Source organism: Methylosinus sp. DMC45 (assembly GCF_056313885.1).
Window position 1 is genome coordinate 226,658 of sequence record NZ_JBQUZK010000056.1, and the last position, 222,565, is coordinate 449,222.

The following is a 222,565-nucleotide window of genomic DNA, read 5'->3' on the forward strand; positions in this document are numbered from 1 at the left end:
CGCTCGGACGAGGAGGCGACGCGCGCGGGCGCGGGCGCGTCGGTGAGATTGACGAGCCATAGCGCACGGGCGCCCTCGAGGCGACGCGAGAGCGGCGCGCCATCGGCGAAAGCGGCGAAGGCGCGCGGCTCCTCCGGCGCGGAGAAAGCGGCGAGGCCGCTCGGAAGATCGAGCGCCAGAGCGCCGGCGCCGTCGAAGGCGACAGGCTGCGCCGTGAGGGGCGGAATGACGCCGGAGAATTGCGCGCCGGCGCGAAGAGGCGCGGCGAGCGCGACATCGATCGCGCGCGCCGTCAGACGCAAGGATTGGGCGTCGCCGGCGTTCCACAGACGCGGCGGCTCCTTGCCGGCGAGCGCCAGAGCGGCGCCCGGCGCGACGGCGAAGCCGCGTCCCGCCGAGACGCCCGGCTGGCCGAAGGCCGAACGCGCGAGCCACAGCCGCGCCTTGCCGGAGGGCGGCGCGGCCGCGGGCAGAATGGCGCGCTCATTCTCGCCGAGCGTGAGCGGTATTTCAGCGCCGCTGGGCGCGAAGGCGACGACGCGCGCCTTGGCGGCGCAATCGCCCTGCGAGAGCAGCCACAGGCTCTCCGATTGCGGCGCCAGCGCGCCGGCCGAAGCCGGGGCGAGCACGCGCCCCGCCGCCGAGCCCGCGACGAGCGAGGCCGGCGCGGCGCCGATCGCGACCAGAGTCGAAGACGGCGCGGCGACGAGGCCGACGCAGATCTTTGTCGCGAGCCCTTCGATCGGCGCCGGCTCCAGCGCTATGTCGCCGAAGCCGCGCGGCGTGCGCGTGAGGCTGCGCGCGGCGAGCGTGACGGGAGCGTCCGCGCCGCCGATGGTCCAGACGCTGGCGCGCCATTCGCCGCTCTCCGCCGGCCAGGCGGCGACGGGCGTAAGGCCGCGCTCGCGGCCGATGACTCGCCAACGTCCGTCGGCCTCGCGCTTCTCGATCGACAGCGCCGTCTCGCGCGGCGATTGCGCGGCGACGATCATCAGCCGCCCCTCCGACGCGGCGGGCAGCGCCAGCTCATGCGCGCCGGGGCCGGCGATGGTCTTCACGCCGGCGAATGTCAGCGCCTCGGCCGGCGCCGAGACGGGCAGAGCGAGGCTCACCTCGACGCCCTCGGGCTCGGCCGGCTCCTCCGTCTCCTGCGCGACCTCCTCGCCTTCCACGGCGGCGCCTTCGCCTTCGTCATTCTGCTCCTCGGCGGCGGCGGGTTGCGGCGCGCCCTTCAGCTCATCGAACCGCAGGCGATAGGCGCCGGCGGGCAGGCGGCGGGAGAGCGAGACATTCCAATCTTCCGCGCGGCCCTCGAGCCGCTCGATCACGGCGCCATTCTCATCCTCGAGCGCGCCGATCAGCTCCTTGTCGCCGAAGCTCGCAATGTCGACGACGCCATCGCGCGCGATGGAGAAAGGCAGAGCGGCGGGCAGATCGACGAAGCGCGGCGCGCCCGGCTGCAATTGCGTCGATGTGAGCGCGATGCGGTAATCCAGACGATCGTCATGGGCGAGGCTGCGCGCCTCGACGCGATAGGCGCCGGCGGCGAGCCTGCCGGAAAATTTGCGGCCGCCGGCGAATTTGCCGACGCTCTTGCGCGCCCCGTCGAAAATCTCCGCGACCATGCCGTCGCTCACATCCAGCGCAATGTCCGAGTCGCCGGCGAGCGCGAAGCTCCACACATCCGGGTCCCGCGGCGCGCTCTTGGCGAGAGGTTCACGCCATTGCAGCTTCTGCGGCGCGTCGAAAGGCAAAGCATGCGGGCCATGGCCCTCGAGCGGCGCCGGCGTCACGATTCTGCGCAGACGCGCGACGAAGCGCCCTTCGACATCCTCCGGCAGCACGACGAGGCGATAGCTTCCCTTCTCGAAACGGCGAGTGAGACGCGTCAACGGGCCGGGCGCGGCGAGCGGCCAGCCGTCCGCCTCCTCGAGCCGCGCCCTCCATTCCTTGCCGAGCCCGGCGAGATCGAGCCGATAGAGTCCGTCCTCGGGAATATCGATCGGCACGACCGCCCCGTGGCCGCCGTCCAGCGCGGCGCGCGCGGCGCCTTCGCCGACGATGGGCGCCGTCGTCGTCATCGCCACGCTCTTCACCGAAAGGCCGAGATGGCCGGCGGATTCGCGCGCGGTGACGGCGGCGCGATAGGCGCCGGCGCGCAAATAGCTCGTCACCAGCGCATTATGGCCGGGACCATTGTTCTCGCCCTCGCCGAGATGCGGCGCCAGCGCGGCGCCGAGCGTGAGGCGCGTCTGCAATCGGCCCAAGGTCTCGACGCGATAGAGCCCGCCTTCGGCCACATCGAAACGGAACTCCCGCGTCTCGTCGCGGGAAAGATCCAGCCAGGCGGGCTTGGCGGCGGAAATCGTCGCCGGCGGACGCTCCTTTACCGCCTCTGCGGCGGCCGCCTCCACATCACGCGCATAGACGAGGGCGAGCGCGCCCGGTTCCGCTCGCGCCGGCAGCCGAATGGTCGCGAAGCGATTGTCGTTCTCGATTTTTTCTTCCGTGATCTGCGCGGGCGCGCTCACGCCCTTGTCGTCGACGACGAGAATCCTGCCGCCGCGCGGCGTGCGCACCGGCAGAAGATATTCCGTCGCGGCCGGCCGCCACAAAGGCGCGGCGCCCTTCTCGAGATCGGCCGGCAGAGCGATGACGCGCGGGCCCGTCAGCAGGCCCGGCGCGCTATTGGCGAGAATGAAATGCGAGGCAGCGCGGTCGAGCCTCTGCTCGCCGAAGGAGATCGCCGCGCGGGCGGGCGGGCGCGCAGGAAGCTCCGGCGAAAGGCCGGGCGGGCCGAGCGTCAGATCGACGATTCCGACGGCGCCCTCCAGCGGCTCGAGCGAGAGAACATAAAAGCCCGCCTGAAGATCATAGCGGCTCGGCAGGCGGCCATCGGCGCGCGGCGCGGCGGCGCCGAAAGCGGGCTCGATGAGGGCGCGCAGCCGCGGCCCCTGCGCCGAGATCGTCACGGGGCCGCTGTCGGTCGCCTCGAACAGCAGAGTGGTCGGCCCGCGCAGATTGAACTTGCCGCGATAGGCGCGGCCGCCGCCGATCTTGGGAAGGTCCGACGCCAGCACGCGCGTCTTGCCATTTTCCGTGCGCGCCAGCAGCGCGGTGGCGGGGACCTCGTCGACGCCCTCGCCGGCCACATCCATGGCGACGAGATTGGGTCCGTCCGTCTCGATCGGCGCGCGGCTCGCCCGGCGTATCGCCCGCAGCGAGAAGGCCTGCCCCTCGAGGCCGGAGACTTCGACGAGGCCCAAAGTCTTGCCGTCGCCGCCGAGCGAGACGATCGCGACCGGCTCGCGGCTCGTCTTGTCGATCGCGGCGGAAGCCGGAACGCCGGCGCCGCGGCGCGCCTCGAGGCGGGCGGCGACGGGCTTGGGCAGTTCCAGGCGGAATGTGTCATAGCTCGCCGGCGCCTCGAAGCGCGCCGAGCCGAAAGCGCCGATGACGCCATTGGCGACGCCCGCGGCCAGCGAAGCGGGCTCGAGGAGATGCAGGAGAAACGGCTGCGCCGCGCCGCCCTCCGGCCAGACGATAGGCTCGCCGCCATAGGCGATCGCGACATAGCGGCCGGGCTCGACCGCGCCTTCCAGCCGCAGCCGGGTCATCTGACGGCCGGGCTTGGTCTCGATCGTCGCGCGCGCGGGCGAAAGATCGACGAGCTCGCCGCTCGCCTTCCACAAACGCAGATCGCGCAATGCGCGGCCCAGCGCCTCCACGCCGACGCGGCCCGAGGCGCCGACCTCGAGCGAATAGCTCCGCTGGGCGAGATCGCCGAGCTCGGCGGAAAATGTCTTGCCCGGCGCCAGCGCCTCGCGCGCGCCCTGCTCCTGAAACGCCTCGGCGGTGAGGCGCGCCTTGCCGGCCGCGCCTTTCGCGCCGAAGAGCCGCAGCTTGTAGACGCCCGCGTCGAGCAGCAGATCGAGCCGCCCGTCGCGCTGGCCCGCGGCGCCCGCCGTCTCGCCGGGGCCGGCGATCATATCGACGAGCCCAATGGCCACGCCCGAGGCGCTATGCGCGGCGATTGCGTAGCGGCCGGGCGCCGGAATGGTCAAAAGCGCGAAGCCGTCGCGATCGGCCGGCGCCTCGCTCGCAGAAAATCGGCCGGGGGCGGCGTGCTGCTCGACGCGCGCCGGCTCCACTCGCGTCTTGGCGGCGGGCGCGGGCTCCGACGCCGCATAGGAGACGAAGGCGCCGAGCGACAGGCAGGACACGCCGAAAGCGATTGCGATCTTCAGAAGCAAAGCCCCGATCATGCGCAACATGACATCCTCCGCCGCGACGCGCCGCGACTTGCAACGCTCGAGCTTACGCCGCCGCTTGTTTCCGAGTCGAGCCGGACTGTCGCGCGACGCCTCTCCATGGGCGGAAGGAAACGCGCTTTTTCGAGGCGCCGCCGTGCGCGACCGCACAATACGACGCCGATGTGACGCTTCGCTAAGAGATCGCGCGCGCCGCCGTTAACCTCGAGAGAAAGTGAATTTGCGCCGCGCCCCTGTCTCCAGCCGGCCGCGCGCTACTTGCGCCGTCGTGAGGCATCATCATTGCCGAACGGCATGCCTATTACGGAGGTCTTGAATGAAATCGAAAATCGCATCCGTCCTCGCCGCCGCCGCCCTGCTCGGCACGGTCGCCTCGGCCGAGGCCTTCCCGCGCGTCGTCACCGATCTCGCCGCCTTCCGCACGGGTCCGGGCGTCGACTTCCTGCCCATCCTCGCGGTTCCCCCGCAGGCGGTGGTCGATGTGCAGGGCCATATCGGCGGCTGGTCGCGCGTCGCCTATGCCGGCAAGATCGGCTTCATCGCCAGCTCGCTGCTCGCGCGTCCGATCGTCGTGCGGCCGGTCGTCACCTCGGTCGTCGTGGCCCCCGCTCCGGTGGTCGCCGTCGCGCCGGCTCCGGCCGTCGCCATTGCGCCCGCTCCGGTCGCGGCTCCGGTCGGCCTCATCACGGCCCCGCTGCGCATCTTCGAGTGATCGCGACGCGGTGAGACGAGCAGGCGCGCGGAACAGGCTTCCGCGCGCCGTTTCGTACGTGCGCCGCGCGCGAGATGCGCGGACAGAAAGCGAGCGCGCGTCCTCTCTTTCGATGCTAGGATTTCGGGGCCGAATCTTTTTTTAAAATTCGTTTCGAGCGAGGCTCCATGCGCTCCTTCTTCCTTTCTTGCCTCTGCGCGCCTGTCCTTCTCTTCTCGTCGCAGACGCAGGGAAAGCCCGCCAAGGTCGGCGAGCTCGTCAATCTGCGCTCCGGCCCCGGCCTGAGCTTCGCCGCGCTTCTCGCCATTCCCCCGGACGCCGTGCTCGAGGTCGCCTCCTGCCGCGGCGATTGGTGCCGCGTCACTTACGCGGGCTCCGCCGGCTATGTCGCGCAGCCGGCGCTCGTCGCGATCGACGCGCGTCCGGTGGAGACGCCCATTCTGCCGCCGCTCGGCGCCTATGTGTGGCGGCGCGAGATTCCGCCGCTCTATGATCCTTACGACTCCGCCGGCCCATGGTACACCGGCCCTTGGGCCTATGAGGGAACCAACGCCGTGCAATGGCGCTATGGGTTTCCCGGCGGCTATGTGCCCTGGTATCGCAACGCCGTCTGGCGCCCGGGCTTCGGCTGGTTCTGACAGGAATGAATCGCCGACGTGAAAACGTCGTCGCGCGCGGCGCGCCTTCACGCGCGCGCAGGCGCCGCGCATTGCGACAAATAAGCGCGCGTCTCGTTTTATGACGTTTGCGCGCTGCGAAGCGCATGTGCGAAAGTCCCAGAATTCCAGGGAAAATAACGCACGATTTTCATTCGCCTGTGACATTTGTGCGCAGCGCGGGACGCGCGCCGCATTTCTTGATCGATGTCAAATCGCATCGCCGCGCGAGCGATAGACTCTTACGCGTGATCAAAGACGAAAGGCATGGCGCGCGAACACGCGCTCAACGCCTTCCCGCCAGTCTGCGAGGATCCCTCCCATGGCGCCGAATGACGCTCCCGCAAAATCCGTCACCTTTTCAGAAGCGGCGTTGACGCTTCTCTTCATCGCCTTCGCGGCCTTCGCCGGCTTCGTCGCCTCGCGCGCGCATACGCCGGCCTACGCCTTCCACGCCGCTCTCTTCGGGCTCGGCTCCATCGTCGCCGTCTTTGCTCTGCTGAAGCGCTACGAGCTGCGCGGCGCGCAGGCGCCCGCGCCCTTCATCGACGGGCGGCCCAATTACAATTACGGCCCGATCCGCTTTTGCGCGCTCGCCGCATTGTTCTGGGGCGTCGCCGGATTCGCCGTCGGCCTCTATATCGCGCTGGAGCTCGCCTTCCCGGCCTTCAATCTGGATCTGCCCTGGATCAACTTCGGGCGCCTGCGGCCCTTGCACACATCGGCGGTGATTTTCGCCTTCGGCGGCAATGTGCTGCTCGCCACCTCCTTCTATGTCGTGCAACGCACCTGCCGCACGCGGCTCGCCGGGGAGATCGCGCCCTGGTTCGTCGTTCTCGGCTATAATTTCTTCATTCTCATCGCCGGCACCGGCTATCTGCTGGGCGTCACGCGCGGGCACGAATACGCCGAGCCGGAATGGTATGCGATCCTATGGCTCGTCGTGGTCTGGGTCGTCTATCTCATCGTCTTCCTCGCCACATTGGCCAAGCGCGAGGAGCCGCACATCTATGTCGCCAACTGGTTCTATCTCGCCTTCATCGTGACGGTCGCGGTTCTGGTGCTCGGCAACAACACGGAGATTCCGATCTCTGTCTTCTCGCCGAGATCGGTGATCGTCTGGGCCGGCGTGCAGGATGCGATGATCCAATGGTGGTACGGCCATAACGCGGTCGGCTTCTTTCTCACCGCGGGCTTTCTCGGCATAATGTATTATTTCGTGCCCAAGCGCGCCGAGCGGCCGATCTATTCCTACCGCCTCTCCATCGTGCATTTCTGGGCGCTGATCTTCCTCTACATCTGGGCCGGCCCGCATCATCTGCACTATACGGCGCTGCCGGATTGGGCGCAGACGCTGGGCATGACCTTCTCCATCATGCTGTGGATGCCCTCCTGGGGCGGCATGATCAACGGCCTCATGACTCTCTCCGGCGCATGGGACCGTCTGCGCACCGATCCCGTGCTGCGCATGCTCGTCGTCTCCGTGGCCTTCTACGGAATGTCGACATTCGAAGGGCCGCTGATGTCGGTGAAGGCGGTGAACGCGCTGTCGCATTACACTGATTGGGGCATAGGCCATGTGCATTCCGGCAGCCTCGGCTGGGTCGGCTTCGTCTCCTTCGGCGCGCTCTATTGTCTCATTCCCTGGGTCTTCGGCCGCAAGCTCTATTCGCTGAAGCTCGTGGACTGGCACTTTTGGACCGCGACCATCGGCATCGTCTTCTACATATCGGCCATGTGGGTCGCCGGCATCATGCAAGCGCTGATGTGGCGCGCCTACACGCCGCAGGGATTCCTGGAATATTCCTTCATCGAAACCACAGAGGCGCTGCATCCCGAATATGTGATCCGCGCGGCGGGCGGCGGCCTCTTCCTCATCGGCGCGCTCATCATGGTCTACAATATCTACAAGACGCTGCGCGCGCCTTCGGCGGCGAGCGCGACAGAATTCTCGCCCCTTCCGGCCCCCGCGCAATAAGAGGAGAGAGACATGTCCGACATTGCGCGCAACGCGCCGACCGGCGGCCTGCAGAAGCGGCTCGAGACCAATTCGATCCTGCTGCTGCTGGCGATCCTTCTGCTGGTCTCGATCGGCGGAATCATCGAGATCGTGCCGCTCTTCTATCTGCACAACACGATCGAGAAGGTGGAAGGCGTGCGGCCCTATTCGCCGCTCGAGCTTTCCGGCTACAACATCTATGTGCGCGAAGGCTGCTACACCTGCCATTCGCAGATGATCCGCCCCTTGCGCGACGAGGTGGAGCGCTACGGCCATTACTCGCTCGCCGCCGAGAGCATGTATGACCATCCGTTCCAATGGGGCTCGAAGCGCAACGGACCGGATCTGGCGCGCGTCGGCGGGCGCTACTCCAATGATTGGCAGCGCGACCATTTGCGCGATCCGCGCTCCGTCGTGCCGGCGTCGATCATGCCGGGCTATCCCTTCCTCGCGCAGGCGCCGCTCGACTCCGAGCATATCGTGGAGCAGATGAAAACGCTGCGCCTCGTCGGCGTGCCCTACACGGATGCGCAGATCGACAACGCCAAGGCCGATCTTTCGGCGCAGAGCGCGCCGGACGATCCGGGCGCCGAGGCGCTGCGCCGCCGCTATCCCAATGTCGTCGTCAACGATCAGACCGGCAAGAACGGCGTCACCGAGGAGGATGCGCTCATCGCCTATCTGCAGCATCTCGGCGTCTCGGTGAATTTCAAGCTCTATGACGACAAAGCCGCAGTGAATGTGAGGTGAGCCATGACCACTTACGAATCGTGGCGAGAGCTTTCGGCGAGTTCGGGCCTTTTCTTCTTCGTCGCATTGTTCGCCGGAGTCCTGGCCTATGCGCTATGGCCCTCCAATCGCGAAAAATTCCGACGCGCCGCCGAGACGCCATTGCGAGAGGACTGAAGACATGTCGACGCGACAAGCTCACAGCGACGCGGCCCGCATCGATCCGCATTCCAAGACCAAGACCACCGGCCATGAGTGGGACGGCATAGAAGAGCTCGACACGCCGCTGCCGCGCTGGTGGGTCATCACCTTCTATGCGACCATCTTATGGTCGATCGGCTATTTTCTCGCCTATCCGGCGCTGCCGACTCTTTCCGGCGGCACGCAGGGCCTCATCGGCTGGCATTCGCGCGCATCGGTCGCGCGCGACATGGAGCAGCTGAACGAGATTCGCGGGCCCGTGCTCGAGCGGCTCGCCAATGCGCCATTGGAGGAGATAGAGGCGCGGCCGCAATTGCTCAGCGCTGTGCGCGCGCTCGGCGCCGCCGCCTTCGCCAATAATTGCGCCGGCTGCCACGGCGCCGGCGCGCAGGGCGCAAAGGGCTATCCCAATCTCAATGACGATGATTGGCTGTGGGGCGGCAAGCTCGCCGATATTCGCCGCACCATAGAGCATGGCGTGCGCTGGGACGCCGACAAGGAGACGCGCAGCGAGACCATGCCCGCCTTCGGCCGCGACGGCATGCTCGACGCGAAGCAGATTTCCATCGTCGCCGATCAAGTGCGCGCGATGGCGAAGCTTCCCGGCGGCAAGGCGACGGCGCAAGGCGCCAAGCTCTTCGACGACAATTGCTCCGTCTGCCACGGCGTCGACGGCAAGGGCAATCACGACATGGGCGCGCCCAATCTCACCGACGCTCTGTGGCTGTTCGGCTCCGACAAGGAGACGATCGCGAGCCGCATCGCCAATGGCGGCGGCGGCGTGATGCCGGCGTGGAAGGATCGCCTCGACGAGCCGACGATCAAGGCGCTCACCATCTATGTGCATACGCTCGGCGGCGGCGAGTGAAGGAGTGGAAAATGACGAGCGCCGATATGGGCAAGGCGAAGAGCGGCTCGCTCTACGCGCCGCGCAAGGCGATCTATCCGAAAGAGGTCGAAGGCGCGTTCCGCCGCATCAAATGGGGGCTGCTGGCCTTCACTCTCTCGGTCTATTATCTGCTGCCTTTCGTGCGCTGGGACAGAGGCCCCGGCGCCCCGTCGCAAGCGGTGCTCGTCGATTTTCCGCATCGCCGCTTCTATTTCTTCTTCATCGAGATCTGGCCGCAAGAGGTCTATTATCTCACCGGCCTCCTGATCCTCGCCGCGCTGGTTCTGTTCCTCATGAACGCGCTCGCCGGGCGCGTGTGGTGCGGCTATCTATGTCCGCAGACCGTGTGGACCGATCTCTATCTCGCCGCGGAACGCTGGATTGAAGGCGACGCGCGCGAGCGCGCCCGCAAGGACGCTGGACGGCGCACGGCGAAAATCTGGCGCGAGAAGATCGCCAAACATGCGCTATGGCTCGCCATCGCCTGGTGGACCGGCGGCGCATGGGTGCTCTATTTCGCCGACGCGCCGACGCTGGTCTATGAGCTCGCGACCTTCCAGCCGGGAATCTCGGAAGCCTATATTTGGATCGGCATACTCACCTTCACCACCTATATGCTCGCCGGCCATATGCGCGAGCAGGTGTGCCTCTATATGTGCCCCTGGCCGCGCATACAGGCCGCGCTCACCGACGAATATGCGCTGAACGTCACCTATCGCTATGATCGCGGCGAGCCGCGCATGTCGCTGAAGCAGGCGAGCGCGCTGCGCCTCGCCGGCGCGCCGGCCGGCGATTGCGTCGATTGCGGCCAATGCGTCGCCGTCTGCCCCACGGGCGTCGACATTCGCAAGGGCGCCTCGCTCGGCTGCGTGCAATGCGGCCTGTGCATAGACGCCTGCGACGCCGTGATGGCGAAGATCGGCCGCTCCGCGCGGCTCATCGCCTATGACACGCAGATGAACTGCGAGCGCCGCCGCAAGGGCGAGGCGCCCGTCTACAAGCCGCTGCGCGCGCGCACCATCATCTACGCCGCGCTCATTCTCGCGATCGGCGCGCTCATGACCGCAAAGCTGGCGACGCGCGAGGACGCAGCCCTCTCCGTGCTGCATGATCGCAACCCGCTCGCCGTGACGCTCAAGGATGGCAGCATTCGCAACGCCTACACCATTCGCTTCGCCAATATGAGCGCCGAGCCGCGCCGCTTTCTTCTGGAGACGAGCGGCGTCGAGGACGCCGAGGTGGAGATCGTCGGCGTCGAGCCCGACGCCGAAGGCCGCATGATCGTCGGCGTCGGCGCCGATCAGACGCGCGAGACGCGCGTGCTCGTCACATGGCGCGGCGCGCGCAGAGCCAAGGGACAGACGCCGATCCTCTTCACCTCCAAGGAACTGGAAAGCGACGCATCCGTCACAATGAAAGACGTGTTCGTGACCCCGTGAGGAAAAAGCCATGTCGCACATAAATCTGATGCGCGCGGCGCCCCAGCGTCGCCTCGGCGGTTGGCAGGTTCTTCTGCTGCTCGTCTTCTTCTTCGGCGTCGTCGCTTCGGTCAATGCCGTGATGATCTACGCCGCCCTCTCCACCTTCCGCGGCGAGGAGGTGAGCCGCGCCTATGAGAGAGGCCTCGCCTATAATCTCGACATAGCCGGCGCCCGCGCGCAGAGCGCGCGCGACTGGAAGGTGGAGGCGACGATTCTCCGCCGCGGCGCCTGGGAGAATCTCGTCTCGGTCACGCTGCGCGACCAGAATGGCGGCCTGTCGGGGCTGAAGCTGATGGCGGAAATCCGCGCGCCGGTCGACGGCCGCAAGGATGTCGCGGTCGATCTCGCAGAGATTGCGCCGGGCCGCTATGAGGCGCCGATCGTGATCGAATCCGGCTTCCGCGATCTCGTGCTGGTCGCGACGCGCGACGGCCGCGAAATGTTCCGCTCGAAGAGTCGTATCCGCATCGATTGAGCGCGTCATGACCATGGACGTCGATTTTTCCGCTCTCGCGACGCGCGGCCGCAATGGCGCGCTGCGCCTGGAGCTGGCGCTGGACGGCATGACCTGCGCCGCCTGCATCTTCGAGATCGAAGCGGCGCTGAAGGCCATTCCCGATCTCGTCGCAGCGCGTGTGAATTATGCCGATCGACGCCTCTCGCTGGAATGGACGGCGCCCGATTTCGACTTCGCCGCCGTATCGGAAAGACTGCGACGCATGGGCTATCGCGCGCGGCCGTTCGAGCGCGAGAGCGGCGAGAGCGCGGAGCGCGAGACGGCGCGGCGCCTGCTGCGCTGCCTCGCTGTCGCCGGCTTCGCCACGGTGAATGTGATGATGCTGTCCGAGGCCGTGTGGCTCGGCGGCGATATGGACGAGACGACGCGCGATTTTTTCCATGGCGTCTCCGCGATCATCGCTCTGCCGGCCACGGCTTTCGCCGGCCAGCCCTTCTTTGCGAGCGCCTTCGCCGCGCTGCGCGCGCGGCGGCTGAACATAGATGTGCCGATCTCGCTCGGCGTGCTGCTGTCGCTCGCAATGTCGGTCTATGAGACGCTCACCCACGCGCCGCACGCCTATTTCGATTCGGCGACCATGCTGCTCGCCTTTCTGCTGCTGGCGCGCTATCTCGATTGCGCCATGCGCCACAAGACGCGCGCCGTCGCCGCCAATCTCGCCGCGCTGCGCGCGCCCGCCGCGTGCCGCATCGCCGACGACGGCGCGCAAAATTATGTTCCGCTCGCCGCGCTAGCGCCGGGCGATCGCGTGCTGACGCGGCCGGGCGAGCGCATTCCTGCAGATGGCGTCGTTCTTTCCGGCGAGGCGAGCCTCGATGAGAGCCTCGTCACCGGCGAGACGCGCCGCCGCAGCGTTTCTGCGGGCGATACGGTCTATGCCGGCGCGCTGAATTTCGACGGCGCGCTGACGATGCGCGTGCAGGCCGCCGCCGGCGACTCAGTCATCGACGAGATCGAGCGCTTGGTGGAGAAAGCGACGGCGGCGCGCTCGCGCTATCTGCGCCTCGCCGATCGCGTCTCGCGCCTCTATGCGCCTCTCGTTCATCTCGCCGCGCTCGGCGCGCTGCTCGCATGGCTCTCGGCCGGCGCCTCGCTGCATGATGCGCTGGTGACGGCGATCGCCGTGCTGATCGTCACATGCCCTTGCGCGCTGGCGCTCGCCGTGCCCGCCGTGCAAGTCGCCGCGAGCGGCGCGCTGTTTCGCGCCGGCGTGCTGCTCAATTCCGACGATGCGCTGGAGCGTCTCGCCGAGATCGACACTGTCGTCTTCGACAAAACCGGCACGCTGACGACGCCGGAGCCCTGCGTCGTCAATGCGCAGGAGATCGAGCCGGAGCTATTGGCGCTCGCCGCGCGGCTCGCGCATTCGAGCCGACACCCACTCGCCAGCGCAGTGGCGCGCGAATATCCGCGCGCCACTGCGATCGAAGGCGCGCGCGAGGAGCGCGGCGCCGGCGTTATCGGCATTGTGGAGAGCGTCGAGGCGCGGCTCGGCGATCTGCGCTTCTGCGGCGTCGATGGCGTCGCGACGGACGAAGACGCATCCGTCATCGCCTTTCGTCATGGCGAGCGCGCCGCTCTGCTGCGCGTGAGGCAGACATTGCGCCATGATGCGCGCGAGACGATCGTCGCGCTGCGGCGGCGCGGCTTGCGCGTGCTGATCTTGTCCGGCGATCGCGCCGCGCCGGTGGAGGCGACGGCGCGCGCGCTCGGCGTGACGGAATGGTGCGGCGCTCTGAAGCCGGCCGATAAGGTGGCGCGGCTCGAGGCGTTGCGCGACGAAGGACGCAAAACTCTCATGATCGGCGATGGGATCAATGATGCGCCTGCGCTCGCCGCCGCTCATGTGTCGCTGTCGCCGATCGACGCGACGCAGATCGCGCAAGCGGCGGCCGACGCCGTGTTTCTCGGCGAGGGCCTCGCGCCCATCGTCACGACGATCGACGCGGCGCGGCTCGCCCGCGCCTTGATGCGGCAGAATCTCGCTCTGTCGCTGCTCTACAATATCGTCGCCGCGCCGCTCGCAATGGCGGGATTGCTGACGCCGCTCATCGCCGCCATCGCAATGTCGAGCTCCTCGCTCATCGTCACGCTCAATGCGCTGCGCGCCGGCCGCCATCGCTCCGACGACCGGGCGGACGTGGCGAATGAGCGTCAGCCGAATCGACGCATGGCCATAGAGAAGGAGTCGCCCGCATGAATGTCCTTCTCTTTCTGGTTCCGCTCGCTCTGCTGCTCGGCGCGCTCGGCCTCGCGGCTTTCGTCTGGTCGCTGAATGCGGGTCAATATGAGGATCTCGAAGGCGCCGCCGCGCGCGCGCTCGCCGACGATGACGTCGAGGATTCGCGATCATGAGCCTGCAATTCGATCCGCTGCTCGCGCGGCCGAGCGAGACGCTCTGTCTCTGCCCGCGCATGGGCGAGACCGACGACCCGCCATCGACGCTGCGGCTCGCGCTCGGCTTCGGGCTCGGCGTGCTGGCGCAGGCTTTGGCGCTCTCGCAATTGCCGCAGGCGGCGCTGCTGATCGCGCCGCGCGCGGATGAGATCGGCTGGCCGCTGGCGCTGATGCTCATCGGCGCGGCGCTCGCCTCGTTTCCGGCGGCGCTGCTGGTCGACGGATTCGGACGGCGCGCCGCCTTCGCGCTGGGGGCGAGCCTCGGCGTCGGCGGCGGCCTGCTCGCCGCCTTCGGCATGACGCGCGGACATTTCCCGGCGCTGTGCCTCGGCGCGCTATGGCTCGGGCTGGCGCAGGGCTTCGGACTCTTCTATCGCCACATAGCGGCCTCGGCTCGGGGCGGAGTGAGCGTGCTGGCGGGCGGCGCGCTCGCCGCGCTGGCGGCGCCGCTCGCGGCGTATTGCGCAGAGCTCGCGGGGGGCGGAGCGGCGACCTTGCTCTGCGCATCATTGCTGCAGATTTTCGCGCTCGCTCTTGCGGTGCGCGCGCCGCATGGCTTCGCGCGGCCTCGGGACGAGGGAGAGGAAGAAGATCGCGATTGGCTGACGCTCAGACTCGCGCTGCTGACGCTCGCCGGCGCGGCGGCCTGGGCGATCATGGCGGCGGCCATGCTGCGCGGCCCCTTGTCGCTCTCGCTCTGCGGAGCGGCCCAGAGCTTCATCGGCGGAGCGATGGCTTGGCATCTGCTCGCAATGTATGGCCCCGCCGCGCTGGCGGCGCGCTGGCCGGCGTTTTTTCCTGCGCTGAAGAGCCTTTGCGCCGGTCTTCTGCTGCTGGCCGGCGCTTTCGCGCTGCTGCGCCTCTCCGCCTCGCCCGCGCTTCTGGCGGCGGGCATGGCGACGATCGGCGCCGCCTGGTCGCTCGCCAACATCGGCGCGCTGCGGCTGTTGCACGCGGGCCGGCGGCCGCCGCCGGCCGCGCTGGCGCTGCATGATCTCTGCCTGCTCGGCGCGGCGGCCGCGGGCGCGCTGGCGCTTTGACCCGATTTCGCCGCATGCTTTTCGCAAATTGCTGAAATCGGCGTAGACTCCCCTCCCGGATGGGCCTGCGCGGCCGGCGCTCGCGCGCTAAATTGCCCGGCGAGGACGAGAATTATGAGCTTCTGGCGCAAGAAAGAGAGCAGCCGCGGCGAGGCTTCGCCGACGCTGGAGGCGCTGGTGCGGCGCTCGCGGGCGGCGCTCGCGCTCGAGCGGCTGGCGCGCGTCGCCGCCGGGCTCGCCACATTGCTGCTGGTTTTTCTCGCGGTCTCCTTCACCGGCCTCTGGCTCGGCGTCGGCGCGAGCGCCCGGGCGCTCGGCGTCGGCGCTTTCGCACTGGCGGCCCTATGGATCCTCGGGCGCGGCCTTCTCGCCGGAGCGCCGCGACGCCGCGAGGCTCTGGCGCGTCTCGACGCCTCGCCCGGCGCGGAGCATCGGCCCGCCGCCTCGCTCGAGGACACGCTCGCCGGCGGCGTCGACGATCCGACGACGCGCTCACTCTGGGCGCTGCATCGCAGCCGGCTCGAGCGCAAGCTCGCGGCGATAGAGGTGACGCCGCCGGACCCCGGCCTGCCGCAGCGCGATCCTTTCGCTCTGCGCGCCGCCGCTCTGGTGGCCGCGGTGGCCGCGGCCTTTGTCGCGGGGCCGGATCGCGAGACGCGGCTGCTCGCCGCCTTCGATTGGGAGAGCGGCCCCGCCTCGGCGACAGGGGCTCGGGTCGACGCCTGGTTCGAGCCGCCCGCCTATACGGGCCGGCCGCCCATCGTGCTGCCGCAGCGCGCCGAAGGGCCTTGGGCGCAGGTTTCGGTCCCGGTGAATTCGACTTTGGTGTTGCGCAGCCTCGGCGCGCGCGGCGCCGCCACGACCAGCGGCGGCCTCGCGCCGATCGAGGGCGGCAAGCAGAAGCCGGCCGGCGGCGAGGCCGAGGAGCGCTTCAAGCTCGCCGGCGACGCCGCTCTGGCGCTGCGCGGCGCCGGCGAGTTCCGCATTCAGGCCATCCCGGACCGCCCGCCGTCCATCGAGATCACGCAGCCGCCGCGCAATAATGCGCGCGGCACCATGACGCTCGGCTTTCGCACCGACGATGATTATGGCGTCATCGCCGGCGAGGCGGTCGCCGCCCTGCCCGGCTCGGCGCGGCCGAGCCGCTCGCTCTATCCGCCGCCGCGCCTCGCTTTGCCCGTGCCGCCGACCCGCGGCGGCCTCGGCGAGGCCAAGGCGACGCTCGATTTCTCCGACCACCCTTGGGCCGGCGCGCGCGTCGCGCTGACGCTGGTCGCCCATGACGAGGGCGGCAATGACGGCTTCTCCGCGCCGCTGGACGTCACTCTGCCGGAGCGCCGCTTCGCCAAGCCGCTGGCCCGCGCCCTCGCCGAGCAGCGCCGCAATCTGGCGCTGGACCCGGATCATTCCGCCCGCGTGCTGACGGCGGTGGACGCTCTGTCGCTGGGCTCGGCGCTGTTCGAGACGCCCTCCTCCATCTTCCTGGGTCTGAGCGCCGCCAAGGCGCGGCTGCAAGCGGCGCGCGACGACGCCGATCTGCGCGAGGTCGCCGATCTTTTGTGGGCCATGGCGCTCTCTCTCGAGGAAGGCGACGTCTCGCAGGCGGAACGCGATCTGCGCGCGGCGCAAAAGGAGCTGCGCGAAGCTTTGGCGCGCGGCGCCAGCGAGGAAGAGATCGCCAAGCTGACGCAGGACATGCGCGCAGCGCTGGAGAAATTCCTGAACGGCCTCGGCCGCAAGAGCGGCGAGAAGGCCGAGCGCTCCGCCCCGCAGCAGGGCGATCAGCGCGTGCTGACGCCGGACGATCTCGACGCCATGCTGAGCGAGATCGAGAAGGCCGAGCGCGCCGGCGATCTCGCCGAGGCGCAGCGCCTGCTCGACGATCTGCAGGATGTGCTGGAAAATCTTCGCCCCGCGCAGGCCAGCCGCGCCGACCCGCGCGCGCGGGAAATGTCGCGCGCGCTGGACGAGCTCGACAAGCTCACGCGCGAGGAGCAGCAATTGCGCGACGAGACCAATCGCGGCCAGCAATCGGGCGGACAGCAATCCGGCGGCGAGCCGCGACGCGGCGGCAAGGGCCAATCCTCTGCCTCCGACGACGCCCGCGGACGGCAGAAGGCGCTGCGCGACCGCTTGGAGCGCGAGCAGGACCGGCTGCGCCGCGCCGGCGAGGCCTCGCCCGATCTCTCCGACGCCGACAAGGCGATGAAGGAGGCCGAGAAGGCGCTCGGCCCCGGCGGCGAGGGACCCGGCCGCGCCGTGGACGCCCAGGGCCGCGCGCTGCAGGCGCTGCGCCGCGGGGCCGACCAGCTCGCCTCCCGCATGCAGGGCGACGGGGAAGAAGGCGAGGGCCAGAACGGCCGCCAGGGCCGCCGCGCCGGAATGCGCCCCGGCGAAGGCGCCGATCCGCTCGGCCGCCCGACCGGCCGCCAGCGCGGCCAGGAGGCCGGCGCCCATTACGATCCGCTCGGCCTGCCGCCCGCCGTGCGCGCCCGCCGCGTGCAGGAGGAGCTGCGCCGCCGTCTCGGCCAGCCCGAGCGCCCGGCGGAGGAGCTGGATTATTTCGAGCGGCTGCTGCGGCGGTGAGGCGCGCTATGACGGACCGTGACGCCGCTGAGGCGCACGGAGAGGCGACGTAATCGATCCAGTCGAAGCCGAGCGCGAAGGCCCGTTCAGTCGTCCTCCCCCGCTCGGAGCGAGGCGGCGGCGGCGTCGACGGCTGCTCGGCGAATCGACTTGGCGATTTGCTCCGCCAGGCGATTGCTCTTCATAGAACGCGCCAGCGTCAATCCGCCGATCAAAACGCCGAGCATCGACCAGGCGCGAGAGAGTCGCTGCTGCTCGTCTCCGCCCGGCAAGCCATCGGCGACGAGGCCTGCGATCTTTTTCATTTTCGTTTCGAAGAGGGCCTTTACCTCGGGTTGCGATCGCGCGACCTCGGGCGAAAGGGTCGTCATCGCGCAGCCGCATGCGAGATCGTCGCGATGAGCCTTGCCGAGATAATAATCGGCGAAGGCTCGCACCCAGTCGGCGCCGTGCTCGCTCTGATACTGCGGAACGGCTCGGATCACCTCGTCGAGCCCGAGTTCGAGCGCGTCGCGAAACGCGCCGTCCTTCGAGCCGAAATGGGCGTAAAAGGCGCCCGACGTGACGCCCGCCGCCTTGGCGATGGCGTCGACGCCGACCCCCGCATACCCATGGCTGCGGAAGCTCCGACTTGCCGCATCGCGCATGCGCTCGCGGGTCTGCTCCTTCTTTGTAGACATCCGCCCTCGATGGTTTTTATCACGATCGCTATATTTCTCGTTGACAAGATAACGGTCGTTATCCTAGGTTTGATATATCGATCGTTATATTTCTAGAACAGCCGGGGCGCAATGCCCCGACCGGCGATCGCCATTGCGGAATGGCGCGGCGTTCTGGCCGCATAAATCAGGAGAAAAATCTCATGCTCGAGAAAATCCTATCCCGATCGACCCTCGCGGCTGTGATTGCGTTGACGGCCGCGTCGGGAGCCCAGGCAGAAAACCAGACCTGCATGACGATCGGCGGCGTAGCGATACCGAATTTTTTTGCAGAAGGAGACAATCCGATGATCATTTCCGCCGCGCTGACCGGAAGCGTGAACACGGCGGCTGGAAAGATCATCGCGCAACGACAAACCCCGACCGGTCTCGAAATGGATATGGAGCATTATTTCGGTCGAGACGACGGCGGCGCATTTCAGACCAAGGATCTGGCCATTCTTACCGCCGTTCCGGGAAAACCCGGTCGGTTCATGATCGAGATTTCCTACCACATCCAGGAAAATGTGACCCGTGGGACGTTGAAGGGTTACAAAGGGAAGTTCAACAGTTACGGGCTCGTCGACCTGCGCGATCCAGAAAATTTGGTCGGCCTCGTCCGCTACGCCGGCGACATCTGCAAATAGGGCGTTTCAAAAAAAGCGCCGCCGGGCGACGCTTTGCGGCCCGGCGGGTTCTCTCGCAGCGAACAGATCGACTCCACGCGCTCGACGCGCGCAATAGGAGGATCACCCGCTCGACGCAGAGCCGAAATCCCCCGCCTCGCGCTCCCCGCTTGCCCATCGCCCCCCGCTCCATTAGTCATTGAACCGCAACGGAGCGAGCGCCTCCGGGAGGGTGCGGCCCCATGATGTCCAGCTGGTCCAACATCGCCGTCATGGGCGCGGTCGCCGTCGTCGCCATTGTCGTGCTGCTCGGCCTCGGCAATGTGCTGCGTGGCGGCGACGGCAATCTCTCGCAAAAGCTCATGCGCTGGCGCGTGGGCTTGCAATTTTGCGCTCTGCTGCTGATCCTGGCGATCCTCGCCTTTCGTCACTAGAGCAAGAGCCGCCGAAAATGGTCCGCCTCGACAAGATCTACACGCGCGGCGGGGACGCCGGCGCCACTTCCCTGGTCGGCGGCGAGCGTCGCCGCAAGGACGATCTGCGCGTCGAAGCCTATGGCGCGGTGGACGAGACCAATGCGGCCATCGGCCTCGCGCGGCTCGACACGGGCGAGGACGCCGCGCTCGACGCCATGCTGGCGCGCATACAGAATGATCTCTTCGATCTCGGCGCAGAGCTGGCGACGCCGGTGAAGCCCGGCGAGTCACTGCCGGAGAACAGCCTCTCCATCGTGCAATCGCAGGTCGATCGGCTGGAGCGCGAGATCGACGAGCTGAACGCCTCGCTCGCGCCGCTCAAATCCTTCGTGCTGCCGGGCGGAACGGCGGCGGCCGCGCATCTCCATCTCGCCCGCACGGTGAGCCGCCGCGCCGAGCGCATAATGGTGGCGCTCGCCAACGCCCCGGAGGAGGCCGTCGGCACCACGGCGCTGCGCTATGTCAATCGCCTCTCGGATTTCCTCTTCGTCGCCGCGCGCTATGCGAACAAGGACAGGGGCGACGTGCTGTGGACGCCGGGCGCGACGCGCTGAGACGACCGCCATGCCCGCGCCGCTCCCCGTCATTCTCAGCGCTCACGATCCGCGTTGGGCGCAGCTCGCCGCCGCGCGCGCCGAGCGGCTGAAGGCTCTCGGCCCGCTGGTCGAGGCCGTTCATCACATCGGCTCGACCTCCGTGCCGGGCCTCACAGCCAAGCCCATCATCGATCTTCTGCCCGTGGTGAGCGATCTCGCCGCGCTCGATGCGCGGCGGAGCGAGGTGGAGGCGCTCGGCTATGAGTGGCACGGCGACTATGGAATAGAGGGGCGGCGCTTCTGCACCTGCTCGGACGTCGCCGGAGCGCGCCTCGCCAATGTGCATTTCTTCGCGGCCAATTCGCCGGATGTGGCGCGCCATCTCGCCTTTCGCGATTATTTGCGCGCGCATCCCGAGGCGGCGCGCGCCTATGAGCGGGAGAAACGCCGCGCCAGCGCGCTGCACCCGGACAATTCCCACGATTATACCGATGAGAAGGCCGCTTTTGTGAAGGCGATGGAAGGCGAAGCGCTCGCCTGGTGGGAGAGGAATCGACCGCTCGCGGAGTGAGCCGCCTCAGCGCTTGCCGTCGATCCAGCTCGCGAGCTTCAGATCGGTCAGCGCGCCGATCTCCGTCCGCAAGGAGCCATTGGCGGCGACGAAAGCGGTGAAGGGCAGCTCGCCCTCCCAATGGCGATCGACCTCGAAATAGAGCCGCTCGACGAAACGATCGGCGAAAGCGAAATTGACGGACTGCTTCAGCCCCGCCTTCTCCATGCGCGCCAAGGCGCGGTGACGATCGCTCTCCGGGTCGGCGTTGACGAAGACGAAATCGACGCCCGGCGTCTCGCGCGCGAGCTTGCCCCATTCGGCGAGCTCCGAGACGCAGATGACGCAGGTGACTGACCAGAAATGCACGATGAGCGGACGGCCGGCGTGCGCCTTGCGGATGGCCTCGAAAGAGCCGCGCGCGAAAGGCGCCACCTCTTGCGTGCGCGCCTCTTGGGCCTGCGCGGCTGGCAGCCGTCCGAATTGCGGCCATGCGAATTGCGCCATTGCGCAGGCCGCGAGGCCGGCGGCGGCCAATAGCGCATGTCTGATCCTCGGCCGCATCGTCTCTCGCTCCTTCTCGCGCCCCCTCCTACCCTTAGCGGAAATCGGCCGCAGAGGCGAGCGGCGCCCTCGGCGGCAGAAAATGCGGCGGATGATTTGCGCCTGTCGCATTGTGTTGTTAAGTCTGGGACCCGCGGCGCGGCGGCGCGCCGACCAACCGATCCGCCCATGTCCGACACAGCCGACACCTCGACCGACGCGGCCGCGCGCAAGACCGCGGCCGCCAAAGCCTCGATCGCCGCGAGCGCCGTGCTGACGCTGGCCAAGCTCGCGGCGGGCCTCGCCTCCGGCTCTCTGGCGCTGATCTCGGAGGCCGGCCATTCGGCCGCCGACGTCGCCGCCACAGTGCTGACCTATGTCGCCGTGCGCCAGGCCGAGAAGCCGGCGGACGAGAAGCATCATTATGGCCATGGCAAGGTCGAATCGCTCGCCGCGCTGATCGAGACCGGCCTGCTCTTCGGCCTCGCGCTGGTGGTCGCCGGCCAGGCGGCGCAGCGGCTCGGCGACACGGATGTCGAGATCGACGCCGGCTGGCCCGTGTTCGCCGTGCTGATTCTCTCCATCGTCGTCGATTTCGCGCGCGCGCGGCGGCTCGGCGCCGTCGCCGAGGAGACGCAGAGCGACGCGCTGGCCGCCGATGCGCTGCATTTCACCAGCGATCTCGTCTCCTCGGCGCTGGTCATCGTCGGCCTCGCCGCCACGCGCGCCGGCTTTGCGCAGGGAGACGCGCTCGCGGCTTTCGGCGTCGCGGTCTTCATCGCCATCGCCGGCTACAGGCTCGGGCGCCGCACTGTGGCGACGCTGCTCGACGCCGCGCCGCAAGAGCTGGTGCCGCAAATACAAGACATTCTGCGCGCCGCCCCCGGCGTGATCGCGGTAGAGAGCCTGCGCCTGCGCACCGCCGGCCCCATGGTGATGGGCGAGGCCGTCATCGGCGTCGCGCGGACGCTGCCGCTGGAGCGCGCCGCGCGCATAAAGGAAGACGCCAACGCCGCCATCATCCGCGCGATTCCCGGCGCGCAGATCACCCTCGCCACGCGCCCGATCGCGCTCGACGACGAGACGGTGCTGGAGCGCATTCTGCTCGTCGCCGCCCGGCGCCGCATACAGGTGCATCACATCATCGCGCAGACGGTGGGCGAGCGCCTCTCCATCACGCTGGATCTCGAGCTCGACGGCGGCATGTCGCATGGGCGCGCGCATCAGATCGCCTCGGACCTCGAGCAGGCGATCCGCGAGGAGTTCGGCGAGGCGATCGAGATCGACACGCATATAGAGCCTTCCGAGCCGCAGCTGCTCACCGGCCAGGACGCCGAGCCGCAGACGCGCCGCGCCATCGCCGACGCGCTCGCGCGTCACGCCGCGCGGGGCGGAAAGGTGGTGAATGTCCACGACGTTCGCGCGCGCGAGACGGGGGAAGGGCTCGTCGTCAATTACCACTGCTGCGTCGATCCGCAGCTCTCCGTCGACGCCACGCACGCCGCCGTCGACGAGGTGGAGCGGGCGGTGCGCGGCGAATTTCCGAACATCCTTCGAATTGCGGGACATGCGGAAATAAACGACCATTCCTGAGCGCGCCGGAACGCGCGGCGCGCAGTGTCCATATTGTCTTTTGAGCAGAATGCAGCTATCCGTAGCGCGGAATAATGGAATAGTTTTTTCGAGGCCGAGATCATGTCGAACGTCACGGGCAAAGCCTATGGAATGAACGTCATTACGCCGATGAAGCCCTGGCGGACTTGGTTCAATCGCTTCAGCTTCATGATCTCGCGGTCGATTCCCTCCTCGCTCGGCGGCCTGCTCGGACTGCGTTTCATCCATTTCGCGCGCTGGGCCATCATCAAGCGCGACCAATGGCCCGATCTCGGCCAGGGCAAGCAGCAGCTCGCCAATGACTATCTGCTGTTCTGCAGCAATTTCAACGGCACCTGGGACCAATATATCGACGCCTTCGCCGACGGCCTGCCCAATGGCCTCGATCTGCTCTGGTACACGAGCACGAAATATCCGCATTCCGTGCCGATCACGCCGTTCAAGAATTACATTCGCGCCAATCAGATCGACACCAATTACTATTACAATTCCGTTCCCGGCGCCGCGCAGCGCGACGTGACGGCCGCCCTGCGCGTGCGCGAGGCGCTGCTGAAGCTCGAGGCGAATCTGCAAGCCTCGACGCCGGAACAGTTCCGCGCGCTCTACGTCCGCTATCTCTGCACGGTGCAGAACGACCTCGGCTATGAAGGTCGCGCGCCGGTCGCCAGCAATGATACGGAAAACGCCGAGATCAATCGCGAGGACTATCTGCACTTCGCCGGCGAGCTGGCGACGAGCGCCCGCTGACGCATCCGTCCGCCAGACAGAATTCACGTTTTCAAAGAGGCCGTCATGCCGACCTTCGATAGCGGAGCCTATTTCCTCACGACGCTCATTCCCGTCAGCACGGCGACGATCGTCGAGGATGGCGTCCCCACTTCGCCCGTGCACGCTCTGCGCAAGCATTTGTCGCTGATGCCGCGCGGCGAGCGGAGCCCTTTCGCCACCAACACGACCAATCATTTTGCGCGTCTCGTCGTCATCGACGACGTGGACTACAATGGTCGCGAGCAGCCCAACACGCTGCTGGTCGCCGCCAGCCCCGAGCTGCCGATCGACCAGAAATACAAGGACATGCTCAATCCGGTGATCGCGCAGCGGCAAGATCACCTCTCTTGTCCCTTCCTGTTCTTCTCCGCCGATTTCGACTCCAAGACGGGCTCGGACGCCGAGCGCGACGCCTATCTTCGCGATCTCTGGACGCAATCGGAAGGCGAGCTGCGAAAAGTCTTCAAATATTGTCTCGGCTTCGAGGCGCGCGTGCGCGATGCGGCGAGCTTCGCCAAATATGTCGCCGACTGCCAGATCGAGACGACCATGCCCTTCCATGATTATTGGGCGCATGGCGTGCCGGCGGACAAGCTGCCGAGCGTGGCGCTGAAGACGGTGGGCCTCGCGGGTCTCGGGATTTTCGTGGTCGCCGCGGCGCTGGTCTATTTCTGGCTGCTGCCGCATTTCCTGCACGGCTTCATCGGCGCGCTGCTGGCGATCGCCGCCGGCGTCGGCGTCGCGGGCCTCGCGATCTATCTCTATATTCTCGACTTCGGCAAAAAGCCCTTCCCCGCCGCGCCCGACTCCACTTTGCCGGATGTGCTGAAGGCGCTCTATCTGCGTCGCGAGCTCACGCGCTTCGCCATCGACAATCAAGTCGACGCCGCCGGGACGGATCCGGCTTCGGCGCAGCGCCTCTATGACGCTTTCAAAGCTTTCATCGACGCCAACAAGCCGGGCGATGTCGAAGGACCGACGCAAAAGCCGGGCGCAATCGGAATCTAGGGGCGGAAAATGTCAGTCGTTCTCGACCTCGCGGATATTCAGGGCAATATTCTCGAAGCCTATCCCAAGCAGGGCTATTTCAAGGGCCGCACAATTCTGCTGAACATCGGCGGCGACTCGAAGACGAGCCGCGCCGCCAATGGCCGCCATTTCGTGACGAGGCTGCTGCCGCGCGTCACCACGGCGCTGGCGGGCGCGAGCGTCGGCGATGCGGTTCGGCCGCCGGCGGTCGCCGTCAATGTCGCCTTCACCTTCTACGGCCTGCTCATGCTCGGCGTGCCGACGCGCACGCTGCGCGGCCTGCCCGACGAGTTCATCGACGGCATGGCCGCCCGCGCGCGCATGCTGGGCGATGATTTCAGCGGCGACCATTGGCAGGAGAAATGGGACACCGTCTGGCAGAACAAAGGCAAGCCGCCGGAGGCCGCGGTCCATATTCTCATCGTACTCAACCAGCATTACACGGCGAGCGCGGCCGATCTCGACGCGACGACGGAGGCGATCGTCGCCCTCGCCGCGGAGAATGGCGTGAGCGTTCTCGCCGGTCATAATCCGCCCGGCAAGGAGCAGACGCTCTATCAGGACATTTCGGCGATCTTCGACGAGCACGGCCGGCCGACGCCCAAGGAGCATTTCGGCTTCTCCGACGGCATCAGCGATCCTGTTTTCGAGGGGCAATATCCGGCCGACAAGCTGCAGAGCGCCGCGATCGGCCAAGGCGCCGTCGATGGCAATGGCGCTTGGCGCGCGCTGGCGGCGGGCGAATTCCTGCTCGGCTATCCCGATGAGGCGCAGGAGATTCCCGGCGCCGCCATGCCGCTCGCCTTCAGCCGCAACGGCACCTTCATGGCCTATCGCAAGCTGCATGAGCATGTCGGCGCGTGGAACAGGTTCATCGGCGAGCAGGCCGAGAAATTCGCCGCCTTCCGCGGCATTCCTGTGGTCGAGGCGCGCGAGACTCTGCTCGCCAAAATGGCCGGCCGCTGGTCGGACGGCGTGCCGCTGATGAAGGCGAAGGACTTCGCCGAATGGCAGGCCTTCAACGAGAAATTCCCGCAGAACTCGCCGGAGCGCGAGCGCGAGCTCGTCGACTTCACCTATCGCAAGGACATCGACGGCGAGCAATGCCCGATGACGTCGCATACGCGCCGCGTGAACACGCGCGACGCGCTCGACCCTTGGGTGCAGACGAATCCGAAGCTGGCGTCGGGCTCCGTGCTCAATAATCGCCGTCGCATCCTGCGCCGCGGCCTGCCCTACGGCTCCTCCGGCCCGGAGGCGACGGATGACGGCGATCACGGCATTGTGATGCTGGTCGTCTGCTCGAGCCTCGCGCGCCAGTTCGAATTCGTGCAGCAGCAATGGATTCATTATGGCCTCGACGCCAATGCGGGCAATGACACCTGCCCCATCGTCGGCAATCACTCGCAGGGCGAGGCCCGCAACGGCCCCAAGGCCAAATTCGTGGTGCCGTCCGAGCAGGACTCGGGCAAGCCGCCGTATGTCGCCGAAGGTCTGCCGCAATTCGTGGAGACACGCGGCGGCGAATATTTCTTCGTGCCGAGCCTCACCGCTCTGCGCATGATCGGCATGGGCACGGTCGATCCGACCTGAGGACCCCAGCGGGAAAAAGACGATGACCTTGTTGAAGAACATCTTCGCCGCGCTGCGCGCCTATGCGCTGACGCTCCTCGACGCGGTCGTCGCCCTTTTCTCGCTGATCGCGACGACGGCGCGCGCGCTCGTCACCGGCAAGGGAACGCTGAAGGAGCGTTTGGTCGGGGCGCTCACGCGGCCGAGCTCGCTGATCGAAATATTCGCGATCTTCCGCGCCGTGCTGCCCAATTTCGTGATCGGCAAGCAGCTGATCACCAGCTATGAGAACAATGGCACGGCCTTCGTCCTGCGCGCCACGGATGTGATCGAGGTGCTCGACCGCGAGGAGGATTTCGCCGTCGTCTATGAGCCGAAGATGCGCGCCATCACCGGCGGCGCCAATTTCTTCCTCGGCATGCAGAACACGGCGCAATATCAGCACGACACCTCGCTGATGAAGCTCGCCATGCGGCGCGACGACGTGGAATCGGTGGTGACGCCGCTCGCCCGCGCCCGCGCCGAGGCCTATGCGAGCGCCTTCCCCAAGCGCATCGACGTGCCGCAGGAGCTGACGCTGCGCGTTCCGGCCGCCATCGTCTCCGATTATTTCGGCGTTTCCGCCCAGGCCGAGACCGACGCCATCCAATGGGCGACCAGCCTGTTCTGGTGGCTGTTCGTCGATCTCAAAGGCGAGCCGGCGATCGAGACCAAGGCGCTGATGGCCGCCGCCGATCTTCGCGCGGCGATCGACGCCGCCATAGCCGCGCGCAAGGCGAGCGGCGATAAGAAGGACGACGTGCTCGGCCGCGCGCTGGAGTTGCAGAAGGGCGCGCCGGAATTCGACGACATCGCCATTCGCGACAATCTCATCGGCCTCGTCATCGGCGCGATCCCGACCATTTCCAAAGCCTCGGTGCAGGCGCTCGACCAATTGCTCGACCGGCCGGAGGCGCTCGCCGGCGCCCATGCCGCGGCCGTGGCCGGCGACGAGGCGCTGCTCGGCGCCTATCTCTTCGAGGCGCTGCGCTTCAACCCGGTCAATCCGGTCATCTACCGCCGCGCCAATCGCTCGACGGTGATCGCCGCCAACACTTTCCGCGCCCGCAAGATCCCGGAGGGAGCCATGGTGCTCGCCTCCAATCTCTCGGCCATGTTCGATCCGCTGCAGATCGACAAGCCGAACGAGTTCCGCGTCGATCGTCCCTGGGGCAATTACATCCTCTGGGGCTATGGCATGCACACATGCTTCGGCGCCTATATCAACCGCGCCGTGATCCCGGCCATTCTGCGCCCTGTGCTGGCGCGGCCCAATCTGCGCCGCGCGGCCGGCGCGGCGGGCCAAATCGACGTCTCGACGCCCTTCCCGCAGCATTTCGTGGTAGAGAGCGACTGACGGGCGGCTCCAGCGCGGCGCCCGTCGCCCTTCTCCGATGACGAGAGGGAAATGCGCTCCGCCGCGCCGAAGGAAAAGCCCAAGTGTCCGACGCCAACGCCGATATAGACGCCCTGCCCTTCGAGAAGGCGATTCAGGAGCTTGAGGAGATCGTCGGCAAGCTCGAGAAGGCGAGCGTCTCGCTCGACGATTCGGTGAAGCTCTATGAGCGCGGCGAGGCGCTGAAGAAGCGCTGCGACACGCTGCTGCGCGAGGCCGAGGCCCGCATAGAGAAGATCACGCTCGGCGCCGACGGCGCGCCCAAGGGGACGGCGCCGCTCGACGTGGAATGAGCCCGCCGGCGCTTCGCTTCTTTTTAAACTGCAGAGCCGTCATTGCGAGGAGCGCAGCGACGAAGCAATCCAGGGGCCGCCCAACGGCTCTGGATTGCTTCGCTTCGCTCGCAATGACGGGCGAGAGGCGAGGGTTTCGCGCCCGAAGCGCTCACTTGCGGATCGTCACCTTGCGGCCGTCGCGAATATCGGCGGGCGGGTCGATCGCCACGGTCTCGTCGCCCGTCAATCCTTGATCGACATCGACATTCGTGCCGAAATCGCGCGCGATGTTGATCTTCGCGAGGCGCACGACATCGTCCTTGCCGATCACCGCGACGCGCGGCCCCTCCGCGCCGAAGAGGATGGACTGCGCGGAAACATTCACCAGCGGCCGCGGGCGCGGAATGTCGAGCACGACGCGCACGAACATTCCCGGACGCAGCTCGCCGGTCGGATTGGGGACATCCACCTCGGTGAGCAGGGTGCGCGAGGCGGAGGCGAGCGAATTGGCGTTGCGCGCGATGCGCCCCTTGAAGCTCTTGCCGGGCATCTCCGGCGCCTCGACCTTGGACTCGAGACCATCGACGAGGCCCGACGCCTCCGATTGCGGCACTGAAACCTGCACACGCAGAATATCGTCGCGCGCCAGAGAGAAGAGCGGCGTGCCGCTATTGGCGTCGGCGCTGACGAGATCGCCCACCTCTATGTTGCGCGCCGTCACCACGCCACGGAAGGGCGCAGTGATGTCCTTGAAGCCGACGAGCTGCTTCAGCCGATCCACATTGGCCTGCGCCGCGGCGATATTGGCCTGCGCGACCTCTACGCCCGCCTCGGCCGATTGCAGATTGGCGGCCTGCGTCTCGACATTGGCGGCGTTGGTGTCGTTGTTCTGCTTGCTCTCGTAATTGTTTTTCACGAGCTGCGAGCTGCGGCCGTAGGTCAGCTTGGCGAGGTTGAGACTGGCCTTGCCTTGCTCGACCTGCGCCTTGGATTGCAGGAGCTGCGCCTTGTTGAGCGCGAGCTGCGCCACCGCCTGCGCATATTGCTGATCGAGATCGGGCGCGGAGATGCGCACGAGAAGGTCGCCCTGCTTCACCTTGCTGCCGATATCGACGCGCCGCTCGGCGATATAGCCGGTCGCGCGCGCGAAGACTCTCGCCTGCTCCCAGGCGAGAGTCTGGCCCGGCAGCTCGATATGCACGGGGCCGGCGACTTTCGTCACCTTCGCGGCGCGCAGGCTGAGCGTCGCATTGGCCTGCTCTTGCTGAAACGCCTGCGCGTCATGCTCCTGCGCCGCATGGCGACGCAGGCCGATGAGCAGCACGAGCGCGAGAAGCGCGAGAAGAATCAAGAAAGGGAGCTTGCGCAGGCGCGGCGGCGGCGCCTCATGCACGCCGACGCCGGTCGAAGCGAATCCGCGTCCCTGCGGCTGCGACATCTCGGTCATAGATAATCCCTCGGAGGCTGCACCTCTCCACGTCGCAGCAGCGAATAGAGGAAAGGCACGAAAAGCAGTGTCGAGCATGTACCGAAAGCAATGCCGCCCATCACCGCGCGGGCCAGCGCGGCGTTCTGCTCGGCGCCTTCGCCGAGCGCGAGCGACATGGGCAGAAGGCCGACGAACATCGCCGTCGCCGTCATGATGACGGGACGAATTCGCGTCAGCCCGGCCTCGATCGCCGCCTCCTCCGCGGAGACGCCGGTCGCCTCTCTATGCTCGCGCGCGAAAGTGACGAGCAGGATGGAATTGGCCGAAGCGACGCCGACCGACATGATGGCGCCCATCAGCGACGGGATGGAGAAGGTCGTGCCGGTGACGTAGAGCGCGAAGACGATGCCGCAGAAGGCGATGGGCAGAGCCAGAATGACGACGAAAGGATCGCCCCAGCTCTGGAAGTTCACCACCATCAGCAGATAGACGAAGATCATCGAGGCGACGAGGCCGAGGCCGATGCGCGCGAAAGCCTGATTCTTGCTGTCGATCTGTCCGCGGATGACGATGTAGTTGCCGGGCTTCAGCTCCGGCTCGATCTCCGCGATCGCCTTGCGCAAATCCCGCTCGACGCCGCCGAGATCGCGGTCCTGAATATTGGCGTAGACGTCATAGGTCGGCTGCGTGTTGGAATGATCGGCGACGCTCTGCTCCACGCCGCGCTTCCATTGCGCGACATTGGTCAGAAGATCGACCTGCGCCGAGGAGGCGCCGGTGAGATCGGAAATCGGCGTGTTGGCGAAGGCGTTGAGCGAGGCGATGCGATATTCCGGCGTCTGCACCGCCACCTGATAGGGAATGCCCGTCACCGGATCGGCCCAGAAATTGGGCGTCACCTGGAAGGAGGAGGAGAGCGAGATATTCACATTATTGGCGATCTGCTGGACGCTGACGCCGAGCTGCTGGCCCTTCCAGCGATCTATGTCGACGAAGAATTCCGGCGCGTCGAGAATCTGGTGAATATGCGCGTCGACGACGCCGCGCACTTGCGTCACGCGATCCAAGAGCTTGCGCACGATGATCTTATTGCCCGGCGCGTCGCGCCCGACGATGCGCAGCGCGATCGGCGCGGGAAGGCCGAAGTTCAGGATCTGCGTCACGATGTCGGCCGGCTGAAAATAAAAGATCGAATCCGGAAAGCGCTGCGGCAGGACCTCGCGCAGCTTGCGCATGTAGTCCGCCGTCGGCGCATGGCCATGCGCGAGCGAGATCATGATCTGCCCGTCATTATAGCCGACCGTGGTGCCGTCGGAGAAAGCGTAATTATAGGTGATCTGCGGCAGGCCGATATTGTCGATGACCAGAGCGAGATCATGCGGCGGGATCGTCTCGCGAATGGCGTCCTCCACCTTTTGGAACAGGCGCTCGGTCTCCTCTATGCGCAGGCCGGAGCGGCCGCGCACATGCAAGGTCATCTGGCCGGCGTCGATCTGCGGATAATAATCCTCGCCGACCGAGACGAACAGAAAAGCGCCGAAGGCGAAGACGCCGGCGACGAAGGCGAGCGTGCGGCCCTTGTGGCGCAGCACAGCGACCAGCAGCAGCGCATATTGGCCGCGCAGCTTCTCGAATCCATGCTCGAAGCCGAGCTGAATGCGCGTCAGAATGGCGGCGAAGCCGGTGCGGCGCGCATCGCTCTCGCGCTCGCTCTCCGCGTGATGCTCATGGATGAGCAGCTGGTCCATCAATATGGGCACCAGCGTTCGCGACAGAAAGTAAGAGGCCAGCATGGCGAAGACGACGGCCAGCGCCTGCGGCACGAAGAGAAAGCGCGCGGCGTCGGTGAGGAAGAGCACGGAGACGAAGGCCGCGCAAATGGCCAGCGTCGAGATCAGCGCCGGCTTGGCGATGCCGGCGGCGCCCTCCGCCACCGCATAGCGGAAATCCTTGCCCTCCTCGAACAGGCGATAGGTGTTCTCGATGGCGACAGTCGCGTCGTCCACCAATATGCCGACCGCGAGCGCCATGCCGCCGAGCGTCATGATGTTGATCGTATGGCCGAGCGCGCTGAGCGCGGCGAGCGAGGCGAGGATCGACAGCGGAATGGAGATGACGACGATCAGCGTCGAGCGCCAGGAGCCGAGGAACAGCAGGATCATCAGCGCGGTGAGGCCCGCGGCGATGACGCCCTCGTGCAGCACGTCCGATATCGCATTGGAGACGAAGACCGACTGGTCGAACAATTCGGCGATATTCGTGTCCTTGGGGATCGCCTCGCGCAGCTTGGCGATGCCGGCCTTCACATTCTCGACGACATTGAGCGTCGAGGCGTTGCCATTCTTCAATATGGTCAGCAGCACGGCGCGCGAGCCGTCGACGCGCACGATATTCTGCTGCGGCGGGCTGCCGTCGCGCACCTGCGCCACATCGCGGATCAGCAGCGGCGCGCCATCGGCGACGCGGATCGGAATGCTGTTGAGCGTCGTCAGCGCGTCGGGCGTCGAGTTGAGGCGCACGACATATTGCAAATCGCCGAATTTCACGAGGCCCGAGGGCACCACCAGATTGCCGGCGGTGATGGCGTTGACGACATCGAGCGGCGTGAGGCCGCGCGCCTGCAGCGTTGCCGTGTCGAGATCGACCATGATCTGGCGCTGCTTGCCGCCCCAGGGCGTCGGCAGGGTGACGCCGGGCGTCGTCGTCAGCTGCTGACGGACGCGATAGAGGCCCATGTCGTAGAGCTGCTGCTCATTGAGGCTCTTGCTGGAGAGCGCGAGCTGAATGACCGGCACTTGCGAAGCCGAATAGCGCACCACTGTCGGCGGATTGATGCCGGGCGGCATGAGCGCGCGAATGGAGTTCATCGCCGACACGACCTGCGTGATGGCGAGCTCTATGTTCACATCCGGCTGGAAATAGATCTTGATGACCGCGACGCCCTGCAGCGTCTGGCTCTCCATATTGCGAATGCCATTGACGTTATTGCTCGTGGAGAGCTCGGCGTAGGTGGTGACGCGGCTCTCCATCTCGGCGGTGGAGAGGCCCGTATAGGTCCAGATGACGGTGACGACCGGAATATCGACGTTCGGAAACACGTCCTTGGGCGTCGACACGATCGCCGCGCCGCCGAGGAACGTCATCAAAATGGCCAGGACGTAGAACGTCAGCCGAAACTTGAGCGCATATTTGACGAGTTCCATGGACGCCTTCCACTCTCACCACGCTGCGGGCGCCGCCGTCCGCTTCGCTTTCGCCTCGTCCGATCCCTCGACCGTCGTCAGCCGACCGCGCTTCGCGCCTTCGGCTTTTTCGTCGCGCAGCTCATTTTCTCGATCAGATTGCCGCGCGCCGTCTCCAGCACGCGCATCAATGTCGCGCGGTCCTCGTCGCTGACGCCGGCCAGCGCCTCCTGGCGGGTCGCCTCGGAGATGGGCGCTATGGCCTCGACCAGCGGCCAGGCCGCATCGGTGAGGAACAGCAGCCAGACGCGCCGGTCGGTCTCGTGCGGCCGGCGCTCCACCAGACCCATCCCCTGCAGCCGATCGACCGTGCGGCCGAGGGTGATGGGCTCGAGATCGAGCATTTCGGCGAGCACGCACTGGCTGACGCCCTCATTGCGCGACAGATAGGCCAGGGCCTGGGTCTGCGCGCGGGTCAGGCCCAATTCGCGGGCATTCTGCTCGAACCGCTTGCGCATCAGCCGCGCCGCGTCATGCAGCAGAAAGCAGAAGGTCGTTGGCGGCGGCGAGGGCATTAGGCGCGCTTTCTATAGCAATGCTTTTGATAAGCGTGCTTATTAAATAGGTGCGGCGCGCCGAATTCAAGCCCCGCCCGAGCCGGCCCCGCCCTACGGAAGAAAATTTTGGCCCTATTTAGGATGAGGGCAGGAGCCGATTGCCGCGCGCGCCGTCGCGCCTATCGTAATTATGGCAATTCGGCGCCGAGGCGGTCCGAGCCATCGGGCGCGGAGCCAAATGGGAGGATGACGGGAATGAGGCTGCTATTGGCTTGCACATTCTTGCTGATCTGCGCGGCCTCGGCCGACGCCGCGCAACGCGGGTCGGCCCGCCAGCGCTCGGCCTGCACGGACGACGCCTATAAATTCTGCGAGCGCTATGTGCCGGACGCGGCGGCGGTGGAAAGCTGCCTGAAGGCCAATATCGGCGGGCTCAGCCGCGCCTGCAAGGCGCAGATTCAGGGGGCCGCGGCCGCCAAGAAACGCGGCCGCCGTCACTGAGGCGCCCGCGGCTCACATGCGCCGCGCGAAACGGCGGATGTCGACGCCGTTCTGGGCGAGAAGATCGCGCAAGGCGGGCGGGAGATTTACCACGCGGGTGGCGTTGCCGTCATATTGGCAGGCGCTGCGCAGGCTGACGTAATGGCCATAGATGCGATTGGTTTCCTGATCGCCGATGACCGAGCGCGCCTCGCCCAGAAGATAACCGACTTGATCTTCACTGTATTGCGACACCAGCTGGCAGCCGACGGCGACCTTTTCGGCGAATGCCGGAAAAGAGACCAAGGTGACAACGGCCGCCGTTGCGAGAATCTTCATGCTGTTTCCTCGATATTGCAGGGTGAGGGCGACCTGGTGTCGCGCCGATCTTCGTATCTGACCTCCTCTCTCTTTCGGAGCTTCTTGGCCGAAGTTTGGCTCGAGGCCTTGGGCGCGCCGCGCGCGGCCGCGCGCAAGGGGCGTCGAAAAGCGAAAACACGGCTATGTTCAACGGAATGTTTACGCTTAACGCCAATGTTCGGGGCCAGATAAGTCTTTTTCGGGACTTTCGGCCCGATCGTAATGTGTAAAGCCCGCTCGAGACGGGCGGTTGGAGTAGAGTCATGAGCTTGTCCGCTTCCAGCGGTGACGACCTCCCCTATGCCTCCGGCCCACTGAGGGCGCGCCCGCTCGGCAATCTCGCCGCAGTGTCGATGGGCGTCGCGGCGCTTCTGGTGCTGCTGGCCGCGCTCGCCTTCGTCCGCGCGCCGTCGCAGGAGGCCGCGGTAGCGCCGGCCGCCGCGCCGACGGCGAGCCCCGCGCCCCGCTATGCGAATGCGCCGGCCTCGGCGCCCGCGGCCCCCGCGGAACGCGTCGCCGCCTTCCGGCTCGAGGCGCCGGAGATCGACAAGGATCCGAAGATCACCTTCGATCAGCCGCTCCCCTCGGGCGGCCGCCAGGAGACGCACGCCTTCGGCGCCTTCGACACGGGCCGGCCCTATCTGCGGCTCGATATTCTGCAGCCCGCCGGCGAGAAGCTCGGCAATTCCGACTTCTTCCTGGATGTCGCGCGTCACGCCGCCCAGGCCGGCCTCGGCGTGGTCCGCATCGGCCAGCCGACGCCGCTGGTGACGCGCGCGGGCGCCTTCGAGGCGGCGGAGATCAAATTGTCGCTGCGCGAGGGCGGCGTCGCCGCCGCGGCGGCCGGCGAGCGCAGCTGCCTCGCCATGCGCCTCGTCAACGCCAGCCTGTCGATGGAGATCGCCGGCATCGCCTGCGGCGCCGGCGCCAAGCCGATCGACCGCCGCGCCATGGGCTGCCTGCTCGATCGCATCTATTATCTGCCCGCCGGCGACAATAAGGCGCTGGCTCGCTCCTTCCCCAAGACGGAAGGGCCGGGCTGCCTCGCCGCCGCCCCCGCGAGCGACGGCGAGCCCGCCAAGCCCGCCGCGAAAAAACGCGCGGCGCGCCACTGAGCGCATGCCTACCTAGGGGCGGTTCGGCGCTTTCGCCGGACCGCTTTCAGCTTTCATGAGGCGCCATTCGCGACCGCCGGTATCGCTCGGCGACGCGATTGGTTATGATCCTGTCGATATCGGAATCAGGAGATGAGGATGCGTCATTTCGTTAGTTTGTCGGCCGGACTCGCCTGCCTTCTCGCCCTCGCGACGGCGGGCGAGGCGCTCGCCAAAACGCATCGCTCCGCGCATCGTCATTTCATTCCCGCGGAGGGAATCGTCGTGGCGACCGGCCCCATCCCCTATGTTCGCCAGCCGCTCGTCGTTCCGCGCCGCAGCTGGCTCGATCCCGGCCCGGTCGTCCCGGTCGGCTCGACCAATCGCTATTTGGTCGATGCGACCTATTTCGCCTATCAGCCGATGGAGGACAATCAGCGCAGCTGGTTCATGCAGGAGACGCTGCCGAACCGCCGCCGCTTCGAGGTTCTGCCCTATCGCGACGGCATTGCGCCGATCTGGTGGCCCTGAGCGCCGCCTCGAGGCTCCGTTGTTTTCGGCCGGCCCGCGCTGCGCGAGCCGGCCTTTTTCTTGACTTCCGCCGCCTGCACGGATAATGACCCCCAGTCCGGCGCGGGGAAACCTTCGCCGGCCCGCACCCGTGGTCGCTCCTGAGCGGCCTGTCGGCCGGTTTCCGGCAGAGGAGGGCGCGTTCTTTTGACGCGAGAGGCACGCCTCGTCGCGCGGGAACGTGGTTCGGCGACGCTCGCCTCTGACCGAGGCCGGGCGCGGCGTCTCGTTTTCGCGCTTTTGCGAGGCTGCGAAAAGGAAGAGGACGCCGGCAAGTGACGAAACGCGCCGAAGCCAAATATAAAATCGACCGCCGTCTCGGACAGAACATTTGGGGCCGCCCGAAGAGCCCGGTGAACCGTCGCGAATACGGCCCCGGCCAGCACGGCCAGCGCCGCAAGGGCAAGCCCTCCGACTTCGGCACGCAGCTCAAGGCCAAGCAGAAGCTCAAGGGCTATTACGGCAATATCTCCGAGAAGCAGTTCCGCAAATATTATGCGGAGGCCATCCGGCTGAAGGGCGACTCGGGAGACAATCTGATCGGCCTGCTCGAGCGCCGTCTCGACGCCGTGGTCTATCGCGCCAAATTCGTGCCGACCGTCTTCGCCTCGCGGCAGTTCATCAACCACGGCCACATCAAGGTGAATGGCCGTCGGGTGAACATCCCGTCCTATCTGGTGAAGCCGGGCGACGTCGTCGAGGTGAAGGAGAGCTCGCGCCAGCTCGTCATCGTCCTCGAGGCCGTCGGCCTCGCCGAGCGCGACGTGCCGGAATATTACGAGGTCGACCATCAGAAGCTGACGGCCAAGCTCACGCGCGTGCCGCTCCCCTCCGAAGTGCCCTATCCGGTGCAGATGGAGCCGAATCTGGTCATCGAGTTCTACTCGCGCTGATCGACTTTCGCCGGCCCGGAGCTTTCGGGCCGGCGTATCTCTATCGTCAGGCCGTCGCGCTGGGCCGCGCGGAGGCCGCGGGACGGAAGGGCGTATCGTCCTCCGGCGCGATCGGCGCATAATGGCCGAAGCGAAGATTATGGCTCGCGCGCCCTTTGGTCAGCGCGCTCAGCGCATCCCCATAGCCCAGCAGCTCCGCGAGCGGCGCGGTCGCCGTGATCCGCGTGGTCTCGTCGCCCTGCTCCGCCTTCAACGCCTGCGCGCGCCGGCCGCGTAAATCCTCGATCGCCGCTTCCGCAATGTCATTGGGCGCGACTGTCTCGACGCTCATGATCGGCTCGAGCAATTCGCTGCTCTTGGCCAGAGCCTCCCGCGTCGCCGCGCGCGCGGCGATCTCGAAGGCCAGCACCGACGAATCCGAGCCATGGCCGGCGCCGTCCACCAGAGCCGCTTTCAGTTCCACCACCGGCCGGCCGAGAATGACGCCGCTCTCCACCACAGAAACGACGCCGCGCTCCACCCCATCGACGAATTCCGCCGGAACGGCGCTCTCCGACGCGCGGTTCTCGAAAATCTCGCCGCCCGCGCCATCCGTGTCGAAGACGAGCTTCACGCGGGCGTATTGGCCGGGCCGCTTATGGGTGAAATCGATTTCCTGGCGCCGCGATAGACGCTCGCGATAAGCGACGCGCGGCGGGCCGATGATCGCCTCGACAGGCGACAGCTCCTGAAAGCGCGCGACGATCTCTCGCAGCCGCTCCTCGCTCGCCGCCTCGAGCAGCGCCTGCGTTCCGCCGATCGCATCGAGATCGGAGACGCGCAGTCCGGGCGCGCCGGCGGATAGCCGCGCGAGCGCCTCGACGAGCTCCTCCCAATCGCGTGCGTGCTCGGGCTCTATCGTCACCGAGACGAGCAGCGGCGAATTATTCATGACGGCCTCCCCACTTCTCCCATCGCCGGCGGCGAATCGGAAGCAGGCGAGGCTAGCGGCGGCGTATGACAGGACGTCATACGCCGCGCTCGAGCCCGCTCAGTTTCGGCGGGCGAGGGAGCGCAGAAAGCCTTCCATATCCTCGGTCAGCTCCTGATCTATGGCCGGCGCCAATTTCAGCAGCAGATTGGCGACGAATGCCTGATCATTGCGCTTTTCCTCGAGCACCTCGCGCAGCACGGGGACATTGTCCTCGATATGGGTGAGGAAGGAGATGCCCTTCTCCAGCGTCTCGGTCCAGCGCTCGCGGCTCCACAGGGCCAGCGGATACATGATCTCGTGGACGAAATTGGATTTGCGCGCCTGCTCGAAGAAGCGAATGCCCGCGTTCCAATTCTCCTTGGCGCGCATGGGCGGCGGCGGAATGTCGCCGAGCAGCATCTTCTTGCCGGCGGCGCCGACATGATCCTCGAGGCTGATGGGCGGGTCCATCGGCGTGCGGAAGGCCCACAGCGAGGTCGAGCCGGGGAAATCCTTGCCCATGGCCTCGGTGAGCGCCGCCTCGACCTTGTCGGCCGCCGCCTTGTCGCCCTTGAGCGCCGCCGTCATGAAGAAGGCGAAAACCGCGTCGCCGCCGTAAGTGACCGCCGCTGCGGCCTTCAATTGCTGGTCCGTGAGCTTGGGCGTGACGCCGTCGGCGGGAACCGTCACATCGCCGGCGCGCAGCGCGGTGATGAAGGTCGTGATCTCCAGCCAGCCCATATAATTGGCGATGAAGGCGTCGGGATCGACATAGACGATCGCCAGATTGAGAGGCTGCTTGCGCTTTTGCAGTTCCGCCATGTCCGTCATGGGTTATCCTTCCTGTCCCCAGTTTTCGCAGTCCCAGGCTATGCTTGGGCGCTCGCTTCCCGAGCCCCTCTCTCGGGCGCGGCGCCCGTCCTCACTCGTCCGCCAGCATCACGCCGGTGATGCAGACGTCGCCATCGTCGATCACGAGCGAGAGAGGCGTCAGCTTTCCGCCTTGGCACGGGCCGATGAAGCAATGGCCGGTGTCGAGATCGAACTGGGCGTGGTGCCGCCCGCATTCGATGAAATTGCCCGACTCGTCGAGGAAATTGCCGGGCGAGGTGTCGAGGCGCATCTGCTCATGCGGGCAGGAGTTCTCGAAGCCGTAGAAATTATTTCCCTTGCGGGTGATGAGGATCGGCCACGGATTGGTGTCGCCGTTGTCATAGGCGCGCATCAGGACAAAGCCATGGGCTTGGCCGTCCTCTATGTGGCCTGTGCGACAAATCACAAACAGATCGTCCATGGGCTGACCCCTTTCGAACAAACATCCACGCTCCGTGCGACCCGGAGCGGACCCGTGAAATCGGGTAGCAAGCGATGAGCCAGCCTGATCCGACGCTTGACGATATGGTTAGATCACTATACGAAGCGGTTTCGAGAGAGTCGGATCGCGCGCGCAGCGCCCCCTCCCCGACCCTCCCCCGCACGCGGGAGAGGGAGGAGATGCGGCGCTTGATCGAGGCTTCGCGAAACGTCGACAGCCCCCCTCTCCCGCGAAGCGGGGGAGGGTGAGGGAGGGGGCTCCCCCGAATTTTCGAGGACCCGGATCAATGAACGCGCCCGAGCCTGACGAAGCAGCCGCCAGCGCGCGCGCTGAAAACGCGCTCAAAGCGCAGCTCATCGGCAAGATCGGCCGGCTGATGAAGGAGCGCGGCTTGAAGCAGGTGGAGGCCGCCGGCCTGCTCGGCGTCAAGCAGCCGGACGTCTCCAAAATGCTGCGCGGCGATTTCCGCCAGTTCTCGGTCGAGCGGCTGCTGCGTTTTCTGGTGGCGCTGGGACAGGACGTGGAGATCGTCGTCAAGCCGCCGAGCGGCGCGGAGGCTCCGGCGCTGCGCGTCGCGCGTCTGTGACGCGGATAGACCATTCTTTTGGAAAAGCGAGAGACGAAGGGATCATGATGACCCAGCTGCGAAGGAGCGCGAAAATATGACCGCGACCGCCCTTGCGATCGAGCCGAAGCGCGACGACGCGCTCGACCAGAGCATCGCGCGCGCGTCCGGCGCGTTGCGCGCGCTCGCCAAAGGCGACGGCCATTGGTGCTTCGAGCTCGAGGCCGACGCCACGATTCCGGCCGAATATGTGCTGATGCGCCATTTCCGCGACGAGCCGATCGATCACGCGCTCGAGGGCAAGATCGCCGTCTATCTGCGCCGTATCCAGGGCGAGCATGGCGGCTGGCCTTTGTTCCGCGACGGCGCCCTCGATATGAGCGCCAGCGTGAAGGCCTATTTCGCGCTGAAGATGATCGGCGACGACATTGACGCGCCGCATATGAAGCGGGCGCGCGAGGCGATCCTCAGCCATGGCGGCGCCGCGCGCACCAATGTCTTCACGCGCGCGCTGCTGGCGCTCTATGGCGAGATTCCCTGGCGCGGCGTGCCGGCCATGCCGGTGGAGATCATGCTGCTGCCGAAATGGTTTCCCTTCCATATCGACAAGATCTCCTATTGGGGCCGCACCGTCCTGGTGCCGCTGCTGGTGCTGCAGACGTTGAAGCCGCAGGCCGTCAATCGGCTCGGCGTGCATATAGGCGAGCTGTTCACCACACCGCCGAACGAGGTGAAGAAATGGCCGACCGGCGCGCATCAGCATCCGGCGCTGGTCGCATTCTTCGGCGCGATCGACAGGCTGCTGCGCGCCGCCGATCCTTATTTTCCCAAAGGCCCGCGCCAGCGCGCGATAAAGGCGGCGGAGGCTTTCGTCACGCAGCGGCTGAACGGCGTCGATGGCCTCGGCGCCATCTTCCCCGCCATGGTCAACAGCCTGCTGATGTATGAGGTTCTCGGCGTCCCCGCCGATGACGAGCGCATCAGGCTCGCGCGCGAATCGATCGAGCGTCTGCTCGTCGTCAAGGAGGACGAGGCCTATTGCCAGCCCTGCGTCTCGCCCGTGTGGGACACGGCGCTCGCCTGCCACACGCTGCTCGAGGTCGGCGGCGAGGCGGAGGAGGCGCGCGCCCGCGCCGGCCTCGACTGGCTCGCGCCCTTGCAGGTGCTGGATGTGAAGGGCGATTGGGCCGTGCAGCGGCCGAATGTGCGCCCCGGCGGCTGGGCCTTCCAATACGCCAACGCTTATTACCCCGATGTCGACGACACCGCCGTGGTGGTGACGGCGATGGATCGCTCCTACGCCGGCCGCTCCGACCGGCCCTATGACGAGCGCATCGCCCGCGCGCGCGAATGGGTCGAGGGGCTGCAGAGCAAGAACGGCGGCTGGGGCGCCTTCGACGCCGACAATGAATATTATTATCTCAACCACATTCCCTTCGCCGATCATGGCGCTCTGCTCGATCCGCCGACCTCGGACGTCTCGGCGCGCTGCGTCTCCATGCTGGCGCAGCTCGGCGACACGATCGAGACCAGCGCCAGCATGAAAGCCGGCGTCGATTATCTGCTCGCCGAGCAGGAGCCGGACGGCAGCTGGTTCGGCCGCTGGGGAATGAACTATATATACGGGACTTGGTCGACGCTCTGCGCGCTCAACGCCGCCGGGCTGAAGCCGGAACATCGCGCCATGCGCCGCGCCGTGGATTGGCTCGTCGCGATCCAGAACGAGGACGGCGGCTGGGGCGAGGACGGAGACAGCTATAAGCTCGACTATCGGGGCTATGAGAAAGCGCCGAGCACTCCCTCGCAAACGGCCTGGGGCGTGCTGGCGCTGATGGCGGCGGGCGAGGTCGGCCATCCGGCGGTCGCCCGCGGCATAGCCTATCTGCAGGCCAATCAGGATGCGGATGGCCTGTGGAAGGAGGAGCGCTACACCGCCACGGGCTTCCCGCGCGTCTTCTATCTGCGCTATCACGGCTACGCGAAATTCTTCCCGCTGTGGGCGCTGGCGCGCTATCGTAACCTCGAAAGGGGCAACAGCAAAATTGTCCAGACCGGACTCTAATCGTCGCTTGGACGGCCCGGATGAGGTGGAGCCCCCGCGCTTCCTCATCATCACGGGGCTGCTGAGCGAGCGCGCCTGCGCCGAGGGCGAAGGTCTGGTGCCGATTTGCAGCGGCGCCGACACTGAGGGCTTGCGCGCCGCGCTCGAGCGCACGCAGGGCTTCGCGCTCGCGGGCGTCGTCAGCTTCGGCATAGCGGGCGGGCTCGATCCGGCGCTGCGGCCGGGCGACGTCGTCATCGGCGCCTCGGTCGTCGCCGAGAACAAGCGCTATGAGACGAGCGCCGAGCTGTCATCCATTTTGAGCGAAGGTCTCGGCGCCTCGGGCGGCAAGATCGTCTCCGGCGTCATCGCCGGCGTCGAGGCGCCCGTGCTCGACCCCAGGGCCAAAGCCGCGCTGCGCAAGCGGACCGGCGCCGCCGCCGTCGATATGGAAACCCATATCGCCGCCGATTTCGCCGAGCGCCGGCGCCTGCCGCTGGCTGTGGTGCGCGTGGTCAATGATCCGGCGGCGCGGGCGCTGCCGCCGCTGGCCACCTCCGCCGTCACGCCGGACGGCGGCGTCGATTTCCGCGCGGTGTTTCGCGATCTCGCCCGCGAGCCGCGCCAGATCGGCGATCTCATTCTCGCCGGTCTGGACTTTCGCAAATCATCGGCGACCTTAGGCCGCTGTGGGCGTCTTCTCGGCCCGCTCCTTAGCCTCGGCCTCTCGGAGCTCTGACAGAGTCGCGACATTCTTGTCGAAGACGTATTGCGCCGGCCGCTGCTTCTCGAGCGAGATGTCGGGCGCGAAATCGCCTTCCGTCCTCACGCCGCGCAGAGCGACCAGCGCCGCCTTCCACGGACGCGCGACGGCGTCCTTCACCGCCGTGGCCTCGAAGCCGCAATGGACCATGCAATCGGCGCATTTCTCATAATTGCCAACGCCGTAGGAATCCCAATCGGTTTCGTCCATCAGCTGCTTGAAGGTCGGGACATAGCCCTCGCCCAGAAGATAGCAGGGACGCTGCCAGCCAAAGACGGTGCGCGCCGGATTGCCCCAGGGCGTGCAATGATAGCTCTGATTGCCGGCCAGAAAGTCGAGGAACAGCCCCGACTGCACGAAGGCCCAGTCGCGTCCGCCGCGTCCGCGCTTCAGAATGCCGCGGAACAGCTCCTTGGTGCGCGCGCGATTGAGAAAATGCGCCTGATTGGGCGCGCGCTCATAGGCGTAGCCGGGCGACACCGTCATGCCGTCTATGCCGATGCGCTTCACCTCGTCGAAGAAATCGGCGACGCGGGCCGGATCGGCGTCTTGGAAGAAGGTGCTGTTGATGGTGACGCGGAAGCCCTTGGACTTCGCCAGCTTGATCGCCTCCACCGCGCGCTTGTAGACGCCGGTCTGGCTCACCGCGCGATCATGCATCTCCTCGTCGCCGTCGAGATGGATCGACCAGGTGAAATAAGGGCTCGGCTTATACTGGTCGATCTTTTTGGCCAGCAGCAGGGCGTTGGTGCAGACGATGGCGAATTTCTTACGCGCCATTATGCCCTGCACGATCTGCGGCAGCTCCTTGTGCAGCAGCGGCTCGCCGCCCGCGATCACGACGACCGGCGCGCCACACTCGTCCACCGAGGCGAGGCAGTCCTCCGCCGAGAGGCGCTTATCGAGAATATGGTCCGGGTAGTCGATCTTGCCGCAGCCGGCGCAAGCGAGATTGCAGCGAAACAGCGGCTCGAGCATCAGCACCAGCGGATAGCGCTTCCGGCCGGCGAGATGCTGGCGGAGGATATAGCCCCCGATCGACATGATGTAGCGAAGCGGAATGGACAAGAAAGCTGTTCCTTCCAGGGACCGGCTCTTCGACAGAGCGGCGCGGAGGCCGCCCGGCTTCGACGCGCGACAAACACAGCGTCGGAACGTGTCGTCTAACACGAAAGCTCGACTGCGCAAACCGGCGGCCGAGATCGCCGGCGACGGCGACTTCAACCCGAGGATATGGCGTTTTTCAGGCCCGAGCGGATCATGATAGGGTCGCGGCCCGAAAACGGAAACGGCGAGAGGGAAGTTTGCCCGGCGTGATCGTCAAAATCTGCGGCTTGTCCACCCTGCCGACGCTCGAGGCGACGATCGCCGCCGGCGCCGATATGGCCGGCTTCGTCTTCTTCGAGAAAAGCCCGCGCCACATCACGCTCGAGACGGCGCGGGAGCTCGGCCGGGTCGCGCAGGGACGCATCCGCAAAGTGGCGCTCACCGTCGACGCCGACGATTCCGCGCTCGACGCGATCGTCGCCGCTCTCGCGCCGGACCTTCTGCAATTGCACGGCCGGGAGACGCTAGAGCGCGTCGCCGCCGTGAAGGCGCGCTTCCGCCTGCCCGTCATCAAGGCGATCGGCGTCGCCGGCGCCGCGGATGTCGCGCGCGCCGCGGTCTTTCGGGAGGCCGCCGACATTCTCCTCTTCGACGCCAAGCCCGCGCCGAACGCCGCCGTCCCCGGCGGAGCCGGGACGGTCTTCGATTGGGAGCTGATGCGCGGCTACGGCGGCGGCGACTGGATGCTCTCCGGCGGCCTCGACCCCGCCAATGTGGCGGAGGCGCTGCGGCTGACCGGCGCGCCGGCGGTGGACGTATCCTCTGGCGTCGAGCGCGAGCGGGGCGTGAAGGACGAGGCGAAGATCGCAGCCTTTGTCGCGGCGGCGCGCGGCGCATCTGTCTGACGATCTACGGCGCTTTCATCGGAGCGGCGGAGGGTCTAAGACAGCGCCGCAGCCGAGGCGAGGAGGACCGACATGAACGACCAGACCCCCAATTCCTTCCGCAACGGCCCGGACGAGAACGGCCGCTTCGGCCTGTTCGGCGGACGCTTCGTCGCCGAGACTTTGATGCCGCTGATCCTCGACCTCGAGCGCGCCTATGGGGAGGCCAAGGCCGATCCCTCCTTCCAGGCCGAGCTGGACAGTCTGCTGAAGCATTATGTCGGCAGGCCGAGCCCGCTCTATTACGCCGAGCGCATGACCGAGCATTTGCGCGGCCTCACGGCGGCGGTCGGCGGCGAGGGCGGCGCCAAAATCTATTTCAAGCGCGACGAGCTGAACCATACCGGCGCGCATAAGATCAACAATGTGCTCGGCCAGATTCTGCTCGCCCGCCGCATGGGCAAGAAGCGCATCATCGCCGAGACCGGCGCCGGCCAGCACGGCGTCGCCACGGCGACCGCCTGCGCCCGCTTCGGCCTCGAATGCGTCGTCTATATGGGCGCCGTCGATGTCGAGCGGCAAAAGCCCAATGTCTTCCGCATGAAGATGCTGGGCGCCGAGGTCCGCCCGGTGCAGTCCGGCGCCCGCACGCTGAAGGATGCGATGAACGAGGCGCTGCGCGATTGGGTGACCAATGTCGCCGACACTTTCTATTGCATCGGCACCGCCGCCGGCCCGCATCCCTACCCCGCCATGGTGCGCGATTTCCAATCGGTGATCGGCAATGAGGCGAAGGAGCAGATGCTCGAGGCGGAAGGGCGGCTGCCCGATTCGCTCGTCGCCTGCATCGGCGGCGGCTCCAACGCCATCGGCCTGTTCCACCCCTTCCTCGACGACGCCTCGGTCGAGATTTACGGCGTCGAGGCCGCCGGCCATGGCCTGGACGTCGAGAACGGCCACGCCGCCTCGCTGGCGGGCGGACGGCCGGGCGTGCTGCACGGCAACCGCACCTATCTCTTGATGGACGACGACGGCCAGATTCTCGAAGGCCACTCGATCTCCGCCGGCCTCGATTATCCCGGCATCGGCCCGGAGCATTCCTGGCTGCGCGACATCGGCCGCGTGACCTATCTCTCGGCCACCGACAAGGAGGCGCTCGCCGCCTTCCAGCTCTGCTCCAAGCTCGAGGGCATCATCCCGGCGCTGGAGCCTTCGCACGCGCTGGCCAAGGTGATGGAGCTGGCGCCGCAAAAGCCGCAGGATCACATCATGGTGATGAATCTGTGCGGACGCGGCGACAAGGATATTTTCGCCGTGGCGGAGCATTTGGGCGGGATGTGAGCTTGCCGGCGGCTCGAGGCGAATGCTCAAAGTGCAAGTATTCTGCAGAGGCGAGCTGATCGGACGCTGTGACCTCTACGCGCTCGACCCGCCGATGGGCGTCGTCTCCGGCGAGCTCGAGCCGACGCCCGCCTATGGAGCCATTCGCGCTCATATCGACGCCGCGCTCCGGGGCGTCGATGATTGGGATTCGCTCAGACTTGAGATCGTGACCGAAGACGGCAGCTTATTGGGCGCCGTCGGTGGCGTGATGATCGAAGATCTGATTGACCGCGCGAGCGAGCCGCCAAATCTCGTCGTCTGCGGCGTCGACGCGCAGCCCACAAAGTTCGAGGAATGGTTCGGCGCCGATCCGAACTATTTGAACTATTACGGTCGATAGAACGCCGCATGAGCGCGGGTGCGACATTGCCGGCCCTTTGCTCAAGGCGTCGACTAGGGCACGAATGTCACGCCGCCTCGACTTCCGCCTTGATCCGCTCGCCGAACTCGCGTTCCGCGATCTCAAGATCATATCTGGTCTGCAAATTCATCCAGAACGCCGCGCTGTTGCCGAAGTAGCGTCCCAGCCGCAGGGCCGTCTCCGCGCTCACGCCGCGCTTGCCGGCGACGATCTCGCCGATCCGATTGGCGGGCACGCGCAATTTCAACGCGAGCGCATGAGCGCTCAAGCCCCGCGCCTCGAGTTCCGCGGCCAGAGTGCGCCCCGGATGGATCGGCCCGAATCGGAAACCGCCCGCAGGCGCTTCGAAGACGTCTTCGCCCTTCTTCGCCATAACGACCTCAATGATAATCGACGATCTCGACCTCGAAGGCGTCGCCGCCGTCGAAACGAAAGGCGATTCGCCACGGGCCATTGACCTTTATCGCCCATTGGCCCTTGCGGTCGCCCGACAGCCGATGCAGGCCGACGCTGCGCAATGGCGGCAGATCGTCGAGCGAGGCGGCGCTGTCGAGCTCCGCCAGACGCTGGCGCGCCAGTTCGGTGTCGAGGCCGGAGAACTTCGACTTGCCGGTCTCGAGAAACTGGGGTGTCGCCGTTCCTTTGACGGATCGTATCATATGTGGAGCGTATGACGCTATCCGCAAGCGAGCAACTCGAACCCCACCCCGCCATTCCCCTTCGCCCTCCCCTATGCTATCGCCTGCGGCCATGAGCACACGCATCGACGCCCGCTTCGAAGCCCTGCGCGCCGAGGGCCGCGCCGCCCTCGTGACCTTCGTCATGGCCGGCGACCCGGACCTCGAGACCTCGCTCGCTCTATTGAAGCGCCTGCCCGAGGCCGGCGCGGATCTGATCGAGCTCGGCATTCCCTTCACCGATCCCATGGCCGACGGCCCCGCCATTCAGGCGGCCGGCCTCCGGGCGCTGCATGCGGGCATGACGCTCAATAAGACGCTCGAGCTGGTCCGCGCCTTCCGCGCGCAGGATCAGGCGACGCCGATCGTGCTGATGGGCTATTACAACCCCGTCTATGTGCATGGCGTGCCCGCCTTCCTCGAGGAGGCGAAGGCGGCCGGCGTCGATGGGCTCATCATCGTCGATCTTCCGGCGGAGGAAGACGCCGAGCTGTGCCTGCCGGCGCGCGCGGCGGGGCTCAATTTCATCCGCCTGGCGACGCCCACCACGGATGATAAGCGCCTGCCCAAAGTGCTCGAAAACACGAGCGGCTTTGTCTATTATGTGTCGCTCACCGGCATCACCGGCGCGGCGCTCTCGGATTATTCGGGCGTGTCGGAGGCGGTCGCGCGCATCAAGCGCAGCACGCCTCTGCCCATCGCCGTCGGCTTCGGCGTCAAGACGGCGGAGAACGCCGCAGAGATCGCGCGCTATGCCGATGGCGTGGTGGTCGGCTCGGCGCTGGTCGACGCGCTGGCGAAATCGCTCGACGCCGAGAACCGCGCCGGTCCGCGGACAGTGGAGGCGGTGACGAGCCTCGTCGCCGATCTCTCCCGCGGCGTGCGCGGCGCGCGGTCGCAAGAGGCGAAGAAGGACGAGCCCTTCTCGTTGAAAGGCGCCCTGGGAGCGATCGCGAGGCTCTGGTCATGAACTGGTATTCCAACGTCGTTCCGCCCAAGATCAAAGCCCTCATCAAGCGCGAGGCGCCGGAGAACGCCTGGGTCAAATGCCCGGAGAGCGGCCAGCTCGTGTTCCACAAGGACATTGAGGACAATCTCTATGTCGTGCCGGGCTCCGGCTATCACATGCGCATTCCGGTGGAGGCGCGGCTCGCCGGCCTCTTCGACAATGGCGAGCATGAGGTCGTGCCGACGCCGGAGGTTCCGAGCGATCCGCTGAAGTTCCGCGACATCAAGCGCTATGTCGACAAGATCAAGGAATATCGCCTCAAGACCGGCCATCAGGACGCTGTGACCATCGCCTATGGCAAGCTCGAAGGCGCGGCCGTCACCGTCGCGGTGCAGGACTTCGAGTTCATGGGCGGCTCGCTCGGCATGGCGGCGGGCGAGGCGATCATCGCCGGCATGACTCACGCCATAGAGAAGCGCACGCCCTTCATCATCTTCACCGCCTCCGGCGGCGCGCGCATGCAGGAGGGCATGTTCTCGCTGATGCAGATGCCGCGCACCACAATCGCCGTGCGCCGGCTGCGCGAGGCGCGCCTGCCCTATATCGTCGTGCTCACCAATCCGACGACCGGCGGCGTCACCGCCTCCTACGCCATGCTGGGCGACATCCACATCGCCGAGCCCGGCGCGATCATCGGCTTCGCCGGCGCGCGCGTCATCGAGCAGACGATTCGCGAGAAGCTGCCCGAGGGTTTTCAGCGCGCCGAATATCTGCGCGACCATGGCATGGTGGATATGGTGGTGCCGCGCACGCAAATGCGCGAGACGCTGGCGCGGCTCTGCGCGCTGCTGACCAAAGCGCCGCGCCGCGCGGCTTGACGGAACGAAAGCAGATATCATGGATCAGCGCGACGCGATTCTGACGCGCTTGCTGGACCTTCATCCCAAGAAGATCGATCTGTCGCTCGGACGGACCGAATGGCTGCTGGCCGAAATGGGCCATCCCGAGCGCCGGCTGCCGCCGATCATCCATGTCGCCGGCACCAATGGCAAAGGCTCGACGCTGGCCTTTCTGCGCGCCATTCTGGAGGCCGCCGGACAGCGCGCGCATGTCTACACCTCGCCGCATCTCTTGCGTTTCAACGAGCGCATCCGCCTCGCCGGAACGCTGGTGGACGACGCCCGCCTGCAAAAGGCGCTGGAAGATTGCGAGCGCGCCAATGGACAGCGGCCGGTGACCTTCTTCGAGATCACGACCGTCGCCGCCTTCACGCTCTTCGCCGAGGAGCCCGCCGATTGGCTGCTGCTGGAGACGGGCCTCGGCGGGCGCTATGATTCGACCAATGTGATCGAGAGCCCCAAGGCGACGATCATCACCTCCATCTCGCGCGACCATCCCGAGTTTCTCGGCGATACGATCGAGAAGATCGCCTATGAGAAAGCTGGCATATTGAAGCGCGGCGCGCCCGCGATCATCGGCTTTCAGCAGCATGACGGCGCCCGCGACGTGCTGGAGCGCGAGGCGCGGCGCGTCGGCGCGCCGCTCTCCGTCGCCGGCGAGGATTTCCATATTCGCGAGGAGAACGGCCGCTTCGTCTATGAGGACGAGCGCGGCCTGCTCGATCTGCCGCTGCCGCGCCTGCCCGGCCGCCATCAGCAGGCCAACGCCGCCGGCGCCATAGCCGCGCTGCGCGCCGTGGCGCCGCATATCGGCGCCGAGCATATAGAGGCGGGCCTCACCCGCGCCGAATGGCCGGCGCGGCTGCAATTGCTCTCGCGCGGACGGGTGGCCGATCTGGTGCTGCCGGGCTCGGAAGTCTGGCTCGACGGCGGCCACAATGACGATGGCGGCCGCGTGCTCGCCGAGGCCATGGCGCAATTCGAGGAGAAGAACGCCCGCCCGCTGGTCTTCGTCTGCGGCGCGCAGGTGACGAAGGACATTCGCGCGCTGATAAAGCATTTCGTCGGCCTCGCCGGTGAGGTCGTCGCCGTGCCGGTGGAAGGCGAGCATAAGAGCTGGCCGCCGGAAGAGATCGCCGCCCTGGCCTGCGCCGAGGGCATGAGATCGGCGGCCGCGCAGAGCGTGGAGGAGGCGCTGGCGATCATCGCGCAGCGCAGCTATGCGGTTCCGCCACGCATATTGATCGCCGGCTCGCTCTATCTCGCCGCCGGCGTGCTGGCGCTGAACGGCTCCGTCATAGAGTGAGCGACCCTTCTCCCGCGCGCGGGAGAAGGCGGCCCGGCCATGGGGCGGCCGAGAGGACGCCCGTCGCAAGCCCGACAGACCGTCACCCTTTCGCGAGCGCTTCCAGCAGCTTGTGGGCGGCCGGACCGGAGGACGCCGGATTCTGTCCGGTAATCAGCAATCCGTCCTCCACCACGTAGGGCGCCCAGTCCGCGCCTTTCGAGAAGAGCCCGCCCTTGGCGCGCAGCTCGTCCTCGACCAAAAACGGCACGATTTTGGTGAGGCCCACGGCCTCCTCCTCGCTATTGGCGAAGCCCGTCACCTTTTTGCCCGCGACCAGCGGCTTTCCGTCCGGGCCCGCGACGTGGCGCAGCACGCCCGGCGCATGGCAGACGAGGGCGACCGGCTTTCCCGCGCGGATGAAGGATTCGAGCAGAGCGATCGAATGCGCATTCTCGGCGAGGTCCCAGAGCGGACCATGGCCGCCGGGATAGAACACAGTGTCGAAATCCTCCTGGCGGACGTCGGCGAGCGGGACCGTCCGCGCGAGCTGCGCCTTCGCCGCCGCATCCGCCTCGAAGCGTCGCGTGAGGTCGGTCTGGAAATCCGGCTCATTGCTCTTGGGGTCGAGCGGCGGCTGGCCGCCCGCGGGCGAGGCCAGCGTGATCGTCGCTCCGGCGTCCCGGAAGGCGTAATAAGGGGCGGCGAGCTCTTCCAGCCAGAAGCCGGTCTTGCGGCCGGTGTCGCCGAGCCGATCATGCGATGTGAGCACGATGAGAATTTTCATGGGGCCGCTCCGTCGTCTCGCTTTTTCGCGCAAGCGCTCGCCCGAAGATAAGGAGCCCACCCGCGGACGCCCACTCGAATTCGCCTGCGGCGCCACTTGGATTTCGGAAGAATTTGCTCCACAAGCGTCCTGCCTCTCCCGCCGCGGGCCGAGGCGAGATCGAAAGAGCGCCTGATCGATGACCCTTATGTTGACGAGCGTCGCCAGCGTGGCGGAAGCCGAGATCGCCGCCGCCGGCGGAGCGGACGTCATCGACTGCAAGGACGCCGCCCGTGGCGCTCTCGGCGCTCTGCCTTCGGCCGAGATCGCGGCGATCCTGCGCGCCGTCGCCGGCCGCCGTCCGGTCAGCGCCGTCGTCGAGCTGCCGCATGATCCGGCCGCGGCGCGCGCGGCGATCGAGGAGACCGCGGCGCTCGGCGTCGCTTTCGTCAAATTCGCGCTGCCGGCGACGCCCGACGCCGATGCGCTGATCGCGGCTCTGGCGCCGATCGCGCAGCGCGTGCGGCTCGTCGCCGTGCTTTTCGCCGATCTCGGGCCGGACCTCGACGTGCTGCCGCGCCTCGCCGCGGCGGGCTTCGCCGGCGCGCTGCTGGACACGGCGCACAAGGGCAAGGGAAGGCTCATCGAGCATTTCGACATTGGCGCGCTCTCCTCCTTCGTCGAGCGCTGCCATGCGCTCGGCCTCGAGGCGGGGCTCGCCGGCTCGCTGGAGGCGCCGGACGTGCCGCGCCTTCTGGTGACGGGCGTCGATGTGATGGGCTTTCGCGGCGCCCTCTGCCGCGACCACGACCGCAAGAGCGCGTTGGACGCCGGCGCCGTCGCGCTGATCCGCGACCTCATCCCCGGCGGCCCGGCGCGCGCGAGCGGCAAGGGCTCGGCGCTCGCCGCCAATGTCGATTGGTCGCTGGTCGTCGGCCACGGCTATCTCGAGAGCCGCGAGCGCACGCGCGAGGTGGACCATGTCTTCGTGCGCGATCTCGTCATTCCGGTCGAGATCGGCGCCTATGATTTCGAGCGCGGCCGCACGCAGCGGGTGCGCTTCAACGTCGATGTCGATGTGACGCGCGTCTCCGCCGGCGGCGACGACATGCGCAATGTCTTCTCCTATGACGTCATCATGGACGCGATCAAGATGATCCTCGCCTCGGGCCACATAGAGCTCGTGGAGACGATCGCCGAGCGCCTCGCCGAGCTGGTGCTGCGGCACGAGCGCGTGCAGGCGCTGACCGTGCAGGTGGAGAAGCTCGACGTCGCGCCGGGCGCGGTCGGCGTGCGCATCCGCCGCGAGCGCCAGGCCGAGACCGCCAAGGTTCACAACCTCTTTCCGGGCCTTCCCGATGCCGCCGAGCCCGAGCGCTGAGACGCGGCCTCTCGTCGTCAAGCTCGGCGGAAGCCTCGCCGCCTCCCCCGCCTTGCGCCGATGGCTGGCGGCGCTGCGGCTCTATCCCTGGCCTCTCGCCATCGTTCCCGGCGGCGGCCCTTTCGCCGACGCCGTGCGCAGCGCGCAAGAGGTTCTGCGCTTCTCCGACGCGGCCGCGCATGACATGGCCATAATGGCCATGGAGCAATATGGGCGCGCATTATGCGACCTCGAGCCGGGCCTCCGTCCCGCCGCGACGCTGCGGGAGGCGACGGCCGCGCATGCGCAGGGCGCGATCGCAGTCTGGAGCCCGGTTGCGATGACGCGCGCCAATCCCCAGATTCCAGCGAGCTGGGACATGACGTCCGACAGTCTCGCGGCCTGGTATGCGCATGAGGCGGGAGCGCGCGCGTTGCTGCTCGTGAAAAGTGTGGATTGGCGCGCATCCCCACCTCCCCCTCGAGGGGGGAGGTCGAGCGCCGAAGGCGATCGGGAGGGGGTGACGTCCCGAGTCTCGGGATCGACCCCACCCCGGACCGCTCCGCGGTCCGACCCTCCCCCTGAAGGGGAGGGTGAGGGCGCAGCATCCATCGTCGATCCCTGCTTCGCGCGATATGCGCGCGGGCTCGACGTCTTCATCGCCGGCCCCGCGGCGCTGCGGGAGGCGGAAGAAACATTGGCGCGCGGCGGCCTTCCCGGCGCGCGCTTCGATTTCACCAGAGAGCAAAGCATCGCATCATGAAAAAGGTCGTCACGCCGCGCTGGGGCTGGGCGCTCACCGGCTCGGGACATTTCTTCACCGAATGTCTCGACATCATCCGCTCGCTCGACCATGTCGATCTCTTCGTCAGCAGAGCGGCGGCGGAAGTCATCCGCATGTACAAGCACAGGCTCGAGGACATGCCGGACCATGTGCGCGTGTTCAAGGACACGACGGCGAGCTCGGTTCCGGTCGGCGGCTTCTATCACAGCTATTACCACACGCTGATCGTGGCGCCGGCGACCTCCAACACGGTCGCCAAATTCGTCTATGGCATCTCCGACAATCTCGCGACCAATGTCTTCGCCCAGGCCGGCAAATGTCGCGTGCCGACGGTGGTGTTCGCCTGCGACACGGCGCCGGAGCTGGAGACGCAGGCGCCCGATCGCAAGGTGATGGTCTATCCGCGCCGCATCGATCTCGAGAACACCGACAAGCTGAAAACCTTCGAGGGGACGCAGGTCGCCGAGAGCCTCGCCGCCCTGCACGAGGCCGTCGAGCGCCGGCGCCGCGAGCTTTCCGCTCGGGAGCCGATCGGGAATGTCTGAGCGCCTGCTGTTCCTCACCGGCCATCTCGCTCTGCCGCGCCTCGAGCGCATGCTGGCGGGCTTCGGCGAGGAGGCGAGGGACTGGCGCATCCACGACATTGGCGTGAAGGTCGCGGCGCTGATGACGCAGGAGATCATCCTGCGCCGCCTGCCGCGCCCGCTCGCCGCCGATCGCGTCATATTGCCGGGCCGCTGCCGCGCCGACCTCTCCGCTCTCGCAGAGGCCTTCGGCGCCCCTTTCGAGCGCGGGCCGGAGGAGATCGCCGATCTTCCGGCGTTCTTGGGCAAGCGCGGCGGCAAGGCCGATCTGACGCGCCATGACATGCGCATTTTCGCCGAGATCGTCGACGCCTCCATCATGAGCGTCGCGGAGGTGATCGCGCGCGCGACCATGCTGAAAGAGGCGGGCGCCGACGTCATCGATCTCGGCTGCCTGCCGGACACGCCCTTTCCGCATATGGAAGAGACGATCGTCGCGCTGAAACAGCGCGGCTTTTCCGTCAGCCTCGATTCGGCCAAGCGCGAGGAGCTGGAACGCGGCGCGCGCGCCAGCGCGGATCATCTCTTGAGCCTCGACGAGCATACGCTCTCACTATTGCCGGATAATTCGCCGCTGGTTCCGATCCTCGTGCCCAATCCGCACGGCGATCTCGACTCACTGCAACGCGCCGCGCGCATCGCCGAGCGACGCGGAATTTCCTACATTCTCGATCCGATCCTCGACCCCATTCACTTCGGCCTCGCCGCCTCCATAGAGCGCTATGTCGAGACGCGCCGCCGCGAGCCCCGCGCCGAAATGATGATGGGCACGGGCAATCTCACCGAATTGACCGACGCCGATTCCTCGGGCGTCACCGCCGTTTTGCTGGGTCTGTGCTCGGAGCTGGACATTCGCCATCTGCTCACTGTGCAGGTGAGCCCGCACACGCGCCGCACGGTGCAGGAGCATGACGCCGCGCGGCGCATGCTGTTCGCCGCGCGCGCCGACGCCGCCCTGCCCAAGGGCTATGGCGACGCGCTGCTGCAAATCCACGATAAGCGGCCCTACGCCGCGACGCCGGAGGAGATCGCCGAGCTCGCGCGCGAGCTGCGCGACGACAATTTCCGCATAGAGGTCGCGGCCGACGGCATTCACATTTACGCGCGCGGCTTTCATCGCGTGGCGCAGGACGCCATGTCGCTCTTTCCCGAGCTCGGGGTCGACAAGGACGGCGCGCACGCCTTTTATCTCGGCGCGGAACTGATGAAGGCGGAAATCGCTTTTCGTCTCGGCAAGCGCTATCGGCAGGACGAGCCGCTGGACTTCGGCTGCGCCTCGGATCGATCGCAGGAGGACGAGACGCGCCAGCGCGAGGCCGGGCATACGCTGCGCAAGGCGCGGGAATGATCGCGAGCGCGCGCCCCCTCCCTCACCCTCCCCCGCTACGCGGGAGAGGGAAGCGGCGAAGATTACGCGAGACCGCGATGAAGCGCGGAATCCGCCTCCTCTCCCGCATGGCGGGGGTGGGCTGGGGAGGGGGCGACCCCGAGCTTTCGACGAAGGTCAGCAGGAGCGCCCGATGCCGATGATCCGCGAATGCGTCGTCACCACGGTCGGCCCCACGGGCCAACATCATATCGCGCCGCTCGGGCTCATCGAGCAGGACGGATTCTGGGTCATCGCGCCCTTCCGCCCCTCGACGACGCTCGCCAATCTCGAGGCCGCGCCTTTCGCCACGGCGAGCTTCATCGATGATGTGCGCATCTTCGCCGGCTGCGTCTGCGGCAGGAGCGGCTGGCCGATGGAGCCGGTCCCCGATTGGCCGGCACCGCGCCTTTCCGCCGCCCTCACCCACGCCGAATTGGAAGTCGTCCGTAACGAGGCCGACCCGCAGCGGCCGCGCTTTTTCTGCCGGATAAGAAAAATCGTCCCCCACAAGCCCTTTTTGGGGTTCAACCGCGCGCAATCGGCGGTCGTCGAGGCCGCTATTCTGGCGACGCGGCTCGGAATGCTTCCCCGCGAAAAAATCGACACAGAATTGGCCTATCTCCGCATAGCGATCGACAAGACGGCCGGAGCCGCCGAGCGCGAGGCGTGGGAGCTGGTGACGGCCAAGATCGAGGCTTATCTTCAAACGCAGTCGGAATGACCGATTCGCCCCTCGGGGGCGGAACGGCGCGGCGCGCCGGCGGCTCGCTCGATTAAATTTCGACACAAATTTTCACGAAGGATGGACCATGTCCGAAGCTATGACGACAGAGCATCTCGAGCATGCCGAGCACGCCGAGCATGTCGCCCATGAAGGCACGCCCTTCATGACGCAAGTGTCGCTGACGATCGCGATATTCGCAGTGGTCGCCGCGACCATCGGCAGCCTGGAGACGATCGAGACCGCCGCCACGCTCGGCGCGCAGAACGCCGCCGCGCTGAGCCAGAGCAAGGCGAGCGATCAATGGGCCTTCTTCCAGGCCAAGAGCATCAAGAAGAGCGTCAATGAGGCGGTCTCCAAGCAGGGCGGCCCGCAGGCCGAGCCGCTTGCCCGCGAGGCCAAGCGCTATGACGACGAGAGCAGGGCGATCAAGACCGACGCCGAGGCCCTCGAGCATCGCGTCGAGGAGCATTTGCACGAGGCCGAGCATCACGAGCATCGCCACCATATTCTGACCATGGCGGTGACGCTGCTGCACGCCGCCATCGCCATAGCGACGATCGCGATCATCACCCGCGGCCGCAAATGGCCGTGGTATTCCGGCCTCGCTCTCGCCGCCTCCGGCGTTCTTCTCGCCGGCTACGCCTATATTTGAGCGTGGCGCTTCGGCCGGGCCCGCGGCTCAGCGTCGCGGCCGCCCCGGCCGAAGCCGGCCCGAAATCCGCGCATTGCCGAGTTTTCGTTCTTTATTTCGTAGACTTGTCTTATTTTTGGCGCCGACCGGCTCGCGCCGAGCGCGCCTCGCCCCAGCGGAGCACGGGTTGCTTTTTCAGCCGCCATCGCAATCTCTCCGCTTGTGGAGTGTCTCCGATGTCTGCACTGAGCGAATGGCTCTTCGGCGTCGACAATCTGACGCCGCATGGTTTCTGCCTCCTCTGGGAGCCGGGCCTGATCTGGCTCTTCGCGATCTCCGACAGCTTGATCGCGCTGGCCTATTTCTCCATCCCGCTGGCGCTGGTCATCATCGGGCAGAGACGCGCGGACCTCGTGTTTCGGCCATTGCTCTGGCTGTTCGCCGCCTTCATCCTGCTCTGCGGCGCCACGCATTGGCTCGATGTCTTGACCTTGTGGAAGCCGATCTATGGCGTGCAGGGAATCGTCAAAGCGGCCACGGGGCTCGCCTCGCTCGGCACCTCGATCGCGCTGTGGTGGTGGCTGCCGAGCTTTCTCGCTCTGCCCTCGCCCGATCAGCTGCGCAGGGCCAACGCCGCGCTGCTGGAGAGCGAGGAGCGCTTGGCCCATGCGCAGAAGATGGAGGCGATCGGCCAGCTGACGGGCGGCATAGCGCATGATTTCAACAATGTGCTGCAGGTGGTCATCGGCTCGCTCGGCGTCATAGAGCGGCAATTGGCGCGCGGGCGCGCCGAGGAGATCGGCCCCTCGGTCGCCGCCATTCGCAAGGCGGCGAGCTCGGCCTCCAATCTCATCGATCGCCTGCTCGCCTTCTCCCGCCGGCAGACGCTGCTGCCGCGCGTCATAGAGCCGGATAGGCTGGTCGTCGGCCTCGAAGATATGCTGCGGCGCACGCTCGGCTCCGGCGTCGAGCTCGATCTGCGGCTCGGCCGCTGCCGACGCAGCGTCGTCTGCGATCCGTCGCAGCTCGAGAGCGCGCTGCTCAATCTCGCCATCAATGCGCGCGACGCCATGCCGGCCGGCGGCGTCCTCGAGATCGCGACGGCAGATCGCCGTTTGGACGCCGACCCCGACGATCCCGACGCCACGCCCGGCGATTATGTGGAGATCAGCGTGAAGGACAATGGCGCCGGCATGAGCCGCGAGGTGCTGGCGCATGTCTTCGAGCCTTTCTTCACCACCAAGCCGACCGGGCGCGGCACTGGCCTCGGCCTCTCGCAGATTTATGGTTTCGTGAAGCAGTCCGGCGGCTTCGTGCGCATCGACAGCGCGCCCGGAAAAGGGACCAATGTGCGCCTCTATCTGCCTGGGCGCGATCAGAGGGAGGTTCAGCCGGCGGAGGCTATCGCGGAGCAAAAGCAAGGCTGCCCCGCCGCACCCTGCGGAAAGATGCTGCTCGTCGAGGATCAGCTGGAAGTGCGAATGCAGATCGCCGACACGCTCGAGGAGATGGGCTGCGAGGTCATAGAGGCCGATGACGGAAACGCCGGGCTGAAGGTGCTGGAGTCTGAGCAGAGCCTATGTCTGCTGGTCACAGATGTCGGCCTGCCGGGCGTCAGCGGACGCCATCTGGCCGAAGCCGCCCGCGCCGCCCACCCCGATCTGCCCATATTGCTCATCACCGGCTATGCCGGAAAATCGCTCGACAGTCTCGATCTCGCATCGAACATCGAAGTTCTGCGCAAGCCCTTCACGCTCGAGGAGCTGACCGAGCGCGTGCGCATTCTGCTGTCGCGCGCCGCGGCCGCGGAATAATTCGCTCAGCCGGAGGCGAGCAGGGCGACCGCGCAGGCCGGCGCGCAATCGGCGGCGGCGCTCGCGGCCTCCGGGACCGCGTCGATGAATTCGGCGATGTCGCGATAGGCGCGGCCTTCGGCGAGAGCCAGGCGCGCGACGAGCGCGCGGCCGACGCCGGCGCCGATGATGGGCGCGTCTTCCGCCACCGCCGCGCGCGAGCGCAACAGCGCGATCTGATCCTCGATCGAGCGCATTTGCGCGCGGGCGAGAAAATCGGCGAAGGCGCGCCATTGCGCGGGCGAGGCCTCGGCGGCGTCGCGGCCCGCGAGGCGGGCGAGGCGCGCGATCGATTCGGCGACGCTCTTGCCGCGCCCGTCCGCGGTCGGCTCGGCGTCCTCTGCGGCGAGATCGCCGGTCACGCGGCGCACATCGGCCATGGTCGCGAAATTCTCGCGCGCTGGCGGCGTCCAGCGGCCCGCAAAGGGCGCGAGCGTCGCGCCGGCGAGCGGATCGCCGCGCGAGAAGCCCGTATAGACAAGCTCGCCATTGGCGAGGCGCTCGGCGTCGCCGCCGCCGATGGCGCCGACGCGGCCGCCGGAAATGGGGACGAGATCGGTCGTCGTCGAGCCCATGTCGACGAACAGCGCTTGCGGGAGTCGCCGCGCGACCAGCTCCGCGCTCGCCCGCCAATTGGCGGAGGCGATGGCCTGCGCCGCGCCGCGAACCTCGGCGAAGGGCAGGAAGCCGCCCTCGCCGGCGTAGAACAGCGTTTCGCCCTTCACGCGCCGGGCGACCGCGGAGGCGATGGCGGCGACGCCGGCGGCGCGCGTCTCGAAAGCGTCGGAGAGCTCGGCCGTCATGGTGATGGCGAAACGATCGGCCGCGCCGAGCCGGGCGGTCGCCTCCTCTATCGCGCCCTCGAGCCGCGCGAGGCCGTAATGCGGATTGCAGGGCAGCAGCAGCACCTCGACGATCCGCCCATCGATGGCGCGCGCGGCCTTGAGATGCGCGCCGCCTATGTCGAAGCCGATGACGCTGGCCATGAGCCTTTCCGTTTCGATCGCGCGCGACGCGCCTTCAAAAAGCAAAAGGGGAGCCGCGAGCGGCTCCCCCGAAGATAAGCGATCCGGTCGGAGCCGTCAGTTGGCGCCGAAAGGATGCTTGACGTCGTTGCGCTTGGCGACGACCTCGGCGGCCTTCGGCTCGCCCTTGATGGCGCGCGCGATGGCTTCCTTGGTGGCCTGATAGTTGTACTCTTGGATCTTCTTGTCGTCGTTGGCGTCCCAATGGATGAACACGCCGACCGAGATGAACAGGTCATCGGCCTCGGCGAGCGGGATCACGCCCTCGGCGACCGAATCGGCGACCGCCTTGGCGACGCCGGCCTGAGCCGGTCCGAACATCTGAACGGCCTGCTTGGCGTTCTTGATGGTGACCTTGTTGAACAGGATCGTGTTCGGCTTGGCCAGCAGGTTCGGCGCGACGACGGCGAGCAGAGTGGTGAAGCCGTCCTTGTTGTTGACCAGCGCATTGGCGAAGGCGGTCTCGGCGGCGCTGCCGCGCGGTCCGATCAGCAGGTCGATGTGAGCGACCTCATTGCCTTCGCCGACGAGCGACTCGCCGACCAGAAGCTTGTTGATCACGGCCATTTTCTTTTCCTTATGGCTTATCGCTGGGGGAATCCGAGCGAGGGAAGACGAGCCGCCGTCATCAATCATTTTCGCATGACAGCGGCAAGTCGGGACGAAACCGTCGGGACGAGGCCCGATCCAGATTCGAGCGGCTCAGAGCAGGCTGCGCGCCAGCGCGAAAGCATGGCGGAAGTCGAGGCGCAGCGGCTTGTCGGAAGTGGTCATCTGCTTGAAGAGACCAGCCTCCGTTCCGTATTTGATGTCGCCGATGGCGAGCGCGCCGATGCCGAGCGCGCCCGACGGCAGCTCGACGCCCTTGTCGTGCAGCTTGACGCCCTCGACTCCGAGCGGCGGCACGGCGTTGACGTCCGCGGCGATGAGCAGCGATTTGGCGGCGGCGAGATCTTCCGCGGACAGAACCTGCACGCCGGCGCGGGCCGCGCAGAGCGCGATCTCATGCTCGACGAGGAGCGCGCGCACCTGCTCGGCCTTGCTGCCGTCGGCCGGCGTCACCTTCACGCCGAAGCGCTTCTCGATCTCCTCGGCCTGGGCGGTCACGCGCTCGAGGCCGCTATAGCCGACGATCGTCACCTCGGCGCCCTCGAGCGCGGCGATGACGGCGGAGGAATAGCCGACGACGCCGGTCGCGCCATAGACGACGATCTTGGCGCCCTTGAGCTCGCGGCCCTTCTTGTCGCGCAGCACCTTCTCGACGAAGGCGACCATGGCGCCGGCGGTGGTGAAGGAGCCATAGGGATCGGCGAACAGCGAAATCTCGAAGGGCTTCAGCAGGGCCTTCTCGGCGGCGTCCAGCATGTCGAGCGCGAGCACGGCGTCACGGCCGGCGAAGAAAATTCCGGTGCGCAGGGCGGCCGAGGGCGCACGGGAGAACATCGCGTCCTGCACCAGCGCCGTCACCTCGTCGAGAGTGACATTCGTATAGGGGACCGCCACGTCGAAGCCCGCGTCGATCGCCATGTTGACGTCGAACGGGCTCATATGCTTCAGCGTGCTCAACATATGAAGGATCGATTTGGCGGCCATGGGAAATTCCTAACCTTTCTGTCCTTGCCGGCGTGCGAGCGCGCTGCGCGCCCTGCGTGACGCCCGAGCTTAGCCAAGCTTTCGGATGAGCGATACCGGGACGGCGGGCGCGGGCGGAGCCCGGTCTCGAATGGCGAGACGCATAGACCGCAGAACGGGACGAATGTCCAGCCTATTGTCCCGACTCTGGACAGCGCAGGCGCGGCGGCGGCCTCAATAGCCGAAAGGCGAGGACCCAAAGGAGGAGCCGGCGCCCGGCGGATCGAAGCGATAGCCGTCGGCGCCCCAGACCGGCGCCGGGCGCGCGGGCGCGGCATAGGCGGGCGCAGGAGCCGCGTAGGCAGGACCAGCGTAGGCAGGAGCGGCGGCCGGCGGCGGCGCATAGGCCGGACGGCGGGCGGAGCGCCTGGCCTCGGCGGGAGCGGCGGCGACGAGCGCGCCGGCGAGCAGGACGATCGCAAAGCCGCCGATTTTCATGATTCATGCCCCCATCGGCCGCAGATGCGGCTCCGCTGGGGAAAATCGGGCGGCGCAAGGCGCCGTCAAGGCCCCGCGCGAGGGCTTATAGGCCAGCGCTTTTCTCGAGATATTTTATTGCCATCGGCTCGAGCTGGGCGCATTCTTCGCGCCCATGTCGGACGAGGCGTCTCTGCTCGCGGCCAACGCCGCTTATTATCGAGCCTTCGTCGCCGCGGACCTGGACGGGATGGCGGCGATCTGGGGCGACGAGGAAATCTGCTGCATCCATCCCGGCTGGCCGCCGATCTTCGGGCGCGAGCAGGTGCTGGCCTCCTTTCGCGAGATTTTGCGCAATCCCATGCAGGACCCGGTTCTGCGCCGCAGCGAGCGCGCGCTGCTCAGCGGCTCCGAGGGACGCATCGTCTGCATAGAGATGGTCGGCCAGGCGGCGCTCGTCGCCACCAACAGCTTCCGGCTCGTCGACGGCGCATGGCGGCTGGTGCATCATCAGGCGAGCCCGCTGATGGTCCAGAGCGAGCCGCCGCCGACCCCGCAGGCGCCGCCGACGCGCTCGCTGCATTGACGGCGGGTTCGCCGAAGCTTCACAGGATCGCCATGAAGGCGACATCCCCTGTTGACCTTTCGCCGCCCCTGCCTCTATAAGACCGCCCAACCAAGGGCTCGCCCCCCGGGGCGCGGGGCCTTTGCGCGATTTTCATGTCATACGGCCATCGAATGGCGCGGCCTCCCGCGCTCTGCGCCGATCGAAAGGAAAAGACAATGTCCCGCCGTTGCGAACTGACCGGCAAAGGCGTGCAGACGGGCAATCTCGTCAGCCACTCCAACCGCAAGACGCGCACCCGCTTTCTGCCCAATCTGGTCAATGTGACGCTGGCCTCGGACGCGCTGGCGCGCTCCGTCCGCCTTCGCGTCTCGGCGGCGGCTCTGCGCTCGGTCGAGCATCGCGGCGGCCTGGACGGCTTCCTCGTCAAGGCGCGCGACACGGAGCTCTCCGACGACGCCCGCGCGCTGAAGCGCGAGATCGTCAAGAAGCTGGCCGCCGCCCCCGCGACCGCCTGATCTCGACGGCCTCGGATGCGAGCCTGAAGGCTCGCGGTCCAGGGGCCGTTTCGGACCGCGAGCCTCAAGGGCTCGCTCTCATCCGAAAGCGAAGACAATTAGACCCCGCGCCCTGGACAAGAGCGCGGGGTCTTTCCTGTTGCAGCCGCCCTTGCCGACGCGAGCCCCCAGCCGCGCGCCGGCAATCGCTCCGGGCGGCGGGTCAGCCCCAGATCGACAAAGCTACGCTGAGCAGCAGGGGAAGGGTGGCCAGCGAGAAGATCGCGGCGACGCAGAGAACCCTCTGGACGTCGAGCGGCTCGTGAGACGCCGCGGGCAATCCCGCATTTCGAACTTTGCCAAAGGAAATCATACGCAACTCCCTCGTCACTCTCGGACGGCCGATCGCTCGGACATCCGATCGTCACTGCACGCGCACCAGACGGTCGCGCCGAAATATTAATGCAACAGCCGCCCTGAAGGTTCCCCCGCCGACTCGTTTTCGGCGCGGTTGAGCGCTGGTTGCGAAATTAACTCGACTTAAACTCATTCACCATTCGGTGAAATACGAGAGGCGATTCGCGGCGCGAACGGCCCCCTCCCCAGCCCTCCCCCGCTACGCGGGAGAGGGAGCAGATTTCGCGCTTCATCGACATTTCGCGCAACGTCGCCGCCTTCCCTCTCCCGCGCAGCGGGGGAGGGTGAGGGAGGGTGCGCTACGCAACCCCTCACGGCGCCGCGGCGAGGACGCGCGGCCGCGGCGGCGCCGCGCGTTGCGGAGCGCGCGAAGGAGCGGGCGCGGCGTTCTCGCTGAACAGCTCGGCGAGCTTCTCGGTCATCGCGCCGCCCAACTCCTCCGCATCCACAATGGTCACGGCGCGGCGGTAATAGCGCGTCACGTCATGGCCGATGCCGATGGCGATCAGCTCGACGGGCGATTTGGTCTCGATCTCCTGAATGACATGCCGCAAATGGCGCTCGAGATAATTGCCCGGATTGACCGACAAAGTGGAATCGTCGACCGGGGCGCCGTCGGAGATCATCATCAGAATGCGGCGCTGCTCCTGCCGCGCCAGCAGGCGGCGATGCGCCCAGTCGAGCGCCTCCCCGTCGATGTTCTCCTTCAGGAGGCCCTCGCGCATCATCAGGCCCAGATTGCGGCGCGCGCGCCGCCAGGGCGCATCGGCCGCCTTGTAGATGATGTGGCGAATGTCGTTGAGCCGGCCTGGGTTCGGCGGCTTGCCGTCGGCGATCCAGCTCTCGCGCGATTGGCCGCCCTTCCAGGCCTTGGTGGTGAAGCCCAAAATCTCCACCTTCACGCCGCAGCGCTCCAGCGTGCGGGCGAGAATATCAGCGCAGGTCGACGCCACGGTGATCGGCCGGCCGCGCATGGAGCCCGAATTGTCGAGCAGCAGCGTGACCACCGTGTCGCGGAAATTCGTGTCCTTCTCGCGCTTGAAGGAGAGCGGCTGCTGCGGATCGATGACGACGCGCGGCAGGCGCGCGGGATCGAGCATGCCCTCCTCGAGATCGAACTCCCAGGCGCGGTTCTGCTGCGCCATCAGCCGCCGCTGCAGGCGATTGGCGAGCCGGCCGACGACGGAGGAGAGATGCAGGAGCTGCTTGTCGAGATAGGAGCGCAGGCGATCGAGCTCCTCGGCGTCGCAGAGATCCTCCGCCTTCACTGTCTCGTCGAAGCGCGTGGTGTAGGCCCTGTATTCGCCGCCGGAGCGATCGGACGAGGAGGTCGGCGGCCGCCGCGTCTCCATCGCCTCGTCCACATCGCCTGAGTCGATCTCCTCCAGCATCTCGCTGTCGAGAATCTCTGCGGCTTCGCTCTCGCCCTTCTCCAGCGCCTCCTCGGAGGCGGTGGCGGTGTCCATCTCGGAGGAGCCGGACTGCTTGTCCTCCTCGGTCTCCTCGCCCTCGGCCTCATCGGGATTTTGCGGCTGGTCCTCGCTCGGCTCCTCGGCGTCCTCCTCGCCGCCCGCGCTCTCGCCCTCGAGCTCGAGGGACGCGAGCAGGCGATGCGCGAGCTGCGCGAAGCCGCGCTGATTCTCGAGCGCCGAGACGAGCTTGTCGAGATCGGCGCCGGCGCGCTCCTCGATCCACGGGCGCCAGAGATCGACCGCCTTGCGGCCATGCGGCGGCGGCGCGATGCCGGTCAGACGCTCGCGCGCGATGAGCGCCAGCGCATCCTCGAGCGGCGCGTCCTCGCGCGTCTCGATCTCCGAGAAGCGGGCGCGCTGATAGCGATCGTCGAGCATGGCGCCGATATTGGCGGCGACGCCGTCCATGCGGCGCGAGCCGATCGATTCGACGCGCGCCTGCTCCAGCGCGTCGAAGGCGGCGCGGGCGTCGGGCGATTGCGGTTGCACGCGGCGATGCACCGCCTCATCATGGCAGGCGAGACGCAGAGCGATGGAATCGGCGTGGCCGCGCACGATGGCGGCGTCATGGGCGGTGAGCTTGCGCGGCGGCTCCGGCAGGCGCGCCTTGGCCTTGTCGTCGGCGCCGAGCAGCATGGCGCGCTCCGGCGAGAAGGAGACTTCCAGCTCCGAACGCTTGGCCATGGCGCGCATCGCGCCGGCGACGGCGCGCTTGAACGGCTCTTGCGGAGCCTCCTTCGGCGAGGCTGGTTTGCGATTGGATGCCATGGAAGTCCGTTCGATCGTTAGCTCTGCGTCCGCCGCGGGCGAATGCGCCTATATAGCCTATGCCGGATCGGCAGTTATGAAAATCGGCGAAGACGAAATCCCGCGCGAATTCCCGCGGCGCCCGAGTTTCTCCTTCGCTATCAGCGATTTGGGACTCCATGTGACGAGCAGATGACACGATCTCATGATAAGCTATTGAAATTTTTACTGTTTTTTCAAAGCTTCCGGTCAATTTCTCGCGCCGGAAGCCCCCGAATCCGAGCCGAGCCATGCATGAGACCGCCTCCCGATATGGAGTCGTCACCGAATTTCGCGACGTCGAAGCGCTGTGCTTCAAATGGCAGGTCGAGGCGCCGGACGGCGGCCTGCCGCCTTATGAGCAGATCGCCCTGGGCAGCCTCGGCCGGCTCGCCGACGATCTGGCGCTGGCGGCGCGCGGCGCGGATGGCGGCTTCGCCTTCTCCTATGGCGGCGGCGCCTTCGAGGCCTGGCTGGGCGCGTCGCTGCGCGGCCTACGGCTCGATGCGCTGGAGCGCAATTACCGCGACGCCATCGGCGAGGCGCTCGAAGCGGCCGAGGCGAGCGGAACGCCGGCCGCGGCCATCGCGCGCAGCATTCGCGGCGGGCTGGTGCAGGCGTGCGAGATCGTCGCCTTCCCGATGTCGAGCCATTGGGGCGCGACGCTATTTCTCGTCTTCGCGCGCGAGCGGACCTCCAAGCATGATCTCGTCGACGCCATCTATCGCGCCACCGACGGCGGGCTGACGACGCTCGCCGCCGTCCACTCCGGCCGCGACATCGTCGATTTCGTCATTGTGAGCCTCAACGCCAGCGCCAGCCGGCTCTTCGGCGGCCCAGAGCGCGATCTGCAATGGCGACGCATCAGCGAGATCGTCCCGGCCTGGATGACCGACGGGACCTTCGAGCGCTTCGCCGCCATTTTCCGATCGGCGCGGCCCGACACATTCGAGGTCTCGCATCGCTCGGCCGAGGGCGGCGCGCAGCATTTGCGGCTCTCCGCCGCGCCCATGGGCGATCTCGTCGGCGTGACGCTCACCGACGTCACGGCGCTGAAGGCGCGCGAGGCCTCCTTCCGCCTGCTGTTCGAGAGCAATCCCATGCCCATGTGGGTGCATGATCCGCAGAGCCTGCGCATCATGGCCGTCAATGACGCGGCGGTCGCCCATTATGGCTACGCCCGCGAGCGCTTCCTTCGCGCCACCTTGCTCGACCTCTATGCGGAGGAGGAATGGCCGGCGGTGCAGATCGCCCATGAGAACCCGGCCAATCGCCGTCCCTCGGACCGCATATGGATCAATCGCACAGCCGAGGGGCGCGAGATAAAGGTGCAGAATTACGCGCGCGAGATCGCCTTCGACGATCGTCCCGCGATATTGCTCGCCATCGTCGACGTCACCGAGCAGCGCGAGCAGGCCGCGCGCATCGCCCATCTCGCGCATCATGATCCGCTCACCGGCCTCGCCAATCGCGCGCTCTTCCGCGCGCGGCTGACCGAGGAGCTGCAGCGGCTCGACAATGGCGCGGCGAGCCTCTGCGTGCTCTATCTCGATCTCGACGGCTTCAAGGATGTGAACGACGCCTTCGGCCATCCGGTCGGCGATCGGCTGCTGATCGCCGTCGCCGAGCGTCTGCGCGAGACTCTGGCGCCGGGAGATATGGTGGCGCGCGTCGGCGGCGACGAATTCGCCATTGTGCAATCGGGCGCCGGAGCGAGCGAGGCGGACCGGCTCGCCGAGCGCATCGTGAGCGCGGCGAGCCTCCCTTATGAGGTGGACGGCCATGTGGTGACGGTGGGCGCCAGCGTCGGCGTCTCGGTCGCGCCGATCGACAGCGGCGACGCCGACACGCTGCTCAAGAACGCCGACATAGCGCTCTACCGCGCCAAGGCGGACGGGCGCGGGCTGCATCGGTTCTTCGAGCCGGAGATGGCGGCCTCCATTCTCGTGCGGCGCACGATGGAGGCCGATCTGCGCCATGCGCTCGCCGCCGGCGAGTTCGAAATCTACTATCAGCCGCTCATCGACATTGTGACCAATCGAATCGTCGCCTCGGAGGCGCTGCTGCGCTGGTTCCACCCCATGCGCGGCTCGATTTCACCCAATGAGTTCATCCCGCTCGCCGAGGAAACCGGGCTCATCACGCCGATCGGCGAATGGGTGCTGCGCGAGGCCTGTCGCGAGGCGGCGAGCTGGCCGGAGCCGATCGGCGTCTGCGTCAATCTCTCGCCCGCGCAATTTCGCTCGCGCTCGCTGGTGCAGTCGGTTCTATCGGCGCTGGCGGCGAGCGGCCTCGCGCCGCAGCGGCTCGAGCTGGAGATCACCGAATCGGTGCTGCTCGCCGAAAACCACGCCAATCTCGCCGTGCTGCATCAGCTGCGCGGCCTCGGCGTGTGCATATCGATGGATGATTTCGGCACCGGCTATTCCAGCCTCAGCTATCTGCGCTCCTTCCCCTTCGACAAGATCAAGATCGACCGCTCCTTCGTGAAGGAGCTGCCGGAGAATCAGGAATGCGGGGCGATCGTGCGCGCCGTCGCCGGAATCGGGCAATGTCTCGGCGTCGCCACCGTGGCCGAGGGCGTGGAGACGCATGAGCAATTGGCGCGGCTGCGCGCGGAAGGCTGCACGCAGATGCAGGGCTTTCTATTCAGCCGCCCGACCCCGGCGGCGGAGCTGCGGCGCATGCTGGAGGGCGACGGCGAGATCTGGACGAAGGCAATGAGCGCTGCGTGAGCTCTGCGCCGCGGCGAGAGGGAGAATGGTGGGGGAAGTAGGACTCGAACCTACGAAGGCATAGCCAGCGGATTTACAGTCCGCCCCCTTTGCCGCTCGGGACATTCCCCCAGCTTCTCGACGGACCCTAGAGGATAGGTCCCGCGAGCGACGGCCCTGTGAAGGGCCGGTGAAGCAGGGCGCATATGGGGAATTTGCTCGCCCGCTGTCAACCCGAAAATGACCGAAGGCGTCGCCGGCCCGTCGCCGGCTCAGGACTGGCTCTGTGACTGGCCCTGCGCGCGGGCGACGCTGACGCGCACTTCCGCCGTCTCGTCGCCGCCGCCGGAATGGGCGGCGCGAATCGGCGCGGCGCCCAGATGATCCAGCGCCACGGCCACGCGCACATAGCTCTCGTCCGGCGAGGCGCCGCGCGTCGGGTCGAAGCCCACCCAGCCGAGCCCCGCCACATGCGCCTCCGCCCAAGCATGGACGGCCGCGCCGGCGTCGGCGCGTAGCGCGTAGCCGGAGACATAGCGCGCGGGAATCTCGAGGCTGCGCGCGCTGGCGATGAAGACATGCGCCGCATCCTGCGCCGAGCCGCGGCGACGCGCGAAGATGTCGGAAGCCGCGACGGCGCCGCTGGTCGGCCCCTCCGCCACGACGAAGGCTTCGTGCTGCGCGCCGACCAGCGCATGGAGCTTGGCCAGCGTCTCCTTCTCGCGCGCCGTCGCCGCCAGCGCGAAATCGCAGATCGCGTGATCCGCCTCGGTCAGCGGCGTCTCGCGCAGATAGAGCTCCGGCGGAAAACGCTCGATCGCGCCGCGCGCGACGCCCGCGGTGTCGAAGGTCTCGACCGCGCCTTCGACCACGGTGGTCAGCGCCTCGAGCGGCCCCTCGACATAAATGCTGTGCACGACATTGCCGAAAGCGTCCTCGCAGGCGCGCAGGCGGCAATCGCGATCGACGTCGATGCGCCAGTCGAGAACATGCTGCCCGTCGTAATTGCGAGGGGTGAGCGCCAGCTTCTGAATCGCCGCCTTGGCCGGCTCCGCGTAACGATAGATCGTCTCGCGCCTGACTCTTATGTGCATCTTACACCGCAAAGGGAGCCGGAAACGCCGGCTCCGACACGTCTCATTCTAGAAAAGATACTGCTCCGACACCAGAGCCCCCAGCCGTTGATTATCGGCGATGAAGCTCTGAATGAAATCATGCAGGCCATTGTGGAACACATTCTCGATGGTCGCATGCTCGAGCTGGCCGAAGACGGTGCGAGCGTGGCGCTGCGCCGGGCCTTGCTTGCCATGCGATTTGCCGAGGCGGTCGAGATTTTGCACCACGCTCTCATAGCAGGCGATGAGCGAGCGCGGCATCTCCGGCCGCAGGATCAGGAGATCGGCGACGAGCCAGGGCTTCAGACTGTCGCGATAGACCCAATGATAGGCGGTGTGCGCGGAAACGGCGCGCAGGATTGCCGTCCATTGGAAATAGTCGAGCGAGCCGCCGACCGCCTCCGTCTCCGGCAGCAGCACATGATATTTCACATCGAGCAGGCGCGCGGTGTTGTCGGCGCGCTCGAGATAGAGGCCGACGCGCGAGAACCAATAGGCGTCGTTGCGCAGCATGGTCCGATGCGCGCCGCCATCGTAAGCGGCGGAGACCTGCTTCACGAAATCGAGAAAGCGCGTCACCTCCTCGGCGGAGCGGCTCGCCTGCTCGAAGGCCTTGAGCTCGAGGAAGGCGCCGTTGATCGCCTCCCACATCTCGACAGTGAGCGCGGTGCGCACGGCGCGGGCGTTGACGCGGGCGAGCTCGATGCAATTGCGGATCGAGCTCGGATTATCCGGCGAGAAAGCCAGAAATTGCGTGACATTGGCCTCGTCGACCGTCAGCCCCGCCGCGTGAAAGGCGGGCGCGGCGCCGGAGGAGAGCAGCGCGCTCTCCCATTCCGTCTCCACGCCGCCATAGGCGCGGGGAAGCGTGGCGAGGCGCCGGGACGCCTGCAATATGCGCGCGAGGAAATCCGCGCGTTCCATGTATCGGGCCAGCCAGAAGAGGTTGTCGGCGGTGCGTGAGAGCATGAGATCCCGTCGTTTCGGCGCGCTGTTCTTACTGTGAATTCGTCATGCGCGCGCGAGCGGCGCATCGTCGATGATCCATGTGTCCTTGGTTCCGCCGCCTTGGCTGGAGTTCACGACGAGAGAATTCTCCGTCATGGCGACGCGCGTCAAGCCGCCCGGCACCACGCTCGCGCCATTGGAACCATAGAGCACGAAGGGTCTGAGATCGACATGGCGGGGCGCGACGCCGCTCGCCACCGACACCGGGCAGGTGGAGAGGGCGAGCGTCGGCTGGGCGATGAAATTGGTGGGATTGTCGGCGAGCTTGGCGGCGAATTCCGCGATCTGCGCCTTCGTCGCGTGCGGGCCGACCAGCATGCCATAGCCGCCGGAGCCATTGACCTCCTTCACCACCAGCTCGCCCAAATGGTCGAGCACATAGGCAAGAGCCTCCTTCTCGCGGCAGCGCCAGGTGGGAACATTCTTCAGCAGCGGCTCCTCGCCCAGATAGAAGCGGATCACCTCCGGCATATAGGTGTAGATGGCCTTGTCATCGGCCACGCCCGTTCCGACTGCATTGGCGAGCGTCACATTGCCTGCATGATAGGCGCCCATCAGACCAGCAACGCCAAGAGCGGAATCGGGGCGGAAGGCCAGAGGGTCCAGGAAATCGTCGTCCAGGCGCCGGTAGATCACATCGACGCGGCGCGGCCCCTCCGTCGTGCGCATATAGACGACATCGTCCTTGACGAAGAGATCGCGTCCTTCGACCAGCTCTATGCCGAGCTTGTCGGCCAGAAAGGAATGCTCGTAAAAGGCCGAATTATATTGGCCGGGCGTCAGCAGCACGCTCACCGGATCGGCCCCCGCCCCGCGCGGCGCGGCCGAGCGCAGAGTGGCGAGCAATTGATCGGGATAATTCTCGATCGGCGCGACGCGATGCAGCCCGAAGAGATCGGGCAGCAGGCGCATCATCACCTCGCGATTTTCCAGCATGTAGGAGACGCCGGAGGGCGTGCGGGCGTTGTCCTCCAGCACATAGAAGCCGTCATCGTCGGTGCGGATGATGTCTATGCCGGCGATATGCACGAAGATGTCGTGCGGCACGCGGCGCCCCGCCATCTCCGGCCGAAAGGCGGGATTGCGATAGACGAGCTCGGACGGCACCACGCCCGCTTTCAATATCTCGCCCGGGCCATAGAGATCGGCGAGGAACAGATTCAGCGCCTTCACGCGTTGAATCAGGCCCTTCTCGAGCTGCGCCCATTCGGCGCGGGCGATGATGCGCGGCAGAATGTCGAAGGGAATGAGCCGCTCGGTCGCCTCCTGCGAGCCATAGACCGCGAAGGTGATGCCGATGCGCCGAAACAGCAGCTCCGCCTGCGCCCGGCGGGAGGCGAGAAACTCGGGCTCCACCGAGGTGAGCCATTTGGCGAGCTTTTCATAAGGAACACGGGTCACGCCGTCGACGCCGTCCATCTCATCGAATTTCGCCACCTTCGAAAGCACGTTCTCGCTCTCCCTCGAGGTTTCGGCGCGCCGGACGATGCGCCTTTGCGGCAGAGCATGGCAAGAAGCGAGCCAGACGGCTCGAGCGTCGCCGAAACCCTTTTCGACCCGCTCCGTCTTCTAATCCGTTTGTCGTTGACAAGCCATGCGGCGCGCCGCAAAACCAAGAGCGTCGGCGCGATTTTCGAGTCGCTCGGCGATTCACACTTGCGAAGGACTCATGGGCAGTAGCCTCGGCGACAGCCGCCTCGGCGCAACCGCAGCAGACTCGTCTGCGCGCGTCGCGCCTCACACAGAAGCCCGCGGCCGAAAGGACCGCGTGAGAGGCGTCGCCAGAGCCTAGCGCTCCCCGCCGCTCACGCCTTCGGCCGCCACAAAGGCCAGAAGGACGAGAGCGATGAAGATGTTTTCCCGCCCCTATGCGACCCTCCGCCTGCGCTCGGCGCAGAGCGGCGTCACGCCCATCGCCGCGCCTGCGGAGCTGCGCGATCTGCGTCTCGCCGGACGCCGCACGCGGCCGCGCGCCGCATGGGCGATCGACGCCGCGACGCGCCGGCCCGTCTGCCTCTGGGACAAGGAGACCGACACGCCCGGCCGCGCCGAGGACGAGGATGCGCAGAGTCGCCAGCGCGGCTTTCCGCATCGCCGGGCGCGCTTCTTCCGATGGAGTCGCGAAAGCCCTTCCGCGCGTCTCGCATCGCGCGCGATCGGACTGCGATAGAAGGCGCTTCCATCGTCATCAAAGCTTCATGACGCTGAACTGTAAAGGCTCCGCTCGTACGTTTTTCTCTTTCGCGCGTGCGACATGAAACTCTGCCAATATGCGAATCGCATAGAGAACGAACGACGAGCCGATGCATTTCCGAATTCTCGCCGCTCTGGCGACGCTGACTCTCGCATTCCAATGCGCGAGCCCATCGACCGCCGCCGACAAGCCGTCCGCTACGTCCGCCCCGCCCGCCTTCACATGGGCCGGACTGCATGTCGGAGTGAACGCCGGCGGCGGCCTGCCCATTGCGAGCGGCGGAACGCTGCAGGCCGGCAGCGGCTTTACGAGTAGCGCCTTCGACCTCGCCGCGCCGAATCGCGACCGCGCCGGAGCGAGCTTCGGCGCGCAGATCGGCTATGACTGGCAGCACGGGCCTTGGGTCTATGGCCTCGAGACCGATTTGAATTTTCTCGGCCTGCGCCGCGCCTCCACGGGAATTTTCCCGGCGCCCGCCGCCTATCGCCCACTCGGAATCACGGCCTATGGGCTGACCTCGGACGAGAATGGCGATTACTTCGCCAGCATTCGCGCGCGCCTCGGCTACGCCTTCGACCGCACGCTGTTCTACGCCACTGGCGGAATCGCCGCCGGCGGCTGGCGCGGCGCGTCCAATCTCGTCTTCTATGAGGCGGGGCCGCTCGGCCTGTTCTTCGCGCCGCTCTCCAAATCCTCACGCATGAAATATGCGATCGGCGGCGGGATCGAGCAGGCGCTCGACGACCATTTCTCGGCGCGGCTCGAATATCTCTTCGTCAATCAGCAATTGCAGAACCGCGTCTACGACAATAACTTTTCCTTCCAATTCGCCGCGCGCCAGCGCAGCGAGGCGCATGTGCTGCGTCTCGGCCTGAACTACCGCTTCGATCCGCAGGAGGAAGCGCGCGCAGACGCCAAGAGCGACGACGAGAAGACGTCCGACGCGGCCAAGAGCGAGGACGCAGCCGGCGACGACAAGGCGAAAAAGCGCGGCGAGAAAGGCAAGCGCGGAAAAAAGGCGAAGGACGAGAAAAAGAAAGAAGAGAAGGACGACAAGAAGGACGAGGAGATCTACAGCTTCCACGGTCAGACGACCGCGGTCGTGCAGGGCTATCCCAAATTCCCGGCGCCCTATTCCGGCTCGCGCAGCTTTCCGCCCAAAGGCCTCGCCGACGCCGGCTCGACCAGCAATCTCTTCTTCGGCATGCGCGTTTGGGACGGCGGCGCCGTCTATCTCAATCCCGAGGTCGACATGGGCTACGGCCTCGCCAATTCCGTCGGCGCCGCCTCTTACGTGAACGGCGCCGTCGCAAAAGTCGGACGCGCCGCGCCCTATATGCGCTTCCAGCGCTATTTCCTACGCCAGATCATCGGGCTCGATGGCGGCGAGAAGGTCGAGGACCCCGAGACCGGCTCCTATAACGAGGTGCTGGAATCGACGCAGAACCAGCTGTCGGGCAAGGTGGACAAGGATCGTCTGATCCTCACCATCGGCAAGTTCAGCGTGCCGGATATTTTCGACGACAACAAATACGCCCATGATCCGACGACGGGCTTCTTGAATTTCGGCGTCAACACGCTCGCCGCCTTCGACTACGCCGCCGATTCCTGGGGCTACACCTATGGCGCGGCGTTGGAGTGGAAGCAGGATTGGTGGACGGCGCGTGGCGGCTTGTTCCAGCTCTCCGAGATTCCCAACGGCCCCTATATCGAGCCGCAGATCGGCCGCCAGTTCATGGGCGTCGCCGAATTCGAGGCGCGCTACGATCTCCTCGAGCAGCCGGGCGTGATCAAATTCCTGGCCTTCGCCGACAATGGCAATCTCGCCAAGGTGCAGGACGCCATCGACTTCGCCTACCTCACCGGCAATTTTCCGCCGGACGTCAACAATCCATGGATTCGCAAGCGCCATGTGAAGGTCGGCGGCGGACTCAATGTGCAGCAGCAGCTCTCCAAGGAGGTCGGCGTCTTCCTGCGCGCCAGCATGTCGGACGGACGTTTCGAGACGGTGGACTACACCGACATCGACCGCTCGCTCTCGGCCGGCTTCACCGCCTCCGGCGCGCTGTGGGACCGCGACAAGGACGAGATCGGCGGCGCCATGGTGTTCTCCGGCCTCGCCGGCCCGCGCGTGAGCTATTTCGGCCTCGGCGGAACCAGCGTCTATATCGGCGACGGCAGGCTCTCCTACGCCGGCGAGAAAATGCTGGAGACCTATTACAAATACAACGTCCGCGACGGAGTCGAGCTGACGCTCGACTATCAGCTCATCGGCAATCCCGCGCATAATTCCGTGCGGGGGCCGGTCAATATCTTCGGCCTGCGGCTGCACGCGCAATTTTGAAGATTTGGGCGTCTTGGCCGATTGTTCTACAATTGGCTGGTGATGACGAAGGCGCGCGACGATTTCACTCTGCTCTGGCTGCAGGCCGGCAGCTGCGGCGGCTGCACGATGGCGACGCTGGAGCGCGGCGCTTCCGGCTGGTTCGAGGAGCTGCGCGGCTTCGGCATGCGCCTGCTCTGGCATCCGAGCGTGAGCGAGGAGACCGGCGAGGAAGCCCGCGCCATTCTCGCCCGCGTCGAGCGCGGCGAGCAAAAGCTCGGCGCGCTCTGCATAGAGGGCTCCATCCTCCACGGGCCGGAGGGCACCGGCCTTTTCAACAAGCTCTCCGGCACCGGCCGCAGCATGCTGGATTGGGCGCGCGCTCTGGCGCCGCGCGCCGATTATTGCGTGGCGGTGGGAAGCTGCGCCGCTTTCGGCGGCGTGCCCGCCGGCGCGCCCGACCCGACGGGCGCCAGCGGGCTGCAATATTCCGGCGTCGATATGGGCGGGGCGCTGGGGCCGGATTATCGCTCGGTCAAAGGGCTGCCGGTCGTCAATGTCTCCGGCTGCGCGCCGCATCCGGGCTGGATCATGGAGACGCTGCTCGCGCTCTCGCTCGGCCGCTTCACGCAGGCCGATATGGATGATTACGGCCGGCCGCGCATTTTCGCCGACCATCTCGCCCATCACGGCTGCAGCCGCAATGAATTCTACGAGTTCAAGGCCAGCGCCGAGGACTTCTCGGAGCGCGGTTGCCTGATGGAGCATTTGGGCTGCAAGGCGACGCAGGCGGTCGGCGATTGCAATCAGCGCGCCTGGAACGGCGGCGGCTCCTGCACCCAGGCGGGCTCGACCTGCATCGCCTGCACCTCGCCCGGCTTCGAGGCGACGCGCGGCGTCCATCGCACGCCCAAGATCGGCGGCATTCCGGTCGGCCTGCCGCTGGATATGCCGAAAGCTTGGTTCGTGGCGCTCGCCGCCCTCTCCAAATCGGCGATGCCCAAACGCGTGCGCGAGAACGCCCGCAGCGACCGTGTCGCCCGCGCCCCGACCCCGGGGACCGAGAAGAAGAAGCCATGAGCCGCATCGTCGTCGGGCCATTCAATCGCGTCGAGGGCGATCTCGAGGTGACGCTCGACGTCGAGAATGGCGTGGTGCGCGAGGCGCGCGTCTCGGCCTCGCTCTATCGCGGCTTCGAGCAATTGCTGCTCGGCCGTCCGGCCGCCGACGCGCTGGCGATCGCGCCGCGCATCTGCGGCATTTGCTCGGTCTCGCAATCTCTGGCCGCCGCCGCTGTGCTGCGCGCCGCCCAGCCGATCGCGCCCGCGCCCAACGGGCTGCTCGCCACCAATATCGCCCATGCGGCGGAGAATATCGCCGACCATCTCACGCATTTCTACGTCTTCTTCATGCCGGATTTCGCCCGCGCCGCTTATGCCGGCCGGCCCTGGCACAGCGCCGCGGAGGCGCGCTTCAAGGCGGTCTCCGGGGCGGCGCTGCGCGAGGCGCTGCCGGCGCGCGCGCGGCTGCTGGAGACGATGGGGCTGATCGCCGGCAAATGGCCGCACAGCCTCGCCTTCCGCGCCGGCGGCGTCACGCGGGCGCTGGCGCTGGGCGACGAGATGCGGCTGCGCGCCCTGCTCGCGGATTTTCGCGCCTTTCTCGAGCGCACGCTCTTCGCCGCGCCGCTCGAGACCGTGACCGCCCTCTCCTCGAGCGAGGAGCTCGATCGCTTCGCGGACAGCGCCGCCGGCGATTTTTCCGCCTTCCTCCGCATCGCCCGCGATCTTCGCCTCGAGGAGATGGGACGCGGTCCCGGCCTGCTGCTCTCCGCCGGAGCCTATCTCGGGCCGGAGGGCCATCGCTTCCCCGCCGGCCTCCTCGACACGAGGACGGGCGGGCTGCGCGAGCCGCCGCTCGATCATGTCGAGGAGGATGTCTCGCACGCCTATATGCGCGACACCGCCGCCGATCCTGCGCGCGCCGACACGCTTCCCGACATTCGCCGCGAGGGAGCCTATAGTTTCGCCAAGGCGCCGCGGCTCGAGGGCCGCGCGGTGGAGGTGGGCGCTCTGGCGCGTCAGGCCGTCGCCGGCCATCCGCTGATCGGCGATCTGCTCGCGCGTGGCGGCGGCTCCACCGTCCTCGCCCGCATCGTCGCGCGCGTCCTGGAGATCGCGCTGCTCACCGAGGCGATGGAGGATTGGACCCGCGCGCTGGCGCCGAGCGAGCCTTATTGCGCGCCGGACGCGCCGCTCGCCGACGGCGCCTTCGTCGGCTTCGTCGAGGCGGCGCGCGGAACGCTCGGCCATTGGGCGAGCTTCCGCGACGGTCAGATCGAGCGCTATCAGATCATCGCGCCGACGACCTGGAATTTCTCGCCGCGCGACGCCGCCGGCAATCCCGGCCCGCTGGAGCAGGCGCTGGCCGGGCTCGATGTGGGCGAAGCGGGCGCGACCAATGTCGCGGTGCAGCATATCGTGCGCTCCTTCGACCCCTGCATGGTCTGCACGGCGCATTGACTGTCTAGACTCTTTCCGCGACTGGAAAGCGGCTTCTCCTCGCGACGCCCTCCCCGAGCGAAGAGATTTTCGGCAATCGCCTGAGAGCCTGGAAAGATTCTCCTTACCCTCGCGCTGGCCCGCATCTTGCCGTTCTCTCCCCAAGCGGCGCCTTCGCGCGAATGCCGCATTGCACAAAGGTGGGGAAGGAAATGGCCGCCATCGAAACCTTCTACGACGTCATTCGCCGTCAGGGCGTCACGCGCCGCAGCTTCACCAAATTCTGCTCGCTCACCGCGGCGAGCCTCGGCCTCGGCCAGACCGCCGCCATGCAAATGGCGCAGGCGCTGGAGACCAAGCCGCGCATTCCGGTGATCTGGATGCATGGGCTCGAATGCACCTGCTGCTCGGAGAGCTTCATCCGCTCGGCGCATCCGCTGGCCAAGGACGTCGTGCTGTCGATGATCTCGCTCGACTATGACGACACCATCATGGCCGCCGCCGGCCATCAGGCCGAGGCGATTCTCGAGGAGACGAAGGAAAAGTACAAGGGCAAATATATTCTGGCCGTCGAGGGCAATCCGCCCCTGAACGAGGGCGGCATGTTCTGCATCGACGGCGGCAAGCCCTTCGTCGAGAAGCTGAAATGGATGGCCGAGGACGCCATGGCGATCATCGCCTGGGGCGCCTGCGCCTCCTGGGGCTGCGTGCAGGCGGCCAAGCCCAATCCGACGCAAGCGACACCGATCGACAAGGTCATCAAGGACAAGCCGATCATCAAGGTACCCGGCTGCCCGCCCATCGCCGAGGTGATGACCGGCGTGGTCACTTACGTCACCACTTTCGGCCGGCTGCCGGAACTCGACCGGCAGGGCCGGCCGAAAATGTTCTACTCCCAGCGCATCCACGACAAATGCTATCGCCGCCCGCATTTCGACGCCGGGCAGTTCGTGGAGGAATGGGACGATGAGGCGGCGCGCAAGGGCCATTGCCTCTACAAAATGGGCTGCAAGGGTCCGACGACCTATAACGCCTGCTCCACCGTGCGCTGGAACGGCGGCGTCTCCTTCCCCATCCAGTCCGGCCATGGCTGCATCGGCTGCTCGGAAGAGGATTTCTGGGATAAGGGCTCCTTCTACGACCGGCTGACCAAGATCAACCATTTCGGCATAGAGCATAACGCCGATGAGGTGGGCCTCGCGGCCGCGGCCGTCGTCGGCGGCGCCGTCGCCGTCCATGCCGGCGTCACCGCGGTGAAGCGCATCACTGCCAAGCACGAAGGGTAATCGCGCGACAGCGCAACCCTCGCCCCTCATGCTGAGGAGGCGGCGTAGCCGCCGTCTCGAAGCACGAGGGGCGAGTTCCAGAGGGCGCGCGTGACGCTTCCCTCGTCCTTCGAGACGCGGCCTTCGGCCGCTCCTCAGGATGAGGGAAGCTCCTACTGGCCACTCTGGACAAGAATTACACCGGCAACGGCCGATCTCGAGGAAACGCGATCATGGGCATTCAGACGCCGAACGGCTTCAATCTCGACAATTCCGGCAAGCGCATCGTCGTCGATCCGGTCACGCGCATCGAGGGACACCTCCGCGTCGAGGTCAATGTCGACAAGAACAATGTGATCCGCAACGCGGTCTCGACCGGCACCATGTGGCGCGGCATAGAGGTCATTCTGAAGGGCCGCGATCCGCGCGACGCCTGGGCCTTCACGCAGCGCATCTGCGGCGTCTGCACCGGCACACATGCGCTCACCTCGGTGCGCGCGGTGGAGAACGCGCTCGGCATCACCATTCCCGAGAACGCCAACTCCATCCGCAATATGATGCAGCTGGCGCTGCAGGTGCACGATCATCTCGTGCATTTCTATCATCTTCACGCGCTCGACTGGGTCGATGTGGTCTCGGCGCTCTCCGCCGATCCCAAGGCGACTTCGGCGCTGGCGCAGTCGATCTCCGATTGGCCTTTGTCCTCGCCCGGCTATTTCAAGGATCTGCAGATCCGCTTGAAGAAATTCGTCGAGTCGGGACAGCTCGGCCCGTTCAAGAACGGCTATTGGGGCCATGCGGCCTATAAGCTTCCGCCGGAAGCGAACCTCATGGCGGTCGCGCATTATCTCGAAGCGCTCGATTTCCAGAAGGAGATCGTGAAGGTCCAGACGATCTTCGGCGGCAAGAATCCGCATCCCAACTGGCTCGTCGGCGGCGTGCCTTGCGCCATCAATGTCGATGGCAATGGCGCGGTCGGCGCGATCAATATGGAGCGCCTCAACGACGTCACCTCGATCATTCAGCAGTCGATCGACTTCGTCGAGAAGGTCTATCTGCCGGATGTGCTCGCCATCGGCTCCTTCTACAAGGATTGGCTCTATGGCGGCGGCCTCTCCGGCAAGAATGTCATGGCCTATGGCGATATTCCCGAGCACGCCAATGATTTTTCTCCCGGCAATCTCGGCCTGCCGCGTGGCGTGATCCTCAATGGCAATCTGAAAGAGATTTTCCCGGTCGATCACACCGATCCCGAGCAGATCCAGGAGTTCGTCACCCACTCCTGGTACAAATACCCGGACGAGACCAAGGGGCTGCATCCCTGGGACGGAATCACCGAGCCCAATTACAAGCTCGGCCCCAACGCCAAGGGCACGCCGACCAATATTCAGGAGCTGGACGAAGCCGGCAAATATTCCTGGATCAAGGCGCCGCGCTGGCGCGGCAACGCCGTCGAGGTGGGACCGCTGGCGCGCTATATCGTCGGCTACGCTCAGGGCAAGGCGGAGTTCAAGGAGCCGACCGACGAGTTCCTGAAGAAGCTCGGCGTGCCGGTGACGGCGCTTTTCTCGACGCTCGGCCGCACGGCGGCGCGCGCGCTGGAGGCGCAATGGGCGGTGCGCAAGATGGAGCACTTCCAGAACAAGCTGATCGCCAATATCAAGGCCGGCGATTCCTCCACCGCCAATATCGACAAATGGAACCCGCAGGCCTGGCCGAAGGAGGCCAAGGGTTTCGGCTTCACCGAGGCGCCGCGCGGCGCGCTCGCCCATTGGATCAAGGTGAAGGACGGCAAGATCGAGAATTACCAATGCGTCGTGCCGACCACTTGGAATGGCAGCCCGCGCGATCCCAAGGGCAATATCGGCGCTTTCGAGGCCTCGCTGATGGACACGCCGCTGGCCGATCCGCAAAAGCCGCTCGAGATTCTGCGCACCATCCACTCCTTCGATCCCTGCCTCGCCTGCTCCACGCATGTGATGAGCGAGGACGGCCAGGAGATGACGCAAGTCAAGGTTCGCTGAGGAGGCGAGGTCATGACCGAGGCGACGCAAATCCATGGCGTGCTCGACGCTCACGGCGAAAAAGCTGCCGAGCTGCAGAGCGTCTATGTCTATGAGGCGCCGGTGCGGCTCTGGCACTGGATCAATGCGGCGGCGATCGTCGTGCTGGCGACGACGGGCTATTTCATCGCCTCGCCATTGCCTTCGACGCCCGGCGAAGCGAGCTCGCAGTTCCTGATGGGCTATATACGCTTCGCGCATTTCTCGGCGGGCTATGTGCTCGCCGTGGCGCTGCTGCTGCGCATCTATTGGGCCTTCGTCGGCAACGAGCACGCCAAGCAGATTTTCTATCTGCCGGTGTGGGACCGCCAATGGCTGTCGGGCATTCTCTACGAGGCGGGCTGGTATTCCTTCCTGGTGAAGCAGCCGAAGAAATACATCGGCCATAATCCGCTCGGCCATCTGGTGATGCATCTCTTCATGCTCAACCTGGCCTTTCTGGTGGTGACAGGCTTCGCGCTCTACTCCGAGGGCGAGGGCCGCGACAGCTGGCAATACAAGCTGTTCGGATGGGTGTTCGCGATCTGGCCGAACAGCCAGGACGTCCACACCTGGCATCATCTCGCCATGTGGGGCGTCGTGCTCTTCGTGATTATCCACATCTACACCGCCGTGCGCGAGGATATCGTCTCCCGCCAGAGCCTCATCTCCTCGATGATCTCCGGCGAGCGCGTGTTCCGCGACGAGGCCGACAAGTGAGATCGTCATCGCGCGGAGCGACGCGACGAAGCAATCCAGAGTCGCGAGACGGCCCCTGGATCGCTTCGCTCCGCTCGCGATGACGGGAGAATAAAGCGATGCGCACTCTCATTCTCGGCATAGGCAATATTCTCTGGGCCGATGAAGGCTTCGGCGTGCGCGCGGTGGAGGAGTTCCATGCGCGCTATGAGACGAGCGGCGACGTCACCATTCTCGACGGCGGCACGCAGGGCCTCTATCTGGTGCAATTCGTCGAGGCCTGCGATCAGCTGCTCGTCTTCGACGCCATAGACTATGGGCTCGAGCCCGGAACCTTGCGCATCGTGCGCGACGGCGAGGTTCCGCGCTTCATGGGCGCGAAGAAGATGAGCCTGCATCAGACCGGCTTTCAGGAGGTGCTCTCCGCCGCCGATCTGCTCGGCCGCTATCCCTCGCGCCTCGCGCTGATCGGCTGCCAGCCGCAGGACCTCGAGGATTGGGGCGGCCCGCTGACGCCGCCGGTCGTCGCCGCGATCGAGCCGGCGCTCGACGCAGCGGTCGCGACTCTGACAGAATGGGGCGTCGAGCTACGCCCACGCGCGGAGAGCGCGCAGAGCTTCCAGCGCCTGCTGGCGCATGACCTAGACCACAGCGCCTATGAGAGGCGCCTCGGCGCCGCCGATGAGGAGACGAGACCATGAAAACGATCCGTTTCGCGGCTGCCGCCGCCGCTTTTCTGCTTCCGGCGACGGCCATGGCGCATCCGGGCGCGCATCCGAACGATCTCGCCTATGACATCGCCCATATTTTCACCGAGCCGGATCATCTGCTCGCCATGGCGATGGCGCTCGGCTGGGGCTCGATGGTCGTCGCCGTGGGCCTCTGGTTCAAGCCCTGGCGCGCTTCCTCCTGGCGCTGACGGAACGCGAGCATGTGCGTCGGCTTTCCCATGACCGTCGTCGAAGGCGACGCTTTCGAAGCGCTATGCGAGCGGCGCGGCGAACGCCACGCCGTCTCCATGGCGCTGGTCGGCGCGCAGCCCGCCGGGACCAAGGTGCTGGTCCATGTCGGCACGGCGGTCCGCGTGTTGGACCCGCTCGAGGCCGCGCAAATCGACGACGCTCTGGACGCAGTGGAAAAAGCCCTCGCCGGCGAGAATGTCGATCATCTTTTCGCGGATCTGGTCGACCGCGAGCCGCAGCTGCCCGAATTCCTGCGCAAGTGACCACTCTGGAAAACTTCTATCCAGAATGATAAGCTACATTCCAGATACGGCCTGCCGAGCCTTCGGCTCCTGCTGGAAAGCTTCTTTCGACTCAGTCGCCTAGCGCGTCGCCGTCGCGAGCCGCCCATGGCATGGCGATTGCGGCCTCCTCGGCAAAAATAAAATGGGAGGACCGCATGTCCGGGTCGTTGCAGCTGGCGCTGAGCGAAAAATCCGGCGTCGCTCTGCTGGACGAGACCAATATCGACGCTTTTCTCACGCCAGAGCCCGGCGCGAGCGCGCATTCTCTGCTCTTTTTCGGCGGCGATCCCGCGCAGCGCAGCGAGACCCATGATGTGGCGATCATCTTTCCACAGCTGGTCAAGGCCTTCGCCGGCCGGCTGCGCGCCGCCATCATCGCGCCCGCGGCCGAGAAGACGCTGGAGGGACGCTTCAGCGTTTGCGTCTATCCGAGCCTCGTCGTGACCTATGGAAGCGAGACGCTGGGCGTGCTGCCGAAAGTCTATGACTGGTCCGAATATCTCTCTCGGATCGAGGCGCTGCTGCAATTGCAGGCCGCGCCGCCGAAAGAGCCGCGCGTGCGCATCACCTTCACGGAAGGGGAGACGAGTTCATGAAAGCCGGATTCTGGGTTTCGCCGGACGGCGCCGATGAAGCGATGACGGTCATGCCGATCGGCTATGACGCCGAGGCCGAAACCAAGCGCAGCGTCATCTCTTTTCTCGCGACCGCGACCGGCGAGCAGGCCGTCGCCGAATGCCCCCGCGCCGCCGCTCTGCTGCCGCAGCTCGCCGATGCGCTCGCCGCGCAGCGCGCCGATGCGCCGGGCAAGCTCTTCGACATCACCGACTATGAGGCGAAAGAGCGCGAGCTCATCGGCCAAGTGCTCGGCGAGGGCGAGGTGAGCGGCGTCGCCGCGCTCCCCGACGGCGTCACCGCGCAAATCCTCGAGGCCTCCATGGCGGGCCTGTGGCGCGTGCGCTTCACCGATGCGCAAGGACGGCTCACGGCCGATTATCTCGAGATCGCCGCCATTCCCCATGTCGTCGAGCGCGCGGCGAAAGTCACCGCCGAGCGCATCGCCATAGGCGCGGAGCCCGAAGGCGCGATGAATGTGATGCCCATGCTGGCCGAGATCGACGCCCGCATGCGCGCGCACAAAGCCGGCGATCCGTCGCATGTCATCAATTTCTCGCTTCTGCCCGTGTCCGAGATCGACATGGAGCATTTGCAGCAAACGCTCGGCAATGGACCCGTGCAGCTGATCTCGCGCGGCTATGGCTCCGCCAAGATCACCGCGACCGGCGCCCGCAATGTGTGGTCGGTGCAATTCTTCAACGCCATGGGCACGATCATCCTCGATACGCTGGAGATCGGCGACACGCCCGCCGCCGCCTGCGCCGCCGACGAGGATTTCCACGATTCGGCGGAGCGTCTGCGCGAGATTCACGAGGCCTATTTCACATGAGCGACGAAACGCTTCGCGATATCGCCCCCGACGCACGCATGGAATGCGGCGTGTGCTGGCATGTCTATGATCCGGCCGACGGCGATCCCGTCTGGCAGATTCCGCCCGGCGTCGCCTTCGCCGATCTTCCCGCCGACTGGCGCTGCCCCGAATGCGACGCGCCGCAAGAGAAATTCTTGAGGTGCGAGAATTGAGCGACGCCGCGGCGAGAGGCGAGAAGCTCGCGGATTTCTACCGCCGCGTCCATGCGACGTCGATGCGGGACTCCGGCCTCTGCAACGAGGCGCTCACGGTGGAGCCCGTCGGCTTTCGCGACTTCGGCCCTTATGCGCTGGGCGTGATCGTCACGCCCTGGTTCGCCAATCTCGTCGTCGCCGCGCCGCGCGAGGGCGCCGAGGCGCCCTTCCCTGATCCAGCGCGGCTGCAATTGCGCTTTCCCGCCGGCGACGTCGATTTCAATGTCAGCGAGATCGACGGCTTCGGCCGCATCGCCGCCTGCTCGCTGTTCTCGCCCATGGATGAGTTCGCCGATCACGACGCCGCGCGAACAGCGGCGCACGCGGCGCTCGACGCATTGCTCGATCCAACGCTGAACGAAGCGCCGAAGCGCGAGACGGAGCCGACCGCCGCCCTCGATCGGCGCGCATTGTTCGGCGGCCGTCGACGCGGCGACGAAGAGGCCTCGCCATGAGCGCGGGCGCCGATCTCGGAGGGCTCGGCCCCGGCGCGATCTCCATCGTCGCCGAGCTCGCCGATGAGCGCATTTGCTCGGTGCGCGTGCGCTCGAGCCGGCCCGCGCATCTCACGCGTCTGTTTCGCGGCCGCCCCGCCGCGGAAGTCGCGCCGCTCGCCGGACGGCTGTTCTCGCTCTGCGGCCTCTCCCACGCTTTCGCCGCCTCGCGCGCCATCGCCGCGGCGCGCGGAGACATTCGCAAGCCCACGCCGCAAGATCTCGTCGCGCTCGATTGCGAGCGCCTCTCCGAGACATTGCGCGCGCTGGCGACAATGGCGGAGGACGCGGTTCCGCCGACCGCCCTGCGCGCCGTTCTGACGCTGACGCGCGAGCTCGCGACAGGCGACGCGCGCGACCGCGCCGCGACCGCCGCCCGTCTGCGCGCCGAGACGGCGAAGATCGGCCTGCTGGACGCTATGGGCGGCGATACGCCTTTCGGCAAATTGTCGCGCGCGCTGGCGCGCAGCCCCGCCATAGCCGCGAGCGCGCCCGATGCGCTGCGCGCAGAGGACGACGCCCTCGTGCTGGAGGGAATAAGAGCGCAGGGCGAAAGCTTCAGCGCTACGCCCAGCATCGCCGGCCGCGCGCCGGAGACCGGCGCATTCGCGCGTCATTGGCGCGAGACCGATCTGTCGCGCGGCGCGATCTGCGCGCGCTTTTCCGCCCGCATGATCGATCTCGATCGGCTCGTGGCGCGCCTCTCCAATGGCGCGGAAGACTCTTCGCGCAGCGACGCTCCCGCTGCGCGCGAAGCCTATTGCGCGGTCGAAACTTCGCGCGGGGAGCTGTATCATTGGGTTCGGCTCACACCGGACGATAGGATCGAGAATTATGCGATCATCGCGCCGACAGAATGGAATTTCCATCCCGCCGGACCTTTCGTCGCCGCCCTGCTCGGCGCGCGCATTCCGCGCGCCGCGGCGGCGCAGACGATCACGCGCCTCGCCGGCCTTTTCGATCCTTGCGTCGCCTTTCACGTCGAGCTGCGCGAGGCCGCCTATGCATGAGATGGCGCTGACCGAGAGCATCGTCGAGCTGATCGAGGAAGAGAGCCGCAAGCAGGGCTTTTCCCGCGTGCGCGTGGTGCGGCTCGAGATCGGCGCGCTGAGCCATGTGGAGCCGGAGGCGATCCGCTTCTGCTTCGAGGCGGTGACGCATGGCGGAATCGCTCGAGGCGCGCGGCTCGACATATTGCGCATTCCCGGCGAAGGCTGGTGCCTCGATTGCGCCAAGACCGTCGCCGTCCAAGAGAGATTTGGTCCTTGCCCGGACTGCGGCGGATATCATGTCCAAGTCACCGGCGGCGAGGATATGCGGGTGCAGGAACTGGAGGTCGACTAATGTGCACGGTCTGCGGCTGCGGAACGTCCAGCATCGAAGGAAAGCCAGAGCATAGCCACGACCATCCGCATGATCATGCGCATGATCATGCGCATGATCACGCTCATGGCCACGCTCACGACCATCATCATGGTCATGATCACGATCACCACCATGATCATGACCACGACCATCATCATCATGATCACCCGCATCCGCACGATCACAACCATCCTCACGCGCATGATCACGATCACGATCATTCGCACGACGATCACGGCCATCGTCACGATTATGGCTCCGGCCCTGCGGGCGTTCACGTTCCCGGCCTCAGCCAGGAGCGCATCGTCCGCATAGAGCGGGACATTCTCTCCAAGAACAACGACCATGCGCGCGAGAACCGGGTGCGCTTCGAGCAATCCGGCGTCTTCGCGCTCAACTTCGTCTCCAGCCCCGGCTCGGGCAAGACGCAGCTGCTCGTGCGCACGATCACCGATCTGAAAGACCGCTTTCCCATTTCCGTCATCGAAGGCGACCAGCAGACCTCCAATGACGCCGAGCGCATCCGCGCGACCGGCGTTCCGGCCTTGCAGATCAACACCGGCAAGGGCTGCCATCTCGATGCGCATATGGTCTCGCGCGCGCTCGCCGAGCTTTCCGTCGCGCCCTCCTCGCTGCTCTTCATCGAGAATGTCGGCAATCTCGTCTGCCCCGCCGCCTTCGATCTCGGCGAGGCGCATAAGGTCGTCGTGCTCTCGGTGACGGAGGGTGAGGACAAGCCGCTCAAATATCCCGAAATGTTCGCGGCCTCCGATCTGATGCTGCTGAACAAATCCGATCTTCTGCCGCATGTGGAGTTCGATGTCGGCCGCTGTCTCGCCAATGCGCTGAAGGTCAATCCCGATCTGCAGACATTGGTCGTCTCCGCGCGCAGCGGCGAAGGCATGGCGGCCTTCTACGCCTGGATCGAGGCGCGCGCGGCGCGGGCCGCCGCGAGAAGCGCGCGCGCCGCCGCGGCGAAGTGAGGAGAAGAGGCGCATGCCGTCGAACGAGGCGACGAGGCTGAGGCTGCGCGTGACCGGCGCCGTGCAGGGCGTCGGCTTTCGTCCTTTCGTGCATTCGCTCGCCGACCGCTACGCCCTCGCCGGCTTCGTGCGCAATGATTCTCGAGGCGTGCTGATGGAGGTGGAAGGCGCGCGCGTCGATGATTTCGTCGCGGCGCTGCGACGCGAGCCGCCGCCGCTCGCGCGCATCGACACGCTGGAATGCGAGACGATCACGCCGCTGCGCGACGCCAAATTCTCGATCGAGCCGAGCCACGACGGCAAGACGCAGACGCGCATAACGCCGGACGCCGCCGTCTGCGACGACTGCCTGAATGATCTCTTCGATCCGAAGAGCCGTTTCTATCTCTATCCTTTCGTCAATTGCACCCATTGCGGCCCGCGCTACACGCTGACGCGGCGCCTGCCCTATGATCGCGCACAAACCTCTATGGCGCCTTTCGCTATGTGCGAGGATTGCGCGCGCGATTACGCAGACCCGACCAATCGGCGCTTTCACGCGCAGCCGATCGCCTGCCCGAAATGCGGTCCGCGGCTCGCCTATCTGGGGCCGCAGGGTGCGAGCCTGAAGGCTCGCGGTCCGAGCGCCGCAATGGACCGCGAGCCTTCAAGCTCGATCATCCAGCAAATCGTCGCGACTCTCCAAAACGGCGGCATTGTCGCGCTGAAGGGAATTGGAGGCTTTCATCTCCTCTGCGATGCGCGCAATGAGGCGGCCGTCGCCGAGCTGCGCCGCCGCAAGGGCCGCGACGCAAAGCCTTTCGCCGTGATGGTCGCCGATCAGGATTCGGCGATGCGCGCGGGCGTCTTCGACGCGCAATCGCTGCGCCTGCTGCAATCGCGCGCGCGGCCGATCGTCATCGTCGAGAAGCGCGAGGAATTCGCGCCTTCCGTCGCGCCCGGCCTCTCGCGCATCGGCGTCATTCTGCCCTATGCGCCTCTGCATCATCTGCTGTTTCACGCCGCCGCGGATCTGGCGCTCGTCGCCACCAGCGCCAATCCGAGCGGCGAGCCGCTGATCGTCGATGACGGCGAGGCGCGCGAGAAGCTCGCCTCCATCGCCGATCTCATCGTCGGCCATGATCGCGCCATTGTCGCGCGCGCCGATGATAGCGTGACGTCCGTCATCGCCGGAGCGCCCGCCTTCTTGCGTCGCGCGCGCGGCTTCGTTCCCGAGCCCATAGCGCTCGCGAGCGACGGCCCCGACACTCTGGCGCTCGGCGCGCATCTGAAAACCACCATCACCGTAACGCGTGGGCGCGAGGCTTTCGTCTCGACTCATATCGGCTCGCTCGACGATCGCGCGACAATCGACTTCTATCGCGAGACCATTGTGCGAATGCTCGATATTCTCGATGTGAAGCCCGAGCGCGTCGCCTGCGATCTCCACCCCGATCTCGCCTCGACGCGCTACGCCGAAGAGACGGGGCTGCCCGTCATTCGCGTGCAGCATCACGCCGCGCATATCGCCGCCATCGCCGCCGAGCATAAAATCGACGGCCCCGTTCTCGGCGCCGCGCTCGACGGCTATGGCTATGGCGACGACGGCGGCGCCTGGGGCGGCGAACTGATGCTGGTCGATGCAGGCAGCTGGCGCCGCCTCGGCCATATCGCGCCGCTGCCGCTGCCCGGCGGCGACCGCGCCGCGCGCGAACCCTGGCGCATGGGCGTCGCTGCGCTCGCCGCGCAGAATCGCTGCGGCGACGCGTTCGATCGCTTTCCGGGCATGGAGCTCGTCGGCAAGGTGGCCATGCTGGCCAGCGCGCCCAATGTCGCGCGAACGACGAGCCTCGGCCGCATGTTCGACGCCGCCGCGGCGCTGCTCGGCGTGCGGCTCGTGCAGCAATATGAAGGGCAGGCGGCGATGGAGCTGGAGGCGCTGTGCAAAAGCACGCGTACGCTCGCCAATGGCTACGCAATAGAGAATGACATTGTCGATCTGAGCAAGCTCTTCGCCGCTCTGCTGAAACCGGGCCTCGCCGCGACGCAAGGCGCCGAGCTGTTTCATGGAACGCTGATCGAAGCGCTCGCGCAATGGCTCTGCGCGGCGGCGCAGGCGCGAGGCGTTACGCGCGTCGCGCTCGGCGGCGGCTGCATGATGAATAGAATTCTCGCCGAAGGCCTCGTCTCGCGCCTTCGCGACTTTGGAATAGAAGCGCTGCTCGCGCGCGCGGCGCCGACGAATGACGGCGGACTCTCGCTCGGCCAAGCCCATATTGCGCGAATGAGAAAGGTCTAAAGCAGATGTGCCTCGCCATTCCCGCCCGCGTCGAGGAGCTGCTGCCAGACGATATGGCGCGCGTCAGCGTCGACGGCGTCGGCAAGCTGGTGTCCGTCGCGCTCGTCGATGGTCTTACGATCGGCGATTATGTCGTGCTGCATGTCGGCTATGCGCTCGCCAAGATCGACGAGGAAGAGGCGATGGCGACGCTCGCTCTGCTGCGCGAGGCCGCGGCGCTGGGAGAGGCGCAATGAAGCATGTCGACGAATATCGCGACGGCGATCTCGCCCGCGCCATAGCGCAGCGCATCGCCGCGGAAGCGCAGAGCGATCGTCAATATCGCTTCATGGAATTTTGCGGCGGCCATACGCATGCGATCTCGCGCTATGGCATAGAGGATCTGCTGCCCGAGAATATTCGCCTCATTCACGGCCCCGGCTGCCCCGTCTGCGTGCTGCCGATGGGCCGCATAGACGACGCCATTCGCCTCGCCGCGCGCGAGGAGGTGACGCTCTGCACCTATGCCGATCTGATGCGCGTGCCCGCCTCCGGCGGCTCGAGCCTGATGAAGGCCAAGGCCGACGGCGCCGATATTCGCATGGTCTATTCGACGCTCGACGCCATCGCCATCGCCGAGAAGGAGCCGCAGCGCCAAATCGTCTTCTTCGCCATAGGCTTCGAGACCACGACGCCGCCGACCGCGCTCGCCATTCGCCTCGCGCAGAAGAAGGGCCTCACGAATTTCTCCATCTTCTGCAATCATGTGCTGACGCCGGCGGCGATGCAGGCCATTCTCGACACCGACAATGGCGTCGAGATCGAAGGCTTCGTCGGCCCCGCGCATGTCTCCACCGTCATCGGCTCCGCGCCCTATCGACGCTTCGCCAGCGATTATCGCAAGCCCGTCGTCATCGCCGGCTTCGAGCCGCTGGATGTGCTGCAGGCCATTTTGATGCTGCTGCGGCAGATCAACGAGGGCCGCTGCGAGATCGAGAATCAATATCGCCGCGCCGTCACCGAGAACGGCAACGCCAGAGCCATCGACGAGGTCGCAGAGATTTTCGAGCTGCGCGAGGCCTTCGAATGGCGCGGGCTCGGCGAGATTCCAAAGAGCGCGCTGAAGCTGCGCGACGCTTACGCCATATATGACGTGGAGCGCCGCTTTTCCATGGAGACCAAGCCGGCGCGCGACAATCCCGCCTGCGAATGCGGCGCGATATTGCGCGGACAAAAGCGCCCGCAGGATTGCAAGCTGTTCGGCGTCGCCTGCACGCCGGAGACGCCCATGGGCTCCTGCATGGTCTCGTCGGAAGGCTCTTGCGCCGCCTATTGGGCTTATGGAAGATTCCGGCAATATCAAAACGAAGCGCGGAAAGCGTCATGAACAAGCATGAGCCGGCAGGCCGCAAGCTCGATCTCCGCAATGGCCGCGTGGAGCTGTCGCATGGCTCCGGCGGACGCGCCATGGCGCGGCTGATCGGCGAGATTTTCCACGCCGCCTTCGACAATGAATGGCTCGCCGCCGGCAATGACCAGGCGGCCTTCGACATTCCCGCCGGGCGCATGGCGATGACGACGGACGGCTATGTCGTCTCGCCTTTGTTCTTTCCCGGCGGCGATATCGGCAAGCTCGCCGTGCATGGCACGATCAACGACATCGCCATGGCCGGCGCGCGGCCGCTGCATATGTCGGCGAGCTTCATCATAGAGGAAGGCTTTCCGCTCGCCGAGCTGAAGCTGATTGCGCAGAGCATGGGTGAAGCCTCGCGCGCGGCCGGCGTCGCCATCGTCACCGGCGACACAAAAGTGGTGGAGCGCGGCAAGGCGGATGGCGTCTTTATCTCGACGAGCTGCATCGGGATCATACCGGCCGGGCTCGCGCTGTCCGGCGACAAGGCGCGGCCGGGCGATGTGGTGCTGCTCTCCGGCTCGATCGGCGATCATGGCGTCGCGGTCATGTCGAAGCGCGAAAATCTGTCCTTCGATACGGAAGTGCTGTCCGATACGGCGGCGCTGCACGAGCTGGTCGCCGCTATGGTGGAGACCGCGGGCGGCGCCATTCGCCTGATGCGCGATCCGACGCGCGGCGGCGTCGCGGCGACTCTCAATGAGATCGCGCATCAATCGCGCGTCGGCGTGCGCATAGACGAGAAAGCCATTCCCATCGCGCCGCAAGTGGCCGCCGCCTGCGAGCTGCTGGGGCTCGATCCTCTGCATGTGGCCAATGAGGGCAAGCTGCTCGCCGTGGTCGCGCGCGAGGCCGCCGATGCGCTGCTCGCCACGATGCGCGCGCATCCGCTGGGCGCAGAGGCCGCGCGCATCGGCGAGATCGTCGCCGATGAGCATTGCTTCGTGCAGATGACGACCGCCTTCGGCGGCGGCCGCATCATCGACTGGCTATCCGGCGAGCAATTGCCGCGCATCTGCTAGAGTGCTTTTGGTTCGAGGCGAGGCGTCGAGATGAACAAGCGCGAGGACGGCCGCGAGATGGAGAGCGAGGCGACGCCGATCTCCCGCGGCGCCACTGTGCTCATCGTCGACGATGAGAAGCGCTCGCTCGAATCGCTGCGCCGCGTGCTCGGCGGCGAGTTTCAGATCGTCTGCGCCAGCAGCGCCGCCGAGGCGGAGGCCGTGCTCGCCGGCGATCTGGTGCAGGTGATCCTCTGCGACCAGCGCATGCCGGGCGAGAGCGGCGTCGAATTTTTGACGCGCGTGCGCGAGCATTGGCCGGAGCCGGTGCGCATGATCATCTCCGGCTATACGGATGCGGAAGATATTATCGCAGGAGTCAATGAGGCCGGCATTTTCCAATATGTCACCAAGCCCTGGGATCCCGACAAGCTCATCCAATCAGTGCGCGAGGCGGCGCAGCTCTATGCGGCGCAGAAGGATGGCGGCGCCGCGCCGCCGCTCGAGGCCAAGCCCTCGCATGAGCGATTGCAACGGCTCGCCAGCGACAGGCGCCGCGCGGAACGGCGCATGTTCGAGTTCGGCCGCATCGTCCATGCGCCGGAAAGCCCGATGCGGCAGACGCTCGCGCTGGCGCGGCGCGCGGCGGAATACGACATCTCCGTGCTCATCACCGGCGCCTCGGGCACGGGCAAGGAATTGCTGGCGCGCGCCATTCATCACGGCTCGGCGCGCGGCGAGAAGAGCTTCGTCGTCGAGAATTGCGGCGCGCTGCCGGATGAATTGCTCGAGAGCGAATTGTTCGGCTGCAAGAAAGGCGCGTTCACCGGCGCCTATCAGGATCGCGTCGGCCTGTTCGAGGTCGCGGACGGCGGCTCGATCTTTCTCGACGAGATCGGCGACACCTCGCCGTCCTTTCAGGTGAAGCTGCTGCGCGTGCTGCAGGAGGGCGAGATTCGGCCGCTCGGCGCGCAGCGTCCGCGCCGCGTCGACGTTCGCGTCATCGCCGCCACCAATCGCAACATCGTCGCCGATGTGGAGGCGGGGCGCTTTCGCCGCGATCTCTATTATCGCCTCGCCGCTTTTCCCATCCATCTGCCGCCGCTCGTCGAGCGACGCTGCGACATCGCCATCATCGCCGCGCGCATACTCGTCGCCGTGAACCAGACTTTCAATCGGCGCGTGCCGGGCTTCGAGCCGGAGACGCTGCGCCTGATGGAGCGCTATGGCTGGCCCGGCAATGTGCGCGAGCTGCACAATGAGATTCAGCGCATGGTGGCGCTGAGCGACGGCGACGCCAATCTGCCGCCCGGCCTGCTGTCGCCTTGCATCGCCGATCATCGCGCGACGACGACATGCGACGATCAGCAGCGCTTCACGCTGAAGGAGCGCGTCGAGATGCTGGAATGCGCGCTGATCAAGGAATCGCTGGAGCGCAACGGACGCAACATCAGCCATGTGGCCGACGAGCTCGGACTGTCGCGCGTCGGCCTGCGCAGCAAGATCGCCCGCTATGACATATCCCGCGTCGTCGATGACGAAAGCTGACGTCAAATCCTACGCCAAGCATGGCGATCTCATCGCGCTCGTCGCCGGCAAGGAGGAGATCGCTCTGTCGGAAGGCGGCGAATCCGTCTGGCTCGAGGTCATCAAGAAGATGGACGAGGTCTATGCGGACCTCATCGGCTATGAGGCCGATCTCGAGCGCAAGAATGGCGAGCTGGAAGCGGCGCGCAATTTCATTCAGAGCGTCATCGCCTCCGTCTCCGACGTGCTGATCGTCTGCGACGAGCGCGGCGCTATTCTGCAGGTCAATCCCGCTTTCGAGGCGCTCGCGGGACACGGCGAGGCGGAGCTGAAGGGCGCCAGCGTCGCAGCGCTGTTCATCGCCGAGGACGAGGCGCGCGCCGCCGCCATCGTCGCCGGCCAGGCGCGCGATCCGACCAGCGTCGAATTGCGCTTTCGCACGAGCAACGGCCCCTCCGACCTCATGGCGATCAATTGCTCGCCTCTGTTCGATTCGGATGGACGCAGAGCCGGCGCGGTCTTCACCGGCCGGCCGATCGGCGAATTGCGCCGCGCCTATGAGGCGCTGCATCGCGCCCATGTCGATCTGCAGCAGGCGCAATCGCGCCTCGTCGAGCAGGAGAAGATGGCGAGCCTCGGCCGGCTCGTCGCCGGCGTCGCGCATGAGCTCAATAATCCGATCAGCTTCGTCTATGGCAATATTCATACGCTCGACCGCTATCGCAGGGCGATCGCCGCCTATCTCGAGGCGATCCATGCCGGCGCGAGCGCGAAGGAGCGCGAGAAGCTGCGCCGCGCGAGCGGCATCGACGCCATTCTCGGCGATCTCGAGCCCTTGATCGACGGCACGCTCGAGGGCGCCGTGCGCATCAGCGAGATCGTCAAGAATTTGCGCCGCCTCTCCTTCAGCACAAAGGCGCCGCGCGAGGCGGTGTCATTGTCGAAAGTGGTGGAGACGGCCGCGCAATGGGCCTCGCGGAGCAAGAAGGCCAAGGCGCGCATCGTCGCCGATCTCGAGCCGGAGCTCTACGCTTCGGGACAGAGCGGGCAAATTCATTCCGTGCTGGTCAATCTCATCGACAATGCGCTCGACGCCGTGCGCGAGGCGGAGCGGCCGATCGTCTCCATCACCGCGCGCGGTGAAGGCGATTGCGCGATCGTGATCGTCGAGGACAATGGCAAGGGCGTGCCGGAGGCGCTGCGCAGCCGCATCTTCGAGCCTTTCTTCACCACAAAGGCGGTCGGCGAAGGCACGGGGCTCGGCCTATGGATCAGCTATTCCATCGCCCATGAGCATGGCGGCTCTATCGAATACGACACGTCGCCGGAAGGCGGCGCGCGTTTCACGTTGCGGCTGCCACGCGCGACGGAAGCCGAGACGCGCGACTTGCGAAACTGACTTGCGAACCTGAAGACCCGCGGCCCGAGTGGGGCGGAAGGCCGCGAGTCTTCGGCTCCGCTTGTCGCCTTTTAGGAGGCGACGACGCGAATCTTATTCTCCGCATGGCCGTGATGCGCGTCCTCGACATCGACAGCGCCCACTTCGCGCGTTTTCGAGTGATCGGCGGCGAGCACGAGATAGACCGCCGGCAGCACGAAGAGCGTGAACAATGTGCCGATCGACAGGCCCGAGGCGATGACGAGGCCCATATTGTAGCGCGAGGCCGCGCCGGCGCCGCTCGCCATGATGAGCGGCAGAACGCCGAGCACCATCGCCGCCGTCGTCATGAGGATCGGCCGCAGGCGGATCGACGTCGCTTCTATGATCGCCTCATATTTCGACTTGCCGAGATGCTGCTGCTCATTGGCGAATTCGACGATGAGAATGCCGTGCTTGCTGATGAGGCCCATCAGCGTCACGAGGCCCACCTGCGTGTAGATGTTGATGCTCGCGCCGCCGAAGCCCAGCATGATGAAGACCAGCGCGCCGGCGATCGACATGGGCACGGAGACGAGAATGATGAGCGGATCGCGGAAGCTCTCGAATTGCGCCGCGAGCGCCAGGAAGATGATGATGAGCGCGAAGCCGAAGGTCCCCGCGAAGCCGCTCGACTCCTGCACGAATTGGCGTGACGAGCCGGCATAGTCGATCGTGTAGGCGGGCGGCAGCGTCTGCGCGGCGACTTCCTTCAGCGTCTCCAGCGCCTCGCCGGCGATGACGCCGGGCGCGGCGACGCCGGAGATGGTGAAGGAGTTGATCTGCTGGAAGTGATTGAGCGACTCCGGCACGACCATGGTCTGGAACTTCGCCACCGTCGACAGCGGCACCGAGGAGCCATCCGCGGTCTTGATGTAATAGCTCAAGATCTGATCCGGGTTGAGCCGGAACTGCTGCGCCATCTGCGGGATGACCTTGTACGAGCGTCCGTCCAATCCGAAATATTGCGTGTAGCCGCCGCTCAGCCCCGTCGTGAGCGCGCCACCGACGTCGAGCATTCGCAAGCCGAGCTGCGCGGTCTTCTCACGGTCGATGACGAGCGACATTTGTGGCTGGTCGATCTTCAGATCGGTGTCGAGGAACATGAACTTGCCCGTCGCCAGCGCCTTGGACAGGAAGTCGTGCGAGATATCGTTCATCTTGTCGAATGTGTCGGTGCTCTGCACGACGAACTGAATCGGCAGACCATTGGAGCCCGGCAGCGGCTGCGGCTGGAAGGTCACGAGACGCTGACCAGGCACAGAGCGCGCGAGCTCCTGCTGCAGCGTCTGCTGCATCTGCTCGGCGGTGATCTTGCGCTTGTCCGGCGGCGTGAGAACGAGTCCGCCGAAGATGAGGCCCGGCGTGACGATCTGGAAGGAGCTGGTCATCTCGGGATGCTTGGCGAAGGTCTGGTATACCTGATCGCCATAGAAGAGCTTCTGCTGCAATGTGGCGTTGGGCGCCGAGGTGGATTGCGCGAAGACGACGCCTTGATCCTCATTGGGCGCGAGCTCGTTCTTCGAATTGGAATAGAGCCAAAAGATGCTCGCGAGCACGAGGCCGCCGAAGACGAGCGTCACCGGCACGAAATGCAGCGAGCGCTCCAGCAGGCTCCGATAGCGCTCCTTCACCCAATCCATCTTGTCGTCGATAAATTCGACGATGCGCGTCTCCAGCGTCTCATGGCCCGGCTGCGGCGGCTTCAGCACCAGCGCGCAGCTCACCGGCGAGAGCGTGAGCGCGATGACCGCCGAGACCGTCACCGAGCCGGCGAGCGTGAAGGCGAATTCGACGAAGAGCGCGCCGGTGAGGCCGCCCTGAAAGCCGATCGGCACATAGACGGCGATCAGCACGATGGTCATGGCGATGATCGGACCAGCGAGCTCACGCGCCGCCTGCAAGGCCGCCTCGAAAGGCTTCATTCCGTCGGCGAGATGGCGGTTGACGTTCTCGACCACGATGATGGCGTCGTCGACGACGAGTCCGATGGCCAGAACCAGCGCCAGCAGGGTGAGCAGATTGATCGAGAAGCCGAGCGCCAGCAGAATGGTGAATGTGCCGATGAGCGACAGCGGGATGGCGATGATCGGTATGACCACCGAGCGCCATGAGCCGAGGAACATGAACACGACGCCGGTGACGATGAGGATCGCCTCGATCAGCGTGTGAATCACCTCGTCGATCGAGCTGTTCACGAAATCGGTCGTGTCATAGACGATATCGCTGTGGAGACCCTGCGGCAGCGATTTCAAAATGTCTGGATAGGCTTCTTTCACGCCTTTGACGACATCGAGGAGATTGGCGTTGGGCGCGACGAGAATGCCGATATAGACCGCCTGCTTGCCATTGAAGGCCACGGCGGATTCGTAATCCTCCGAGCCGAGCGTGACATTGGCGACGTCGCGCAGCTTCACATTGGCGCCGTTCACCTGCTTGACGACGAGATTGCGGAATTCCTCCAGCGAATGCATCGAGGTGGCCGCGGTGAGCGTCACCTGCACCATCTCGCCCTTGGTGGAGCCGAGGCCTGCGATATAGTCATTGCCCTGCAGCGCGGCGCTGAGCTCGCTGGCGGTGAGGCCATAGGCGGCGAGCTTGACCGGATCGAGCCACGCGCGGAGCGCGAAGGTCTTGCCGCCGATGAGCTCGGCCGTCTGCACGCCCGGCACCGATTGCAGGCGCGGCTGCACGACGCGGATCAGATAATCGGTGACCTGGCTCGACGTCAGAATATCGCTATTGAAGCCGATATACATGGCGTCGGTGGTCTGGCCGATCTTCACCGTGATGACAGGACGCTGCACGGCCGAAGGCAGCTGATTGAGCACAGAATCGATCTTGGTGCTGATCTCGGTCAGCGCCTTGCCGGAATCATAGTTGAGCCGCAGATTGGCGGTGATGGTGCTGGTGCCGACCTGGCTCGTGGAGGTGAGATAGTCGATGCCGTTCGCCTGCGCGATGGCGTTCTCGAGCGGCGTTGTGACGAAGCCGGCGACGGTCGCCGGATCGGCGCCGAAATAGGAGGTCGTCACCGTGACGACCGCGTTTTGCGTGCGCGGATATTGCAGCGTCGGCAAGGTGAAGAGCGAGCGCAGGCCCAGCACCAGGATCAGCAGGCTCACCACCGAGGCGAGCACGGGGCGACGCACGAAAATGTCGGTGAAACGCATGTTCGTCGTCTCCGTTCACTGATCCACGGGCTTGGGATTGGGATCGACCGGCGGCTGCTGCGTGTCGGAAATATTCAGCGGCGAGCCGTTTCTCAGCTTCACTTGGCCAGCGGTGACGACGGTCGCGCCCTCTGTCACGCCTTCCAGCACGGCGACCTCGTCGCCACGCGTCGCGCCGAGACGCACGAAGGTCTGATGCGCGGAGAGGCCGGCGGCCTTGCCGTCCGCCGCCTTCTGCACGAGAAACACCGAATTGCCGAAGGGCGCATAGACGATCGCCGTCTGCGGCAAGGTGACGAGGCGCTCGGGCTTGCCGGTCACAATGTCGATCTGCGCGAACATGCCGGGCTTCAGCTCGAGATCGGCATTGGCGAGGCTGGCGCGCACCTGCACATTGCGGCTCGCCTGATCCACCTTGGAGTTGATCGCGACGATCTTGCCGGTGAATTTCTTGTTCGGAAACGCATCGACGCCGGCGTCGATCGATTGGCCGACCTCTATGCCGTTCAGCGCCTGCTGCGGCAGGGTGAAATCGAGATAGATGGGATCGAGCGCCTGCAGCGTCACGATATTCGTGCCCGCTCCGATATATTGGCCGAGATCGACCGCGCGAATGCCGAGCCGTCCGGCGAAGGGCGCGCGCAAAGTCTTTTGCGCGATCACCGCCTCCTGCTGCGCGACATCGGCTTCCGCGCTCTTGAGATTGGCTTGATCCGTGTCGACCGTCGCCTGGCTCGCGGCGTGAATCTTCAGCTGCGCCTGATCGCGGCGCAGATTTATGCCGGCGAGCTCGGCGGCCGCCTTTTGCGAGGCGAGCTTGGCGAGATCGGTGTCCTTGCGCAATTCCAGCAGCAGCTGGCCCGCCTCCACCTGCTGGCCGGATTGGAAGTGAATCTTCTCGACGATGCCGGAGGCCTCCAGCGAGAGATCGGCGCCGTTCACCGCGCGAAACGTGCCGACCGCGGTGAGCTTGGGCCGCCATTCCTGATAGCCCGCCGTCGTGACCGAGACGGTCTGCGGCGGATTGGCCATGGAGGCGAGAAAGCCCTTGATCATCACGCCGCGAAACACGTTGAAGCCATAGAGTCCGCCAAAGACGAGCGCGACGATCGCGAGCATGATCGCCATCGGCTTCGCCATTGGTCCGAAACGATCCTGCAGCAAGGTTCTAGCGACCATTTCGAGCATCCTCCGCCTGGGCTCTGATCGCCGCGGCGATCGGCGATGTAGCGATAATATCCGTGGGCTTGGCCTGCGAGGCCTCCGTCTCGTCCACGCGGTTCCACCAGCCGCCGCCGAGCGATTGCAGCAGCGCCGCCGTATCGGCGAAGCGCGCCGCTTGCGCCTTCACGCGGTTGAGCCGCGCGGTGAGCAGAGTCTGCTCGGCGTTGAGCACGATCGAATAGGTCGTCGAGCCGGCGCGATATTGCGCGCGCGCGATCTCGAGGCTCTCCGCCGCGGCTTTTTCCGCCGCCACTTGGGCGCGCAGCGTGCCGGCGTCGTGCTTCACCGCCTGCAGCGAATCCGCGACATTCTGGAAAGCGGAAATGACGGTGGAGCGATATTGCGCCTCCGCCTGCTCGAAGGCCGCGACCTTGGCCTCGCGCGTGTGGAACAGCGAGCCGGCGTCAAAAGCCTTCGCCGAAGCCTGAGCGGCGAGCGTGTAGACCATTGTCTGCGGCGAGAACAAAGAGGTGAAGTTCGTCGCCTGCGCGCCGCCGGTCGCAGAGAGCGTGAATTGCGGCAGCATGTTCGCTGTGGCGACGCCGATCTCCGCGCTGGCCTGATGCAGCTGATTCTCGGAGGCGAGAATATCCGGCCGCTGCCGCACCAGCATCGAGGACAGACTGACCGGCAATTCGCCGGGCAGGCGCAGGCCGGAGAGATCGACAGCCCCGCCTTTGTCGGCGTTGGGGAAACGTCCGAGATAGGCCATCAGCAGATTGCGGTTCTGCGCGCGCGCTTTTTCCAGCGGCGGCAGCGTGGCCTCCGCCTGCGCGAGCTGCGCCCGCTCGGACAGCACATCCGCCTGGCTGACGGCGCCGAGCTCGAATCGCTTCTCGAGCAGATCGAGCTGCGTGCGATAGGCCGCGATGAGATCGCGCGTCACCTTGATCTGCGAGGCGTAGGAGGCGTCGGCGATCGCCGCGGTGACGACATTGGCGGTGAGCGCGAGATAGGTCGCCTCGAGCTGGAAGCGCTTCTGCTCGGCCGCGGCCGTGTCGCTCTCCAGCGTGCGCCAGGATTTGCCGAACACATCCGGCGAGAAAGACACCGAAACATTGGCGTTGTGCAGGCCGTAGACGAAAGTCGAGGCCGAGCTGGAAGAGGACGATGACGACGACGAGGAGGACGAGCTCGACGAGGCGAGGCTGCCGAATTGCGCCGTCGTCACCTGCTGACGCTGATAGCTGTCCCCGAGCGTCGCCTGTGGCAGGAAGGTCGCGGAATTGGCCTCTATCGTCTCACGCGCCTGCCGCAGCGCCGCCTCGGCCGCCATTATGTCCGGGTGATTCGCCACGGCCTCGGCGACGAGGGCGGATATCTGCTTGGAATGGAACAGCTTCCACCATTCGCCGGGCACATCGCGGCCATGGGCGAAGCGCTGCGAGGCGCCGCCGGCCGTCGCCGCCGATTCGGTGGAAGCGCCGATTTTGCCATAGCCGGCGCCCGCCGGCGCAGGAGGCGGAACAAAATCTGGCCCGACCGCGCATGCGGAGAGCGACAGCGCCGCGAATGCGGCCGCCCCCCGGGCTGCGGTCCGTGCGATTTCCCGGCAAGGCGCAGTTTTCGCTTGTCGGACTCTGCGTCGCGAAAATTTCGGCATGACCCTCTCGAAAACTGAACCGTTCAGTTTTAATATTAATGCAGAGCCCGAGTGTCAATGCTAAAACTGAACGGTTCAGTTTTTCCCGGGGATGGAAAGACGACGCAAAGGCTGAGACAAGGCCTGCGTGGGACTGCGGCGGAAGGAGGGACGGGGATGACGGGGTTGGACCAGAGCAAATGACCGAAGCAGCGGAGACGACCGCGCCGGAGCCGGCCACGGAGCATGTGCCGAATCGCAAGGAGTGTCAGATTCTCTCCGCGGCGCGCACCCAATTTCTGGAGCAGGGCTTCGCCGAGACGTCCATGGACGGAATCGCGCGCGCCGCGGGCGTGTCGAAGGCGACGCTCTACGCGTATTTTCCCAGCAAGGAAGCGCTGTTTCGCAATCTCATCGAGATCGAGTGCAGCCAAAAATGCACCGACGTTCCCAAGCCCGATTTCGATCTCGGCGCCGAGCAGGCGCTACGCGAGCTCTGCGCGCATTTCGTCGCCCGCTTCCTGACGCGGGAATGGGCCGCTTTTTTCCAAGCGGTGTCGAGCGAGCGCTGGCGCTACCCCGAGCTCTGCCATCGCTATTTCAACAGCGGCAAGCAGAATGTCCTCGATCTCGTCGCCGGCTTTCTCGACGAAGCGAAGGCGAAAGGCCTGCTCGCCTTCGACGACGCCCAAATGGCGGCGGAGCAATTGCTGCATCTCACCATCTCGGATTTGCCCATGCGCGTCGCGCTGGGATTGGAGCTGCGCAGCGAGGCCGAATATCAGCGCGTGATGGAGTCCGGCCTCGCCGTGTTCTTGAAGGCCTATGCGCCTTAGCGATTCCGCCTCTCCCGCTTTCGCAGGAGAGGGGAGATCGCGGCGCTTTCCGTCCGATCGGAAGGCGCTCTAATGCGCAGGCCCCATCGCACGGCGACAGGCGCTCTCGCATTCCTTGCAGACATCCGCGCAGATGCGACAATGCTCGTGATGCTTGGCGTGGCGTCGACACTCCTTCTCGCAGGCGCGACACATATCGACGCAGGCTTGCAGAACGGCGCGCATCGCCGTCTCATCCGTCGGGCTGCGTCGCGACGCGATGGCGCCCGCCGCGAGGCATATGTCGGCGCAATCCTGATCGAGCCTTATGCAGCGGCGCAGATCGGCGACATTCTCCTCGGCGAGGCAGGCGTCGGCGCAGACGGCGCAGGCCTGCGCGCAATCGAAGCAGGCTTCGACGCAGCCGACCAGCGCGGCGTCGGCGCGGCCGCGCATTTGCGGATGGCTGGCGATGATGGCTTCCACATGCATGAGGCGTCCTCCTTTTGTCATTCACGATTTGGCCGAATGCTCCGGCTTGCCCTTTCGCTTGGTCGCGGCGAATTCCTCGAGCTGCTTCTCCGTCATGGAGTCGAGCATGGAGCGCGAGGCTCCTTTGAGCTCGCTCTTTGGAATCTCGCCGCGCTTGGCCGCCAGCGCGGCGCCGGCGGCCATTTGTTGCGCCTTTGATTTGGCGGGCATGATCTCCTCCCTTCGACGCCTGCGCGCCGCGGGAAGGCGACGCGGGGCGGAGGATAACCCCTTCGCGCCGGAGAGGTTCCTTCAGCCGCGCCGCCACAGGCTCCAGCGCGGCGCTCGGCCGCCGCTCGCCAGATAGACGCCGATGGAGACGCAGAGCAGCGCGATCTGCTCTACGGGCGAAGGGATTTCGCCGAGCAGCGGAACGGCGATCAGCGCCGCCATGGGCGGCACGAGAGCCGAAAAGGCCGCGCCCGCAGAAGCGCCGAGCAGCTCAATGCCTTTGCCGAAGAGAAACAGCGCCACGATCGACACGATGACGCCCTGGAAGAGGGTCTGAATCACAATGTCGCGCAATGGCGCGTCCATTCCGTGCAGGCCGTGAAAGACGAGATAGAGCGGCCCATAGAGAATGAGCGAGCCTGTCGAGACCAGCGCCGCGGCATGCAAGGATTCGAGCCGCGACGCGCGCAGCACGATCGCATAGCCGGCCCAAATGAAAGCCGCCGACAAAAGCAGAATATACCCGATCTGCGTCTCGCCGAACGACAATGCGCCCGGCCCGGCTATCGCGGCGCCGCCGAGAGCGATGAGCGCATAGCCGATGAGGCGGCTCGCGGTGAAACGTTCCCGCGTGAACAGAAACGACAGCAGCGCGACGAAGAGCGGCATGGAGCCCGGCAGCAGCGCGCCCGCATGAGCGACCGGCGCGAGCTTGAGCCCGCTGGCGGCGACGAGCACATAAGGCGCGCCGGCGCTGCAGACGAGAATGAGGAGGCGCAGCGGGCCGAGCCGCTCGAGCGCGAGCCCTTTGCGCAGCACGACGGGAAGCAGCAGCGCGCCGGCGGCGCCGAAGCGCAGCATTGTGAGATCATAGACCGAGAGCGTCGTCGTCACGCCGAGCCGCGTGACGACGAGCCAGGTCGCCCAAACGGTGACGGCGGAAACGCCGAACATTGCGCCCGTGGCGTATCGCGCCGTCTGCGGAGCGCTTTCGACGACACCATCGCTCATCGGATATTCTCCTCTTCCAAGCTGCCCCGCACTCATAAGCGAGCGGAGCCGAAAGCGCGAGCCTCTCCTTTTCGCCGCAATTTCGTCGCGGCCGCGTTTGACCTCGCTCATCGCCGCGCCATCTCACGCCCATGTCCGCACCCCTTCCCATAGGCGAGCTGTTCCTGCTCGGCTTCCGCACGCCGCATGTTCCGCCCTGGCTGCGCGATTTCGCGCGCGATTATGGGCTCGGCGGCGTCATCCTCTTCGATTACGACTGCACGGATCGCAAATATGAGCGCAATATTTTCGATCCCGCGCAGGTGAAGGCGCTCTGCGCGGAGATTCACGCGCTGCCGAAACGGCCGCTGATCTTCATCGATCAGGAGGGCGGCAAGGTGCGGCGGCTGAAGGAGGAGCGCGGCTTCGCGCCGCTGCCGAGCGCGCGCCAATTCGGCCGGCTGACCGCGCGCGAGCGGCTCGACGCGCTGCGTCCCGCCTATGCCGAATTACGCGATCTCGGCATAGACGCCGATCTCGCGCCCGTCGCCGATCTCGACATAAATCCCGACAGTCCCGACATCGGCTCGGCGCAACGCAGCTTCTCCGCCGATCCGCGCGTCGTCGAAGATTGCGTCGACGCGCTGGTCGAGGTCGCACGCGCGACCGGGCTGAAACTGTGCCTGAAACATTTTCCCGGCACGGGCGGCGCCAAGGTCAATCCACACGATCATGTGATGGATCTCTCCGATTGCATCACCGACACGCAGGTGAAGATCTTCGAGACGCTGGCGCCGCGCGTTCCCATGGTTCTGTTCAGCCATGGCGTCGTGAATCAATGGGAGAAAGACACGCCCTGCTGTCTCTCTTCCATCGCCATTCGCAAATTGCGGCAATGGGCGCCGCAGACCGTGGTCGTGACCGACGATCTGCAGATGCAGGGCGTGCAAAAGCTGATGACGACGGAAGACGCCGCGCTGCGCGCCTTGCGCGCCGGCGCGGATTTCATCCTCATCGGCAATAATCTGAAGGACGAGCAGGAAGAATCGGCGCGCTATGCGCAAAAGCTTCTCGACGCTTGCGAGACGGATGCGTCGCTGCGCGCCAAGGCCGAAGCCGCGATCGCGCGCATTCGTCGATTGAAGGCGTGACCGCTCACCATTCCTCGGCGGAGTGCTCGCCGGCGACCCAGGTCGATACGATGCGAAGGCTCTGCGGATCGAAAGCCGTCATATCGGCGCGATAGCCGGCGACGAGCCGGCCGAGCCTTTTGCCGAGCCCCAGAAAATTCGCCGGATTGGCGGAGGCGAGAACGAGCGCGCGCTCGAGCGGAAGATCGAGCAGCGCGACGCAATTGCGCACCGCGCTCGCCATATCCAGCGAAGCGCCGGCGAGCGTGCCCTCCTCCGTCACGCAGCGTCCGTTCTCGACGAAAATCTCCCTGCCCTGCAGGACGAATCCGCGTCCGTCGCCGCCGACCGGCGGCATTGCGTCAGTGACGAGCATTGGATGGCCGAGGCCGGCGCGCAGCGCGAGGCGCAAGATCGCCGGATCGACATGCTCGCCATCGACGATGAGTCCGTAATGAGCGGCCGAAGATTCGAGCGCCTCCGCGATCGGCCCCGGCTCGCGGCTGGCGAGCGGGCGCATTGCGTTGAAGAGATGTGTGAAGCCGGTCAGCCCTTCCGCCATTGCGGCGCGCGTCTGCGCGTAATTCGCCATGGAATGGCCGAGCGCGACCTTGCAGCCGGCGGCGACGAGCTCGGCGACGAAGCCCGGCGGCGTCTCCTCCGGCGCGAGAGTGACGAGCGACACGCCGCCCGGCGGCGGCGCGAGCATCTCGACATGATGCGGCGAAGGCGCGCGGCGAAGATCGGCGCGATGCACGCCGAGCCGCTCCGGCGAGATGAAGGGTCCTTCGAAATGCACGCCGAGCACGCCCGGCGCATGTGGGAGAATCTCCGCCACGGCGCGCTCGGCCGCGATCATCTTCTCATCCGTGTCGGTGATGAGCGTCGGCAGCAGCGAGGTCGTGCCGAATTTGCGATGCGCCCGCACGATCGTCGTGATCGCCTCCGGCGTCGGCGAATCGTTGAACAGAACGTCGCCGCCGCCATTCACCTGAATATCGATGAAGCCGGGCGCGAGCCAGACGCCCTTGGGCAGCTCGAGCACATCCGCGCCGCGCGGAATCTCGCGACGCAGAATGAGCGAGACGATGTTCTCGCCCTCTATCACCACGGCGCAGTCGCGATGCGCCGTTTCGCCGTCGAAGACGACGTCGGCGGCGATCGTTCGGCGCGCCTCCTCGCTCATCGCGTGCGCGTCACCTTCTGCAAATGGCGCGGACGATCGACATCGACGCCGCGCGCTGCGGCGAGCCGCGCCGCCATGGCGTAAAAGCTCTGAATGAGGCAGATGGCGTCGGTCTCTGGATGATCGGCGGCGATCGTCGGCAGTCGATTGCGCGTCTCGTCCTCGCGATCCGTCGTGAACAGAGCCGCGCCTTTGCCGCGCAAATCCTCCGCGAGGCGACGCATGCCCCTCGTCGCCTCGTCGGTCGGCGTCAGCATCAGGATCGGATAGAGCGGCGAGACGAGCGACACCGGCCCATGCATGAATTCCGCGGCGCTGAACGCCTCCGCATGGAGATTGGCGGTCTCCTTCAGCTTCAGCGCCGCCTCGCGCGCTATGGCCAGCGTCGGCCCACGTCCGATCGTGACGAGACTTTCCGCACGCGAGAAGGCGTCCACCATTCGCGACCAATCGAGCTCCGCCGCGCGCGCGAGCCGCTCCGGCAGTCGCGCGAGCGCATCGTCGAGCGCGCGATCCTGCGACCACAGCGCGACGAGACGCGCCAGCGCGGCGAGCGAGGCGATGAAGGTCTTGGTCGCCGGCACCGCGAATTCCGGCCCTGCGGCCATTGGTAGAACGAACTCGCATTGCGCGGCGAGCTCGCTCTCGACCTCATTGACGAGGCAAGCGGTGACGGCGCCGCTGCGGCGCGCGGCGGCGGCCTGCTCTATGAGATCATTGCTGCCGCCCGATTGCGAGATCGCGAGAAAAAATTGGCCGTCGAGCCGCAGCGCGCCGCCATAGACGCTGGAGATGTTCGGCGCGGCGGAGGCGACCGGCAGGCCGAGGCCGCGCTCGACGAGGTGCTTGGCGAATGTCGCCGCATGAGCGGAGCTGCCGCGCGCGCAAGTGACGACGACGCGCGGATCGACATTGCGCAAGCGCGCGACGAGCGGCGCGAGGCGCGGGGCGATGAGCTCACGTTGTCGCGCGACCGCCTGCGGCGCCTCGCGCGCTTCGATCGCCATTTGATTGTCTTGCATGGTCATCGGCGGCTCTGCTGCAGCTCTGTCACGCCCCCCGCCCGCGCCCTTATGGCACGGGAGCGCGCGTCGCGCGAGCGCGAAATCCTTGGCGCGGCAGCGTCTTCGCTTGCGAATTCGACTGCGGAGGACGAACTGTTGCGTAAGGAGGAGCACATGGAAACGGAACGTCCGAGCCCACGCTATTCGTCGATCGACGCGTGGGAGCCGCGCGAGATTCTCGACGCCATGATCGAAGGGCAGTTCGCCGCTGTCGCCGCGGTGCGCGCCGCGCGTCCGGCGATCGAGAACGCAGCGCTCGCTGTCGTGCGACGTCTCGCGCGCGGCGGGCGCATCGTCTATGTCGGCGCCGGAACGTCGGGCCGGCTCGCGGTGCAGGACGGCGCCGAGCTGACGCCGACCTTCAGCTGGCCGCAGGAGCGCCTGCTGCTGCTGATGGCGGGCGGCGACGATGCGCTGCTGAAAGCCGTGGAAGGCGCCGAGGACGAGGCCGAACGCGGCGCCGAGCTGATGCGCCGCCATGCGATCGGCGAGGCCGATGTCGTCATCGCTATCGCCGCCAGCGGCACGACGCCCTTCACCCTCGCCTGCCTGCGCGAGGCGGCGCGGCACGGGGCCTTGACCATCGGCGTCGCCAATAATCGCGACGCGCCGCTGCTCGCCGATGCGGAACATGCGGTGTTTCTCGACACGGGCTCGGAAGCGATCGCCGGCTCGACGCGCATGAAGGCCGGCACGGCGCAGCGCGTCGCGCTGCTGATGCTGTCGTCGCTGGTGATGATCCTGCAAGGCCGCGTCTATGAAGGGCTGATGGTCGATGTGCAGGCGTCGAACAAGAAGCTCGCGCGTCGCAGCGAGCGCATTCTGGCGCGGCTCACCGGACGCGAGAGCAAGGAAATCGACGCGGCGCTGCGTCGCGCGGGCGGCAGCGTCAAGCTGGCCTATCTGCTGCTCGAAGGCCATGGACTCGGCGAGGCGCGCGCCGCGCTCGAAGGATCGCGGGGCCATTTGCGCCGGGCGGTGGAGGCGCTGGCCGACGCGCCGGCGGCCGAGAAACAGAAAAAATCCGGCGCGCCGGAGCCCGGTCGGTCCGAATTTTGATGCGTCTTCGATGAAGAGGTATAAATATTCGCCCGAAAGGAATCGCGAGAGCCATGACAGTCAACAAGATCGATGCGCTGCTGGCGCTTCGCAGCGAAGGACGTTTCCTGGTCGGACGTGATCGCATCAAGCTTTTGGAGGCGGTCGCCGAATATGGCAGCATCACCAAGGCGGCGAAGGTCGTCGGCTTCAGCTACAAGACGGCCTGGGATGCAGTGAACGCCATCAACAATCTTCTGCCCAGCCCCGCTTTTGTGACAAAGGCGGGCGGCCGTTCCGGCGGCGGCGCGGAAGTGACGGCGGAAGGACGACGGCTCATCGCCACTTTTCATCGGCTGGAGGAGCGGCTGTCGCGCATCTCTTCGCTCATCGCCGAGGAAGGGCTCGAGGATCAGGACGATTTTCTCCTCTGGAGCGTGGGCGTAAAAATTTCTGCTCGCAATATGTTCCAGACGGAAGTCGTCTCGGTGAAGAAATGGCCGGTCGATGTCGAGGTGACGCTGCGCGTGTCGCCGGAGACCTCCATTCACGCCATCGTCACCAATGACTCGGCGGTGGAGCTCGGCCTCGAGCCGGGACGCAAGACGCTGGCGCTGATCAAATCCTCCTTCGTCCATCTCACCACGCCCGAGCACACGCCCCCCGGCGTGCGCAATCAGTTCGTCGGCGTGGTGCGGCGGCGCATCGACGCCGAGCGCAACAGCGAGGTGCTGCTCGACATTGGCGCGGGCAAGACGATGCACGCCGTCGTGCCGCGCCAGACGGCGGAAGACCTCGGCCTCACCGAAGGCGAGCGGGCCGTCGCCAGCTTCAACCCGACCGACGTCATCCTCGCGGTCGACTGACAATCGAATTCCCTATCGCTGGTAGAAAGATCAATCGGCGGGCTACCCGCCGATAAAATGAGCGCTCGTGTCGATTGACACGCCCGCGGCGGCGCTTTTATGTTTTCATTATGTATCGCCTCGACATAGCGAATCGCCTCGCCCTTCGCCCCAGCCGCCGCAATGTGCTGGCGGCCGTCCCTTCCGCGCTCGGCGTCGCTCTGCTCGGCAGGCCCGCGCGGGCGGCGGACCAGCGCCTCATCGTCGTCACCTCCTTCCCGGAAGAGCTGACGACTCGCTATGAGGCGGAGTTCGAGAAGCTCTATCCCAGCGTTCACGTCCAATTCGTCTGGAAGCAGTCGCGCGACGCGCTCGCTCTGCTGAGCGACAAGGACCAGGGCGGGGCCGATGTCTATTGGGCGCCCGCTCTCGGAAATTTCCCTATATTGCGAGACCGCGGCGCCTTTCAGAAATTCGCCGTCGATCGCGCCGCCCTGCCCGGCCGGCTCGGCGATCAGCTCCTGTCCGATCCGAGCGGCCTGTTCGAGGCCTATGACGTCGCCGGCTATGGCATAGTGGTCGATCCACCCGCCCTCGCGCGCGACGGGCTGAAGCCGCCCAAGAGCTGGAGCGACCTCGCCTCCCCCGCCTATGCCGGCCGCGTCGTCATGCCGATTCCGGCCAAGGTGGGCTTCTCGCCGGCCCTCTATGACATCATCCTGCAATCGGAGGGCTGGGAGCGCGGCTGGGCGCTGCTCGCCGAGATCGCCGGCGGCGCGGAGCTGCTCGGCTCCGGCTCCGGCCCGACGGCGACCGTCAAGGACGGGCGCGCCGCGCTCGGCCTCACCATCGACTTCTTCGCCTTCAACGCGCTGGCCAATGGCGAGAAGCTCGCCTTCGTCTATCCCGAGAAGACCGCCTTTCTGCCCGCCCATATCGCCATCACGGCGGGCACGCAGCGTTTTTCGGCGGCCAAGGCCTTCGTGGATTTCGCGCTCTCCTCCAAGGGCCAGAAGCTGATGATGGAGGCCGACAGCAGCCGCCATCCGGCCCGGCCGGACGCCTATGCCGGCAAGCCGGCGGCAGTGGTCGATCCTTTCGCCCTGCCGCCGGGAACCTTCTACCCCTATGACGCCGAGATCGGCCGGCGGCGGCCCGGCGCCGTCAGCGTGATGTTCGATCTCGCCATCACGGAGCGCCACGCCGAGACGCAGCGCCTTTGGCGCGCCATTCACGCCGCCGAGGCGCGGCTCGCCGCCGCCCCCGACTCTGCAGGCGCCGCCGCTGTGACGAAGGCGCGCAAGCTCGCCGGCTTCACGCCTATTTCCGAGGCGCAGGCGAAAGATTCCGCATTTCTCGATCGTTTTTCCAGCCGCGAGCTGAAGGACGGCGATCTCGCCGCCCGTTGGCGCGCAGAAATTGCATCGGCCCGAGCCGAGGCGCTGAGCCTCGTCGCTTCCGCCGAGCAGCGTCTGTGAGGCGGCGGCTTCTTCTTCCATTCGCGCTGCTTTTTCTCGCCGCCGGCGCGCCTTACGAGAACCTCAAGCTGGACGGCGACGTCTTCTCCAGGCCCCTGGCCGGGCTGGACGAGGTTTTTTTGCGCGGCTTTCGGCAAGGGAGCGCGCTGTTTCATCAGGCCTGGGTCATCGGCCCCTCGCAGGATCAGAACGAGATCACCGGGCTCGGCCCGCTGTATAATCGCCTCTCCTGCATCGCCTGCCATGTGAAGAACGGCCGCGGCCCGGCGCCGGACCCGGAGAATGGCGTCGCCCGCGCCATGGTGGTGCGGCTCGGCCTGCCCGGCCGCGACGCCCATGGCGGTCCGGCGCCGCATCCGGCCTATGGCGGCCAGCTCAATCCAGAGGGCAATCCCGGCGTGCCGGGCGAGGGCCGCGCGATCGTCGCCTTTGACGAGATCGAAACGCGCCTGTCCGATGGGGAGACCGTCTCGCTGCGTCGTCCGCGCCTCTCCTTTCGCGATCTCGCCTATGGGCCGCTCGGCGACAATGTGCGGATCTCGCTGCGCAACGCGCCGCCGGTCTTCGGCCTCGGCCTGCTGGAGGCCGTGCCGGACGACGAGATCAGCAGCTATGCGGTGGGCCAGGGCCGCGGCCGGCCGAACCATGTCTATGACATGGCGGCCGGCCGTACCGCGCTGGGCCGCTTCGGCCTCAAGGCCAATCAGCCGGATCTGCGCCAGCAGATCGCCAACGCCTTCGCCGAGGACATCGGCGTCACCTCCTATCTCTTCCCCGAGCCCAATTGCACCGCCGCGCAGCCGGAATGCCGCGCCGCGGCGGGGCGGGAGATCGAGCTCTCCACCGCGCGGCTCGAGGCCTCGCTCGCCTATATGCGCGGCCTCGCCGTGCCGGCGCGGCGCGATCTCTCCGATCCGCGCGTCGCCAAAGGCGAGGCGCTGTTCCGCGAGATCGGCTGCGCCGCCTGCCATCGCGAGACGATGAAGCTCGGCCCGGTCGGCTTCGCGCCCTGGCTGAGCGGGACGGAGATTCACCCCTATGGCGATCTTCTGCTGCACGACATGGGCGATGGGCTCGCCGATGGGCGCGAGGATTTCGAGGCCGGCCCGCGCGACTGGCGCACGCCGCCGCTCTGGGGCCTCGGCCTCGCCGGGCGCTTTGGAACGCCCGCGGATTTTCTCCACGACGGCCGCGCCCGCACCGTGACGGAAGCGATCCTCTGGCACGGCGGAGAGGCGGAGGACGCAGCGCGGCGGTTTCGCGGCCTGACGCGCGAGGAGCGGGCGGAACTGCTCGCATTTTTGGGGTCGCTCTGAGGGAGCGCGGAATCTGCCCCCTCTCCCGCGAAGCGGGGGCAGGCCGGGGAGGGGGGCGGCGGGACGATGGGACAATCGGGGGAAGAACCATGAAACTCAGCAAATTCGGGCCCTTGGGCGCCGCCAGCGTCGCCGCGCTCATCGCAAGCGGCGCGGCGCTCGCCGGCGAGCAGCCGCAACCTTTCGATCTCGGCGAGATTCACGTCGGCGCCGAGCACAGGACAGCGCCTGCCGACAAGAAGAAGGACGATGGTCCGGCGCCGCTGCAAAAGACCGATTCCTATGGCGGCGTGACCATCAGCAACCGTCAGAATGAGACCTTCCAGCGCGATTCGCTCGATCGCGCCGTCAATCTCGCCGCCGGCGTCGTCAGCAACAGCACCGGCGGCACGCGCAATGAGCAGAACATTTATGTGCGCGGCTTCGACCGCTGGCAGGTTCCGCTCACCATCGACGGCGTTCGCGTCTATCTGCCGGCCGACAATCGGCTCGATTTCGCGCGCTTCATGACGCCGGACGTCTCCGAGGTGCAGATCGCCAAGGGCTATGTCTCGGTGCTGGACGGCCCGGGCGGCATGGGCGGCCAGATCAATCTCGTCTCCCGCAAGCCCACCAAGGCGATAGAGGGCGAGGTGCGCACCGGCCTCGAGTTCGGCCGCGACGGCAGCTATGAGGGCATAAAGACCTATGCGCTGCTCGGCACGAAGCAGGACAATTACTATCTGCAGCTCAGCGGCTCATGGCGCGATCTGCGCGGCTGGATGCTGCCGGCGAGCTACCCGCCGACCAATAATCAGGGCGACGGCTTCCGCGGCAATTCGGGGACCTATGATTGGAGCCTGAACGCCAAGGCCGGCTATACACCCAACGACACCGACGAATATTCGCTGAGCTTCATCCGCCAGGACGGCAAGAAGGGCGCGCCCTATCACACCACCGACGGGCTCGCCAGCCAGCGCTATTGGCGCTGGCCCTATTGGCGCGTGCAGAATCTCTATTTCCTGTCCAACACCAAGATCGGCGATTCTTCCTATGTGAAGACCAAGGCCTATTGGAGCAAGTTCGACAACGACCTCTTCTCCTACAACGACCCCTTCCAGGCCTATCAGTCCTCGGCCAAGGCCTTCCGCAGCTATTACCAGGACTATGCGCTCGGCGCCGATGTGGAGGCCGGGCATGATTTCGGCGAGCTCGACACGCTGAAGATCGCCGGCCACTATCGCTTCGACGAGCACGCCACCTGGCAGGAATATTACGGCGTCAATGTCGCCAATAAATCGACCGGATGCGTCACGAACGTCATCTGCTTCACCCAGCCGATCGTCTACACGCAGGAAGACACTTATTCGATCGCTATCGAGAACACCTTTCATCCGACCAAGGACATCGATCTCGTCGGGGGCTTCGCCTATGACTGGCGCCATCTGCGCAAGGCGGAGGATTTCGTCTTCAACACCGGCGTCATCGGCTATCAGCTGCGGGATGTGCAGGCGCCCAATTTCCAGGGCGCGGCCATCTGGCGCTACAGCGACACCAATAAGGTCTATTTCAACGTCTCCGACCGCGAGCGCTTCCCCACCATATTCGAGCGTTTCAGCTCGCGCTTCGGCGGCGCCACCTCCAACCCCGGCCTGACGCCGGAGCGCGCGATCAATTTCGACATCGGCTGGGCCAGCGAGTTCGCGCCGGGCAGCCGCATTCAATTGGACGCCTTCCACTCCATCGTCCGCAATCTGATCCAATCCGTTCCGGTTCCCGCCTATGGCGCGGGCGTCACCCAGAGCCAGAATGTCGGCGACGGCAGCTTCTGGGGCGGGGAGGTCACGGTCGATTATCGCGCCTCCGACGAGCTGTCGCTGGGCGGCAATCTGACGCTGATGCGCCGCTCCGTCTATGCGCCCTATATCCTCAACTTCCAGCCGACGGGCGTGCCGGACGGCAAAATGTTCCTCTACGCCGGCTGGCGGCCGCTCGAAGGGCTGACGCTGACGCCCAATGTGGAGATGAACAGCAATCGCTGGACCTCGAACACGGCGGGGACGATCTATTATCGGACCGGCGCCAATTTCCTGGTCAATTTCACGGCGGAATATCAGCTCTGCCCGAACATGAAGCTCGAAGGCGGCGTGCGCAACATGTTCGACACCGCCTACACCTTCACCGACGGCTATCCAGAGGCGGGACGCAGCTTCTTCCTCGGCGCCAAGGCGACGTTCTAGGAGCGCTTTTTGATCGAACGGAATCGTTCGATCGATCAGAATTCGCTCCCCCCGCGAGATCGGATTGGCGAGATCGGATTGGATGGCGCTCCAACGGCTCGCGGGGCTCGCCGCGCGGCGGCCCCGACGGCGACGCTTTGCAAGCGGGCGCGGCGCGGCTACCAATGGGGAAAAGGGGCGCGGGTGATTCGTTTCGGCCGCGTTCCCGCTCTGGCCGGCGCCGACTCGAGGCGATCCGGCGGCTCCTTCGGATGGCCTCATGACCAAATTCGCGCTCGACTCCCTCGATCTCGCCGCGCTGCTCTCCTCCCGCGTCTGCCATGACGTGATCTCTCCCGTCGGCGCCATCGTCAACGGGCTGGAGGTGCTGGAGGAGGAGAAGGACGCCGAGATGCGCGGCCATGCGCTGGCGCTCATCAAATCCAGCGCGGCGGAGGCCTCCGCCCGGCTGCAGTTCTGCCGCCTCGCCTTCGGCGCCGCCGGCTCCAAAGGCGCCGAGATCGACACCGGCGACGCCGAGCATGTGACGCGCCAGCTGCTCGCCGACGAGCGCACCAAGCTCGAATGGAGCGTGCCGCGCGTGCTGATGTCGAAGAACAAGGTGAAGCTGCTGCTCAATCTGTGCCTGATCGCCGATGCGGCGATTCCGCGCGGCGGCGTCATCTCCGTCGCCTCCAGCGGCGAGCGCGACGAGATTTCCTTCACGCTGGAAGCCAAAGGCGTGAACGCCCGCATCGCCGCGGCGATCCCCGCCCTGCTGGCCGGCGAGCCGGAAGAGGGCGTCGTCGACGCGCGCGCCATTCAGGCCTATTACGCCGGCCTCGTCGCCCAGGCGAGCGGGCTCGACGTCGTGATCTCCGCGCAGCCGGAGCATGTCACCATCACCGCCCGCCCGGTCGCCGCGCAGGCGGAAGAAGAGACCGAGACCAAGACGGCGCTCGAGGCCTGACGAGCTCGAGCGCGGGGATTTCAGTTCTCTTAACCAGAATGCGTCAAGAATGGCGTCGACGCCGCTCGCGCGGCCTGAGACGAACGACGCCATGGATGAGCTTCTCAACGATTTCCTCGTCGAGACCGCCGAGCACATAGATGCGGCGACGATGGAGCTCGTCTGTCTCGAGAAGGACCCCGGCGATCAGGCGCTCATCGCCAGCCTCTTTCGCCATGTGCACACGATCAAAGGCACCAGCGGCTTTTTGAAGCTGCCGCGCGTCGGCCGGCTGACCCATTCGACCGAGGCGCTCATCGGCGCCTTGCGCGACGGCGCGCCGATGAGCGCCGCGCATGTCACGCTGATCTTCGCCGCCGTGGACCGGCTGAAGGATATTCTCGCCGAAATGGGCCGCTCCGAGGAGGAGCCGGCGGGCGACGACGACGAGCTGGTCGCCGCCCTGGAGCAGGCGACGCGCCGCGCCCGCCTCGGCGAGGAGGAGCCCAAGGACGCCGCGGAGACGAGCGCCGCCGCCGCGCAGACGGAGGCGCCGGCCTCCCGCGCCGCCGCGGCGCCGGGCGAGGCCCATGCGGCGAGCGTCGCCCATATCGGCGAGACGGTGCGCGTCTCGGTCAATGTGCTCGATCGGCTGATGGGCATCGTCTCCGAGCTCGTCTCCACCCGCAATCGCCTGCTCGAACTGTCGAGCGCCTGGGCGGGCGGCGACGAGGCCATGAGCAGCACGGTGCAGACGCTCTCCAACATCACCAGCGATCTGCAGGATGCGGTGATGAGCGCGCGCATGCAGCCGGTGGGACGGCTGTTCTCGACGCTGCCGCGTCTGGTGCGCGATCTCGCCTTCGATCTCGGCAAGAAGATCGTCGTCACGACGGAAGGCTCGGACACGGAGCTGGACCGGCAGGTGATCGAGCTGATCCGCGCGCCGCTCACGCACATCATCCGCAATTGCGCCGACCATGGCATAGAATCGCCGGCCGAGCGCGCGCGCATCGGCAAGAGCGAGACGGGCGTCATCTCCGTGCGCGCCGCCTATGACGCCGGCCAGATCATCATCGACATCGCCGACGACGGCCGCGGGCTCGACGCCTCGCGCATCCATTCCAAAGCCTTGGCGCTCGGCCTCGTCTCGGAAGCCGATATCGCCAAGCTCGGCGACGCCGAGCTGTTCGAGCTGGTCTTCATGCCGGGATTCTCGACAGCCGATGGCGTCACCAAGGTCTCCGGCCGCGGCGTCGGCATGGATGTGGTGCGCGAGAATATTCAATCGATCGGCGGCTCCGTCTCGCTGACCTCACGCTATGGCCGCGGGGCCTGCGTCACGCTGCGCATTCCGCTGACGCTCGCCATCACGCCGGCGCTGATTCTCACCAGCAATGGCGCGCGCTTCGCCATACCGCAAATGACGGTCGTCGAGCTCGTCGGCGTCGGCCGCGGCTTCGAGCATGCGATCCAATATATCCATGATGCGCCGGTGCTGCGCCTGCGCAATGACGTGCTTCCGCTGGTCGATCTCGCGGCGACGCTCGGCCTCGGCCGCCCGGCGCAGGAGGAGACGCGCGACGGCTTCGTCGTCGTGCTGCGCGTCGGCAGCGCGCGATTCGGCCTGCTGGTGGAGACGATCGCCGATGTGCAGGAGATCGTCATCGAGCCGCTGGTGAGCGCGCTGGCGCGGCTCGGCGTCTTCTCCGGCCAGACGATTCTCGGCGACGGCTCGGTGGTGCTCATTCTCGATCCCGCGGCTCTGCTCGATCACGCCGGGCTGCAGCGGCTGGCCGAGCGCCCGGCCGAAGCGGCGACGCCGGAAGTCTTCGTCCCGCGCGCGGAGAAGACGCGCATCATCCTCGTCAAGGCCGGCCCCGGCCCGCTGAAGGCGCTGCCTCTGTCGCTGGTGCTGCGCATAGAGGATGTGCCGCGCGAGCGGCTGATCGCCTCGGACGGCGCCTTCGTCATGGCCTATCGCGACAGCCTGCTGCCGATCATTCCGGCGACCTCGGACATGTCGCTCGACCGCGACGCCTATCCCATTCTCGTGCTGTCGGGAGCGGGCCAGTCCATGGGCCTGCTCACCGAGGAGATCATCGACGTCACCGACGAGATTCTCGACCTGCAGCGAGAGAGCGATTCGGCGCATATTCTCGGCTCCATCCAGCTCGGCGGCGAGGTCGTCGAATTTTTGGACGCCACCTATTTCATGCGCATCGCCTGCCCGGCGGCCGTGGCGCGCGGCGTCAACAAGCGGCATCGCATTCTGCTGGTCGACGACAAGGCCTTCTTCCGCGACATGCTGGCGCCCATACTCGGCTCGGCCGGCTATGACGTGACCACCGCCGCCTCGGCGCCGGAGGCCCTCTCCTTCCTGCGCAAGGGCCTGTCGGTCGAAGCGGTGGTGACGGACACCGACATGCCGGAGATGGACGGCTATAATTTCGCCCGCGCGCTGCATGCGCTGCCCGGCCTCGCCGATCTGCCGGTGGTGGCGCTCGCGGCCCAGGCGGCGCCCAGCGTGCTCGCGGCGGCCGAGGCCTGCGGCATCGCCGCCGTCGCCGGCAAGTTCGATCGACGCGCGCTCATCGAATGCGTCGGCCGCCTGCTCGACAAGGCGGACACCGCGCCGCGCGATCTCGAATTGCGCATCATGTCGGAGCTCGCCGCATGACCCAGACGCAACGCGACACGAGCGGGCGTCGGCGGCAGAGCGACGCGCCCAAGGCGCAGTCGCGCAACTTTACGATAAAGGTGCGCGGCCAGACCTTCGGCCTGCCGGTGGAATGCGTGAAGACGATCTTCCACATCGATCAGGTGACGCCGGTGCCGCTGGCCCCGCGCGAGATCGCCGGCCTCGCCAATCTGCGCGGCCGCATCGTGACCGCGCTGCGGCTGGACCGCTGTCTCGACATCGACGAGGGCGACCGCTCCGATTCCAATCTCGCCGTCTGCATCGAGCACAATGGCGAGCGCTATGCTCTGCTCATCGACGAGACCGGCGACGTCGTCACCTGCGAGGAGGACGACCGCATCCTCTGCCCGACCCATGTCGGCCAGCAATTCGTCGACGCCACCAACGCCTGCTACCGGCTCGACGACGATTTTCTCCCCATACTCGACATAGCCGCGCTGGTCCGGCGCCTGTCGAGAGCGACCGAGACCGGCGGCCGCGACGGCCATGCGAGAGACGCATCCCGAGGAGTAGACATATGAAGCAGATTCTGGTGGTCGACGATTCCGCGGTCATCCGCAAGGTCGCGCGCCGCATTCTCGAAGGGATGCAATTCTCCACCGTGGAGGCGGAGAACGGCCGCAAGGCGCTGGTCGCCTGCGAGCAATCCATGCCGGACGCCATATTGCTCGACTGGAACATGCCGGAGATGGACGGCGTCGAGTTCCTGCGCGCGCTGCGCAAGATGCCGGGCGGCGGCGCGCCGAAAGTGGTGTTCTGCACCACGGAGAATGAGGCGAGCTATATCGCCCAGGCGATGGATGCGGGGGCCGACGAATATATAATGAAGCCCTTCGACCAGCATGTGGTGCGCGCCAAGCTCGAGGACGTCGGCGTCATCTGAGCGCGCACGCCGCGACGGGACATGAGGAGCGCTCTCTCGAGGAGAGCGACGGCGACATGCGGAAATGTGCGGAGCCTCGCCGTTTTCGGCCGGGCGCGCCGCCTCGGGCGGAGGGCGCGCGATGAGCCTCGCCTTCGCGCGGCTGCGCCGTCTCATCGGCTCGCTCGTCGGCGTCTCTCTCGGCCCCGACAAGCTCTATATCGCGCAGAGCCGGCTGGAGCCGATCATGCGCGCGCAGGGCTGCCGCGACCTCTCCGAGCTCATGCGCCTCATCGAGCGGCGCGAGGACGAGACGCTGCTGCAGCGCGTCGTCGACGCGATGACCAATAATGAGACCTCCTTCTTCCGCGACCGCGTCCCCTTTCAGCGGCTGAAGCGCGATTGGCTGCCGGAGCTGATGGCGCGGCGCGCCGAGACGCGGCGCCTGCGCATCTGGTCGGCCGCCTGCTCCACCGGCCAGGAGCCCTATTCCATCGCCATGAAGCTGGCCGAAATGGGCGAGGCGCTCGCCGGCTGGAGCGTCGAGATTCTGGCCACCGATGTCTCGGAGACCGCGCTGACGACGGCGCGGCGCGGCGTGTATAGCCAGTTCGAGGCGCAGCGCGGCCTTTCGATCGGCCGGCTGCTGGCCCATTTCGACCAGAAGGACGGCCTCTGGCGCATTCGCGACGAGCTGCGGGCGAATATCGCCTTCCGCAAGCTCAATCTGCTCGACGATTTCTCTGGCGAGGCGCCATTCGACGTCGTCTTTTGCCGCAATGTGCTCATTTATTTCGAGCCTGCGGTGAAAAGCCGCGTGCTCGGGCGCCTGCGCGACAGTCTCGCCGACGACGGCTGTCTGGTCCTCGGCGCGGCCGAGACGATCGGCGAGCGCATCGGCGGCCTCGCCCCGGCGAGCGACGCCGCCTGGCTGCTGCTGCCGCGCCCCCCGACCGTGGGTCTTGCGGCGATGGGCGTGTGACCCAGGGTCGTTCCGCGCGCATCTTCTCGCTCCGTCTCGCGCTCACCTTGATCTTCCGCGGGCCTTGGCCTAAACGAAGCCGAGGGTCCGCAGTTCACCCAGGCGTCGCCGCCCCGAATGGGGAGCTAAACCTGCGCATTGGCATACGGACGCGAACTTCGGCCCGCGCCTCGTCGTAAGTCGGCGACCGACGACATCCTCTTCGGATCGGCGCGACGTCGAGGAACAACGATGTCCAGAATCACCCTTCCTTTTGCGACGAGCGACATAGGCGCGCTCGCCAAATCGCTGCGCGGACAGCTCACCCAACGCGACACGCCGCCTGGGCACGTCGAGTTGCTCAATATGCTCGCGCGCGGCGCCGGCTATCGGAACTATCAGCATTTTCGCGCCCAAGCTGCGGCGGCCGACCGGCTGGACGCCGCGCCGACGGCCGATGCCGCCGATTATGTCATGGTGGAGCGTGCGGCCCGGCATTTTGACCGCGATGGCCGGCTCATGCGCTGGCCGGCGAAGGCGAGCGTCCAGCAGCTGACGCTGTGGGGCCTTTGGATGCGCCTGCCAGCCGACGAGATTCTCGACGAGCCTCGGGTCAACGCCTTGCTGTCGACGAGGCATTTGTTCGGCGATCATGCCCTCTTGCGACGCGAGCTGTTCAGCGCAGGGTTGCTTTTCCGCACCATAGACGGACGCCAGTATCGTCGAATCGAGCGAAAGCCAACCGTCGACGCTCTAGCGCTGATCCGACGGCTCGGCGCGCAACAGCCGGCCTGATCGAGCGCGCACAGACAAGCGAAGGGGCTCCGTGTGGAGCCCCTTTCGATCTTCCGATCCTCGGCTCGGCGAAGCGCCTCAGGCGGTGATGCGCTCGTCCGCTTCGCTCGGCTCGCGCAGCACATAGCCGCGGCCCCAGACCGTCTCAATGTAGTTGCGGCCGTCGCTGGCGTTGGCGAGCTTCTTGCGCAGCTTGCAGATGAAGACGTCGATGATCTTGAGCTCCGGCTCGTCCATGCCGCCGTAGAGATGATTGAGGAACATCTCCTTGGTGAGCGTCGTGCCCTTGCGCAGCGAGAGCAGCTCGAGCATCTGATATTCCTTGCCCGTCAGATGCACGCGGGCGCCGGAGACCTCGACCGTCTTCTGGTCCAGATTGACGACGAGATCGCCGGTCGTGATGACCGATTGGGCATGGCCCTTGGAGCGGCGCACGATGGCGTGAATGCGCGCCACCAGCTCGTCCTTATGGAAGGGCTTCGTCAGATAATCGTCAGCGCCGAAGCCCAGACCCTTCACCTTGTCCTCTATGCCGGCGAGCCCGGACAGGATCAGAATCGGCGTCTTGACCTTGGCCACCCGCAAGGTGCGCAGCACCTCGTAGCCGGACATGTCGGGCAGATTCAAATCGAGCAGGATGATGTCGTAATCGTAGAGCTTCCCGAGATCTATGCCTTCCTCGCCGAGATCTGTCGCATAGACGTTGAAATTCTCGGATTTGAGCATGAGCTCGATGCTTTGAGCGGTCGCGCTGTCATCCTCTATCAGTAAAACGCGCATTTTCGGTCCCCACCCAGCTCCACCAATCTTCCCCGGACGTCGTCGCGTCGCCCGAGCGTCGACGATGCGCCGAGCTTCGTCGGCCGCCCGCCAAGATCTCTATCTATTTGTCGAAACGCTAAGCGGTAATGGTTAACAAACCCTGACCTTCGGCCCGGCGGCCAACCAAAACCTTAATCGTCGACGGCTAAGGGCCGTCGCGAGCCAGAACAGCGTCTCTCGAGGGGGACGAATCGATCGGCCTTCTTGTTTATACAAGCGGTCCGCCCGGCTGCGAAGCGGCCCGCGGCTACGCAAAGGCCGCGGCGAAAGCTTCGCGAAAGCCCCGCCGCGAGGCTGCGGGGCGCCGCCGCCGCGCCGCGCTCGCGATTGACTTATGCGCGGGCTTTCTCCTATATGCCGGCGCGGCGTCGCTGAGACGCGTTTCGTGCGGGGGCTTGCGCGCCCGTGAAAAAGGCGGAACGAGACGGCCGCAGGGGCGAAAAAAACGCCCGACGAGACCAAAATGAGATCGAGGGCCGTGGCGGCGGCCAGCCGATGACGAGCGGTCGGCGCGAGGCGATGACGGCTCTTCGATCGGCGACCTGAGCGAGCGGAGACCCAAGGTGAAGAGAACTTATCAACCCAGCAAAATTGTGCGCAAGCGCCGTCACGGCTTTCGCGCCCGCATGGCGACCGTCGGCGGCCGCAATGTCCTCGCGGCGCGCCGCGCCCGCGGACGCAAGCGCCTGTCCGCCTGATTTTCGCCGGCTTCTCGGCCAGGGAGGACGGGAGGCGTGAGCGAGAACATTCCAGACGAAACGCGGAAGACCGAGCCGCGACGCCTGCGCAAGCGGCGCGAGTTTCTGCGCGCCGCCGCGAGCGGGCTGAGCCGCGGCGCGCGCGCCTTCAAGCTGCAGGCGGCGGCGCGGGAGGGCGGCGATACGGACGCGCCGCGCTTCGGCTTCACCGTGACCAAGAAGATCGCCGGCTCCGTCGGCCGCAATCGCATTCGGCGCCGCCTCAAGGAGGCGCTGCGGCTCTGCGGCGCTTCCGGTCTGCCGGGCTATGATTATGTCTTCGTCGCCCGGCCCGACGCGTTGACGGCGCCCTTTTCGGAATTGACGGCGCAGATCGTGGACGGGCTGGCGAAGCTCAGGCCGGGCGAAAAGAGCCGGAACCGGCGCAACTCCAAAGACAGGCCGCAGGCGTCATGAACGAATACACCAAGAATGTCCTCATAGCGGCCGGCCTGTCGATGCTGGTGATCGGCGGCTGGGACTATTTCTACGCCTTTCCCAAGCTCGATCGGCAGCAGAAAGAGGCGCAGCTCGCGCAGCAGCAGAAGCCCGGCGCGCCGCAAAAGCCGGCCACCGCCCAGCCGGCGGACAAGGCCGCGCCCGTCGCGCGCCAGGCGCAACCGCAGCAGAGCGTCGCCGCCGCCAAGCCAGTGGCGAAAACGCGCGAGGCCGCTCTCGCCGAGAGCAAGCGCATCGCCATCGACACGCCCTCCATCTCCGGCTCGATCTCGCTGAAGGGCGGCCGCATCGACGACGTCTCGCTGAAAAATTATCACGAGACCGTCGATCCCAAGAGCCCGATCATCGTGCTGCTCTCGCCCGAAGGCGCGCCGCAGCCCTATTACGCCGAATCCGGCTTCCTCGCCTCCGACAAGGATCAGGCGCCGCCCGCACTGCCGAGCAGCGAATCGCTGTGGAGCGCCGATCACGATCAGCTCTCCGTCGGCCAGCCTTTGACGCTCACCTTCGACAATGGCCAGGGCCTCGTCTTCAAGCGCAAGATCTCGGTCGACGACCAATATATGTTCTCCGTGACCGACAGCGTCGAGAATCACGGCCAGGGCTCCGTCACCCTCTATCCCTATCTGCGCGTCTCGCGCATCGGCGCGCTGCAGAGCGCCGGCTACGCCGCTCTGCACGAGGGCTTCGTCGGCGTGCTCGGCGAAGCGGGCCTGCAGGAGCTGAAGTTCGAGAAGGTCGAGAAGGAGCCGCACGCCACCAAATCTTTCGAGGCGACCGGCGGCTGGCTCGGCTTCACCGAGAAATATTGGGCCGCCGTTCTGGTGCCGCAGCAGGACCGCTCGCTGGTGGCGCGCTTCTCGGCTTCGGGCGCCGGAACGACCAAGGCCTATCAGGCCGACACGGTCGAGGCGCCGCTGACCATCGCGCCGGGCGCCTCCGGCTCCGTGGCCTCGCGCATCTTCGCCGGCGCCAAGGTCGTCGACACGCTCGACGCCTATGAAGGCCAGGGCATCAAGCTGTTCGATCGGCTCATCGATTGGGGCTGGTTCTACTTCCTCACCCGGCCGATGTTCCGCATCATCGACGGCCTGTTCCATGTGCTCGGCAATTTCGGCCTCGCCATTCTGGCCGTCACCGTGCTCGTCAAGATCGCCTTCCTGCCGCTCGCCAACAAGAGCTATCTGGCCGTGGCCAAGATGAAGGCGATTCAGCCCAAGATCGCGGAGCTGAAGGCGAAATACGGCGACGACAAGCAGACCTTGAGCCGCGAGCAGATGGAATTGTTCCGCCGCGAGAAGGTCAATCCGGCCGGCGGCTGCCTGCCCGCCCTGCTGCAGATTCCGGTGTTCTTCTCGCTCTACAAGGTGCTGGTCATCACCATCGAGATGCGCCATGCGCCCTTCTATGGCTGGATCAAGGACCTCTCGGCGCCGGACCCGACCAACATCTTCAACCTCTTCGGCCTCATCCCCTTCGACCCGACGCAGATTCCGGTGTTCGGCTCGTTTCTGTGGCTCGGCGTGTGGCCGCTCGTCATGGGCGTCTCCATGTGGGTGCAGATGAAGATGAACCCGGAGCCGACCGACGAGGTGCAGAAGATCGCCTTCGGCTGGATGCCGGTGATCTTCACCTTCTCGATGGGCGGCTTCGCCTCCGGCCTCGTGATCTATTGGACCTGGAACAATGTGCTCTCGGTCGCGCAGCAATGGGTCATCATGAAGCGCGCGGGCGTCAAGTTCGAGCTGTGGGACAATCTGAAGAAGACCTTCGCCTTCCTCAAAAAGCCCGCCTGATCGCGCCTTGACCGAAGCCCGCGACGAGGATTTCACGGAACCGGGCCGGCTGCTCTTCGCCGGCCCGTGCGATTTCATATTCGCCAGCGCGAAATCCGGCGATCTGCCGCCGATCGGCCCGCCGGAGATCGCCTTCGCCGGCCGCTCCAATGTCGGCAAATCCTCCCTTCTGAACGCTCTGACCGGCCGCAAGGCGCTGGCGCGCGTCTCCAACACGCCGGGCCGCACACAGCAGCTCAACTTTTTTGCGCTCGGCGCCGCTCCGGGCGCGGAGCCGCTGCGCCTCGTCGACATGCCCGGCTATGGCTACGCCGCCGTCGGCAAGGAGAAGATCGCCAATTGGACGCGGCTGATGGAGGAGTTTCTGCGCGGCCGCGCCTCGCTGGCGCGCGTCTTCGTGCTCATCGACAGCCGCCGCGGCGTGAAGGATCTCGACGAGCAGATGTTCGATCTGCTCGACCGCGCCGCCGTCTCCTATCAGATCGTGCTGACCAAGCGTGACGAGCTGAAGGTCTCCGAGCGCGAGAGCGCCGTCGCCGCCGTGGAGGCCGCGCTGGCCAAGCGCCCCGCCGCCTTCCCGCGCCTCGCCATCACCTCCTCGCGCACCGGCGAGGGCGTCGCCGAGCTGCGCGCCGGGATCGCGCGGCTATTGGCCGAACGAAACGCTTGAATATTGCAGCCTCGTCCTTTCTAAAAGGATCGAGCTTCATCACACCACAGGCGGACCCATGACCGAGGATTCGGCCGACAGCGCGCTCCAGCAAGCCCGTATTCTGATGCAGGCGCTGCCGCATATGCTGCGCTATGACGAGGCGACAGTCGTGGTGAAATATGGCGGCCACGCCATGGGCGACGACAAGGTCGCGCGCGACTTCTCCCGCGACATGGTGCTGCTCGAGCAATCGGGCGTGAACCCGGTCGTCGTGCATGGCGGCGGCCCGCAGATCGGCGCAATGCTGGGCAAGCTCGGCATAAAATCCGAATTCGCCGATGGGCTGCGCATCACCGACAAGGCGACGATGGAAATCGTCGAGATGGTGCTCGCCGGCTATATCAACAAGCAGATCGTCGGCTTCATCAATTCCGAGGGCGGCCGCGCCATCGGCCTGTGCGGCAAGGACGGCCGCATGGTGACGGCCGAAAAGCTCTCGCGCCCCAATCACGAGGACGGCAAGGCGATCGATCTCGGCTTCGTCGGCGAGGTGGCCAAGGTCGACACAACAGTGCTGGACCAGGTGCTCGGCCGCGAGCTGATCCCCGTGCTGGCGCCCGTCGCGCAGGGCCTCGACGGCGAGACCTATAATATCAACGCCGACACTTTCGCGGGCGCCATCGCCGGCGCGCTCGGCGCCAAGCGCCTTCTGTTCCTCACCGACGTTCCCGGCGTGCTGGACAAGAACAAGCAGCTCATCAAGGAGCTGAAGGTGGAGGATATTCCCGGCCTCGTCGCCGACGGCACCATCACCGGCGGCATGATCCCCAAGGTCGAGACCTGCATGTATGCGATCGAGCGCGGCGTCGAAGGCGTCGTGATTCTCGACGGCAAGCTGCCCCATGCGGTGCTGATCGAGCTATTGACCGATCACGGCGCCGGCACGCTGATAACGAGGTAACGGATTGATCATTGCAAGGAGCGCAGCGACGAAGCAATCCAGGAGCCGCCTCACGGCTCTGGATCGCGTCGCTCCGCTCGCGATGACGAGGCGGCGCGCGCGATGACGGAGCCCGCCGACGAGCCGCGCCTGCTGACCATCGCCAATCGCTTCGCCCATGTCGACACATGGGTCTTCGATCTCGACAACACGCTCTATCCGGCCTCGTCGGACCTCTGGCCGAAGATCGACCATCGGATCACTTTGTTCATGATCCGCCTGTTCGGCCTCGACGGCATGTCGTCGCGCGCGCTGCAGAAGCATTATTACAAGCAATATGGCACGACGCTGCGCGGGCTGATGACCGAACATGGCGTCGACGCCGACGCTTTCTTGAAATTCGTCCATGACGTCGATCGCTCGTCGCTTCTGCCCAATCATTCGCTGGCGGCGGCGATCGCGGCGCTGCCGGGCCGCAAGCTCATCCTCACCAATGGCTCGCGCGAGCATGCGCTGGACACGGCGAAGCAGCTCGCCATCGATCATATTTTCGAGGATGTGTTCGATATCGTCGCGGCCGATTTCATCGCCAAGCCGCATGAGGAGGCCTATGAGCGCTTCTTCGATCGCCACGCCGTGGAGCCGAAACGCTCCGCCCTCTTCGAGGACATAGCGCGCAATCTGATTTTCCCGCATGCGCGCGGCATGACCACCGTGCTGGTGACGCCGGAAGCCGGCCATGAGGAGAAACGCGAATCCTGGGAGATCGCCCATGGCCGCGAGCCTCATGCGGATTTCACCACCAATGATCTCGCGGGATTTTTGGAGGGGCTGACGGCGACGTCACAACCCCAGTAGAGGCCTGATCTTCGTCGTCATCGGACGGCCGGCGGTCCGAAGCTTTCCTCCTCATGCAGGTTTTCCGGCGTCACCCCAGCGAGAAGATCATCGAGAGAGCAAACAGGCACCGTCGCCGGCTCGATCACCACGCGGCCGCCATCGACGCGTAATTCGACGGTCTGGCCGATCTCGAAGCCAGCCTGCTCCATGACGGCCGAGGGTATGCGCACGGCTACCGAGCCGCCCAATTTTTCGACGATCGCTCGCATCAGGATACCTCGCTATTCCCCATCCCCTTCAGAAACTGTCACATTTTCGCAACGGAGCGGCATTCTTTGCAGCGCCGCCTTGACTGTATAGCGCGCGCTATCTTCAAATGCGGCAATGATGCGAGCGGGAGCACATCGGCGTTTGAGAGCGAGCGTGATCGCGCGCGCGCTCGCCTGTCTGCTCATGCTGCAAGGCTTCATCGTCGCGGCGGGGCCGAGTCTCGCCGAGCGAGCGGCCGACGCCGCCGGCTGGAGCGAAGCGCATGCGACCGAGCTCTGCGCTGGCCAGAACGGCGCCGAAAATCCGCTGAGTGACCATTCCTCCTGTGAGCGCTGCATATTCTGCACGCTCGGCGCACGCGGCGTCGCGCTGACCCTCGCCGCGCTCTGGCGCTTTACGGCGATCTCGCCGCCGGAACCAGATTCGCGCCTCGCGCCACGCAGCGCAGACGCGGCCGAGCCCATGACGCCGCCCGGCTGGGCCAGCACCTGGTCGTCGCGCGCGCCGCCCTCCTTCTCCTGATCCGAAACGAAGCGCGGCTCTCTCGCCGCATCTTTCCATCGGAATCGCGCGCACCCGCGTGGCGTCGCGCCAGGAGCAATTTCGCATGTCTCGCAATTCTCTCATGCGCGGCGCATCCGCCGGCGCGCTGACTTTCGTCGTCTTCTCTCCCGCCCTCGCGCAGGAAGCCCTGCCCGCCATCGACATCTCTGGCGAGCATCGCCCCGTCGCCGGCCCCTCACGCGGAAAGCTGCAGACGCCGAATGGCAAGCTGCAGCTCGATGTCGCCTCGCAAACCGGCAGCCGCCTCGGCCTGACGCCGCGCGAGACGCCCTCCTCCGTCTCCATCGTCGATCGCGCCACCATAGAGGCGCGCGGCGCGCAGACGACGCAGGAGGTCATTCAGCGCATGCCCGGCGTCATCGCCTCGGACCCGCCGGGCTCGGCGGGGTCGATCAGCCTGCGCGGCTTCGGCGCGTCGTCGGTGACGCAAATGTTCAACGGCATCACCGTGCAATATGACGCCATCGCCGGCCGTCCGGTCGACAGCTGGCTCTACGACCGCATCGAGCTTCTCGGCGGCGCCTCCTCCTATCTCTACGGCCAGGGCGCCGTCGGCGGCGCGGTGAATTACGTCAGCAAGGTCGCCACGCGCGGCGAGGAGCGCAATGAGGCGCTGCTGATGGGCGGCATGTGGTTCAACCGCCGCGCCTCCTATGGCTTCAACAAGCAGCTCGACGAGAATAATTGGCTGCAATTCGATCTGAGCTACAAGGGCTCGCAAGGCTGGGTCGAGGACTCCAACCATAATTCCGGCGCCGGCTCCATCTCCTGGCTCACCGATATCGCGCCCGGCCTCTCCAACACGGTCGCCGTGGAGTTTCAGAGCGAGCAGCGCGACGCCTATTGGGGCACGCCGGTTCCGCGTCCGCTCGGCGGAACGGGCGCGATCGCCTGGGGAACCTTCGGCCTGCCGGTTCTCGATCTCAAATTCGATCCCGGCGCGCGCTTCAAGAACTACAACAGCCTGAAGCCGGTGTTCGATCAGCAGGTGCTGTGGACGCGCGACATAACGGAATTCAAGCTCGACGAGGAAACGAGCTTCAAGAACACCTTCTATCTCTATCGCGCCGATCGCCAATATCAGGACGTCGAATCCTATCGCTACAATGCGACCAACACGCTCATCGACCGCAGCGGATCCTATGCGACGCGCCATATTCAGAGCCTGATCGGCGACCGGCTGGAGGCGACGAACGAGACGGTGATTCTCGGGTTCAAATCGAAAACGGTCGCGGGCGTCGACTATTCGCTCAATGAGCAGACCCGCAACGGAAGCCTCGAATCCTCGAGCCAGATCGTCGATTCCGTCGATCCTTACGGCTATCAGGCCTATAAGCTCTATCAGGACAATCCGAGCGCCACGAGCTATGTGGGCGGCGCGCGCAGCAAGCTCTACACGCTGGCGCTCTTCGCCGAGAATCGTCTGTCGCTGACAGAGCAATTGCATCTCGTCACCGGCCTGCGTTGGGAGAAGATCAGCCTCGAGCGCTTCAACTTCCGCATTCCCACCGCGCCGAGCGCGTCCAACCCGTTCGGCGATCCCGCCTATTTCGGCAAAGGCTATGAGCCGATCACCTGGCGCGCCGCGCTGATGTACGACGTGACCAAGGAGGCCAATGTCTATGTCTCCTACAGCACGGCGGCCGATCCGCCGTCCGGCATTCTGCTCACCAACAGCGCCGGCAATTTGCGCAATTTCGATCTCACCACCGGCTGGCAGGTCGAGGCGGGAACGAAACTCGACTTCTGGGAAGGCAGAGGCTCCGCGACGCTCGCCGGCTATTTCATCGAGCGCAACAATGTCACCACTTCCGATCCGGCCAACCCCAACAATGTCATCAATGTCGGCAAGCAAGCGTCGAACGGCATAGAAGCCAATATCGGCGTGCAGGTTCTGGATAATCTCAGCGTGCAGGGCAACGCGGCCTGGATCAATCCGAAATTCGAGAGCTTCGAGGAGGCGGCGACGATCGCCGGAACGACTATGCGCGTGTCGCGCGCCGGCAATCGGCCCACCAATATGGCGCGCTGGATCGCCAATGGCTGGATCACCTGGGATTTCCTGCCTGATTGGCAGGCGACCTTCGCGGCGCGCTTCGTCGGCGATCGTTTCGCGGACAACGCCAACACCATGCGCATACCGGCCTATACGACTTTCGACGCCGGCCTCTCCTGGCGCATAACGCCCAATGCGAAGCTGACCGCCATGCTGAAGAACATGACCGACGCTGCTTATGTCGAATGGGCGACGGGCGGCTCGGGACCGCTGCTGCGGCTCGGCCAGCCGCGCACGGTCGAATTGTCGCTGAAGATGACCTTTTGAGAGGAGGCGCACATGAAGAGATATCTCTATCTCGCTCATCGCTGGCTCGGGATCGCGGCCTGTCTCTTCATGGCCATGTGGTTCTTCTCCGGCGTCGTCATGATGTATGTCGGCTATCCGAAGCTGCTGCCGTCCGAGCGGCTGGCGGCGCTGCCGCCGCTCGATCCGGCGCGCTGCTGCATCGATCTCTCCCGCGCTTTCGACGCTGCGGGAGAAGGCGGCGCGCCGCAATCCGTCCGCCTCACCAGCATCGCCGGCGCGCCGAATTTCATCTTCGAGCGGCGCGCGAAGGACAGCGGCCCGCAATTCACAGCGGCGCGCGCCGGCGACGGCGCGCGTGTGACCAGCGTTTCAGAGGAGAACGCCATCGCCGCCGCGCGCGCCTTCCTCGGCGGCGAGGCGAGCTATGACGGAATCGTCGACGAAGACCAATGGACGCATTCCAAAGGTCTCGACGGTCTGCGCCCGTTGCATCGCGTCTATATGTCCGATGCGGATTCGACGCTGCTCTATGTCTCCTCCGTCACCGGCGAAGTGGTCCGCGACGCGACGCGGACGGAGCGCCTGTGGAACTGGGCCGGCGCCTGGATCCATTGGCTCTATCCGTTCCGCGGCGGCTGGCTCGACGCCTATTGGCATGACATCATCGTCTATTCCTCGCTCGTCGGAACCGTGCTCGCCGTCACCGGCCTCGTCGTCGGCGTCATGCGCTGGCGCTTTCGCGCGCCCTATAGGACCGGCGCGCGCACGCCCTATCGCGACGGCATGATGAAATGGCACCATATCGTCGGCCTCATCGGCGGCGCGACGGCGATCACTTTCGTCTTCAGCGGCCTGATGTCGGTGAACCCATGGAAAATCTTCGAGACCAGATCGGCCTTCGACGCCAAAGCCTATTACGGCGGCGCCCTCGCGCCCGAGCGCTTCCATCTGTCGGTCGCCGATGCGCTGACGAAATTCGCCGATGACGGATTCGCGGCGCGAGAGCTCGAGCTGCGCGTCATCGACGGCGCCGGCTATTATGTCGGCTTCGGCGCCGGCGGCGCGACGCGAATCTTGCGCGCCGAGGCCGACGCCGCGCCCGCCTTCACGCTGCCGCTCGAGGAATTGAAGCGCCTCGGCGCGCGGCTCGTCCCCGGCGCGAAAGTCACGGCGGCGACGGTGATGGAAAATTACGACTTCTATTATTTCGCGCGCGCGCCGCACACGATGCATGGCGACGTCGACAAGCGCCTTCCCGTGCTGCGGCTCGAGTTCGACGACGCCGCTGGAACCTGGGCGCATATCGACCCGCATACGGGCGTCGTGCTCGGCAAGCTGGACTCTGGCCGCCGCATGAGCCGCTGGCTGTTCGCCTTTCTGCACAGCTGGGACGCGCCGGCGCTGCTGGACGCACGGCCCTTGTGGGATGCGCTCATGCTGGCGCTCAATGGCGCGGGCTTCGCGCTCAGCGTCACCGGAATCGTGATCGGCTGGCGACGGCTGAAACACAAATTCGGCGAGCGCAGAGCGCCGGCGCGATCGGCGTCGCCGAACTTGGCGCGATCGAGCCGCGCATGACCACCGTGCTGGTGGCGCCTGACGCCTGGCCATGAGGAGCGCCGCGAGCTGGCGGGGGGCTGACCCCGCGGGGCCGACCGAGCCCACCGACCGAGCCCACCGACCAAACCCACCGACATGGAACGTCATTTGCGTAATCGGCCAGCGAGGTCGCGCTTCGACGAATTGAAGCCGCCTCGAAGCCTTTTCGATGGTTTGGGGAGCGAGCCATGGTCGATTCGATTGGCGCCGTCGTGGTGGGAACGTTCGGCCTCGCGGCGGAGGCGGCAGCCAAAGGCGCGGCGGGCGCGGCCGTCATCGACGGCTATGACGCCCTGAAGTCTGGCCTTTCCGCTTTCGCCAAGAGGGAGATCGCCGAGCTGGAGCCGCGGCCGCGTTCGATCGGAATGCAAATCGCCGTCGCTGAAATCATCGACGCCCAATCGGAGGAGACGAAAACAGCGCTTTGCGTCCTCGCCGCGACGCTCGTCGCCCGGCTGAGGGACGGCGCTCCGGCCGCCGGACTCGACATCGACCGCCTCGCCGCGCTCGAAGCGCAGCTCAGCGCCCTCGCTCCAAAATAGGGGCCGCCGGCAGCCGCGCGCTGTCGAGATCGGCGCCATGGAAGCTCGCGCCGGCGACATCGGCTCCGGAGAGATCGGCGTCGCCGAGCTTGGCGTGATCGAGCCGCGCATTGCGCAGGCTCGCGCCGGCGAAGCGCGCCGAGGCGAGCACCGCATGAGTGAGATTGGCGCCGGTCAGATCGGCGCCGTCGAAGATCGCGGCGGTGAGATCGGCGCGCACCGGAACCATGCCCTGATTGGCGGGATCGGCGCCGAGATCGGCTTCGATCAGCTTCGCCTTCACGAAGCGCGCGCCGCGGCCGCCGCCGATGATGCGGGCGCGCGTCAGATCGGCGCCGGAAAAATCCGCCTCGTCGAGAATGGCGGCATAGAGGATCGCGCCGGAAAGATCGGCGCCCGAGAGATCGGCCTCGCGCAGATCGGCGCGGGTGAGATTGGCCTCGGCGAGCCTGGCTCCGACCAGCTTCGCCCCGGCGAGCCGCGCAGCGAAGAGATCGGCGCGCCTCAGGTCGAGCCCCGAGAGATCGAGGCCGGAGAGATCGAGATCGGTGAGCGCCACGGGCTTTCCGGCGGAGGCGGCGATCAGCCTCTCTATATCCGCGCGGCTTAGGTCCGCCGCCGCTGCCGCCAGCGGCGCGAGACTCAGGAGGACGGCGGCCAAAAGGCGTCTCGCTCGGGCCGAGGACATGATGAAGGCTCCCTCGCTCTGCGTCGCTTCTGCGGCGACTGCGGGCGAGCCTACCCCCGAGACGCCGCCCCGGCTGCGGGAAAGAATGTGCGACACGCAGGAAAGACGTCCCGCCGCCGGCGCGGCGATCGGCCCCTATTTCCGCGATTGACAGGGCGGCGGCCTTGCCGCCTATAGCCCTGACCCTTTCCACGGGCCGCCTGCCCGCGCCGTCTCGGAGCTAGACGATTTCATGCCGCACACTGGTCTCGAGAATCTCATCACCACCGCCTTCGAAGACAGGGCCAATATCGACGCCTCCACGCAGGGCGACATTCGCCACGCGGTCGAGAGCGCGCTGCGTCTGCTCGACGCCGGCAAGCTGCGCGTCGCCGAGAAGATCGAGGGCGCGACCGGAGCCGGCTCCTGGAAGGTCAATCAATGGCTGAAGAAGGCGGTTCTCCTCTCCTTCCGCCTCAACGATATGAGCGTGATCGAGGGCGGGCCGGGCGGCGCGAGCTGGTGGGACAAGGTTCCCTCGAAATTCGCCGGCTGGGGCGCGGCCGAGCATAAGGCCGCGGGCTTTCGCTCCGTGCCGGGCGCGATCGTGCGCCACTCGGCCTTTGTCGCGCCGGGCGTGATCCTGATGCCCTCCTTCGTCAATCTCGGCGCCCATGTGGACGCCGGCACGATGGTCGACACATGGGCCACGGTCGGCTCCTGCGCGCAGATCGGCAAGAATGTGCATTTGTCCGGCGGCGTCGGCATTGGCGGCGTGCTGGAGCCGCTGCAGGCCGGCCCCACCATCATCGAGGATGATTGCTTCATCGGCGCGCGCTCGGAGATCGTCGAGGGCGTCGTCGTCGGCCAGGGCTCGGTGATATCCATGGGCGTCTTCATCGGCGCCTCGACCAAGGTGATCGATCGCGCCACCGGCCAGATTCACATCGGCTATGTGCCGCCCTATTCGGTCGTGGTGTCGGGCAATCTGCCGGGCAAGCCGCTGCCGGACGGCTCGGCCGGGCCTTCGCTCTATTGCGCTGTCATTGTGAAGACCGTCGACGCGCAGACGCGCGGCAAGACGGCGATCAACGAGCTGCTGAGGGACTGATGGAGCTGCCCTCGCGCGAGCGCCTGAGCTTCCTCTATCGCACGGAGGAGGGACGCCTCGACCGCGCCGGCTGGCGCTGCGGCGCGGCGGGCCTTCTCGCGGTCCTCGTCCCGCTGACGCTGATCTGGCTGGCGCTCTTCCCCTACACGGATCACGACCTTGCGAAGGACCCGTTCTTCGTCTGGCAGACGGTGGCCGCCTACGCCTATCTCACCTTCTATGCGTTGGCGATTCTGCTGATCGCGGTGAGCTTCGTGAATCTCTCGGCCAAGCGCTTCCGCGCGCTCGGCCGGCCGGCGCCGCTGCTGCTGGCCGGACTCCTGCCCTTCGTCGCGCTGGTGGCGGGCGCCATGCACTGGCTGCAGCCGCGCGTCGCCGAGGTGATGCCCTATTGGCCGGTGGCGCTCACCGATGTCGCGCTCGCCGCGGTCGCGCTGTGGGTGGGGTACGAGCTGGGGGTGAAAGAGGGCGGGGACGAATAAAAAAACGGCGCGTTCTTCAAGTCCCCTCACCCTGAGGAGCCTGCGAAGCAGGCGTCTCGAAGGGCGAGGGGCCGCCGCCAACTGGACGTTCCTTTTTTCCGCGCCGCGCCGCGAGGACGGATAACGCATCATAATCGCCACGCATGAGCGCTTCCTTCTTGGCCCGGCTCCAACCCTTGATGCGCCGCTCCGTCGCTATGGCCTCGGTCAATCGGCCGAAATGCGCAGACCACAGCAGTCGAACGGGCCTCCGCGGCGACGTATATCCTTCATAGGTCGCGTTATTGTGCTCGCTGACGCGCTGCTCGACGTCCTTGCGGGTGATACCTGTGTAATAACTGCCGTCGGCGCAGAGAAGAATATAGATTATCGCTCCATCGATCGGCATCGCAGCCCTCGTGCTTCGAGACGGCCGCTTCGCGGCCTCCTCAGCATGAGGGCTGCTTTTTGGTTCCGCAAGAGAATTGCATGATCCTCGTCCCCCCACGCGTTGACGCCTCCGCCCGGCGCCCATAGTGTGCGCCCCTCTTCAGCAACCGCAACAAAAGCCGCATCATGCCCACGTCCGAGCCTTTGCCCGCCGATCTTCTCGAAGCCGCCCGCGTCTCGCCGGCCTGGCCATTCGAAGAGGCGCGCAAGCTCGTCAAACGCGTGGCCGAGACCGGCCAAACCAGAGTTCTGTTCGAGACCGGCTATGGCCCCTCCGGCCTGCCGCATATCGGCACTTTCGGCGAAGTGGCGCGCACCTCCATGGTGCGCCACGCCTTCGAGGTGCTGACCGAGGGAAAGATCGAGACGCGCCTGCTCGCCTTCTCGGACGACATGGACGGGCTGCGCAAAGTGCCCGACAATATCCCCAATAAGGAGCTGGTCCGCGCCCATCTCGGCAAGCCGCTCACCAAGGTGCCGGACCCGTTCGGCACGCATGAGAGCTTCGGCGCGCACAACAACGCCCGCCTGCGCGCCTTTCTCGACGCTTTCGGCTTCAAATACGAATTCGCCTCCTCGACGGACTATTACACCTCCGGCCGTTTCGACGCCGCGCTGCTGCATATGCTGGCGCGCTATGAGGAGGTGATGAAGATCATGCTGCCGACGTTCCGCGAGGAGCGGGCGGCGACCTATTCTCCCTTCCTGCCGATTCACCCCGTTACCGGCATCGTCATGCAGGTTCCGCTCGATTCCATCGATGCGGCGGCGGGGACCATCTCCTGGCGCGATCCCGAGAGCGGCGACGCCTTCGTCACGCCCGTCACCGGCGGACACTGTAAACTCCAATGGAAGCCGGATTGGGCGATGCGCTGGTATGCGCTCTCGGTCGATTACGAAATGGCCGGCAAGGACCTCATCGATTCGGTGAAGCTGTCCTCGGCCATTGTGCGCGCGCTCGGCGGCCGTCCGCCCGAGGGCTTCAATTACGAGCTCTTCCTCGATGAGAAGGGCCAGAAGATTTCCAAGTCCAAGGGCAATGGACTCACCATCGAGGAGTGGCTGACCTACGCCAGCCCGGAGAGCCTCGCGCAATTCATGTTTCAAAAGCCGAGCGCGGCGAAGAAGCTCTATTTCGACGTCATTCCGCGCAATGTCGACGATTACCTCTCCTTCCTCGAGGCCTATCAGCGGCAGGCATGGAAGGAGCGGCTCGGCAATCCGGCCTGGCACATCCACTTCGGCGCGCCGCCGGAGCCGGAGACGCTCGCCCATGACGGCGAGGCCAAGGGGACGGCGATCTCCTTCTCCATGCTGCTCAATCTGGCGACCGTGGCCAATGCGGAAGACCCGTCCGTCCTGTGGGGCTTTCTGCGCCGCTATGCGCCGAATGTGTCGCCGCAGAATCATCCGCGCCTCGACAAGCTCGTCGGCTATGCGGTCGCCTATTTTCGCGATTTTGTGCGGCCGGCGAAAAAATATCGCGCCGCCGACGATGTGGAGCGCGGCGTGCTGACGACTCTTTCGCAGACGCTGGCGTCGCTGCCGAAAGACGCCAGCGCCGAGGATATTCAGACCGCGCTCTATGATGTCGCGCGCGCCGTGCCGCGCTATCAGGATTTGAAGGCCAAGGGCGCGACGCCGGAACGGCCGGGCGTGTCGAACGACTTCTTCAACATGCTCTATGAGGTTCTGCTCGGCGAGAGCCGCGGCCCGCGCTTCGGCTCCTTCGTCGCGCTGTTCGGCGTCGAAGAGACGCGCGGCCTCATCGCCAAGGCGCTCGCCGGGGAATTGACGAAGGCCGCTTAGGCGGCCGCTGTCCTCGGCCGTCATTGCGAGCGAAGCGAAGCAATCCAGAAGCCGTGAGGCGGCCCCTGGATCGCTTCGTCGCTTCGCTCCTCGCGATGACGGCGTCCTAGAGCAATGGAACAGGAGCGACGAACATGCGCGCTGCGGATGCGGATATTCTGATCCTGCCGGGGCTCGGCGGCTCCGGCCTCGAACATTGGCAGACGCGCTGGGCGAAGAAGCTCTCCACCGCGCGCTGCGTCGCGCAGGCGGATTTCGACGCGCCTCGCTTTCCCGAATGGATCGAGAGCATAGAACGCGAGATCGCCGCGGCGACGCGCCCCGTGGTGCTGGTCACGCATTCGCTCGGCGGCATAGCAGCGCTGCATGTCGCCGCGCGGGGGAGCGACAAGATCGCCGCGGGCTTCCTCGTCGCGCCGCCCTCGGAGCGCGCGATCAACGAGCTCGCTGCGATCGACCCCGCCTTTCTGCCGATTCCGCGCGAGCGGCTGCGCTTTCCCGCGCTGCTCGTCGCCAGCTCCGACGATCCTTTTGCGGAGGCGGAGTTCTCGAGAGCCTTGGCGCAGGACATAGGCGCAGAACTGGTCGAAGCCGGCGCGGCCGGACACATCAACGCCGAAAGCGGCCACGGCCCTTGGCCCGAGGGCTCGCTGCGTTTCGCGGGGTTTTTGTCGAAGCTTTAGCGCGCCCCCTCCCTCACCCTCCCCCGCTTCGCGGGAGAGGGAGGCGACGAGGTATCGCGAAGCTTCGATGAAGCGCCGAATCTGCTCCCTCTCCCGCGAAACGGGGGAGGGCTGGGGAGGGGGCCTCAGCGCCCGCGCATCGCCTCTATCTCTTTGCGCGCCCGCGCCTCCAGCGCATCCGCGGCGTCCTTCGTCATCAGCTTGCGCGGCGTCGTCACGTCGAGCGTCGCGCCGACGCGCGAAGGGCGCGGCGACAGAAGAAAAATAACGTCGGCCAGCTCGATCGCCTCGCGCAGATCATGGGTGACGATCAGCGTCGTCACATGACGCTCGTCGATGAGCGCCGCGATGCGCGCGCGCAGATCGCGCGCCAGCGCATCGTCGAGCGAGACGAAGGGCTCGTCCAGCAGCAGAAGATCGGGCTCGATCGCCAGCGCCCGCGCAATGGCGACGCGGCGCGCGAGGCCGAGCGACAATTCGCCGGGAAAATGCAGCGCATGCTCCTCGAGCTCCAGCGCAGCGAGCAGAGCGGCGAGCGCCTGCTCGCTCGCCAGCGGCGCCGCGATGCGCAGATTGTCGATGACGCTGCGCCAAGGCAGCAGCCGCGGCTCCTGAAACACCATGCCGAGCCGCCCGCCGGCGGGAAGCGTCACCGCGCCGGAAAATTCCGTATCGAGCCCTGCGATGATGCGCAGCAATGTCGTCTTGCCGCAGCCGGACGGGCCGACGACGGCGCCGGCGCGGCCGACGGGAAGCGAAAGCGCGAAGTTTTCCAGCGCTCGCTGCGGCCTGCCGCCGGCGGACAGATAATCCTTATGCGAGACCCTGACCTCGAGCAGGGCGGCGGCGCCATCGCGAGACATGTCGTTCAAAGGGCTGCACCAGGAGAGTTTCGACGGCGAGCATCAGCAGGACGAAGGGAATCGCATAGGCGAGCAGCAAACGCACGTCGAAAAGCTGGAACGCCATATTGATCTCGAAGCCGACGCCATTGGAGCGGCCGATCAGTTCCACCACCAGCACGATCTTCCACACGAGCGAGAGGCCCGAGCGCGTCGCCGCCGCAATATAGGGCGCGAGCTGCGGCAGGACGATATGCCGCAGCCGCGCGGCCGGGCGCAGGCGAAAGACAGCCGCCATCTCATCCAGCTCGTGATCGAGTGCGCGTGCGCCCTCCCGCATCACGACAATGGCGTTGGGCAGCTTGTTCAGCGCCACCGCGCCCACCGCCGCCGCCTCGGTGAGGCCGGCCCAGAGATAGGCCAGCACGATGACGACCAGCGCCGGCAGATTGAGGAGAATGACCAGCCAGGGATCGAACAGCCGATCCAGCGCCGGCCGCCGTCCCATGGCGTAGCCGAGCGCGGCGCCGAGACTCATGGCCAGCAGAAAAGCGGCGGCGACGCGGGCCAGCGTCGCCGCGAGATTGACGAAGAGCGCGCCGCTCTCGGCCTCATGGACGATCGCTTCGAAGACGGGGATCGGCCCCGGCAGGCGGCGCGGATCGGAAAACAGCGCCGCGCCCTGCCAGAACGCCAGCAGCAGCGCCAGCGACAGGAGGCGGATCACCGCACCGCGCTCGCCGCGGGCTCGTAGAAAGTGCCCGCGGGCAAGGTCTTCGCCGAGCCGACCAGCGCCGGGCCGCCGATCTCGGCGAGAGTGGCGTAGAGCCCGGCGGCGTCCTCCCGCTCCTCGGCGACGCTGCGGGCGGGAATGCCCTCCACATAGCTCTTGCGATAGAGCGCGAGCACGGCGGGGTCCTTGGCCGGAATGCGCTGCATGGCGGCGCGCCAAGCGGCGTCGGAGGTCGCGATCAGATGGCGCGCCTTGTCGATCATGGCGAAGAAGCGGACCAGCGGCGCGGGGCTCTTCGCGGCGAAGCCCTCGTCGAACACATAGCCGGTGACGACGGGCGCGCCCTTGGCGCCGAGCGCCGTCTCCACCTTGCGCAGATCGATGACGCGGGAGAGGCCGCGCGCCTCGAGATCGGCGGCGAAATTCCAGAATTCGAGCGCGGCGTCCAGCTCGCCCTCCGCGGCCTTCTCGGCGATGAGCGGCGGCGCGCCATAGACGATGGTGGCCGATTTCGTGAGATCGACGCCCTGCTGCTGCGCATAGGCGCGCAGCAGCAGCCAGCTCTTGTCGAGCGGGCCGCCGGCGACGCCGAGCTTCTTGCCGGAAAGATCGGCGACGCTCTTCACCGCTTTGTCGCGCGCCATCAGCGCGCCTATGGCGGTGGAATGCGGATAGAAGGTGAGCTTGGCGCCCTCGGAGCGCTGGCGCGCCACCCACAGCCAGTCGGAGACCACGATATCGACGGAGCCGCTCTGAATGGCGATCTTGGCGGCGTCGGTATTGGCGAGCTCTGTGACCGTCAGCTCGAGCCCCGACTCCTTATCGAGGCCGAAGGCGGAAATGACGGCGAGCTCCCAGACGCCCGAGCCTGTCTTCTGCAGCCCGAGGCGGAGCCGGTCGGCCGCGCGCGCCGGCGCGCTGGCGAGCAGCGCGACCAGCGCCGCGAGCAGGAGCTTTTGGAAGATCGGTCGCAAGATGAATCCCGCCTCTGTGCCGAGCGCTCGCGTGAACGAAGAAACGGGGCCTTCACCCTCCCCTCGAGGGGAAGGGTCGGATGGCGAAGCCATCCGGGGTGGGGTCGCACGGCAAAGACTCGGCGGAAACACCCCCACCCGATCGCCTTCGGCGCTCGACCTCCCCCCTCTAGGGGGAGGTGGAAACGCCTCTTCAGGCGCCGCTTCTCGTTCACCCCGCGCTCTTTGATTGTTTCTCACGACGCAGGATAGCACAATTCCCGAGGCGGGCGCGCAAAACGCCCGCGACGCTGCGTCGCTCACGCCGCCTTGCAGCGCCGCAGCCCGCGCCACGCCAGCACGGCGAGCAGCAGAGCCGGCAGCCCCACGCCGGCCGCGAGCGCGGAGGCGACGCCGGCCGAGGCGCTCGCCGCATCCGCGCTCGCGGCGAAGCGCGGCAGGGCGGCGTAATCGGCCTGCGTCAGCGCCTCGCCCGCATGGGCGCGCGACCAGAAGAAATCGCGCCAACGCTTGTGGAAGTCGTCGAGCCGGGCGGAGAATTCCGCATAGCGGCGGTCGCCCGAGCCGGCGATATCGGCGACCGAGCGATACATCAGCAGCGCCGGCGACAGAAAGGACAGCTGGTCGGCGAGCGCGCGCTGGCGGGCGAGCTGCGCCTCGTGACGCGCCATCACTTCCTCGACGCGCGCATTGGCCGTCTCCAGCACGGCGAGGCGGCGGATCGTGCGCTCCTTGGCGTCGCCCAGCTTCATCTCCGCCGCCGCGGCGTCGGGGTGCTCCTCGGCGTAGCGGGCGAGGGCGGCGTCGCGCTCGCGATCGGCGTCGGTCGTGGCGGCGCGCGCGGCCAGCGTCATTTCCGAGCGGGAAGGCGCCGGATAGAGCGCGTCGGCGAGCGTGTTGACGGCGGCGGGCGCGATCATGGTGACGCCGGCCCAGACGGCGATGAGCGCCAGCGCATTATAGGCGGAGCTTTTGCCGAAACTGTCGACGACGGCCGCGAGCAACGCCCAAAAGGCGCCATAGGCGAGGATCGCCGCAATGAGCAGCGCGAAAGCGCCGGAGCCGAGCGGCTCGGCCCCGCGCAGAAGATAGACGCCGGCGCAGGTCGCCGCGATCATCGCCAATATCGGCAGGCCCGCCCGCGCCGCCAGCTTGCCGAGCAGAACGGCGGTCGGGCTCTCCGCGCTGGCGAGGGTGAGGGCGAGCGTGCCCTTCTCGCGCTCGCCGGCCGAAAGATCGAAGCAGAGCGCGAGAATCGTCAGCGGAAACACGAAGACGAGGACGAAGGCGAGATCGATCGAGCCGCTGGCGAGATGCGCCGGATTCTCGATCTCATCCGCGAAGAGGAAACTGTCCTTGGTCCCGCTCGTCACTTTCAGCGCGGCGGGGAAAAGATCGCTCTGCCCCGTGGCGACGATCGCGAGCGGCGTCGGCTCCAGCGCCGCCACCGCCGCCGCGGAGCCGCCGCCGACAAAGGCCGCGTTGCGCGGATCGCGATAGGGCGTCTCGCCCTTCACGCGGCCGGCGTCCAGATCGGCGAGCGCCTTGCGCAGCGAATCGAGGCGCAGCGTCTCGTCGCGCCGCGCATCCTCTATCGCCGCCTTTTGCGCGGCGACGCGCTCGGCGCCGTCGAAAAAGGCGAGCGCGCTCATTGTCGCGATCGCCGCGAGCACGGCCCATGCGGCGGCGTCGCGCCGCAGAAGCCGCCATTCGAACCGCCATGCGGCGAGAAATGCAGAGAAGGTCATGGCGGGCCTCACAATGGGCTGAGGCGTCGCGCGGCGAAGCCGGCGAGCGCTGCGGTCAGCACGGCCCAGAGCGCGAGCGCGACGAGATCGCCGCGCGCATGGGAGAGCGCGAAGGAAACGGCCGGCGCGGCGTAATCGAAAGAGGGAATGCGCTCCCACATGTCGCGCGAAGCGACATAGAAGGCGTCGCCATAGCGCGCGTTATGGATGAGGTCCTCGCTCGCCGCCGTCAGAATGCGGCGCCGATGCGCCTCCGCCGCCGTGGCGAAATCATATTGGTGCCAGGAATCCGTTCCCGAGAAGCTCGTCGAGAAGGGCTGCATGGCGAGCGCGGGAAAGAGAAAGCCCGGCGCCGCGCGCAGCCTGTCCTGCGCGTCGAAACCGGCCTGCAGCGCGCCGAAATGCTTGTCGAAAATGACGAAGCCGTTCTCGTCGTCCTTGCGCAGCGCGAGGCCGCGGAAATTGACCGGCAGATCCTCTATGCGCGAGACGCCATATTGCGCCAGCACGCTGTCGCGAAAGGCGATGAAGCTCGGATGCGTCTCGTCATGGCCGAAGGTCTTGTTCTTGTCCTCGGCGATAGCGTTGCGGAATTCGAGCGCGGTGGGCAGCGGCGCGACGCGCTTGGCGACATCGGTCATCACGCGCGGCGCGAGAAAACAATTGGCGAGCCAGAAAGCGAGCAGGAGCACCAGCGCCGTGCGCGTGGACTTCGAAAAAGCCGACACGCCGAGCGCGAGAAAGACGAAGCCGGCGAGATAGAGGCCATAGCCGAAGGAGAGCGCGAGCAGACGCTCGAGCTGATCGGCGACGGAGAAATCATGATCGGCGAGGAAGAGCGTCGCCAGCACGGCCGCGGCGAAAGCGGGAATGAGCAGGACAGAAAGAGCGCCGAGCGCGGCGAGCGCCTTGCCGGCGAGAATATCGATGGGCGAGGCGCCGAGGCTCATCAGCTGGCGCAATGTGCCGCGCTCGCGCTCACCCGCGAAGCCGGCGAAGCCGAGCAGAACGGCGACGAGCGGCATGATCGTCTGCAGCACGAAGGCGAATGACAATCCGCCGAGCCGCGCGCCGACGCCGGCGTCGCGCGCCGCACGAAATTGCGCCTCATTCTGCTTATGCGCCTCCAGCCAGACGGCCTCGCCGACATAGGCGTCGACGCCCGGATCGGCGAGCGCCAGCGGGCTCTGCGGCTTGAAAGCGTATTGGCCGAAATGCGCGGCGGCGTGCGGATTCTTCGCGCCCTGCCCTGTCCACAGCGCGCGGTCGGTCGCGGCGGCGGCGGCGCGCTCGCGATCCAGCCGCATATGCTGCGCGGCGCCGAAAGCGAGCGCGCCGAGCATCAGCAGGAAGACGAGGCCGAACAGCCAGGCGAGGCGGCTGTCGCGGCGCAGCTCCGCCCATTCCTTGAGGGCCACGGCGCGGGCGACGCGCCAACGGCCGGCGGGCGCCTGTGCGGCGGGCGCTTTCGCGACGACGATCTCGCTCATGCGGCCGCTCCTCTGAACTGCTCGAGATAGGCCCGCTCGAGGCCGAGATGATCGACGTCGTCGGCGCCGAAGACGGACACGAGCCGGCCCGCCTGCATCACGCCGATGCGCGTGCCGCATTGCTTGGCGAGGAAGAGGTCGTGCGTGACCATCAATATGGCCATGCCCTGCTTGCGCAGCTTCTCGACCAGAGCGGCGAACTCATTGGCGGCGAGCGGATCGAGGCCGGAGGTCGGCTCGTCGAGCAACAGCGCCTGCGCGCGTCGCGCCAGAGCGACGGCGACGCCGACCTTCTGCCGCATGCCCTTGGAATAGCCGGAGACACGCCGGAAGGCCGCCTCCTCCGCGAGCCCGGCCTCGCCGAGCAGCGCGAGCAATTCCGCCCGCGCGAGGCGGCGGCCGCCAGAAATCTCGGTGAAATATTCGAGATTCTCGAGCCCGCTGAGCGCGCCATAGAGCATCACCGTCTCGGGAATATAAGCGAGACGACGCCGCGCCTCGAGCGGCTCGCGCGCCGAATCGACGCCGCCGACCAGCGCCTGGCCGGAGGTCGGCGCGATAAAATTGAGGAAGAGATTGACGGTGGTCGTCTTGCCGGCGCCATTGGGGCCGAGCAGGCAGAAGGCCTCGCCGCCGGGAATATGCAGATTCAGCCGGTCGAGGGCGGGGCGATCCGCCTTGCCCTCATATCTCTTGGTCAGCTCGCGCGCTTCCAACATGCGAAATCGCCTCCCGACGCCGAGGGCCGTTCTCGCAGCTTTCCGCGCAGAGCGTGGGAAGTCGTCTCGAAGCGCCCGTCCGACCCGGCATCACATCGGCGCGCGCTCGCACGATACGACAACGCAGTCACGCCCGATCGGCAGTGCTGGCCTCTGCGCTGTCGTATGCAATTCGTGCGAGTTTTTCATGCTCGCGCTTTCCGTGTCAATGCGCATCGAGCGGAATAGCGCGATCAGAAAGTGAGCCACCGCTCGAAATCATCCATGTCGATGCAGACCATCCCAGCGCGCCCCAGCGCTTCACGCTCGAAGGACGAGAAAATCGGCGCATACACTGCTTTTTCGATTCTCCAGTCGCGATAGGGCGCGCCAGTCTTGGTCGCCAGAAAGCGAGCGACATGTTCCTCGAAAGTCGCGAGCGCTTGCGCGTCATGCGCGCTGGCCGAACGCTTGCAGGAACCGAACCGGATGCGACGATTGGTTTCGTCCAGCGCGATCATATCGATCTCGATGTCGCTGCCATCGGCCTTGTTCCAATAGCCGGCGACGAGTTCCGTCAGCGGAAAATCGCCGACGCCCTTGCGGGAGCATTCCTCGGTGATCTGGCGCACGAGCTTTTCGAAGGCGTAACCCTCGTGGGTTTGGAGGGACACGTCGGCTTTGGCGACGGCCTCCTCGATCGGGCGAATTCGGGCGAGCCGCGCATTGCGTTGAATTGCGGCGAGCCATGCGCTCAGAAAATTGTCTGTAATGACGTAGCGCGCGTTTCGCTGCCTGTCCGCCGAGAGGATCGGCTGGAGCTTCTCGACCATGCCGTATTTTTCGATGAGCACCTTCAGATAGCCAGCGAGCTGATTTTCCTGCGCAGGACCGGCGCGGTCGTATTCCGCTTTCAGCTGGCCATGCGACAAAGGCCCGAGACGCGCCAGCAAGGTCAGGACGGTGTCGTATCGCCCGCGCAGTTCTCTCAGGAACCAGTTGTCAGCTTCGTCCTTGAGGGGGCTGGAGCCTTCGAAAAACATTTTTCGCAAGGTGCTCTTTCGATAGTCGGACGACGGAATAAGCGCGCCGTGATCGAAGCAATCCCGATAGAACTTCGGGACGCCTTCGAAGAGCGACCATAAAAACAGGCGATGACGAGGATCGTTGACCGCATGGGCGCGAAACATTTCGAAGAGGGTTTCAAAATCCCAATGACAGACTTCTAACCTGTCCGTCACACGATTGAACAAAGGAGATGCCCGATCCTCCAAAATCGCGGTCATTTCCGTATGGATCGAGCCCAGCGTAAACAAACCGCCATGTAGATCGCTAGATCTGGCCTCATCGATACGAGACTGAAGAATTGATTGAAAAGACGAGAGTGCTTTTCGATGAAAATATTGGAATTCATCAATTATAGAAATGCCGCCGAACCACCAAAACGCACGGAGATATGTCGCAATTACTAAAAAATTCGCGCTCGCTTCCCGAGCGAATGGATTGCCGCTGTCTTCAATCGCATCTTCGAAAGCCTGAGCGACCCCTCGCTCATCGCTGTCGGGAACTTGAATATACAAAGTCTTGTCTGTCAGCCCCCGCCGCCGGATCGCCTCCTGAATCAGCGACGTCTTGCCGATCCGCCGCCGCCCGGAGATCGCACAAAAGAAAAAGCGTCGGCGCGCCAAGATCTTATCGATCTCGGCGAGCTCGACCCGTCTTCCGTAGAAGCCCTACTCCGCCATCGGCTCTCGCTAACATAAAAATTTTTATGTTAGCCTATATAGGGCCGATAGCGCCTTTTTGACAATGCGTTATCGCACGAGGCTCACTTCTTCCCCGCAGCCGCGACCACATCCTCGAGGCTGCGCAGGCCGGTGGTCGGGGCGTTGACCAGCACGGCCATATTGCCGGGGGCGTGCTCGTTCTTCCACATTTTGGTGTGGGCGTGCGGGATCTTCGCCCAGGTGAAGACTTCCGACAGGCAGGGATCGACGCGGCGGTCCACGACGAAGCGATTGGCGGCGGCCGCCTGCTTCAGATGCGCGAAATGCGAGCCCTGAATGCGCTTCTGGCGCATCCACACATAGCGGGCGTCGAAGGTGAGGTTGAAGCCGGTCGTGCCGGCGCAGAACACCACCATGCCGCCGCGCTTCACCACCATGCAGGAGAGCGGGAAGGTCTGCTCGCCCGGATGCTCGAAGACGATGTCGACGTCCTTCTTGCCGGTGATGTCCCAGATCGCCTTGCCGAAATTGCGGGCGGCCTTGGACCAGTCGTTGAACTCCGGCGTGTTGACCGTCGGCAGCTGGCCCCAGCAGCCCTTGAAGTCCTTGCGGTTGATGACGCCCTTGGCGCCGAGCGAGAGCACATAGTCGCGCTTGCTCTCGTCCGAGATCACGCCGATGGCGTTGGCGCCGGCCGCCGCGCAGAGCTGCACGCCGAACACGCCGAGACCGCCCGAGGCGCCCCAGATGAGGACATTGTCGCTGGGCTTCAGCCGATGCGGCTCGTGGCCGAACAGCATGCGATAGGCGGTAGCCAGCGTCAGCGTGTAGGAGGCGGATTCTTCCCAAGTGAGGTGCTTGGGGCGCTCCATGAGCTGGCGGTCCTGCACGCGGCAGAATTGGGCGAAGGAGCCGTCCGGCGTCTCATAGCCCCAAATGCGCTGCGAGGCGGAGAACATAGGATCGCCGCCGTTGCATTCCTCGTCGTCGCCATCGTCCTGGTTGCAGTGGACGACGACCTCGTCGCCGACCTTCCAGCGCTTCACCTTGGAGCCGACGGCCCAGACAATGCCGGCGGCGTCGGAGCCGGCGATGTGATAGGGGAGCTTGTGGACGTCGAGCACGGAGATCGGCTGGCCGAGCGCGGCCCAGACGCCATTGTAATTGACGCCCGCCGCCATCACCAGCACGAGCACGTCATGGCTGTCGAGCTCCCAGGTGGGAACCACCTCGAGCTGCATCGACTCCTCGGGCGGTCCATGCCGCTCCTTGCGGACGACCCAGGCGTGCATCTTGGCGGGAACATGGCCGAGCGGCGGAATCTCGCCGATGTCGTAGAGGTCTTTCAGTTCGGTCAACGTCTGGCTCCTCGGGGAACTCTTATCGGGCCGGCGGCGGGGCCGAGGGCGCCATTGATATACGGCCGGCTTTCGCCTGAACAGAGGGATATTCGGCCGGGGTGAAGGAGGGGGCGGCCGGCCGGCGATTTCGCCCGCTCACTCCACCGGCTTCCAATTTTCCGCGAAATAGCCTTCCGCATCCAGCGGGGCGACCTGCTTTCCCGGCCGCGCTTTTTTGCCCGCGCATTTCCATTCGTAGATCGTGTCATGGCCGGTCGCGGCCATGGGGATGAAATCGGAGCCCGGATTTTCGCGGCAATATTGCGCGGCGCCGGGCAGAGCGCGCGATCTGTTCGCCTTGAAGCAGGGGAGATTGGCGCCGACGACGCAGGCGAGCGTCCGCCCGCCCGAGCAGCGGTAATAGGCCCCGCCTATGTCGCCCGAGAGGCCGAAAGCGCGGCGGATCGCCGGCGCGAGGGAGGCGGGAGCCGCGCGCGGGGCGGAACTCGCGCCCGATGCGCAGAGCGGCGCAGCGGCGGCGGGAGCGGCGGGAGCGGCGAGCGCGAGAAGAGCGGAAATCAGAGCGGAGCGAAATGGAACAGGCAGCGCCGTCATCGACTTTCTCCCTCGATGGGGCGCGTCCGAGACGGCGCCCTAATCCTCCATCTTCAGCGCGGCGATAAACGCCTCCTGCGGAATCTCCACGCGGCCGAACTGGCGCATCTTCTTCTTGCCTTCCTTCTGCTTCTCGAGCAGCTTGCGCTTGCGCGTGGCGTCGCCGCCATAGCACTTCGCCGTCACATCCTTGCGGAAGGCGCGCACCGTCTCGCGGGCGATGATCTTGCCGCCGATCGCCGCCTGAATCGGCACTTGGAACATATGCGGCGGGATCAGCTCTTTGAGCTTCTCGCACATTTGCCGTCCGCGCGAATCGGCGCGCGTGCGATGCACCAGCATTGAGAGCGCGTCCACTGGCTCGGCGTTCACCAATATGCTCATCTTCACGAGATCGCCGACGCGATAATCGGTGATGTGATAGTCGAAGCTGGCGTAGCCCTTGGAGATCGACTTCAAGCGATCGTAGAAATCGAACACGACTTCGTTGAGCGGCAGGTCATAGACCGCCATGGCGCGCTTGCCGACATAATTGAGATCGACCTGCACGCCGCGCCGATCCTGACAGAGCTTCAGCACCGCGCCGAGATAATCGTCCGGCGTCATGATGGTGGCGCGGATCCAGGGCTCGAGAATCTCGTCGATCTTCACCACATCCGGCATGTCGGCCGGATTGTGCAGCTCTATCTCCTCGCCATTGGTCAGCTTGATCTTGTAGACGACCGAAGGCGCCGTCGCGATGAGATCGAGATCGAACTCGCGGCGCAGACGCTCCTGAATGATCTCGAGATGCAGCAGCCCCAAGAAGCCGCAGCGGAAGCCGAAGCCGAGCGCCGCGGAGGTCTCCATCTCGTAAGAAAAGCTCGCGTCATTGAGGCGCAGCTTGCCGATGGCGGCGCGCAAATCCTCGAAATCGGCGGCGTCCACCGGAAAGAGGCCGCAGAACACCACCGGCTGCGCCGGCTTGAAGCCCGGCAGCGGCTCCGCACATTGCTTTTTGTCTTCGGTGATGGTGTCGCCGACGCGCGTGTCAGCGACCTGCTTGATCTGCGCGGTGATGAAGCCGACCTCGCCCGGCCCGAGCGAGGCGACATCCAGCATTTTGGGCTTGAACACGCCGATCTTGTCGATCTCATAATGGGCGTTGGTGCCCATCATCAGAATCTTCTGACCCTTGCGCATGCGCCCGTCGATGACGCGCACCAGCACGACCACGCCGAGATAGGCGTCGTACCAGCTGTCGACCAGCATCGCCTTGAGCGGCGCTTCATCGTCGCCCTGCGGCGGCGGCAGGCGGGTGACGATCGCCTCCAGCACATCGGGAATGCCGATGCCGGTCTTGGCGGAGATGAGCACGGCGTCGGAAGCGTCGAGGCCGATGACGTCCTCGATCTGCTCCTTGATGCGGTCGGGCTCGGCCGCCGGCAGATCGATCTTGTTCAGAACGGGCACGATCTCGTGGCCGGCGTCGAGCGCCTGATAGACATTGGCGAGCGTCTGCGCCTCGACGCCCTGGCTCGCGTCGACGACGAGCAGCGAGCCTTCGCAGGCCTTCAGCGAGCGCGAGACCTCATAGGCGAAGTCGACATGGCCGGGCGTGTCCATGAGGTTCAGGACGTAATCCTTGCCGTCCTTGGCCTTATAGTCGAGGCGCACGGTCTGCGCCTTGATGGTGATGCCGCGCTCGCGCTCGATATCCATGGAATCGAGCACCTGCTCGACCATATCGCGCGCGGCGACGGTCCCCGTCGCCTGGATCAGCCGGTCGGCGAGCGTCGACTTGCCGTGGTCGATATGCGCGACGATGGAGAAATTGCGGATATTGTCGATTTTGCGCGTCGTCATGGCGGCGGGGATAGCAGCGCCCGGGGGCGAAGGGAAGCGGATTTGACAGAAGCGGGCGCGCTCTGCTCCTCTCGCGCCCCCGCTCCCCGAGACGTCAGGCGACGCCATGATCCCGATATCAGCGCTCCACGGGAGCCGCCGTCATCGCGAGCGAAGCGAAGCGATCCAGTGTCGTGGGGCGGCTCCTGGATCGCTTCGTCGCTGCGCTCCTCGCGATGACGAGAGCCGATCCTGCAAAAAAAAGGGCGCGCGTCGGGGGACGCACGCCCTTTTTGAACGCCCTTGCAGCCGAGCGCTCAGCTCTGCTTCAACCGCGTCTCGATCTCGCTCTTCGCCTTGGCGTAGAGCTCCAGCGCGCGGGGCTTGGCCCATTGATAGGCCTCGACCAGACGCGGCGCGAGCCAGCGCAGGAAATCGGCGCTCAGCCGGCCGGCCGTGGCCACGCCCTCGACGATGCGGTCGAACCAGGGCAGCGCCGCATGGCCCTCCGGGATTTTGGAGCGCGTCCAGGCGACGGCGAGCTTCAGCTTCTCCTGCGCAAAGTCGCAGAACACGACCAGCGGATCGGGCGAGCCGGCGGCGGTGAGCCGGTCCTTCAAATGGGCGATCTCGGCGCTCGCCTGCGCGGCGAGCACGGCGGCTTTCTCCTTGGCGCCATGTGCGGCGGATAGCTCGGCGCGCAGTGCGTCCAGCTCGGCGCTCAGCCGATCGCGATGCGCGACGACGCCCTCATGCTCGGCGATGGCGGCGGCGACGGCCTTCGCCTTCTCCTCCACCGCGGCGGTGAGTTCGGCGCGGGCGGTCTCCAGCTCCTTCGCCAAGGCGCTCGCCTTGGTGATGAGCTCGATCTTGTCCTTGGCGTGGCGGTCACGCTCGGCGGTCATCGCCTCGAGCTGCGCATCCAGGCTCACGGCTTCGACGCCGTTCGACGCCTCCTCGGCGACGGGGGGCTGTTCGGACAGGTTCATCTCCTACCTCTCTTCGTGGCCTAGAGACGCATCCGGCGCGAAACATAGAGAATTTTGCCGATTCGGCAAAAGCCGAATCTTCCCTCCATACGCCCGCGCCCGCTCACGGCCGATCTCGTCGATCTGTCCGCGCCGAACCGCACCTAGCGTTCGGCGCAATGAGATCAACCGCTTGTGAAACTCACCTCGCTCGCTCCCGCATACGAGGCCGATCGAGGTCCTGCCGCCGCGCGCTCAGCGATCGGCGAAGAGGGGGCTGACGCCCTCCGTATCTATATAGACGACGCCGTCCTCGATCTTGACCGGATATTCGGCGAGCCGGCTTTCCTGAGGATGGATCGGGTCGCCGGTGCGCATGTCCCACGTCCAATTATGGAGCGGGCAGGTCAGCACCTCGCCGTCGAAATCGGCCGTGTCCAGCGGCGCATTGGTGTGCGGGCACACGCCTTGGAAGGCCTTGATCTCTCCGCCGAAGGCGAAGGCCAGGATGATGAAATGGGAATCTGCGATGACGAGACGCATTTCCCCTTCGAAAACAGTGTCCTCCTTGCAGACCCTGGTGAACATGTCCTTAGCCTCTCCGAATGCCGGCCGCGGCGCCGCGGCCGCCTGCGCGAGGCCCAGCAAGAAAAGCGCCGCCCCGCCCGCGGACGCGTTGATTTCGCCCGAAAGCCCGCCCATAGTCCCGCCCGTGAGCGCGAAAGAGCCGAAATTCTGCGTCGTCCAGACGACGATCGACACAGAGGCGGGCGCCGAGCGGCTCGCCCGCGCCCTGCTCGCCGCCAAGCTCGCCGCCTGCGTTCAGATATTCCCCATCCGCAGCTTCTACGTGTGGGAGGGCGAGACGCGCGCCGACGCGGAATTTCTGGTGCAGTCCAAAGCCCGCGCGCGGGACTATGACGCGCTCGCCGCCGCCATTCGCGCCGCGCATCCTTATGAGGTCCCGGAGATCATCCGCCTCGACGTCGCCGCCGGCGATCCCGCCTATCTCGACTGGGCGGCGCGCGCCACGGAGCGGGACGACGCCGCCTCCTGAGCGGCGGGCGAACGCACAGCCCCACGCAAGCCTCGCTCGGCAAAGATCGTCGCGCCGGCCGCGGCGCCTCCGCCGGCGGGAGAGAGCATGCGCGCGGAGCGGAGCCAGCCATGACGTCGATCTACTCGTCGCTGACGACCGCGCAGATCGCCCGTCTGCCGACGACCACAATGCGTCAGCTCGACACCTCGGACATAGAGGCGCTCGACACGACGCAGATCGCCGTGCTGACGGCGACGCAGCTCAATAATCTCTCGACCACCAATCTTCAGGCGCTGGTGACGACGCAGGTCGCCTCTCTGTCCAAAGCGGCGTTGGCCGGGCTCGATCTGTCGCAATTTACGGCGCTCGCCTCCAGCGATTTCGATTCCTTCACCACGACGCAGCTCTCCGCGCTCACCAGCACCGAGCTCAATGCGCTCGACACGAGCGAGCTCGGCAGCCTGAGCACGACGCGACTGCAGGCGCTCACCGCCGCGCAGATCGCCGCGCTCTCGACAACCGAGGTCTCGCGCCTCACCACCACGCAGATCTCCAGCCTCTCCACCACGCAGGTGCGCGGCCTCACCGCCACGCAGCTCGACGCGCTCAGCCTCGATCAGATCATCGCGCTGCAGGTGAGCAATCTGAGCGCGGCGCAGGCGCGCATGCTGGACGGAACCGAGCTCGGCGCGCTCACCGCGACGCAGCTCGGCTCGCTGTCCTCGACGCAGATCGGCTCGCTGACGACCACGGCTTTCGACAGCCTGTCGCAAACGGCAGTGCAGAGCTTGACGGCAACGCAGCTCGCCGGCGTCGCCGCGACGCAGATCGCGGCGCTGACGACGACCGATCTCGGCGAGCTCGCCACGACGCAGCTTTCGGCGCTGACGCTCACGCAGACACGCGCGCTCACCACGACGCAGCTCGCGGCGATGACCTCGACCGAGATCCAATCGCTCTCGGTCCCCAATCTCTCCAATGCGCAGATCGCCGGGCTGAATGCGACCGGCGTCGGCAATCTCTCCGACGCGCAGGTGGCGGCGCTGGTCCCGACGCAGATCGCCGCTCTCTCCACGACGACGCTCAACGGGCTCACGGCGACGCGGCTCGGCGCGCTCACCACGACGCAATTTTCCGGCCTCTCCGCCGCGCAGATCGCCGGACTTTCCGACACGACGCTCGCCAATCTGACGACGACGCGCCTCGTCGCGCTGACGGTGACGCAGGCGCGCGGGCTGACGGCGACGCAGCTCGCAGATCTCACGACGACCGGGCTGCAATCGCTCGACGTCACCGAGCTCGCCGCCGCGCAATTCGCGGCGATCAACGCGACCACATTCTCCGACCTCTCCGCCACGCAATTTTCGGCCTTGTCCTCGACGCAGATTCGCGCGTTGACGACGACGCTGCTGAATGCGCTGTCGGCGACGACGATCGCCAGCCTGACGACGACGCAGGTCGATTGGCTGAGCGCGGCGCAGATCGCCGGCCTGACGACGACGCAGCTCGGCAATCTGACGACGGCGCAGCTCGCCGCGCTGACCTCGACGCAGGCGCGCGGGCTGACGACGACGCAGCTCGGCGCCATGACGACGACGGCGATACAGTCGCTCGCCATCGCCGCTCTCACCGCCGCGCAGATCGGCGCGCTCGTCTCCAGCGACGATGGCGGATTGAGCGTCACGCAGATCGGCGCGCTCGCCTCGACGCAAATGTCGGCGCTCTCCACCACATTCCTCAATCTGCTGACCACGACGGAGCTGCAGAGCCTCACCACGACGCAGGCCGCGGCGCTCACCTCGGCGCAGATCGGCGGACTTTCGGCCGACGCCATCGACCGGCTGACGACGGCGCAGCTCACCGCTCTCACCTCGACGCAGGCGCGCGGGCTGACGACGACGCAGCTCGACAATATGACGGCGACGCAGATCCAGTCGCTGACCATATCGCAGCTGACCGCCGCGCAGATCTCCGGCCTCGGCTCCGCCGCCTTCGGCAATCTTTCTACGAGCCAGCTCTCCAACCTCACCTCGGCGCAGATCGCCGGGCTGACGACGACGCAATTCGACGCTTTCGGCGTGACGCAGATCGCCGGCTTCACCACCACGCAGCTCGCCGGCCTCACCGCGACCGAGGTCAATTCGCTCGAGACGACGCAGATCGCCGCGCTGAGCGCGACGCAGATCGCCGCAATGCCGACGCGCGCCTTCGCCGGCCTCGCCGACACGCAGGTCGCAGCGCTGACGACGACGCAGCTCGCCGCCTTCGCCACCACGCAGATCGCCGCCCTCACCTCCACCGCCGCCGCCGGGCTGACCAGCGCGCAGATCGCCTCGCTCGCCACGACGCAGATCGGCGCTCTGACGGCCGTGCAGACGCGCGCGCTCGCCGATTGGCAGATCGCCACGCTGAGCACGACGCAGCTCGGCGCCTTGACCACGACCGAGGCCGCCGCTCTCACATCGACGCAGCTCGCCGCGCTCACTCTCACGCAGATCGACACGCTGACGACGACGCAAGTGTCGGCGCTCTCGGCCGTTGCGATCGGCGGATTCTGGCAGAGCCAGATCGCCGAGCTGTCGACGACGCAAGTTTCCGCGCTCACCTCGACGCAGGTCAAGGCGCTCGCCGACACGCAGGTCGGCGCGCTCTCCGCCGCGCAGCTCGGCGCGCTCACCTCGACGCAGGTCGCCGCGCTTTCGACCAGCGGCTTCGGCGCCCTCACCTCCACCGCTGTCGCCGCTCTCACCACGACGCAGATCGGCGCGATCGGCGCGCTGCTGACAGCCGTGCTGTCCGATGCGCAGATCGGCGCGCTGAGCGCGACGCAGATCGGCGCCCTCTCGGCCGCGGCCATGTCCGGCCTCGGCGCGGCGCAGATCGCCGCCATGTCGACGACGCAGCTCGCGACGCTCGTCACCACGCAGATCGCCGCGCTGGCGACGAGCGCCGTGGCCTCGCTGTCGACGGCCGATGTCGCCATGCTGACGACGACGCAGGTCGCAGCGCTCACGTCGACGCAGATGCGCGCCATGTCGGATGCGCAGATCGCCGCCTTCTCCATCGCGCAGCTCGCCGCCTTGCAGAAGGCGCAGCTCGCCGCGCTGTCGACGACCGGCGTCAGCGGATTGTCGACCAGCGACATTTCCGCTCTCACCACCACGCAGCTCGGCGCGCTGACCACGGCGCAGATGAGCGTGCTCGTCGACACGCAGCTCGCCGCTCTCACCGCGACGCAGATCGCCGCGCTGGCGGCGACGCAGATCGCGGGCCTTTCGGCGGATGCCGTCGCCAGCCTTTCGACCAGCGTCGTCTCCGCGCTCGCCACCACGCAGCTGCGCGGCTTCACCGCGCTTCAGCTCGGCGCGCTGACGCTCGGCCAGCTGAACGCGCTCACCACGACACAGCTCGCCGCCATGACGACGACCGAGCTCGCCGGCCTCACCGACATTCAAGCGGCGGCGCTGACGACGACGCAGCTCGGCGCGCTCGCCGGCACGCAGATCGCCGCGCTCACCACCACTGCCGTCGCCGCGCTGACGACCACCGAGGTCGCCGCGCTCAGCACGACGCAGATCGGCGCGCTCACCTCGACGCAGGCGGGCGCGCTCTCCGCGACGCAGATCGCCGCCTTCGGCCTCGATCAGCTCGCGCGCCTGACCTCGACGCAGCTCTCCGGCCTCTCCACCGCGACCATCGCCGGCCTCACGCTCACCGAGCTGCAGGCGCTGACGACGACGCAGTTGCGCGGCCTCACCGCGGCGCTGATCGGCGCGCTGACGACCAGCGAGCTCGCCGCGCTGGCGACGACGCAGATCGCCGCTCTGACGACGCAGGAGCTGCAAGGCCTGCTGCAGACGCAAGGCGCGGCGCTCGCCGCCACGCAATTCGACGCGCTCGCCGCCACGCAGATCGCAGCGCTCTCCACTTCGGCGATCAGCGGGCTGACGACGACGCAGGTGCAGGCGCTGAATGCGACGCAATTCGGCGCGCTGGCGGCGACGCAAATCTCCGCGCTCAGCAGCGCGCAGCTCGCCGCATTGACGACGACGCAAGTCGGCGCGCTCACCGCGACGCAGGCGCGCGGGCTGACCTCCACCGAGGTCTCGCAGCTCGACGCCACCAGGATCGGCGCGCTCTCCACCACGGCGATCAAATATCTCACCAGCACGGCGATCGGCGGCCTCACCGCCACGCAGATCGGCCTGCTGACGACGACGCAGCTCGCCAGCGTCGGCTCGACGCAGATCGCCGCCCTGTCCAGCACCGCCATCGCCGGGCTCAGCAGCGACGAGATCGGCGCGCTGACGACGACGCAGTTCCGCAGCTTCTCCTCCACGGGCGTCGCCGCGTTGACGACGACGCAGGTGCAGGCGCTCACCACGGCGCAAATCGGCCTTTTGACCAGCACGCAGATCGGCGGCCTGGCGGCGACGCAAGTGGCGGCGCTCACCGCCACGCAGCTCGGCCTGCTGGTCGCCTCGCAGATCGCCGCGCTGGCGACGACGGGCGTCGCCGGGCTGACGCAGACGCAGGTCGGCGCGCTGACGACGACGCAATTCTCGGCGCTGTCCGCGGCGCAGATCGCCGCTCTGTCGACCACCGCCGTCGGCGGGCTGACGACGACGGAGCTCGGCGCGCTCACCACCACGCAATTGCAGGGCTTCACCTCCACCGAGATCGGCGCGCTCTCGACCACGCAGCTCGCCACGCTCACCACATCGCAGCTGAAGACGCTCACCCCGGCGGAAATCTATGGACTGACCTCGGCGCAGGTCGCCGCGCTGGGGACAGATCGGCTGACGGCGCTGAGCGCGGCGCAAATCTCCTATCTCTCGACGACCGGCGTCTCCGGCCTCAGCCAGACGCAGATCGCCGCCCTCGCCGACACGCAATCGGCCGCGCTCTCGGCGGATCAGATCGCCGCTCTTTCGCCCAGCGCGGTCGCCGGCCTCAGCACGACGGAAATCGCCTCGCTCACCTCCACGCAATTCGCCAGCCTCTCGGCCTCGGCGATCGGAGCGCTGACCTCGGCGCAATTTTCGAGCCTCACCTCGACGCTGATCGCCCGGCTCTCCGCCACCGAGCTCGGCGGCCTCACCGCGACGCAGGCGGCCTCGCTGACCACGACGCAGCTCGCCGCATTGAGCGCGACGCAGATGGGCGCCGTCTCCTCGGACGGTGTTTCCGGCCTCTCGGCGACGCAGATCGCCGATCTGACGACGACGCAATTCTCCGGCTTCCAATCCACGCAATTCGCGGCGCTGACGACGACGCAGATGCAGGCGGTGACGACGACGGAGATCGCGGCGCTGACCAACGCTCAGCTCGGCGGCCTGCTGCGCCCGCAATTGCGCGCGCTGACGACGACGCAGGTCGGCGCGCTCACCACATCGCAGATTTCCGCGCTGGCGACGACGCAGGTCGTCAATCTCACCACCACCGAGCTCGGCGCGCTCTCGTCCACGCAATTCAATGCGCTGACCTCGACGCAGATCGGCGCGCTCACCACGCAGCAGCTCGGCAATCTCGACGGCTCGGTCATCGCCTCCTTCGACGCGCTCCAGCTCACCGGCCTCACCACCACGCAAGTGGCCGCGCTCACCACATCCGCCATAGCGGCATTGACGACGACAGAGCTGCTGGCGCTCAACGGCAATCAGATCGCCGCCTTCACCACGACGCAGATCGCCGGCATGACCACGCAGCAGCAGGCGGCGCTGGCGCTGGCGGTCTCGTGATTCCACATTGATCGGGAGGCGCCGCGATTCGCGCCGCCGCAAGAGGGAGCCGTCCGCGGGCCATGACCGACGAATTGAACGAGCCTTTGGGCTTGAACGAGCCGCTGGAGCCACGCCCGGCGCGCCGGCGCGGCGCGCGCACGAAAAGCCTCGTCGCCGCAGCGCTGCTCTGCGGAGCGGGCGGCGCCGCGCTTCTCCTGTCCTCGCGCGATCCTCGAGCCGGCCAGCCCATCGCCGTCGCGCGCATCGAAACGGTCGAGCCGCCGTCCGCGCCGGCGAGCGCTCCCGCCGAGCGCGCAGCGGTCACGGAGGAGGACAAGCGCGCAGATGAGATCGCCGACATAGAGAAGCGCTCCGGCGTCAAGGTCACGCGCATCGGCGGCGCAGAGCCGCCCGGCGCGCTCATCATAAGGCTCGACGAGCAGCATACGGCGCTCGCGCCGGCGCCGGACAAGCGCCTGGTGGAGAAAGGCCGCAGCGGCCCGTTGCCCAAGATCGGCGCCGATGGCGCGAAGCCGATGGAAGTCTACGCCCGCCCGACGACGATCAGCGCGCGCCTGCCCGCCGGCGCGCCCCGCATCGCGCTCGTCGTCGGCGGCGTCGGGCTCAATGCGCAGCTCACGGCGAGCGCCATCGACGAATTGCCCGGCGCCGTCACGCTGGCGCTCGCGCCCTATGGCGCCGATCCCGAGAGCGTCGCCGCCAAGGCGCGCGACCGCGGCCATGAGATTTTGCTGCAGGCGCCGATGGAGCCTTATGATTATCCGCGCGAAAATCCCGGGCCGCATACGCTGCTGACGACGCGCGGCGCCGGCCTCGAGGATCTGCACTGGCTGATGAGCCGCTTTTCCGGCTATATCGGCGTGGTGAATTATCTCGGCGCGCAATTCACCGCCGACGAGACCGCGCTGACTCCGACGCTCACCGACATCGCCGGGCGCGGCCTGCTCTATCTCGACGACGGCACCTCGCCGCGCTCGCTCGTCTCCTCTCTCGCGCCGCGTCTCGCCTTGACGGCGGCGCGGGCGGATGTGGCGATCGACGCCGGCGCCTCGGGCGAGGCGCTGGAGAAGGCGCTGACGCAGATCGAGGCGCTCGCGCGCCGCAATGGTCAGGCGATCGTCGCCGCCGGCACGCTGCCGCAGACGATGACGCGCCTCACGCGTTTCGCGCGCGAGCTCGAGCGCAAGGGAATTGCGCTCGTTCCGCTGAGCGCGCTGGTGTCGCGGATCGAGGACAAAGAGGCGAGAGCCGGAAAGTGGAAATGAGCGAGCTGCCCTATCGACCCTGCGTCGGCGTCATGCTGATCAACGCCAAAGGCCTCGTCTTTCTCGGCCGGCGCCTCTCCAAGCGCGCCGATCCGCAGGTGATCGAGCATGAATGGCAAATGCCGCAAGGCGGCATAGACGAGGGCGAGGAGCCGCTCGCCGCCGCGCTGCGCGAATTGCACGAGGAGACCAATGTGACCAGCGTCTCCGTGCTCGCCGAGGCGCAGGATTGGTACAGCTACGATCTGCCGCCCGAGGCCGCCAAGCGCTGGAAAGGCAAATATCGCGGCCAGACTCAGAAATGGTTCGCCTTCCGCTTCGAGGGCGAGGAGGCGGAGATCGACATAGAACGTCCCGGCGGCGGCCGGCACGAGCCGGAATTCGACGCTTGGCGCTGGGAGCGCGCGGCGCTATTGCCGCAGCTGATCGTGCCCTTCAAGCGCGACGTCTATGAGCAGGTGGTGCGTGATTTCGCTCACCTCTCGGGAGACTGAGGCGCCGTCGTCGCTCCGAAAATCGGCTCGAAGGCGCGGCGCAACGCCGCGTCCACCGCGGCCATGTCGGAGACCTTGCCGAGATCGGCGAGGCTCGTCACGCCAAGATGCGCCTGCCGCACGCCGCAAGGCGCTATGCCGGAAAAATGCGTGAGGTCAGGCGCGACATTCAGCGCCAATCCGTGGAATGTCGTCCAGCGCCGCACGCGCACGCCGATCGCCGCGATCTTGTCCTCGGCCGGCTCGCCGAAAAGGCCCGCGGGCTTGTCCGGCCGGCGCGTCCATACGCCGACGCGATCCTCCCGCCGCTCGCCGGCGACGCCGAGCGAAGCGAGCGTCTCGATGAGCCAAGCCTCGAGCCCGGCCACATAGGCGCGCAGATCGCGCCTTCGCCGCGCGAGGTCCAGCATCACATAGGCGACCCGCTGTCCCGGCCCGTGATAGGTGAACTGCCCGCCCCGCCCGGTGCGATGCACGGGAAAGCGCGCATCGAGCAGATCGGCCTCCTTGGCCGAGGTCCCGGCCGTGTAGATCGGCGGATGCTCGACCAGCCACACGCGCTCGGCAGCCGCGCCATCGGCGATGCGCTCGACCAGCGCCTCCATCTCGGCGACGGCGGCCTCATAGGGCGTGAAGCCGGGCACCACGACCCATTCCACCGGCGGCGAGCCAGGCCGGGGGAGAAGGGAATGGGCGCAATCGTCGCGGGTGAGCGGGGCGGTGGACATGGTGGGGGATTCTATCGCGGGCTGCGGCGGGGCTCCAGCGGCGCCGCTCGAAAACATTTGCGATGTGTACGGTTATGCCGTACGGAGAAATCACCAGTCTCGACTTGGAGGATTATCACTGATGACCGACGCGTCCGTGACCATTGGCATGAGGCCGCCGCATCCCGGCGTTTTCATCCGCGAGGAGGTCCTCGAGCCTCTCGATCTCTCGGTTGCGCAGGCCGCCGATGCGCTAGGCGTGCGCCGCGCCACTTTGTCCGACCTCGTGAACGGCAAAGCGGCTTTGTCGCCGGAGATGGCGCTGCGCATCGAGAAGGCGTTCGGCATGAGCATGGACACTCTGTTGAAGATGCAAGCATGGTTCGACGCCTGCGCCATGCGCGACCGCTCCGACCAGATCGCCGTGAAGCGGTTTGTCCCGAAAGCCTCTACGCAAAGTTGAAACGGCTCGTTTCACGTCGCGGAACTTATTTTTTCGAGTCGATCCGCCGCGGCAGAGGAAACTCCGCGCTTTCATACAAGCCGCGGATCGCCGCGCCGGAATAGGTCGCCTCCGCCACCTCGAGCGAGCAGGTTCCCAGCAAAGCGGCGGGCATATCCTCGACCGCGTAGCGAATCGCCTCCGCGGCCTGGGCGAAACGCCGGAATTCGACGGAGCTCTGATAGGATCGCGACCGCTTGGCGGACGCCTTGGATGAGAAAAGACCGGCTTCCATGCCGTAATCGAATGCGCTCATCGCTCTTCTCCCTGTCGTCCGCGCTATTTCAGCGCGAAAATCGATCACGACGCCGCTGTGCGGCCTGCGTGGACGAGACGAACGCGAGCGACGCGCAACACTCCGAAGCGAGAAATTACCAGGCGAATTCCATTCCCGCTTCCGTCACGACACGTTCGAGACCGTCTCGGTCTCCTTTGATGACATATTGGAATCCGGCGCCGCTGTCGGGCAGCAGGCGCATGATTCGGAATGTCTCTTTTTCCGATCGCGCGCCGAGGCGATGATAGATTTGCGCGCCGAGACGGAACTTATGCGTCGGCGCCGCCTTGCGAAGCCGCTGATAGCGGGAGAGCTCATTCGAATGCGCGCTCAAAATGACGGCCCTTTCGGATGGAGTGCGACGCGCCGATCCGCGAAGGAACGACGCGCCTCCACCGGGGGAGAAGGCCCCGCGCTCGCCGCCGGTACATCCGCGGTCGGCGCGCAGGGCCTGATCGCTTAAAAGGTCAGTCGACCTTCAGCTGATCCGCCGATGATTTGCCGCTGCGCCGGTCGACGACGATCTCATAGGAGAGCTTCTGGCCCTCAGCGAGGCCGTGAAGGCCCGCGCGCTCGACAGCGCTGATATGAACGAAGACGTCGGCTCCGCCGGCCTCCGGCTGAATGAAGCCGAAACCCTTTTGCGCATTGAACCATTTCACGATGCCGGTCTGCATGACTTGTCCTTTCGAAGAACAGGGGGATTGGGGCGTTCGCGACATGCGACGCCTCGCTTGATCGATGTTCTGGAGAGGAAGTCATAGTGCCCGGGGCGCCGTTAGGCGCGAAGCAGGAGTCGACCGGCCGAAAACTCGATAGACCGTATGTGGGGCATATGGGCGGATAATACAAGCGTGGCCGGCGAGAATTCGCGAAGCTCGCGTTTCGCGCGCCCTTGCGCTCCCCGGCCCGCCCGCTATAGACCGCGCCATCGCCCCTCCCATTTAGTTGTCTCATGTCCGTTCTCTCTGTCTATCTCCGTGTCCTCGCGCAGCTGAAGCCGCAGAAGCGTCTCGCGGCAATCCTCGTCGCGGCCAATCTCGCCGTGGCCATTGCGCAATTCGCCGAGCCAATGCTGTTCGGCCGCGTCATCGACGTGCTGACGCGCGCGCAGGCGGCGGGCGTCAAGCTCGCTTGGGGCGATCTTCTGCCGCTGCTGGCGGCCTGGGCCGGCTTCGGCCTCTTCTCCATCGCCGCCTCCGTGCTGGTCGCGCTGCACGCCGATCGTCTCGCGCATCGGAGCCGGCTCGCGGTGATGGCGGCCTATTTCGAGCATGTGCTCGATCTGCCGTCGAGCTTTCACGCCGGCGCGCATTCCGGCCGGCTGCTGAAGGTGATGCTGGAGGGCGCTTCCGGCATGGCGGGGCTGTGGCTCTCCTTCTTCCGCGAGAATTGCGCCTCCTTCATCGCGCTTTTCGTGCTGCTGCCGGCGACGCTCTTCGTCAATTGGCGGCTCGCTCTGCCGCTCATCCTTCTCGTCATCGTCTTCGGCGCGCTCACCTCTTTCGTCCTGCGTCGCACCGAGCAATTGCAGAGCAAGGTGGAGCGTCATCATTCCTCGCTCGCCGAGCACGCCTCCGACGCTCTGGGCAATGTCGCCGTGGTGCAGAGCTTCACGCGCATAGAGAGCGAGACCAATGCGCTTCGACGCATCATCGACGAATTGCTCGCGGCGCAAATTCCGGTGCTCTCCTGGTGGGCGCTCGCCGCAGTGGCGAGCCGCGCCTCGGCGACGCTCACCCTGCTCGTTATCTTCCTGCTCGGCGCCTGGCTGCATTTGCAGGGCCTCGCCTCCATCGGCGAGATCGTCGCCTTCATGAGCTTTGCGACGATGCTGATCGGCCGCCTCGAGCAAATGGTCGGCTTCCTCAACGTGCTCTTTCTGCTCGCGCCCAAGATCGCCGAATTCTTCGCCATTCTCGACACGCGCCCGACGGTCGCCGATCGCGAGGATGCGCGCGACATGGGACGGCTCGCAGGCGCCGTCGCCTTCGAGAAGGTGAGCTTTTCTTACGGCGGCGAGCGCCTCGCGCTGCGCGACGTCTCCTTCTCGGCGCGGCAGGGCGAGACTATTGCGCTGGTGGGCGCGACCGGCTCGGGCAAATCGACGACGCTCGGCCTCTTGCATCGCGTCTTCGATCCCGCGCAGGGCCGCGTCACGATCGACGGGGTCGACATTCGCGACATGACGCTGACGTCGCTCCGCCGCAACATCGGCGTCGTGTTTCAGGAGCCCATGCTCTTCGCCCGCTCGATCGAGGAAAATCTGCGCGTCGGCAAGCCGGATGCGAACGAAGAAGAGATCGCCCGCGCGGTGGAGCTGGCGCAGGCGCGCGATCTCGTGGCGCGGCAGAGCGAAGGGCTTTCGACCTTGGTCGGCGAGCGCGGCCGCACGCTGTCGGGCGGCGAGCGACAGCGCCTCTCCATCGCCCGCGCGCTGCTGAAGGACCCGCCGATCATGATCTTCGACGAGGCGACCAGCGCGCTGGACGCCGCCACCGAGCGTCAGTTGCAAAAGGCGCTGGAGGCGGCGACCGCCGGCCGCACCACTTTCATCATCGCACATCGTCTGGCGACGGTGCGCCATGCGGACCGCATATTGGTGCTGGATCGCGGCGAGATCGTCGAGAGCGGGACTTTCGACGAGCTGGTGGCCAAGGGCGGGCTGTTCGCCGATCTGGCCAGGGCGCAATTCATCACGGCGGGGGCGTGACCGAGCGCCGCGAGGCTGCGAGCCCTCGGCGGATCATAAGCTTAAGCTGCCGTTTCCTATAGGCGCAGAACCGCGCGCTTCTGTTCTGGCTCTCGCTCGCCGTCGAGTCTATCGTCGATGAAACGGCGCGAGCGATCCATGCTGACCAAACACTTGCAACGCTTTTCACGGCGTTCGAACGAGCTTCCAGACGCCGCATTGGTCGAGCTCGTGGATGTCGTCTACAGGGCTCTTCCGCCCATCGCCATCATGGGCGTCACCATGGTGTGCATCGGCGCGCTTTTGACGATTCGGACCGGCGACGGCCTGCTTCTGCTCGTGACCCTCGCCGGCGCGGCCGTCTCCGGCGCCCGCATCGCCCTCATGCTGCTCTATCGCCGTCGGCGCGCCGCATCGCGCCCCACGGCGAGCGAGGCCCGGCGGTGGGACAGGCGCTACGCCCTCGGCAGCTTCGCCTTCGCGGCCTTGCTCGGCGCGCTGAACGCGCGCGCGCTCACGGCGGAGGCGGCCGTCGCCGACGTCATGCTGAGCCCGATGCTGGTGACGACGCTGATCCTCGCCTATGGCGCCGGCGTCGTCACGCGCCTGTCCGCCCGTCCTCAGATCTGCTTGGGGAGCGTGACGCTGGCGACCATGCCGACAGTGGCGGGCTTCGGAATGCGCGCGCTCGGCGCAGAGGGCTGGTATGCGCAGACCGTCTTCGCCACTCAAGCGGCCGTCGTCGGCGTTTTCGCCATGGCCGGCCTCGGATTGGTCGACGACTTCTACGACACGGTCCGACAGCAGATCGTCGCGAAGCTGGATCTCGCGGCGCTGGCCGGCAGAGACCATCTGACGGGCCTCGCCAATCGCATTCGGCTGCAAGAGAAGCTGGAGGAGGCCGGCGCGCATCTCGAGCGGGCCGGAGGCCTTTTCGCGCTTCATTATCTCGATCTCGACCGCTTCAAGGAGGTCAATGACAATTTCGGCCATATCACGGGCGACGCGCTCCTCCAGGCCGTCGCCGAACGGCTGACGCAGACCGTGCGCGAGGGAGACACGGTCGCCCGTCTCGGAGGCGACGAATTCGTCATCATCCAGCTCGGGATACAGGTCGCGGAGGAGGCGGAGCTTCTCGGGCGCCGCATCGTGCAGGCGATCGGCGCGCCTTACGATCTCGCCGGACGAAAAATCCACATCGGCGTCAGCGGCGGCGTCGCTCTGGCTCCGCGAGACGGAACGAGACTGGAGCAGCTCGTCTCATGCGCCGATTCCGCCCTCTACCGGACGAAGCGCAAGGGACGCGGCGAGCTCGCCTTCTGGGGAGAGGAGGGCGCGCAGCTCCCCAGAAGCGTCGCCTGACGCGACCGCGCGCGAATCCCACAACATATCGCGCCCTATTTCTTGCCTTCCCCGCTATTTTGTGGCGCTCTGGCGCGCATGAAATTCCAGCGGCTCCGTCTCCTCGGCTTCAAGAGCTTCTGCGAGGCCACAGATTTTCTGATCGAGCCGGGCCTGACCGGCGTCGTCGGACCCAATGGCTGCGGCAAGTCCAATCTCGTCGAGGCCCTGCGCTGGGTCATGGGCGAGAACTCCTATAAGAACATGCGCGGCTCGGGGATGGATGACGTCATCTTCTCCGGCGGCGGCTCGCGCCCCGCCCGCAATGTGGCCGAGGTCGGCCTCGTGCTGGACAATAGCTCCCGCACCGCCCCCGCCGCCTTCAACGACGCCGAGACTTTGGAAGTTACCCGCCGCATCGAGCGCGAGGCGGGCTCCACCTATAGGATCAATGGCCGCGAGGTGCGCGCCAAGGATGTGCAGCTGCTCTTCGCCGACGCCGCCACTGGCGCGCGCTCGCCGGCGCTGGTGCGCCAGGGGCAGATCGGCGAGATCATCTCCGCCAAGCCGCAGGCGCGCCGCCGCATTTTGGAGGACGCCGCCGGCGTCGCCGGCCTGCATTCCCGCCGGCACGAGGCCGAGCTGCGGCTGACCGCGGCCTCGGAAAATCTGACCCGCCTCGAGGATGTGCTGAAGCAGGTCGACGGCCAGACCGAGAGCCTGCGCCGCCAGGCCCGGCAGGCGCAGCGCTATCGCGCCGTGGCGGCGGAAATCCGCAAGAATGAGGCGCTCGCGGCCTATATCGCGCATCGCCAGGCCAGCGAGCAGCTGAAGCTCGCCGAGCGCAAGCTGGAAGAAGATACGAAGCTCGTCGAGGAGCGCACGCTGCAGCAGGCCGAGGCCGCGCGTCTGCAGGCGCTCGCCGCCTTCGAGCTGCCGAAGCTCCGCGACAGGGAGGCCGAGGCCGGCGCGGCGCTGCATCGGCTGATCATGGCCCGCGACGCGTTGGACGGCGAGGAGAAGCGGGCCAAGGAGCGCATCGCCGAGCTGACCCGCCACGCCGAGCAATTCGCCCGCGACGTCGAGCGCGAGCGCGCGCTGATCGACGACGCCGCCGAGGTGACGCAGCGGCTCGAGGACGAGCGCGGCGAGCTGGCCGAGCAGGACGCCATCGGCGCCGAGCGCGAGGAGGCCGCCCGCGAGCGTCTCGCCGAGATAGAGGAGGCGCTGGCTCACACCGAGGCCGAGCTCTCCGAGGCGCAGCAATCGCTGGCCGGCGTCAACGCCAAGCGCGGCGCGCTGGAGGCGGCGCTGCGCGAGGAGACGCAGCGCGTCTCCCGTTTCGAGGCCGAGCTGACCCGCGTCGAGACGGAATTCGCGCTGATCGCCGGCCAGGGCGGCGCGGCGGAGGAGGTGGAGCGCCTCGCCGAATCGCTGGAAATGGCGAGCGAGCAGGCGCGCGAGGCCGATGAGGCCGCGCTGATGGCCGAGGAATCGGCGATCGAGGCGCGCGAGGCCGAGAGCCAGTCGCGCCAGCCGCTCGCCGAGGCGGAAAAGCGCGCCGGCCGGCTGGAGACCGAGGCGCGCACGCTGGAGAAGCTGCTGGAATCGGGCGGCGGCGATCTCTGGGCGCCGATCGTCGAGAGCGTCACGGTCGAGAAGGGCTATGAGACCGCGCTCGGCGCCGCGCTCGGCGACGATCTCGACGCCTCCATCGAGACCTCCGCCCCCGCCCATTGGGCGCTCACCTCCGGCGCCGGCGATCCCTCGCTGCCGCCGGGCGTTCGCACGCTCGCCGAGATGGTGCAGGCGCCGCCGGCGCTCGCCCGGCGCCTCGCGCAGATCGGCGTCGTGCTGCGCAGCGAGGGCGCAGCATTGCGCTCCATGCTGAAGCCCGGCCAGCGCCTCGTCTCCAAGGAAGGCGACCTCTGGCGCTGGGACGGATTCACCCAGGCGGCCGAGGCGCCGACGCCGGCCGCCCGGCGCCTCGCCGAGAAGAATCGCCTCGCCGATTTGCGCCTCGAGGCCGCCGCCGCCCGCGAGGCCGCCGACGCGCTCGCCGACGAGGCGCAGACGGCGCAGGAGCAGGCGCGCGCCGCCGCCCTCGCCGAGAGCGCCGCCCGCGAGGGGCAGCGCCGCGCCCGCGCCGCGCTGGAAGAAGCGCGCGAGCGCCATGTGGTGGCGGAGCGCCGCCTGGGCCAGATCGCCCAGCGTCTCTCGGCGCTGCAGGAGGCCAAGGCGCAAATTCTCGCCAATCGCGACGAAGCGGCGATGAAGCGGGAGAGCGCCGCGCGCGCGCTGGACGATTTGGACGAGCCCGCCTCGCTCGCCGGCGCGGTGGAGCATGTGCGCTCCCGCGCCGCCGCCGAGCGCGCCCAGGCCGGCGAAGCGCGCGCCGCGCTCACCTCGCTGCGCCATCAGGCCGAGACGCGCGCCGCCCGCAAATCGGCGATCCTGCGCGAGAACGCCTCCTGGATGGAGCGGCGCGACCGCGCGCAGGATCGCATCGCCGAATTGGAGCGCCGCCTCGAGGACTCCCGCGAGGAGCAGGAGCGGCTATTCGATTCGCCGGAAACCTTCCTGCTCCAGCGCCGCAATCTTCTCTCGGCGATCGAGGAGGCCGAGGCCGCCCGCCGCGCCGCCGCCGACGCGCGAACGACCGGCGAGACCGCGCAGGCGGAATCCGATCGCGCCGCCCGCATGGCGCTGGAGGCGATGAGCGCCGCGCGCGAGGAGAAGGCCCGCAGCGAGGCGCAGCTCGAGGCCGCGCGCCGCCGCGCCGCCGATGTCGAGCACGCCATCGCCATGGAATTGGAGAGCGAGGAGCATTCACTCGCCGAGCTCGCCGGCGTCACCGGCGATGAGACGCAGCTTCCCTCCATCCCGGACATAGAACGCAAGCTGGAAGGGCTGAAGGCGGATCGCGAAAGATTGGGCGCGGTGAACCTTCGCGCCGAGGACGAGCTCGCCGAGATCGAGACGCAGCGCGACAAGATGATGGCCGAGCGCGAGGATCTCGCCGAGGCGATCAAGAAATTGCGCGGCGCCATCGCCAGCCTCAACAAGGAGGGCCGCGAGCGCCTGCTCGTCGCCTTCGAGCAGGTGAACGCGCATTTCAAGGAGCTGTTCAGCCTGCTGTTCGGCGGCGGCACGGCGGAATTGCAGCTCATTGAGAGCGACGATCCGCTGGAGGCCGGGCTCGACATTCTCGCCCGCCCGCCGGGCAAGAAGCCGCAGACGATGACGCTGCTCTCGGGCGGCGAGCAGGCGCTCACCGCAATGTCGCTGATCTTCGCGGTCTTCCTCACCAATCCGTCGCCGATCTGCGTGCTCGACGAGGTGGACGCCCCGCTCGACGATTACAATGTCGAGCGCTTCTGCGCCTTGCTCGAGGATATGCGCAAGAAGACCGACACGCGCTTCGTCGCCATCACGCACAACCCCATCACAATGGCGCGCATGGATCGCCTGTTCGGCGTGACGCAGGCCGAGCGCGGCATTTCGCAGCTCGTCTCCGTCGATCTCGAGCAGGCCGAGAGATATGCGCAGGCGAGCTGAGGGCTTGCCGTCGCATATCGCGTCATTCCGCCGCCTCCTCGCGCGCCGTCTGGACGAGCCGCTTCAAATCGGAGAGGCCCTGCTCGAAGGCCCCGCCGACCATCTTCTCCGGCTTCATGACGAGGCTGAACAGCTTGCCGATGAAAGGCTGGCGGCCCTTCATGTCCCAGGTGACGAGCGAGCCGCCATTCTGCGGCGCAATGGTGAATTCGACTCGATTGCTGCATCTCATCGGCCGATCCATGCGCAAGGACAGCGCGACCTGTGAAGGTTCCGTCGATTCGACGATCTCGATGCGGCCGGCGCTGCCGCCGCCGCTGAAATCATCGGCCGCGCCGACGCCGCGCTCCGGTCCGCTGTAGACATTGCTCACGCCCTTTTGCGTGGCGAAAGGATTCCATTCGTTCATCGCTTTCAGATCATCGATGAGCGGGAAAATGCGCTCCGGCGGCGCGGCGACGAAAATGCTGCGCGCGACGTGGCAGACGTCCGGCTGGCGCGCGGCCAGCACGAGAATAATGGCGATGACGAGGGCGACTCCGGCGCCGATGATTTCCAACATTTGCAACCTCGTGAAGGGGCGGAGCGGCGCCTGCTTTCCTGCAGGCGCCGCGCGCCGTCATTGCGGCACGACCACCATCCAGGGAACGCCGAAGCGATCGGTGAGTATGCCGAAAGCGGGTGAGAAGAAGGTCTTGGTCAAGCGCATCTGCGTCTCGCCGCCATCGGCGAGCGCCGCGAAGACGCGTTCGGCCTCCTCGAGGGTCTTGGCGCTGTAGGAGAGCGAGAAGCCTTTGAAGCCGCCGCTCTCGACGCCGTCGCCATCCGAGCCGAAGACGACGGCGTCGCCGATCTTCAGCGCCATATGCATCACCTTGGCGTTCCAGCCCGGCGGCATCATGTCCGCGGGCGGCGCCAGAGGCGAATCCTTGTAGCGCATCAGCATCTGAACCTGCGCCCCGAGCGCTTTCTCATAGAAGGCGGCGGCTTCCTCGGCGCGGCCGTCGAAGATGAGATAAGGTTGAATTGTCATCACATGTCTCCCCGCGAGCGCCGCGGAAGGGCGCTCGTTTCGTGAGGGGAGATCATGTCCGCGCGGGGCGCTTCGTCAACCGTCGTCATCGACCGCTATTTGGGAACGATGATCATCCACAGCACGCCGAAGCGATCGACCGCCATGCCGAAGCTCGTCGCGAAGAAGGTCTCGCCGAGCGGCACGCGCGCTTCGCCGCCGTCGAGGAGCGCGCCGTAGAAGCTTTCGGCCTGCGCCGGGGACTTCGCCTCGAGCGAGACGCCGAAGCCCTCGAAGCGCGCGGCCGCCGTTTCGCAGCCGTCCGAAAGGAAGATTTCCGAATCGCCGATCCGAAGGCAGGAATGCATGATCTTTCGGCCCCAATCGGGCGCGAGCGCGCCGGGCGGCGGCGGCTCGGGGCTCTCGTCGAAGCGCAGCAAGAATTGAACCTCGGCGCCGAGCGCTTTCTGGTAGAAAGCGATGGCTTCATCGGCGCGGCCGGAAAAGAACAGATAAGGCTTCATCGTCATCGAATGCTCCTTTGCTTCGAATGATTTTGGAAATTGGCTCAGGCCTGGACGAGATAGTTCTCGAGCTGCTCGAGCGTTCCGGTCCAGCCATTCCCCTGGGCGTCGAGCGCGCCGGCGAAAGTCGCAATCTCCTCCGCGCTCGCCTCGAAGGGTCGCGCGCGCAGCGTCAGCTCGGAGCCGCCGCTTTCCGTATCCGCGAAGAGAAAGGTCGTCTCGACCTTCAGCGGCCAAGTCTCGCTCAGCGGATGCCGCGCCAGCCCGCGATTCTCGTCGGAAAAGGAGGCGATGAGCGTGATGCGCGCGGGCGCCTCGATGTCGCGATAGGCGAAAAGGCCCCAAATGGCGCCGCCGTCGGGCGTCCGCAGCCCATAGTGATAGGAGCCGCCGGGACGAAAATCCATTTGCGACGCGACGACGGGAATCCCTTTCGGCCCGAACCATTGCGCCATGCGCTCCGGCTCCGCGAACGCCTTCCACAAGAGCTCGCGCGAGGCGGCGAAGCGGCGTGACGCGACGAAGACGGGACCTGCCGATTCCTCGACGAAATCGCCGAGCCGTCCGAGATTTTCGGAAAGGCCGATGGCGGCGCCATAGTCGCGCTCGACGCGATCGCGCTCGGCGAGCGAAGGAAAGCGCATTCGCCAATCGATGCGCGTCTTCTCGCCCTGCTCCGAGAGCGTGATGATCGTCTCCATCCGAACAGGCTCGACAGTCTCGTCATCGCCAGGATGAAAATAGGCGATGCGCTCCGGCCGCAGGATTTCGCGAAAGACGATCTTATTCTCATAATCGCGCCCGTCCGGGCCGTGCATGACGAAGCGCCAAACGCCGCCGGGCGCAAACGCGAAAGCTCGCGTCGTGAGCGAGAAACCCTTCGGCCCGAACCATCGCGCCAGCCGATCCGGCGCGGCGAAAGCGTCGAAAACCAGCGCGCGCGGCGCATCGAAGAGGCGCGCGCCGGATATCTCCGGGACGTCCGAAGGGATGGAAATGCGAGCATTGTCGGACATGACGCCTCCTCAATGATCGCGCGTCGCCAGCTCGCGCGCGAGCTCGGCGAGAGAATCGAAAGCGCCGGTCCAGCCATGGCCGTGCGAGGCGGCGGACTCGGCGGTGGCGAGGCCGCTCTGCACGAAGATCATCTCGGTCTTGCCGTCCTGCTCGGTGAGCTGCACCTCGATCGTCGTCAGCGCTTTCGGCTCGAGATGATTGCGCTCCCATTCATGCGTCATCACGAGCCGCGCGGGCGCGTCGATCTCGATATATTCGCCGTGATGGACGAACTCCTCGCCTTCCGGCGAGCGCATTCCCGCGCGCCATTTGCCGCCGATGCGCAGATCATTCTCGGCGAAGAGCACGGTGAATGTCGCGGGGCAGAGCCAGCGCATCATATGCTGCGGCTCCGTCCAGCATTTGAAGACGAGCGCGCGCGGCGCCTCGAATGTGCGCAGCAGAATGAGCCGATGCGGCGCATCCGCTTCGCCGGCCTGACGCGCGAGGCCTTCGAGAATTCCGGTCCAGCCGGCGCGGAAAGCGAAGGATTTCGTCGCAGCCTCCGGCGTCAGATAATGCGTCAGCGTCAAGAGGCTTCCGGCGCCGTCGGGGCGAATGTCGATCTCTATTCGCGTCGATGCGCCGTCGCGCTGCATTCCCAGGGTGAAGACGAGACGGCTCGGGCGTTCGATCTCGAGATATTCGCCGAAATGCGTCGCGAGGATTTCGCCGCGCTGCTCGTGAATGGCGAAGCCGCCGCCGACGCGCGCGTCGATCTCGACATGGGCGGATTGGCCATTCGGCGTGCGGAACAGCCAGCCGCCGACCGCCTTTGGATCGAGCCATGCGTCGAAGAGGAGCGCCGGCGGCGCGGCGAAGCGGCGCGTGATCGAGAGCGGCGGGAGGACGTCGTCAATTCTTTGGAGCATCGGGGTCGCCCTTTTGCAATTGCGCGAGATAGGCGTCGAGCCGATCGAAGCTCTCGTCCCAGAAACGCCGATAGGTCTCGAGCCAGTCGGAAATTTCGCGCAGCCGCGCCGCATCCAGCTTGCAGGGACGCGATTGGGCGGCGCGGGTGCGGGTGATGAGGCCGGCCTGCTCCAGCACCTTCAAATGTTTCGAGACGGCCGGCTGGCTGATCGAGAATGGCGCTGCCAGCTCGCCGACCGAGGCTTCGCCCTGCGCGAGCCGGGCGAGGATCGCGCGGCGCGTCGGGTCCGCGAGGGCGGCGAAGGTGGCGCTGAGGGGGTCCGGCATTGATTACCTGTCAGGTATTTAACTTATTAGTTATATAACTGACTCGAAAAATAGCTGTCAAGCTTCCTGCTTCGAAAAGGGCGGCTACGTTCGGGATTTCAGGGCGGCGGGCGCTACATGGCGCGCGGCGCGCCGACGATCGACCGCCCCGCGCTCAGCTCTTGCGAAGGATCTTGTCGAGCGCCTTCCCGCGCGCCAGCTCGTCGATCAATTTGTCCAAATATCTTATTTCCCGCATGATCGGCTCCGCGATGTCCTCTACGCGAACGCCGCAGACGACGCCCTTGATAGAGGCGCGCAACGGATTGAGCTTTGGAGCGAGGGCAAAAAATGTCTCGAAGTCGGTCTGCTCGTCCAGCCGAGACTGAAGCCCCGCTCGATCATAGCCGGTCAGCCAAGAGATGATCTGATCGACCTCCTCCTTCGTGCGTCCCTTCTTCTCGGCTTTTGCGACATAGAGAGGATAAACGCTCGCGAAGCTCGTCGTATAAATTCGGTGTTTCGTCATGGGTTTGGTCTCCGAAAACCATTCACGGCGCGCGGCGCGACGGCCATTCGACGCCCGCCCCGAGCCTTGCCTCCGAATTTGGCCTCGCCTATAAGCCGCAGCAGCGCGCCGGCATCCGACACCCCTGGAGGCGAAAGGCGCGCTTTCTCTTTGAAAAAAGGACACCGAAATGGCCGAGATCAAGAAGCTCGCGGCCACGGTGCGCAGCGGGACAGGCAAGGGGGCCGCCCGCAGCGTTCGCCGTGAGGGCCGTATACCAGGAGTCATCTATGGCGGCGGCGAGGCGCCGACTCCGCTTTCGCTCGACAAGAAAGAGCTGACCAAGCTCATCTACGCCGGGCATTTCCTCACGACGATCTTCGAGCTCGATATCGACGGCAAGCCCGAGCGCGTCATTCCGCGCGACTATCAGCTCGATGTCGTCAAGGACTTCCCGCTGCATGTCGACTTCCTGCGGCTGAAGGCGGGCTCGCGCCTGCGCGTCGACGTTCCGGTGCATTTCGTCAATCATGACGCGGCGCCCGGCATCAAGCGCGGCGGCTCGCTCAACATCGTCTTCCACGCGATCGAGATGTGGGTGCCGGCGGACAATATCCCCGACGCCATCACCGCCGATCTCACCGGCCTCGACTTCAACGATTCGCTGCAGATCTCGGCGTTCACCCTGCCGGCGAACTGCAAGCCGACCAATCCCGACAAGAACTTCACCGTGGCGTCGATCGCGCCGCCGGTGATCACGGCCGAGGAGATCGCGGCCGCTGCGGCCGCCGCCGCGGCTCCGGTCAAGGGCAAGGGCGGCAAGGCCGCCCCGGCGGCCAAGGCCGCTCCGGCCGCCAAGGCTCCCGAGAAAAAGAAGTAAGGCGACGGGCGATCGGCGCGCGCCGCCGATCGCCCTCCCTCGGCTCGGAGCCAAAAGGCCATGCTGCTCTTCGTCGGCCTCGGCAATCCCGGCCGCGAATATGCCGGGAATCGGCACAATATCGGCTTCATGGCGGTCGAGAAGATCGCCGACGCCCATGGTTTCTCTGCGTCGCGCGCGCGCTTCCAGGGCGTCGTCCGCGAGGGAACGATCGCCGGCGAGCGCGTGCTCGCCCTGCTGCCGCAGACTTATATGAACGAATCGGGCCGATCGGTCGGCGAGGCGCTGCGCTTTCACAAGATCGCGCTGTCGGATGTCGTCGTCTTCCATGACGAGCTCGATCTCGCCCCCGCCAAATGCCGCGTGAAGATCGGCGGCGGCGCGGCCGGACACAATGGCCTGCGCTCCATCGGCGCCCATATCGGGCAGGACTTCAAGCGCATGCGGCTCGGCATCGGCCATCCGGGCGACAAGGCGCGCGTGCATTCCTACGTTTTGGGCGATTTCGCCAAGAGCGAGGAGCCCTGGGTGAAGGCGCTCTGCGGCGCGCTGGCCGACAATGCCGCGCTGATCGTCAAAGGCGACGACGCCGGCCTGCGGAACAAGATTCATCTCGCCATGGACGCCGCCGGCTTTTCCGCGCCCAAGCGCGTGGGCGAGGCGTGATAGCGCGCGCGGCCTTCGCCCTCGCGCTCGTCTACGCGAGCATGGCCTTCGCCGCGGAGGAAAAGCCGACCCAGGCCTATGGCGAGGACCATCCCGCCTGCCTCGAATGGACCGACGGCTGCCTCGTCTGCGCTCGCCTCGAGGATGGCTCGACCGGCTGCTCCATGGTGGGCGCGGCCTGCCTGCCGGCCGCCGTCTCCTGCCTGAAGAGCAAATGAAGCCCGGGCTCGGCGGCTGAATTTCAGCTGAACGCCGCATTCAAAGCGGGTTCAGCGCGAGCACGGCATGATGCGCAAGTCGATCGGGGAAATGTCCCGGTCCCAAGGAGACAGCCATCATGAAGACCAACGCCATTCTCGCCATCGCCCTTTTCGCTTCCGCTCCGGCTTTCGCGCAGACCGCGACCGCGCCCGGCGCGAAGCCCCCGGCCGGCCCGGCGGCCACCGCGACCGCGCCGGTCAAGCAGATCGTCGCCGTCTCCGCGCCGCTCGACATCAATTCCGCGACGGTGGAGCAGCTCTCCGGCGTGAAGGGCCTCACCCACACTCTGGCCGAGGCGATCGTGAAGGGCCGGCCCTATAAGGCCACGGATGAGCTGGTGAAGAACCGCATTCTCACCGATGCGCTGTTCGCCCAGGTCAAGGACGGGCTGACCGTCAAGGACGCGCAGGCCGTCAAGCACAACTGATCGGCACAACTGATCCGAAGCCGGCCGCTCCTCCCCGCAGGCCGCTCGCGAAACGCCCGTCGATCCTCGGCGGGCGTTTTCGCGCGTTTTAAAAAAGAATATGTAAATTCAAATCGCTATAGCGCTCGCGCGGATGCGTCTCGTCCGCATGCGCTCAATCTGCGCGAGAAAGTCGGGGAGATCGGCGCAGCTTTGCGCCGCAGCCCCTTTCCGCATCGGCCCTTAATGCGTATATTGTGAGCTGCCGACCTTCGGGACGGCTATGGCGATAAACGAACTCCGTAATAAACCTATCGGACCCGGGGGCGGTACCCGGCGCCTCCACCAGAGGCCATCACGCGAGCGCAAGTTTGGCGCGGCGGCTTGTGGCGGGGGCGAAATAGGATCGACGAGGGCGTAAAGGGTGCTTTTTCGCTCGGCATGATACCGCCGTTATCGGGTCAAACCTTATAGTTGCCAACGACAACTATGCTCCGGTGGCCGTCGCTGCGTAATGCAGTGAAGGTACTGGGATTCAAGCCCTAGGGGGTTGCACTTCTAGGCGGGGCTCGGAGGCGCCTGGCAACAGAAGCCTCCACTTTCGTCCCGGCGGGGCAGAGCGAACAGGGGTTCTCGGCGAGAGTCATGTCCACCGACCTCATCAGATACGATCTTCTCGTCCAGGACGCGCTTCGCAGCGTCATGCGCAAGGTTCTCGCCGATGCGGCGGCCGCGGGCCGTCTGCCGGGCGATCATCATTTCACCATCAGCTTCCGCACCAAGGCGCCGGGGGTCAGAATCTCCAAGCGCCTCGCCGAGCAATGGCCGCAGGAGATGACGATCATCCTGCAGCATCAATATTCCAATCTCGTGGTCGATGAGCGCGGCTTCTCGGTGGGCCTGTCCTTCCGCAGCATTCCCGAGCAGCTCTATGTGCCTTTCGAGGCGGTGACGGTCTTCTCCGACCCTTCCGTCGATTTCGGCCTCAAATGGGAGGTGGACGAGCTCGCCCCCGTGCATGAGGAGGAGCAGGAGCCGGCCCGTTTCCCGACGCGGCCGCAGCCCGCCGCCGCCGGCGAGACGCCGCCCGCCCGGCCCGGCCCGCGCGCCGCCCGCAGCGAGAAGCGTCAGGAACCAGCCCCGGCGACCGAGGAGAGCGGCGGCGACGCCGCCAAGATCGTCTCCATCGACGCCTTCCGCAAGAAGACCTGATTCGCCATGGGCGAGATCGTCAATCTGCGACGCGCCCGCAAGGTCAGGGACAAGCGAGCCAAAAAGGCGGAGGCGGACGCCAATCGCATCGCCCATGGCCGCACCAAGGCCGAGCGGGAGCTCGGCGAAGCGACCGCGCGTCTCGAGAAAGAAAAGCTCGACGCCCATCGGCTGGAAGAGTCGCGATCAGAGCCGGAGTGAAAACATCCAGCCCCTCGTCCCGAGGCGCTTTTTGCGCAGCAAAAAGCCTCGAAGGACGATCCAGCGCCACGCAGCGGCGCCCCTTCGAGACGCCCGCTTCGCGGGCTCCTCAGGGTGAGGGACTGATGGCGGCGCCCGATGCGCTCGGGCCGGCGAAGGCTCAGGCGAACAGCCATTGCTTGAGCGAGAAGCCCGAGCTCAGCGCTTTCCGATAATGCTCATAGAGCGCCAAATGGCCGGTCGCGGGCTTGGGCAGCTCGCTCTTCTTCAGCTTGCGGAAAAAGGGTCCGAGAATGTCCTCGAAATTCTGCGTGGTGTAGCGCCCGCCATAGCGGTCGGAGACGCGCTCGGCGACATTTGCAAAGAGCAGGACCAGCGCCTTGAACAGCGCTGGATTGGCGATGTTCGCCTCGGCGCCATGATAGCGCAGCCCGTTGAGGCACGCGCGCAGATAGGCGTTGAGCACCTGATAGACGTCCTGCGCCGAAGCGTCGACGAAAGCGCCGTCGATGGATTTCAGCGCGGCGTTGAAGGTCACGCGCGAGATCTTGCCTTTGCGCCGCTCTGAAGGGCTGAGCAGGCCGGAGAGCACGCTCCTCTCGTCATTGGAGAAGAGGTCGAAGACATTGTGCAGCAGCGCCTCGGCCTCGGTCTCCGATTCGGAGAGGCGGCGAATGTCCAGCAGCAGTTCCGGCGGCACCGGACGCTGCTTGGTGTTGATATCCATGAACAGCTGACATTCCTGCGATCTCGTCAGCCTATTGTAGACGACGACCGGCACTTTCACGCTCTTGGCCGCCAGATTGAAGCCATAGACGCGATGCTGCCCGTCGATGATGAGGAAGGAGCGCGGGTCCTTGCGGAAGGTCAGCTCGCCGCTCTTGCGGTCGAATTGCAGCTGCGCCCGCGGCTGCGCGGAGAGAATGATCGCGCTCGGAACGCTGCCGAAGCCGCTGTCGATATAATCGGCGATCTCGCGGGCGCGCTTTTTGTCGAGCAGGCGCTGAAAGCCGTCGATCGGATTGTCCAGCCTCGCCTCCACCGTGCAGGTGGCGGCGAGCAGATCGCTCGGCAGGACCAGAGTGTAGAAGCGATGCTTGCCCTGGGTGACGAGCAAGGCCGGGGCGTTGGCGAAGCCGGCGCCCGTCCGTCCCGGAGCATCCGACGCCTCGTCGCGCTCGCCGGGAAGCGTAGCTTCGAGCGCAGGCTCGACCTGGCTCGGCTCGGCATGATCGGAAGGCGGCGCGTCGATCGGATTTTCCATGTTCAGATCCTTCGGGAAAGCGCGCCGGAAGGGCCGGCGAATCGTCGCATTGAACCGAATCGAACACGTAACCGGCCGAATCCTAGCGGCGAGGCGGCAAAGAACAAGGCGAATCGCAATCGGGCCGACAAAAAAACCGGCCCCTTTCGGAGCCGGCTTGTTTTTCTTTCGCTTTGCGTATCGCTCAATATTTGGCGAGCACGGGCTGCAGCAGGCCGCCGCCGAAGCGATAGGTGACGCCCGCCGAGACGACGATCGGGTTGATCGGCAGCGACACTTTGACCGGAACGAAGATCGGGCCGAGCGCCGCCGCCCCCGGCACGAAAGCGACGGCCGTCGCGTGAACCATCGGATGAATGCCGATGTATTTGACGTCGACGTTCACGCCCCAATGCTCGTTGAACATATAGTCGAAGCCGGCCTGGCCGACGACGCCCCAAGAGGGAGCGACAGTCGCCCATTGGAAGGTGGCGAGCGCTCCGGGCAGGCCGAGACCGGCCAGCGCCGAGCCCGCCGCGAAAGGGATGCCCCAGACATCGTTGTTGACGCGCGTGCCCCAGAAGGCCGTGAAATTCGCGCCGACGCCGAGATAGGGCTGGAACTGGCCGAAGTTGGTGAAGTGATACTGCGCCATCAGGGACGGCGGGAACACCCAGGCGCGCGCGAAGTCGCTGGCGATGGTGCCCGTGCCCTGAATGTGATGCGGCGCGACGCAGCAGATCGCCTCGATCGCCCAGTTCTTGGTCAGGTAATAGGCCACGTCGAGCATGGGAACGATCGACGTCGAGGTGTTGGTGCTGGCGCCGGCGATGACGCCATTCGCGCCGGTGAGGCCCGAGAGGCGGCCGATGGAGCCGAGCGCCGGATGGCCGATGCCCTGATCATAGACAGTGCCATGTCCGTCCAGCGGAATCACGCTGCCGACCTTCAGGCGAACCTGGAAGGGCTGATAGCTGTCGACGAAGGCCGGCGGCGGCGGCTCCTTGAGCGACGACAGGCCGTCGGAACGCGAGACGAGGCCCGGCGCGAAGGGGTCGAAGTGCCAGTTGAGGCCGACGCGGACATTGTGGAAGCGGGTCGGCGAATTCTGCGTCGCGGCGAAGACGGGCGTCGTCGTGCCGAGGATCGCCGCCGTGCCGCCGTTCAGAGAGACGGAATTGGCGTTGGTCGAGCCGAGATCGACATAGAGATATTCGGCCTTGATCGACCAGTTCGGGATCGGCGACCACTCGACGCCGCCGCCTGCCGTCCAGCCGGTGCGCGTGTCGTCGGAATAGCCGTGGCCGAGGGCGGCTCCGGCGAAGCCGGCGCCCGCGGCGGCGAAATTATCCGCGAAGCCGACATTATGGATCACCTGGCCATAGGCGAAGCCGCCCGTGCCATAGATCATCAGATTGGGAATGGACGGAAGCACGAAGCCGACGCGGCCGCGCACAGTGCCGAACCAGTCGACCGCCTTGGTCGAATCGGCGCTCTGCAGATGCGCGCCATTTCCGTCGAAGACGCCGACCGCCGATTTGGCCTTGCTCTCCGCGTCGGAGGCCTGAATGTCGGCCTCGAGGCCGAGAACCAGCCAGGGGTTGACCTGATGATTATAGCCGACCTGTCCGCCGCCGATGACGCCGTGCAAATCCTGCGAGGCGCCCCAGGCCGAGCCCAGCGGCGTGACCGGAGCGAGCGAGCCCGCCGAAATATAACCGAGACCACCCGTCTCCCGGCTGGAATCGCCGAAGCCATAGCCGATGTTGATACCGCCGTAGAGGCCGGTCCAGCTGAAAGCCGGAGGAGGCGGCGGCAGCGGCGCGCTCTTCAACGAAGGAAGATCGGCCGCCTGAACCGTAGCGCTCGCTGCGGTCAACACGGATGCGGCGAGCGCGCCGCGCAAAACACTTCTCATCAGGCTCCCCCGTCGATTGATCTTAGGACGGCGCGCGAGGCGCCTGTCCGAGTCGGCGATCAAATTGCTCCGATTTTCGACGGGAAGACTTGATCTAGATCAAAGAGCGCCTCGTCTCATAATTCTTTCTCTCCGGCTGTGACTCTTTGGCAACAGCCCGCGACAGTTGCCATTGCGCGGCGATCCTATTAATCGGAGGGCGAAGCGCCGGATTTTGCGGCCTTTCTGGGGCGAAGCGGCAGAATCGCGGCAGATTCGCCGGCGCCGCCCGCTCTGAAAGCTCGGTCGCGGCTGCGACAATTCGACTTACCCGAAACATGAGCCGAAATCCGCGGCGAGGCCGCGTCCGGCGGGGGAGACACAATGCTCGAAGCGGCCTTGGCGCATGGGCTGAAGCAAGACGAATATGAGCGCATTGTCGCGCTGATCGGCCGCGCGCCGAGCCTCACCGAGCTCGGAATCTTCTCGGCCATGTGGAACGAGCATTGTTCCTACAAGTCTTCGCGCATTCATCTGCGCAAGCTGCCGACCAAAGCGCCCTGGGTCATCAAGGGGCCGGGCGAGAACGCCGGCGTCATCGACATCGGCGGGGGCGACGCCTGCGTCTTCAAGATGGAGAGCCACAACCACCCGTCCTTCATCGAGCCTTATCAAGGCGCGGCGACCGGCGTGGGCGGCATTCTGCGCGACGTCTTCACAATGGGCGCGCGGCCGATCGCTTGTCTCAATCTGCTGCGCTTCGGCCAGACGGCTCACCCCAAGACCAGGCGGCTCGTCGCCGGCGTGGTCGCGGGGGTCGGCGGCTATGGCAATTCCTTCGGCGTGCCGACAGTGGGCGGCTCGACGGAATTCGACCAATCCTATGACGGCAATATTCTCGTCAACGCCATGGCGGTCGGCCTCGCCCGCACCGATTCGATCTTCTATTCGGCGGCGGCGGGCGTCGGCAATCCGATCGTCTATCTCGGCTCCAAGACCGGCCGCGACGGCATTCACGGCGCCAGCATGGCCTCCGCCTCCTTCGAGGCCGACGCCGAGGAGAAGCGCCCGACCGTGCAGGTCGGCGACCCCTTCTCGGAGAAGCTGCTGCTCGAGGCCTGTCTCGAGCTGATGGCCTCGGGCGCCGTCATCGCCATCCAGGACATGGGCGCGGCCGGCCTCACCTCCTCCGCCGTGGAAATGGGCGCGAAGGGCAATCTCGGCATAGAGCTCGATCTCGACGCCCTGCCCTGCCGCGAAGAAGGCATGACCGCCTATGAGATGATGCTCTCGGAGAGCCAGGAGCGCATGCTCATGGTGCTGAAGCCGGAGAAGGAGAAAGAGGCCGAGGCCATTTTCGTGAAATGGGGCCTCGATTTCGCGATCATCGGCAAGACCACCGACAATCTGCGCTTCGTGGTCAGGCACAAGGGCGTCGTCGAGGCCGATCTGCCGATCAAGGAGCTCGGCGACGAGGCCCCGGTCTATGACCGGCCCCATGTCCCGACGCCCAAGCCGCCGGTTCTCGACCCCGCGACCATCGCGCCCGTCGCGCCCAACGCGCGCGCGCTGCTGGCCCTGCTGGCGACGCCGAACCTCTGCTCCAAGCGCTGGGTGTGGGAACAATATGACCATCTCATTCTCGGCAATACGGTGCGCGCGCCGGGCGGCGACGCCGCCGTGGTGCGCATCCGCGACGGGCGCAAGGGACTGGTGCTGACCACCGACGTAACGGCGCGCTATTGCGCGGCCGATCCGGCCGAGGGCGGCCGCCAAGCCGTGGCGGAGGCCTGGCGCAATATTTCCGCGCGCGGCGGCCAGCCTTTGGCGCTCACCGACAATCTCAATTTCGGCAATCCCGAAAAGCCCGAGATCATGGGCCAGTTCGTCGGCTGCCTGGAAGGCATCGGCGAGGCGGCGCGCGCGCTCGACTTCCCGATCGTCTCCGGCAATGTCTCGCTCTACAATGAAACGCAAGGGACGGGCATTCTGCCGACCCCGGCGATCGGCGGCGTCGGCGTGATATCGGATGTCGCGCTCGCCTCGACCATCGCTTTGCCCGCGGGCGGCAAGACCATTCTGCTCATCGGCGAGACGAAAGGCTGGCTCGGCCAGTCGCTCTATCTACGCGATCTCGCCGACCGCCGCGACGGCGCGCCGCCGCCGGTCGATCTTTTGGCCGAGAAGCGCAATGGCGATTTCGTGCGCGCGCTCGTGCTCGAGCGGCGGGCGCTCGCCGTCCATGACCTCTCGGACGGCGGCCTCGCCGTGGCGCTCGCCGAAATGGCGATCGCCGGCGGCGTCGGCGCGACCATAGACCGCCTGCCGGATGGCCCGGCCCATGCGGCGCTCTTCGGCGAGGATCAGGCGCGCTATCTGGTCGTGGCCGAGCCCGCGGAAGCGGCGGCGATCGAGGCCGATGCGAAGGCCGCGGGCGTGGCGGTTCTCGCTCTCGGCGCGACCGGCGGAAACGAGTTGCATCTGCCGGGCGAGGCGCCGATATTGCTTTGCGACGTGCAACATGCGCAGCAGGCGCCGTTGCCGGCCTATATGGCCGGGGACGACAGCGTCTTCGCTCTAGGCTTTTAGGAGGTCGAAGCGCAATGGCGATGGAAAGAAGTGAAATCGAGCGTCTCATCAAGGTGGCCATACCGGACGCCGTGATCGAGATCACCGCGCTCGCCGACGACGGCGATCATTGGGCCGCCTCGGTGAAGTCGGAGTCCTTCCGCGGCAAGAGCCGCGTGCAGCAGCATCAGATGGTCAACAAGGCTTTCGGCGAGCGCCTCGGCGGCGAGCTGCATGCTCTGGCGCTGACCACGATCGCGCTCTAAGAATCGTTTCCACGCCCGGCGGCGCTCGCCGGGCCGCCTGCAACGGAACCTTGAATTCCGCTAGACGAGGTAATCCCCATGTCCGACTCCACCACTACCGCGATCAAGAACGAGATCGACAGCGCCGACGTCGTGCTGTTCATGAAGGGCACGCCCGCTGCGCCGCAGTGCGGCTTCTCCATGCAGGTCTGCCAGATTCTCGGCCACGTCGGCGTTCCCTTCAAGAGCGTCAATGTGCTGGCCGACCCCTTCATTCGCGACGGCATCAAGGCCTATTCGCAATGGCCGACCATTCCCCAGCTCTATGTGAAGGGCGAGTTCATCGGCGGCTGCGACATCACCCGCGAGATGTTCCAGTCCGGCGAGCTGATCGCCCTCTTCGACAAGGAAGGCATTCCGCACGCGCAGACGGCCAAGGCCTGACGCAGCGCTCGGCATTCTCCCTTCTCCCGCTCGCGGGAGAAGGTGGCCCTCGCGTCAGCGAGGGTCGGATGAGGGCTCGTCGAGAACAGTGATGAACAGAGATCGCGTCGCGGTCGGTCGGACCCTCATCCGACCCGGCTGCGCCGGGCCGCCTTCTCCCACAAGTGGAAGAAGGGAGAGCCCTAACCGCCGATCTTGACGCCTTTTGTCTGCGTCAGCGCGATGACCAGCAGCCCGACTTGAGCGGCGTTGATAACGCCGCCGCCCAACGCCAGCGCGAGGGCCTCGCGCCAGGCGATGCGCTCGACGCGAATGTCTTCGGTGCTGTCGAGCTTCATCGGCGCGACCTCTTTCGCGCCTTCGCCATAGAGGACATGCACCCAATTCGAGTGCGTCGCCGGATTGGGTGAAAGACGCGCCAAATGTCGTAATGATGGCGCAGCGTGTCCGGTTTCTTCCAGCAGCTCGCGCGCGCCGGCGGCTACCGGGTCGCTCTCATGCGCGTCCAGCTTGCCGCCGGGCAGCTCCAGCGACGTCACGCCCGCGCCATGACGATATTGCCGCACCAGCAGCAGACGGTCCTCCTCGTCCAGAGCGACGACATGGACCCAATCCTCATATTCCAGCACGTAATAGGGATCGAGCGAGACGCCGCGCTGCGTCACGCAATGATCCGCGCGCAGATTGATCCATCGGTCGCGAACGAGCGTCCGCGAAGCGCGGACCTCCCAGGGCCGCAATATGTCGTCGCTCAAAGCGTCATCCTCAGGGCGTCGGCCGCGAGGAGAGCTCTGCCGTGCGCGTCACCAGAGAGCGGCCTTCTTCCGAATCCCAATTGGCCGGCCCCTGCATCAGTCCGATCTGGCAGCCGGAGCCGTCGATCAAAAAGGTCGTCGGCAAGCCCAGCGCCTGGCCGCTCTGGCGCAGCTGGAAGAAGATTTCGGCCTTGGGATCGGCGTAATAGGCAAGATTCTTCGCGCCGATCTCGCCGAGAAAAGCCTTGGGCCGTTCGAGCCGAGACGTGTCGACATTGATCGTCACCACCTCGAACTTGTCCGAGCCGGCCGCCGCCTGCAGACGGTCGAGCGCGGCCATCTCGCCGCGGCAGGGCACGCACCATGTCGCCCAGAGGTTGAGCAGAACCGTCTTGCCCTTGAAATCCTCGAGCTTGCGCGGCTGGCCGTCCGGCCCGGTGAAGGTCACTTCCGGCATGGGCTCCGGCTCATTGGCGATGGCCATGGCCGCCACCTCGCCCTTGGCGAGCGCCGACACGCGCTGCGAGGTGTCGCGGGAGGCGGCGCAGGCCTGACTCACCGCGCTCGTCTTGCCGCTGCCGCCGCCATTCACGTATAGAACGCCGGCGATAGCGGCGACGGCGAGAGTCGCGCCCGCGATTTTCGGCAGATTGCCTCGGCTGGAGCTTTCCATCTGGTCGGTCATCGATCCCTGTTCCGCGAGGAGTTATGACGAGCAAAATATGGGGGGGCCGCTTTCAGAGCGCAACCGACGCGATCCTGGAGGCGATCAACGTCTCCATCGATTTCGACAAGCGCCTCGGCCCACAAGATGTGCGGGGCTCCCTCGCTCATGTCGCCATGCTGGCCGAGACCGGCATAATCTCGGCCGAGGACGCCGCCGCCATCACCCGTGGTCTAGAACAAATCCGCGGCGAAATCGAGGAGGAACGATTCACCTTCTCGCGGGCGCTCGAGGACATTCATATGAATGTCGAGTCGCGGCTCGCCGAGCTCATCGGCCCGGCGGCCGGGCGGCTGCACACGGCGCGCTCGCGCAACGATCAGGTGGCGACCGATTTCCGCCTCTATGTGCGCGACGCGATCGACGACATAGACGCGCAATTGGCGGACCTTCAGCTCGCTCTCGCCGAAAAGGCGCTGGAGGAGGCCGGCAGCGTCATGCCCGGCTTCACCCATCTGCAATCGGCCCAGCCCGTCACTTTCGGACATCATCTGCTCGCTTATGTCGAAATGCTGGCGCGCGACCGCGGCCGCTTCGCCGACGCCCGCGCGCGGCTGAACGAATCGCCGCTGGGCGCCGCGGCGCTGGCCGGCACCTCCTTCCCTATCGATCGCGAGAAGACGGCCAAGGCGCTCGGCTTCGCGCGGCCGACCGCGAATTCGCTGGACAGCGTGTCCGATCGCGATTTCGTGCTGGAGACACTTTCGGCGATGGCGATCTCGGCGACGCATCTCTCGCGTTTCGCGGAGGAGATCGTGCTGTGGACGACCTCGCAATTCGCCTTTGTCGCGCTCTCCGACAAATTCACCACCGGCTCCTCCATCATGCCGCAGAAGCGCAATCCCGACGCCGCCGAGCTGGTGCGCGGCAAGACGGGACGCATCATCGGCGCGCTGCAGGCGATGCTGATCGTGATGAAGGGCCTGCCGCTCGCTTACTCCAAGGATATGCAGGAGGATAAGGAAGGCACATTCGACGCGCTCGACAATTTCGCGCTCTGCGTGGCGGCGATGGCCGGCATGATTCGCGACATGAGCGTCGATCGGCCGCGCATGCGCAAGGCGGCGGGCGCCGGCTACGCCACCGCCACCGACCTCGCCGACTGGCTGGTGCGCGCGCTGAATCTGCCCTTCCGCGAGGCGCATCATGTGACAGGCCGCATCGTCGGCATCGCCGCCGAGCGCAATCTCGGCCTCGAGAAGCTGCCGCTGGAGACGATGCAGGAGGTCGAGCCGCGCATCACGGAGGATGTGTTCAGCGTGCTCGGCGTCGAGAAATCGGTGAAGAGCCGCACGAGCTACGGCGGCACGGCGCCGGAGAATGTGCGCAAGCAGGCGCGCCGCTGGCTGAAGCAATTGGCGAAGAAGTAGAGGCGGCTGCCCCCTCCCTCACCCTCCCCCGCTTTCGCGGGAGAGGGAGGCGGCCGGCGTTACGCGAAATCTCGATGAAGCGCGCAATCTGCTCCCTCTCCCGCGAAGCGGGGGAGGGCTGGGGAGGGGGCGAGCAACGAACTCGTCATCCGCGCGCTTTCGTCTATAGTGCCGGCCCGATCCGGCTCCGATGGATGAGACCTATGGCTGATCTGCTCCGGCCGCGTTCGGCGGCGACGCTTCTGATTCTCGCGCTCGCGCTCTCCGGCTGCGGGCGGCGCGGCCCGCTCGACTATCCGCCGGAGGTCGCGGCGCGGCCCAAGGCCGTCGTCGTGCAGAAGACGACGCTCACCCCCGCCGGCGGCAAGACGCCGGTCGCGGAGGATGTGAAGGCGGTGGAATATATCCCCGGCACGCCGGGCTTCCGGCCGCCCGAGCAATATCCCTTCATCCTCGATCCTCTGCTGGACTGAACGAGCCACATGCATCACTTCGACTATCGCGCCGGCGCGCTGCACGCCGACGATGTTCCGTTGGCAAAGATCGCCGAGCAGGTCGGGACGCCCTTCTACTGCTATTCGGCGACGACGATCCGCCGGCATTTCCAGGTCTTCTCGGCGGCCTTCGCCGGGCTCGACGCGCTGGTCTGCTACGCGCTGAAGGCCAATTCCAATCAGGCCGTGCTGACGCTGCTCGCCGGCCTCGGCGCCGGAATGGACGTCGTCTCCGGCGGCGAGCTGAAGCGCGCCCGCGCCGCCGGCGTTCCCGCGAGCAAGATCACCTTCTCGGGCGTCGGCAAGACGCAGGCCGAGATCGCGCTCGCCATCGACGAGGGCATTTTCTGCTTCAATGTGGAATCGGAGCCCGAGCTCGCCGAGATTTCCCGCATCGCCTCCGCTAGGGCCAAGCGCGCGCATATCTCGCTGCGCGTCAATCCCGACGTCGACGCCAAGACCCACGCCAAAATTTCGACCGGCCTCGCCGAGAATAAATTCGGCGTGCCTTTGTCGCGCGCGCGTGAAATCTACGCCCATGCGGCGAAGCTGCCCGGCATAGAGGTCACGGGCGTCGATATGCATATCGGCTCGCAGATCACCGATCTCGCGCCTTTCGACGAGGCTTTCTCGCTGCTCGCCGAGCTGGTCGCAGGGCTGCGCGCCGATGGGCACAACATTTCCCATGTCGATCTCGGCGGCGGTCTCGGCATTCCCTATCACGAGGGCGAGGACCCGGCCTCCTATCACCCGGATCGCTACGCCGAGATCGTGCGCCGCCATATGGCCGGGCTCGGGTGCAAATTGCTGTTCGAGCCGGGGCGGCTCATCGTCGGCAATTCGGGAATATTGGTCACGCGCGTGCTCTATGTGAAGCAGGGCGAGGCCAAGTCCTTCGTCATCGTCGACGCCGGCATGAATGATCTCGTGCGCCCGACGCTCTATGACGCCTGGCACGAGCTGATCCCGGTCGCCGAGGCGGCGCCGTCGCATCCGCGCATTATCGCCGACGTCGTCGGGCCGGTGTGCGAGACGGGCGATTATATCGCGCTCGGCCGCTCCATCCCGGAGCCGGCGCAGGGCGATCTATTGGCCATTCTGACGGCCGGCGCCTATGGCGCGGTGCAAGCGGGGACCTACAACAGCCGCCCGCTCGCGCCGGAGGTTCTCGTCGATGGCGACAAATGGGCCGTGGTGCGCGAGCGCCCGAGCGTGGAACAGCTGATCGCGCTGGATTCTGTGCCGGAGTGGCTGCGGAAATAGGCGCGCCGCGGATTAGTGAAGGAGCTTCTGCGCCGCGATCAGGAAGCCGCCGAGCGCAAGCTGCGTGACGACGAGCCAGCGGAGAATGTCCACCTTGAGGTTCGCGGCGGAGGTCTCGATCTTGGCCTCGACCTCGCGAATATCCGATTTGGTCGCGAGAAGACCCGCGTCGATCTCGCGAAACGCCTCGACGACGCCGATGGCCTGCTCTTCCGAGAAGCCTCTCTTGCGTAGAATTTGCGCGATGGCGAGCGTGTCGATCGTCAGAGCCGTCATGGAACACAAGATAGCATGTCGGCGGCTCCGTTCAACTTTCCCGCGACGACATTCGTCCTGATTGTGTCGAAGGCCTCCCTCAACCTCCACCTCGCCCCGCGACGTCATGGCCGGGCTTGTCCCGGCCCATCCACGCCAGCACGCCGAGCGTGTCTTAGAAAGCTCGGCGTGACGCCGTAGCTGCGGCGGCGCCCGACGTGGGATGAAACCCGTCGAGGGCGGGCGCTTTCCTTCGGTTTCTCAGCTGCTCGGCGTGGATAGGCCGGGACAAGCCCGGCCATAACAGCCGCAGCGACGCGATGGAAAATCAGTCCAGAGCGCGAGGCGATGAGGCGCCTTACGCGCGCCCCTCCACGCTCTTCTCGATGATCTGCGCGAGATCGGTCATGATCGCGTTGAGATCATAGTTCTTCGGCGTGTAGACCGCCGCCACGCCATTGTCGCGCAGCAGCTTCTCGTCGGCCGGCGGGATAATGCCGCCGACGACGAGCGGCACTTCGCCGAGGCCCTTCTCCTTCATCAGCCGCAGCACCTCATGGGCGAGCGTCACATGCGAGCCCGACAGAATGGAGAGGCCGACGCAATGCGCGCCTTCCTTCTGCGCCGTCTCGACCAGCTCGGCGGGCGTCGAGCGAATGCCGGCGTAGATCACCTCGAAGCCGGCGTCGCGGGCGCGCACGGCGATCTGCTCGGCGCCGTTGGAATGGCCGTCGAGGCCCGGCTTGCCGACCAAAAACTTCGCGCGCGTGCCGATCTTGGTGGAGACGCGCTGCACCTCCTCGCGCACCGAGTCGAGCTGGCCGCCGACCTGCCGCGCCGTGGCGGAGACGCCGGTCGGCGCGCGATATTCGCCGAACACGCCGCGCAGCACCGTGCCCCATTCGCCCGTCGTCACGCCGGCCTTGGCGGCGGCGATCGAGGGCTCGACCATATTGCGGCCTTCCTTCGCGGCGCGCACCAGCGCGTCCAGCGCCGCCTGCGCAGCCTTGGCGTCGCGCTGCTCGCGCCAAGCGTTCAGCCGCGCGATCTGCTCGGCCTCGACATGCTCCGGCACGACCATGATCTGATTGTCGCCCGCGGTGAGCGGCGAGGGCTCGCCCTCGGTGAATTTATTGACGCCGACGACGATCTGCTCGCCGGCCTCGATCGCCTCGAGCCGCGCTGTGTTGCTCTCGACGAGCTTGGATTTCATATAGCCGGCCTCGACCGCCGCAGCGGCGCCGCCCAGCTCGTCGATCTTCTTCAGCTCGGCGACGGCCTCTTCCTTCAGCGCCGCGACCTTTTTGGCGATCGCCGGATTGCCGTCGAATATGTCGCCATATTCCAGAAGATCGGTCTCATAAGCCATGATCTGCTGCATGCGCAGCGACCATTGCTGATCGAAGGGCCGCGGCAGGCCGAGCGCCTCGTTCCAGGCCGGCAGCTGCACGGCGCGGGCGCGCGCGTTCTTCGACAGCACGACGGCCAGCGACTCGATCAATATGCGATAGACGTTGTTCTCCGGCTGCTGCTCGGTGAGGCCGAGAGAATTCACCTGCACGCCATAGCGGAAGCGGCGGGATTTCTCGTCCGTGACGCCATAGCGGTCGCGCGTGATCTCGTCCCACAGCTCGACGAAAGCGCGCATCTTGCACAGCTCGGTGACGAAGCGCATTCCAGCGTTGACGAAGAAGGAGATGCGGCCGACCACCTCGGCGAAATCCTTTTCCGAAAGGCCGGCGGTCTTCACCCCGTCGAGAATGGCGCAAGCGGTGGCGAGCGCATAGGCCAGCTCCTGCGCCGGCGTCGCGCCGGCCTCCTGCAGATGGTAGGAGCAGACATTCATCGGGTTGAACTTCGGACACTCTTTCGTCGTGAAGAGAATGAGGTCCTGCGTCAGCCGCAGCGATTGCGCCGGCGGAAACACATAAGAGCCGCGCGACAGATATTCCTTGATGATGTCGTTCTGCGTCGTGCCTTGCAGCTTTGCGCGCGGCGCGCCCTGCTCGTCCGCCGCCGCGATATAGAGCGCGAACAGCCAGACGGCGGTGGCGTTGATGGTCATCGACGTGTTCATATCCGCGATCGGAATGCCGTCGAACAAAGTGCGCATGTCGCCGAGATGCGACACCGGCACGCCGACCTTGCCGACCTCGCCGCGCGAGAGAATGTGATCGCTGTCATAGCCGGTCTGGGTCGGCAGATCGAAGGCGATGGAGAGACCCGTCTGGCCCTTGGCGAGGTTGGAGCGATAGAGAAGATTCGACTCCTTGGCCGTGGAATGGCCGGCATAGGTGCGGAACAGCCAGGGCTTGTCGCGACGGGGTGCGGATTCGGTCATGTGTTCGGTCCCTCCGGGACTTGCGATAACATAAGACGCAGGCGGGACGGAAGCGGGCGCCAGGGCGATCGGGTGAACGAGAAGCGGGGCCCAGAGAGGCGTTTCCACCTCCCCCTCGAGGGGGGGAGGTCGAGCGCCGAAGGCGATCGGGAGAGGGGTGAACGCCCCGAATCTTTCGCGTGGAACCCCACCCCGGATGGCTGCGCCATCCGACCCTCCCCCTGAAGGGGAGGGTGAGCGCGCCCTTTGGGGCGTTCGCCTGATCGGCCCAGGTCAGCCGCTCTTGCGGCCGAGCGCCCGCTCCATGGCGAACACGCGCAGGGCGGAGGAGAGATTGGCGCGGCCGCGGCCGGCGTCTATGCGCGCGACGAGGCCGGCGAGCGAGCAGCCCTCCTCCTCGGACGCCGCCTTCAGCGCCTCCCAGAAAATGCGCTCCAGCGACACGCTGGTGCTGTGGCCGGCGATGACCAGCGAATGCTTGGCGACGGTCGAGGCTTTGTCGTCCTCGGCCGCCGGCTCGGGGGGCGCGGCCCTGCTCGAGGGCGCGCGGGCGCGTCTGCGGGTCATGGTCTCATCGGTTCCGCGCTCCGGCGATCGGGAAATGCTCTGTCTTGTCCCAATAGAACGGCCTGACGCACAGCTCGCGCAAGGCGCGCCAGGAGGCGAGGGACAGCATCAGGCTCCACAGCGGCCAGCGCAGCAGCGCCGGCCAGAGCCAGAGAATATCCGCCTCGCCCATGGCGACCGCGCGCGGCCAGGCGCTGGCCGCGAGGCCGCCGGCGGCGATGAGGCAGAAGAGGACGCTGGCGAGGCCGTCGGCCAGCGTCCTCGGCGCCAGCAGCGCGCCGAAACCCGCGTCATGGACGAGGCAGAGGAGAAAGATCGGCCCATGCAGCGGCGCGACGAAGCCGCCCGCCAATAGAGCCAGCGTCGTGACGCCGCGCAGGGCGCCGAGATCGGCGAAATAGGCGGAAGGCTCGCGACAATGGACCAGCGCCGTCTGCATCCAGCCTTTCATCCAGCGGCTGCGCTGCGCCACCAGCGCGGTAAAGCGCGTCGGCGCCTGCTCCTGCGTGCGCGAGGCGAAGGTGCGGACCGTATAGCCGCGCCGCGCCAGCCGCAGGCCGAGATCGGCGTCCTCCGTCACATTGAACGCGTCCCAGGCGCCGACGGCGCGCAGCGCGGACAGGCGAAAATGATTGGAGGAGCCGCCGAGGAAAAAGGGCAGGCCGGCCGCCGAGGCGCCTTTGTCGATCACATCGAACAGGACGGCGTAGTCGATGCAGAACATGGCCGTCATCCAGCTGCGCCGATGATTATGGATGAACAGGCTGGCCTGCAGGCAGGCGAGAGTTTCATCCGCGACGGCGAACAGCGCAGCGGCGTCACGCAGCTGGCCGCGGTCGGGCAGATCTTCCGCGTCGAAGACGGCGACGAGCGAGCCGCGCAGAAAGGGCGTCGCCACATTCAGCGCGCGCGGCTTGGTGCGCGGCGCGCCGGGCGGCGCGACGATGATCTCCCACCCCGGCCGCAGATGCGCGGCGCGCAATGCGGCGACGGTCGCGGCGTCGTCGCATTCCACCACGAATTTGACGTCCAGCTTGGCGCGCGGATAATCGATCGCGTCCAGCGCCTCGGTCAATTGCGGAACCACGCCGGCTTCGTCGTAGAGCGCCACGATAATGGAATAGAGCGGCAGATCGCGCTCCTCCAAGGCCGGCGCGGCGCCGCTCGCCGCTTTGCGGATCGCGCAGAAATAAAGGCGCAGGCCGATATTGGCGAGAAACAGCAGAGCGAGCAGCGACGCGGCGGCGCGCGAGAGCGGCCCGGCCGGCGAGAGCCAGGCCGCGAGCAGAATGAGATTGCCGAGCGCGAAAGCGATGGGCGCGCGGCCGCCGAGCGCCCGCCGCGCCGCCAGCTCCGGCGCGACGCGCTCCACCGAATAGGCGGCGGCCTCGGCCAGCCGGCGCGACGAGGAGCGGCGCAGCGCCTCCTCGAAATGCGAGGGGCGGGTGATGGCGAAGAGCGGCCGCCCGGCGGAAGAGCGCGTCACGCCGACGAGCCGGGCGATATCGTCGCCGCGTGGCGCGAACAGCCAGCGCATCCCTCGCGGCTCCTCGGCGAGACGCGCGTAGCCGCGCGCGGCGTCCCGCTCCAGGCTCTCGGACGGCTCCAGCGCGGGCGGCGCCTCGAGATAGGGGACGCGCAGCTCGGCCGCCAGAATGCGATAGAAGCGCTCCTCTGGGATCAGCCCTTCGGCGATCAGCGCGGCGTCGGCCTTCACGCCCTGCCGCCGGGCGATGGTCGCGCCATATTGCAGCATGACCAGCGGCGCGCCATGGGCGGCGAGAAAGGCGATCTCCGGGGGAAGCGGCCGGCCGGCGCCGGGCGCGGGCGTCTCCGGCGCCGGGCGGGCGCGCTGGCGGGCGAGCGTGGACTCCGGCTCGCGGCGGCGCGGGAAAACGGCCCCGTCGTCGCGATGGGGCGCCGGCGGATACGGCGAAACCCTATCGACCGGATTCACGCTCATACGCTAATCTCCGCGACGCGCGGGCTCTGCCGCGCCGGGCGGCTGCGAGGCCTCGAATGATGTGCGAGAAAAGAACTGTGGCGGAAGCTTGGCGCAGAAGCGAAATTTTGACAAGCTTACGCTGCACGCTCGCGGCGATCATGGTGTCCGTCACCGCGCCGGCCTCCGCCGCGGACAGCGTCGTCGCGGCGGCGCCCTCCTTCTGGGACCCGGCCCGCAAGCTGGAAAAGCCCGACCTCTCGACGATCAAGCAGATCCGCTTTCTCACCGAGGATGATTTTCCGCCCTTCGATTTCGCTCTGCCGGACGGAACCATCGCCGGCTTCAACGTCGATCTGGCGCGCGCCATTTGCGAGGAGCTGGAGCTTTCCTGCACCATTCAGCGCCGGCGCTGGGACACGCTGGTCGCCGCTCTGGACGAAAACGCCGGCGACGCCGCCATCGCCTCTTTCGCCATCACGCCCGAGATGCGCAAGAAGGTGGATTTCACCCAGCCCTATTACACGACGCCGGGGCGCTTCGTGGTGCGCAAGGATTCGGTGCTGCCCGGCGCGACGCCCGAGGCGCTCGCCGATCGCACGATAGCGGTCGCCGCCGACAGCGCGCATGAGGCCTATCTGCGGAAATTCTTCCCCGCCTCCACGCTCGCGACCTATCCCAGCGCGCAGCAGGCGCGCACGGCGCTGAAGGAGGGCCGCGCCCATGCGATGTTCGGCGACGCCATCTCGCTGGCCTTTTGGCTGAACGGCGCCGACGCGGCCGATTGCTGCATGTTCAAGGACGGGCCTTACGCCGATCCCGCCTTTTTCGGCGATGGCGTCGGCGTCGCGGTGCGCAGGAACAATGTGGCCCTGCGCCGCGCGCTGGATTACGCGCTGGCGCGCGTCGCGCAAAAGGGCGTCTACGCCGAGCTCTATCTGAAATATTTTCCGGTGGGGCCTTATTGAGAGGCGCGCTCGTCACAAGAGCCTGACGCGCAGCGTGCCGCCGAAGACTCGCGGCTGGCTGGGCAGGCCGATCGTGGTCGGATTGCTGGCGTCGCCCGGCGACCACGAATAGAGCGGCCGCTCGTCGAAGACATTCTTCGCCCAGATCGACAGGCTGTATTGCTCGTCATCGGTCCGCAATCCGAGGCCTGCGTTCACTATGGCGAAAGGGGGCTGCCAGTATTGGAGCACCGAGTGCGGATCGGTGAGCTGCGTCTTGTCCTGCCAGGCCAGATTGACATAGCCGAAGCCGGTGACGGAACGATCCCATTCCGGTCCTAAGCCGCGAAGCAGCGGACCGAGCGGATGATCGTAGGTCGCGCCGACATTGAACGACCACAGCGGCAGATTCTCCCATCGCGTGTTGGAGCGTGACAGAGTGAGAGGCGCTGAGAGCGAGCCCGCTGTCGTCGGCCAGATCCAATCGGTCGGCGGCGTGGCGTTGGCGTAGTCGATCCAGCGCGCCTCGGTGTAGGCGCCGTTGAAGGAGAGCCACAGCCGCTCCACAGGGCTCCATCGGCCGACGAACTCGAAGCCGCGCAGCCGCAGATGGCCGACATTGCCGAGATAGGAGGTGCGGATCGGCTGCCCCGTGCTGTCTGTGTAGGAGGCGTCGGTGAGGCTCGTCTGGAAATTATAGATGTCGTTCCAGTAGACATTGAAATTGGCGATGAGGCGGTCGTCGAGCCAGCTGGTGTTGACGCCGAGCTCATAGTCCCAGGAGGTTTCCGGCTTGGTGACGAGAGGCTGCCAGCCTTTGAAATTGAGGGCGCTGTCGAGGATGGGCTGGGCCGAATTGTTGATTGCGCCCGATTTCTCGCCGCGCGCGACGAGCGCGTGGAAGAGGAGATGGTCGTCGAATTTATATTGCGGATTGAAGATCCCTGTGACCGAGTTGAGGGTCTTGCTCTGGCCGCCCGTATCGAACAAGGCTTGGCCGCCGCCGGCGCGAATGGCCGACTCCTGCTGCGCGAAAGAATATTGATTGGCATACAGCTGATCCCAGCTGAAGACGGAGCCTTCTTTGACCTCGTGGCTGTCGCGCACGCCAAAGGTGAGCGCCCATGCGTCGTCAATGTGATAGGTTCCCTGCCCATATCCGGCGACGCTGAAGGTCCGCGATTTGCTGTCGCGATTGTTCTGCAGGCCGCGCAGCAGCGCCGGCCGGCTGTACCAGGCGGCGGCGTCGGCGCCGAAGCGCGTGTAGGTGCGGCTCCAGGCGTTCTCGTAGAGCGAGAATAGTCCAGTGGTCCATTCGAGGCGGTCCTCCTTGGGCGAGGAGAGCCGGATCTCCTGGGAGAACTGATCGACATAGGGCGCGAAGACGCCGACGCTGGTCTCGAGCTCCTGATTGCCGAATGGATTATTGCCGATCACCCGCGAGTTTCCGAAGGCGGTGAGCGACGTCAGCGTGTGGCGGCCCAAAGTCCAGTTCAGCTCGTTCGAGACCATGAGGTGACGCTCGCCGAATCCTCCGGCGTTCGTGTCATAGGGGCGATAGGGATCGAAAGTGAGAATGCGCTTGCCGAGCCGCGCGGCGACATTCTGCGCGTAGCTGCGCGCCGGCAATGTCCCATTGGCGTAGATGAGCGACGTGTCGCCGACGGGTCCCGTCGTAAAGGCGCCGATCGCCGTGTATTCGTGCTGTGCGCCGGCGCTGAAGATCAAGCGGTCGGTCACGTCGTCGCCGACATAGAGAAGTTGCCCGCGCACGCCCCAGCGATCATTGTTCAGGTAGCTCGCGCCGGTGACCTGATCCCGAATCCAGCCATCGCCCTTGTCGAAATAGGCGGTGACGCGATAGGCCAGCTTGTCGTCGATGATCGGCCCGGTGACGTTCAGCTTCTCGATAAGGCGGCTGTAGCTGGCGAAGCTGGTCTCGATCGTCGCCTGGCGCTCGAAGGAGGGCCGTTGCGTCGAGACGACCACATTGCCGACCGTCGTATTTTTGCCGCCGGCCGTTCCCTGGGGGCCGAGCGCCAGCTCGAACGACGAGATGTCGACGAGGTCGCCTGCCTGGAAGCCGGCGTATTTCCAGAAGATATTGTCGACGATGTAGCCGGTGTCGAATTCGGCTCCGACCGGGTTGATATTGCCGCGGCTGAGCTGGCCCACAGTGCTGCTGACGCCGCGGATCGCCGGTCGCGAGGCGATGGGGTTGGATTCGTTGGGTCGATAATTCGGCACGAGCTGGGAAAAGTCTGAGAGGCGCTCGAGGCGCTGTTCTTCCGCCTTCTTGGAATCGACGAAGCCGATCGAGCGGGGCGTTTCGCGCAGCGTCGTGTCCTCTCGCCGCGCCGGGCTTTCGGCTCCGACCCGAACGTCCTCGATGCGCGCCTCCTGGGCGCGCGTCGCGATCGCCGAGTCGGCGGCGAAGGCGACGAGGACATATGCTATGAGCGCGCCGCTGGAGGACGACGGGCGATGAGCGAGGTAGTGGAGAAGCCGCATCTGACGCTCCTTTAAATATATATAGTCTATCAAATTAGTATGATTAAAGCCGAAGCCGCGTCCAGCTTTTTTTGTAGCGAATCAAAAGCCCGGCGCAGAGCCGCCCCTGCGCCGGGGTCCGAAAATGCCGCGGCTCACCCTTCCGCGCGGAACTCGCGCGCGAGAGCCTTCTCGATCTCGGGCAGAGGATGGCGGGTCAGATCCTTGTCCAGCTCGCCCTTCACCTTGCTCTTGGCTTTCGGCGACAGTTCCTGGCGCAGGTCGCCGAGCACGCGCGGCGGGGCGATGATGACGATCTCGCTCAATTCGCCGGCCTCGGCGGCGGTGTTGATGCGCTCGGCGATCGTTCTCGCGAAATGCTCCTTCTCCAGCTCGTGCCAATCGGCGTTCTCCACGGCGCTGCGCGGCGCTCCCGCCGTGCCATAGGCGCGGCCCGGCGCGTCGCTGCCCTGCTCGCGGGTCGGCGGATTGACGTCGACGCGCGCCTCCACGACGCGCAAATCGAGCAGATCGGGATCGCCGTGATTTTGCAGAAACAGGGCTCTGCGGCCGTCGCCGACGAGAACCCAGGCCCCATTGTGAACGGCAATATTGGTCATGTTTTTCGTCTTTCGTTGAACGCCCACATGACTCCATTTGGGAAGGGGAAGGGGCGACGGCAACCGTGGTGGATTGCCGCGCTTCAGCCGGCGGGCCGCGCGGGCTCGCGCTCGCTAGGGCGGAAAATGGCCTCGGCGCGCCAAAGGCGGATGGAATTATGAGAGAGTATGGCGCATCGTGGCCCGACGCCGCCTTCCGCCTCCCCGTTAACGCGGAGGCCGCGGAGTCTGGGCATGCTCGCCGGTCCTAGGCGGCCGCCTGCTTGCGCTTCGTCTGATCGCCGCGACCTGCGAGCAGGCCCGGTATGGAGATGTCCTCGTCGAGCGCGTCCCAGTGCAGGCCTTCGTCGCTGATCGTGAAAGCGAGGCGCTGCTCTCCAGTCGCGTGCAGCAACCGAGGAAACCATGTGAGCGGAACGCCGAGAGTGCGCCCGTCCGATAGCTCGACCCAGAAGCTGTCGTCATCGAAGCGCACGGATTTAGCCGAAATGCTCACGCTAGGCCCTCCATCGTATCCCTCGCCGACTCCCCCCTCGTGCTGAGGAGCGCCTGAAAGGCGCGTCTCGAAGCGCGGGCCGCGCCAGGCATCGCCGAACTTCGGCCAAGGCGCGGCGCGGGAAGAGAGCCGACGATCTCGCCCTTGGCCCGCCCTTCGAGACGCCCGCTTGCCGCGGGCTCCTCAGGGCGAGGGACTGGGGGCGAGACCGACAGCTCGCTCCCGTCTCAGCCTTCCAGCAAGCGCCTCGCGATGACCTGCGCCTGAATCTCCGCCGCGCCCTCGAAAATATTGAGGATGCGCGCGTCGCAGAGGACGCGGGAGACCGGATATTCCAAGGCAAAGCCATTGCCGCCGTGAATCTGCAGCGCATTGTCCGCCGCCGCCCAGGCGACGCGCGCGCCGAGCAGCTTGGCCATGCCGGCCTCGAGATCGCAGCGCTTGCCCTCGTCCTTTTCGCGGGCGGCGAAATAGGTGATCTGGCGGGCGACGTGAATCTCGATCGCCATTGTGACGATTTTGTCGAAGACGCGCGGGAAGGCGAACAGCGGCTTGCCGAATTGCACGCGCTCCTTGGCGTAGCGCAGGCCGAGATCGAGCGCCGCCTGGGCGACGCCGAGCGCGCGCGCCGCCGTCTGAATGCGGGCGGATTCGAAGGTCTCCATCAGCTGCTTGAAGCCCTTGCCCTCCTCGCCGCCGAGAAGATTTTCGGCCGGCACCTCGAAATTGTCGAAGCCGATCTCGAACTCCTTCATGCCGCGATAGCCGAGCACCTCGATCTCGCCGCCAGTCATGCCCTTGGCCGGGAAGGGATTCTCATCCGTGCCGCGCGGCTTTTCGGCCAGCAGCATGGAGAGGCCTTTGTAGCCCTTCTCGTTGGGATTGGTGCGGACCAGCAGCGTCATCACATCGGCGCGCACCGGATGGGTGATCCAGGTCTTGTTGCCGACCACCTTGTAGACGTCGCCCTCGCGCGTCGCGCGGGTGCGCAGGTTCGCGAGATCGGAGCCATTGTTCGGCTCGGTGAAGACGGCGGTGGGCAGGATCTCGCCGGTGGCGATCTTGGGCAGATATTTCTGCTTCTGCTCCTCCGTGCCGCCGACGAGGATCAGCTCGCCCGCGATCTCCGAGCGCGTGCCGAGCGAGCCGACGCCGATATAAGCGCGCGACAGCTCCTCCGAGACGACGCACATGGCGATCTTGCCGAGGCCCGAGCCGCCATATTCTTCCGGGATGGTGAGGCCGAAGACGCCCAGCTCCGCGAGGCCGGAAATGACCTCGAGCGGAATGTAGTCGTTCTTCAAATGCCATTCATGGGCGTGCGGCGTCACATTGTCGCCGGCGAATTTGCGCATCTCGCTGCGGATGGCCTCCAGCGTCTCGTCGAGGCCGGTGGCGCCGATCGTCTCGGCGGCGCCGTTATGGTCGATCAGCTCGGCGAGGCGGGCGCGATTGGCGCTGGTGAGGCCGGAGGCGATGAGGCTGTCCACCTGCGGAATATCGGCGGCGGCGATATCGGCGGGCGAGAGGCCGAAATCGGAGAGGCGGACGATCTCGCCCTGGCTCATCGGAATGCCGCCGAAGACCTGCGCCAGATATTCGGCGAAAGCGATGCGGGTGAGGAGATTCTCCACCTCGCCATAGGCGCCCTCGGACGAGAGGCGGTCGGCGTAGGCGAGCAGCTCGCGCAGGCCCTGCACATAGGTGGCGAACCAGGAGAGGCCGTGCGCGGCGTGCTGCTCCACCTCGATCAGCTCATTGGAGAGCTTGCCGTCCTTGGTGACGCGGGCGCGGACGGCGGCGAGCGCTTGCCCGTACAACGCCTCCACGGAGGCGAAAGCCGCCTTGGCGTCGGGCAGCCAGTTCGTGGAGGTGGTCTCGGTCGCGCTCATTCTCTCTCGCTCTTTTCAAGGGCGGGCCCGGCGGGGCCGCGGGTGACAGGATTTTTTCTAAATGCCGCCAATCGCGGGAGGACGCAACCGCCACGCGCGTCATCCGGGCCTCGAGGGCCGGGCGCGCGGCCGAGCGGCGCCGCAAAGCCGGCGAGTCCCGCGAGATCACAGAAAAAGCGAATTTCTCGCCGATAGGATCGGGCCGCGGAGCTCGATCATTGCGGAGGCCCTCATGTTTCACGATCCTGATTTCATGCCCTTCAGCCCGCGGCGGAAGCCGTCCTATCGGGCGGTGACGCATAATTATCTCGAGAATTATGCGCCCGAGGCCTATCGGACCGATTTTTTCACCTCGCAGGGCCTGTGGCCGGTCATTCCGCCCATGCATTATGTCGTCGACCCCGAGCTGATCGAGGAGCTGCTGGTCACGCGCGCCGAGGCCTTTCGCCGCGACGACATCGCCGCCAAGGCGCTGCGCGGGCCTGTCGAGGGCGACACGCTGTTCTTCTCGGAAGGCGCCGAATGGAAATGGCAGCGGCGCGCCATCTCGCCGGCCTTCCGCTATGAGAATATTCTGGCGCTGGTTCCCTTCTTCGTCCGCTGCGCGCAGGCGCAGGCGGAGGAGTGGCGGCGTCTCGGCGACGGCGCCGAGGTGGAGATCACCGAGGCCATGTCGCGCACGACCTTCGCCGTCATCGAGAAAGCCGTCTTCGGCGCCTCGGAGAATTTCGACGGCGAGCGCTTCATCGCGGCGCTGCGGCCGGTTCTCGGCAGCTTCGCCTGGCGCATGCTGGCCACCATGTTCCGTCTGCCGCCGGATTGGACGCCCTATCCGGGCCTGCTCTCGGCGCGCGCCGGCTCGCGATTTTTGCATGAGGAGACGGTGAAGCTGCTCGCCGAGCGTCGCGCCCGGCCCGAGCCGACGCGCGATATTCTCGGCCTTCTGCTGTCGGCCAAGGACCCGGAGAGCGGCCGCGTGATGACCGATGCCGAGCTGGTCGCCAATCTGCACGGCTTTCTGCTGGCCGGCCATGAGACGTCCGCCGTCGCGCTGGCCTGGACCTTCTGGCTGCTGGCCAAGGATCAGGCGAGCCAGCAGCGCGCCCGCGAGGAGGCGGAGCGCGTCGCCGGCGACGGCGAGATCACGCCGGAGACGGTCGAAAACCTCGCCTTCACGCGGCAGGTCCTGCAGGAGTCGATGCGGCTGTTCCCGCCCTTCGCCGCGCTCGGCCGCCAGCCGCGCGAGGACACGACGCTCGGCTCCCATCGCGTCGCCGCGAAGGAGCCCATCTATGTGCTGACCTGGTGCCTGCATCGGCACGAGAAGCTGTGGGAGGAGCCGACTGCCTTCGACCCCGACCGCTTCTCGCCGGAGCGGGCGAAGGCGCGTCATCGCTACGCCTATCTGCCCTTTGGCGCCGGGCCGCGCATCTGCGTCGGCATGGGCTTCGCGCTGACGGAGATGGCGACCATCGTCGCGACGCTGCTGCGCGAGTTCCGCTTCGAGACCGTCCCCGGCCATCGTCTGGAGCTGGCGCCGACCTTCGCCTTGCGGCCGAAAGGCGCGCTGCCGCTGCGCCTGACGCCGCTCGCGAAACATGCGCCGGCCCGGCGGGCGGCGCATGACGCCAGGGTTGCGTGACTCAGGCCGCGGCCTTCAGCGCGGAATCGAGATCGGCGAGAATATCGTCGATATGCTCTATGCCGATGGCGAGACGCACATAGCCGGGCGTGACGCCGGTCGCGAGCTGCGCCTCCGGCGACAGCTGCGAATGCGTCGTCGTCGCCGGATGGATCGCGAGGCTGCGAGCGTCGCCGATATTGGCGACATGATAGAAGAGCTTCAGCGCATCGATGAATCGCCGGCCGGCCTCGAGGCCGCCGGCGAGCTCGAAGCCGACCAGCGCGCCATATTTTCCCTTCAGATATTTATCGGCGCGCTCGCGCTCCGCGCCGCTCTGGCGCGAGGGATGAATGACCTTCGTCACCTCGGCGCGCTTCGACAGAAAATCCGCGACCGCCTGCGCATTGGAGACATGGCGCTCCAAGCGCAGCGGCAGGGTCTCTATGCCCTGCAGAGTGAGAAAGGCGTTGAAGGGCGAGACGGCGGCGCCGAGATCGCGCAGCAATGTCGTGCGCGCCTTGATGATATAGGCGACGGGGCCGAGCGGCTTGACCGCCTCCACCCAGACGGCGCCGTGATAGCTGGCGTCCGGCGTGTTGAGCGCGGGCTGGCGCGCAGGAAACTTCTCCCAATCGAAATTGCCGCCGTCGATGATGGCGCCGCCGATCGACGTTCCATGGCCGCCGATATATTTGGTCGTCGAATAGACGACGATGGCCGCGCCATGCTCGAGCGGCTTCACCAATAGCGGCGCGGCTGTGTTGTCGGCGATGAGCGGAATTCCATATTCGCGGCCGATCGCCGCGACTTCCGCAATGGGGAAGACAGTGAGCTTGGGGTTCGGCAGAGTCTCGGCGTAATAGGCGCGCGTGCGATCGTCGGTGGCGCGGCGGAAATTCTCCGGGTCGCTCGGATCGACGAAGCGCACCTCGAGGCCCTGGTCCTTCAGCGTGTTGGCGAAGAGATTCCAGGTGCCGCCATAAAGATCGGTGGAGGCGACGACATTGTCGCCGGCGCGCGCCAGATTTTGCAGCGCGAAGGCCGAGGCCGCCTGTCCCGAGGCGAGCGCGAGCGCCGCGACGCCGCCCTCGAGCGCGGCGAGACGCTCCTCGAGAATGGAGGTCGTCGGATTGCCGATGCGCGTGTAGATATTGCCCAGCTCCTTGAGCGCGAAGAGATTTGCGGCGTGCTCCGTGTCGCGGAACTGGTAGGAGGTCGTCTGATAGATGGGCGGCGCGACGGCGCCGGTCGTCGGATCGGAACGCCAGCCGGCGTGGAGGGCCAATGTCTCTGGATGCTTGCTGTCGATCGGCATTTCCGTCCTCGTTTTTTGGCGCCGCGGCGCGCTCGCTGGCGGATTTAACCGGATTATTAGTCTACGGGCAATGTGGGATTTCGAGGCCGCCGCCGGGCGCGCCGGCGCGGCGATCCGCCGCGAGCGGAGCCGGCGGATGCAAATTGAAACGATTCTTGCTTGCCCCCGATTGTCGCGTCGAGACGCGCGGCGCCGTTTCGCGGGCGCCGCGTCCCAAAACGATCGGGGAGAGTATTATGGCCTTGAAGATTATCGCGTCGCAATGCACCGTCTGCGGCGCCTGCGAGTTCGACTGTCCGACCGCCGCCATTCGCATGAAGGGCGACACCTATATCATCGACCCCAAGAAGTGCACGGAATGCGACGGCGAGTCTCCGCATTGCGCCGAGGTTTGTCCGGTTCCCGACACTTGCGTCCCTGCGTGACGCCAGACGCGACGAGATAGTCGGCGATATGAGCAGCCCTCCCCGGCGGGGTTTCCCCCGGGGAGAGGCGGAAGCGTGCTTGTTTTCAGGGGAGGCCGGCCGCATTTCAAAGCCGCGACACCCTGGTCATCGGGTGGCGGAGCCGAGACGCCCTTCGTCACGAGGGGGCAATCGTCTTCACGCCTCGGCGGCGCGCCGCCTCTGCGAGGCGCATGTCGAAAGTGACGAGCGTGTCGTTTCGATTTTCGCACAGAGCGAGATGCAATGCGTCCGGCGCCGATAGTTTCAAGGCAAAATCACGCACGAGACGATCGGCCAGCGTCATGTCGCGCGGAAGAGTGTCGATCGGAATCGTCATGCGCCGCGTCCATTCATCGAAATCATCGAGCGCCTCACGCATGAGCTTCTCGCTCGCCGGCTCGACGCGAAAACGCCGCGACATGACCGCGGCGAATTCGACTCTCGTGAAATCGCCGACGCATAATTCGCCCGGATTTGAATCGATCCAAGCGTCCGCCGCAGACGAGTGAATGTCCGCCGCGAAGAGCGCTACGAGCAGATTGGCGTCGAGATAGAATCTCACCGCTCCCTGTCCCGCATCTCGCGGATGATCGTGACGGCGTCCTCGCCGAGCGGGGGACGAGCGGCGCGGCGCGCGCGCAGCCGCGCCATTTCTTCGTCCGTCATTCTATCGGGCGCGCCCGCGCTCGGGCGCAATTCGACGACAGGCTTGCCATGGCGTGTGATCGTGACAGTTTCGCCTCGCAGGGTTTCGTCGATCAAGCGCGACAGTTGCTCTTTGGCGTTGGCGATGGAGTAACTAGGCATGCGCAGGCTCCAATCTGGCCATTTTCCACGAAAATAGGTCATTTTTCTCTGTCGCGGAAGCGGCAGCGGGCCAGGAGAAATACAAATTCACCCCTCGCTTGACTCTCCCCCTCAGCGGAGTCAGCATGAGAACAAATAGGCAACAATCTGGAGATCGGGGACCCGATGTCGCGCAGCGGCTCATCGGAACGCATTGTTTTTTTGCGTCGTCGGATCGCCGCGCTGGAGGCGGGCGGCGCGCCCGCGCCTGCGGCGGCTCCGCGGGACGAGGGGCTGTCGCGCCTGCTCGATCCCGGCCGCGGCGGCCTGCGCGAGGCCTTGCCGGCGCGGCCGACCGACGCTGCTGCGGCGGCGGGCTTCGCCTTCGCCCTGGCGCTGCGCCGGCTGCGCCTGCGGCCGCAGGGCGGGATCGTCTGGATCGCCGAGGATATGGCGGCGCGCGAGCTCGGCCTGCCCTATGGGCGGGGCCTGCAGGCGGCGGGCCTGCCGCCGGAGCTTCTGGTGCTGGCGCGCACGCGCCGTCCGCGCGAGACGCTCTGGGCCATGGAGGAGGCGCTCAAGAGCGGCGCCGCCGTCGTCATCGCCGAGAGCTGGGCCGATGCGAGCGCCTATGACCTCACCGCCTCGCGCCGGCTGGCGCTCGCCGCCCGCCGCGGCGATTGCGCCGGCCTGCTGCTGTTGCCGCGCGCGGCCGGCGCCGCGCAAAGGCTGGCCAGCGCCGCCGAGGCGCGCTTCGAGATCGCCGCCGGCGCGCCGCCGCCACGGGCCGAAGGCGCGCCGCGGCCCCTGCCCGGCCCGCCCGTTTTCCGCCTGCGTGTCGTCAAGGCGCGCGGCCTCGTCGGCGCCTTCGACCCGCAGGCCTGGCGCGACATTGTTTTCGATCATCAGGAGGCCGAGTTCCATGGGGCGCCTTTCCATGCGTTGCCTCGCCGTGCATCTGCCGTGCCTGTCGACCGACCGGCTCGCGCGCAAAAACGCGCCCTCGCCTGAGGCGGAGGCGCCCTTCGCCGTCTGGGCCAAGCTCGGCGGCGCCGAGCGGCTGACCGCCGTCGACGCGCGCGCCGAGGCGGCCGGGCTCGTCCCCGGCATGGCGGTCGCCGACGCGCGCGCCATGCGCCCCGCCCTGCGGCTGGCCGAGGCCGACCCGCAGGCCGACGCCGAGCTGCTGGGGCGGATCGCCGATTGGTGCCGCCGCTTCACCCCGCTCGCCGCGGCCGATCCGCCGAATGGGCTGCTCCTGGATATTTCGGGAGCGGCGCATCTCTTCGGCGGCGAGGCGGCGCTGCTGGCGGAGGTCGAGCGCCGCCTCGCCGCCCAGGGCTTTGCGGCGAGAGGAGCGATCGCGCCCGGCCCGGCGCTGGCGCGCGCATTGGCGCGCTTCTCCCGCCGGCGCCATGTGGCGGAGGGCGCGACCGGGGAGGAGCTGGAGGCGATCGCCGCCGGCCTTCCCATCGCCGCGCTCGATCTCGATGCGGAAGCCCGGCAGAGGCTGGACCGCGCCGGGCTGCGCAGCCTCGGCGATCTGCTGGCGCGGCCGCGCGCGCCGCTCACGGCAAGGCTCGGGGCGGAGGCCATGACGCGGCTCGACGCCATCGCCTGCCGCCGCCGCGAGCCGATCTCGCCGCGCTTCGAAGCCCCGGATTTCATGGCCGAGCGCCGCTTTCCCGAAGGGCTCACGCGGCAGGAGGACATAGAGCGCACGCTTCACGGCCTCGCCCACGAGCTGTGCCTGCTGCTCGAGCGCCATGGCGTCGGCGCGCGGGAGCTGGAGGCGGTTTTCTACCGCGTCGACGGCGCCGTCGCGCATATAGAGACGGGAACCAGCCGGCCGCTGCGCGATCCAGACACGATCGCCCTGCTGCTGCGCGAGCGCCTCGCCGTGCTGGCGGAGGAGGGGCTCGACACGGGCTATGGCTATGACGTGCTGCGGCTCGGCGCCGCGCGGGTCGAGCGCTGCGATGCGCCGCAGGAGGACCTCGGCCTCGGAAAAATCGATCTGGCCGGACGGGAAAATGCGCGGGAAAATGCGCATGACGCGCGGCTGGACGATCTCGTCGATCGCCTCGGCGCGCGGCTGGGGCCGCGCCGCGTGCTGCGGGCCTATCCGCAGGCCTCGCATATTCCAGAGCTCGCCGTCGCGCTGCGGCCCGCCTCCGCCCCCGCCCCTGCGGCGGCGGAGGAAGCCGCGCCGCCTTCCTATCTCCGCGCGGGCGTCCCGGCGCGGCCGTTGCGGCTGTTCGAGCGGCCGGAGCCGATCGAGGCGGTGGCGCTCACGCCCGACGGGCCGCCGCTGCGCTTCCGCTGGCGCCGGCTGCTGCACGAGCTCGCGGCCTATGAGGGGCCGGAACGCATCGCCCCGCAATGGTGGAGCGCGCCGGACAACGCCGCCACCCGCGACTATTTCTATGTGGAGGATCGGGAGGGCGGACGCTTCTGGCTGTTTCGCGAGGGGCTCTTCGGCCGCGAGAGCCAGCCGCCGCGCTGGTTCGTGCATGGCTTGTTCTGACGGCCCCTTCGCATGACGGTCCGGGCCGCCGCGTCATCTTATCGTCACGCTTCGGGGCGAAACCGAACCATGCTCTCCCCGCGACGTTCTCTTGCGACGCGCGGATGAACGATGGGCGGGCTCCGCGCCGGCGTCTCATCCCGCCGCCCGCGGGCGCGCGCAACAGGGACAAACGAGATTCCTATGAACGGACGCCGCGAGGCCCGCCGATCGCCTTTGAACTCCGCCGCCCGACGTCGTATCGAAGAGGCCTATTCCGCGCATATTCGACGACGCATCGAGGAAAGAGCGAAATTGAAGCGGCCAGACAGCGATCTTTCGGAGGCCGGCGTCGACGCGCCGGCCGAGGCGAAGCCCGATCCGGGCCAAAACGCGGGCCTCGATCTGCTGGCGACGGCGCGCCGCTATATCGCGCCCAATCTCGGCAAGGCGCTCGGCGGCGTCGCCAGCCTCGCCGTTTTCGCGCTCGCCGGCTTCGCTCTCGCCAGCGCGATCTCCAGCGTCAAATTCTCCGACGTTCGCGCCGCCATAGCGGCGATGAGCGCCGAGCAGATTTTCGCCGCCCTGCTGCTCACCGCGCTCTCCTATGTCGCGCTCACCGGCTATGACGCGCTGGCGTTGCGGCAATTGCGGCTGCATGTGCCCTATCGCATCGCCGCGCTCGCCTCCTTCGCGAGCTACGCCTTCTCCTTCAATCTCGGCTTTCCCGTCGTCACCGCGGCGGCGGTCCGCTATTGGATCTATGCGCGCGTCGGCGTCACCGCCGTGCAGGTGGCCAATGTCACCGTCATAGCGGGCGTCACCTTCTGGCTCGGCATGACCTCCGTGGTCGGCGTCGGCCTCATGGCGCGCGCCGGCGAGCTCGGCGCCATAGACAAGCTGCCGGCTTTCCTCAATTTCGGGCTCGGCCTCGCGACCTGCGCCGGCGTCGTCTATTATATCGTCTGGGTGTCGCTGCGCCGGCGCCGGGTGCGGCTGCGCGGGCATTTCTTCGAGCTGCCCGGCCTCGCGCCCACCGGCGGCCAGACTCTGCTCGGCGTCGCCGATCTCTGCTGCGCCGCGGCCGCGCTCTATGCGCTGCTGCCGCATGATGTCGATCTCGATTTCGCGACCTTCGTCTCGGTCTATGTCTTCGCCTGCATTCTCGGCGTCATCAGCCATGCGCCGGGCGGCATCGGCGTTTTCGAGGCGACGATGCTGAACGCTCTGCCCTCGCATTCGCAGGAGAGCCTTTTGGCCTCTCTGCTGCTGTTCCGCGTCATCTATTATTTCCTGCCCTTTATTCTCGCGCTCGCGCTTCTCGGCGCAGACGAAGGCTCGCGGCGCTGGAACAGCCTGCGCGAGACCATCGCCCGCATATTGGAGACGCGCGAGTGATCTGCGCCGCGCAGCGGTCGCGCGATTGAGGGGGCTCCCTTTCGGAGCCAGACGAAATGACGAGAGGACCGATGCCGGATCTACGCCGACGCTATCAGGGCGAAGCTCTGCTCGGCCTCGTCATCGACGCGCTGCCCGAAGCGGTCTTCGTCATCGATTCGGAGGCGCGCATCGTCGCCTCCAATCGCGCCGCGCGCTCCGTGCTGCCCTCGCTGCGGCCCAATGATCCGCTGGCCCGCAGCCTGCGCTCGCCGGATGTGCTGGACGCGCTGGATCGCGTGCTGCGCGGCGGCCAGCCGGAGAAGGTCATCTGGCTCGAGCGCCTGCCGGTGGAATGCTGGTTCGAGGTGCATATCGCGCCGCTGCGCCTCGAAGGCTATGAGAACGCCGCCGTGGTGAGCCTGCGCGACCTCACCGAATCGCGCCGCGTCGAGCGCATGCGCGTCGATTTCGTCGCCAACGCCAGCCATGAGCTGCGCACACCGCTCGCCTCGCTGCTCGGCTTCGTGGAGACGCTGCAGGGGCCGGCCCGCGACGACGCCAAGGCGCGCGACCGCTTTCTCTCCATCATGCGCGATCAGGCGCAGCGCATGTCGCGCCTCGTCGATGATCTCCTCTCCCTCTCGCGCATCGAGCAGCATCTGCATCTGCGCCCGGACACGCCGGTCGATCTCGGAATTCTCGTCGCCCATATCGTCGACACTCTGGCGCCCATGGCGGAGGACGGCGGCATAGAGCTGAAGCTCGACATAGAGGGCACGGTGGTGGTGCCGGGCGACCGCGACGAGCTCGCCCGCGTCGCCGAAAATCTCATCGAGAACTCGATCAAATATGGAGCCGGCCCGGTGGAGATCACGCTCTCCCCGCTCGGCGCTTCCGCCGTCTTCTCGGTGCGCGACCACGGTCCGGGCATAGCGCCGGAACATTTGCCGCGCCTCACCGAGCGCTTCTATCGCGTCGACGCCGGCAAGAGCCGCGCGAAGGGCGGCACCGGGCTCGGCCTCGCGATCGTCAAGCATATCGTGGCTCGCCACCGCGGCAGGCTCGCCATAGATTCCGCGCCAGGAAAAGGCGCCACTTTTCGCGTATTTTTGCCATTGATCGACCCGGACAAGCCCGACGGCGCCTGAGCAGTCGCAAATTCAGAAAATAAATCAGCCAGATACACTGTCATGTGACAGTCATCCCGCTGTCGTAAAACCCTCGCCGCGCGCCACTAGGGTGCGCCTCGCTGGGGCGCTGGACGCGCGCCGACACAGTGAACCTCGAGCTCGAAAGAGACCGAACATGCTTTCCAAAGTTTTCCATCGCGTCGCTTTGGCGACGACCCTGGCCGTGGCGACGGCGGGCGCCGCTTTCGCGATCGACATCTCCGGCGCCGGCGCCACCTTCCCCTATCCGATCTACGCCAAATGGGCGGACAGCTATAAGAAAGAGACCGGCAACGGCCTCAATTATCAGTCGATCGGCTCGGGCGGCGGCATCAAGCAGATCAAGGCGCGCACCGTGACCTTCGGCGCCTCCGACCAGCCGCTGAAGGCCGAGGAGCTGGAGGCCGCGGGCCTCACCCAATGGCCGCAGGTGATCGGCGGCATCGTGCCGGTCGTCAATCTGGACGGCGTCGCCTCCGGCGATCTCGTCCTCGACGGCAAGACGCTCGCCTCCATCTTCCTCGGCGAGATCAAGAGCTGGGACGACGCGGCGATCAAGAAGCTGAATCCGAAGGCGAAGCTCCCCTCCGCCGCGATCGCCGTCGTGCATCGCTCCGACGGATCGGGCACCACCTTCAACTTCACCAACTACCTGTCCAAGGTCAGCCCGGATTGGAAGGCCAAGGTCGGCGAGAACGCCTCGGTCGAATGGCCGGTCGGCATCGGCGCCAAGGGCAATGAGGGCGTGGCCAACAATGTCGCCAACACCAAGGGCGCGGTCGGCTATGTCGAATACGCCTACGCCAAGCAGAACAAGCTGAACTTCACCAAGCTCGTCAACAAGGACGGCAAGACCGTCGCCCCGACGACGCCGACCTTCCAGGCCGCGGCCTCCAACGCCGATTGGGCCAATGCGCCGGGCTTCTATCAGATCCTCACCGACCAGCCGGGCGCGCAGTCCTGGCCGATCACCGCCGCCACCTTCATCCTGCTGCCCAAGGCTCCGCAGGATGCGGCCGCGGCCGGCGAGGCGCTGAAGTTCTTCAGCTGGGCCTTCGCCAAGGGCGGCAAGGCGGCCGAGGAGCTGGATTACATCCCGCTGCCGGCCAATGTCGTCGCTCTTATCAAGAAGAGCTGGGCGGCCAATGTGAAGGATGCGAGCGGCAAGCCGCTGGCCTCGAACTAAAATATCGTCTGCGCGCCGGCGAGAAGAAATTTTCGCCGGCGCCGCTCGCGAGACGCGCGAGAGCCGCAGGTGTGGAATGTCGCGAAAGGTATGGAATGTCGCGAAACGACCTGCCCGCGAATGCGCCATGCCCGCTTCTTTTCGACGCGGCGCGGCTCGACGCGGTGAGTTCTCCCGAGACCTGCGCTATGACCTAAAGATGAAAAATCCGCCTTCGGGAGCGCGCGATGGACGTCGGCTTCAACCGCCAAACGAGAGACAATAGCGTGTCGGACCTAGCAATCGTAGAAGCGTCGCCCCGCGCCGCCGAAGTCGACCGCCGGCAAGTTCTCGGCCGCATGGCCTTGTTCGACTTCTTCTTTCATAATTTGACCCGCGCCGCCGCGGTGCTCGTCCTGCTCATTCTCGGCGGGGTGATCTTCTCGCTCGTCTATGGCTCTCTTCCGGCGATAAAAGCCTTCGGCCTCGGCTTTTTGACGACGGAATCGTGGAATCCCGTCACCGAGAGATTCGGCGCCGTGGCGCCCATCTACGGCACTCTGGTGACATCGACCATCGCCATGGTCATCGCCGTGCCGCTGGGCCTCGGCATCGCCATCTTCCTCACCGAGCTCTGCCCCCATGCGCTACGCCGGCCGATCGGCGTCGCCATAGAGCTGCTCGCCGGCATTCCCTCGATCATCTACGGCATTTGGGGCCTGTTCGTGCTGGCGCCCTTCCTGCAGCAGCATGTGCAGCCTGCGCTGATCTCGCTCACCGGCGACATTCCCGTGCTGTCGAGCCTCTTCGCCGGCCCGCCCTATGGCATCGGCATGCTGACGGCGGGCTTCATTCTGGCGATCATGGTGCTGCCCTTCATCACCTCCATCTCGCGCGACGTGTTCGACACGGTTCCGCCGGTGCTGAAGGAGGCGGCCTCGGGCGTCGGCTGCACGACCTGGGAAGTGATGCGCCATGTCGTCATTCCCTACACGCGCGTCGGCGTGATCGGGGGCGTCATGCTCGGCCTCGGCCGCGCGCTCGGCGAGACGATGGCCGTCACCTTCGTCATCGGCAACGCCCATAAGGTGTCGAGCTCGCTGCTCGCGCCGGGCACGACCATATCGGCGACCATCGCCAATGAGTTCACCGAGGCTGTCGGCGATCTCTACACCTCCGCGCTGATCGAGCTCGGCCTCATCCTCTTCGTCATCACCTTCTTCGTGCTGGCGGCGGCGCGCTTCATGCTGATGCGCATCGAGCAGAAATCGGGAGCCTGACCCTTGTCCCTCTATTCCTCCCGCCGCCGCATCAATATCGTCGCCACGACGCTGTGCTGGACCGGCACGCTGTTCGGCCTCGCCTGGCTGGTGCTGATCCTCGGCGCGCTGATCTATGAAGGCGCGCGCGGCCTCTCGCCGGCCGTCTTCACCGAGATGACGCCGCCTCCCGGCGCCACCGGCGGATTGCTCAACGCCATCGCCGGCTCGCTGGTGATGACGACGATCGGCGTGCTGCTCGGCACGCCGCTCGGAATGCTCGCCGGCACCTATATGGCCGAATATGGCCGCTACTCGAAGCTCAGCACCCTCGTGCGCTTCATCAACGACATTCTGCTCAGCGCGCCCTCCATCGTCATCGGCCTCTTCGTCTATACGGTGGTGGTGGCCCGCGTCGGGCATTTCTCCGGCATAGCGGGCGCGCTGGCGCTGGGCGTGCTGGTGGTGCCGGTCGTCGTGCGCACCACGGAGGACATGCTGCTGCTGGTGCCGCTGCCGCTGCGCGAGGCGGCGACGGCGCTCGGCCTGCCGCGCTCGCATATGCTGATGCGCGTCGCCTATCGCGCGGCGAAATCGGGCATCGTCACCGGCGTGCTGCTGGCCATTGCGCGCGTCTCCGGCGAGACGGCGCCGCTGCTGTTCACCTCGCTCAACAATCAGTTCTGGAGCACGGATCTCAACGCGCCGGTCTCCAGCCTGCCCGTCGTCATCTTCCAATTCGCGCTCTCGCCCTACAAGGACTGGCAGCAGCTCGCCTGGACCGGCGCTCTGCTCGTCACCATCGCCGTCCTTCTGCTCTCCATCACCGCGCGCGCGCTCAGCAGCCAGGGAAAACACAAATGACCGCCATGCCGGTTGTCGAAGCCACCATTCCGACCAAAGTCTCGGTTCGCGATCTGGATTTTTATTACGGATCGACAAAGGCGCTGAAATCGATCTCGCTGCCGCTCTACACCAATAAGGTGACGGCCTTCATCGGCCCGTCCGGCTGCGGCAAATCGACTCTGCTGCGCATATTGAACCGCATGTACGACCTCTATCCCAAGCAGCGGGCCGAGGGCGAGGTGCTGCTCGACGGCGAGAACATCCTCGACCCGCGCGTCGACCTCAATCTCCTGCGCTCGCGCGTTGGCATGGTGTTCCAGAAGCCGACGCCCTTCCCCATGTCGATCTACGACAATATCGCCTTCGGCATTCGCCTCTATGAGAAGCTCTCGCGCAGCGAGCTGGACGGGCGCGTCGAGGCGGCGCTGCGCGGCGCGGCTTTGTGGGACGAGGTGCGCGACAAGCTGAACTCCAGCGGCCTGGGGCTCTCTGGCGGCCAGCAGCAGCGCCTGTGCATCGCGCGCACCGTCGCCATTCAGCCGGAGGTGATCCTGTTCGACGAGCCCTGCTCGGCGCTGGACCCGATCTCGACGGCGAAGATCGAGGAGCTCATCGACGAAATGTCCGAGCGCTACACGATCGCCATCGTCACCCACAACATGCAGCAGGCGGCGCGCGTCTCCGATTTCACCGCCTTCATGTATCTCGGCGATCTCGTCGAGTTCGGCGAGACCAATAATCTCTTCACCGCGCCGCAGAACAAGAAGACGCAGGACTATATCACCGGCCGCTTCGGCTGAGCGCGCATCGCGCACGAGGACATTGAGACCATGAGCGAACATATCGTCAGCTCCTATGACCGCGACCTCGAAGTGCTCGGCCGTCGTATCGCCGAGATGGGAGGCATCGCCGAGAAAATGCTCGCCGAAGCCATGGATGCGCTCGCCAATTTCGACATAGAGCTCGCCCATCGCGTCGTCGCCACCGATCAGCGCCTCGACGCGCTGCAGCGCGAGATAGAGGAGAACGCCATCCTCACCATCGCGCGGCGGCAGCCGCTCGCCATCGATCTGCGCGAATGCATCGCCGCCATGCGCATCGCCGCCGATCTCGAGCGCGTCGGCGATCTCGCCAAGAGCATCGCCAAGCGCACGGTGAAAATCCTCTCCGAGGCGCGGGTGCCGCGCGCCGTCATCGGCCTCAAGACGATGGCGGAAGTCGCGGCCATTCAGCTGAAGGACGTGCTGGACGCCTACGCTCAGCGCGACGTCGAGCGCGCCCGCGCGGTCTGGACCAATGACAGCGAGCTCGACGCGCTGGAAGATTCGGTGTTCCGCGATCTCCTCACCTTCATGATGGAGGATCCGCGCAACATCTCCTTCTGCACGCATCTGCTCTTCTGCTCGAAGAACATAGAGCGCATCGGCGATCACACCACCAATGTCGCCGAGACGATCGTCTATCTCGTCACTGGCGAGGCGATGCCGACCGACCGCCCCAAGGGCAAATCGGCGAGCCTCCCCGCCAGCGCGGAACCGGATGAGCCCACGAAATGAATGAAATCCGCGTCGCCGCTCCGCGCGAGGCGCCGCACGACAGGGCGCCGCGAATTCTCGTCGTCGAGGACGACGCGGCGCTGGCGCTGCTGCTCGGCTATAATCTCGAGGCCGAGGGCTTTCTCGTCGAGCATATAGAGCGTGGCGACGAGGCGGAAATCCGCCTCGCCGAATCGCAGCCCGATCTCGTCATTCTCGACTGGATGCTGCCCGGCGTCTCCGGCCTCGAGATCTGCCGGCGCCTCCGCGCGCGCGACGACACGCGCAGCATGCCGATCATCATGCTCACCGCGCGCGGCGACGAGAATGAGCGTGTGCGCGGCCTCTCCATCGGCGCCGACGATTATGTGGTGAAGCCCTTCTCGCCGCCGGAGCTGATGGCGCGCGTCCATGCGCTGCTGCGCCGCGCGCGGCCGGAGCGGGTGGCGACGCGCCTCGTCGCCGGCGACATAGACCTCGACCGCGAGACGCGCCGCGTCAAGCGCGGCGGACGCGAGATTCATCTCGGCCCGACCGAGTTCCGCCTGCTGGAATATCTGATGGAGAAGCCCGGCCGCGTCTTCTCGCGCGCGCAATTGCTGGACAGCGTATGGGGCCTCTCGGCGGAGATCGACGAGCGCACCGTCGACGTGCATGTCGGCCGCCTGCGCAAAGCGATCATCCGCGGCCGCGAGAAAGACCCGATCCGCACCGTGCGCGGCACCGGCTATTCCTTCGACGAGACTTTTGGAAGGAATTGAGGAGGCGATGCGAGCCTGACCGCGGTCCAGGGGGCGCTTTGGATCGCGAGCCTTAGGCTCGCTTTTGTCTGCACGCGCTCCCTCCGCCCATCGTCATTGCGAGCGTAGCGAAGCAATCCTTCAGCCGTGGGCGGCCCCTGGATCGCGTCGTCGCTACGCTCCTCGCGATGACGGCGGCGGCGGGATCAGCCTACGAACGCGCCGCCAGCTCCGCCGCGCGATAGCCGGACCTGATCGCCCCTTCGATCGTCGCCGGAAGGCCGGTCGCCGTCCAATCGCCGGCGAGGAAGAGATTGCGCCAGCGCGTCACAGCGCCGGGGCGGCGCTGCTGCTGCGCCGGCGTCGCGGCGAAAGTGGCGCGCTTTTCCTTCACGATCTGCCATGGCGGCAGCTCCGCCGGCAGGCCCGTAGCGGCGGCGACCTCGGCCCATATGCGCTCGGCGAGGCTTTCGCGCGGCTCGTCCATCAGCCGATCGGCGCCGCTGATCGTCACCGAGAGCCGATCCTCGAAAGCGAACAGCCATTCGGTGAGCGAGCCGATCATGCCGAGCAGCGCCGGCTGGCCGGGCGGCGGCGCGATCTTGAAATGCGCATTGACGATGCCGCGAAAATCATCCGGCGCGACGAGGCCCGGAACGAGCTCCTGCGCCGCCCAGGGCGGGACGGCGAGCGCGACGCGATCATTCGCGCCGAGCGCGATTTTCTCGTCGCCGAAATCGAGCGCTGTGGCGCGCTCCTCGGAAAATTCGATTCCCTTCAGCCGCGCGGCGAAGCGGGGCGCGGCGCCCCGCGCGGCGAGCGCGCTCAGCGCCGGCTCGATGAAAGCCGTCCCGAGCCCGCGCCGCGCGACCAGCGGACGGCAGGCGGCGCCGCCTGCGGCGAGCGTCTCGCGCAGCACGGCGGCGGCGAGAGCGGCGGAAGACTCGCGCGGCTCCGTGTTGAGCGCGGAGAGCAGCACCGGCCCCCACAGCCGCTCATAGAGCACGCCGGAACATTTCATCGCCTCGCCGATGGTCGCGCCCTTTTTGGCGAGGAGAATGCCGATCGCGCCGAGATAATCGCCCGGCGCCGTGCCGGGCGCGCGGCGATCACGCACAAAAATCCACCAGGGCAGGCGCGAGGAATTGGGCCGCATGCGCCAGCGAACGCCATCGCGCGTGTCCAAAAAATCGAAGGCGCATTCCTTCGGCCCTGCCAGCTCCTCCGCCGAGCCGATGCGGCGGGCGTAATCCAGCGCCGTGGAATTGCCGGAGAGCAGCAGATGATTGCCATTGTCGATGACGAGATCGAGGCTGGAATCATAATAGGAGCGGCAGCGCCCGCCCGCCATGCGCGCCGCTTCATAGAGCGCGACGCTCCGGCCCTCGTCGGTCAGGCGAATGGCGCAGGAGAGGCCAGCGAGGCCGGCGCCGATGATATGGGTGGTTCCGCTCACGTCAGCGCGAATCTCAGCAGCGCCAGCAGGACTTTCGTCCGCGAGGCGGAGACCGGCGCCCGCGGCGGCGCGAAACCGCGCGCCACCAGACGGTCGAGAACCGAGCGATAGGCGGTCGCCATCAGATAAGGCGCCTTCACCGCGCGCTGCGGCGAGACGCGCATCAGCAGCTCCGATTCCGCATAATGCTTGCGCGCGCGCTCGGCCACCGCAGCGCAGACTTGCTGAAGGCCGGGATGCGCCAGCACAGCGCCGCGCGCGAAATTCGTGACGCCGGCCGACTCCAGCGCCTCGCGCGGGAGATAGAGCCGGCCGCGCGCCTCGTCCTCGTCGAGATCGCGCAGAATATTGGTGAGCTGCAAGGCGCGGCCCATGTGATAGGCGAGCATTCGCGCCTTGGTCGGCAGCGCGCCGCCGGCGCTCTCCGCCTCATCGGCGAGGCCGAAGACGCGCACCGACAGCCGCCCCACCGCGCTCGCGACATGATCGCAATAGAGATCGAGCCGATCCCATTCCGGCGCGCGAATGTCCTCCACGACATCCATCGCCATCCCGTCTATGACCGCCTCGAAATCGGCGCGCTCGAGGCCGAAGCGACGCACCGGCCGCGCCAGATCGGCGCAACGCTGATGCGTGCGGCCGGCGTAGAGCGCATCGAGATCGCGCCGCCAATCGTCGAGCTGGGAGAGGCGCAAGGCGCGATCGCCCTCCTCGTCCGCTATGTCGTCGACGGCGCGGCAGAAGCCGTAGATCGCATACATCGCGTCGCGCCGCTCGGGCTCGAGAATGCGCATGGCGAGATAGAAGGAGCTTTTCGCGGCGACCCGCGGCGCCTCGGGGGCGATCGTCTCCATGCTCATCGCGCGACGCTCGCAGCAGAGGCGGCGCGCGGCGATATGAGCCGGCGCAGCAGAGTGGTCCCGGCGCCGGCGAGCGCCGTGAGAAGATATTGGCGCTTGGAGGCGTGGACCTTCTCGCTCAGCGGATCGGCGACGCGCAGCCGCGCGGTGAGCGTCTCGGCGAGGCGCTGGATCGCGCCCACTTCCATGGCGAGGCGCGTGTCGGCGATGAGATCGGCGAAAGGCGCGCTCTCCTTCAGCAGTTCCTGCGTGCGCTCGGCCAGCGCGCGCAGAGTCGCGGCGAGCTGCGGCGAGGCGCGATCGGCCGACAGCATCTCGACGCTCGCGCCAGCGGCGGCGAGCATGTCCTGCGGCAGATAGACGCGATCGAGATTGCGGTAGTCCTTGGCGCAATCCTGCAGATGATTGATGATCTGCAGCGCCGCGCAGAGGGCGTCATTGGCCGCCCATGTCCGCGCGCGATCCTCGCCATGGACGTCCAGCACGAAGCGGCCGACCGGCATGGCCGAATAGCGGCAGTAATCGATGAGATCGTCCCAGTCTCTATAGCGCAATTGCGTCACGTCGCGGCGAAAGGCGATGAGCAGATCCTGCGCATGGCGGGGCTCGAGGCCGCGCGCGGCCAGCTCGGCGCGCAGCTTTGTCGCGACCGGAATATCCTCGCCGGAGCCGAGCAGCGCCGCCTCCATGCGGTCCAGCATGGCGATTTTCTGCGCGCCCGGGAGCGTCGCATGGTCGGAGATATCGTCCGCGGCGCGCACGAAATCGTAGAAAGCCAGCACGGCCGCGCGATGGCGCGGCGCGAACAGAGAGGCGACGGGGAAATTCTCGTCCTTATGGCCTTTCCCCGAAGCGGCGGCGGCGATGTCGCTCATGTGATCGCTCATCCTCCTCAGGGGGCCTGGTAGCGGCCCTTCCACGCGCCGCCGCGCCCGCGTGTGTGCCGCCAGGCGGACAATAGCGTGAACCACGTATAGCAGGCGGCGACCGCCGGCAAGGCGAAGGCGCCGAGCCGATTGCGTCCGTAGAAACGCAGAGACGGCATATAGGACTGCGCCATCAATAGATAGGCGACGAGCGCGAGATAGGCGGCCGGCTCCGGCGCCGTGAAAGCGAGAAGGGGCGGCGCGAGATAGACGAGGCCCATGCCGAGAACCGCGCCGGCCAGCCGCCAGGGCGAATAGCCCAATTGCGCATAGGCCGAGCGCGTCACCATCTGCTCTATGTCGCGCAAATGCGGATAGGGCCGCAGGCTCCAGGCGTCGTCGGTGAGGCCGAGCCAGATCGGCCCTTGCTTCTTCATCAGCTTGCCGAGCGCGCAATCGTCGATCAGCGCGCCGCGGATCTGCTGGAGGCCGCCGGCCTCCTCCAGCGCAGCGGGACGCACCAGCATCACCCCGCCGGCCGCCCCGGCGACCGGGCTCTTCGGGTCGTTCACGCGCGGGAAGGGGTAGAGCATCTGGAAGAAGAAGACGAAAGCCGGCACGAACCAGCGCTCGGCGAGGCTCTCGCAGCGCAGCTTGACCATCAGCGAGGAGAGCACCGTCCCCCGCGCCGCCGCGCCGGCGACGAGCCGCTCGACGAGGCCCGGCGCGAAGGCGATGTCGGCGTCGCAGAACAGGATGAAATCGGGCGAGACGCCGGAGCCGAGCACATGAGCGACGCCGCGGTCCATGGCCGCGAGCTTGCCGGTCCAGCCTTGCTCCGGCCGGCCCTGGAGCACGGTGAGCCGATCCTCGGCGCCTTCCTCGCGGGCGCAGGCGCGGGCGACCTCGGCCGTGCCGTCGGAGCTCTCGTCATCGACGAGGACGATCTCGAGCCGGCCGGAAAACTCCTGGCGGAACAAGGATCGAAGGCCGATGGCGACGACATCCGCCTCGTCGCGCGCCGGAATGACGGCGACGACGCGCGCGCCCTGGGGGACTTGCGCTCCCTTGGGAACGAAACGGCGGTCGTGCTCGGTGAGGCGCCAGAAGCCGCCATTGCCGAGCAGGAGATAGAGCCAGACGAGGAGGCCGACGCCTCCGAGGACAATCGCGATCATTTTTCGAGCGTTCGCGTCGCCGGAACCGCCGGGGACGATGTGACGAGGGCTCGGCCATAGCACCGCCGCGGCCGCGAGGCCAGCCCGGCCGGCGGCGGCGCGTCGCAACCGCCGGCGTCTACGGGATTTTCCCGGGAAATGGCCGGCGGCGGCTTCTCTTCTATCTGGAACAGGCGTATATCGCCGCGCCGGCGCAGCCGGGTCCGAGCATGCCGAACAGCATGTCGAGGGACCGGCCGGGCGCCCGCGCATCCTATGTCTTTCGAGGAAAACTCCATGGATCCCAATGTGGCGCGTGACGCGGCGGGCTCTTCCTCTCGATGCGACATGGAGGGCGCGGCGGCGATGCAGCCGGCCCCCGTCGCCGATGGCCACGGCTCGGCGACGAGCGCGGGCCTCATCATCGGCTCGATCGGCGTCGTCTATGGCGACATCGGCACCAGCCCGCTCTATGCGCTGCGCGAGTCGCTGGCCCACGCCAAATCCGGCGGGCTCGGCGAGGATGTCGTCATCGGCACGATCTCGCTGCTCATTTTCGCGCTGATCTTCACCGTCACCGCGAAATATGTGTTCTTCCTGATGCGCGCCGACAATCGCGGCGAGGGCGGCATTCTCTCGCTGATGGCGCTGGCGCAGATCGCGCTGGGCCGGCGCGCGACGCCGGTCTTCCTCCTCGGCGTCGCCGGCGCGGCGCTGTTCTCCGGCGACGCCATCATCACGCCGGCGATTTCCGTGCTCTCGGCGGTCGAGGGGCTCGAGATCGTCAATCCGAAATTCGGCGAATTCGTCTTCCCCATCACCGTCGCGATTCTCGTCTCGCTGTTCTGGGGGCAGAGCCATGGCACGGCGCGCGTCGCCGCGCTCTTCGGCCCGGTGATGGCGATCTTCTTCATCGTGATGGCGGCGCTCGGCGCCTCTCATATCGGCGATGCGCCGCAGGTTCTGCGCGCCTTCGATCCGCGCCACGGCTTCGTCTTTCTGCTGACCCATGGCTGGATCGGCTTCGCGGTGCTGGGCTCGGTCTTCCTCGTCGTCACCGGCGCCGAGGCGCTCTACGCCGATATGGGCCATTTCGGCCGCGCGCCGATCCAGATCGCCTGGATGTTCTTCGTGCTGCCGGCGCTGTTCCTAAATTATCTCGGCCAGGGCGCGCTGATCCTCGCCGATCCCAAGGCGATCGAGAATCCCTTCTTTCTGATGGCGCCGGACTGGGCGCTGCTGCCGCTGGTCATTCTCTCGACCCTCGCCACCGTCATCGCCAGCCAGGCGGTCATCACCGGCGCCTTCTCCATCGTGCGCCAGGCGATACAGCTCGGCCTGCTGCCGCGCCTCGAGATCACCCACACTTCCGCGACGCAGGAGGGGCAGATCTACATCGGCCGCGTCAATCGGCTGCTGCTGATCGGCGTGCTGGTGCTGGTCACGGCCTTCAAGAGCTCGAGCGCGCTCGCCTCCGCCTATGGCATCGCCGTCACCGGCACGATGGTGACGACGACGGCGCTCGCCTTCATCGTGGTGTGGCGCAAATGGCATTGGCCGCTGTGGGCGGCGTCGCTGTTCATCCTCGCCTTCCTCACCGTCGATCTCGCCTTTCTGGCCGCCAATCTCATGAAGGTGGTCGAGGGCGGCTGGGTTCCGCTGCTGCTCGGCGGCGGCTCCATGGTGGTGATGTGGACCTGGGTGCGCGGCACATCCTTGCTCGCCGAGAAGACGCATCGCGATTCGATCCCGATCCGCGATCTCATCGCCATGCTGGAGAAATCCAAGCCGACGCGCGTGCCCGGCACGGCCGTCTTTCTGACCAGCGACCCGGAGGCCGCGCCCACTGCGCTGCTGCACAATCTCAAGCACAATAAGGTGCTGCACGAGCGCGTGCTGGTCATTTGCGTCAGCACGGAGGACACGCCGCGCGTGCCGCCGGAAAAGCGCTTCGAGATCGAGAAGCTCGCGCCCGACTTCACCCGCGCGACTCTGCACTTCGGCTTCATGGAGAGCCCGCGCGTGCCGGCGGCGCTGGCGGCGATGCGCAAGGCGGGGGTCAAATACGATATTATGACCACCTCCTTCTTCCTCGGCCGGCGCTCGATCAAGGAGAGCCCGGCCTCGGAAATGCCGGTCTGGCAGGACAAGCTCTATGTCGCTCTGACCAAGCAATCGGCCAACGCCACCGACTTCTTCTCCATACCGACCGACCGCGTGGTGGAGCTCGGCGCTCAGCTGACGATTTGACGCGGCTCCTAAGTCTTCGCCGTCATTGCGAGGAGCGCAGCGACGAAGCAATCCAGGACCGCCCCACGGCTCTGGATCGCGTCGCCACGCTCGCGATGACGGGCGGGCGGGCGCCGAAAAAGACGTGAACGTGAGCGGAAGCTACGTGGTTTCCACGATTTGCCCTCGCGCCGCGCATTTCCGAGAATCGCGCCAGCGAGCAGTGTCGCGTGCGCGTAGCCTGGGAGGGCCGCCTCCCCCGCGCCGCGACCGGCGGGAGGATCGGATGGCCAATCAGAATTTCGGCGATTTTCGCGATCTCGGAAAATATCAGCTCGACGCCTTCAACACCGCGACCAGCTCCACCGCCAAGAGCCTGCGCGCCATAGCGGAGGAGGCGACCGACTACTCCAAGCAGTCGCTCGACAATAGCCGCAACTATTTCGAGAAGCTGCTGCGTGTGCAGAAGATCGACGACATCGTGCAATTGCAGTCGGAATTCTACCGCAACGCCTATGGCGATTTTTTCGCCCGCGCCTCGCGCGTCGGCGAGCTGTGCACCAATCTCGCCAAGGAAGCCTTCGTCTCCGCCCAGAGCGCGGGCGAGCAGGCGGCCAAGGCGAACCAGGAGGCGGCCACTAAAATCATCGCCGACATCAGCGAGCAGACCGAGAAGCTCGCCGCCAAGGCGCGCGAGGCCGCGGCGAAGGAGTAAGCGTCGGCAGAGCCCTCGATCGACCCCGGAGGCAGGTGACGATAGAATGGATGTGGCGCCGCATGAATTCGGGGCATATTTTAAAAGCAGCCAGTCCTGTCTCGTTTCGGAGCTTTAATCGTCTTGCCCGTCTGGAGCCTATTCGCTTTCGCAGCGATGATATTTTTCATGACATCGACCCCACCAGCAGACGAACTGGCGCTCGAAACCTCCGAAGGTCGGTTCACCGTGACCGGCCATACGACAGCGGGCTTCGCGCTGCGTCCAGCAGTGCTGGTGGCGAGCGGCTCCAAGGGGTACAGATCCCCCACCTATCTTCGACTAGCGGCCGATCTCAACGCGCTAGGGATCGACGTGTTTTTCGTCAATTATATTTCCGACAGCGACGCGGCGGCGTTCGAGAGTGCAAAATCCGCGCGGGATCGCATCGCCTATTACTCGAATCGAATGGCCGCCTGGACGGAGACGATCCATGCGACCGTCGCCGCCTTGCGGCAGCGGGCCGAATATCGGACAAAAATTGGATTGCTCGGCGTCTCGCTCGGCGCGATGCCGACGACGGCGGCCGGTTCGAATAATTCTGAGATCGACGCCGCTGTCGTCGTCGACGGCGACTTTCCCGCCAATTTTCAGCCACACGTCCGCTCCATGCCGCCGCTCCTGTTGATCTGGGGCGGTGAGGACCATGTTTTCCAGCAGAGCACAGGAATCCGGCTGCGCAACTTCGCGCGCTCGCTCGGCCGCGAGGCGGAACTCATCACCTTTCCAGGCCAAGGCCACGGCTTTTTCCTCAAGGACGGCAATCCGAAGGCGGACCAGGCCCGTGGCCAGGTCGTTCGCTTCTTCGCCGATCGCTTGAAATAGCCGACCCACCTCGACGCCCTTGCGCCGGCGCGCGAGTTTTGCCACATAGGGCGCGGGAGGTTGGCGGTGGACGCTCCACTCGCCAACCGGGTCAGGTCCGGAAGGAAGCAGCCCTAACGAGTTCCGGGCGGGTCTTCGTCCAGCCTCCCACTCTTATTTTGCGGAGAATTTTGCTCATGGGCGATGCGTCGTATCACGGCTCCTGCCAATGTCGGGCGGTGACGTTCGAAGCGACGCTGGACCTCGACCACACCATCACATGCAATTGCTCCCGTTGTCAGCGGCTGGGCGCCGTCTTGAGCTTCACGCCCGCGGAAAAATTCCACTTGAGCTCGGGCGAGGACGCTCTCGGCGAATATCGTTTCAACAAGAAGATGATCGCTCACCGCTTCTGCAAGATCTGCGGGATCGAGCCCTTCGCCCAGGGCGTGTCGCCGGATGGCGCGCAAATGGTCGCGGTCAACGTCAATTGCCTCGACGGCGTCGATCCGCGCGCGCTGGCGTCGACGCACGTCGACGGGAGAAGCGTCTAGATTTTCGCCGCGTGGCGGTGGATAAGGCGGTCGCGAGCCTTTAGACTTCCGCCATGGATGACGCGATGTTTCCCGATCCGCAAGCCGCCGGCGCGCCTTCCGCCGCCTATCGCGTGCTGGCGCGCAAATATCGCCCATCCGGCTTCGCCGATCTCATCGGCCAGGAGCCGATGGTGCGCACGCTCGAGAACGCCTTCGAGCTGAACCGCATCCATCAGGCCTATCTCTTGACCGGCGTGCGCGGCGTCGGCAAGACGACGACCGCGCGCATTCTCGCCCGCGCCTTCAATTATGAGCTGCCCGCGCAGGACGGCCGCCCCGGCGTCGATCGCCCGACGATCCATATGGACGCGCTCGGCGCGCATTGTCAGGCGATCATCGATTCGCGCCATCCCGACGTGCTGGAGATGGACGCCGCCTCGCACACCGGCATCGACGATATTCGCGAGATCATCGAGAATGCGCGCTATCGCCCGGTGATGGCGCGCGTCAAGGTCTACATCATCGACGAAGTGCACATGCTCTCCAAGGCCGCCTTCAACGGCCTGCTGAAGACGCTGGAAGAGCCGCCGGAACATGTGAAATTCATCTTCGCGACGACGGAGATCGACAAGGTTCCCGTCACCGTGCGCTCACGCTGTCAGCGCTTCGATCTGCGCCGCATAGACGCCGGCCTGCTCGCGGCGCATTTGCGCAAGATCTGCGATCTCGAGAGCGTGACGATCGAGGACGAGGCGCTGGCCATGGTCGCCCGCGCAGCGGAAGGCTCGGCGCGCGACGCGCTGTCGCTGCTCGATCAGGCCATCGCCCATGGCGCGGCGGGCGGCGGCGCGATCGCCGCGCAGGATTTGCGGCTGATGCTCGGCGTCGCCGACAAATCGCGCGTCATCGATCTCTTCGAGGCGGCGATGAAGGGCGAGATCGCCGCCGCCATCGCTCTGCTGCAGGACCAATACGACGGCGGCGCCGATCCGGCGCAAGTTCTGCTGGAGCTGGCCGAATTCACCCATCTCGTGACGCGGCTGAAGCTCGCGCCGGACGCCGCGCAATCCAATGCGCTGACCGAGGAGGAGCGCCGCCGCGGCGGCGATGCGGCGGGCACGCTCTCCATCTCCGTGCTGACGCGCGCGTGGCAGATTTTGATGAAGGGCGTCGACGAGCTGCGCAGCTCGCCGCGTCCGCTGGCCAGCGCCGATATGGTGCTGGTGCGCCTGACCCACGCCGCCGAAATGCCCTCGCCGGAGGAGGCGCTGCGCAAGCTCGGCTTCGGCCAGGGCGGCGCGCCGCGTCCCGCGCCGGGCTCGGCCCCCGCGGCGACGCCCGGCGGCGAGCGGCCTCCGGTCGCGCTCGCGCCGGCGCCCAAGCCCGCGGCTTTCTCGGCGGCGCCTTCGGCAATCGCGACCAGCGCCGCGCCGGCCCAGCGCCGCGCGGCGGAGCCTTCCCCGGCGACGGGGGTGAAAATCGCCGATTTCCACGCGCTCGTGGCCCTGGCGGGCGAGAAGCGCGACATACAAATGAAGATCGCGCTCGAGACGGAAGTGCGGCTCGTGCGCTTCGAGCAGGGACGCATCGAGTTCGAGCTGACGCCGGGCGGCTCGGCGCGGCTGCCGCAGCTCTTGATGCAGAAGCTGCAGGACTGGACCGGGACGCGCTGGCTGGTGGCGCTCGCCTCCGGCGGCGCGCCGACGCTGCGCGAGGAGGCCTTGGCCCGCGAGAGCGAGAAGCGCTCCGGGATCGAGGCCGATCCGCTGGTGGCGAGCATATTGGCGCGGTTTCCCGGCGCGGAGATCGTCGCCGTGCGCGGCAAGGAGACGGAACAGGCCGCGACGGCCGGCGCCGAATTGGCTTATGACGACGAGGAGCCGGACGACGTCTGAAACGTCGCCGCGCGGGGAGAGAGACATGCTCGACTTCATGGGACTGATGAAGCAGGCGCAGGCCATGCAATCGAAAATGGCCGAGCTGCAAGGGCAGCTCGACCAGACTCTGGTGGAAGGCGAGGCCGGCGGCGGGCTGGTGCGCGTGACGATGACCGCCAAAGGCGCGCTGCAGCGCCTCGCCATCGATCCGAGCCTGCTGAAGCCGGAAGAGAGCGACATTCTCGAGGATCTAATCGTCACCGCCCATGCGCAGGCGCGCGCCAAGGCGGAGGAGACGCTCGCCGAGAAGATGAAGGAAGTGACCGGCGGGCTGCAATTGCCGCCGGGTCTGAAACTGCCGTTCTGATTGGAGCGAGCAGCGAATAGCGAATAGCGAGTAGACCTAATTCCCTACTCGCTACTCGCCACTCGCTGCTCACTATTCGCCACTCACAGGCTCCCCCCATTGGCCGAACGCATCGCCGGACCCGAGATCGAGCGCCTCGTGCAATTGCTGGCGCGATTGCCCGGGCTCGGGCCGCGTTCGGCGCGGCGCGCCGTGCTGCATCTGATGCGCAAGCGCGAGGAATTGCTCGGCCCGCTCGGCGAGGCGATGCGCGTCGCGCATGAGCGCATTCTCACCTGCACGACCTGCGGAAATATCGACACCAGCGACCCTTGCGCCATCTGCCGCGACGGGCGCCGCGACGCGGGCATTCTGGTCATTGTCGAGACGGTGGCCGATCTCTGGGCGCTGGAGCGCGCCGGGCTGCTGGCGGCGCGCTATCATGTGCTCGGCGGCGTGCTGTCGCCCTTGGATGGCGTCGGCCCCAATGAGCTGAACATAGCGAGCCTGATGCAGCGCGTGAGCGAGGGCTCCGTGCGCGAGGCGATCATCGCCGTGAACGCCACTGTCGATGGGCAGACGACGGCGCATTATCTCGCCGATCTCCTGGCCCCGCTCGGCGTCAAGACGACGCGCCTCGCCCATGGCGTGCCGGTCGGCGGCGAGCTGGATTATCTCGACGAAGGCACGCTGGCCGCAGCGCTGGAGCGCCGCACGGCGTTTTGATTCACGCAGCCTTCCCCG

General features: G+C 66.4%; 214 protein-coding genes, 1 tRNA gene and 2 other RNA genes (1 of these 217 only partly in view). 139 read left to right on the forward strand and 78 right to left on the reverse strand.

Annotation, left to right across the window (positions count from 1 at the left end; genetic code table 11):
- A protein-coding gene (locus tag ACT53T_RS20165; protein ID WP_476162588.1) for a hypothetical protein crosses the window boundary here: on the reverse strand, positions 1–4,274 show its 5' portion. It extends 883 nt beyond the left edge of the window; the window shows 4,274 of its 5,157 coding nt (coding positions 1–4,274); its start codon is at positions 4,272–4,274; its stop codon lies off the left edge, out of view.
- Between the two features lie 313 nt (positions 4,275–4,587).
- Between ACT53T_RS20165 and ACT53T_RS20170 the strand changes: the two genes are divergently transcribed.
- From ACT53T_RS20170 to ACT53T_RS20225, 12 genes are all read left to right on the forward strand, one after another.
- Positions 4,588–4,983, forward strand: coding sequence for an SH3 domain-containing protein (locus ACT53T_RS20170; RefSeq protein ID WP_018266847.1), 396 nt, complete (start codon positions 4,588–4,590; stop codon positions 4,981–4,983).
- 167 nt (positions 4,984–5,150) lie between these two features.
- Entirely contained in the window at positions 5,151–5,621 is a 471-nt protein-coding gene (locus tag ACT53T_RS20175) for an SH3 domain-containing protein (RefSeq protein WP_476162589.1), read from the forward strand.
- Positions 5,622–5,961: 340 nt separating this feature from the next.
- The gene (gene ccoN, locus ACT53T_RS20180) at positions 5,962–7,617 is read left to right on the forward strand and encodes a cytochrome-c oxidase, cbb3-type subunit I (protein ID WP_476162590.1); all 1,656 of its coding nucleotides are present in this window, start codon (positions 5,962–5,964) and stop codon (positions 7,615–7,617) included.
- A 12-nt stretch (positions 7,618–7,629) separates the two neighbouring features.
- Entirely contained in the window at positions 7,630–8,388 is a 759-nt protein-coding gene (ccoO, locus tag ACT53T_RS20185) for a cytochrome-c oxidase, cbb3-type subunit II (protein WP_018266851.1), read from the forward strand.
- Between the two features lie 3 nt (positions 8,389–8,391).
- A complete protein-coding gene (locus ACT53T_RS20190; protein WP_018266852.1) occupies positions 8,392–8,544 on the forward strand; it encodes a cbb3-type cytochrome c oxidase subunit 3 in 153 nt (50 codons plus the stop codon).
- Positions 8,545–8,548: 4 nt separating this feature from the next.
- Positions 8,549–9,436: a cytochrome-c oxidase, cbb3-type subunit III gene (gene ccoP / locus ACT53T_RS20195; RefSeq protein WP_400769862.1), complete on the forward strand. Its 888-nt coding sequence runs from the start codon at positions 8,549–8,551 to the stop codon at positions 9,434–9,436.
- 11 nt (positions 9,437–9,447) lie between these two features.
- Positions 9,448–10,896: a cytochrome c oxidase accessory protein CcoG gene (ccoG, locus tag ACT53T_RS20200; protein ID WP_476162591.1), complete on the forward strand. Its 1,449-nt coding sequence runs from the start codon at positions 9,448–9,450 to the stop codon at positions 10,894–10,896.
- A gap of 10 nt (positions 10,897–10,906) precedes the next feature.
- On the forward strand, positions 10,907–11,413 hold the full coding sequence (locus ACT53T_RS20205; RefSeq protein WP_476162592.1) for a FixH family protein: 507 nt from the start codon (positions 10,907–10,909) through the stop codon (positions 11,411–11,413).
- Between the two features lie 7 nt (positions 11,414–11,420).
- On the forward strand, positions 11,421–13,655 hold the full coding sequence (locus tag ACT53T_RS20210) for a heavy metal translocating P-type ATPase (protein ID WP_476162593.1): 2,235 nt from the start codon (positions 11,421–11,423) through the stop codon (positions 13,653–13,655).
- Positions 13,652–13,810 carry a cbb3-type cytochrome oxidase assembly protein CcoS gene (gene ccoS, locus ACT53T_RS20215; RefSeq protein ID WP_476162594.1) on the forward strand — a complete coding sequence of 53 codons (159 nt, stop codon included), beginning with the start codon at positions 13,652–13,654 and terminating at the stop codon, positions 13,808–13,810. The genes ACT53T_RS20210 and ccoS overlap by 4 nt, the downstream gene beginning before the upstream one ends.
- The gene (locus ACT53T_RS20220) at positions 13,807–14,892 is read left to right on the forward strand and encodes a hypothetical protein (protein WP_476162595.1); all 1,086 of its coding nucleotides are present in this window, start codon (positions 13,807–13,809) and stop codon (positions 14,890–14,892) included. Before ccoS ends, ACT53T_RS20220 begins: the two co-directional genes overlap by 4 nt.
- Before the next feature lie 114 nt (positions 14,893–15,006).
- Complete coding sequence (locus ACT53T_RS20225) at positions 15,007–17,478, forward strand: TIGR02302 family protein (RefSeq protein ID WP_476162596.1); 2,472 nt, start codon at positions 15,007–15,009, stop codon at positions 17,476–17,478.
- Between the two features lie 86 nt (positions 17,479–17,564).
- On the opposite strand, the gene ACT53T_RS20230 is transcribed toward ACT53T_RS20225, so the two are convergent.
- Positions 17,565–18,158, reverse strand: a complete 594-nt coding sequence (locus ACT53T_RS20230; protein WP_476162597.1) for a TetR/AcrR family transcriptional regulator — start codon at positions 18,156–18,158, stop codon at positions 17,565–17,567.
- 182 nt (positions 18,159–18,340) lie between these two features.
- Here ACT53T_RS20230 and ACT53T_RS20235 point away from each other — a divergent pair, with 182 nt between their 5' ends.
- The 4 genes from ACT53T_RS20235 to ACT53T_RS20250 all read left to right on the forward strand — a co-directional run bounded on the left by ACT53T_RS20235 (position 18,341) and on the right by ACT53T_RS20250 (position 20,385).
- Complete coding sequence (locus tag ACT53T_RS20235; protein ID WP_476162598.1) at positions 18,341–18,823, forward strand: hypothetical protein; 483 nt, start codon at positions 18,341–18,343, stop codon at positions 18,821–18,823.
- Positions 18,824–19,044: 221 nt separating this feature from the next.
- Positions 19,045–19,236, forward strand: a complete 192-nt coding sequence (locus ACT53T_RS20240; protein WP_018266862.1) for a twin transmembrane helix small protein — start codon at positions 19,045–19,047, stop codon at positions 19,234–19,236.
- Between the two features lie 17 nt (positions 19,237–19,253).
- Positions 19,254–19,832 carry a cob(I)yrinic acid a,c-diamide adenosyltransferase gene (locus tag ACT53T_RS20245; protein ID WP_476162599.1) on the forward strand — a complete coding sequence of 193 codons (579 nt, stop codon included), beginning with the start codon at positions 19,254–19,256 and terminating at the stop codon, positions 19,830–19,832.
- 10 nt (positions 19,833–19,842) lie between these two features.
- Complete coding sequence (locus tag ACT53T_RS20250; RefSeq protein ID WP_476162600.1) at positions 19,843–20,385, forward strand: GrpB family protein; 543 nt, start codon at positions 19,843–19,845, stop codon at positions 20,383–20,385.
- Positions 20,386–20,391: 6 nt separating this feature from the next.
- Here the strand turns inward: ACT53T_RS20250 and ACT53T_RS20255 are convergent, their stop codons facing one another.
- Entirely contained in the window at positions 20,392–20,928 is a 537-nt protein-coding gene (locus ACT53T_RS20255; protein ID WP_476162601.1) for a TlpA family protein disulfide reductase, read from the reverse strand.
- A gap of 168 nt (positions 20,929–21,096) precedes the next feature.
- Between ACT53T_RS20255 and ACT53T_RS20260 the strand changes: the two genes are divergently transcribed.
- The 6 genes from ACT53T_RS20260 (at position 21,097) to ACT53T_RS20285 (ending at position 27,618) form a co-directional block, all read left to right on the forward strand.
- The gene (locus ACT53T_RS20260) at positions 21,097–22,500 is read left to right on the forward strand and encodes a cation-efflux pump (protein WP_400769874.1); all 1,404 of its coding nucleotides are present in this window, start codon (positions 21,097–21,099) and stop codon (positions 22,498–22,500) included.
- A gap of 102 nt (positions 22,501–22,602) precedes the next feature.
- A complete protein-coding gene (locus ACT53T_RS20265; protein ID WP_018266867.1) occupies positions 22,603–23,268 on the forward strand; it encodes a hypothetical protein in 666 nt (221 codons plus the stop codon).
- Between the two features lie 45 nt (positions 23,269–23,313).
- Positions 23,314–24,297: a hypothetical protein gene (locus ACT53T_RS20270; protein WP_476162602.1), complete on the forward strand. Its 984-nt coding sequence runs from the start codon at positions 23,314–23,316 to the stop codon at positions 24,295–24,297.
- A gap of 9 nt (positions 24,298–24,306) precedes the next feature.
- Positions 24,307–25,911: a Dyp-type peroxidase gene (locus ACT53T_RS20275; RefSeq protein ID WP_476162603.1), complete on the forward strand. Its 1,605-nt coding sequence runs from the start codon at positions 24,307–24,309 to the stop codon at positions 25,909–25,911.
- A 22-nt stretch (positions 25,912–25,933) separates the two neighbouring features.
- On the forward strand, positions 25,934–27,286 hold the full coding sequence (locus tag ACT53T_RS20280; RefSeq protein ID WP_476162604.1) for a cytochrome P450: 1,353 nt from the start codon (positions 25,934–25,936) through the stop codon (positions 27,284–27,286).
- A gap of 83 nt (positions 27,287–27,369) precedes the next feature.
- Complete coding sequence (locus ACT53T_RS20285; RefSeq protein WP_018266871.1) at positions 27,370–27,618, forward strand: exodeoxyribonuclease VII small subunit; 249 nt, start codon at positions 27,370–27,372, stop codon at positions 27,616–27,618.
- Between the two features lie 151 nt (positions 27,619–27,769).
- Here ACT53T_RS20285 and ACT53T_RS20290 read toward each other — a convergent pair whose 3' ends face one another.
- The 3 genes from ACT53T_RS20290 to ACT53T_RS20300 all read right to left on the reverse strand — a co-directional run bounded on the left by ACT53T_RS20290 (position 27,770) and on the right by ACT53T_RS20300 (position 32,786).
- Complete coding sequence (locus tag ACT53T_RS20290; protein WP_476162605.1) at positions 27,770–29,047, reverse strand: efflux RND transporter periplasmic adaptor subunit; 1,278 nt, start codon at positions 29,045–29,047, stop codon at positions 27,770–27,772.
- Positions 29,044–32,232, reverse strand: a complete 3,189-nt coding sequence (locus ACT53T_RS20295) for an efflux RND transporter permease subunit (RefSeq protein ID WP_476162606.1) — start codon at positions 32,230–32,232, stop codon at positions 29,044–29,046. The genes ACT53T_RS20290 and ACT53T_RS20295 overlap by 4 nt, the downstream gene beginning before the upstream one ends.
- Before the next feature lie 77 nt (positions 32,233–32,309).
- Complete coding sequence (locus ACT53T_RS20300; RefSeq protein WP_476162607.1) at positions 32,310–32,786, reverse strand: MarR family winged helix-turn-helix transcriptional regulator; 477 nt, start codon at positions 32,784–32,786, stop codon at positions 32,310–32,312.
- A gap of 237 nt (positions 32,787–33,023) precedes the next feature.
- Between ACT53T_RS20300 and ACT53T_RS20305 the strand changes: the two genes are divergently transcribed.
- Positions 33,024–33,269 (forward strand): hypothetical protein, encoded by a 246-nt coding sequence (locus ACT53T_RS20305; protein ID WP_018266875.1) that lies wholly within the window; start codon positions 33,024–33,026, stop codon positions 33,267–33,269.
- 12 nt (positions 33,270–33,281) lie between these two features.
- On the opposite strand, the gene ACT53T_RS20310 is transcribed toward ACT53T_RS20305, so the two are convergent.
- The gene (locus ACT53T_RS20310; protein WP_018266876.1) at positions 33,282–33,587 is read right to left on the reverse strand and encodes a hypothetical protein; all 306 of its coding nucleotides are present in this window, start codon (positions 33,585–33,587) and stop codon (positions 33,282–33,284) included.
- Between the two features lie 284 nt (positions 33,588–33,871).
- Between ACT53T_RS20310 and ACT53T_RS20315 the strand changes: the two genes are divergently transcribed.
- From ACT53T_RS20315 to rpsD, 3 genes are all read left to right on the forward strand, one after another.
- Complete coding sequence (locus tag ACT53T_RS20315) at positions 33,872–34,723, forward strand: hypothetical protein (RefSeq protein WP_476162608.1); 852 nt, start codon at positions 33,872–33,874, stop codon at positions 34,721–34,723.
- Positions 34,724–34,861: 138 nt separating this feature from the next.
- Positions 34,862–35,233 (forward strand): hypothetical protein, encoded by a 372-nt coding sequence (locus tag ACT53T_RS20320; RefSeq protein ID WP_018266878.1) that lies wholly within the window; start codon positions 34,862–34,864, stop codon positions 35,231–35,233.
- A 314-nt stretch (positions 35,234–35,547) separates the two neighbouring features.
- On the forward strand, positions 35,548–36,165 hold the full coding sequence (rpsD, locus tag ACT53T_RS20325) for a 30S ribosomal protein S4 (RefSeq protein ID WP_018266879.1): 618 nt from the start codon (positions 35,548–35,550) through the stop codon (positions 36,163–36,165).
- A gap of 46 nt (positions 36,166–36,211) precedes the next feature.
- Here the strand turns inward: rpsD and ACT53T_RS20330 are convergent, their stop codons facing one another.
- From ACT53T_RS20330 to ACT53T_RS20340, 3 genes are all read right to left on the reverse strand, one after another.
- On the reverse strand, positions 36,212–37,096 hold the full coding sequence (locus ACT53T_RS20330) for a translation factor GTPase family protein (RefSeq protein ID WP_476162609.1): 885 nt from the start codon (positions 37,094–37,096) through the stop codon (positions 36,212–36,214).
- 99 nt (positions 37,097–37,195) lie between these two features.
- Positions 37,196–37,948: a hypothetical protein gene (locus tag ACT53T_RS20335; RefSeq protein ID WP_400769885.1), complete on the reverse strand. Its 753-nt coding sequence runs from the start codon at positions 37,946–37,948 to the stop codon at positions 37,196–37,198.
- A gap of 91 nt (positions 37,949–38,039) precedes the next feature.
- Positions 38,040–38,411, reverse strand: coding sequence for a Rieske (2Fe-2S) protein (locus tag ACT53T_RS20340; RefSeq protein ID WP_142864263.1), 372 nt, complete (start codon positions 38,409–38,411; stop codon positions 38,040–38,042).
- 307 nt (positions 38,412–38,718) lie between these two features.
- Here ACT53T_RS20340 and ACT53T_RS20345 point away from each other — a divergent pair, with 307 nt between their 5' ends.
- The 3 genes from ACT53T_RS20345 to ACT53T_RS20355 all read left to right on the forward strand — a co-directional run bounded on the left by ACT53T_RS20345 (position 38,719) and on the right by ACT53T_RS20355 (position 41,777).
- A complete protein-coding gene (locus tag ACT53T_RS20345) occupies positions 38,719–39,018 on the forward strand; it encodes a helix-turn-helix domain-containing protein (RefSeq protein WP_476162610.1) in 300 nt (99 codons plus the stop codon).
- Positions 39,019–39,094: 76 nt separating this feature from the next.
- Positions 39,095–41,059, forward strand: coding sequence for a squalene--hopene cyclase (gene shc, locus ACT53T_RS20350; RefSeq protein WP_476162611.1), 1,965 nt, complete (start codon positions 39,095–39,097; stop codon positions 41,057–41,059).
- A 7-nt stretch (positions 41,060–41,066) separates the two neighbouring features.
- The gene (locus tag ACT53T_RS20355; RefSeq protein WP_026191514.1) at positions 41,067–41,777 is read left to right on the forward strand and encodes a phosphorylase; all 711 of its coding nucleotides are present in this window, start codon (positions 41,067–41,069) and stop codon (positions 41,775–41,777) included.
- Here the strand turns inward: ACT53T_RS20355 and hpnH are convergent.
- A complete protein-coding gene (gene hpnH / locus ACT53T_RS20360) occupies positions 41,718–42,869 on the reverse strand; it encodes an adenosyl-hopene transferase HpnH (RefSeq protein ID WP_476162612.1) in 1,152 nt (383 codons plus the stop codon). The genes ACT53T_RS20355 and hpnH overlap by 60 nt on opposite strands.
- A 236-nt stretch (positions 42,870–43,105) precedes the next feature.
- Between hpnH and ACT53T_RS20365 the strand changes: the two genes are divergently transcribed.
- The 3 genes from ACT53T_RS20365 to ACT53T_RS20375 all read left to right on the forward strand — a co-directional run bounded on the left by ACT53T_RS20365 (position 43,106) and on the right by ACT53T_RS20375 (position 45,455).
- Positions 43,106–43,753, forward strand: coding sequence for a phosphoribosylanthranilate isomerase (locus ACT53T_RS20365; RefSeq protein WP_476162613.1), 648 nt, complete (start codon positions 43,106–43,108; stop codon positions 43,751–43,753).
- Between the two features lie 72 nt (positions 43,754–43,825).
- Positions 43,826–45,073: a tryptophan synthase subunit beta gene (gene trpB, locus ACT53T_RS20370; RefSeq protein ID WP_476162614.1), complete on the forward strand. Its 1,248-nt coding sequence runs from the start codon at positions 43,826–43,828 to the stop codon at positions 45,071–45,073.
- Between the two features lie 31 nt (positions 45,074–45,104).
- Positions 45,105–45,455, forward strand: a complete 351-nt coding sequence (locus ACT53T_RS20375; protein WP_476162615.1) for a hypothetical protein — start codon at positions 45,105–45,107, stop codon at positions 45,453–45,455.
- Between the two features lie 67 nt (positions 45,456–45,522).
- Here ACT53T_RS20375 and ACT53T_RS20380 read toward each other — a convergent pair whose 3' ends face one another.
- Both ACT53T_RS20380 and ACT53T_RS20385 read right to left on the reverse strand, forming a co-directional pair.
- Entirely contained in the window at positions 45,523–45,849 is a 327-nt protein-coding gene (locus tag ACT53T_RS20380) for a HigA family addiction module antitoxin (RefSeq protein WP_476162616.1), read from the reverse strand.
- A gap of 7 nt (positions 45,850–45,856) precedes the next feature.
- Complete coding sequence (locus ACT53T_RS20385; protein ID WP_476162617.1) at positions 45,857–46,135, reverse strand: type II toxin-antitoxin system RelE/ParE family toxin; 279 nt, start codon at positions 46,133–46,135, stop codon at positions 45,857–45,859.
- A 91-nt stretch (positions 46,136–46,226) separates the two neighbouring features.
- Here ACT53T_RS20385 and trpA point away from each other — a divergent pair, with 91 nt between their 5' ends.
- The 3 genes from trpA to ACT53T_RS20400 are packed head-to-tail and all read left to right on the forward strand — an operon-like array spanning position 46,227 to position 49,307.
- Positions 46,227–47,123, forward strand: a complete 897-nt coding sequence (gene trpA, locus ACT53T_RS20390; RefSeq protein ID WP_018266891.1) for a tryptophan synthase subunit alpha — start codon at positions 46,227–46,229, stop codon at positions 47,121–47,123.
- Complete coding sequence (accD, locus tag ACT53T_RS20395; protein ID WP_476162618.1) at positions 47,120–47,980, forward strand: acetyl-CoA carboxylase, carboxyltransferase subunit beta; 861 nt, start codon at positions 47,120–47,122, stop codon at positions 47,978–47,980. Before trpA ends, accD begins: the two co-directional genes overlap by 4 nt.
- 19 nt (positions 47,981–47,999) lie before the next feature.
- Positions 48,000–49,307 carry a bifunctional folylpolyglutamate synthase/dihydrofolate synthase gene (locus ACT53T_RS20400; RefSeq protein ID WP_476162619.1) on the forward strand — a complete coding sequence of 436 codons (1,308 nt, stop codon included), beginning with the start codon at positions 48,000–48,002 and terminating at the stop codon, positions 49,305–49,307.
- An 82-nt stretch (positions 49,308–49,389) separates the two neighbouring features.
- Here the strand turns inward: ACT53T_RS20400 and ACT53T_RS20405 are convergent, their stop codons facing one another.
- Complete coding sequence (locus ACT53T_RS20405; protein ID WP_476162620.1) at positions 49,390–50,073, reverse strand: type 1 glutamine amidotransferase domain-containing protein; 684 nt, start codon at positions 50,071–50,073, stop codon at positions 49,390–49,392.
- A 178-nt stretch (positions 50,074–50,251) separates the two neighbouring features.
- On the opposite strand from ACT53T_RS20405, the gene ACT53T_RS20410 reads away from it, so the two are divergent.
- From ACT53T_RS20410 to ACT53T_RS20440, 7 genes are all read left to right on the forward strand, one after another.
- Positions 50,252–51,433, forward strand: a complete 1,182-nt coding sequence (locus ACT53T_RS20410) for a (5-formylfuran-3-yl)methyl phosphate synthase (RefSeq protein WP_476162621.1) — start codon at positions 50,252–50,254, stop codon at positions 51,431–51,433.
- Positions 51,411–52,175 (forward strand): amino acid kinase family protein, encoded by a 765-nt coding sequence (locus ACT53T_RS20415; RefSeq protein WP_476162622.1) that lies wholly within the window; start codon positions 51,411–51,413, stop codon positions 52,173–52,175. Before ACT53T_RS20410 ends, ACT53T_RS20415 begins: the two co-directional genes overlap by 23 nt.
- Positions 52,172–52,741 carry a flavoprotein gene (locus ACT53T_RS20420; protein WP_036294230.1) on the forward strand — a complete coding sequence of 190 codons (570 nt, stop codon included), beginning with the start codon at positions 52,172–52,174 and terminating at the stop codon, positions 52,739–52,741. Before ACT53T_RS20415 ends, ACT53T_RS20420 begins: the two co-directional genes overlap by 4 nt.
- Positions 52,734–54,128, forward strand: a complete 1,395-nt coding sequence (locus ACT53T_RS20425; RefSeq protein ID WP_476162623.1) for a DUF6513 domain-containing protein — start codon at positions 52,734–52,736, stop codon at positions 54,126–54,128. Before ACT53T_RS20420 ends, ACT53T_RS20425 begins: the two co-directional genes overlap by 8 nt.
- Positions 54,129–54,300: 172 nt before the next feature.
- The gene (locus tag ACT53T_RS20430; protein ID WP_476162624.1) at positions 54,301–54,870 is read left to right on the forward strand and encodes a DUF447 domain-containing protein; all 570 of its coding nucleotides are present in this window, start codon (positions 54,301–54,303) and stop codon (positions 54,868–54,870) included.
- 88 nt (positions 54,871–54,958) lie between these two features.
- The gene (locus ACT53T_RS20435; protein WP_400769899.1) at positions 54,959–55,525 is read left to right on the forward strand and encodes a DUF4337 family protein; all 567 of its coding nucleotides are present in this window, start codon (positions 54,959–54,961) and stop codon (positions 55,523–55,525) included.
- Positions 55,526–55,740: 215 nt separating this feature from the next.
- Positions 55,741–57,318 (forward strand): ATP-binding protein, encoded by a 1,578-nt coding sequence (locus ACT53T_RS20440; protein ID WP_476162625.1) that lies wholly within the window; start codon positions 55,741–55,743, stop codon positions 57,316–57,318.
- A gap of 5 nt (positions 57,319–57,323) precedes the next feature.
- On the opposite strand, the gene ACT53T_RS20445 is transcribed toward ACT53T_RS20440, so the two are convergent.
- The 4 genes from ACT53T_RS20445 to ACT53T_RS20460 all read right to left on the reverse strand — a co-directional run bounded on the left by ACT53T_RS20445 (position 57,324) and on the right by ACT53T_RS20460 (position 60,452).
- Positions 57,324–58,343, reverse strand: a complete 1,020-nt coding sequence (locus ACT53T_RS20445; protein ID WP_476162626.1) for a hydantoinase/oxoprolinase family protein — start codon at positions 58,341–58,343, stop codon at positions 57,324–57,326.
- Between the two features lie 96 nt (positions 58,344–58,439).
- Positions 58,440–58,949: a formaldehyde-activating enzyme gene (fae, locus tag ACT53T_RS20450; RefSeq protein WP_018266903.1), complete on the reverse strand. Its 510-nt coding sequence runs from the start codon at positions 58,947–58,949 to the stop codon at positions 58,440–58,442.
- A gap of 135 nt (positions 58,950–59,084) precedes the next feature.
- Complete coding sequence (locus ACT53T_RS20455) at positions 59,085–59,975, reverse strand: NAD(P)-dependent methylenetetrahydromethanopterin dehydrogenase (RefSeq protein ID WP_476162627.1); 891 nt, start codon at positions 59,973–59,975, stop codon at positions 59,085–59,087.
- A gap of 213 nt (positions 59,976–60,188) precedes the next feature.
- Positions 60,189–60,452, reverse strand: a complete 264-nt coding sequence (locus ACT53T_RS20460) for a hypothetical protein (protein ID WP_400769902.1) — start codon at positions 60,450–60,452, stop codon at positions 60,189–60,191.
- Positions 60,453–60,606: 154 nt separating this feature from the next.
- Between ACT53T_RS20460 and ACT53T_RS20465 the strand changes: the two genes are divergently transcribed.
- Together ACT53T_RS20465 and rpmB are read left to right on the forward strand one after the other, a co-directional pair.
- Entirely contained in the window at positions 60,607–61,017 is a 411-nt protein-coding gene (locus ACT53T_RS20465) for a nuclear transport factor 2 family protein (RefSeq protein ID WP_036294207.1), read from the forward strand.
- A 197-nt stretch (positions 61,018–61,214) separates the two neighbouring features.
- Positions 61,215–61,514 (forward strand): 50S ribosomal protein L28, encoded by a 300-nt coding sequence (rpmB, locus tag ACT53T_RS20470; protein ID WP_026191519.1) that lies wholly within the window; start codon positions 61,215–61,217, stop codon positions 61,512–61,514.
- Positions 61,515–61,716: 202 nt separating this feature from the next.
- Here rpmB and ACT53T_RS20475 read toward each other — a convergent pair whose 3' ends face one another.
- Complete coding sequence (locus ACT53T_RS20475; protein ID WP_198033177.1) at positions 61,717–61,866, reverse strand: hypothetical protein; 150 nt, start codon at positions 61,864–61,866, stop codon at positions 61,717–61,719.
- A 355-nt stretch (positions 61,867–62,221) separates the two neighbouring features.
- A complete protein-coding gene (gene cobT / locus ACT53T_RS20480; protein WP_476162628.1) occupies positions 62,222–64,150 on the reverse strand; it encodes a cobaltochelatase subunit CobT in 1,929 nt (642 codons plus the stop codon).
- Between cobT and ACT53T_RS20485 the strand changes: the two genes are divergently transcribed.
- Complete coding sequence (locus tag ACT53T_RS20485; RefSeq protein ID WP_476162835.1) at positions 64,065–64,325, forward strand: hypothetical protein; 261 nt, start codon at positions 64,065–64,067, stop codon at positions 64,323–64,325. The two genes, cobT and ACT53T_RS20485, sit on opposite strands and share 86 nt — an antisense overlap.
- 94 nt (positions 64,326–64,419) lie before the next feature.
- Positions 64,420–66,903 carry a putative bifunctional diguanylate cyclase/phosphodiesterase gene (locus tag ACT53T_RS20490; protein WP_476162629.1) on the forward strand — a complete coding sequence of 828 codons (2,484 nt, stop codon included), beginning with the start codon at positions 64,420–64,422 and terminating at the stop codon, positions 66,901–66,903.
- A 26-nt stretch (positions 66,904–66,929) separates the two neighbouring features.
- Here ACT53T_RS20490 and ACT53T_RS20495 read toward each other — a convergent pair.
- The 4 genes from ACT53T_RS20495 to ACT53T_RS20510 all read right to left on the reverse strand — a co-directional run bounded on the left by ACT53T_RS20495 (position 66,930) and on the right by ACT53T_RS20510 (position 70,424).
- Positions 66,930–67,014, reverse strand: a tRNA-Tyr gene (locus tag ACT53T_RS20495).
- A gap of 140 nt (positions 67,015–67,154) precedes the next feature.
- Positions 67,155–67,976, reverse strand: a complete 822-nt coding sequence (locus tag ACT53T_RS20500; RefSeq protein WP_476162630.1) for a transglutaminase family protein — start codon at positions 67,974–67,976, stop codon at positions 67,155–67,157.
- Positions 67,977–68,024: 48 nt separating this feature from the next.
- On the reverse strand, positions 68,025–68,966 hold the full coding sequence (locus ACT53T_RS20505) for an alpha-E domain-containing protein (protein ID WP_026600037.1): 942 nt from the start codon (positions 68,964–68,966) through the stop codon (positions 68,025–68,027).
- A 42-nt stretch (positions 68,967–69,008) separates the two neighbouring features.
- The gene (locus tag ACT53T_RS20510; protein WP_400770321.1) at positions 69,009–70,424 is read right to left on the reverse strand and encodes a circularly permuted type 2 ATP-grasp protein; all 1,416 of its coding nucleotides are present in this window, start codon (positions 70,422–70,424) and stop codon (positions 69,009–69,011) included.
- 427 nt (positions 70,425–70,851) lie between these two features.
- On the opposite strand from ACT53T_RS20510, the gene ACT53T_RS20515 reads away from it, so the two are divergent.
- The 23 genes from ACT53T_RS20515 to ACT53T_RS20625 all read left to right on the forward strand — a co-directional run bounded on the left by ACT53T_RS20515 (position 70,852) and on the right by ACT53T_RS20625 (position 93,395).
- Complete coding sequence (locus ACT53T_RS20515; protein WP_476162631.1) at positions 70,852–71,175, forward strand: hypothetical protein; 324 nt, start codon at positions 70,852–70,854, stop codon at positions 71,173–71,175.
- Between the two features lie 133 nt (positions 71,176–71,308).
- The gene (locus ACT53T_RS20520) at positions 71,309–73,543 is read left to right on the forward strand and encodes a carbohydrate porin (protein WP_476162632.1); all 2,235 of its coding nucleotides are present in this window, start codon (positions 71,309–71,311) and stop codon (positions 73,541–73,543) included.
- 42 nt (positions 73,544–73,585) lie between these two features.
- Complete coding sequence (locus ACT53T_RS20525; RefSeq protein ID WP_476162828.1) at positions 73,586–74,602, forward strand: NADH-quinone oxidoreductase subunit B family protein; 1,017 nt, start codon at positions 73,586–73,588, stop codon at positions 74,600–74,602.
- Complete coding sequence (locus tag ACT53T_RS20530) at positions 74,599–76,044, forward strand: nickel-dependent hydrogenase large subunit (protein ID WP_476162633.1); 1,446 nt, start codon at positions 74,599–74,601, stop codon at positions 76,042–76,044. The genes ACT53T_RS20525 and ACT53T_RS20530 overlap by 4 nt, the downstream gene beginning before the upstream one ends.
- 191 nt (positions 76,045–76,235) lie before the next feature.
- Positions 76,236–77,309: a hydrogenase small subunit gene (locus ACT53T_RS20535; protein ID WP_476162634.1), complete on the forward strand. Its 1,074-nt coding sequence runs from the start codon at positions 76,236–76,238 to the stop codon at positions 77,307–77,309.
- A 212-nt stretch (positions 77,310–77,521) separates the two neighbouring features.
- Entirely contained in the window at positions 77,522–79,312 is a 1,791-nt protein-coding gene (locus ACT53T_RS20540; RefSeq protein WP_476162635.1) for a nickel-dependent hydrogenase large subunit, read from the forward strand.
- Between the two features lie 12 nt (positions 79,313–79,324).
- Positions 79,325–80,050: a Ni/Fe-hydrogenase, b-type cytochrome subunit gene (gene cybH, locus ACT53T_RS20545; protein WP_476162636.1), complete on the forward strand. Its 726-nt coding sequence runs from the start codon at positions 79,325–79,327 to the stop codon at positions 80,048–80,050.
- 98 nt (positions 80,051–80,148) lie between these two features.
- Complete coding sequence (locus ACT53T_RS20550) at positions 80,149–80,730, forward strand: HyaD/HybD family hydrogenase maturation endopeptidase (protein WP_476162637.1); 582 nt, start codon at positions 80,149–80,151, stop codon at positions 80,728–80,730.
- A complete protein-coding gene (locus ACT53T_RS20555) occupies positions 80,727–80,948 on the forward strand; it encodes a hypothetical protein (RefSeq protein ID WP_476162638.1) in 222 nt (73 codons plus the stop codon). The genes ACT53T_RS20550 and ACT53T_RS20555 overlap by 4 nt, the downstream gene beginning before the upstream one ends.
- Before the next feature lie 12 nt (positions 80,949–80,960).
- The gene (locus ACT53T_RS20560; RefSeq protein ID WP_476162639.1) at positions 80,961–81,254 is read left to right on the forward strand and encodes a HypC/HybG/HupF family hydrogenase formation chaperone; all 294 of its coding nucleotides are present in this window, start codon (positions 80,961–80,963) and stop codon (positions 81,252–81,254) included.
- A 176-nt stretch (positions 81,255–81,430) separates the two neighbouring features.
- Positions 81,431–81,871, forward strand: coding sequence for a thioredoxin domain-containing protein (locus tag ACT53T_RS20565; protein WP_476162640.1), 441 nt, complete (start codon positions 81,431–81,433; stop codon positions 81,869–81,871).
- Positions 81,868–82,722 (forward strand): hydrogenase expression/formation protein, encoded by an 855-nt coding sequence (locus tag ACT53T_RS20570; RefSeq protein WP_018266925.1) that lies wholly within the window; start codon positions 81,868–81,870, stop codon positions 82,720–82,722. The genes ACT53T_RS20565 and ACT53T_RS20570 overlap by 4 nt, the downstream gene beginning before the upstream one ends.
- A complete protein-coding gene (locus tag ACT53T_RS20575; RefSeq protein WP_476162641.1) occupies positions 82,719–82,916 on the forward strand; it encodes a rubredoxin in 198 nt (65 codons plus the stop codon). Before ACT53T_RS20570 ends, ACT53T_RS20575 begins: the two co-directional genes overlap by 4 nt.
- The gene (hybE, locus tag ACT53T_RS20580) at positions 82,904–83,413 is read left to right on the forward strand and encodes a [NiFe]-hydrogenase assembly chaperone HybE (protein ID WP_476162642.1); all 510 of its coding nucleotides are present in this window, start codon (positions 82,904–82,906) and stop codon (positions 83,411–83,413) included. Before ACT53T_RS20575 ends, hybE begins: the two co-directional genes overlap by 13 nt.
- Positions 83,410–84,462, forward strand: coding sequence for a nickel-dependent hydrogenase large subunit (locus ACT53T_RS20585; RefSeq protein ID WP_476162643.1), 1,053 nt, complete (start codon positions 83,410–83,412; stop codon positions 84,460–84,462). The genes hybE and ACT53T_RS20585 overlap by 4 nt, the downstream gene beginning before the upstream one ends.
- The gene (gene hypA / locus ACT53T_RS20590; RefSeq protein ID WP_476162644.1) at positions 84,455–84,796 is read left to right on the forward strand and encodes a hydrogenase maturation nickel metallochaperone HypA; all 342 of its coding nucleotides are present in this window, start codon (positions 84,455–84,457) and stop codon (positions 84,794–84,796) included. The genes ACT53T_RS20585 and hypA overlap by 8 nt, the downstream gene beginning before the upstream one ends.
- Positions 84,796–85,800 (forward strand): hydrogenase nickel incorporation protein HypB, encoded by a 1,005-nt coding sequence (gene hypB / locus ACT53T_RS20595; RefSeq protein WP_476162645.1) that lies wholly within the window; start codon positions 84,796–84,798, stop codon positions 85,798–85,800. Before hypA ends, hypB begins: the two co-directional genes overlap by 1 nt.
- Positions 85,801–85,813: 13 nt before the next feature.
- A complete protein-coding gene (gene hypF, locus ACT53T_RS20600; protein ID WP_476162646.1) occupies positions 85,814–88,078 on the forward strand; it encodes a carbamoyltransferase HypF in 2,265 nt (754 codons plus the stop codon).
- A gap of 5 nt (positions 88,079–88,083) precedes the next feature.
- Positions 88,084–88,314, forward strand: a complete 231-nt coding sequence (locus ACT53T_RS20605) for a HypC/HybG/HupF family hydrogenase formation chaperone (RefSeq protein WP_018266933.1) — start codon at positions 88,084–88,086, stop codon at positions 88,312–88,314.
- Entirely contained in the window at positions 88,311–89,444 is a 1,134-nt protein-coding gene (gene hypD / locus ACT53T_RS20610) for a hydrogenase formation protein HypD (RefSeq protein ID WP_476162647.1), read from the forward strand. The genes ACT53T_RS20605 and hypD overlap by 4 nt, the downstream gene beginning before the upstream one ends.
- Positions 89,441–90,490, forward strand: a complete 1,050-nt coding sequence (gene hypE, locus ACT53T_RS20615; protein WP_476162648.1) for a hydrogenase expression/formation protein HypE — start codon at positions 89,441–89,443, stop codon at positions 90,488–90,490. The genes hypD and hypE overlap by 4 nt, the downstream gene beginning before the upstream one ends.
- Positions 90,491–90,520: 30 nt before the next feature.
- Positions 90,521–92,017 carry a sigma-54-dependent transcriptional regulator gene (locus tag ACT53T_RS20620; RefSeq protein ID WP_476162649.1) on the forward strand — a complete coding sequence of 499 codons (1,497 nt, stop codon included), beginning with the start codon at positions 90,521–90,523 and terminating at the stop codon, positions 92,015–92,017.
- Complete coding sequence (locus ACT53T_RS20625) at positions 92,004–93,395, forward strand: sensor histidine kinase (protein ID WP_476162650.1); 1,392 nt, start codon at positions 92,004–92,006, stop codon at positions 93,393–93,395. Before ACT53T_RS20620 ends, ACT53T_RS20625 begins: the two co-directional genes overlap by 14 nt.
- A 71-nt stretch (positions 93,396–93,466) precedes the next feature.
- Here the strand turns inward: ACT53T_RS20625 and ACT53T_RS20630 are convergent, their stop codons facing one another.
- Genes ACT53T_RS20630 through ACT53T_RS20640 form a run of 3 tightly spaced genes read right to left on the reverse strand, consistent with a single transcriptional unit; the run spans position 93,467 to position 99,413 of the window.
- Positions 93,467–96,586: an efflux RND transporter permease subunit gene (locus tag ACT53T_RS20630; RefSeq protein WP_476162651.1), complete on the reverse strand. Its 3,120-nt coding sequence runs from the start codon at positions 96,584–96,586 to the stop codon at positions 93,467–93,469.
- Positions 96,587–96,601: 15 nt separating this feature from the next.
- Positions 96,602–97,726, reverse strand: a complete 1,125-nt coding sequence (locus tag ACT53T_RS20635) for an efflux RND transporter periplasmic adaptor subunit (protein ID WP_472978040.1) — start codon at positions 97,724–97,726, stop codon at positions 96,602–96,604.
- Between the two features lie 28 nt (positions 97,727–97,754).
- Complete coding sequence (locus ACT53T_RS20640) at positions 97,755–99,413, reverse strand: efflux transporter outer membrane subunit (RefSeq protein ID WP_476162652.1); 1,659 nt, start codon at positions 99,411–99,413, stop codon at positions 97,755–97,757.
- Between the two features lie 179 nt (positions 99,414–99,592).
- Here ACT53T_RS20640 and ACT53T_RS20645 point away from each other — a divergent pair, with 179 nt between their 5' ends.
- Positions 99,593–100,228: a TetR/AcrR family transcriptional regulator gene (locus ACT53T_RS20645; RefSeq protein ID WP_400769929.1), complete on the forward strand. Its 636-nt coding sequence runs from the start codon at positions 99,593–99,595 to the stop codon at positions 100,226–100,228.
- A 69-nt stretch (positions 100,229–100,297) separates the two neighbouring features.
- Here ACT53T_RS20645 and ACT53T_RS20650 read toward each other — a convergent pair whose 3' ends face one another.
- The 3 genes from ACT53T_RS20650 to ACT53T_RS20660 all read right to left on the reverse strand — a co-directional run bounded on the left by ACT53T_RS20650 (position 100,298) and on the right by ACT53T_RS20660 (position 101,920).
- Positions 100,298–100,699 (reverse strand): four-helix bundle copper-binding protein, encoded by a 402-nt coding sequence (locus ACT53T_RS20650; protein WP_400769930.1) that lies wholly within the window; start codon positions 100,697–100,699, stop codon positions 100,298–100,300.
- A 21-nt stretch (positions 100,700–100,720) separates the two neighbouring features.
- A complete protein-coding gene (locus tag ACT53T_RS20655; protein ID WP_018266943.1) occupies positions 100,721–100,909 on the reverse strand; it encodes a DUF3008 family protein in 189 nt (62 codons plus the stop codon).
- A gap of 81 nt (positions 100,910–100,990) precedes the next feature.
- Positions 100,991–101,920, reverse strand: a complete 930-nt coding sequence (locus tag ACT53T_RS20660; protein ID WP_476162653.1) for a DMT family transporter — start codon at positions 101,918–101,920, stop codon at positions 100,991–100,993.
- Between the two features lie 131 nt (positions 101,921–102,051).
- On the opposite strand from ACT53T_RS20660, the gene ACT53T_RS20665 reads away from it, so the two are divergent.
- Positions 102,052–103,050, forward strand: a complete 999-nt coding sequence (locus tag ACT53T_RS20665; protein ID WP_476162654.1) for a glycoside hydrolase family 3 N-terminal domain-containing protein — start codon at positions 102,052–102,054, stop codon at positions 103,048–103,050.
- A 4-nt stretch (positions 103,051–103,054) separates the two neighbouring features.
- On the opposite strand, the gene nagA is transcribed toward ACT53T_RS20665, so the two are convergent.
- Positions 103,055–104,215, reverse strand: coding sequence for an N-acetylglucosamine-6-phosphate deacetylase (gene nagA, locus ACT53T_RS20670; protein WP_476162655.1), 1,161 nt, complete (start codon positions 104,213–104,215; stop codon positions 103,055–103,057).
- Positions 104,212–105,243 (reverse strand): SIS domain-containing protein, encoded by a 1,032-nt coding sequence (locus tag ACT53T_RS20675; RefSeq protein WP_476162656.1) that lies wholly within the window; start codon positions 105,241–105,243, stop codon positions 104,212–104,214. Before ACT53T_RS20675 ends, nagA begins: the two co-directional genes overlap by 4 nt.
- 45 nt (positions 105,244–105,288) lie before the next feature.
- On the opposite strand from ACT53T_RS20675, the gene ACT53T_RS20680 reads away from it, so the two are divergent.
- From ACT53T_RS20680 to ACT53T_RS20730, 11 genes are all read left to right on the forward strand, one after another.
- Positions 105,289–106,338, forward strand: a complete 1,050-nt coding sequence (locus ACT53T_RS20680; RefSeq protein WP_476162657.1) for an N-acetylmuramic acid 6-phosphate etherase — start codon at positions 105,289–105,291, stop codon at positions 106,336–106,338.
- Between the two features lie 53 nt (positions 106,339–106,391).
- Positions 106,392–107,183, forward strand: coding sequence for a TOBE domain-containing protein (locus ACT53T_RS20685; RefSeq protein ID WP_018266949.1), 792 nt, complete (start codon positions 106,392–106,394; stop codon positions 107,181–107,183).
- A 74-nt stretch (positions 107,184–107,257) separates the two neighbouring features.
- Entirely contained in the window at positions 107,258–108,640 is a 1,383-nt protein-coding gene (locus ACT53T_RS20690) for an ABC transporter substrate-binding protein (RefSeq protein ID WP_476162658.1), read from the forward strand.
- Entirely contained in the window at positions 108,637–109,956 is a 1,320-nt protein-coding gene (locus tag ACT53T_RS20695; RefSeq protein WP_476162659.1) for a di-heme oxidoreductase family protein, read from the forward strand. The genes ACT53T_RS20690 and ACT53T_RS20695 overlap by 4 nt, the downstream gene beginning before the upstream one ends.
- Before the next feature lie 89 nt (positions 109,957–110,045).
- Positions 110,046–112,175 carry a TonB-dependent receptor plug domain-containing protein gene (locus ACT53T_RS20700; RefSeq protein WP_476162660.1) on the forward strand — a complete coding sequence of 710 codons (2,130 nt, stop codon included), beginning with the start codon at positions 110,046–110,048 and terminating at the stop codon, positions 112,173–112,175.
- Between the two features lie 259 nt (positions 112,176–112,434).
- Positions 112,435–113,124 (forward strand): histidine phosphotransferase ChpT, encoded by a 690-nt coding sequence (chpT, locus tag ACT53T_RS20705; protein WP_400769939.1) that lies wholly within the window; start codon positions 112,435–112,437, stop codon positions 113,122–113,124.
- Between the two features lie 91 nt (positions 113,125–113,215).
- Entirely contained in the window at positions 113,216–115,783 is a 2,568-nt protein-coding gene (locus ACT53T_RS20710; protein ID WP_476162661.1) for a hybrid sensor histidine kinase/response regulator, read from the forward strand.
- On the forward strand, positions 115,780–116,325 hold the full coding sequence (locus ACT53T_RS20715; RefSeq protein ID WP_476162662.1) for a chemotaxis protein CheW: 546 nt from the start codon (positions 115,780–115,782) through the stop codon (positions 116,323–116,325). Before ACT53T_RS20710 ends, ACT53T_RS20715 begins: the two co-directional genes overlap by 4 nt.
- Positions 116,322–116,687: a response regulator gene (locus ACT53T_RS20720; RefSeq protein ID WP_018266956.1), complete on the forward strand. Its 366-nt coding sequence runs from the start codon at positions 116,322–116,324 to the stop codon at positions 116,685–116,687. The genes ACT53T_RS20715 and ACT53T_RS20720 overlap by 4 nt, the downstream gene beginning before the upstream one ends.
- A gap of 121 nt (positions 116,688–116,808) precedes the next feature.
- Positions 116,809–117,648 (forward strand): CheR family methyltransferase, encoded by an 840-nt coding sequence (locus ACT53T_RS20725; RefSeq protein ID WP_476162663.1) that lies wholly within the window; start codon positions 116,809–116,811, stop codon positions 117,646–117,648.
- Positions 117,649–117,879: 231 nt separating this feature from the next.
- A complete protein-coding gene (locus tag ACT53T_RS20730) occupies positions 117,880–118,422 on the forward strand; it encodes a DUF2087 domain-containing protein (RefSeq protein WP_476162664.1) in 543 nt (180 codons plus the stop codon).
- A 78-nt stretch (positions 118,423–118,500) separates the two neighbouring features.
- On the opposite strand, the gene ctrA is transcribed toward ACT53T_RS20730, so the two are convergent.
- Positions 118,501–119,202, reverse strand: coding sequence for a response regulator transcription factor CtrA (ctrA, locus tag ACT53T_RS20735; protein ID WP_018266958.1), 702 nt, complete (start codon positions 119,200–119,202; stop codon positions 118,501–118,503).
- Positions 119,203–119,807: 605 nt separating this feature from the next.
- On the opposite strand from ctrA, the gene rpmH reads away from it, so the two are divergent.
- The 6 genes from rpmH (at position 119,808) to ACT53T_RS20765 (ending at position 124,686) form a co-directional block, all read left to right on the forward strand.
- Entirely contained in the window at positions 119,808–119,942 is a 135-nt protein-coding gene (rpmH, locus tag ACT53T_RS20740; RefSeq protein WP_018266959.1) for a 50S ribosomal protein L34, read from the forward strand.
- 36 nt (positions 119,943–119,978) lie between these two features.
- On the forward strand, positions 119,979–120,398 hold the full coding sequence (rnpA, locus tag ACT53T_RS20745) for a ribonuclease P protein component (RefSeq protein ID WP_018266960.1): 420 nt from the start codon (positions 119,979–119,981) through the stop codon (positions 120,396–120,398).
- On the forward strand, positions 120,395–122,236 hold the full coding sequence (gene yidC / locus ACT53T_RS20750; RefSeq protein ID WP_476162665.1) for a membrane protein insertase YidC: 1,842 nt from the start codon (positions 120,395–120,397) through the stop codon (positions 122,234–122,236). The genes rnpA and yidC overlap by 4 nt, the downstream gene beginning before the upstream one ends.
- 7 nt (positions 122,237–122,243) lie before the next feature.
- Entirely contained in the window at positions 122,244–122,906 is a 663-nt protein-coding gene (gene yihA / locus ACT53T_RS20755) for a ribosome biogenesis GTP-binding protein YihA/YsxC (protein WP_400769944.1), read from the forward strand.
- A 58-nt stretch (positions 122,907–122,964) separates the two neighbouring features.
- The gene (gene argB / locus ACT53T_RS20760; RefSeq protein ID WP_018266963.1) at positions 122,965–123,849 is read left to right on the forward strand and encodes an acetylglutamate kinase; all 885 of its coding nucleotides are present in this window, start codon (positions 122,965–122,967) and stop codon (positions 123,847–123,849) included.
- A gap of 102 nt (positions 123,850–123,951) precedes the next feature.
- Positions 123,952–124,686: a pyrimidine 5'-nucleotidase gene (locus tag ACT53T_RS20765; RefSeq protein ID WP_476162666.1), complete on the forward strand. Its 735-nt coding sequence runs from the start codon at positions 123,952–123,954 to the stop codon at positions 124,684–124,686.
- Between the two features lie 17 nt (positions 124,687–124,703).
- On the opposite strand, the gene ACT53T_RS20770 is transcribed toward ACT53T_RS20765, so the two are convergent.
- Positions 124,704–124,937 carry an AbrB/MazE/SpoVT family DNA-binding domain-containing protein gene (locus ACT53T_RS20770; protein WP_476162667.1) on the reverse strand — a complete coding sequence of 78 codons (234 nt, stop codon included), beginning with the start codon at positions 124,935–124,937 and terminating at the stop codon, positions 124,704–124,706.
- Between the two features lie 154 nt (positions 124,938–125,091).
- On the opposite strand from ACT53T_RS20770, the gene ACT53T_RS20775 reads away from it, so the two are divergent.
- From ACT53T_RS20775 to ACT53T_RS20790, 4 genes are all read left to right on the forward strand, one after another.
- Positions 125,092–125,460, forward strand: coding sequence for a hypothetical protein (locus ACT53T_RS20775; protein WP_476162668.1), 369 nt, complete (start codon positions 125,092–125,094; stop codon positions 125,458–125,460).
- An 85-nt stretch (positions 125,461–125,545) separates the two neighbouring features.
- Positions 125,546–127,825, forward strand: a complete 2,280-nt coding sequence (locus ACT53T_RS20780) for a TonB-dependent receptor (RefSeq protein ID WP_476162669.1) — start codon at positions 125,546–125,548, stop codon at positions 127,823–127,825.
- A 12-nt stretch (positions 127,826–127,837) separates the two neighbouring features.
- Positions 127,838–129,385: a PepSY domain-containing protein gene (locus ACT53T_RS20785; protein WP_476162670.1), complete on the forward strand. Its 1,548-nt coding sequence runs from the start codon at positions 127,838–127,840 to the stop codon at positions 129,383–129,385.
- A gap of 209 nt (positions 129,386–129,594) precedes the next feature.
- A complete protein-coding gene (locus ACT53T_RS20790; protein WP_036294099.1) occupies positions 129,595–129,948 on the forward strand; it encodes a hypothetical protein in 354 nt (117 codons plus the stop codon).
- Here the strand turns inward: ACT53T_RS20790 and ACT53T_RS20795 are convergent.
- A complete protein-coding gene (locus ACT53T_RS20795; RefSeq protein WP_476162671.1) occupies positions 129,926–130,636 on the reverse strand; it encodes a pentapeptide repeat-containing protein in 711 nt (236 codons plus the stop codon). The genes ACT53T_RS20790 and ACT53T_RS20795 overlap by 23 nt on opposite strands.
- Here ACT53T_RS20795 and ACT53T_RS20800 point away from each other — a divergent pair.
- The 3 genes from ACT53T_RS20800 (at position 130,635) to ACT53T_RS20810 (ending at position 132,208) form a co-directional block, all read left to right on the forward strand.
- Entirely contained in the window at positions 130,635–130,787 is a 153-nt protein-coding gene (locus tag ACT53T_RS20800; RefSeq protein ID WP_476162672.1) for a hypothetical protein, read from the forward strand. The genes ACT53T_RS20795 and ACT53T_RS20800 overlap by 2 nt on opposite strands.
- 81 nt (positions 130,788–130,868) lie before the next feature.
- Complete coding sequence (dapD, locus tag ACT53T_RS20805) at positions 130,869–131,726, forward strand: 2,3,4,5-tetrahydropyridine-2,6-dicarboxylate N-succinyltransferase (protein ID WP_476162673.1); 858 nt, start codon at positions 130,869–130,871, stop codon at positions 131,724–131,726.
- A complete protein-coding gene (locus ACT53T_RS20810; protein ID WP_476162674.1) occupies positions 131,726–132,208 on the forward strand; it encodes a hypothetical protein in 483 nt (160 codons plus the stop codon). Before dapD ends, ACT53T_RS20810 begins: the two co-directional genes overlap by 1 nt.
- A gap of 16 nt (positions 132,209–132,224) precedes the next feature.
- On the opposite strand, the gene ACT53T_RS20815 is transcribed toward ACT53T_RS20810, so the two are convergent.
- A complete protein-coding gene (locus ACT53T_RS20815) occupies positions 132,225–132,596 on the reverse strand; it encodes a GIY-YIG nuclease family protein (RefSeq protein WP_476162675.1) in 372 nt (123 codons plus the stop codon).
- 167 nt (positions 132,597–132,763) lie between these two features.
- On the opposite strand from ACT53T_RS20815, the gene ACT53T_RS20820 reads away from it, so the two are divergent.
- Positions 132,764–134,446, forward strand: a complete 1,683-nt coding sequence (locus ACT53T_RS20820) for a lysine--tRNA ligase (protein WP_476162676.1) — start codon at positions 132,764–132,766, stop codon at positions 134,444–134,446.
- A 134-nt stretch (positions 134,447–134,580) separates the two neighbouring features.
- Positions 134,581–135,129: an RBBP9/YdeN family alpha/beta hydrolase gene (locus ACT53T_RS20825; RefSeq protein WP_476162677.1), complete on the forward strand. Its 549-nt coding sequence runs from the start codon at positions 134,581–134,583 to the stop codon at positions 135,127–135,129.
- Between the two features lie 125 nt (positions 135,130–135,254).
- On the opposite strand, the gene ACT53T_RS20830 is transcribed toward ACT53T_RS20825, so the two are convergent.
- From ACT53T_RS20830 to ACT53T_RS20885, 12 genes are all read right to left on the reverse strand, one after another.
- Positions 135,255–135,992: an ABC transporter ATP-binding protein gene (locus ACT53T_RS20830; RefSeq protein ID WP_476162678.1), complete on the reverse strand. Its 738-nt coding sequence runs from the start codon at positions 135,990–135,992 to the stop codon at positions 135,255–135,257.
- Positions 135,943–136,698 (reverse strand): ABC transporter permease, encoded by a 756-nt coding sequence (locus tag ACT53T_RS20835; protein WP_476162679.1) that lies wholly within the window; start codon positions 136,696–136,698, stop codon positions 135,943–135,945. The genes ACT53T_RS20830 and ACT53T_RS20835 overlap by 50 nt, the downstream gene beginning before the upstream one ends.
- On the reverse strand, positions 136,695–137,678 hold the full coding sequence (locus tag ACT53T_RS20840) for an ABC transporter substrate-binding protein (RefSeq protein WP_476162680.1): 984 nt from the start codon (positions 137,676–137,678) through the stop codon (positions 136,695–136,697). The genes ACT53T_RS20835 and ACT53T_RS20840 overlap by 4 nt, the downstream gene beginning before the upstream one ends.
- Positions 137,679–137,977: 299 nt before the next feature.
- The gene (locus tag ACT53T_RS20845) at positions 137,978–139,426 is read right to left on the reverse strand and encodes a DUF3526 domain-containing protein (protein ID WP_476162681.1); all 1,449 of its coding nucleotides are present in this window, start codon (positions 139,424–139,426) and stop codon (positions 137,978–137,980) included.
- An 8-nt stretch (positions 139,427–139,434) separates the two neighbouring features.
- Positions 139,435–140,916 carry a DUF3526 domain-containing protein gene (locus tag ACT53T_RS20850; RefSeq protein WP_476162682.1) on the reverse strand — a complete coding sequence of 494 codons (1,482 nt, stop codon included), beginning with the start codon at positions 140,914–140,916 and terminating at the stop codon, positions 139,435–139,437.
- Positions 140,913–141,635, reverse strand: coding sequence for an ABC transporter ATP-binding protein (locus tag ACT53T_RS20855; RefSeq protein WP_142862617.1), 723 nt, complete (start codon positions 141,633–141,635; stop codon positions 140,913–140,915). Before ACT53T_RS20855 ends, ACT53T_RS20850 begins: the two co-directional genes overlap by 4 nt.
- A gap of 233 nt (positions 141,636–141,868) precedes the next feature.
- A complete protein-coding gene (locus tag ACT53T_RS20860; RefSeq protein WP_476162683.1) occupies positions 141,869–143,302 on the reverse strand; it encodes an ATP-binding protein in 1,434 nt (477 codons plus the stop codon).
- A gap of 140 nt (positions 143,303–143,442) precedes the next feature.
- A complete protein-coding gene (ccrA, locus tag ACT53T_RS20865) occupies positions 143,443–144,699 on the reverse strand; it encodes a crotonyl-CoA carboxylase/reductase (RefSeq protein ID WP_018266983.1) in 1,257 nt (418 codons plus the stop codon).
- 138 nt (positions 144,700–144,837) lie between these two features.
- Entirely contained in the window at positions 144,838–145,296 is a 459-nt protein-coding gene (locus ACT53T_RS20870; RefSeq protein ID WP_476162684.1) for a hypothetical protein, read from the reverse strand.
- 39 nt (positions 145,297–145,335) lie between these two features.
- Entirely contained in the window at positions 145,336–147,141 is a 1,806-nt protein-coding gene (gene lepA, locus ACT53T_RS20875; protein WP_161912070.1) for a translation elongation factor 4, read from the reverse strand.
- Positions 147,142–147,437: 296 nt separating this feature from the next.
- Entirely contained in the window at positions 147,438–148,109 is a 672-nt protein-coding gene (locus ACT53T_RS20880) for a hypothetical protein (RefSeq protein WP_476162685.1), read from the reverse strand.
- 234 nt (positions 148,110–148,343) lie between these two features.
- Positions 148,344–148,676 carry a monooxygenase system ferredoxin subunit gene (locus ACT53T_RS20885; protein ID WP_476162686.1) on the reverse strand — a complete coding sequence of 111 codons (333 nt, stop codon included), beginning with the start codon at positions 148,674–148,676 and terminating at the stop codon, positions 148,344–148,346.
- A gap of 124 nt (positions 148,677–148,800) precedes the next feature.
- Here ACT53T_RS20885 and cutA point away from each other — a divergent pair, with 124 nt between their 5' ends.
- From cutA to ACT53T_RS20905, 4 genes are all read left to right on the forward strand, one after another.
- Positions 148,801–149,145, forward strand: a complete 345-nt coding sequence (cutA, locus tag ACT53T_RS20890) for a divalent-cation tolerance protein CutA (RefSeq protein ID WP_476162687.1) — start codon at positions 148,801–148,803, stop codon at positions 149,143–149,145.
- A gap of 110 nt (positions 149,146–149,255) precedes the next feature.
- Positions 149,256–154,868 (forward strand): beta strand repeat-containing protein, encoded by a 5,613-nt coding sequence (locus tag ACT53T_RS20895; RefSeq protein ID WP_476162688.1) that lies wholly within the window; start codon positions 149,256–149,258, stop codon positions 154,866–154,868.
- Positions 154,869–154,930: 62 nt separating this feature from the next.
- Positions 154,931–156,136: a divergent polysaccharide deacetylase family protein gene (locus ACT53T_RS20900; RefSeq protein WP_476162689.1), complete on the forward strand. Its 1,206-nt coding sequence runs from the start codon at positions 154,931–154,933 to the stop codon at positions 156,134–156,136.
- Positions 156,133–156,630 (forward strand): RNA pyrophosphohydrolase, encoded by a 498-nt coding sequence (locus ACT53T_RS20905; RefSeq protein ID WP_400769969.1) that lies wholly within the window; start codon positions 156,133–156,135, stop codon positions 156,628–156,630. The genes ACT53T_RS20900 and ACT53T_RS20905 overlap by 4 nt, the downstream gene beginning before the upstream one ends.
- Here ACT53T_RS20905 and lipB read toward each other — a convergent pair.
- Entirely contained in the window at positions 156,612–157,358 is a 747-nt protein-coding gene (gene lipB, locus ACT53T_RS20910) for a lipoyl(octanoyl) transferase LipB (protein WP_476162690.1), read from the reverse strand. The two genes, ACT53T_RS20905 and lipB, sit on opposite strands and share 19 nt — an antisense overlap.
- Positions 157,359–157,479: 121 nt before the next feature.
- On the opposite strand from lipB, the gene ACT53T_RS20915 reads away from it, so the two are divergent.
- On the forward strand, positions 157,480–157,800 hold the full coding sequence (locus ACT53T_RS20915) for a HigA family addiction module antitoxin (RefSeq protein WP_476162691.1): 321 nt from the start codon (positions 157,480–157,482) through the stop codon (positions 157,798–157,800).
- Positions 157,801–157,825: 25 nt separating this feature from the next.
- Here ACT53T_RS20915 and ACT53T_RS20920 read toward each other — a convergent pair whose 3' ends face one another.
- From ACT53T_RS20920 to ACT53T_RS20930, 3 genes are all read right to left on the reverse strand, one after another.
- A complete protein-coding gene (locus tag ACT53T_RS20920; protein WP_476162692.1) occupies positions 157,826–158,095 on the reverse strand; it encodes a hypothetical protein in 270 nt (89 codons plus the stop codon).
- A 115-nt stretch (positions 158,096–158,210) separates the two neighbouring features.
- Positions 158,211–158,450 carry a hypothetical protein gene (locus ACT53T_RS20925; protein ID WP_400769972.1) on the reverse strand — a complete coding sequence of 80 codons (240 nt, stop codon included), beginning with the start codon at positions 158,448–158,450 and terminating at the stop codon, positions 158,211–158,213.
- Positions 158,451–158,583: 133 nt separating this feature from the next.
- Positions 158,584–158,793, reverse strand: a complete 210-nt coding sequence (locus ACT53T_RS20930; protein ID WP_159728689.1) for a cold-shock protein — start codon at positions 158,791–158,793, stop codon at positions 158,584–158,586.
- A 278-nt stretch (positions 158,794–159,071) separates the two neighbouring features.
- Here ACT53T_RS20930 and ACT53T_RS20935 point away from each other — a divergent pair, with 278 nt between their 5' ends.
- From ACT53T_RS20935 to smc, 3 genes are all read left to right on the forward strand, one after another.
- Complete coding sequence (locus ACT53T_RS20935) at positions 159,072–160,829, forward strand: glucan ABC transporter ATP-binding protein/ permease (RefSeq protein ID WP_476162693.1); 1,758 nt, start codon at positions 159,072–159,074, stop codon at positions 160,827–160,829.
- Positions 160,830–160,967: 138 nt separating this feature from the next.
- The gene (locus tag ACT53T_RS20940; RefSeq protein WP_476162694.1) at positions 160,968–162,170 is read left to right on the forward strand and encodes a diguanylate cyclase domain-containing protein; all 1,203 of its coding nucleotides are present in this window, start codon (positions 160,968–160,970) and stop codon (positions 162,168–162,170) included.
- A gap of 78 nt (positions 162,171–162,248) precedes the next feature.
- Positions 162,249–165,707 (forward strand): chromosome segregation protein SMC, encoded by a 3,459-nt coding sequence (gene smc, locus ACT53T_RS20945; protein ID WP_476162695.1) that lies wholly within the window; start codon positions 162,249–162,251, stop codon positions 165,705–165,707.
- A gap of 22 nt (positions 165,708–165,729) precedes the next feature.
- Here the strand turns inward: smc and ACT53T_RS20950 are convergent, their stop codons facing one another.
- From ACT53T_RS20950 to ACT53T_RS20980, 7 genes are all read right to left on the reverse strand, one after another.
- Positions 165,730–166,269: an SRPBCC family protein gene (locus ACT53T_RS20950; protein WP_476162696.1), complete on the reverse strand. Its 540-nt coding sequence runs from the start codon at positions 166,267–166,269 to the stop codon at positions 165,730–165,732.
- Positions 166,270–166,326: 57 nt separating this feature from the next.
- Complete coding sequence (locus ACT53T_RS20955) at positions 166,327–166,740, reverse strand: VOC family protein (RefSeq protein WP_400769977.1); 414 nt, start codon at positions 166,738–166,740, stop codon at positions 166,327–166,329.
- A gap of 95 nt (positions 166,741–166,835) precedes the next feature.
- The gene (locus ACT53T_RS20960) at positions 166,836–167,249 is read right to left on the reverse strand and encodes a VOC family protein (protein ID WP_018267005.1); all 414 of its coding nucleotides are present in this window, start codon (positions 167,247–167,249) and stop codon (positions 166,836–166,838) included.
- A gap of 38 nt (positions 167,250–167,287) precedes the next feature.
- Positions 167,288–168,259 (reverse strand): SRPBCC domain-containing protein, encoded by a 972-nt coding sequence (locus tag ACT53T_RS20965; RefSeq protein ID WP_476162697.1) that lies wholly within the window; start codon positions 168,257–168,259, stop codon positions 167,288–167,290.
- Positions 168,260–168,268: 9 nt separating this feature from the next.
- The gene (locus ACT53T_RS20970; RefSeq protein ID WP_400769979.1) at positions 168,269–169,171 is read right to left on the reverse strand and encodes an SRPBCC family protein; all 903 of its coding nucleotides are present in this window, start codon (positions 169,169–169,171) and stop codon (positions 168,269–168,271) included.
- Positions 169,155–169,499: an ArsR/SmtB family transcription factor gene (locus ACT53T_RS20975; protein ID WP_400769980.1), complete on the reverse strand. Its 345-nt coding sequence runs from the start codon at positions 169,497–169,499 to the stop codon at positions 169,155–169,157. Before ACT53T_RS20975 ends, ACT53T_RS20970 begins: the two co-directional genes overlap by 17 nt.
- 154 nt (positions 169,500–169,653) lie before the next feature.
- On the reverse strand, positions 169,654–170,007 hold the full coding sequence (locus tag ACT53T_RS20980) for a DUF2200 domain-containing protein (protein WP_400769981.1): 354 nt from the start codon (positions 170,005–170,007) through the stop codon (positions 169,654–169,656).
- 169 nt (positions 170,008–170,176) lie between these two features.
- Between ACT53T_RS20980 and ACT53T_RS20985 the strand changes: the two genes are divergently transcribed.
- The 7 genes from ACT53T_RS20985 (at position 170,177) to ACT53T_RS21015 (ending at position 173,612) form a co-directional block, all read left to right on the forward strand.
- Positions 170,177–170,866: a 50S ribosomal protein L25/general stress protein Ctc gene (locus tag ACT53T_RS20985; RefSeq protein ID WP_400769982.1), complete on the forward strand. Its 690-nt coding sequence runs from the start codon at positions 170,177–170,179 to the stop codon at positions 170,864–170,866.
- A gap of 60 nt (positions 170,867–170,926) precedes the next feature.
- Complete coding sequence (gene pth, locus ACT53T_RS20990; RefSeq protein ID WP_476162698.1) at positions 170,927–171,532, forward strand: aminoacyl-tRNA hydrolase; 606 nt, start codon at positions 170,927–170,929, stop codon at positions 171,530–171,532.
- Positions 171,529–171,750, forward strand: coding sequence for a hypothetical protein (locus ACT53T_RS20995; RefSeq protein WP_476162699.1), 222 nt, complete (start codon positions 171,529–171,531; stop codon positions 171,748–171,750). The genes pth and ACT53T_RS20995 overlap by 4 nt, the downstream gene beginning before the upstream one ends.
- Before the next feature lie 119 nt (positions 171,751–171,869).
- Positions 171,870–172,220: a ComEA family DNA-binding protein gene (locus tag ACT53T_RS21000; protein WP_476162700.1), complete on the forward strand. Its 351-nt coding sequence runs from the start codon at positions 171,870–171,872 to the stop codon at positions 172,218–172,220.
- Between the two features lie 203 nt (positions 172,221–172,423).
- Positions 172,424–172,799, forward strand: a transfer-messenger RNA (tmRNA) gene (ssrA, locus tag ACT53T_RS21005).
- A gap of 45 nt (positions 172,800–172,844) precedes the next feature.
- On the forward strand, positions 172,845–173,411 hold the full coding sequence (locus tag ACT53T_RS21010; protein ID WP_476162701.1) for an SspB family protein: 567 nt from the start codon (positions 172,845–172,847) through the stop codon (positions 173,409–173,411).
- Positions 173,412–173,417: 6 nt separating this feature from the next.
- A complete protein-coding gene (locus ACT53T_RS21015) occupies positions 173,418–173,612 on the forward strand; it encodes a DUF4169 family protein (protein WP_476162702.1) in 195 nt (64 codons plus the stop codon).
- Positions 173,613–173,772: 160 nt separating this feature from the next.
- Here the strand turns inward: ACT53T_RS21015 and ACT53T_RS21020 are convergent, their stop codons facing one another.
- Positions 173,773–174,876, reverse strand: coding sequence for a DGQHR domain-containing protein (locus ACT53T_RS21020; protein ID WP_476162703.1), 1,104 nt, complete (start codon positions 174,874–174,876; stop codon positions 173,773–173,775).
- A 184-nt stretch (positions 174,877–175,060) separates the two neighbouring features.
- Complete coding sequence (locus ACT53T_RS21025) at positions 175,061–176,773, reverse strand: OmpW family outer membrane protein (RefSeq protein ID WP_476162704.1); 1,713 nt, start codon at positions 176,771–176,773, stop codon at positions 175,061–175,063.
- A 363-nt stretch (positions 176,774–177,136) separates the two neighbouring features.
- On the opposite strand from ACT53T_RS21025, the gene purL reads away from it, so the two are divergent.
- The 3 genes from purL (at position 177,137) to grxD (ending at position 180,009) form a co-directional block, all read left to right on the forward strand.
- The gene (gene purL / locus ACT53T_RS21030; RefSeq protein WP_476162705.1) at positions 177,137–179,341 is read left to right on the forward strand and encodes a phosphoribosylformylglycinamidine synthase subunit PurL; all 2,205 of its coding nucleotides are present in this window, start codon (positions 177,137–177,139) and stop codon (positions 179,339–179,341) included.
- A gap of 14 nt (positions 179,342–179,355) precedes the next feature.
- Positions 179,356–179,586: a BolA/IbaG family iron-sulfur metabolism protein gene (locus ACT53T_RS21035; protein WP_018267018.1), complete on the forward strand. Its 231-nt coding sequence runs from the start codon at positions 179,356–179,358 to the stop codon at positions 179,584–179,586.
- A gap of 78 nt (positions 179,587–179,664) precedes the next feature.
- The gene (grxD, locus tag ACT53T_RS21040; RefSeq protein WP_400769991.1) at positions 179,665–180,009 is read left to right on the forward strand and encodes a Grx4 family monothiol glutaredoxin; all 345 of its coding nucleotides are present in this window, start codon (positions 179,665–179,667) and stop codon (positions 180,007–180,009) included.
- 182 nt (positions 180,010–180,191) lie between these two features.
- Here grxD and ACT53T_RS21045 read toward each other — a convergent pair whose 3' ends face one another.
- Both ACT53T_RS21045 and tlpA read right to left on the reverse strand, forming a co-directional pair.
- Positions 180,192–180,764: an NUDIX hydrolase gene (locus ACT53T_RS21045; RefSeq protein ID WP_476162706.1), complete on the reverse strand. Its 573-nt coding sequence runs from the start codon at positions 180,762–180,764 to the stop codon at positions 180,192–180,194.
- A gap of 10 nt (positions 180,765–180,774) precedes the next feature.
- On the reverse strand, positions 180,775–181,449 hold the full coding sequence (tlpA, locus tag ACT53T_RS21050; RefSeq protein ID WP_476162707.1) for a thiol:disulfide interchange protein TlpA: 675 nt from the start codon (positions 181,447–181,449) through the stop codon (positions 180,775–180,777).
- A 23-nt stretch (positions 181,450–181,472) separates the two neighbouring features.
- Between tlpA and argH the strand changes: the two genes are divergently transcribed.
- The 3 genes from argH to lysA all read left to right on the forward strand — a co-directional run bounded on the left by argH (position 181,473) and on the right by lysA (position 184,615).
- The gene (gene argH / locus ACT53T_RS21055; protein WP_476162708.1) at positions 181,473–182,858 is read left to right on the forward strand and encodes an argininosuccinate lyase; all 1,386 of its coding nucleotides are present in this window, start codon (positions 181,473–181,475) and stop codon (positions 182,856–182,858) included.
- Between the two features lie 203 nt (positions 182,859–183,061).
- Positions 183,062–183,331 carry an LPS translocon maturation chaperone LptM gene (lptM, locus tag ACT53T_RS21060; protein WP_400769995.1) on the forward strand — a complete coding sequence of 90 codons (270 nt, stop codon included), beginning with the start codon at positions 183,062–183,064 and terminating at the stop codon, positions 183,329–183,331.
- Between the two features lie 9 nt (positions 183,332–183,340).
- The gene (gene lysA / locus ACT53T_RS21065; RefSeq protein ID WP_476162709.1) at positions 183,341–184,615 is read left to right on the forward strand and encodes a diaminopimelate decarboxylase; all 1,275 of its coding nucleotides are present in this window, start codon (positions 183,341–183,343) and stop codon (positions 184,613–184,615) included.
- A 12-nt stretch (positions 184,616–184,627) separates the two neighbouring features.
- Here lysA and ACT53T_RS21070 read toward each other — a convergent pair whose 3' ends face one another.
- The 4 genes from ACT53T_RS21070 to ACT53T_RS21085 form a co-directional block, all read right to left on the reverse strand.
- On the reverse strand, positions 184,628–184,891 hold the full coding sequence (locus ACT53T_RS21070; RefSeq protein WP_036294006.1) for a hypothetical protein: 264 nt from the start codon (positions 184,889–184,891) through the stop codon (positions 184,628–184,630).
- 337 nt (positions 184,892–185,228) lie between these two features.
- A complete protein-coding gene (locus tag ACT53T_RS21075; protein ID WP_476162710.1) occupies positions 185,229–187,211 on the reverse strand; it encodes a protein meaA in 1,983 nt (660 codons plus the stop codon).
- 273 nt (positions 187,212–187,484) lie between these two features.
- Positions 187,485–187,778, reverse strand: a complete 294-nt coding sequence (locus ACT53T_RS21080) for a ribbon-helix-helix domain-containing protein (protein ID WP_036294002.1) — start codon at positions 187,776–187,778, stop codon at positions 187,485–187,487.
- A gap of 4 nt (positions 187,779–187,782) precedes the next feature.
- Positions 187,783–189,741 carry a glycosyltransferase gene (locus ACT53T_RS21085; protein ID WP_476162711.1) on the reverse strand — a complete coding sequence of 653 codons (1,959 nt, stop codon included), beginning with the start codon at positions 189,739–189,741 and terminating at the stop codon, positions 187,783–187,785.
- A 140-nt stretch (positions 189,742–189,881) separates the two neighbouring features.
- Between ACT53T_RS21085 and ACT53T_RS21090 the strand changes: the two genes are divergently transcribed.
- Positions 189,882–190,688 carry a transporter substrate-binding domain-containing protein gene (locus ACT53T_RS21090; RefSeq protein ID WP_476162829.1) on the forward strand — a complete coding sequence of 269 codons (807 nt, stop codon included), beginning with the start codon at positions 189,882–189,884 and terminating at the stop codon, positions 190,686–190,688.
- Positions 190,689–190,700: 12 nt separating this feature from the next.
- Here ACT53T_RS21090 and ACT53T_RS21095 read toward each other — a convergent pair whose 3' ends face one another.
- The 4 genes from ACT53T_RS21095 to ACT53T_RS21110 all read right to left on the reverse strand — a co-directional run bounded on the left by ACT53T_RS21095 (position 190,701) and on the right by ACT53T_RS21110 (position 196,165).
- Positions 190,701–193,178, reverse strand: coding sequence for a TonB-dependent receptor (locus ACT53T_RS21095; protein WP_476162712.1), 2,478 nt, complete (start codon positions 193,176–193,178; stop codon positions 190,701–190,703).
- A 134-nt stretch (positions 193,179–193,312) separates the two neighbouring features.
- Positions 193,313–193,777 carry a baeRF12 domain-containing protein gene (locus ACT53T_RS21100; RefSeq protein WP_476162713.1) on the reverse strand — a complete coding sequence of 155 codons (465 nt, stop codon included), beginning with the start codon at positions 193,775–193,777 and terminating at the stop codon, positions 193,313–193,315.
- A 247-nt stretch (positions 193,778–194,024) separates the two neighbouring features.
- Positions 194,025–194,273, reverse strand: coding sequence for a DUF2442 domain-containing protein (locus tag ACT53T_RS21105; protein WP_161912034.1), 249 nt, complete (start codon positions 194,271–194,273; stop codon positions 194,025–194,027).
- Between the two features lie 227 nt (positions 194,274–194,500).
- Complete coding sequence (locus tag ACT53T_RS21110) at positions 194,501–196,165, reverse strand: acyl-CoA dehydrogenase family protein (RefSeq protein ID WP_476162714.1); 1,665 nt, start codon at positions 196,163–196,165, stop codon at positions 194,501–194,503.
- Between the two features lie 232 nt (positions 196,166–196,397).
- Here ACT53T_RS21110 and ACT53T_RS21115 point away from each other — a divergent pair, with 232 nt between their 5' ends.
- Positions 196,398–197,807: a cytochrome P450 gene (locus ACT53T_RS21115; protein ID WP_476162715.1), complete on the forward strand. Its 1,410-nt coding sequence runs from the start codon at positions 196,398–196,400 to the stop codon at positions 197,805–197,807.
- A gap of 1 nt (position 197,808) precedes the next feature.
- On the opposite strand, the gene ACT53T_RS21120 is transcribed toward ACT53T_RS21115, so the two are convergent.
- Positions 197,809–199,104, reverse strand: a complete 1,296-nt coding sequence (locus ACT53T_RS21120) for an O-acetylhomoserine aminocarboxypropyltransferase/cysteine synthase family protein (protein WP_476162716.1) — start codon at positions 199,102–199,104, stop codon at positions 197,809–197,811.
- Positions 199,105–199,340: 236 nt separating this feature from the next.
- Between ACT53T_RS21120 and ACT53T_RS21125 the strand changes: the two genes are divergently transcribed.
- Positions 199,341–199,529 carry a 4Fe-4S dicluster domain-containing protein gene (locus ACT53T_RS21125; protein WP_018267040.1) on the forward strand — a complete coding sequence of 63 codons (189 nt, stop codon included), beginning with the start codon at positions 199,341–199,343 and terminating at the stop codon, positions 199,527–199,529.
- A gap of 157 nt (positions 199,530–199,686) precedes the next feature.
- Here ACT53T_RS21125 and ACT53T_RS21130 read toward each other — a convergent pair whose 3' ends face one another.
- Both ACT53T_RS21130 and ACT53T_RS21135 read right to left on the reverse strand, forming a co-directional pair.
- On the reverse strand, positions 199,687–200,112 hold the full coding sequence (locus ACT53T_RS21130; RefSeq protein ID WP_476162717.1) for a type II toxin-antitoxin system VapC family toxin: 426 nt from the start codon (positions 200,110–200,112) through the stop codon (positions 199,687–199,689).
- Entirely contained in the window at positions 200,109–200,357 is a 249-nt protein-coding gene (locus ACT53T_RS21135) for a type II toxin-antitoxin system Phd/YefM family antitoxin (protein ID WP_476162718.1), read from the reverse strand. Before ACT53T_RS21135 ends, ACT53T_RS21130 begins: the two co-directional genes overlap by 4 nt.
- Before the next feature lie 201 nt (positions 200,358–200,558).
- Here ACT53T_RS21135 and ACT53T_RS21140 point away from each other — a divergent pair, with 201 nt between their 5' ends.
- The 10 genes from ACT53T_RS21140 to phoB all read left to right on the forward strand — a co-directional run bounded on the left by ACT53T_RS21140 (position 200,559) and on the right by phoB (position 210,957).
- The gene (locus tag ACT53T_RS21140; protein WP_476162719.1) at positions 200,559–201,347 is read left to right on the forward strand and encodes a hypothetical protein; all 789 of its coding nucleotides are present in this window, start codon (positions 200,559–200,561) and stop codon (positions 201,345–201,347) included.
- Entirely contained in the window at positions 201,259–202,863 is a 1,605-nt protein-coding gene (locus tag ACT53T_RS21145) for a Y-family DNA polymerase (RefSeq protein ID WP_476162720.1), read from the forward strand. Before ACT53T_RS21140 ends, ACT53T_RS21145 begins: the two co-directional genes overlap by 89 nt.
- A 183-nt stretch (positions 202,864–203,046) precedes the next feature.
- Positions 203,047–204,240, forward strand: a complete 1,194-nt coding sequence (locus tag ACT53T_RS21150; protein WP_018267043.1) for a lysylphosphatidylglycerol synthase domain-containing protein — start codon at positions 203,047–203,049, stop codon at positions 204,238–204,240.
- 71 nt (positions 204,241–204,311) lie between these two features.
- Complete coding sequence (locus ACT53T_RS21155) at positions 204,312–205,370, forward strand: ATP-binding protein (protein WP_018267044.1); 1,059 nt, start codon at positions 204,312–204,314, stop codon at positions 205,368–205,370.
- Positions 205,371–205,527: 157 nt separating this feature from the next.
- A complete protein-coding gene (gene pstS / locus ACT53T_RS21160) occupies positions 205,528–206,577 on the forward strand; it encodes a phosphate ABC transporter substrate-binding protein PstS (RefSeq protein WP_018267045.1) in 1,050 nt (349 codons plus the stop codon).
- Positions 206,578–206,804: 227 nt separating this feature from the next.
- Positions 206,805–207,836, forward strand: coding sequence for a phosphate ABC transporter permease subunit PstC (gene pstC, locus ACT53T_RS21165; RefSeq protein WP_476162721.1), 1,032 nt, complete (start codon positions 206,805–206,807; stop codon positions 207,834–207,836).
- 3 nt (positions 207,837–207,839) lie between these two features.
- The gene (gene pstA / locus ACT53T_RS21170; protein ID WP_018267048.1) at positions 207,840–208,679 is read left to right on the forward strand and encodes a phosphate ABC transporter permease PstA; all 840 of its coding nucleotides are present in this window, start codon (positions 207,840–207,842) and stop codon (positions 208,677–208,679) included.
- Positions 208,676–209,461, forward strand: a complete 786-nt coding sequence (gene pstB / locus ACT53T_RS21175; protein WP_018267049.1) for a phosphate ABC transporter ATP-binding protein PstB — start codon at positions 208,676–208,678, stop codon at positions 209,459–209,461. Before pstA ends, pstB begins: the two co-directional genes overlap by 4 nt.
- Before the next feature lie 30 nt (positions 209,462–209,491).
- A complete protein-coding gene (gene phoU / locus ACT53T_RS21180) occupies positions 209,492–210,217 on the forward strand; it encodes a phosphate signaling complex protein PhoU (protein ID WP_018267050.1) in 726 nt (241 codons plus the stop codon).
- Positions 210,214–210,957, forward strand: a complete 744-nt coding sequence (gene phoB / locus ACT53T_RS21185; protein ID WP_018267051.1) for a phosphate regulon transcriptional regulator PhoB — start codon at positions 210,214–210,216, stop codon at positions 210,955–210,957. Before phoU ends, phoB begins: the two co-directional genes overlap by 4 nt.
- 190 nt (positions 210,958–211,147) lie before the next feature.
- Here the strand turns inward: phoB and hpnE are convergent, their stop codons facing one another.
- From hpnE to ACT53T_RS21205, 4 genes are read right to left on the reverse strand one after another with little or no spacing between them, the layout of a single operon-like run.
- Positions 211,148–212,392 carry a hydroxysqualene dehydroxylase HpnE gene (gene hpnE, locus ACT53T_RS21190; RefSeq protein WP_476162722.1) on the reverse strand — a complete coding sequence of 415 codons (1,245 nt, stop codon included), beginning with the start codon at positions 212,390–212,392 and terminating at the stop codon, positions 211,148–211,150.
- Positions 212,389–213,252 (reverse strand): presqualene diphosphate synthase HpnD, encoded by an 864-nt coding sequence (hpnD, locus tag ACT53T_RS21195; RefSeq protein ID WP_476162723.1) that lies wholly within the window; start codon positions 213,250–213,252, stop codon positions 212,389–212,391. Before hpnD ends, hpnE begins: the two co-directional genes overlap by 4 nt.
- Positions 213,249–214,127, reverse strand: coding sequence for a squalene synthase HpnC (gene hpnC, locus ACT53T_RS21200; protein WP_476162724.1), 879 nt, complete (start codon positions 214,125–214,127; stop codon positions 213,249–213,251). Before hpnC ends, hpnD begins: the two co-directional genes overlap by 4 nt.
- Positions 214,128–214,144: 17 nt before the next feature.
- Positions 214,145–215,296, reverse strand: coding sequence for a glycosyltransferase (locus ACT53T_RS21205; RefSeq protein WP_476162725.1), 1,152 nt, complete (start codon positions 215,294–215,296; stop codon positions 214,145–214,147).
- 276 nt (positions 215,297–215,572) lie between these two features.
- Between ACT53T_RS21205 and ACT53T_RS21210 the strand changes: the two genes are divergently transcribed.
- The 8 genes from ACT53T_RS21210 to recR all read left to right on the forward strand — a co-directional run bounded on the left by ACT53T_RS21210 (position 215,573) and on the right by recR (position 222,547).
- Positions 215,573–217,525, forward strand: coding sequence for a potassium transporter Kup (locus ACT53T_RS21210; protein WP_400770012.1), 1,953 nt, complete (start codon positions 215,573–215,575; stop codon positions 217,523–217,525).
- Positions 217,526–217,790: 265 nt separating this feature from the next.
- Complete coding sequence (locus ACT53T_RS21215; protein ID WP_476162726.1) at positions 217,791–218,219, forward strand: phasin family protein; 429 nt, start codon at positions 217,791–217,793, stop codon at positions 218,217–218,219.
- 168 nt (positions 218,220–218,387) lie between these two features.
- Complete coding sequence (locus ACT53T_RS21220) at positions 218,388–219,083, forward strand: dienelactone hydrolase family protein (RefSeq protein WP_476162727.1); 696 nt, start codon at positions 218,388–218,390, stop codon at positions 219,081–219,083.
- A 54-nt stretch (positions 219,084–219,137) separates the two neighbouring features.
- Positions 219,138–219,235: signal recognition particle sRNA small type (ffs, locus tag ACT53T_RS21225), an RNA gene on the forward strand.
- Between the two features lie 24 nt (positions 219,236–219,259).
- Positions 219,260–219,616 carry a GFA family protein gene (locus ACT53T_RS21230; protein ID WP_196407694.1) on the forward strand — a complete coding sequence of 119 codons (357 nt, stop codon included), beginning with the start codon at positions 219,260–219,262 and terminating at the stop codon, positions 219,614–219,616.
- A gap of 53 nt (positions 219,617–219,669) precedes the next feature.
- On the forward strand, positions 219,670–221,493 hold the full coding sequence (locus tag ACT53T_RS21235) for a DNA polymerase III subunit gamma/tau (RefSeq protein WP_476162728.1): 1,824 nt from the start codon (positions 219,670–219,672) through the stop codon (positions 221,491–221,493).
- A gap of 25 nt (positions 221,494–221,518) precedes the next feature.
- Positions 221,519–221,842 (forward strand): YbaB/EbfC family nucleoid-associated protein, encoded by a 324-nt coding sequence (locus tag ACT53T_RS21240; RefSeq protein WP_018267059.1) that lies wholly within the window; start codon positions 221,519–221,521, stop codon positions 221,840–221,842.
- 39 nt (positions 221,843–221,881) lie between these two features.
- Complete coding sequence (gene recR / locus ACT53T_RS21245; protein ID WP_476162830.1) at positions 221,882–222,547, forward strand: recombination mediator RecR; 666 nt, start codon at positions 221,882–221,884, stop codon at positions 222,545–222,547.
- Positions 222,548–222,565: the final 18 nt, after the last annotated feature.

Excerpts from the sequence above, each read along its gene's own strand:
- ACT53T_RS20905 (WP_400769969.1), top strand. The coding sequence starts at position 156,133 with ATGAGCGAGCTGCCCTATCGACCCTGCGTCGGCGTCATGCTGATCAAC.
- ACT53T_RS21015 (WP_476162702.1), top strand. The coding sequence starts at position 173,418 with ATGGGCGAGATCGTCAATCTGCGACGCGCCCGCAAGGTCAGGGACAAG.
- hypE (WP_476162648.1), top strand. The coding sequence starts at position 89,441 with ATGAACAAGCATGAGCCGGCAGGCCGCAAGCTCGATCTCCGCAATGGC.
- ACT53T_RS21230 (WP_196407694.1), top strand. The coding sequence starts at position 219,260 with ATGGGCGATGCGTCGTATCACGGCTCCTGCCAATGTCGGGCGGTGACG.
- ACT53T_RS20490 (WP_476162629.1), top strand. The coding sequence starts at position 64,420 with ATGCATGAGACCGCCTCCCGATATGGAGTCGTCACCGAATTTCGCGAC.
- ACT53T_RS20265 (WP_018266867.1), top strand. The coding sequence starts at position 22,603 with ATGTCGAACGTCACGGGCAAAGCCTATGGAATGAACGTCATTACGCCG.
- ACT53T_RS20540 (WP_476162635.1), top strand. The coding sequence starts at position 77,522 with ATGGGCATTCAGACGCCGAACGGCTTCAATCTCGACAATTCCGGCAAG.
- ACT53T_RS21070 (WP_036294006.1), bottom strand. The coding sequence starts at position 184,891 with ATGACGGCTCTGACGATCGACACGCTCGCCATCGCGCAAATTCTACGC.
- ACT53T_RS20535 (WP_476162634.1), top strand. The coding sequence starts at position 76,236 with ATGGCCGCCATCGAAACCTTCTACGACGTCATTCGCCGTCAGGGCGTC.
- dapD (WP_476162673.1), top strand. The coding sequence starts at position 130,869 with ATGCCGCACACTGGTCTCGAGAATCTCATCACCACCGCCTTCGAAGAC.
- hpnC (WP_476162724.1), bottom strand. The coding sequence starts at position 214,127 with ATGAGCGACATCGCCGCCGCCGCTTCGGGGAAAGGCCATAAGGACGAG.
- ACT53T_RS20530 (WP_476162633.1), top strand. The coding sequence starts at position 74,599 with ATGAGCCGCATCGTCGTCGGGCCATTCAATCGCGTCGAGGGCGATCTC.
- ACT53T_RS21125 (WP_018267040.1), top strand. The coding sequence starts at position 199,341 with ATGGCCTTGAAGATTATCGCGTCGCAATGCACCGTCTGCGGCGCCTGC.
- ACT53T_RS20640 (WP_476162652.1), bottom strand. The coding sequence starts at position 99,413 with ATGCCGAAATTTTCGCGACGCAGAGTCCGACAAGCGAAAACTGCGCCT.
- ACT53T_RS20825 (WP_476162677.1), top strand. The coding sequence starts at position 134,581 with ATGCGCGCTGCGGATGCGGATATTCTGATCCTGCCGGGGCTCGGCGGC.
- ACT53T_RS20660 (WP_476162653.1), bottom strand. The coding sequence starts at position 101,920 with ATGAGCGATGGTGTCGTCGAAAGCGCTCCGCAGACGGCGCGATACGCC.
- ACT53T_RS21155 (WP_018267044.1), top strand. The coding sequence starts at position 204,312 with ATGCCGGATCTACGCCGACGCTATCAGGGCGAAGCTCTGCTCGGCCTC.
- ACT53T_RS20235 (WP_476162598.1), top strand. The coding sequence starts at position 18,341 with ATGCTCGAGAAAATCCTATCCCGATCGACCCTCGCGGCTGTGATTGCG.
- ACT53T_RS20300 (WP_476162607.1), bottom strand. The coding sequence starts at position 32,786 with ATGCCCTCGCCGCCGCCAACGACCTTCTGCTTTCTGCTGCATGACGCG.
- ACT53T_RS20920 (WP_476162692.1), bottom strand. The coding sequence starts at position 158,095 with ATGAGCGCATTCGATTACGGCATGGAAGCCGGTCTTTTCTCATCCAAG.
- ACT53T_RS20855 (WP_142862617.1), bottom strand. The coding sequence starts at position 141,635 with ATGTTGGAAGCGCGCGAGCTGACCAAGAGATATGAGGGCAAGGCGGAT.
- ACT53T_RS20965 (WP_476162697.1), bottom strand. The coding sequence starts at position 168,259 with ATGTCCGACAATGCTCGCATTTCCATCCCTTCGGACGTCCCGGAGATA.
- ACT53T_RS20885 (WP_476162686.1), bottom strand. The coding sequence starts at position 148,676 with ATGTTCACCAGGGTCTGCAAGGAGGACACTGTTTTCGAAGGGGAAATG.
- shc (WP_476162611.1), top strand. The coding sequence starts at position 39,095 with ATGACCGCGACCGCCCTTGCGATCGAGCCGAAGCGCGACGACGCGCTC.
- cobT (WP_476162628.1), bottom strand. The coding sequence starts at position 64,150 with ATGGCATCCAATCGCAAACCAGCCTCGCCGAAGGAGGCTCCGCAAGAG.
- ACT53T_RS20780 (WP_476162669.1), top strand. The coding sequence starts at position 125,546 with ATGTCTCGCAATTCTCTCATGCGCGGCGCATCCGCCGGCGCGCTGACT.
- ACT53T_RS20645 (WP_400769929.1), top strand. The coding sequence starts at position 99,593 with ATGACCGAAGCAGCGGAGACGACCGCGCCGGAGCCGGCCACGGAGCAT.
- ACT53T_RS21025 (WP_476162704.1), bottom strand. The coding sequence starts at position 176,773 with ATGAGAAGTGTTTTGCGCGGCGCGCTCGCCGCATCCGTGTTGACCGCA.
- ACT53T_RS20985 (WP_400769982.1), top strand. The coding sequence starts at position 170,177 with ATGGCCGAGATCAAGAAGCTCGCGGCCACGGTGCGCAGCGGGACAGGC.
- ACT53T_RS21090 (WP_476162829.1), top strand. The coding sequence starts at position 189,882 with ATGGTGTCCGTCACCGCGCCGGCCTCCGCCGCGGACAGCGTCGTCGCG.
- ACT53T_RS20765 (WP_476162666.1), top strand. The coding sequence starts at position 123,952 with ATGACGGAGCCCGCCGACGAGCCGCGCCTGCTGACCATCGCCAATCGC.
- ACT53T_RS20575 (WP_476162641.1), top strand. The coding sequence starts at position 82,719 with ATGAGCGACGAAACGCTTCGCGATATCGCCCCCGACGCACGCATGGAA.
- ACT53T_RS20895 (WP_476162688.1), top strand. The coding sequence starts at position 149,256 with ATGACGTCGATCTACTCGTCGCTGACGACCGCGCAGATCGCCCGTCTG.
- ACT53T_RS20305 (WP_018266875.1), top strand. The coding sequence starts at position 33,024 with ATGAGGCTGCTATTGGCTTGCACATTCTTGCTGATCTGCGCGGCCTCG.
- ACT53T_RS20335 (WP_400769885.1), bottom strand. The coding sequence starts at position 37,948 with ATGACGGACATGGCGGAACTGCAAAAGCGCAAGCAGCCTCTCAATCTG.
- ACT53T_RS20980 (WP_400769981.1), bottom strand. The coding sequence starts at position 170,007 with ATGACGAAACACCGAATTTATACGACGAGCTTCGCGAGCGTTTATCCT.
- ACT53T_RS20870 (WP_476162684.1), bottom strand. The coding sequence starts at position 145,296 with ATGACGGCGCTGCCTGTTCCATTTCGCTCCGCTCTGATTTCCGCTCTT.
- ACT53T_RS21150 (WP_018267043.1), top strand. The coding sequence starts at position 203,047 with ATGAACGGACGCCGCGAGGCCCGCCGATCGCCTTTGAACTCCGCCGCC.
- ACT53T_RS20560 (WP_476162639.1), top strand. The coding sequence starts at position 80,961 with ATGTGCGTCGGCTTTCCCATGACCGTCGTCGAAGGCGACGCTTTCGAA.
- cybH (WP_476162636.1), top strand. The coding sequence starts at position 79,325 with ATGACCGAGGCGACGCAAATCCATGGCGTGCTCGACGCTCACGGCGAA.
- ACT53T_RS20625 (WP_476162650.1), top strand. The coding sequence starts at position 92,004 with ATGACGAAAGCTGACGTCAAATCCTACGCCAAGCATGGCGATCTCATC.
- ACT53T_RS20485 (WP_476162835.1), top strand. The coding sequence starts at position 64,065 with ATGGCGCGCATCGCGCCGGCGACGGCGCGCTTGAACGGCTCTTGCGGA.
- ACT53T_RS20685 (WP_018266949.1), top strand. The coding sequence starts at position 106,392 with ATGACAGTCAACAAGATCGATGCGCTGCTGGCGCTTCGCAGCGAAGGA.
- ACT53T_RS20205 (WP_476162592.1), top strand. The coding sequence starts at position 10,907 with ATGTCGCACATAAATCTGATGCGCGCGGCGCCCCAGCGTCGCCTCGGC.
- ACT53T_RS20225 (WP_476162596.1), top strand. The coding sequence starts at position 15,007 with ATGAGCTTCTGGCGCAAGAAAGAGAGCAGCCGCGGCGAGGCTTCGCCG.
- ACT53T_RS21020 (WP_476162703.1), bottom strand. The coding sequence starts at position 174,876 with ATGGAAAATCCGATCGACGCGCCGCCTTCCGATCATGCCGAGCCGAGC.
- hypF (WP_476162646.1), top strand. The coding sequence starts at position 85,814 with ATGCCGTCGAACGAGGCGACGAGGCTGAGGCTGCGCGTGACCGGCGCC.
- fae (WP_018266903.1), bottom strand. The coding sequence starts at position 58,949 with ATGGCCGTGATCAACAAGCTTCTGGTCGGCGAGTCGCTCGTCGGCGAA.
- ACT53T_RS20665 (WP_476162654.1), top strand. The coding sequence starts at position 102,052 with ATGTCCGCACCCCTTCCCATAGGCGAGCTGTTCCTGCTCGGCTTCCGC.
- ACT53T_RS20650 (WP_400769930.1), bottom strand. The coding sequence starts at position 100,699 with ATGCATGTGGAAGCCATCATCGCCAGCCATCCGCAAATGCGCGGCCGC.
- ACT53T_RS21035 (WP_018267018.1), top strand. The coding sequence starts at position 179,356 with ATGGCGATGGAAAGAAGTGAAATCGAGCGTCTCATCAAGGTGGCCATA.
- ACT53T_RS20420 (WP_036294230.1), top strand. The coding sequence starts at position 52,172 with ATGAAAAAGGTCGTCACGCCGCGCTGGGGCTGGGCGCTCACCGGCTCG.
- ACT53T_RS20520 (WP_476162632.1), top strand. The coding sequence starts at position 71,309 with ATGCATTTCCGAATTCTCGCCGCTCTGGCGACGCTGACTCTCGCATTC.
- ACT53T_RS20715 (WP_476162662.1), top strand. The coding sequence starts at position 115,780 with ATGACCCAGACGCAACGCGACACGAGCGGGCGTCGGCGGCAGAGCGAC.
- ACT53T_RS20275 (WP_476162603.1), top strand. The coding sequence starts at position 24,307 with ATGTCAGTCGTTCTCGACCTCGCGGATATTCAGGGCAATATTCTCGAA.
- lptM (WP_400769995.1), top strand. The coding sequence starts at position 183,062 with ATGGCTGATCTGCTCCGGCCGCGTTCGGCGGCGACGCTTCTGATTCTC.
- ACT53T_RS20175 (WP_476162589.1), top strand. The coding sequence starts at position 5,151 with ATGCGCTCCTTCTTCCTTTCTTGCCTCTGCGCGCCTGTCCTTCTCTTC.
- hpnD (WP_476162723.1), bottom strand. The coding sequence starts at position 213,252 with ATGAGCATGGAGACGATCGCCCCCGAGGCGCCGCGGGTCGCCGCGAAA.
- ACT53T_RS20655 (WP_018266943.1), bottom strand. The coding sequence starts at position 100,909 with ATGCCCGCCAAATCAAAGGCGCAACAAATGGCCGCCGGCGCCGCGCTG.
- ACT53T_RS20815 (WP_476162675.1), bottom strand. The coding sequence starts at position 132,596 with ATGCCGATCGATGGAGCGATAATCTATATTCTTCTCTGCGCCGACGGC.
- ACT53T_RS20935 (WP_476162693.1), top strand. The coding sequence starts at position 159,072 with ATGTCCGTTCTCTCTGTCTATCTCCGTGTCCTCGCGCAGCTGAAGCCG.
- chpT (WP_400769939.1), top strand. The coding sequence starts at position 112,435 with ATGACCAAATTCGCGCTCGACTCCCTCGATCTCGCCGCGCTGCTCTCC.
- ACT53T_RS20795 (WP_476162671.1), bottom strand. The coding sequence starts at position 130,636 with ATGTCCTCGGCCCGAGCGAGACGCCTTTTGGCCGCCGTCCTCCTGAGT.
- ACT53T_RS20400 (WP_476162619.1), top strand. The coding sequence starts at position 48,000 with ATGGATCAGCGCGACGCGATTCTGACGCGCTTGCTGGACCTTCATCCC.
- ACT53T_RS20290 (WP_476162605.1), bottom strand. The coding sequence starts at position 29,047 with ATGACCGAGATGTCGCAGCCGCAGGGACGCGGATTCGCTTCGACCGGC.
- ACT53T_RS20785 (WP_476162670.1), top strand. The coding sequence starts at position 127,838 with ATGAAGAGATATCTCTATCTCGCTCATCGCTGGCTCGGGATCGCGGCC.
- ACT53T_RS20975 (WP_400769980.1), bottom strand. The coding sequence starts at position 169,499 with ATGCCGGACCCCCTCAGCGCCACCTTCGCCGCCCTCGCGGACCCGACG.
- ACT53T_RS20725 (WP_476162663.1), top strand. The coding sequence starts at position 116,809 with ATGAGCCTCGCCTTCGCGCGGCTGCGCCGTCTCATCGGCTCGCTCGTC.
- ACT53T_RS20605 (WP_018266933.1), top strand. The coding sequence starts at position 88,084 with ATGTGCCTCGCCATTCCCGCCCGCGTCGAGGAGCTGCTGCCAGACGAT.
- rpmB (WP_026191519.1), top strand. The coding sequence starts at position 61,215 with ATGTCCCGCCGTTGCGAACTGACCGGCAAAGGCGTGCAGACGGGCAAT.
- ACT53T_RS20680 (WP_476162657.1), top strand. The coding sequence starts at position 105,289 with ATGGCACGGGAGCGCGCGTCGCGCGAGCGCGAAATCCTTGGCGCGGCA.
- ccoN (WP_476162590.1), top strand. The coding sequence starts at position 5,962 with ATGGCGCCGAATGACGCTCCCGCAAAATCCGTCACCTTTTCAGAAGCG.
- ACT53T_RS20255 (WP_476162601.1), bottom strand. The coding sequence starts at position 20,928 with ATGCGGCCGAGGATCAGACATGCGCTATTGGCCGCCGCCGGCCTCGCG.
- ACT53T_RS20250 (WP_476162600.1), top strand. The coding sequence starts at position 19,843 with ATGCCCGCGCCGCTCCCCGTCATTCTCAGCGCTCACGATCCGCGTTGG.
- ACT53T_RS20380 (WP_476162616.1), bottom strand. The coding sequence starts at position 45,849 with ATGGCGAAGAAGGGCGAAGACGTCTTCGAAGCGCCTGCGGGCGGTTTC.
- ACT53T_RS21110 (WP_476162714.1), bottom strand. The coding sequence starts at position 196,165 with ATGAGCGCGACCGAGACCACCTCCACGAACTGGCTGCCCGACGCCAAG.
- pth (WP_476162698.1), top strand. The coding sequence starts at position 170,927 with ATGCTGCTCTTCGTCGGCCTCGGCAATCCCGGCCGCGAATATGCCGGG.
- lepA (WP_161912070.1), bottom strand. The coding sequence starts at position 147,141 with ATGACGACGCGCAAAATCGACAATATCCGCAATTTCTCCATCGTCGCG.
- ACT53T_RS20315 (WP_476162608.1), top strand. The coding sequence starts at position 33,872 with ATGAGCTTGTCCGCTTCCAGCGGTGACGACCTCCCCTATGCCTCCGGC.
- ACT53T_RS20635 (WP_472978040.1), bottom strand. The coding sequence starts at position 97,726 with ATGGCGAAGCCGATGGCGATCATGCTCGCGATCGTCGCGCTCGTCTTT.
- ACT53T_RS21100 (WP_476162713.1), bottom strand. The coding sequence starts at position 193,777 with ATGACCAATATTGCCGTTCACAATGGGGCCTGGGTTCTCGTCGGCGAC.
- ACT53T_RS20405 (WP_476162620.1), bottom strand. The coding sequence starts at position 50,073 with ATGAAAATTCTCATCGTGCTCACATCGCATGATCGGCTCGGCGACACC.
- ACT53T_RS20820 (WP_476162676.1), top strand. The coding sequence starts at position 132,764 with ATGCCCACGTCCGAGCCTTTGCCCGCCGATCTTCTCGAAGCCGCCCGC.
- ACT53T_RS21000 (WP_476162700.1), top strand. The coding sequence starts at position 171,870 with ATGAAGACCAACGCCATTCTCGCCATCGCCCTTTTCGCTTCCGCTCCG.
- ACT53T_RS20210 (WP_476162593.1), top strand. The coding sequence starts at position 11,421 with ATGACCATGGACGTCGATTTTTCCGCTCTCGCGACGCGCGGCCGCAAT.
- ACT53T_RS20270 (WP_476162602.1), top strand. The coding sequence starts at position 23,314 with ATGCCGACCTTCGATAGCGGAGCCTATTTCCTCACGACGCTCATTCCC.
- ACT53T_RS20230 (WP_476162597.1), bottom strand. The coding sequence starts at position 18,158 with ATGTCTACAAAGAAGGAGCAGACCCGCGAGCGCATGCGCGATGCGGCA.
- argB (WP_018266963.1), top strand. The coding sequence starts at position 122,965 with ATGACCGAGGATTCGGCCGACAGCGCGCTCCAGCAAGCCCGTATTCTG.
- hypB (WP_476162645.1), top strand. The coding sequence starts at position 84,796 with ATGTGCACGGTCTGCGGCTGCGGAACGTCCAGCATCGAAGGAAAGCCA.
- ACT53T_RS20340 (WP_142864263.1), bottom strand. The coding sequence starts at position 38,411 with ATGGACGATCTGTTTGTGATTTGTCGCACAGGCCACATAGAGGACGGC.
- ACT53T_RS20345 (WP_476162610.1), top strand. The coding sequence starts at position 38,719 with ATGAACGCGCCCGAGCCTGACGAAGCAGCCGCCAGCGCGCGCGCTGAA.
- ACT53T_RS20465 (WP_036294207.1), top strand. The coding sequence starts at position 60,607 with ATGTCGGACGAGGCGTCTCTGCTCGCGGCCAACGCCGCTTATTATCGA.
- ACT53T_RS21220 (WP_476162727.1), top strand. The coding sequence starts at position 218,388 with ATGACATCGACCCCACCAGCAGACGAACTGGCGCTCGAAACCTCCGAA.
- ACT53T_RS20915 (WP_476162691.1), top strand. The coding sequence starts at position 157,480 with ATGACCGACGCGTCCGTGACCATTGGCATGAGGCCGCCGCATCCCGGC.
- hypA (WP_476162644.1), top strand. The coding sequence starts at position 84,455 with ATGCATGAGATGGCGCTGACCGAGAGCATCGTCGAGCTGATCGAGGAA.
- ACT53T_RS20430 (WP_476162624.1), top strand. The coding sequence starts at position 54,301 with ATGCCGATGATCCGCGAATGCGTCGTCACCACGGTCGGCCCCACGGGC.
- ACT53T_RS20570 (WP_018266925.1), top strand. The coding sequence starts at position 81,868 with ATGAAAGCCGGATTCTGGGTTTCGCCGGACGGCGCCGATGAAGCGATG.
- ACT53T_RS20710 (WP_476162661.1), top strand. The coding sequence starts at position 113,216 with ATGGATGAGCTTCTCAACGATTTCCTCGTCGAGACCGCCGAGCACATA.
- ACT53T_RS21120 (WP_476162716.1), bottom strand. The coding sequence starts at position 199,104 with ATGCCGATCGACAGCAAGCATCCAGAGACATTGGCCCTCCACGCCGGC.
- trpA (WP_018266891.1), top strand. The coding sequence starts at position 46,227 with ATGAGCACACGCATCGACGCCCGCTTCGAAGCCCTGCGCGCCGAGGGC.
- ccoS (WP_476162594.1), top strand. The coding sequence starts at position 13,652 with ATGAATGTCCTTCTCTTTCTGGTTCCGCTCGCTCTGCTGCTCGGCGCG.
- ACT53T_RS21010 (WP_476162701.1), top strand. The coding sequence starts at position 172,845 with ATGTCCACCGACCTCATCAGATACGATCTTCTCGTCCAGGACGCGCTT.
- ACT53T_RS21210 (WP_400770012.1), top strand. The coding sequence starts at position 215,573 with ATGGATCCCAATGTGGCGCGTGACGCGGCGGGCTCTTCCTCTCGATGC.
- ACT53T_RS20960 (WP_018267005.1), bottom strand. The coding sequence starts at position 167,249 with ATGACGATGAAGCCTTATCTGTTCTTTTCCGGCCGCGCCGATGAAGCC.
- ACT53T_RS20790 (WP_036294099.1), top strand. The coding sequence starts at position 129,595 with ATGGTCGATTCGATTGGCGCCGTCGTGGTGGGAACGTTCGGCCTCGCG.
- pstC (WP_476162721.1), top strand. The coding sequence starts at position 206,805 with ATGGACGTCGGCTTCAACCGCCAAACGAGAGACAATAGCGTGTCGGAC.
- ACT53T_RS20190 (WP_018266852.1), top strand. The coding sequence starts at position 8,392 with ATGACCACTTACGAATCGTGGCGAGAGCTTTCGGCGAGTTCGGGCCTT.
- ACT53T_RS20500 (WP_476162630.1), bottom strand. The coding sequence starts at position 67,976 with ATGCACATAAGAGTCAGGCGCGAGACGATCTATCGTTACGCGGAGCCG.
- ACT53T_RS20585 (WP_476162643.1), top strand. The coding sequence starts at position 83,410 with ATGAGCGCGGGCGCCGATCTCGGAGGGCTCGGCCCCGGCGCGATCTCC.
- ACT53T_RS20240 (WP_018266862.1), top strand. The coding sequence starts at position 19,045 with ATGATGTCCAGCTGGTCCAACATCGCCGTCATGGGCGCGGTCGCCGTC.
- lipB (WP_476162690.1), bottom strand. The coding sequence starts at position 157,358 with ATGTCCACCGCCCCGCTCACCCGCGACGATTGCGCCCATTCCCTTCTC.
- ACT53T_RS20955 (WP_400769977.1), bottom strand. The coding sequence starts at position 166,740 with ATGACAATTCAACCTTATCTCATCTTCGACGGCCGCGCCGAGGAAGCC.
- ACT53T_RS20565 (WP_476162640.1), top strand. The coding sequence starts at position 81,431 with ATGTCCGGGTCGTTGCAGCTGGCGCTGAGCGAAAAATCCGGCGTCGCT.
- ACT53T_RS21080 (WP_036294002.1), bottom strand. The coding sequence starts at position 187,778 with ATGACCCGCAGACGCGCCCGCGCGCCCTCGAGCAGGGCCGCGCCCCCC.
- ctrA (WP_018266958.1), bottom strand. The coding sequence starts at position 119,202 with ATGCGCGTTTTACTGATAGAGGATGACAGCGCGACCGCTCAAAGCATC.
- ACT53T_RS20415 (WP_476162622.1), top strand. The coding sequence starts at position 51,411 with ATGCCGCCGAGCCCGAGCGCTGAGACGCGGCCTCTCGTCGTCAAGCTC.
- ACT53T_RS20555 (WP_476162638.1), top strand. The coding sequence starts at position 80,727 with ATGAAAACGATCCGTTTCGCGGCTGCCGCCGCCGCTTTTCTGCTTCCG.
- ACT53T_RS20525 (WP_476162828.1), top strand. The coding sequence starts at position 73,586 with ATGACGAAGGCGCGCGACGATTTCACTCTGCTCTGGCTGCAGGCCGGC.
- ACT53T_RS21205 (WP_476162725.1), bottom strand. The coding sequence starts at position 215,296 with ATGATCGCGATTGTCCTCGGAGGCGTCGGCCTCCTCGTCTGGCTCTAT.
- ACT53T_RS20515 (WP_476162631.1), top strand. The coding sequence starts at position 70,852 with ATGAAGATGTTTTCCCGCCCCTATGCGACCCTCCGCCTGCGCTCGGCG.
- ACT53T_RS20425 (WP_476162623.1), top strand. The coding sequence starts at position 52,734 with ATGTCTGAGCGCCTGCTGTTCCTCACCGGCCATCTCGCTCTGCCGCGC.
- ACT53T_RS20950 (WP_476162696.1), bottom strand. The coding sequence starts at position 166,269 with ATGTTGGAAATCATCGGCGCCGGAGTCGCCCTCGTCATCGCCATTATT.
- ACT53T_RS20830 (WP_476162678.1), bottom strand. The coding sequence starts at position 135,992 with ATGTCTCGCGATGGCGCCGCCGCCCTGCTCGAGGTCAGGGTCTCGCAT.
- ACT53T_RS20770 (WP_476162667.1), bottom strand. The coding sequence starts at position 124,937 with ATGCGAGCGATCGTCGAAAAATTGGGCGGCTCGGTAGCCGTGCGCATA.
- ACT53T_RS20930 (WP_159728689.1), bottom strand. The coding sequence starts at position 158,793 with ATGCAGACCGGCATCGTGAAATGGTTCAATGCGCAAAAGGGTTTCGGC.
- phoU (WP_018267050.1), top strand. The coding sequence starts at position 209,492 with ATGAGCGAACATATCGTCAGCTCCTATGACCGCGACCTCGAAGTGCTC.
- ACT53T_RS20675 (WP_476162656.1), bottom strand. The coding sequence starts at position 105,243 with ATGACCATGCAAGACAATCAAATGGCGATCGAAGCGCGCGAGGCGCCG.
- ACT53T_RS20630 (WP_476162651.1), bottom strand. The coding sequence starts at position 96,586 with ATGCGTTTCACCGACATTTTCGTGCGTCGCCCCGTGCTCGCCTCGGTG.
- ACT53T_RS20800 (WP_476162672.1), top strand. The coding sequence starts at position 130,635 with ATGATGAAGGCTCCCTCGCTCTGCGTCGCTTCTGCGGCGACTGCGGGC.
- hypD (WP_476162647.1), top strand. The coding sequence starts at position 88,311 with ATGAAGCATGTCGACGAATATCGCGACGGCGATCTCGCCCGCGCCATA.
- ACT53T_RS20445 (WP_476162626.1), bottom strand. The coding sequence starts at position 58,343 with ATGGCCAGCGTCATCGGCTTCGACATAGGCGGCGCGCATCTCAAGGCC.
- ACT53T_RS20385 (WP_476162617.1), bottom strand. The coding sequence starts at position 46,135 with ATGATACGATCCGTCAAAGGAACGGCGACACCCCAGTTTCTCGAGACC.
- purL (WP_476162705.1), top strand. The coding sequence starts at position 177,137 with ATGCTCGAAGCGGCCTTGGCGCATGGGCTGAAGCAAGACGAATATGAG.
- ACT53T_RS20845 (WP_476162681.1), bottom strand. The coding sequence starts at position 139,426 with ATGACCTTCTCTGCATTTCTCGCCGCATGGCGGTTCGAATGGCGGCTT.
- ACT53T_RS21135 (WP_476162718.1), bottom strand. The coding sequence starts at position 200,357 with ATGCCTAGTTACTCCATCGCCAACGCCAAAGAGCAACTGTCGCGCTTG.
- ACT53T_RS20730 (WP_476162664.1), top strand. The coding sequence starts at position 117,880 with ATGTCCAGAATCACCCTTCCTTTTGCGACGAGCGACATAGGCGCGCTC.
- ACT53T_RS20435 (WP_400769899.1), top strand. The coding sequence starts at position 54,959 with ATGTCCGAAGCTATGACGACAGAGCATCTCGAGCATGCCGAGCACGCC.
- pstB (WP_018267049.1), top strand. The coding sequence starts at position 208,676 with ATGACCGCCATGCCGGTTGTCGAAGCCACCATTCCGACCAAAGTCTCG.
- ACT53T_RS20280 (WP_476162604.1), top strand. The coding sequence starts at position 25,934 with ATGACCTTGTTGAAGAACATCTTCGCCGCGCTGCGCGCCTATGCGCTG.
- pstS (WP_018267045.1), top strand. The coding sequence starts at position 205,528 with ATGCTTTCCAAAGTTTTCCATCGCGTCGCTTTGGCGACGACCCTGGCC.
- ACT53T_RS20700 (WP_476162660.1), top strand. The coding sequence starts at position 110,046 with ATGAAACTCAGCAAATTCGGGCCCTTGGGCGCCGCCAGCGTCGCCGCG.
- ACT53T_RS20510 (WP_400770321.1), bottom strand. The coding sequence starts at position 70,424 with ATGGACGGCGTCGACGGCGTGACCCGTGTTCCTTATGAAAAGCTCGCC.
- ACT53T_RS20850 (WP_476162682.1), bottom strand. The coding sequence starts at position 140,916 with ATGAGCGAGATCGTCGTCGCGAAAGCGCCCGCCGCACAGGCGCCCGCC.
- ACT53T_RS20295 (WP_476162606.1), bottom strand. The coding sequence starts at position 32,232 with ATGGAACTCGTCAAATATGCGCTCAAGTTTCGGCTGACGTTCTACGTC.
- nagA (WP_476162655.1), bottom strand. The coding sequence starts at position 104,215 with ATGAGCGAGGAGGCGCGCCGAACGATCGCCGCCGACGTCGTCTTCGAC.
- argH (WP_476162708.1), top strand. The coding sequence starts at position 181,473 with ATGACGAGCAAAATATGGGGGGGCCGCTTTCAGAGCGCAACCGACGCG.
- ccoG (WP_476162591.1), top strand. The coding sequence starts at position 9,448 with ATGACGAGCGCCGATATGGGCAAGGCGAAGAGCGGCTCGCTCTACGCG.
- ACT53T_RS20330 (WP_476162609.1), bottom strand. The coding sequence starts at position 37,096 with ATGAATAATTCGCCGCTGCTCGTCTCGGTGACGATAGAGCCCGAGCAC.
- phoB (WP_018267051.1), top strand. The coding sequence starts at position 210,214 with ATGAATGAAATCCGCGTCGCCGCTCCGCGCGAGGCGCCGCACGACAGG.
- ACT53T_RS21075 (WP_476162710.1), bottom strand. The coding sequence starts at position 187,211 with ATGACCGAATCCGCACCCCGTCGCGACAAGCCCTGGCTGTTCCGCACC.
- ccoO (WP_018266851.1), top strand. The coding sequence starts at position 7,630 with ATGTCCGACATTGCGCGCAACGCGCCGACCGGCGGCCTGCAGAAGCGG.
- ACT53T_RS21215 (WP_476162726.1), top strand. The coding sequence starts at position 217,791 with ATGGCCAATCAGAATTTCGGCGATTTTCGCGATCTCGGAAAATATCAG.
- ACT53T_RS20940 (WP_476162694.1), top strand. The coding sequence starts at position 160,968 with ATGCTGACCAAACACTTGCAACGCTTTTCACGGCGTTCGAACGAGCTT.
- ACT53T_RS21115 (WP_476162715.1), top strand. The coding sequence starts at position 196,398 with ATGTTTCACGATCCTGATTTCATGCCCTTCAGCCCGCGGCGGAAGCCG.
- ACT53T_RS20620 (WP_476162649.1), top strand. The coding sequence starts at position 90,521 with ATGAACAAGCGCGAGGACGGCCGCGAGATGGAGAGCGAGGCGACGCCG.
- ACT53T_RS20970 (WP_400769979.1), bottom strand. The coding sequence starts at position 169,171 with ATGCTCCAAAGAATTGACGACGTCCTCCCGCCGCTCTCGATCACGCGC.
- ACT53T_RS20170 (WP_018266847.1), top strand. The coding sequence starts at position 4,588 with ATGAAATCGAAAATCGCATCCGTCCTCGCCGCCGCCGCCCTGCTCGGC.
- ACT53T_RS20410 (WP_476162621.1), top strand. The coding sequence starts at position 50,252 with ATGACCCTTATGTTGACGAGCGTCGCCAGCGTGGCGGAAGCCGAGATC.
- ACT53T_RS20810 (WP_476162674.1), top strand. The coding sequence starts at position 131,726 with ATGGAGCTGCCCTCGCGCGAGCGCCTGAGCTTCCTCTATCGCACGGAG.
- ACT53T_RS20720 (WP_018266956.1), top strand. The coding sequence starts at position 116,322 with ATGAAGCAGATTCTGGTGGTCGACGATTCCGCGGTCATCCGCAAGGTC.
- accD (WP_476162618.1), top strand. The coding sequence starts at position 47,120 with ATGAACTGGTATTCCAACGTCGTTCCGCCCAAGATCAAAGCCCTCATC.
- ACT53T_RS21095 (WP_476162712.1), bottom strand. The coding sequence starts at position 193,178 with ATGCGGCTTCTCCACTACCTCGCTCATCGCCCGTCGTCCTCCAGCGGC.
- ACT53T_RS20260 (WP_400769874.1), top strand. The coding sequence starts at position 21,097 with ATGTCCGACACAGCCGACACCTCGACCGACGCGGCCGCGCGCAAGACC.
- trpB (WP_476162614.1), top strand. The coding sequence starts at position 43,826 with ATGAACGACCAGACCCCCAATTCCTTCCGCAACGGCCCGGACGAGAAC.
- ACT53T_RS20505 (WP_026600037.1), bottom strand. The coding sequence starts at position 68,966 with ATGCTCTCACGCACCGCCGACAACCTCTTCTGGCTGGCCCGATACATG.
- smc (WP_476162695.1), top strand. The coding sequence starts at position 162,249 with ATGAAATTCCAGCGGCTCCGTCTCCTCGGCTTCAAGAGCTTCTGCGAG.
- ACT53T_RS20460 (WP_400769902.1), bottom strand. The coding sequence starts at position 60,452 with ATGAAAATCGGCGGCTTTGCGATCGTCCTGCTCGCCGGCGCGCTCGTC.
- lysA (WP_476162709.1), top strand. The coding sequence starts at position 183,341 with ATGCATCACTTCGACTATCGCGCCGGCGCGCTGCACGCCGACGATGTT.
- ACT53T_RS20455 (WP_476162627.1), bottom strand. The coding sequence starts at position 59,975 with ATGGCCGCCAAATCGATCCTTCATATGTTGAGCACGCTGAAGCATATG.
- grxD (WP_400769991.1), top strand. The coding sequence starts at position 179,665 with ATGTCCGACTCCACCACTACCGCGATCAAGAACGAGATCGACAGCGCC.
- ACT53T_RS20550 (WP_476162637.1), top strand. The coding sequence starts at position 80,149 with ATGCGCACTCTCATTCTCGGCATAGGCAATATTCTCTGGGCCGATGAA.
- ACT53T_RS20220 (WP_476162595.1), top strand. The coding sequence starts at position 13,807 with ATGAGCCTGCAATTCGATCCGCTGCTCGCGCGGCCGAGCGAGACGCTC.
- tlpA (WP_476162707.1), bottom strand. The coding sequence starts at position 181,449 with ATGACCGACCAGATGGAAAGCTCCAGCCGAGGCAATCTGCCGAAAATC.
- ACT53T_RS20440 (WP_476162625.1), top strand. The coding sequence starts at position 55,741 with ATGTCTGCACTGAGCGAATGGCTCTTCGGCGTCGACAATCTGACGCCG.
- ACT53T_RS21235 (WP_476162728.1), top strand. The coding sequence starts at position 219,670 with ATGGATGACGCGATGTTTCCCGATCCGCAAGCCGCCGGCGCGCCTTCC.
- ACT53T_RS20245 (WP_476162599.1), top strand. The coding sequence starts at position 19,254 with ATGGTCCGCCTCGACAAGATCTACACGCGCGGCGGGGACGCCGGCGCC.
- ccoP (WP_400769862.1), top strand. The coding sequence starts at position 8,549 with ATGTCGACGCGACAAGCTCACAGCGACGCGGCCCGCATCGATCCGCAT.
- ACT53T_RS20900 (WP_476162689.1), top strand. The coding sequence starts at position 154,931 with ATGACCGACGAATTGAACGAGCCTTTGGGCTTGAACGAGCCGCTGGAG.
- yidC (WP_476162665.1), top strand. The coding sequence starts at position 120,395 with ATGAACGAATACACCAAGAATGTCCTCATAGCGGCCGGCCTGTCGATG.
- ACT53T_RS20475 (WP_198033177.1), bottom strand. The coding sequence starts at position 61,866 with ATGATTTCCTTTGGCAAAGTTCGAAATGCGGGATTGCCCGCGGCGTCT.
- ACT53T_RS21240 (WP_018267059.1), top strand. The coding sequence starts at position 221,519 with ATGCTCGACTTCATGGGACTGATGAAGCAGGCGCAGGCCATGCAATCG.
- ACT53T_RS20880 (WP_476162685.1), bottom strand. The coding sequence starts at position 148,109 with ATGAACCTGTCCGAACAGCCCCCCGTCGCCGAGGAGGCGTCGAACGGC.
- ACT53T_RS20310 (WP_018266876.1), bottom strand. The coding sequence starts at position 33,587 with ATGAAGATTCTCGCAACGGCGGCCGTTGTCACCTTGGTCTCTTTTCCG.
- ACT53T_RS20320 (WP_018266878.1), top strand. The coding sequence starts at position 34,862 with ATGCGTCATTTCGTTAGTTTGTCGGCCGGACTCGCCTGCCTTCTCGCC.
- ACT53T_RS21085 (WP_476162711.1), bottom strand. The coding sequence starts at position 189,741 with ATGAGCGTGAATCCGGTCGATAGGGTTTCGCCGTATCCGCCGGCGCCC.
- ACT53T_RS21145 (WP_476162720.1), top strand. The coding sequence starts at position 201,259 with ATGGGGCGCCTTTCCATGCGTTGCCTCGCCGTGCATCTGCCGTGCCTG.